Source organism: Lysinibacillus sp. NPDC093210, from assembly GCF_044753985.1.
Taxonomy (GTDB): Bacteria; Bacillota; Bacilli; order Bacillales_A; family Planococcaceae; genus Lysinibacillus.
The window spans coordinates 1-230,686 of record NZ_JBIVOE010000004.1 but is presented as its reverse complement, the minus strand read 5'-3'; the positions used below and the strand labels follow the sequence as shown (position 1 = coordinate 230,686).

Annotated in this window: 203 protein-coding genes, 1 pseudogene, 2 riboswitches and 1 other annotated feature (1 of these 207 cut by a window edge); of the genes and pseudogenes, 161 read left to right on the top strand and 43 right to left on the bottom strand. The window is 37.6% G+C overall.

Annotated features, from left to right (window positions below; genetic code table 11):
- A protein-coding gene (locus tag ACIP9C_RS12485; RefSeq protein ID WP_401011026.1) for a beta-propeller domain-containing protein crosses the window boundary here: on the top strand, positions 1–2,042 show its 3' portion. It extends 58 nt beyond the left edge of the window; the window shows 2,042 of its 2,100 coding nt (coding positions 59–2,100); the start codon falls outside the window, past its left edge; its stop codon occupies positions 2,040–2,042.
- 182 nt (positions 2,043–2,224) lie between these two features.
- Here ACIP9C_RS12485 and ACIP9C_RS12480 read toward each other — a convergent pair whose 3' ends face one another.
- On the bottom strand, positions 2,225–3,631 hold the full coding sequence (locus ACIP9C_RS12480) for a polysaccharide deacetylase family protein (protein ID WP_401011024.1): 1,407 nt from the start codon (positions 3,629–3,631) through the stop codon (positions 2,225–2,227).
- 372 nt (positions 3,632–4,003) lie between these two features.
- On the opposite strand from ACIP9C_RS12480, the gene ACIP9C_RS12475 reads away from it, so the two are divergent.
- A complete protein-coding gene (locus ACIP9C_RS12475; RefSeq protein WP_340821135.1) occupies positions 4,004–4,756 on the top strand; it encodes a threonine/serine exporter family protein in 753 nt (250 codons plus the stop codon).
- Positions 4,757–4,768: 12 nt separating this feature from the next.
- On the top strand, positions 4,769–5,236 hold the full coding sequence (locus ACIP9C_RS12470; protein WP_401011022.1) for a threonine/serine exporter family protein: 468 nt from the start codon (positions 4,769–4,771) through the stop codon (positions 5,234–5,236).
- 89 nt (positions 5,237–5,325) lie between these two features.
- On the opposite strand, the gene ACIP9C_RS12465 is transcribed toward ACIP9C_RS12470, so the two are convergent.
- Positions 5,326–7,347 (bottom strand): EAL domain-containing protein, encoded by a 2,022-nt coding sequence (locus ACIP9C_RS12465; protein WP_401011021.1) that lies wholly within the window; start codon positions 7,345–7,347, stop codon positions 5,326–5,328.
- Between the two features lie 186 nt (positions 7,348–7,533).
- Between ACIP9C_RS12465 and ACIP9C_RS12460 the strand changes: the two genes are divergently transcribed.
- The 4 genes from ACIP9C_RS12460 (at position 7,534) to ACIP9C_RS12445 (ending at position 13,416) form a co-directional block, all read left to right on the top strand.
- Positions 7,534–8,427 carry a DMT family transporter gene (locus ACIP9C_RS12460; RefSeq protein WP_401011019.1) on the top strand — a complete coding sequence of 298 codons (894 nt, stop codon included), beginning with the start codon at positions 7,534–7,536 and terminating at the stop codon, positions 8,425–8,427.
- 74 nt (positions 8,428–8,501) lie between these two features.
- Positions 8,502–10,223: an ABC transporter ATP-binding protein gene (locus tag ACIP9C_RS12455; RefSeq protein WP_401011017.1), complete on the top strand. Its 1,722-nt coding sequence runs from the start codon at positions 8,502–8,504 to the stop codon at positions 10,221–10,223.
- The gene (locus tag ACIP9C_RS12450; protein ID WP_401011015.1) at positions 10,223–12,055 is read left to right on the top strand and encodes an ABC transporter ATP-binding protein; all 1,833 of its coding nucleotides are present in this window, start codon (positions 10,223–10,225) and stop codon (positions 12,053–12,055) included. The genes ACIP9C_RS12455 and ACIP9C_RS12450 overlap by 1 nt, the downstream gene beginning before the upstream one ends.
- 494 nt (positions 12,056–12,549) lie before the next feature.
- Positions 12,550–13,416 (top strand): GNAT family N-acetyltransferase, encoded by an 867-nt coding sequence (locus tag ACIP9C_RS12445; RefSeq protein ID WP_401011013.1) that lies wholly within the window; start codon positions 12,550–12,552, stop codon positions 13,414–13,416.
- 378 nt (positions 13,417–13,794) lie between these two features.
- Here ACIP9C_RS12445 and helD read toward each other — a convergent pair whose 3' ends face one another.
- On the bottom strand, positions 13,795–16,023 hold the full coding sequence (gene helD, locus ACIP9C_RS12440; protein ID WP_401011011.1) for an RNA polymerase recycling motor HelD: 2,229 nt from the start codon (positions 16,021–16,023) through the stop codon (positions 13,795–13,797).
- Positions 16,024–16,158: 135 nt separating this feature from the next.
- Between helD and ACIP9C_RS12435 the strand changes: the two genes are divergently transcribed.
- Positions 16,159–16,878 carry a glycerophosphodiester phosphodiesterase gene (locus tag ACIP9C_RS12435; protein ID WP_401011009.1) on the top strand — a complete coding sequence of 240 codons (720 nt, stop codon included), beginning with the start codon at positions 16,159–16,161 and terminating at the stop codon, positions 16,876–16,878.
- Positions 16,879–16,970: 92 nt separating this feature from the next.
- Here ACIP9C_RS12435 and ACIP9C_RS12430 read toward each other — a convergent pair whose 3' ends face one another.
- On the bottom strand, positions 16,971–17,993 hold the full coding sequence (locus ACIP9C_RS12430) for a DUF2804 domain-containing protein (RefSeq protein ID WP_401011007.1): 1,023 nt from the start codon (positions 17,991–17,993) through the stop codon (positions 16,971–16,973).
- Positions 17,994–18,177: 184 nt separating this feature from the next.
- Here ACIP9C_RS12430 and ACIP9C_RS12425 point away from each other — a divergent pair, with 184 nt between their 5' ends.
- Together ACIP9C_RS12425 and ACIP9C_RS12420 are read left to right on the top strand one after the other, a co-directional pair.
- The gene (locus tag ACIP9C_RS12425) at positions 18,178–18,672 is read left to right on the top strand and encodes an amidase domain-containing protein (protein WP_401011005.1); all 495 of its coding nucleotides are present in this window, start codon (positions 18,178–18,180) and stop codon (positions 18,670–18,672) included.
- A gap of 102 nt (positions 18,673–18,774) precedes the next feature.
- Positions 18,775–19,347, top strand: a complete 573-nt coding sequence (locus tag ACIP9C_RS12420; RefSeq protein ID WP_340821125.1) for a nitroreductase family protein — start codon at positions 18,775–18,777, stop codon at positions 19,345–19,347.
- A gap of 396 nt (positions 19,348–19,743) precedes the next feature.
- Here ACIP9C_RS12420 and ACIP9C_RS12415 read toward each other — a convergent pair whose 3' ends face one another.
- The 3 genes from ACIP9C_RS12415 to ACIP9C_RS12405 form a co-directional block, all read right to left on the bottom strand.
- Entirely contained in the window at positions 19,744–21,126 is a 1,383-nt protein-coding gene (locus ACIP9C_RS12415) for a dipeptidase (protein WP_401011003.1), read from the bottom strand.
- Between the two features lie 265 nt (positions 21,127–21,391).
- Positions 21,392–22,135 carry an SDR family NAD(P)-dependent oxidoreductase gene (locus ACIP9C_RS12410; protein ID WP_401011001.1) on the bottom strand — a complete coding sequence of 248 codons (744 nt, stop codon included), beginning with the start codon at positions 22,133–22,135 and terminating at the stop codon, positions 21,392–21,394.
- 20 nt (positions 22,136–22,155) lie between these two features.
- Positions 22,156–22,911, bottom strand: a complete 756-nt coding sequence (locus tag ACIP9C_RS12405) for an SDR family NAD(P)-dependent oxidoreductase (RefSeq protein WP_401010999.1) — start codon at positions 22,909–22,911, stop codon at positions 22,156–22,158.
- Between the two features lie 191 nt (positions 22,912–23,102).
- Between ACIP9C_RS12405 and ACIP9C_RS12400 the strand changes: the two genes are divergently transcribed.
- Together ACIP9C_RS12400 and ACIP9C_RS12395 are read left to right on the top strand one after the other, a co-directional pair.
- Positions 23,103–24,233 (top strand): LuxR C-terminal-related transcriptional regulator, encoded by a 1,131-nt coding sequence (locus ACIP9C_RS12400; RefSeq protein WP_401010997.1) that lies wholly within the window; start codon positions 23,103–23,105, stop codon positions 24,231–24,233.
- A gap of 458 nt (positions 24,234–24,691) precedes the next feature.
- On the top strand, positions 24,692–25,240 hold the full coding sequence (locus ACIP9C_RS12395; protein ID WP_340821120.1) for an RNA polymerase sigma factor: 549 nt from the start codon (positions 24,692–24,694) through the stop codon (positions 25,238–25,240).
- A 129-nt stretch (positions 25,241–25,369) separates the two neighbouring features.
- Here ACIP9C_RS12395 and ACIP9C_RS12390 read toward each other — a convergent pair whose 3' ends face one another.
- The 5 genes from ACIP9C_RS12390 to ACIP9C_RS12370 all read right to left on the bottom strand — a co-directional run bounded on the left by ACIP9C_RS12390 (position 25,370) and on the right by ACIP9C_RS12370 (position 29,956).
- The gene (locus tag ACIP9C_RS12390) at positions 25,370–25,816 is read right to left on the bottom strand and encodes a MarR family winged helix-turn-helix transcriptional regulator (protein WP_340821119.1); all 447 of its coding nucleotides are present in this window, start codon (positions 25,814–25,816) and stop codon (positions 25,370–25,372) included.
- Between the two features lie 23 nt (positions 25,817–25,839).
- Positions 25,840–26,244: a transcriptional regulator Spx gene (gene spx / locus ACIP9C_RS12385; RefSeq protein WP_036117523.1), complete on the bottom strand. Its 405-nt coding sequence runs from the start codon at positions 26,242–26,244 to the stop codon at positions 25,840–25,842.
- 587 nt (positions 26,245–26,831) lie between these two features.
- On the bottom strand, positions 26,832–28,397 hold the full coding sequence (locus tag ACIP9C_RS12380) for an ABC-F family ATP-binding cassette domain-containing protein (RefSeq protein ID WP_401010994.1): 1,566 nt from the start codon (positions 28,395–28,397) through the stop codon (positions 26,832–26,834).
- A 98-nt stretch (positions 28,398–28,495) separates the two neighbouring features.
- The gene (locus ACIP9C_RS12375) at positions 28,496–28,681 is read right to left on the bottom strand and encodes an SE1832 family protein (protein WP_173478723.1); all 186 of its coding nucleotides are present in this window, start codon (positions 28,679–28,681) and stop codon (positions 28,496–28,498) included.
- Positions 28,682–28,909: 228 nt separating this feature from the next.
- Complete coding sequence (locus tag ACIP9C_RS12370) at positions 28,910–29,956, bottom strand: PseG/SpsG family protein (RefSeq protein ID WP_401010992.1); 1,047 nt, start codon at positions 29,954–29,956, stop codon at positions 28,910–28,912.
- Positions 29,957–30,199: 243 nt separating this feature from the next.
- Between ACIP9C_RS12370 and ACIP9C_RS12365 the strand changes: the two genes are divergently transcribed.
- From ACIP9C_RS12365 to ACIP9C_RS12350, 4 genes are all read left to right on the top strand, one after another.
- Complete coding sequence (locus ACIP9C_RS12365) at positions 30,200–31,039, top strand: NAD(P)H-binding protein (RefSeq protein ID WP_401011259.1); 840 nt, start codon at positions 30,200–30,202, stop codon at positions 31,037–31,039.
- A 131-nt stretch (positions 31,040–31,170) separates the two neighbouring features.
- Entirely contained in the window at positions 31,171–31,725 is a 555-nt protein-coding gene (locus ACIP9C_RS12360) for an NADPH-dependent FMN reductase (RefSeq protein WP_337982217.1), read from the top strand.
- A 146-nt stretch (positions 31,726–31,871) separates the two neighbouring features.
- Complete coding sequence (locus ACIP9C_RS12355) at positions 31,872–35,654, top strand: DEAD/DEAH box helicase (RefSeq protein WP_401010991.1); 3,783 nt, start codon at positions 31,872–31,874, stop codon at positions 35,652–35,654.
- A gap of 1 nt (position 35,655) precedes the next feature.
- Positions 35,656–36,405, top strand: coding sequence for a hypothetical protein (locus tag ACIP9C_RS12350; RefSeq protein WP_401010989.1), 750 nt, complete (start codon positions 35,656–35,658; stop codon positions 36,403–36,405).
- 1,029 nt (positions 36,406–37,434) lie between these two features.
- Here ACIP9C_RS12350 and ACIP9C_RS12345 read toward each other — a convergent pair.
- Positions 37,435–39,624, bottom strand: coding sequence for a DNA topoisomerase III (locus ACIP9C_RS12345; protein ID WP_401010987.1), 2,190 nt, complete (start codon positions 39,622–39,624; stop codon positions 37,435–37,437).
- A 404-nt stretch (positions 39,625–40,028) separates the two neighbouring features.
- Positions 40,029–41,045: a LacI family DNA-binding transcriptional regulator gene (locus ACIP9C_RS12340; protein ID WP_401010985.1), complete on the bottom strand. Its 1,017-nt coding sequence runs from the start codon at positions 41,043–41,045 to the stop codon at positions 40,029–40,031.
- A gap of 600 nt (positions 41,046–41,645) precedes the next feature.
- Between ACIP9C_RS12340 and ACIP9C_RS12335 the strand changes: the two genes are divergently transcribed.
- From ACIP9C_RS12335 to ACIP9C_RS12180, 32 genes are all read left to right on the top strand, one after another.
- Positions 41,646–42,476 (top strand): amidohydrolase family protein, encoded by an 831-nt coding sequence (locus tag ACIP9C_RS12335; protein WP_401010983.1) that lies wholly within the window; start codon positions 41,646–41,648, stop codon positions 42,474–42,476.
- Between the two features lie 16 nt (positions 42,477–42,492).
- Complete coding sequence (locus tag ACIP9C_RS12330; protein WP_401010981.1) at positions 42,493–42,822, top strand: UxaA family hydrolase; 330 nt, start codon at positions 42,493–42,495, stop codon at positions 42,820–42,822.
- Positions 42,819–43,979: a UxaA family hydrolase gene (locus tag ACIP9C_RS12325; RefSeq protein WP_401010979.1), complete on the top strand. Its 1,161-nt coding sequence runs from the start codon at positions 42,819–42,821 to the stop codon at positions 43,977–43,979. The genes ACIP9C_RS12330 and ACIP9C_RS12325 overlap by 4 nt, the downstream gene beginning before the upstream one ends.
- A 23-nt stretch (positions 43,980–44,002) precedes the next feature.
- A complete protein-coding gene (locus tag ACIP9C_RS12320; protein WP_401010978.1) occupies positions 44,003–44,818 on the top strand; it encodes an SDR family NAD(P)-dependent oxidoreductase in 816 nt (271 codons plus the stop codon).
- Positions 44,815–45,588, top strand: a complete 774-nt coding sequence (locus tag ACIP9C_RS12315) for an SDR family NAD(P)-dependent oxidoreductase (RefSeq protein ID WP_401010976.1) — start codon at positions 44,815–44,817, stop codon at positions 45,586–45,588. The genes ACIP9C_RS12320 and ACIP9C_RS12315 overlap by 4 nt, the downstream gene beginning before the upstream one ends.
- 27 nt (positions 45,589–45,615) lie before the next feature.
- Positions 45,616–46,509 (top strand): fumarylacetoacetate hydrolase family protein, encoded by an 894-nt coding sequence (locus ACIP9C_RS12310; RefSeq protein ID WP_401010974.1) that lies wholly within the window; start codon positions 45,616–45,618, stop codon positions 46,507–46,509.
- Between the two features lie 20 nt (positions 46,510–46,529).
- Positions 46,530–46,958, top strand: coding sequence for an L-fucose mutarotase (fucU, locus tag ACIP9C_RS12305; RefSeq protein WP_401010972.1), 429 nt, complete (start codon positions 46,530–46,532; stop codon positions 46,956–46,958).
- Positions 46,959–47,064: 106 nt separating this feature from the next.
- The gene (locus tag ACIP9C_RS12300) at positions 47,065–48,078 is read left to right on the top strand and encodes an asparaginase (RefSeq protein WP_401010970.1); all 1,014 of its coding nucleotides are present in this window, start codon (positions 47,065–47,067) and stop codon (positions 48,076–48,078) included.
- A 28-nt stretch (positions 48,079–48,106) separates the two neighbouring features.
- Positions 48,107–49,417, top strand: coding sequence for an ABC transporter substrate-binding protein (locus ACIP9C_RS12295; protein WP_401010968.1), 1,311 nt, complete (start codon positions 48,107–48,109; stop codon positions 49,415–49,417).
- Between the two features lie 183 nt (positions 49,418–49,600).
- Positions 49,601–50,488: a carbohydrate ABC transporter permease gene (locus ACIP9C_RS12290; protein WP_139859901.1), complete on the top strand. Its 888-nt coding sequence runs from the start codon at positions 49,601–49,603 to the stop codon at positions 50,486–50,488.
- On the top strand, positions 50,485–51,300 hold the full coding sequence (locus ACIP9C_RS12285) for a carbohydrate ABC transporter permease (RefSeq protein WP_401010966.1): 816 nt from the start codon (positions 50,485–50,487) through the stop codon (positions 51,298–51,300). Before ACIP9C_RS12290 ends, ACIP9C_RS12285 begins: the two co-directional genes overlap by 4 nt.
- 35 nt (positions 51,301–51,335) lie before the next feature.
- The gene (locus ACIP9C_RS12280; protein ID WP_401010964.1) at positions 51,336–53,336 is read left to right on the top strand and encodes an alpha-amylase family protein; all 2,001 of its coding nucleotides are present in this window, start codon (positions 51,336–51,338) and stop codon (positions 53,334–53,336) included.
- 148 nt (positions 53,337–53,484) lie between these two features.
- Positions 53,485–54,924 carry a leucyl aminopeptidase family protein gene (locus ACIP9C_RS12275; protein WP_401010962.1) on the top strand — a complete coding sequence of 480 codons (1,440 nt, stop codon included), beginning with the start codon at positions 53,485–53,487 and terminating at the stop codon, positions 54,922–54,924.
- Positions 54,925–54,926: 2 nt separating this feature from the next.
- Positions 54,927–55,619: a copper homeostasis protein CutC gene (locus ACIP9C_RS12270; protein WP_401010960.1), complete on the top strand. Its 693-nt coding sequence runs from the start codon at positions 54,927–54,929 to the stop codon at positions 55,617–55,619.
- A 26-nt stretch (positions 55,620–55,645) separates the two neighbouring features.
- A complete protein-coding gene (locus ACIP9C_RS12265) occupies positions 55,646–56,584 on the top strand; it encodes an ROK family protein (protein WP_401010958.1) in 939 nt (312 codons plus the stop codon).
- A gap of 470 nt (positions 56,585–57,054) precedes the next feature.
- Positions 57,055–57,705 (top strand): TetR/AcrR family transcriptional regulator, encoded by a 651-nt coding sequence (locus tag ACIP9C_RS12260; RefSeq protein WP_401011257.1) that lies wholly within the window; start codon positions 57,055–57,057, stop codon positions 57,703–57,705.
- 87 nt (positions 57,706–57,792) lie between these two features.
- Positions 57,793–58,935 carry an acyl-CoA dehydrogenase gene (locus ACIP9C_RS12255; protein WP_401010957.1) on the top strand — a complete coding sequence of 381 codons (1,143 nt, stop codon included), beginning with the start codon at positions 57,793–57,795 and terminating at the stop codon, positions 58,933–58,935.
- A gap of 33 nt (positions 58,936–58,968) precedes the next feature.
- Positions 58,969–60,609 carry an AMP-binding protein gene (locus tag ACIP9C_RS12250; protein WP_401010955.1) on the top strand — a complete coding sequence of 547 codons (1,641 nt, stop codon included), beginning with the start codon at positions 58,969–58,971 and terminating at the stop codon, positions 60,607–60,609.
- Between the two features lie 15 nt (positions 60,610–60,624).
- Positions 60,625–61,983 carry an acetyl-CoA carboxylase biotin carboxylase subunit gene (locus ACIP9C_RS12245; protein WP_401010953.1) on the top strand — a complete coding sequence of 453 codons (1,359 nt, stop codon included), beginning with the start codon at positions 60,625–60,627 and terminating at the stop codon, positions 61,981–61,983.
- 201 nt (positions 61,984–62,184) lie between these two features.
- A complete protein-coding gene (locus ACIP9C_RS12240; RefSeq protein WP_139860471.1) occupies positions 62,185–62,397 on the top strand; it encodes an acetyl-CoA carboxylase biotin carboxyl carrier protein subunit in 213 nt (70 codons plus the stop codon).
- A gap of 12 nt (positions 62,398–62,409) precedes the next feature.
- A complete protein-coding gene (locus ACIP9C_RS12235; RefSeq protein ID WP_401010951.1) occupies positions 62,410–63,327 on the top strand; it encodes a hydroxymethylglutaryl-CoA lyase in 918 nt (305 codons plus the stop codon).
- The gene (locus ACIP9C_RS12230) at positions 63,324–64,109 is read left to right on the top strand and encodes an enoyl-CoA hydratase (RefSeq protein ID WP_401010949.1); all 786 of its coding nucleotides are present in this window, start codon (positions 63,324–63,326) and stop codon (positions 64,107–64,109) included. The genes ACIP9C_RS12235 and ACIP9C_RS12230 overlap by 4 nt, the downstream gene beginning before the upstream one ends.
- 24 nt (positions 64,110–64,133) lie before the next feature.
- Positions 64,134–65,672 (top strand): acyl-CoA carboxylase subunit beta, encoded by a 1,539-nt coding sequence (locus tag ACIP9C_RS12225; protein ID WP_401010947.1) that lies wholly within the window; start codon positions 64,134–64,136, stop codon positions 65,670–65,672.
- A gap of 132 nt (positions 65,673–65,804) precedes the next feature.
- On the top strand, positions 65,805–66,377 hold the full coding sequence (locus tag ACIP9C_RS12220) for a VanZ family protein (RefSeq protein WP_401010945.1): 573 nt from the start codon (positions 65,805–65,807) through the stop codon (positions 66,375–66,377).
- Positions 66,378–66,728: 351 nt separating this feature from the next.
- Positions 66,729–67,523: a putative metalloprotease CJM1_0395 family protein gene (locus ACIP9C_RS12215; RefSeq protein ID WP_401010943.1), complete on the top strand. Its 795-nt coding sequence runs from the start codon at positions 66,729–66,731 to the stop codon at positions 67,521–67,523.
- A 24-nt stretch (positions 67,524–67,547) separates the two neighbouring features.
- Positions 67,548–68,042, top strand: a complete 495-nt coding sequence (gene ybaK, locus ACIP9C_RS12210) for a Cys-tRNA(Pro) deacylase (protein WP_401010941.1) — start codon at positions 67,548–67,550, stop codon at positions 68,040–68,042.
- Between the two features lie 132 nt (positions 68,043–68,174).
- Positions 68,175–68,807, top strand: a complete 633-nt coding sequence (locus tag ACIP9C_RS12205) for a YczE/YyaS/YitT family protein (RefSeq protein ID WP_401010939.1) — start codon at positions 68,175–68,177, stop codon at positions 68,805–68,807.
- Positions 68,808–69,142: 335 nt separating this feature from the next.
- Positions 69,143–70,219 (top strand): nucleotide kinase, encoded by a 1,077-nt coding sequence (locus tag ACIP9C_RS12200; RefSeq protein WP_401010937.1) that lies wholly within the window; start codon positions 69,143–69,145, stop codon positions 70,217–70,219.
- 233 nt (positions 70,220–70,452) lie between these two features.
- Entirely contained in the window at positions 70,453–71,652 is a 1,200-nt protein-coding gene (locus tag ACIP9C_RS12195; protein WP_401011255.1) for a glycine C-acetyltransferase, read from the top strand.
- A gap of 248 nt (positions 71,653–71,900) precedes the next feature.
- A complete protein-coding gene (locus ACIP9C_RS12190) occupies positions 71,901–72,911 on the top strand; it encodes a methionine ABC transporter ATP-binding protein (protein WP_401010935.1) in 1,011 nt (336 codons plus the stop codon).
- The gene (locus ACIP9C_RS12185) at positions 72,904–73,572 is read left to right on the top strand and encodes a methionine ABC transporter permease (RefSeq protein WP_401010933.1); all 669 of its coding nucleotides are present in this window, start codon (positions 72,904–72,906) and stop codon (positions 73,570–73,572) included. Before ACIP9C_RS12190 ends, ACIP9C_RS12185 begins: the two co-directional genes overlap by 8 nt.
- A gap of 20 nt (positions 73,573–73,592) precedes the next feature.
- The gene (locus ACIP9C_RS12180; protein WP_401010931.1) at positions 73,593–74,444 is read left to right on the top strand and encodes a MetQ/NlpA family ABC transporter substrate-binding protein; all 852 of its coding nucleotides are present in this window, start codon (positions 73,593–73,595) and stop codon (positions 74,442–74,444) included.
- A gap of 57 nt (positions 74,445–74,501) precedes the next feature.
- Here the strand turns inward: ACIP9C_RS12180 and ACIP9C_RS12175 are convergent, their stop codons facing one another.
- The 3 genes from ACIP9C_RS12175 to ACIP9C_RS12165 all read right to left on the bottom strand — a co-directional run bounded on the left by ACIP9C_RS12175 (position 74,502) and on the right by ACIP9C_RS12165 (position 77,205).
- On the bottom strand, positions 74,502–75,671 hold the full coding sequence (locus ACIP9C_RS12175) for a pyridoxal phosphate-dependent aminotransferase (protein ID WP_401010929.1): 1,170 nt from the start codon (positions 75,669–75,671) through the stop codon (positions 74,502–74,504).
- A gap of 159 nt (positions 75,672–75,830) precedes the next feature.
- The gene (locus tag ACIP9C_RS12170) at positions 75,831–76,244 is read right to left on the bottom strand and encodes a hypothetical protein (RefSeq protein ID WP_401010927.1); all 414 of its coding nucleotides are present in this window, start codon (positions 76,242–76,244) and stop codon (positions 75,831–75,833) included.
- Positions 76,245–76,506: 262 nt separating this feature from the next.
- Positions 76,507–77,205, bottom strand: a complete 699-nt coding sequence (locus ACIP9C_RS12165) for a polysaccharide deacetylase family protein (protein ID WP_401010925.1) — start codon at positions 77,203–77,205, stop codon at positions 76,507–76,509.
- 626 nt (positions 77,206–77,831) lie between these two features.
- Here ACIP9C_RS12165 and ACIP9C_RS12160 point away from each other — a divergent pair.
- On the top strand, positions 77,832–78,623 hold the full coding sequence (locus tag ACIP9C_RS12160) for a carbon-nitrogen family hydrolase (RefSeq protein ID WP_401010923.1): 792 nt from the start codon (positions 77,832–77,834) through the stop codon (positions 78,621–78,623).
- A gap of 138 nt (positions 78,624–78,761) precedes the next feature.
- Here the strand turns inward: ACIP9C_RS12160 and ACIP9C_RS12155 are convergent, their stop codons facing one another.
- Positions 78,762–80,330 carry a PucR family transcriptional regulator gene (locus ACIP9C_RS12155; protein ID WP_401010921.1) on the bottom strand — a complete coding sequence of 523 codons (1,569 nt, stop codon included), beginning with the start codon at positions 80,328–80,330 and terminating at the stop codon, positions 78,762–78,764.
- Between the two features lie 379 nt (positions 80,331–80,709).
- Between ACIP9C_RS12155 and ACIP9C_RS12150 the strand changes: the two genes are divergently transcribed.
- The 12 genes from ACIP9C_RS12150 (at position 80,710) to ACIP9C_RS12095 (ending at position 94,021) form a co-directional block, all read left to right on the top strand.
- Positions 80,710–82,062, top strand: a complete 1,353-nt coding sequence (locus ACIP9C_RS12150) for an aspartate aminotransferase family protein (RefSeq protein ID WP_401010919.1) — start codon at positions 80,710–80,712, stop codon at positions 82,060–82,062.
- A 487-nt stretch (positions 82,063–82,549) separates the two neighbouring features.
- Positions 82,550–84,133 carry a glutathione ABC transporter substrate-binding protein gene (locus ACIP9C_RS12145; RefSeq protein ID WP_401010917.1) on the top strand — a complete coding sequence of 528 codons (1,584 nt, stop codon included), beginning with the start codon at positions 82,550–82,552 and terminating at the stop codon, positions 84,131–84,133.
- 65 nt (positions 84,134–84,198) lie between these two features.
- On the top strand, positions 84,199–85,122 hold the full coding sequence (gene nikB / locus ACIP9C_RS12140; RefSeq protein WP_401010915.1) for a nickel ABC transporter permease: 924 nt from the start codon (positions 84,199–84,201) through the stop codon (positions 85,120–85,122).
- A 13-nt stretch (positions 85,123–85,135) separates the two neighbouring features.
- Complete coding sequence (locus ACIP9C_RS12135; protein WP_401010913.1) at positions 85,136–86,032, top strand: ABC transporter permease; 897 nt, start codon at positions 85,136–85,138, stop codon at positions 86,030–86,032.
- Positions 86,033–86,043: 11 nt separating this feature from the next.
- Positions 86,044–87,036, top strand: a complete 993-nt coding sequence (locus tag ACIP9C_RS12130; protein ID WP_401010911.1) for an ABC transporter ATP-binding protein — start codon at positions 86,044–86,046, stop codon at positions 87,034–87,036.
- Positions 87,029–87,994 (top strand): ABC transporter ATP-binding protein, encoded by a 966-nt coding sequence (locus tag ACIP9C_RS12125; RefSeq protein ID WP_401010909.1) that lies wholly within the window; start codon positions 87,029–87,031, stop codon positions 87,992–87,994. The genes ACIP9C_RS12130 and ACIP9C_RS12125 overlap by 8 nt, the downstream gene beginning before the upstream one ends.
- Before the next feature lie 18 nt (positions 87,995–88,012).
- Positions 88,013–88,891 carry a sugar phosphate isomerase/epimerase family protein gene (locus ACIP9C_RS12120; protein ID WP_401010907.1) on the top strand — a complete coding sequence of 293 codons (879 nt, stop codon included), beginning with the start codon at positions 88,013–88,015 and terminating at the stop codon, positions 88,889–88,891.
- A 12-nt stretch (positions 88,892–88,903) separates the two neighbouring features.
- A complete protein-coding gene (locus ACIP9C_RS12115; protein ID WP_401010905.1) occupies positions 88,904–89,962 on the top strand; it encodes a Gfo/Idh/MocA family protein in 1,059 nt (352 codons plus the stop codon).
- A 1-nt stretch (position 89,963) separates the two neighbouring features.
- Positions 89,964–90,845 (top strand): sugar phosphate isomerase/epimerase family protein, encoded by an 882-nt coding sequence (locus ACIP9C_RS12110; protein ID WP_401010903.1) that lies wholly within the window; start codon positions 89,964–89,966, stop codon positions 90,843–90,845.
- A 14-nt stretch (positions 90,846–90,859) separates the two neighbouring features.
- On the top strand, positions 90,860–92,008 hold the full coding sequence (locus ACIP9C_RS12105) for an ROK family transcriptional regulator (protein WP_401010901.1): 1,149 nt from the start codon (positions 90,860–90,862) through the stop codon (positions 92,006–92,008).
- Positions 92,009–92,026: 18 nt separating this feature from the next.
- Positions 92,027–93,028, top strand: a complete 1,002-nt coding sequence (locus ACIP9C_RS12100) for an asparaginase (protein WP_401010899.1) — start codon at positions 92,027–92,029, stop codon at positions 93,026–93,028.
- Positions 93,029–93,040: 12 nt separating this feature from the next.
- Complete coding sequence (locus ACIP9C_RS12095; protein WP_401010898.1) at positions 93,041–94,021, top strand: N-acetylglucosamine kinase; 981 nt, start codon at positions 93,041–93,043, stop codon at positions 94,019–94,021.
- A gap of 58 nt (positions 94,022–94,079) precedes the next feature.
- On the opposite strand, the gene ACIP9C_RS12090 is transcribed toward ACIP9C_RS12095, so the two are convergent.
- A complete protein-coding gene (locus ACIP9C_RS12090; RefSeq protein ID WP_401010896.1) occupies positions 94,080–95,252 on the bottom strand; it encodes an FtsW/RodA/SpoVE family cell cycle protein in 1,173 nt (390 codons plus the stop codon).
- A gap of 175 nt (positions 95,253–95,427) precedes the next feature.
- On the opposite strand from ACIP9C_RS12090, the gene ACIP9C_RS12085 reads away from it, so the two are divergent.
- The 5 genes and pseudogenes from ACIP9C_RS12085 to ACIP9C_RS12065 all read left to right on the top strand — a co-directional run.
- On the top strand, positions 95,428–95,892 hold the full coding sequence (locus tag ACIP9C_RS12085) for an MCP four helix bundle domain-containing protein (protein ID WP_401010895.1): 465 nt from the start codon (positions 95,428–95,430) through the stop codon (positions 95,890–95,892).
- A gap of 87 nt (positions 95,893–95,979) precedes the next feature.
- Complete coding sequence (locus ACIP9C_RS12080) at positions 95,980–97,101, top strand: methyl-accepting chemotaxis protein (protein WP_401010893.1); 1,122 nt, start codon at positions 95,980–95,982, stop codon at positions 97,099–97,101.
- A gap of 328 nt (positions 97,102–97,429) precedes the next feature.
- The gene (locus ACIP9C_RS12075) at positions 97,430–98,383 is read left to right on the top strand and encodes an L-threonine 3-dehydrogenase (protein ID WP_401010891.1); all 954 of its coding nucleotides are present in this window, start codon (positions 97,430–97,432) and stop codon (positions 98,381–98,383) included.
- Positions 98,384–98,667: 284 nt separating this feature from the next.
- On the top strand, positions 98,668–100,293 hold the full coding sequence (locus tag ACIP9C_RS12070; protein WP_401010890.1) for a long-chain fatty acid--CoA ligase: 1,626 nt from the start codon (positions 98,668–98,670) through the stop codon (positions 100,291–100,293).
- A gap of 312 nt (positions 100,294–100,605) precedes the next feature.
- Positions 100,606–100,746, top strand: a pseudogene (locus ACIP9C_RS12065) (IS5/IS1182 family transposase); the annotation flags it as partial.
- Between the two features lie 112 nt (positions 100,747–100,858).
- Here ACIP9C_RS12065 and trpB read toward each other — a convergent pair.
- Positions 100,859–102,022, bottom strand: a complete 1,164-nt coding sequence (trpB, locus tag ACIP9C_RS12060; protein WP_401010888.1) for a tryptophan synthase subunit beta — start codon at positions 102,020–102,022, stop codon at positions 100,859–100,861.
- Positions 102,023–102,081: 59 nt separating this feature from the next.
- Positions 102,082–102,280: a binding site (T-box leader), on the bottom strand.
- A gap of 108 nt (positions 102,281–102,388) precedes the next feature.
- The gene (locus ACIP9C_RS12055; RefSeq protein ID WP_173478673.1) at positions 102,389–102,871 is read right to left on the bottom strand and encodes a QueT transporter family protein; all 483 of its coding nucleotides are present in this window, start codon (positions 102,869–102,871) and stop codon (positions 102,389–102,391) included.
- Between the two features lie 6 nt (positions 102,872–102,877).
- Positions 102,878–102,922: riboswitch (PreQ1 riboswitch) on the bottom strand.
- A 284-nt stretch (positions 102,923–103,206) separates the two neighbouring features.
- Here ACIP9C_RS12055 and ACIP9C_RS12050 point away from each other — a divergent pair.
- The 6 genes from ACIP9C_RS12050 to ACIP9C_RS12025 all read left to right on the top strand — a co-directional run bounded on the left by ACIP9C_RS12050 (position 103,207) and on the right by ACIP9C_RS12025 (position 109,457).
- Positions 103,207–103,884: a hypothetical protein gene (locus ACIP9C_RS12050; RefSeq protein WP_401010886.1), complete on the top strand. Its 678-nt coding sequence runs from the start codon at positions 103,207–103,209 to the stop codon at positions 103,882–103,884.
- A 47-nt stretch (positions 103,885–103,931) separates the two neighbouring features.
- Positions 103,932–104,450, top strand: coding sequence for a hypothetical protein (locus tag ACIP9C_RS12045; RefSeq protein WP_401010884.1), 519 nt, complete (start codon positions 103,932–103,934; stop codon positions 104,448–104,450).
- Positions 104,451–104,806: 356 nt separating this feature from the next.
- A complete protein-coding gene (locus ACIP9C_RS12040; RefSeq protein ID WP_401010882.1) occupies positions 104,807–105,829 on the top strand; it encodes an ABC transporter substrate-binding protein in 1,023 nt (340 codons plus the stop codon).
- 277 nt (positions 105,830–106,106) lie between these two features.
- On the top strand, positions 106,107–107,135 hold the full coding sequence (locus ACIP9C_RS12035) for an ABC transporter permease (RefSeq protein ID WP_401010881.1): 1,029 nt from the start codon (positions 106,107–106,109) through the stop codon (positions 107,133–107,135).
- Positions 107,128–107,922, top strand: coding sequence for an ABC transporter ATP-binding protein (locus ACIP9C_RS12030; protein ID WP_401010879.1), 795 nt, complete (start codon positions 107,128–107,130; stop codon positions 107,920–107,922). Before ACIP9C_RS12035 ends, ACIP9C_RS12030 begins: the two co-directional genes overlap by 8 nt.
- Before the next feature lie 134 nt (positions 107,923–108,056).
- Positions 108,057–109,457, top strand: coding sequence for a DUF1565 domain-containing protein (locus ACIP9C_RS12025; protein ID WP_401010877.1), 1,401 nt, complete (start codon positions 108,057–108,059; stop codon positions 109,455–109,457).
- Between the two features lie 299 nt (positions 109,458–109,756).
- Here ACIP9C_RS12025 and ilvA read toward each other — a convergent pair whose 3' ends face one another.
- Positions 109,757–111,019 carry a threonine ammonia-lyase IlvA gene (gene ilvA, locus ACIP9C_RS12020; protein WP_401010875.1) on the bottom strand — a complete coding sequence of 421 codons (1,263 nt, stop codon included), beginning with the start codon at positions 111,017–111,019 and terminating at the stop codon, positions 109,757–109,759.
- A 287-nt stretch (positions 111,020–111,306) separates the two neighbouring features.
- Between ilvA and ACIP9C_RS12015 the strand changes: the two genes are divergently transcribed.
- Entirely contained in the window at positions 111,307–112,053 is a 747-nt protein-coding gene (locus ACIP9C_RS12015) for a TerC family protein (RefSeq protein ID WP_401010873.1), read from the top strand.
- Positions 112,054–112,092: 39 nt separating this feature from the next.
- Here ACIP9C_RS12015 and bshB2 read toward each other — a convergent pair whose 3' ends face one another.
- From bshB2 to ACIP9C_RS12000, 3 genes are all read right to left on the bottom strand, one after another.
- Positions 112,093–112,782 (bottom strand): bacillithiol biosynthesis deacetylase BshB2, encoded by a 690-nt coding sequence (bshB2, locus tag ACIP9C_RS12010; protein WP_401010871.1) that lies wholly within the window; start codon positions 112,780–112,782, stop codon positions 112,093–112,095.
- Between the two features lie 13 nt (positions 112,783–112,795).
- Positions 112,796–113,146 (bottom strand): YojF family protein, encoded by a 351-nt coding sequence (locus ACIP9C_RS12005; RefSeq protein WP_340821045.1) that lies wholly within the window; start codon positions 113,144–113,146, stop codon positions 112,796–112,798.
- 570 nt (positions 113,147–113,716) lie between these two features.
- Positions 113,717–113,998, bottom strand: a complete 282-nt coding sequence (locus ACIP9C_RS12000; protein ID WP_401010868.1) for a hypothetical protein — start codon at positions 113,996–113,998, stop codon at positions 113,717–113,719.
- 174 nt (positions 113,999–114,172) lie between these two features.
- Here ACIP9C_RS12000 and ACIP9C_RS11995 point away from each other — a divergent pair, with 174 nt between their 5' ends.
- Positions 114,173–114,718: an acyl-CoA thioesterase gene (locus tag ACIP9C_RS11995; RefSeq protein WP_337982127.1), complete on the top strand. Its 546-nt coding sequence runs from the start codon at positions 114,173–114,175 to the stop codon at positions 114,716–114,718.
- 142 nt (positions 114,719–114,860) lie between these two features.
- Here ACIP9C_RS11995 and thiD read toward each other — a convergent pair whose 3' ends face one another.
- The gene (gene thiD, locus ACIP9C_RS11990; protein WP_401010866.1) at positions 114,861–115,691 is read right to left on the bottom strand and encodes a bifunctional hydroxymethylpyrimidine kinase/phosphomethylpyrimidine kinase; all 831 of its coding nucleotides are present in this window, start codon (positions 115,689–115,691) and stop codon (positions 114,861–114,863) included.
- Positions 115,692–115,865: 174 nt separating this feature from the next.
- Here thiD and ACIP9C_RS11985 point away from each other — a divergent pair, with 174 nt between their 5' ends.
- From ACIP9C_RS11985 to ACIP9C_RS11965, 5 genes are all read left to right on the top strand, one after another.
- Entirely contained in the window at positions 115,866–116,543 is a 678-nt protein-coding gene (locus ACIP9C_RS11985) for a uracil-DNA glycosylase (RefSeq protein ID WP_401010864.1), read from the top strand.
- A 76-nt stretch (positions 116,544–116,619) separates the two neighbouring features.
- On the top strand, positions 116,620–116,799 hold the full coding sequence (locus ACIP9C_RS11980) for a uracil-DNA glycosylase (RefSeq protein ID WP_401010862.1): 180 nt from the start codon (positions 116,620–116,622) through the stop codon (positions 116,797–116,799).
- Entirely contained in the window at positions 116,796–117,062 is a 267-nt protein-coding gene (locus ACIP9C_RS11975) for a YwdI family protein (protein WP_401010860.1), read from the top strand. The genes ACIP9C_RS11980 and ACIP9C_RS11975 overlap by 4 nt, the downstream gene beginning before the upstream one ends.
- A gap of 71 nt (positions 117,063–117,133) precedes the next feature.
- A complete protein-coding gene (locus tag ACIP9C_RS11970) occupies positions 117,134–117,514 on the top strand; it encodes a DUF423 domain-containing protein (protein WP_401010859.1) in 381 nt (126 codons plus the stop codon).
- 208 nt (positions 117,515–117,722) lie between these two features.
- Complete coding sequence (locus tag ACIP9C_RS11965; RefSeq protein ID WP_401010857.1) at positions 117,723–118,901, top strand: M20 family metallopeptidase; 1,179 nt, start codon at positions 117,723–117,725, stop codon at positions 118,899–118,901.
- A 279-nt stretch (positions 118,902–119,180) separates the two neighbouring features.
- Here the strand turns inward: ACIP9C_RS11965 and gerQ are convergent, their stop codons facing one another.
- Entirely contained in the window at positions 119,181–119,516 is a 336-nt protein-coding gene (gene gerQ, locus ACIP9C_RS11960) for a spore coat protein GerQ (RefSeq protein WP_173478664.1), read from the bottom strand.
- A gap of 20 nt (positions 119,517–119,536) precedes the next feature.
- Positions 119,537–119,962 carry a cell wall hydrolase gene (locus tag ACIP9C_RS11955; RefSeq protein WP_401010855.1) on the bottom strand — a complete coding sequence of 142 codons (426 nt, stop codon included), beginning with the start codon at positions 119,960–119,962 and terminating at the stop codon, positions 119,537–119,539.
- 413 nt (positions 119,963–120,375) lie between these two features.
- Here ACIP9C_RS11955 and ACIP9C_RS11950 point away from each other — a divergent pair, with 413 nt between their 5' ends.
- Together ACIP9C_RS11950 and ACIP9C_RS11945 are read left to right on the top strand one after the other, a co-directional pair.
- Complete coding sequence (locus tag ACIP9C_RS11950) at positions 120,376–120,546, top strand: hypothetical protein (protein WP_340821036.1); 171 nt, start codon at positions 120,376–120,378, stop codon at positions 120,544–120,546.
- Between the two features lie 252 nt (positions 120,547–120,798).
- A complete protein-coding gene (locus tag ACIP9C_RS11945; RefSeq protein ID WP_401010852.1) occupies positions 120,799–120,981 on the top strand; it encodes a hypothetical protein in 183 nt (60 codons plus the stop codon).
- 41 nt (positions 120,982–121,022) lie between these two features.
- On the opposite strand, the gene hemQ is transcribed toward ACIP9C_RS11945, so the two are convergent.
- A complete protein-coding gene (hemQ, locus tag ACIP9C_RS11940; protein ID WP_401010850.1) occupies positions 121,023–121,775 on the bottom strand; it encodes a hydrogen peroxide-dependent heme synthase in 753 nt (250 codons plus the stop codon).
- A 161-nt stretch (positions 121,776–121,936) separates the two neighbouring features.
- Here hemQ and lipL point away from each other — a divergent pair, with 161 nt between their 5' ends.
- Positions 121,937–122,770 carry an octanoyl-[GcvH]:protein N-octanoyltransferase gene (lipL, locus tag ACIP9C_RS11935; RefSeq protein ID WP_401010848.1) on the top strand — a complete coding sequence of 278 codons (834 nt, stop codon included), beginning with the start codon at positions 121,937–121,939 and terminating at the stop codon, positions 122,768–122,770.
- 32 nt (positions 122,771–122,802) lie between these two features.
- On the opposite strand, the gene ACIP9C_RS11930 is transcribed toward lipL, so the two are convergent.
- A complete protein-coding gene (locus tag ACIP9C_RS11930; protein WP_401010846.1) occupies positions 122,803–123,453 on the bottom strand; it encodes an RsfA family transcriptional regulator in 651 nt (216 codons plus the stop codon).
- Positions 123,454–123,687: 234 nt separating this feature from the next.
- On the opposite strand from ACIP9C_RS11930, the gene ACIP9C_RS11925 reads away from it, so the two are divergent.
- From ACIP9C_RS11925 to ACIP9C_RS11915, 3 genes are all read left to right on the top strand, one after another.
- Positions 123,688–123,915, top strand: coding sequence for a YuzB family protein (locus ACIP9C_RS11925; protein ID WP_024362844.1), 228 nt, complete (start codon positions 123,688–123,690; stop codon positions 123,913–123,915).
- Positions 123,916–124,093: 178 nt separating this feature from the next.
- Positions 124,094–125,398, top strand: a complete 1,305-nt coding sequence (locus ACIP9C_RS11920) for an HD domain-containing protein (protein ID WP_401010844.1) — start codon at positions 124,094–124,096, stop codon at positions 125,396–125,398.
- Positions 125,399–125,889: 491 nt separating this feature from the next.
- Positions 125,890–131,382 carry a collagen binding domain-containing protein gene (locus tag ACIP9C_RS11915; RefSeq protein ID WP_401010842.1) on the top strand — a complete coding sequence of 1,831 codons (5,493 nt, stop codon included), beginning with the start codon at positions 125,890–125,892 and terminating at the stop codon, positions 131,380–131,382.
- A gap of 50 nt (positions 131,383–131,432) precedes the next feature.
- On the opposite strand, the gene ACIP9C_RS11910 is transcribed toward ACIP9C_RS11915, so the two are convergent.
- Positions 131,433–132,101 carry a class A sortase gene (locus ACIP9C_RS11910; RefSeq protein ID WP_401010840.1) on the bottom strand — a complete coding sequence of 223 codons (669 nt, stop codon included), beginning with the start codon at positions 132,099–132,101 and terminating at the stop codon, positions 131,433–131,435.
- Between the two features lie 226 nt (positions 132,102–132,327).
- Positions 132,328–132,513: a 2-hydroxymuconate tautomerase gene (locus ACIP9C_RS11905; protein ID WP_024362848.1), complete on the bottom strand. Its 186-nt coding sequence runs from the start codon at positions 132,511–132,513 to the stop codon at positions 132,328–132,330.
- Between the two features lie 125 nt (positions 132,514–132,638).
- Between ACIP9C_RS11905 and ACIP9C_RS11900 the strand changes: the two genes are divergently transcribed.
- Positions 132,639–133,154 carry a YwhD family protein gene (locus ACIP9C_RS11900; protein ID WP_401010838.1) on the top strand — a complete coding sequence of 172 codons (516 nt, stop codon included), beginning with the start codon at positions 132,639–132,641 and terminating at the stop codon, positions 133,152–133,154.
- Between the two features lie 347 nt (positions 133,155–133,501).
- On the opposite strand, the gene ACIP9C_RS11895 is transcribed toward ACIP9C_RS11900, so the two are convergent.
- Complete coding sequence (locus tag ACIP9C_RS11895; RefSeq protein ID WP_401010836.1) at positions 133,502–135,556, bottom strand: transglycosylase domain-containing protein; 2,055 nt, start codon at positions 135,554–135,556, stop codon at positions 133,502–133,504.
- A gap of 311 nt (positions 135,557–135,867) precedes the next feature.
- Between ACIP9C_RS11895 and speB the strand changes: the two genes are divergently transcribed.
- The gene (speB, locus tag ACIP9C_RS11890) at positions 135,868–136,740 is read left to right on the top strand and encodes an agmatinase (protein WP_401010834.1); all 873 of its coding nucleotides are present in this window, start codon (positions 135,868–135,870) and stop codon (positions 136,738–136,740) included.
- A 226-nt stretch (positions 136,741–136,966) separates the two neighbouring features.
- Positions 136,967–138,604 carry an S-layer homology domain-containing protein gene (locus ACIP9C_RS11885; protein WP_401010832.1) on the top strand — a complete coding sequence of 546 codons (1,638 nt, stop codon included), beginning with the start codon at positions 136,967–136,969 and terminating at the stop codon, positions 138,602–138,604.
- A gap of 131 nt (positions 138,605–138,735) precedes the next feature.
- On the opposite strand, the gene ACIP9C_RS11880 is transcribed toward ACIP9C_RS11885, so the two are convergent.
- The 5 genes from ACIP9C_RS11880 to ACIP9C_RS11860 all read right to left on the bottom strand — a co-directional run bounded on the left by ACIP9C_RS11880 (position 138,736) and on the right by ACIP9C_RS11860 (position 142,846).
- On the bottom strand, positions 138,736–139,278 hold the full coding sequence (locus ACIP9C_RS11880; protein ID WP_401010830.1) for a hypothetical protein: 543 nt from the start codon (positions 139,276–139,278) through the stop codon (positions 138,736–138,738).
- Between the two features lie 9 nt (positions 139,279–139,287).
- A complete protein-coding gene (locus tag ACIP9C_RS11875) occupies positions 139,288–139,962 on the bottom strand; it encodes a hypothetical protein (protein ID WP_401010828.1) in 675 nt (224 codons plus the stop codon).
- A gap of 285 nt (positions 139,963–140,247) precedes the next feature.
- Positions 140,248–140,460 (bottom strand): RidA family protein, encoded by a 213-nt coding sequence (locus ACIP9C_RS11870; protein ID WP_401010826.1) that lies wholly within the window; start codon positions 140,458–140,460, stop codon positions 140,248–140,250.
- Positions 140,461–140,634: 174 nt separating this feature from the next.
- Positions 140,635–141,576, bottom strand: a complete 942-nt coding sequence (locus ACIP9C_RS11865) for a threonine ammonia-lyase (protein ID WP_401010824.1) — start codon at positions 141,574–141,576, stop codon at positions 140,635–140,637.
- Between the two features lie 160 nt (positions 141,577–141,736).
- Entirely contained in the window at positions 141,737–142,846 is a 1,110-nt protein-coding gene (locus ACIP9C_RS11860) for a GGDEF domain-containing protein (protein ID WP_401010823.1), read from the bottom strand.
- Between the two features lie 163 nt (positions 142,847–143,009).
- On the opposite strand from ACIP9C_RS11860, the gene ACIP9C_RS11855 reads away from it, so the two are divergent.
- The 18 genes from ACIP9C_RS11855 to ACIP9C_RS11770 all read left to right on the top strand — a co-directional run bounded on the left by ACIP9C_RS11855 (position 143,010) and on the right by ACIP9C_RS11770 (position 168,725).
- Positions 143,010–143,441, top strand: coding sequence for a YwiB family protein (locus ACIP9C_RS11855; protein WP_401010821.1), 432 nt, complete (start codon positions 143,010–143,012; stop codon positions 143,439–143,441).
- Positions 143,441–145,108, top strand: coding sequence for an arginine--tRNA ligase (gene argS, locus ACIP9C_RS11850; protein ID WP_401010819.1), 1,668 nt, complete (start codon positions 143,441–143,443; stop codon positions 145,106–145,108). Before ACIP9C_RS11855 ends, argS begins: the two co-directional genes overlap by 1 nt.
- A gap of 414 nt (positions 145,109–145,522) precedes the next feature.
- Entirely contained in the window at positions 145,523–145,912 is a 390-nt protein-coding gene (locus ACIP9C_RS11845) for a MerR family transcriptional regulator (RefSeq protein WP_340821019.1), read from the top strand.
- Complete coding sequence (locus ACIP9C_RS11840) at positions 145,905–147,407, top strand: class I adenylate-forming enzyme family protein (RefSeq protein ID WP_401010817.1); 1,503 nt, start codon at positions 145,905–145,907, stop codon at positions 147,405–147,407. The genes ACIP9C_RS11845 and ACIP9C_RS11840 overlap by 8 nt, the downstream gene beginning before the upstream one ends.
- Positions 147,408–147,409: 2 nt before the next feature.
- On the top strand, positions 147,410–149,077 hold the full coding sequence (locus ACIP9C_RS11835; RefSeq protein WP_401010815.1) for an acyl-CoA dehydrogenase family protein: 1,668 nt from the start codon (positions 147,410–147,412) through the stop codon (positions 149,075–149,077).
- 337 nt (positions 149,078–149,414) lie between these two features.
- A riboswitch (cobalamin riboswitch) is annotated at positions 149,415–149,598 on the top strand.
- Between the two features lie 196 nt (positions 149,599–149,794).
- The gene (locus ACIP9C_RS11830; protein ID WP_401010813.1) at positions 149,795–150,763 is read left to right on the top strand and encodes an ABC transporter substrate-binding protein; all 969 of its coding nucleotides are present in this window, start codon (positions 149,795–149,797) and stop codon (positions 150,761–150,763) included.
- Positions 150,760–151,761 carry a FecCD family ABC transporter permease gene (locus ACIP9C_RS11825; RefSeq protein ID WP_401010811.1) on the top strand — a complete coding sequence of 334 codons (1,002 nt, stop codon included), beginning with the start codon at positions 150,760–150,762 and terminating at the stop codon, positions 151,759–151,761. Before ACIP9C_RS11830 ends, ACIP9C_RS11825 begins: the two co-directional genes overlap by 4 nt.
- A complete protein-coding gene (locus ACIP9C_RS11820; RefSeq protein ID WP_401010809.1) occupies positions 151,758–153,218 on the top strand; it encodes an adenosylcobinamide amidohydrolase in 1,461 nt (486 codons plus the stop codon). The genes ACIP9C_RS11825 and ACIP9C_RS11820 overlap by 4 nt, the downstream gene beginning before the upstream one ends.
- A 13-nt stretch (positions 153,219–153,231) precedes the next feature.
- Positions 153,232–153,795, top strand: a complete 564-nt coding sequence (locus ACIP9C_RS11815; RefSeq protein WP_401010807.1) for a cob(I)yrinic acid a,c-diamide adenosyltransferase — start codon at positions 153,232–153,234, stop codon at positions 153,793–153,795.
- Positions 153,796–154,179: 384 nt separating this feature from the next.
- Positions 154,180–156,414: a (Fe-S)-binding protein gene (locus ACIP9C_RS11810; RefSeq protein WP_401010805.1), complete on the top strand. Its 2,235-nt coding sequence runs from the start codon at positions 154,180–154,182 to the stop codon at positions 156,412–156,414.
- A gap of 200 nt (positions 156,415–156,614) precedes the next feature.
- Positions 156,615–157,820: an acetyl-CoA C-acetyltransferase gene (locus ACIP9C_RS11805; RefSeq protein WP_401010803.1), complete on the top strand. Its 1,206-nt coding sequence runs from the start codon at positions 156,615–156,617 to the stop codon at positions 157,818–157,820.
- Positions 157,820–158,671, top strand: a complete 852-nt coding sequence (locus tag ACIP9C_RS11800; protein ID WP_401010801.1) for a 3-hydroxybutyryl-CoA dehydrogenase — start codon at positions 157,820–157,822, stop codon at positions 158,669–158,671. The genes ACIP9C_RS11805 and ACIP9C_RS11800 overlap by 1 nt, the downstream gene beginning before the upstream one ends.
- 198 nt (positions 158,672–158,869) lie before the next feature.
- Positions 158,870–160,003 carry an acyl-CoA dehydrogenase gene (locus tag ACIP9C_RS11795; protein WP_401010800.1) on the top strand — a complete coding sequence of 378 codons (1,134 nt, stop codon included), beginning with the start codon at positions 158,870–158,872 and terminating at the stop codon, positions 160,001–160,003.
- Positions 160,004–160,106: 103 nt separating this feature from the next.
- Positions 160,107–161,243 (top strand): acyl-CoA dehydrogenase, encoded by a 1,137-nt coding sequence (locus ACIP9C_RS11790; protein WP_401010798.1) that lies wholly within the window; start codon positions 160,107–160,109, stop codon positions 161,241–161,243.
- A 3-nt stretch (positions 161,244–161,246) separates the two neighbouring features.
- Positions 161,247–161,879: a TetR/AcrR family transcriptional regulator gene (locus ACIP9C_RS11785; RefSeq protein ID WP_173478637.1), complete on the top strand. Its 633-nt coding sequence runs from the start codon at positions 161,247–161,249 to the stop codon at positions 161,877–161,879.
- Between the two features lie 294 nt (positions 161,880–162,173).
- Positions 162,174–165,422, top strand: a complete 3,249-nt coding sequence (gene icmF, locus ACIP9C_RS11780; protein WP_401010796.1) for a fused isobutyryl-CoA mutase/GTPase IcmF — start codon at positions 162,174–162,176, stop codon at positions 165,420–165,422.
- 464 nt (positions 165,423–165,886) lie between these two features.
- Entirely contained in the window at positions 165,887–166,429 is a 543-nt protein-coding gene (gene rpoE, locus ACIP9C_RS11775; RefSeq protein ID WP_401010794.1) for a DNA-directed RNA polymerase subunit delta, read from the top strand.
- A gap of 703 nt (positions 166,430–167,132) precedes the next feature.
- Positions 167,133–168,725 carry a CTP synthase gene (locus ACIP9C_RS11770; RefSeq protein WP_401010792.1) on the top strand — a complete coding sequence of 531 codons (1,593 nt, stop codon included), beginning with the start codon at positions 167,133–167,135 and terminating at the stop codon, positions 168,723–168,725.
- Positions 168,726–168,926: 201 nt separating this feature from the next.
- On the opposite strand, the gene ACIP9C_RS11765 is transcribed toward ACIP9C_RS11770, so the two are convergent.
- Entirely contained in the window at positions 168,927–169,457 is a 531-nt protein-coding gene (locus ACIP9C_RS11765) for a DUF2529 family protein (RefSeq protein ID WP_401010790.1), read from the bottom strand.
- A gap of 154 nt (positions 169,458–169,611) precedes the next feature.
- Here ACIP9C_RS11765 and ACIP9C_RS11760 point away from each other — a divergent pair, with 154 nt between their 5' ends.
- The 49 genes from ACIP9C_RS11760 to ACIP9C_RS11520 all read left to right on the top strand — a co-directional run bounded on the left by ACIP9C_RS11760 (position 169,612) and on the right by ACIP9C_RS11520 (position 217,701).
- Positions 169,612–169,971 (top strand): response regulator, encoded by a 360-nt coding sequence (locus ACIP9C_RS11760; protein ID WP_340821005.1) that lies wholly within the window; start codon positions 169,612–169,614, stop codon positions 169,969–169,971.
- 886 nt (positions 169,972–170,857) lie between these two features.
- Positions 170,858–171,712: a class II fructose-bisphosphate aldolase gene (locus ACIP9C_RS11755; protein WP_401010788.1), complete on the top strand. Its 855-nt coding sequence runs from the start codon at positions 170,858–170,860 to the stop codon at positions 171,710–171,712.
- 150 nt (positions 171,713–171,862) lie between these two features.
- On the top strand, positions 171,863–172,513 hold the full coding sequence (gene fsa, locus ACIP9C_RS11750; RefSeq protein WP_401010786.1) for a fructose-6-phosphate aldolase: 651 nt from the start codon (positions 171,863–171,865) through the stop codon (positions 172,511–172,513).
- A 60-nt stretch (positions 172,514–172,573) separates the two neighbouring features.
- Positions 172,574–173,860: a UDP-N-acetylglucosamine 1-carboxyvinyltransferase gene (locus ACIP9C_RS11745; RefSeq protein ID WP_401010784.1), complete on the top strand. Its 1,287-nt coding sequence runs from the start codon at positions 172,574–172,576 to the stop codon at positions 173,858–173,860.
- A gap of 96 nt (positions 173,861–173,956) precedes the next feature.
- Entirely contained in the window at positions 173,957–174,913 is a 957-nt protein-coding gene (gene glpX, locus ACIP9C_RS11740) for a class II fructose-bisphosphatase (RefSeq protein ID WP_401010782.1), read from the top strand.
- Positions 174,914–175,060: 147 nt separating this feature from the next.
- Positions 175,061–176,344: a transcription termination factor Rho gene (gene rho, locus ACIP9C_RS11735; protein WP_340821000.1), complete on the top strand. Its 1,284-nt coding sequence runs from the start codon at positions 175,061–175,063 to the stop codon at positions 176,342–176,344.
- 415 nt (positions 176,345–176,759) lie between these two features.
- Positions 176,760–178,667: an AraC family transcriptional regulator gene (locus ACIP9C_RS11730; protein WP_401010779.1), complete on the top strand. Its 1,908-nt coding sequence runs from the start codon at positions 176,760–176,762 to the stop codon at positions 178,665–178,667.
- 106 nt (positions 178,668–178,773) lie between these two features.
- Positions 178,774–180,498: an ABC transporter ATP-binding protein gene (locus ACIP9C_RS11725; protein WP_401010777.1), complete on the top strand. Its 1,725-nt coding sequence runs from the start codon at positions 178,774–178,776 to the stop codon at positions 180,496–180,498.
- Between the two features lie 20 nt (positions 180,499–180,518).
- Positions 180,519–181,313, top strand: coding sequence for an ABC transporter ATP-binding protein (locus ACIP9C_RS11720; protein ID WP_401010775.1), 795 nt, complete (start codon positions 180,519–180,521; stop codon positions 181,311–181,313).
- A gap of 33 nt (positions 181,314–181,346) precedes the next feature.
- Entirely contained in the window at positions 181,347–182,399 is a 1,053-nt protein-coding gene (locus ACIP9C_RS11715; protein WP_401010773.1) for a FecCD family ABC transporter permease, read from the top strand.
- On the top strand, positions 182,396–183,430 hold the full coding sequence (locus tag ACIP9C_RS11710) for a FecCD family ABC transporter permease (RefSeq protein ID WP_401010771.1): 1,035 nt from the start codon (positions 182,396–182,398) through the stop codon (positions 183,428–183,430). Before ACIP9C_RS11715 ends, ACIP9C_RS11710 begins: the two co-directional genes overlap by 4 nt.
- A 95-nt stretch (positions 183,431–183,525) precedes the next feature.
- The gene (locus ACIP9C_RS11705) at positions 183,526–184,575 is read left to right on the top strand and encodes an NAD(P)/FAD-dependent oxidoreductase (protein WP_401010769.1); all 1,050 of its coding nucleotides are present in this window, start codon (positions 183,526–183,528) and stop codon (positions 184,573–184,575) included.
- A gap of 167 nt (positions 184,576–184,742) precedes the next feature.
- The gene (gene rpmE, locus ACIP9C_RS11700; protein ID WP_004269457.1) at positions 184,743–184,946 is read left to right on the top strand and encodes a 50S ribosomal protein L31; all 204 of its coding nucleotides are present in this window, start codon (positions 184,743–184,745) and stop codon (positions 184,944–184,946) included.
- Between the two features lie 291 nt (positions 184,947–185,237).
- A complete protein-coding gene (locus tag ACIP9C_RS11695; protein WP_401010767.1) occupies positions 185,238–185,810 on the top strand; it encodes a thymidine kinase in 573 nt (190 codons plus the stop codon).
- Between the two features lie 250 nt (positions 185,811–186,060).
- Positions 186,061–187,137, top strand: a complete 1,077-nt coding sequence (gene prfA, locus ACIP9C_RS11690) for a peptide chain release factor 1 (protein ID WP_340820992.1) — start codon at positions 186,061–186,063, stop codon at positions 187,135–187,137.
- A complete protein-coding gene (gene prmC, locus ACIP9C_RS11685) occupies positions 187,124–187,984 on the top strand; it encodes a peptide chain release factor N(5)-glutamine methyltransferase (RefSeq protein WP_401010764.1) in 861 nt (286 codons plus the stop codon). Before prfA ends, prmC begins: the two co-directional genes overlap by 14 nt.
- Before the next feature lie 44 nt (positions 187,985–188,028).
- The gene (locus ACIP9C_RS11680; protein WP_401010762.1) at positions 188,029–188,610 is read left to right on the top strand and encodes a stage II sporulation protein R; all 582 of its coding nucleotides are present in this window, start codon (positions 188,029–188,031) and stop codon (positions 188,608–188,610) included.
- A gap of 100 nt (positions 188,611–188,710) precedes the next feature.
- Complete coding sequence (locus ACIP9C_RS11675) at positions 188,711–189,745, top strand: L-threonylcarbamoyladenylate synthase (RefSeq protein WP_401010760.1); 1,035 nt, start codon at positions 188,711–188,713, stop codon at positions 189,743–189,745.
- 785 nt (positions 189,746–190,530) lie between these two features.
- Positions 190,531–190,890 (top strand): hypothetical protein, encoded by a 360-nt coding sequence (locus ACIP9C_RS11670; RefSeq protein WP_401010758.1) that lies wholly within the window; start codon positions 190,531–190,533, stop codon positions 190,888–190,890.
- A gap of 497 nt (positions 190,891–191,387) precedes the next feature.
- The gene (locus ACIP9C_RS11665; RefSeq protein ID WP_401010756.1) at positions 191,388–191,885 is read left to right on the top strand and encodes a manganese efflux pump MntP; all 498 of its coding nucleotides are present in this window, start codon (positions 191,388–191,390) and stop codon (positions 191,883–191,885) included.
- A 17-nt stretch (positions 191,886–191,902) separates the two neighbouring features.
- A complete protein-coding gene (locus ACIP9C_RS11660) occupies positions 191,903–192,343 on the top strand; it encodes a low molecular weight protein arginine phosphatase (protein ID WP_401010754.1) in 441 nt (146 codons plus the stop codon).
- An 8-nt stretch (positions 192,344–192,351) separates the two neighbouring features.
- The gene (locus ACIP9C_RS11655; RefSeq protein WP_401010752.1) at positions 192,352–193,635 is read left to right on the top strand and encodes a methyl-accepting chemotaxis protein; all 1,284 of its coding nucleotides are present in this window, start codon (positions 192,352–192,354) and stop codon (positions 193,633–193,635) included.
- 414 nt (positions 193,636–194,049) lie between these two features.
- Positions 194,050–194,487 carry a ribose 5-phosphate isomerase B gene (gene rpiB / locus ACIP9C_RS11650; RefSeq protein ID WP_401010750.1) on the top strand — a complete coding sequence of 146 codons (438 nt, stop codon included), beginning with the start codon at positions 194,050–194,052 and terminating at the stop codon, positions 194,485–194,487.
- Between the two features lie 123 nt (positions 194,488–194,610).
- A complete protein-coding gene (locus tag ACIP9C_RS11645) occupies positions 194,611–195,153 on the top strand; it encodes a TIGR01440 family protein (protein WP_401010748.1) in 543 nt (180 codons plus the stop codon).
- Positions 195,154–195,215: 62 nt separating this feature from the next.
- A complete protein-coding gene (gene glyA / locus ACIP9C_RS11640) occupies positions 195,216–196,457 on the top strand; it encodes a serine hydroxymethyltransferase (RefSeq protein ID WP_401010746.1) in 1,242 nt (413 codons plus the stop codon).
- 398 nt (positions 196,458–196,855) lie between these two features.
- A complete protein-coding gene (locus ACIP9C_RS11635; RefSeq protein WP_401010744.1) occupies positions 196,856–199,009 on the top strand; it encodes an EAL domain-containing protein in 2,154 nt (717 codons plus the stop codon).
- A gap of 127 nt (positions 199,010–199,136) precedes the next feature.
- Positions 199,137–199,766: a uracil phosphoribosyltransferase gene (gene upp, locus ACIP9C_RS11630; protein ID WP_173478609.1), complete on the top strand. Its 630-nt coding sequence runs from the start codon at positions 199,137–199,139 to the stop codon at positions 199,764–199,766.
- Positions 199,767–199,951: 185 nt separating this feature from the next.
- A complete protein-coding gene (wecB, locus tag ACIP9C_RS11625; protein WP_401010742.1) occupies positions 199,952–201,073 on the top strand; it encodes a non-hydrolyzing UDP-N-acetylglucosamine 2-epimerase in 1,122 nt (373 codons plus the stop codon).
- Positions 201,074–201,613: 540 nt separating this feature from the next.
- Positions 201,614–201,985 carry an ATP synthase subunit I gene (locus ACIP9C_RS11620; protein ID WP_139860289.1) on the top strand — a complete coding sequence of 124 codons (372 nt, stop codon included), beginning with the start codon at positions 201,614–201,616 and terminating at the stop codon, positions 201,983–201,985.
- 35 nt (positions 201,986–202,020) lie between these two features.
- Complete coding sequence (atpB, locus tag ACIP9C_RS11615) at positions 202,021–202,731, top strand: F0F1 ATP synthase subunit A (protein WP_401010740.1); 711 nt, start codon at positions 202,021–202,023, stop codon at positions 202,729–202,731.
- A gap of 63 nt (positions 202,732–202,794) precedes the next feature.
- Positions 202,795–203,019: a F0F1 ATP synthase subunit C gene (gene atpE / locus ACIP9C_RS11610; protein ID WP_004269474.1), complete on the top strand. Its 225-nt coding sequence runs from the start codon at positions 202,795–202,797 to the stop codon at positions 203,017–203,019.
- Positions 203,020–203,196: 177 nt separating this feature from the next.
- On the top strand, positions 203,197–203,715 hold the full coding sequence (gene atpF / locus ACIP9C_RS11605; protein ID WP_401010737.1) for a F0F1 ATP synthase subunit B: 519 nt from the start codon (positions 203,197–203,199) through the stop codon (positions 203,713–203,715).
- Positions 203,712–204,248, top strand: coding sequence for a F0F1 ATP synthase subunit delta (locus ACIP9C_RS11600; protein ID WP_340820979.1), 537 nt, complete (start codon positions 203,712–203,714; stop codon positions 204,246–204,248). The genes atpF and ACIP9C_RS11600 overlap by 4 nt, the downstream gene beginning before the upstream one ends.
- A gap of 28 nt (positions 204,249–204,276) precedes the next feature.
- A complete protein-coding gene (atpA, locus tag ACIP9C_RS11595) occupies positions 204,277–205,785 on the top strand; it encodes a F0F1 ATP synthase subunit alpha (protein ID WP_401010734.1) in 1,509 nt (502 codons plus the stop codon).
- Positions 205,786–205,834: 49 nt separating this feature from the next.
- Positions 205,835–206,692, top strand: coding sequence for an ATP synthase F1 subunit gamma (gene atpG / locus ACIP9C_RS11590; RefSeq protein WP_401010732.1), 858 nt, complete (start codon positions 205,835–205,837; stop codon positions 206,690–206,692).
- A gap of 50 nt (positions 206,693–206,742) precedes the next feature.
- Positions 206,743–208,158: a F0F1 ATP synthase subunit beta gene (gene atpD, locus ACIP9C_RS11585; RefSeq protein WP_173478604.1), complete on the top strand. Its 1,416-nt coding sequence runs from the start codon at positions 206,743–206,745 to the stop codon at positions 208,156–208,158.
- Positions 208,159–208,182: 24 nt separating this feature from the next.
- The gene (locus tag ACIP9C_RS11580; protein WP_340820975.1) at positions 208,183–208,590 is read left to right on the top strand and encodes a F0F1 ATP synthase subunit epsilon; all 408 of its coding nucleotides are present in this window, start codon (positions 208,183–208,185) and stop codon (positions 208,588–208,590) included.
- A gap of 58 nt (positions 208,591–208,648) precedes the next feature.
- On the top strand, positions 208,649–208,888 hold the full coding sequence (locus ACIP9C_RS11575) for a DUF1146 family protein (RefSeq protein WP_401010728.1): 240 nt from the start codon (positions 208,649–208,651) through the stop codon (positions 208,886–208,888).
- Between the two features lie 397 nt (positions 208,889–209,285).
- Entirely contained in the window at positions 209,286–210,599 is a 1,314-nt protein-coding gene (murA, locus tag ACIP9C_RS11570) for a UDP-N-acetylglucosamine 1-carboxyvinyltransferase (protein WP_401010726.1), read from the top strand.
- 141 nt (positions 210,600–210,740) lie between these two features.
- Complete coding sequence (spoIID, locus tag ACIP9C_RS11565; protein ID WP_401010724.1) at positions 210,741–211,685, top strand: stage II sporulation protein D; 945 nt, start codon at positions 210,741–210,743, stop codon at positions 211,683–211,685.
- 37 nt (positions 211,686–211,722) lie between these two features.
- The gene (locus ACIP9C_RS11560) at positions 211,723–212,379 is read left to right on the top strand and encodes a peptidoglycan DD-metalloendopeptidase family protein (RefSeq protein WP_401010722.1); all 657 of its coding nucleotides are present in this window, start codon (positions 211,723–211,725) and stop codon (positions 212,377–212,379) included.
- Between the two features lie 134 nt (positions 212,380–212,513).
- Positions 212,514–212,774 (top strand): sporulation transcriptional regulator SpoIIID, encoded by a 261-nt coding sequence (locus tag ACIP9C_RS11555; protein WP_004269485.1) that lies wholly within the window; start codon positions 212,514–212,516, stop codon positions 212,772–212,774.
- A 166-nt stretch (positions 212,775–212,940) separates the two neighbouring features.
- Complete coding sequence (gene mreB, locus ACIP9C_RS11550; RefSeq protein ID WP_340820969.1) at positions 212,941–213,936, top strand: rod shape-determining protein; 996 nt, start codon at positions 212,941–212,943, stop codon at positions 213,934–213,936.
- A 21-nt stretch (positions 213,937–213,957) separates the two neighbouring features.
- Positions 213,958–214,791 (top strand): flagellar hook-basal body protein, encoded by an 834-nt coding sequence (locus tag ACIP9C_RS11545; RefSeq protein WP_401010718.1) that lies wholly within the window; start codon positions 213,958–213,960, stop codon positions 214,789–214,791.
- Between the two features lie 24 nt (positions 214,792–214,815).
- A complete protein-coding gene (locus ACIP9C_RS11540; protein ID WP_401010716.1) occupies positions 214,816–215,655 on the top strand; it encodes a flagellar hook-basal body protein in 840 nt (279 codons plus the stop codon).
- 36 nt (positions 215,656–215,691) lie between these two features.
- The gene (locus ACIP9C_RS11535; protein ID WP_173478595.1) at positions 215,692–215,976 is read left to right on the top strand and encodes a DNA-directed RNA polymerase subunit beta; all 285 of its coding nucleotides are present in this window, start codon (positions 215,692–215,694) and stop codon (positions 215,974–215,976) included.
- 228 nt (positions 215,977–216,204) lie between these two features.
- Positions 216,205–216,648 carry a 3-hydroxyacyl-ACP dehydratase FabZ gene (gene fabZ / locus ACIP9C_RS11530; protein WP_340820965.1) on the top strand — a complete coding sequence of 148 codons (444 nt, stop codon included), beginning with the start codon at positions 216,205–216,207 and terminating at the stop codon, positions 216,646–216,648.
- 159 nt (positions 216,649–216,807) lie between these two features.
- Positions 216,808–217,191 (top strand): hypothetical protein, encoded by a 384-nt coding sequence (locus ACIP9C_RS11525; RefSeq protein WP_340820964.1) that lies wholly within the window; start codon positions 216,808–216,810, stop codon positions 217,189–217,191.
- A 111-nt stretch (positions 217,192–217,302) separates the two neighbouring features.
- Complete coding sequence (locus tag ACIP9C_RS11520) at positions 217,303–217,701, top strand: hypothetical protein (protein ID WP_401010713.1); 399 nt, start codon at positions 217,303–217,305, stop codon at positions 217,699–217,701.
- Between the two features lie 383 nt (positions 217,702–218,084).
- On the opposite strand, the gene ACIP9C_RS11515 is transcribed toward ACIP9C_RS11520, so the two are convergent.
- Both ACIP9C_RS11515 and ACIP9C_RS11510 read right to left on the bottom strand, forming a co-directional pair.
- A complete protein-coding gene (locus ACIP9C_RS11515; RefSeq protein ID WP_401010711.1) occupies positions 218,085–219,056 on the bottom strand; it encodes a nuclease-related domain-containing protein in 972 nt (323 codons plus the stop codon).
- 97 nt (positions 219,057–219,153) lie between these two features.
- Entirely contained in the window at positions 219,154–219,579 is a 426-nt protein-coding gene (locus tag ACIP9C_RS11510; protein WP_340820960.1) for a YwpF family protein, read from the bottom strand.
- A gap of 301 nt (positions 219,580–219,880) precedes the next feature.
- Here ACIP9C_RS11510 and ACIP9C_RS11505 point away from each other — a divergent pair, with 301 nt between their 5' ends.
- Positions 219,881–220,303 (top strand): single-stranded DNA-binding protein, encoded by a 423-nt coding sequence (locus ACIP9C_RS11505; RefSeq protein ID WP_401010708.1) that lies wholly within the window; start codon positions 219,881–219,883, stop codon positions 220,301–220,303.
- Positions 220,304–220,573: 270 nt separating this feature from the next.
- On the opposite strand, the gene ACIP9C_RS11500 is transcribed toward ACIP9C_RS11505, so the two are convergent.
- Positions 220,574–223,345 (bottom strand): DEAD/DEAH box helicase, encoded by a 2,772-nt coding sequence (locus ACIP9C_RS11500; protein ID WP_401010706.1) that lies wholly within the window; start codon positions 223,343–223,345, stop codon positions 220,574–220,576.
- Complete coding sequence (locus tag ACIP9C_RS11495; protein WP_401010704.1) at positions 223,342–224,916, bottom strand: hypothetical protein; 1,575 nt, start codon at positions 224,914–224,916, stop codon at positions 223,342–223,344. Before ACIP9C_RS11495 ends, ACIP9C_RS11500 begins: the two co-directional genes overlap by 4 nt.
- A 228-nt stretch (positions 224,917–225,144) precedes the next feature.
- Between ACIP9C_RS11495 and ACIP9C_RS11490 the strand changes: the two genes are divergently transcribed.
- The 5 genes from ACIP9C_RS11490 to ACIP9C_RS11470 all read left to right on the top strand — a co-directional run bounded on the left by ACIP9C_RS11490 (position 225,145) and on the right by ACIP9C_RS11470 (position 230,100).
- Positions 225,145–225,609, top strand: a complete 465-nt coding sequence (locus tag ACIP9C_RS11490; protein WP_401010702.1) for a transcriptional regulator — start codon at positions 225,145–225,147, stop codon at positions 225,607–225,609.
- 192 nt (positions 225,610–225,801) lie between these two features.
- Positions 225,802–226,650, top strand: coding sequence for a flagellin N-terminal helical domain-containing protein (locus ACIP9C_RS11485; RefSeq protein ID WP_401010700.1), 849 nt, complete (start codon positions 225,802–225,804; stop codon positions 226,648–226,650).
- A gap of 13 nt (positions 226,651–226,663) precedes the next feature.
- Complete coding sequence (locus ACIP9C_RS11480) at positions 226,664–227,947, top strand: nuclease-related domain-containing protein (protein WP_401010698.1); 1,284 nt, start codon at positions 226,664–226,666, stop codon at positions 227,945–227,947.
- A 168-nt stretch (positions 227,948–228,115) separates the two neighbouring features.
- On the top strand, positions 228,116–229,387 hold the full coding sequence (locus ACIP9C_RS11475) for a nucleotide sugar dehydrogenase (RefSeq protein WP_401010696.1): 1,272 nt from the start codon (positions 228,116–228,118) through the stop codon (positions 229,385–229,387).
- Positions 229,384–230,100: a WecB/TagA/CpsF family glycosyltransferase gene (locus ACIP9C_RS11470; RefSeq protein WP_401010694.1), complete on the top strand. Its 717-nt coding sequence runs from the start codon at positions 229,384–229,386 to the stop codon at positions 230,098–230,100. The genes ACIP9C_RS11475 and ACIP9C_RS11470 overlap by 4 nt, the downstream gene beginning before the upstream one ends.
- Positions 230,101–230,686 lie beyond the last annotated feature (586 nt).

The following is a 230,686-nucleotide window of genomic DNA, read 5'->3' as shown; positions in this document are numbered from 1 at the left end:
TCTTCACGTTTATGGTTTCCCCAGAAGCGCATGCTAAAGCAACAAGTACAATTATGTCAACGCAAAGTTGGACAGCATCCTTTACACAAGCATTAAAATCAAAAAATATAACGGATGAATTTGTCTATGTTACTGATGAAGCGGGGCAAAGGGTGACAGCAACAATTACGTTGGGAGAAGATAAAAAATCACTTATTGTGAGTAAACTTTCGCCAGGTAGTTATCGATTACATGTGAATAAAGAAGCATTCGCTTATAGTACTCTTAAAACGACATCCCATGATATTGCATTCACCGTTATTGAAAAACTAGAGGCTGTAAAATCGGAAAAAGAATTACAACAATATTTTGAAGCTATTATTGCAAATGGTAATAGGGAGCCGGAAATGGGCATCCTTGAAGATAGTGCTTCAAGCAGTAAAGATAGCGCTTCTTCAACTAATAGTTCTTCTACGACAAACAACCAAGTAGAAGGTGTCGAAGAGGGCGATATAGTAGTTGTGAAAGATGGTTTTATTTACGCTATAAAAGATCAAAGTATAACTGTTGTTGATGCAAATAATCCTAAAAATTTAAAGCTTGCAACGACGATTAAACAAAAGGAATCTCAATATATTGTGAAGTTAGCATTATACGATAATGTATTAATTGCTATCGGAGAAGACTATATTGAAAAATCAGGCACAAGCATGTCGACGGCAGTTTTTTATGATATTACAAATCCAAAAAACCCAAAATTTATTCGTGAAGTTGCTCAGGAGGGCTATTTACAGGATATGCGTATTACAAATGATACGCTGTATTTAATCGGCAATATGCATCCGAATTATTGGATACTTCAAGAGGAAGGAACGCAAGATTTAAAGCCAAAAATGTATGATAGTGTAGATAGTAAAGAATACAAAAGCTTATCTCTTGATAAGATTTCGATTTTACCAAACACAATGGATGGCACGTATAGTCTAATTACAGCAATTGATTTAAAAAATGGAGCAAAAACTTCTGCTAATACAAAAGGTTATTTAGGAGGTAGTAGTGGACTTTATATGTCAGAAGATGCGCTATATTTAACTACACCAACTTATGATGGCAATCAAGCAGTTCCATTTGGAGGTATGATGGATAGAATCTGGATGCCTCTATCAAGTAATACACAAGTATTTAAATGGGACTTAGATGGAACCGCTTTGAACTTTGTTGGTACGAGTGAGGTAAAAGGCTCGGTGTTAAACCAATATTCAATGGATGAGTACGATGGGAATTTCCGCATTGTTACGACTGAAGGCAACATGTGGGATGAGAAAAATATTTCTCGAAACCATCTGTTTATTTTAGATGAAAACTTAAAGGAAATTGGTGCAGTAAAGGATTTGGCGCCAGGGGAAAAAGTATATTCAGCACGCTTTATGGGAGAGAAAGCATATGTCGTAACTTTTAAACAAGTTGATCCACTATTTGTTATCGATGTAGCAAATCCGAGAAAGCCAACAGTGCTAGGTGAATTGAAAATCCCAGGGTTTAGCAACTATTTACATCCATTAGATGATACACACCTAATTGGAATTGGTTATGATACGGAAGAACGCTTTGATCCTTATACGAAGCGTAATTTCACGGTAACGACTAATATGAAAATGTCGCTATTTGATGTTACAGATTTTAAAAATCCAAAAGAGCAATCTACAGTGAAAATAGGTGGGAAAGGCTCTTATTCAGATGTACAGTACAATCCAAAAGCATTATTCCGCAATAAAGAATATCATTACTTCGGCTTCCCAGTTGTGCTTTATGAGGGAGGAAAGAGCGATGAAGTTGTATACCAAGGTCAAGGTGCACAAATTTATGAAATTACAGCGGAGAAGGGCATTGTACTAAAAGGAAATATCATTAATAAAAGCGCGGGTGAGCCATATGAAAATTGGGAGCAAAACGTACAACGTGTAGTTTATGTAGAGGACACTTTATACACAATTGCACGCAATGAAGTAAAGAGCTACCAACTAAAAGATTTCAAAGCGCTTGATACACTAAATATCAATTAATGGTAGCAAAGGTAGTGACTCCTGCGCCGAACGAACGAAACGTAAGACGCCACAAACCTTGCGTTAGCGAGGGTAGCGACTTACTGTGATGAGCGTAAAGAAAGCGTCGTAGCGGACATCAATGGCATAGCAAAAAAAGTGTTAGATTGTTTTCAGTCAATCTAACACTTTTTCTATTCTTGTTATTGACGATAAGGAAGAATTTCAGATACTGTAACAAATTCATAGCCTTCTCCCTGTAAATAGGCGAGTACGGCATCGAGTCCATCTGCTGTTGATTGATGAATATCATGCATTAAAACGATGGAGTTATTGTGCAAATTATTTTTAATATACGTTAGTAATAATTGTGAATTACGATGTTTCCAGTCCAATGTGTCAATACTCCATAGTACTACAGGAACTGGTATTTTTTCATTAATTTCATCATTGGTCGCTCCATATGGTGGTCTAAAAACGGTTGCGCCCTGATTAATTGCTAATTCAATTTCATTAGCGGTAGATGTATATTCTTTTAATACTTGTTCTAACGGCATTTTTGTCAATACAGGATGGTTCCATGTATGGTTTCCAATTTCATGACCACGTGCAAGAACATCTCTGGCGATATCAGGATAGTGTTTTACACGGCTGCCAAGCATAAAGAATGTAGCTTTAGCATGGTACTTGTCGAGCGTATTTAAAATTTGCTCTGTTACTTTCGGATGTGGACCGTCGTCAAATGTTAACGCAATACGTTTAACATTTGGATCTCCTGGGGAAACAGGGGGCTTAGTTGGTTCCATTGTCTCCATAGCAATTTGGAATTCAGAAGCTAACAATGGATTGATAAGTGAAAGAGAAAGCTTCACTATAGGTGCACCTGCTGATCCACTTGCAATTTCATACTCGTCAAAGTAAAAATGTATCGAATCATCGACAATGGCAAACCGATTAAAGTTTTCCCACTTTGGCTCCGTCACTTTAAGTACCTCATCTTCATTTAGCACTTCTTTTAACTGAAGGTTTTGTTGTAAGTCTTTGCGAACATAGGCTGCTAAAGTTGATAAGTTATTGTTATCGTTTTGTAATAACGTTTGTATATTAATTTGTTCACCTGTCTCGTTATTATAGAAAAACGTTGTTGTTGAAACGACATGATTAGCTCCGCCGAAATACTGCATTTTCGTCAGGACAAATGAATAGTAGTGCTCGTGATATGGGAAGGTCTCTAAATTTATAGTAAGCTCACCCTTAGCCTCTTTATTCTTATTATTTTTCATAGATGACAGATAGGTGTCTTTAGCTTCCGTAATATATTGTAGTACGGTCTCGTTAAAAACTTTATTATCTGTTTGTGGATAGTGAACGGCAAAAGGTGAGCGTTTATCGTTAGAAACGTCAGATACAATACGTATGCCAGGAAACGCAGAGTTTTCTGTGGATAATTTAGATTCACTATTTGTGTCTTTCGAGGCACTTATTTTTTGAAATTTAAATTCGTCCTTAGATAGTATAATAACAAGGATGATGGATATTAATGTAACAATGAGCCCAATTAACAATAAATCAATTATTGGGCGGCGTCTTTTTCTGCGCTCCTCTATCAATGTGTGTTTGCTCCTTTCTATAATTATTCTTCTATAAAATCAGACGTACGAGGCATTGGAAAAGTTATAGAAATCTACAATTATTTTATATAATTAAATAGAAATATAATAAAAAATAGTATATGTAACAGTTTTTTATAACCACCACGTAAATAACTTATAAAGACCCGATTTTGCAAACTGTATTTTACAGTTTTAAGCTCAATTAAATTCGATTAATAAATGGATTTTGAATTGAAGGCATTGTATCATTTAGCGACAGATACAATTATTCCAAAATATAATTGATAATATCGAAGATTTTTGGTTGAGTTTTTATTTGCAGTTCGTTACTATATGCAAGGAACCTTTTGAAGGAGGTAGATAACTGGAATGCTATCACATGAAGTGGATAATGAATTTACTATTGACTGCTTGTTACTTGCAGGGCGAATTATGATTGAAAGTGGTGCAGAAACATATCGTGTAGAAGATACGATGCTACGTATGGCACAATCTCAAAATATGCTAGATGCGCAATGTTATGCTACACCTACAGGTATCATTTTTTCGTTAGGCAAGACACAGCCGACGAGAATCACTTCGATTTCCAGTAGGGTTACTGATTTACAAAAAATATCCATGGTAAATTCAGTATCTCGTAGACTCACATCTCACATAATATCATTAGAAGACGCTTATGACGAGCTAAAGACGATACAAAAAACAAATTATTTTTTGCCAATGTATATACAAGTATTTTCAGCAGCACTTGCGAGTGGCTGTTTTCTAATTATGTTTAAGGGTGGATGGTCTGATTTCCCTGCAGCATTTATTGCAGGAGGGTTAGGGTTTCTTACTCTTATTTTAATGAACCATTTAACAAAAGTGAAGTTTTTCTCGGAGTTCACAGCTTCGTTAATTATTGGTACTATTGCTTTTTTTGCGGTGAAATTTAACTATGGTACAGAAATTGATAAAATTATTATTAGCTCTGTTATGCCACTAGTGCCAGGTATTTTAATCACCAATGCGGTAAGGGATTTAATGGCAGGTCATTTTATGTCAGGGATGGCAAAGGGAGCAGAGGCGTTTTTAACAGCTTTTGCTATCGGGTCAGCAATTGCCGTCATCCTATCATTTTAGGGGGCGGGAAAAATGGATATATTCGTACAATTAATCGTGAGCTTTTTTTCAACGGCTGGAATTGCGATTATTTTTAATGTTCCTAGAAAAACCCTGTTCCACTGTGGTTTTGTAGGTGTGATTGGTTGGATGATTTATTATTTATTAACAGAGCACAGTATGGATGTTGTAGATGCTTCGTTTTTTAGCTCATTTATCATAGCGATTGTTGCGCATTTATATGCACGTCGTTTTAAAATGCCGATGATTATCTTTATTGTAGCGGGAATAATTCCCCTTGTGCCAGGGGGGATGGCTTACAATGCAATGCGAAATGTAGTTGAGGATGATTATTTACAAGGTTTACAGTATGGACTGAAGGCGTTTTTAATTACAGGTGCAATTGTTATGGGCCTAGTATTTGCAGAAGTATTAATGCAGTTTGTGTTTCGGGCTGTACGTTCGAGCAAGTCAACGCTGCAAAGGACTTACAGAAAATAAATGCTATTTAACTCTATATTATGAAAAACGAGAAAAAAGAGCTGCTCCGTAGGTGATTGTATCCTTAGGAACAGCTCTTTATCTTGTTTTTATTTTATAAGTAGTGCCTCAATTTCTTCTGGTGTAACAGGTTTACTTATATGAAATCCTTGTATAGTATCACAGCCATAATTAATTAACAGATTAGCTTGCTCAGCTGTTTCAACACCCTCAGCTACCACTTTTAGTTCCATGGATTTGCCCAACTGTATCATACCATGCATAAGCTTTTGTGATTTTTCGGATTTTAATAACGAACTAGTAAATGCTTTATCAATTTTTAATGTATCAATCGGTAAAATTTGCATATAGCGGAATGAACCATAACCTGTACCGAAATCATCTAAGACGAAAGCGATGCCCTCGTTTTCAAGTTTGCGCATTTGTTGTGTAATAAAGGTTGCAGCTTCGGCTTCTAATGCAAATTTCTCTGTAATTTCAATTTGAATAAGGTTTGCGGGACAATTTGTTTTTGCTAACATTTCAAGAATTGACTTGGCCATGTTTTTGTCACGGAATTCGCGAACAGACGAGTTAACCGCCACCTTTAAATTGAGACCAGCCTTCTTCCAGATAAGTGCTTGTTCGCAAGCCTTTTCTAGCATAAAGGAGCCAATATTGTTAATAAGCCCTGTTTCCTCAGCAATTGGAATGAGCTCATCAGGTGAAACTACGCCAATGACTTCATCTTCCCAACGAACTAGTGCCTCTACAGCTGTAATTTTACCCGTGTATACGTCAACTTGTGGTTGATAAAGTACTTTTAGGTTTTTCTGATCAAGTGCCTGTAGAAGACGTTTTTCAATTAAGGCTTTACGATTTAAAGCTTTATGTGTAGCTTTTGAAAGTGAGACAATTTTGTCGCCACCAGCTTCGCGAACCGTTGTAATCGTTGCGATAGAAGCTTTCATTAGCTGAGAGAAGGTAGTTTGATCCTCAGGGAAGCGTGTAATCCCACCACTAATTGAAATAGGAACTGCAATATTGCTACTATAAATCGGATGCTGTTGTAAATAGGATAAGAAGCCTTGGATAAACCATTCACTTAAAGGTGTAATGACAACAAAATCATTTTCGTTAATACGCGCCATTGTACTGTCCTGGAAGTACATTTTGATACGATTTGTAAATTCAATAATAAGACTTTGGTTAATTTGTTGATCATGTAGTTCTTTTAATGTGTAAAACTTATCGATACTTAAATAGACGAAGGAGAAGTGTTTTTCTTCCTCAATCATTTTGGAAATTACTTTTTCTAATCGATGAGCATTCATTAAACCTGTTTCTGTATCTATGTAAGCAATTTTTTCAAGCTGATGTTGAATCGTCTTAGATTTTGTAATATCCTTTTCAATTAAAATAAATTGTTGCTCATTAGCTTCTAGATTAAATGTTGGGATAGCTGTGAGAAGGACCCAATAAGACTGTCCTGTTTTCGTAACTTTTTCAATTTCGCCTTGCCATGTGTGACCATTATTTAAATTGCGCCAAATCGTATTTGTAATTTTTTCGCTTACTTCATTTTCAGGGAACAATTGCCAGAATGTTTTCCCGATAACACGCTTTGGTGTCCATTGGCTAATTTTTAAAAACTCTGCATTACATTCTAAAATAAATCCATCACGATCAAGCGTTACGGTCATAAATGTAGAGTCTAAACCTTGCTTTAAGTCTACATAAGTACTGCTGTTTGAAACAGAATTAATCATTAACTCTGGTAACATAAACATAATAAGAATAAGGTGTTCACCCTGTTCAAAGTATGGCTTAGCCAGCATTGCTGTAGTGATCTCTTCATCTGCTTGGGTGCAAACTTGAACCTGATCTATATATGTACTTTCTTCATTCTGTAAAATCGATTGAAACGTCTCAGTTGAAAGATTTCTTAGTAGATTTTCATGTATGGATGGAGTAGTATGTCCTGTAATGTCATTGACTGAAAAACCAAATAATTCTTCAGCGTGTTTTCCCGAAATAGTTGCTTGTCCATTTTGTGTTATAACAATTGCAGGAAAAGGAAGTGAATTTATATAATGCTCATCTATCGTAAATGATTTGTGCTTAAGACTCATGATTATTCGATCTCCTTGGGTAATCTATATATACTAATATTATAGAGAATTATCGGGAATTAGTCATTATGAATATATTTGTAAATATTTGATAATCGGAAAAGATAGGACTTTTCTAGTGAGATAAAAGAAATGTTTTGAAGAAAAATAACAATTTTTAGTACGTATATAGGAAGCGGGAATTGGATGGAACGTTTAAAAGGTATTCTTTTTATTATCTCTGGAGCGATGCTATGGGGGGCAACTGGACCATTAATGGAATGGTTACTCAATCATACAGCATTGACAGTTTCTTTTATGCTGACAATTCGGTTGTCAGTTGCAGGTATTTTCTTACTTACATATTTGTTGCTAACGGGTAAAGATATTTTTTGTATATGGCAACAAAAGCTTTGGAGTAGGCAGCTCATCATCTTTGGTATCGTAGGGATGCTCGGTGTGCAATACGCTTTTGTCGGAGCTATAAATGAAAGTAATGCTGTATTAGCTACGTTACTTCAATTTTTAGCGCCAATATTTGTTGTTGCTTATGTCTCTCTTAGTTTAAAGAAATGGCCACCTAAATATCAAGTGTTAGGTATTATTGGCACATTAGTAGGATTATTTCTGCTACTAACGAATGCTTCATTTGATTCTTTATTAGTTAGTAATAAAGCCTTATTATGGGGAGTAGCGGTTGGATTAACCTTTGCATTTTACACACTATATCCAGCACGTCTTATGAAGGAATGGAATGTGCTCCTTGTTGTAGGATGGGGAATGTTAATTGGTGGTGTAACATTAGGCATAATAAGCCGTGTATGGCAATCAAATCAGTGGATTGTCTTTGCAGATTTAAAAATTACTGGGTTAATGATGGCGTTAATTTTTACAGGTACTTTAGCATTTATACTATTTTTAAGTAGCATGAAGTATATTACAGCTGTCGAGACGAGTATCTTATCTAGTATTGAACCTTTAACGGCGATGGTGATTTCTGTAATTGTATTTGGCACATCGCTAGGATTGTGGCAATTAGTGGGAGTTTTCGTTATGCTTGTATGTGTAACGTGGCTATCTATTGCAGGTGAAAAAGCATAAAATTATTATTTATATAGGTGATTTTAACTACATTCAGTGTAATGATAGTTCTTCTCAAATAAGGGGGAGAGAATGTGAAAGTAATTTTTTCTTATGTAAAGCCATATAAGTGGACTGCGATTTTTGCATTATGTTTGATGTTGATTGAATTATTTGTAGAGCTTGTTCAGCCACTTATAATGGCCAAAATTATTGATGATGGTGTTCGTGGCCAAAATAATGACATGATTATACAATGGGGAGCCATTTTACTTGTTTTATCTTTTATCGCCTTTATATCAGGCGTCGTCAATTCTTATTTTTCATCACATACTGCGCAAAGTTTTTCTTTTGATTTGCGCAATGCTTTGTTTGACAAAATTCAATCCTTTACATTAGCTACATATCAAAAATTTTCTACGGCTTCGCTTATTACCCGGCTTACAAATGATGTAACGCAAGTTCAAACAGTGCTGTTTATGAGCCTTCGGATTATGCTCCGCGCACCACTTGCTGTTATTGGGAGCATTGTCATGGCTTTTGTTGTCAATGCAAAGCTAGCACTGTTTTTAGTTATTGGCACACCGCTCATCTTTGTTTTTCTTATTTTTATGGTTGCAAAAGGTGTGTCATATTTCGGGCGAGTGCAGAAGCGTGTGGACCGTTTAAATCGTGTCCTTCAAGAAAATTTGCAAGCGATGCGTCTAGTGAAGGCTTATTTACGTGGGGCGTATGAGGCTTCGCGCTTCGAGCAGGTTGCTTCACGATTAAAGGTGGACACTGTCAAAGCTCTGCGTACGATGGAGTATATTATGCCTTTATTATTGTTTGTAATGAACATGAGTTTATTGGCAGTACTTTGGTTCGGTACAAAGCAAGTTGCTGCAGGAACGACACCGCTTGGTGATATTGTAGCTATCGTCAATTATGCAATGCGTATGACAGGTTCATTTTCAATGTTTGCTTTTATTATTATTTTTTATGCACGTGCAAAAGCCTCAGCAGAACGTATGACAGAGGTGCTTGCTGTTGACAATGAAGTAGAAATAACTTTTTCATCTAAAGAAGTTGCATCTAGCGACTTGCAATTAGGCGAATTAGCATTTAAAAATGTAAGCTTCCACTATCCAGGTACAGAAACTGCTGTATTATCCAACGTCACTTTTCAAGTGAAATCGGGTGAAAAATTAGCAATTATGGGGGCTACAGGAGCTGGTAAATCGACATTACTACAGCTTATTCCTCGCTTTTATGATGTGTCGGAAGGACAGATTTTTGTAGAAGGAAAAGATGTGCAGCAATGGGATTTGCAAGAGCTACGTGACATTATAGGTTATGTACCGCAGCAATCCTTATTATTTACAGGGAGTATTGCTGACAATGTTCGGTGGGGCGATACAGAAGCCGAAATGGACGAAGTGCTTAATGCAGCGATGCAGGCACAAATACACGCATCTGTGGAAGATTTCCCAAGCGGTTATGATACTCGAGTAGGGCAAAAGGGCGTTAATTTATCAGGTGGACAAAAACAAAGGTTATCTATTGCAAGAGCGCTATTAAGAAAAGGACATATATTAATGCTTGATGATAGTACAAGTGCACTTGATGTTAAAACAGAGCAGGCACTATGGGATGCGCTTAGTGAAGAAAGTGCAACCATGCTCGTTGTCACACAAAAAATTCGAACGGCTAAAGGTGCAGATCATATTTTGTTAATTGATGCAGGCGAAGTGGTCGGATATGGGTCCCATGAAGAGCTTCTGCAAACTTCTGAACTGTATAAAAAAATCGCAATCTCCCAACAGGAGGTGGAATAATGGGATTTTTCCAAAAACCTTTTGGCTATGAGCCGATTTTATCGAAGGACGATGTAAAGCATGTTGTAAAGAAAAAGAAAGGTCCACGTGCAGCAGATTGGAAAAGCACACTTTGGCGTTTATGGAAGATTGTCGATGAACAACGTATGCTATTAATTGTCGTACTGTTACTCGTAATGGCCAGCTCGATTTTGGCACTTCTCGGACCATATTTAATAGGCAAAATAATTGATATATATGTAATGCATGGTGAGCTTAATGGGTTAGGCAGTAAAGTTATGTTGCTTGTTGGTATCTATTTACTTTTAGCAGTCGCTTTATTTTTACAAAACTTTTGGATGATAGGGATTGCCCAACAAACGATTTATCGACTGCGCACAAGTGTCTTTGCTCATTTTCAAAAGCTACCGATTTCGTATTTTGATAAACGGCAACATGGCGAATTAATGAGTCGTATGACAAATGATATTGAAGCAGTAAGCTCAACTTTGAATAGCTCTTTTATACAAGTATTTTCAAGTGTATTAACGCTTGGCGGCACGATCATCATTATGCTGAGCTTAAGTCCGTTGTTAACAATCTTAACAATGACAATTATTCCAATTATGTTTTGGGCGATGCGCTGGATTACCCGTCGAACGGCTCCGTTATTTAAAGAACAACAAGCAGCAATTGGAGCGCTTAACGGCATGATCGAAGAAACAATATCAGGGCAGCGAATTGTTAAAGCCTTTTCACAGGAAGAACGTGTAAAAGCAGAATTTCGCGACAAAAGTTTACGGTTGAAAAATACAGGCTTTTGGGCACAGACATACTCGGGTTATATACCTAAGGTCATGAACTTTTTAAATAATATGAGCTTTACAATTGTTGCAGGTATTGGTGGGGTGCTAGCACTATACGGTCATGTGTCAATTGGGGTAATTGTTATTTTTACAGAATATGCTCGCCAATTTACACGTCCATTAAATGATTTGGCAAATCAGTTTAATACGGTATTATCTGCTATAGCAGGAGCTGAACGTGTATTTTCTTTACTTGACGAACAGCCTGAAAAGGAAATGCCTGCTGCAAAAAAACATACATTATTAGGACAGGTAACATTTCAACATGTGTTTTTTAAGTATGATTCTGCACAGGAATCCTACACATTAAAAGATATTAATTTTACGATTGAGCCTGGGCACACTGTTGCATTGGTAGGTGCAACTGGTGCTGGAAAAACAACTATTCTTCAGTTGATTGCTAGGTTTTATGAGGTGACAAAGGGCGATGTATTATTCGATGGTATAAATGTACAGCATATTGATCGGGAGGCACTTCGTTCACAAATGGCCTTTGTGTTACAGGATCCATTTTTATTCGAAACAACAGTAATGGAGAATATCCGTTATGGTCGTTTAGATGCTAGTGATGATGAAATTGTTGAAGCAGCGCAGCTTGCTAATGCACATGATTTTATTATGAAACTAAAGGATGGTTATGACACCGTTCTTACGGCGGATGGACGTGAGATTTCCCAAGGACAAAAGCAATTACTATCGATTGCACGTGCACTAATTGCTAATCCAAAAATATTATTGCTTGATGAAGCAACAAGTAGCATTGACACAGTAACAGAATTAGCAATCCAAGAGGCGCTCGATAGACTTATGCAAGGACGAACAAGTTTTGTCATTGCGCATCGATTAAATACTGTACACAATGCGGATGTTATTTTAGTTATGCAAAAGGGCGAGCTAGTTGAAGCTGGATTACAGCATGAGTTAATTGAGTCTGGAGGAATTTATGCCCAAATGCTAAACTCCTCAACACATCATTTAGATGAGTAGTTTGAAGAGAACAATGTAGCACGAGTTGTTGGAGCGAAGGTGGTTTACCTGTCAATCTAGAGAAATCACTGGTAAACCTTTGGATTCCATCGTTGTAGTTTAGATTATGTGTTTGTCTTAGTGTAGAGTGATTTCTTTTATGAAATCGCTCTTTTTTACATTTGGAGACATCCTGCCAATAGTAACAGTTAATGATTATTCAATGTAGTAATTAGGGGTTTCGATACTGTAATTTATTTGAATAAATGTTATAATAATTACAGTGAATGTAATTATTTAATTTCTTATAAGGCATCCCATATAATAATTTATAACTAATGCCTTCTAGTAAATTTCATTTACATTGAAGTACAATAGTAGTATAAATCCTTCTATTTTTTCTGTATTTAAAGGAAAAATGCTGATTATTAGAAACGGGTATTATAATTTGTTGCCAGTTTATTTTCTTTCTTGCTACAATAGGGCAATAGTCTGGTTTAAGAACGGAGTAAACAATGAACATTTCAGTAATTACAGTGTCATTCCCACTGGACGGGGAAACACTGAATGAATTAAAAATATTATGCGAAGAAGCAACCTTACATGATTATCGTGTATATGAAACGATTATGAATATACCATTAGCAGGCTCTTTTGAATCGAAAGGTTTTATGGTGCTCGCATATGAGGATAATAATGATAAATTAGTTGGGGCTGCAAGTGCAATTGATTTAATGGGGCTACATACGTATGAATGGTCGTTAGTAGTTACACCAGCTTATCGCCAAAAGGGAGTTGGGACAGCATTAGTTAGCGTATTACAAGCTGGACTACAAGAGCGAGGAGCAGAAGGTCAATTGGCAGTAGTTATTGATGGATCTCCTTTTGGACATACATTTATCGAAAAGTGTGGTTATTCATATAGTTTTTCAGAAGCGACGCTGGAAACGAAAGCAGAGTCAGTTGAACTACGAAATGATATTCATATAGTTCCATTTGCAGGAGAACAGAATGATTTGATCACAATTTATAGTGAGGCGTTTGGAGATTTGCCATCAGAATCTGAGGAGCTAATTGCTTTTAATACGTCAACGAGTGGTCGGAAATTATGGGTAGCACATAAAGACGGTCAAGTTGTAGGTACGGTGGCTACAGTTAAGGAAAATGAAATACAATGGGTGACAGCCCTAGCAGTTCATCCGCAATATCAAGGACAAGGTATCGGTACAGCTTTATTGTCCTTTTCAAAAGACTATGCAAGTAAACAAAACGCTAAATTTGTCATGCTCGATGTAGAAATCGAAAATAGAAAAGCGATCTCCATTTATGAGAGAGCAGGCTTTATGAAAGCACAGCAACTAGACTATTATGTAAAAAATTAAATGATGGGTGAGGAGTGAGCAATAAGATTCACTTCTCACTTTTTTTTAGAAACTGTTAAAATCTTCTTTTTTATCATAAATGCGTACTATGTCCATATAGTATTAATAAGCCTGAAGAAAGGAGTCGTTCTCATGCGTATGCCAGCATTGCCGAAAAAAAAGTCTCCTCCGAGGGAAGCACCTCGCTCATGGTGGAAGGTTGTTAAAGCATACCTATCAAAAGGAAAGTTTTACAGACTACCACCGCGACATAAATAATTTTGCAGTTTATTTATCTAATATGATTGAGCAAGGCTATCCAACGTTAAAATAGCATGTTAGGGGGCTATATCCTACTGTGCTATTTTTTTAGCTTTTAGAAATATGAAATGAGGATTTTTAATTATCTAATAAAAATGTCTTTTTTGATGGACCGATTAAATAAAGCTCATGCATTGCTCGAGTTAGTGCAACATAAAGTAGCTTTCTATCAATTTTAGTATCAAAGAAAGGAGTATCAAAGGCAGCAACAATGACAGCATCAAATTCCAGACCTTTTGCTAAATGGCTTGGTACAACAAGTAATACTTGCTGATTAATTGACACATCCTCAGTGAGTAGTTGACAAGGAATAGCGTCATTCGTCAAAGCCTGTTGCATTGATTTGGCTTCAGCTGTAGTTTTACAAATTAAAGCAATCGACTGATGCCTGTTTGCTCTAATGCGATCAAAAGCTTCTTTAATTTGTTGTGTATTAAAGGAAGCTGCCTGTATAAAAGTTGGTGCATCTCCGTGACGGACTACAGGTTCAACTAATGGTAGCTGCTCATCCATTTGCATTAAAATTTGGTTAGCGACCTCCATAATTTCAATGGTTGTACGGTAACTTTTTTGAAGTGTTCTGAAGCTGGCACGAGGGAATAAATTTTGTACAGGTTCCCAAGCTGTTAATGAACGGTAGCTATGAATCCCTTGTGCTAAATCACCTACCATTGTAAACATATCGGTTTCAAGCCCTGCTTTTAGAGCGGCTAGCTGGAATAGACTGTAGTCCTGTACTTCATCGATAAAGACAACGCGCATTTTCCACTCATCTGCAATCCCTTTTAGTCGTGCTTGTAAATAATAGAGAGCAGCTAAATCTTCTAGCATCCATTGCTCTTTAACATGTGCTTGTAAAAACTGCTGTTGCTCTAAATAATGCCATTCTGGTGCGACTTCTGCTAATAGCTCGGCATTTGTTAAAAGTGTACGATAGAGCGTTTTTACATTATATTTTGCAAAGCGGCGCATATAGACAGATACAGTCGATTTTGCTTCCTTTTCAATTGCTGGCATGCGTTCATCACGTTCATCTATAAATTTAGTGACAATGTGTTTACGCTTCTCTGCATCACGAATACCATTAAGTGCCTTGCCAAGTGCTTCATCGTACTTTGCATGTAACATATTTAAGACAGCTTGTTTCTTTTGGCGAACATGACTAGCTAGCACCTTTTTTATATGCGCGAGTCGTTTTTCAATTGGCATGTAAGAAAATTCATATAAAAACAACTTTTTTAAATGTGAGGCACGCATAATACGATATTTTTCAATAAATACATCTTCGAATTGTTCAGCGATTTGCAGTTCGATTTTTTGTAAATAGCGTTCTATCATATCGCGATAATAGAGGGAACCTTTAACTTCAGAAATCCACGCAGTAGGTTGATCAGCGCCACCTATTACTAATGATTCCAGCTGTTCATTAGGGTTGCGTAGCTTTAGTTTTAGTTTAGTTGCGGCAAGAACATAATCTGAAAATGTTGTTTGGCATATTTTATCAACACCAAGCTCTGGTAGGACATCTCCGATATAATCGATAAATAGCTTATTTGGTGCTAAAATCATAAGCTGCTCAGGATTAAAATGTTCGCCCATCGTATATAAGAAGTATGAGATACGGTGTAGCGCAATTGTCGTTTTTCCACTACCAGCGGCACCTTGAACGATAATTGGCTGACGAAGATGCGCGCGAATAATATCATTTTGTTCTTTCTGAATGGTAGAGACGATTTCTGTTAAGCGTACATCCGCTTTTCCTGCTAATGCCTCTTGGAGTAACTCATCATTTGTCGTTAAGTCAATATCTCGAATATCGAGTAATTCTCCATCTTCGATTTTATATTGGCGCTTGGCAAATAAATGTCCTTTATGAATTTCTCCACGTACATCATATTCCATATCTCCAAGACGTCCATCATAATAGACATTTGCCACAGGTGAACGCCAATCTACAATAATCGGTTCATGTGTATCGCGGTGAAACAAAGATGTTTTTCCGATATACAAAAATTCCTCAGGATCACCAGTCTTTTGAAAATGAATTCGAGCAAAATATGGCTTTTTTTGTACGGCTTCTAAACCTTCCTTTTGATTTCGAGCCATTTCAAAGAAGCGAGCGTTTGTTAAAATATTCAAATAACTTAAACTGGAATCTAAATAATCAAGATCTGCCATGGACTTCCGAATATTTTCTTGCGCAGATTGCAAATCACGCTGTGATTCATTTAAGATTTGTTGCATATAATTTTGGGTGTATGCTAGCCTCTCTAGCTCAGCCTGAAAATCCGGGTGTTTTACAGTCATTTTTAGCACCTCCTAAGTACTTACAAATTCAAGTAGATTCTCATACTACTATACAAAATTTTACCTATCAAGTGTAAATGTCATCATTCACTTATTGTTATACTATTAAGTAAAGATTAGAAGGAGGTTTTGCATTTGGATCTATTTGCACATAGGGGTGTATCTGCACACTATCCAGAAAATACAAAAGCTGCTTTTTATGCGGCTTCCAAGCTACCTATTGCGGGCATTGAGTTGGACGTTCATGTCACTGCTGACGGGGAGCTAGTAGTCATCCATGATGAAACGATTGACCGTACATCAAATGGTTCAGGCTATGTGAAAGACTTAACGCTTCAGCAGCTTCGTTCATATGATTATGGATCGTGGTTTGCAGAAGAATTTAAAGGTGAGAGTATTCCAACATTAGGTGAAGTATTAGAGCTTTTCGTTGCTACACATCACCGTATCAATATCGAGCTAAAAACCGATATCTTTCCGTATGAGGGAATTGAGGCGCTCGTGTTAAAGGAAATAGCGAAGCACCAAATAACTGAGCGAGTGATTATTTCTTCCTTTAATCATGAATCGCTTCAAACTGTATTTCGGATGGCGCCATACATTGAAACAGCTGCTTTATATGCTGAAATTTTAGTTGATTTTACAACATATACGACAAAAATCCCCGCAGATGCTATCCACGTTAGTTTACCAACAGCGTTTAGGAGATCAATAAGTGTAGCACTTGAACAAGGGGCAACGATACGTGTTTACACAGTTAATGACCTAGAGTATGCAAAACAATTGCAACAGCTTGGTATACATGCTGTTTTTACAGATGACCCAGAAGCAATACTAGCCGGATTAATAAAGTAAAGTGGCTAATAAGCAAAAAAATTCGCGATGCTTTTTGAAAAGGGGGCGAATTTTTTTGCAGCACATATGAACTTAATAAGTATTTTAGGCACTTACCATTTTGCTTGATGTTCCTCGATACAACCAAGCATTTGCTTAATAACAAGTGTCTCACCATTGTCTAATAGAACAGTACCGTCATAATAGCCAAACATCTGGTGAACTTCCGATTTGACGAGCTTTGCATTTGTTGCGGCAACACGTTCAAAAAATGGGGAGAACGTTAGAGAAACTTGATTTGTGAATTTCGTCTTCACTTTCCAGCGTTGCATATAGTCCTCACGATCATAATCGAATAGTAAGTCCTCATGTATTTTTGTCATTTTCCCATCAACAAAAACCGCATTTTCAGTCATACCAGTACCATCAGTCCATTTACCACCTAAGTTGAGTCCAATACGTCTGCCACGAACCCGCTGTGACGCCATTCCCCAATTCCAAGTGGCTTCTCGAGGCCAAACACCCCGTCCGTAATCAAGTACAGCAAAACTTTCCTCGGGAGTAAATGTAAAGTGACGATTTCCGATAGTCACATCTCCTGACGTAGGGAGTATATGATGCTTCCCTGTAAATTGGAATGTTCTACGATTCCATGGAATGACTACATTCAATGATTCGTCTGCAGGAGGATGCTGAATAATTAAATTCGCACTTAGGGCATCGCCATCAAATGTAGGGATTGAAACGGATAAATGTGTTTCATTTTGAATATAGGTCATATCAATCGACATTTCACTATTACTGAAAGATACGGATTCAAGCACGTGTGTCGGCATTTTAAGCTTGCCACCAAGTGGAACTGTTATTGTTTTTTCAAAATAGCGCTGAGTTTCATATTCAAGGAAATACACGAAGCAGACCGCTGCGTAATCGAGATGACTAATAGTTGCGGAGAATAAAATCTCATCACCATAGACACACCAATAATTCCATTTCTTTTTACGCATGATATGACCACTTAAATTGCTATTTATGAGAGGTTTTCGTGCAAATCCAATAGCAGCTGGATTTAAATTACCTTTTTTATCGCATAAAAGAGTAGGCTGTAAGATTTCTTTCTCAGCATGCTGCTTCACATTCAACATCCCTTCTGTTCGTAAAATAAAAAAATGCCAATTTGTTTAATCTTATTGTAGCAAAAACTATCTTGAAATTGGAAAAGATAGCGCCTGATATAACCGTTTTCAGCAATAATACGATGAAGGACCTAATTAATAGAACGAATGATGTAGTCATATGATGGTCATAAGGAGGGGAAGCGTGGCCAAAATGTATAACAGACAGGCAGCTGTTCAATATGCGAATTTATGGTGGAATAGACGCAATCCAGCATTTCCAAACTTTGATGTCGATTGTACGAATTATATTTCGCAATGCTTACTTGCTGGAGGGGCACCGATGAGAGGTGCGCCAAATAGAGAACGGGGTTGGTGGATTCAGCAAGGCAACTGGAGTTTTAGCTGGTCTGTCGCACATTCTCTTAGATGGTATTTAGAGGGCTCGAAAACTGGTTTGAAGGCTACACGTGTGCAATCTGCAGAGGAGTTAGAGCTTGGGGATATCATATTTTACGATTTTCAAGGAGATGGCAGAATCGACCATTCTGTTATTGTCACGAGTATACAAAATGGAATTCCTTATGTGAATGCACATACTTCCGATAGTATTAACCGGCCCTATTTTTATCAAGATTCTACGGCTTATACCCCTAATATGACCTATTACTTCTACCATATAGATGATAGTTTTGCTTAGAGAGTTGGCGGTTTTAAAGCTCATCATTTTGTGATAATGTTGGAGATAGAACTAATGACGAATAATCAATATTCTAATATAAATAGAAGGAGATAATAAAAAATGAGTGAACAATTATTATCAGTAAGAGAAGCAATTATAAATCGCCGTTCTATAAAGAAATTTAATGGGAAGCCGGTAAATCGTGAAGAATTATTAAGCATTATTGATGATGCGATATGGGCACCTAACCATGGTAACCGTGAGCCTTGGCGTTTAGTTATAGCTTGTGATAATGAGTTAGTTGCAGTTCAACATCTATTACGTGATATAGCTATCCCAAAATGGCAAGATCTTTCTAGTGAAGATTTAGCCAAACAAACGACGAAATTTACACTACCAGGTGGCTTTGCTTTTGTCATTGTGCCAGAGGATGCACGTCAAAAAGAGCGTTTAGAAGATTATGCAGCAGCGAGTATTTTCATTCAAAATATCCAGCTCTTAGCTTGGGAGAAAGGCATCGGCACTTGCTGGAAAACACCAGGCTTCTTAGACAATCCGAAATTCCGTGAGGCATTGAAAGTACAGCCGGGTGAACGTGTAATTGCAATGCTACAAGTCGGATATTTTGATGAAGTTCCAAAAGGGAAAGAACGTAAAAAATCAGCAGAATTTGTAACAAATTTCGGTGAATAACCAATTGAAAAACCCCCTACCAGAAAAGGTGAGGGGATTTTTTTATTTAGTCAAAGTGCATTGTGAGTAATTCTAGTATTACGGAAAAACCGTCGTCCTTCGTGGAAAAACGAAAGCAGTTGGTGCATAATTTTACAATTATGGTGAAGGTAATAGTTCTTTCTATTACAACAAATAATTTAGAGGAGGACACTAGTTGTTGGTAGCGTAGGCGGCGACTCCTGCGTGAACGCACGTAGCGTAAGACGCAACAAACCACGTGTTAGCGAGGGTTGTGGTTTAGGGCTGCCCGGGAAGCGTCCGCCGTAGCGAACAACAACGGTAGCAGTAAAAAAGTGTTAGATTGATTGCATTCAATCTAACACTTTTTCTCTTTTGTACTAGCCTTGTGATTTATTATTTTTGTAACGCTGCAACCTCATATAAATAGTCGCCTAAAACACGTAAGCCTTTATCGAAGTTCTCTAAATGGAAGTGTTCGTTTGGTGCATGGAAGTTTTCACTCGATAAACCGAAGCCCATTAGAACAACAGGTAAATCTAAAATTTCATCAAATGCAGCAACGATTGGAATTGAACCACCACCACGTGTGTAAGCAGTTGGGACATTATAAACTTTTTCATACGAACGACCAGCCGCTTGAATAAATGGGTGATCAAATGGTGTTAAGAATGGACGTCCTTTATCGAATTCTGAAATGGTTACGTCTACACCAACAGGCTTATGTTTTTCAATATGTGCTTTTAATAATGCAACGATCTCTTCTGGATCTTGATTTGGTACTAGTCGGCATGTAATTTTTGCACCAGCTTCAGCGGGAAGTACAGTTTTAATGCCTTCGCCAGAGAAGCCACCGAACACTCCATTTACTTCTAATGTTGGACGAGCCCAAGTGCGTTCTAAATAAGAATAGCCAGCTTCACCAAATAATTCTGATACGCCAACTTCCTCTTTTACAGAGTCTTCGTCAAAGCCTAGCGCACGGAAAGCTTCACGTTCTTCTTCTGTTAATGGTAATACTTTGTCGTAGAAACCTTCTACTTGAATTGTGCCGTGTTCATCGCGGAAGGAAGCTAACATTTCAGCTAATGCATGGATAGCATTTTGCACGCCTCCACCGTAAAGGCCAGAATGTAAATCGCCTTTTGCTCCACGAACATCAATTTGTACGCCTGTAAGACCGCGTAAGCCATAGCATACTGCAGGTTTACCAGGACCATAAAGACCTGTATCTGAAATCAAAATTAAATCTGCAGCTAATTTTTCTTTATGCTCTTCGACGTAAGCAGGCAGGTGTGGACTTCCGATTTCTTCTTCACCTTCATAGATGAATTTTACGTTCACTGGTAATGTACCCGTTGTAGCAAATAGCGCTTCAATCATTTTTAAGTGCATAAACACTTGGCCTTTATCATCACTTGCGCCGCGAGCAAATAATTTGTTATCACGAATTGTAGGATTGAACGGCTCGCTTTCCCATAAATGTAATGGATCAACTGGCTGTACATCGTAGTGACCGTAAAACAAAATCGTCGGTTTACCTTCTGCATGTAACCAGTCAGCATAAACAACAGGGTGACCAGCAGTTTGCGTAATAGAGATGTTTTCCAAGTTTAGTTTTTTGAAGGCATCGGCTAGCCACTCAGCAGCGTGTTGAATATCTTCCTTATGTTCTGATAACGAACTAATACTTGGAATACGTAAAAATTCATTTAGCTCGTTTAAGTGTGCCTCACGATGTTCTGTAAAGTAAGCATTTAATGTCTCTAATTGCGTCATATTAGCATCCCTCTTTCAATATTTCGATAATAGAAATAGTATAGCATAATGTGGTTGGGGAATCCTGCTATTACAAAGGTTTCTACAGTTTTTATTAATGCTTCGCTCCACTAGCCTTTGCTGAAGATTATGACCTTAACCTTCCATAGTCTTCTTTTGAGTATTGCCTAACCTCTCTTGTCGATAACTTTTACATAAGTCCATCATTTCTATAAAAAAAGATCTGAATTCGATGTTTTCTCGAAATCAGACCTTTTTATAATAATTAGTGAGCAGTATAACCGCCATCAACAAGAAGTGTTGTACCGTTAACAAAGCTTGCGTCATCACTTGCTAAGAATAGCACGGCTTTCGCGATTTCTTCTGGTTTTCCAAGACGACCTTGTGGATGAAGGGATGCTAGGTATTCTTTATTTTTAGCGTCTACTTCTGCCAATAGTGGTGTGTCGATGTAGCCTGGACATACCGCATTTACGCGAATACCTTGTTTAGCATAAGCAGTACATAGATTTTGTGTTAATAATTTTACGCCACCTTTTGCAGATGAGTAGGCTGTTGGATTCGGTAAGGCAACAAAACTATGAATGGAACCAGCGTTAACAATAACGCCACCTGTACCTTGAGCAAGGAACTGTTCAATCGCATATTTATCAGAAAGAAATACACCTGATAAATTAATATCAATTGTTTTTTTCCATTTTTCGAAAGATAACTCATGTGCTGGTGCATCGTCAGCTACGCCTGCATTAGCATACATAACATCAAGTTTACCGTATTTATTCACAGTTTCATTAATCATGTTTTTAATGTCATCTTCGATAGTTACATCTGTTTTCACGAAAAGTGTATCAAAACCACTATTATTTAATTCATCTGAGATACTTTGTCCACGCTCAGAAAAATCAGCGATGACTACTTTTGCACCCTCTTGTGCAAAAAGGCGAACGGTTGCTTCACCGATACCGCTAGCTCCGCCTGTTACGATTGCTACTTTATCTTGTAGTTTCATATAAATGACCACCTTTATTTTTATTTTGCTGTTGCTCCGCCATCAATGACAAATTCTGCACCTGTTGAGAAGGAAGACTCATCAGAAGCTAAAAATAATACTGTTTGCGCTACTTCTTTAACAGAGCCTAAACGACCTAATGGGAAAATGCTTTTTCCTAATTCATCTTTAGAGCTTCCAGTTGTTGCGGACGCATAGTCTGCCATTCCTGTGTCAATGTAGCCTGGATGGATAGAGTTAACGCGTACTCCATATGGAGCATATTCCATTGCCGCATCTTTTGTCATAATGCGAACGGCTCCTTTACTAGCTCCGTATAATACGTGACCAGCAGCGCCTGTTAAGCCAGCAATAGAAGAAGCATTAATAACAGAGCCCTTATGTTGTTTAGCCATAAGTGGCATAATATGTTTCATCCCCAGGAAGACACCTGTCACATTGATGGACATTAAGCGATTCCAATCAGATAGTTCGATTTCTGCGAGTGGTTTAATGATATAGATACCTGCATTATTGAAAAGAATATCGACTTTGTTAAATGTTTTGATCGTTTCATCTGCGACATTTTTCCAGTCTTCTTCATTGCTAACATCATGGCGTACAAATAATGCTTCCCCGCCAATTGCCTCAATATCACGTACTGTGTCGTTACCAGATTGTTCGTTTATATCTGTAATAACTATTTTTGCTCCTTCTTTGGCAAATAATAGTGCAGTTTCTTTCCCGATTCCTGTACCTCCACCTGTAATAATGGCTACTGCATTTTCAAGTCTCATTTCATGCAAGCCCCTTTCGTTATTTCTGGTTATATAATTACCTTAGGATCCAAAAGTATTCACATTGTTTCGCGATACCTTTATTTTACTATTGTCAATTTGAAATACTATCCTATAAGATGCTGTATAATATAGTGAGTGAATATCCTCCATTTATAGGGGTATTTTAGTGTGAAGGAGAAGAATTTCCTATGACGCATCCATTTCAGCCAATTGAAGAAGTAACACTTCAAGAGTTTGTGTTATTTATTAAAGTTCATCATAAACAAATTAAAGAGAATATGAATATTTACCTCAATTTAGAACCTGCTATAGGCGAAACAGAACGAAATAGAGTCGCGCTGCTATTGGATTCATTTTTACGTTTACTGACACATACAAACATTGATGAATTAAATGGTGATGATAAGTATTTTTTTAATACATGGCTACAATCACAATTATCCATTATTGATAGAAAGAGCCTTAATTTATTTCAATTAATATTTGAAAAGTCATTGATTACGTTTATGATTCAACAAAAGAGTAGTCGAACGAATGCCGTCTTAATGTATGCATTATCATTATTTATTTCTCTAGTACAGCTTTACTATGACTATGAGGGAGAAGGCAAAAGTAGTAACATGCCGATTGAAAATGAGGGATTAAGACATTTACAGTTATTAGATAAGCTTGATAAATTGCTTATTAGTTCATCAGGCTATCAGGATTTAGCCTATATTTTAAAAAAATGTGAAGAATATTTTAGCTATAAAAGATGTGTGTTTTATGCATATGTCCCATGGTCCAATCAATTTTACGGTGTTATTGGAGCAGAGCTTCCTAAGGTGCAAAGTATGAAAGGGGAGCTAACTGGAGAAAACACTATACTTAATTCAAGAAAACCAATTTATTTAAAAAGCCCAAAAAATTACGTGAAGGAGGAGCATATCCAATTATTTGGTTTATCTTCAATTATTTTTATTCCTATTATTGGTGGGGATCAGTTATTCGGCTGGCTAACATTTGATCAGCTAGGCGAGGAATTTGATTGTACAAAGGAAGAATTAACTCTCCTTGAGGAAGTAGGAAAGCGTTTAGGCTTATTTTTATCACGTAAGAGTGAGAAGGTAGAGAAAAATACAGAACTTCATTTAACCGAAAGGGAGTCGATGATACTCGGCTTGCTTGCTGAAGGATATGACAATAAAAAAATTGCCAGTTTATTATTTTTAAGCGAGCATACAGTCAGGGATTATGTAAGTAGTTTAATGACAAAGCTCAAAGCAAAAAATCGAACACAGGTTGTTGCCTCATCTTTTCGTTTAGGGCTGTTAAGTTAACAAAAATGCGCTTCTGCTAGGAGTGCATTTTTTGTTTTTTACTACCGTTGGAAAATTAATGCGACAAAAGAGTATCTAAAAAACATTATTGATTCTGAGTAACTAGCTTAAAAAGCTCTTAAAGCGGGTAAGTACTTTAAGAACTTTTTGTTTATTATAAAAGATATGAAAAGTTCAATGCGACATTTATTGTAAGAGTTAAATTCATAATATTAAGAAAATTAATGATGGACATACAATTGTTGGTGAATCTGTTTAAACGTTAGTGGGAAAAGGTATCTTGAAAGTCTTTTGAGGTAAAAGAGATATAGTAGTAAAACAATTTTTACGAATATTACAAGTGAAAGCATTTAAGCTTACACGATTGTAATGAAATTGAAAGCCAATACGATAGAGTGTAATACATTATTTTGCGAGAATGTGTATAGAAGCAAGAACAAGAAGCGGAGGAATACACAATGAATGAAAAATTAGAAGGCGTATATGAGGAATATAACCGTTATATATACCACTTATGTTTGAAACTTACTCGCAATAATGTAGAAGCAGAAGATTTAATGCAAGAAGTATGGGTAAAAGTCGTGCGCTATGAAGATAGCGTTGCCGAAGTTGAACATATTAAAGCTTGGCTAACAACAATTACAATGAATACATTTAGAGATCGCTATCGAAAAAAAGTACGACGCAGTAAGTATATGATGAACCAACCTGAAACATTAGACGTACCGATTTTAGATTTGGTTCCCAATAATGACATTTCTACAGAAGAAAAAATTGAAAAAGAGATTGTGACGAAGCTAGTTCAGGACAAAATGGGTCAATTAGATACAATCTATCGTAAAACATTATGGTATTTCTACATAGACCAATATTCACTTGCTGAAATTTCTACAATTATGAAAGTATCAATCGGTACGGTGAAATCTCGTTTATTCCGTGCAAAAGCTCGGTTAAAAGAAATGCTAATGGCTGATGTGTCAATCGTCGAGGCTGTGCTGCCAGCGTAATAATAATATTGGTCGCACAACCATAACTACTTAGACGGAAGTATTCGTTCGGCCAATTCAAAAAAGGATGCACTGCAAACAGAAATTTGCGATGCATCCTTTTTCGTATTTTCACACAAAGATGAAAATTTAATCTTGCCGATTGGTATCAACAGATAGTAAGCATTTGGCGAAAATATCACGCAATGTTTGCACCTCTTCTGCTGAGAGCATACCAAACATATTATTAATAATTTCACTAACTTGTTGACGGGATTCTTCAAGTATTTCTTCACCCTCGGTAGTAATAACTAATTGTGAGGCTCTACGATCAGTAGCATGCTGCGTTTTTTCAATAAAGCCAGCATTAATCAGTTTGGTCGTTAATACCGTGACACCACCAGTTGTTACCTTTAAGCGTTCTGCTATTGCAGAAGGGCGCTTTGGTCCCTCCTGCGATAAGTAGTCTAAAATTAAAATATGGGATTTTGAAAAGCCGAGTGCATTATGATTATTCCACTCGTTTGCCCATTTACGCTCGATAGAAAAGACAACTTCAAACAATGAGGTAATGGCTTGTTGTTTTTCTTGATCCATATAAGGTCATCTCCAAAACTGTTTTAACTTTCTTGTGCCAATCTTGTCATCGCATTTAATTCGTAAGCACGTACTTTACGTGGAATAAAACGACGAATGTCCATCTCATTGTACCCAACTTGGATACGTTTTTCATCTATAAGGATAGGACTACGTAACATTCTTGGATGCGCTTGAATAATTGCGTACAGCTCTTGAATAGAAAGCTGATCAATATCAATATTTAAATTTTTAAAGTCATTTGAGTTTGTTGCAATAATTTCATCTGTACCATCTTCTGTCATGCTTAAAATTTCTTTAAATTCTGCAAGTGTAAGAGGATGTGACGTAATGCGTTTTTCTTTATATTCGATGTTGTGATCTTTTAACCATTTTAGTGCTTTTCTGGATGAAGAACAGCTCGCTTGTGAGTAGATAGTAACTGTCATTCTTCATTCCCCGCTTTCTTTGTTGGATTATATTTTATGAATAGCTTATTAGTAAGTAAAATAGGTTATACATATATCTTACTAGTAAGCTATATATAAATCAATAGTTAATTAAAAAACTTTTAAGAGAACATAATATTTTTAATCTATACTAAATATACGCTTGAAAGTGCGAAAAGTTTCATTAAATAAGCTTACAATGATGTAAGTTTAGAAGATTTAAAAAATAGGGAATTTTGAAACGATAGAAGTAAGTTTAAGTTAGTGGCGGTGAAGAAGTGCCAGTCACTCAAACAATTGTGAATTTTCATGGCAATGCCAGTAGAGTAGACTCCCGCAGAAAGCGAAGCTGATTTTTACGATATAGAAGGTGCGATGCTTTGCAAAAGAGTGACCACCTAAGAGCGAGTTCAAAAGTTGTCGCATACAGCACTGTCAGAAGGGGATATTATCCTAAGAAAAAATCCACCAAGTATCCTGCGGGAACAGCACAAAAAGTAAGACACAACAACGACGGTTGCGGCTTACCTTGTGCCCGCGGAAAGCGAAGTGGATTTTTACTCTTTAGAATGACACATTATTAGTATTTAGCTTTGTTGACCAGAAGTGAACCAGTCTTGTACATTCCATACTTTTGTTACTAAGCCTTCATAGAAATCAGGTTCATGGCTAACGAGAACAATTGTACCTTTAAATTCTTTCATAGCACGCTTTAACTCTTCTTTTGCATCGACATCTAAGTGGTTTGTCGGTTCGTCAAATAGTAACCAGTTTGCTTCTTCCATCATTAGCTTACATAATCGAACTTTAGCCTGCTCACCACCAGATAAAGAATTAAGTGGGCGAGTAATATGGTCTGTTTTTAGACCAGCACGTGCTAAAGCAGCGCGTACTTGTGCTTGTTCCATAGAAGGGAAAGCATTCCACACATCATCAATTGGTGTAATCTTATCTGCCTTAACTTCTTGTTCGAAATAAGAAGGAGCTAAATAATCACCACGAATTACCGTACCACCTAGTGGATTAATTTTACCAAGCATCGTTTTTAATAAAGTAGATTTACCAACACCATTCATGCCGACTAAGGCAATTTTTTCGCCGCGCTCAATCATAAATGAAAGAGGTGGTAGTAGTGGTTTGTCTTTATCGTAACCGATGACTAAATTCTCTGCTTCCACAACGTAACGGCTTGGCGTACGTGCTTCTTTAAAACCAAATTCAGGTTTCACCGCTGTTTCAGGACGATCAATACGTTCTAAACGATCAAGCTGCTTCGCGCGAGACTTTGCACGACCAGTTGTAGAGTAACGCGCTTTATTTTTCGCTATAAAGTCTTCTTGTTTTTTAATGAACTCTTGTTGCTTTTCATAAGCATCAATATGTTGACGTTTATTGATTTCAGCAAGCTCTAGAAACTTTTCGTACGTAGCTGTATAGCGAGTTAGCTTTGAAAACTCCAATTGGAAAATTACATCTACTGTCTCATTCATAAATTCCGTATCGTGGGAAATTAATAAGAATGCATGTGGATAATTTTTTAAATAGTTTTTCAACCATGTAATATGTTCTTCATCGAGATAGTTCGTTGGCTCATCGAGTAATAATACTTTTGGTTTCTCTAATAGTAGCTTTGCCAGTAAAACTTTCGTACGTTGACCACCAGAAAGGGCAGCTACATCGCGTTCAAGTCCAATAGCATCTAGACCCAGACCTCGTGCAACCTCCTCAATTTTCATATCGAGAGTGTAGAAATCTCCAGCATCAAGGGCATCCTGAACCTCTGCCATTTGTTCTAGTAAAACTTCTAATTCTTCAGGTGTTGCTTCAGCCATTTTACCTGTAATTTCGTTTAGCTCTTCTTCTTTCTTATATAGTGGGAGGAAGGCATCACGTAATGCATCACGCATAGTACGTCCAGCTGTAAGCGCAGTATGCTGGTCTAAATAGCCGTAATGTGTTCCAGGTAGCCATTCAACTTTTCCCGCATCGTGAATTGTTTGTCCTGTAATAATTCCCATAAGAGTAGATTTACCAACACCGTTTGCGCCGACAAGGCCAATATGATCGCCTTCTACTAAACGGAAAGAAACATCTTTAAAAAGTGTACGGTCACCGAAAGAATGACCTAAATTTTCAACTGTTAATATTGCCATATATGTTGCTCCTCCAAAATAATTCGATTAGGTCTTGTGTAAATAGATTAATCACAATGCTACTGCTACAACATAACAGTTGGCACGATGCAAATCCATTATAGCTCTGCTAGTTGTTTATTTAATTCTGCTAGCTGTGCTTCCATGTTAGCAAGGCGCTGCTCAGCTTTTGCGACTTGGTCGTTATGGCCTGTAGATTCAAGTTTTTCGATGTCACCTTGTAAATTCATATAATCCATTTTTAATTCTTTGATTTGATATTCAATATCACTTTTTGATGGCATGATACTTGGCTCCTTTAGTAGTTTATTTTTTATTAGGAAAGCGTGTAAAAGCGATGGAGGTTTTGTCATCCCCCACCGCTCAATTGTTAAAATTAATCGGGTACTGATGCGTTGAGATTCCTCAAATATTCTAGCCTACTTTGTATTGGATACATTCAACTAGAAGCAGGGGAATAACGAAAGTGAAAAATTCTAATATATTGTATCATATCCACCTTAAAAGAATCACTAAGTAGAAGCGATATTATGTCGATCATAAGCGAAATCCAGTAATAAAGATTCCAGCGTTTTGTTATTGCTAACGAGATTAAGCTGGCGCTGTTTTTTCACAGCACGTTCACTGCGAGCCTCATGTAATAAAAACTCCATAACGGCATTTTGTATTTGTGATTGTTTCATCTTACGCCCGAGGCCGAGATGTATAAAGCCATTATGCTCACGAGGGAATGCGTGTAATAGTTCATTTTCTGTCTGTGCAAGCGTAATACATGGCACACCATAGGAAGCAACCTTATATGGCGTATAGTTAGCATTGCAAATAATGACATCAGCTTTGGGTAATAATTTTAGAAGTGCGTCTTTATCACGCAAAATGGCAGTATTACGACGACTTAAAACCATCATTTGCAAGTCATCAGTCGCATGTCGATAGCTTTCATCTATCATTACTGTAATTTGTAGTGGGATTTGTAGCTGGGTTAGGTGTCGAAGAGTACGATATGTTAAGTTATGCTCGTCCCCATCCTCAAAAGCAACAACAATGTGAGGAGGGTTTTCTGGTGTTTTAAGATCTGGTAATTGTTCTGAATGCTGATAAGCTTCGGGTAATGCAAAAACGAAACTGCCACCAATATAATGGGAAGGCATGTAATCTTTAACTTCTTGATAGAGTGCTAGTAATACACAGTCACAGGCTTGGCCACCTTCACCAAAATCATCAAAATGAATAATCGTTTTACAAAATGGTCGTAAATTTTCCACTTGCCAGCTTTCTGAGTTACGACCATCCCTAACTATTAAATCAGGTTGTATAGCTTTTATTTGCTTAGGTAATTCGTCAAAATGATCGAATAGTATTGGTGAAAGATTGTGATTCATTAAAATTTGAATCCCATCATTTGAAGGGGTTTTGACGAATATGAAAACTTCCTCTTGTCCAAGCAACTTAGCTAATGTTGCAACCCGTTCAAAAGGATACAGCCCTTTATCAATACAGCTTTCAATTATGAAAACAATCGATTTTTTCGGTTTAATTGTTTGTGTTTCGTTTTGCAAATGTATCCCATCCTTTCATCTGTCTATTTAAATTATGGTGAAAATTGGGCAAGTATGTGTAAAAATTAACATTAGATAAATAATGTATGAGATGAAACTTTAAAAATTGAGTTTGCTATACCGATGAATAGTAGAGAGGACATGCAAAATAAAGCTAGTTCTCATTATTGAGGATACATACATAGGAATCGTCTTTTTGGAGCAAATAGAAGGATTTCTCGAAGGGGGAGAATAAAATTGGGCATGCGTTCGGCAATTGTTGTAGGGGCAACTGGATTAACAGGTAGCTCACTAATAGAACAGTTATGTGAAAACGATGAATATGTTTCCGTAATCGTTATATCACGACGAGAGCTACAATATAAGCACCCGAAGTTAGAGGTGAAAATTCGAAACTTCGATACATTAGAAGAAAAAGATATTGAGTTTGCTCATGAGCTATTTTGTTGTTTAGGCACAACGATAAAAAAGGCGGGCTCACGTGAGGCGTTTGAAAAAGTTGATTTTGAATATCCACTAGCCATTGCCTCATTGGCAAAAAAGCAAGGGATTCCGCATATGCTTGTCATAACAGCTATGGGTGCCAATGAGCAATCTCGATTTTACTATAATCGTGTGAAAGGGAAGCTTGAGCATGCATTAATAGAGCTTGGCTTACAGCGTCTATCAATTATTCGTCCCTCTCTTTTGGTGGGACAGCGCGATGAATTTCGTTTTGGTGAAAAGGCAGGAGAAAAGCTATTAAAACTTGCTAAACCTTTATTAATAGGACCATTAAAGCGTTTGCGCTCTATTGAGTCCACGCAAGTTGCAAAAGCAATGATCGTTATTGGGTTACATGGAAAGAAACAGCCGGTGGCAATTTATCCATCACAGGACTTAGCGAAAATGGATTTTCCTAATGTGGCACAAGATGAATTTACGCGTGAAGAGTTATTTAATTGGCAAAAATTTAAAGGCTCAGATGTGTCAGATGCAGAGCATAAGGTAAATCGAGAGGTCATTATTAATCGAGATAAATTTAAAGTGGAAGAAACGGTAGTAGACAAAGAGGTGACATTTAATCGGCACAATGAAAAATAGTCGTCTTTCCATTAAATATAGCATTCCGTCTAAAGACTGAATTTATTGTTTTGACTACTACAATTCTTCCCGAGCCACTATTCATTTGTTACAATATTATTGTAGAAGATGAATGTGGAGGCAAAATGAATATGAAAATTTTACTCGTTGATGGCACAATGTTTGGGCGTAAAACTGGTGCTATTTTAGAGCAAGTAGAGCGTTATATTAAAGATTTCGATGCTAGTTTCGACTTAGAAATTATGCATTTTAGTGAATATAAGCATCAAATTGTCGATGGTTCTCCATTAAATGACGATATGAAAAAAATGATTCAAAAATTTGAAGAAGCGGATGCGTATATTATTGCAACGCCAATTTTTCAAGCTTCAATTCCAGGTGTATTGAAAAATGCTTTTGATTTCTTACATCCGAAAACAATGCGTTATAAGCCGGTATCTATCGTAGCGAATGGTGGCACATATCAGCACCATTTAGTAGTTGAAAACCAATTAAAGCCTATTTTAGACTACTTCCGTGCACTTGTAACACCAAACTATGTATATACACATACATCTCATTTTGATGCAAATAATGTAATTGTAGACGAGGATGTTCATAATCGTTTACGTGAAATGGCACGTGTTTTCGTTCAGTACTGTGAAATGAGCAAAACATTACCGAAAGAAACAATAGACCAACATTAAAGATTTGTGTCCTAATGTCGGTACCAATAAGTATTAATCCCTTGTACAGTGGAAGGAAATCACTGTGCAGGGGATTTTTCTTTGCAAGATTCCTTTTACGATATGATAAAATAATACTTTAGTGAATTCGGAAGGGAGGGCAGCTCATGCAGAACATCGCTTTACTAGAGAAACAACGCTGTAATTTAATTTTGACGAATAAGGCGAAGGAGGCGGTAGAGGAATGCTCAGCAAATGAGCATGCCTTTTTTGCGTTACAAAAAACAATTACCGTCTATATTGAAAAAAGAAAAGCCAAAACAATTGGTGAAACGTTTTTATCGATTTATTTTAATGCAGAGCACAATGAAAAGTTAGATAGTGTACTTGCCGGAAAAACGGCAATTATGGATTGTGTGCTAAAAGTGGAAGGGTTATTAGCAACAAATATTCGTTTTGTACATATGCGAGGTCCAGTAAGTACGAATCGTCGCTTACCTGCTGCATTGCAATTTGTAACAAAGCCTAATAATGGTGCAGGTATCCCGCTTGACCTTCATACGAAAATAAGAGAGCTACCGATAGCTGAAGAACGCACCGAATATGTGAAAAAGCGTATTGCAAGTTGGGAAGGCTATTTAAAAATCCAAGAACGGGATGCAACAGTTGATGATATTCATACGGAATTTAAACAAAGCTACTTCAATGAAGACTTTTCACGTTTAACACTTGTATGTCCCTATGTAAAAGCGAAGGAATGGAAGCAACTCGAAGGTTTAAGTGTTAGCATCCAAGGGGTACGTGGCGAAATCGGACAAGTATTAAAATCGAATGCTAGCAAACAAACAGTGGAAATTGATTTAAAGCCTTTTGCACAGGATCAGGCTCGTAAAGATCAGTTAAACTTGCGCTCAAAACAAGCAAGCTTTAGTAATTTTGCAACACTAAGCCAAATTCGACGCTTACGCAATGGCTTTACGAAGCTAGAAAAGGGTGAAGCAGTTAATGCTAGTCTAGAGACGATTTTATTTGAAAAACGCCCAACTGTCCGCACTGCAAAGCTACGAGATGATATTGAGTTTCATAATAATTTAAATGAATATCAACGTAAAGCTGTTATCGGAGCCCTATCTGTTGAAGATTTGTATGTGATTCAAGGGCCACCGGGGACAGGGAAAACAACCGTTATTTCTGAAATTTGCCTGCAGAATGTTAAGGCAGGCTTGAAAACACTCGTGGCATCACAGTCAAATTTAGCTGTTGATAATGCATTAGGAAGACTTCTCTCCAATCAAGAAATTCGAATTTTACGGTATGGCCGAACAGAAAGTATTGAAGAAGAGGGAAAAAAATTCATTGAGGAAAATGTTGCCCTACATTGGCGTGAACAAACATTAGCTTCTGTTGAAGAAGAAATTATCGCTTTTGCTGAGCGTGAACAGGAATTGAAGGCAAGTATTTTAAAAGCAGTGGATGAGCGACAAAAGCTTGAGACATGGCTTGAGGAGCTAGTTAAGGAAATAGCTGCTAAGGAGCAGGCGGCAATAGACGAACCTATTTTGCAAAAAGAAATTCAATCGCTAAAAAAGGATTTGAAAACGGCAAAAGCAGAAAAAGAATCTATTGAAGAGCAAAAAGAGCATGTTGAGAAACAGCTAGCACAACTAGAGTCCGTTATACAATCGCAAGAACAAATTTTATCTGAATATGATTCGCTTGAACAGTTACAACAGACGATTCAAGATTGTACTCATAAAATTGAACAATGGCAAGCTGCTATTCAATATAAAGAATTACTTGTAGAAAAGCAGGAGCTGACATCGCAGTTTCAAGATATTCAACTAAAATATGACCAAGAAAATAAGCGATTGCTTTTAATGAAGGAAGGACAACAATACATTGGTACGTTAACGTCCTTTGATCGTATTCAACGCTTTTTAGAGCATTATCACATCCGTCCTACGCACATATTAGCTCAACAAATTGGGCGATTAGAGCATTTAGAGGATGCGAAAGATTTAGAAGCCTGGGCAACAATTAATTCTCGATTACAAAAAGCAATTGCAAAGCTTGAAGAATTGGTATCGCCTGAGGAGAAAGAGCGAGCGTTAGCTAAAAGTCGTCAACAGCCGGTTCAATCGTTCTCATTACAAAATTTAACGGGTGTATTTGCGCAGCTAAATGAGTCGTTTCAGGAAGGGCAAACGCCACCTATCGAACAGTTAGAGAGCTATTTACTAGGGCTTTATATGCGTCGCGATTTTGTTTGGCAAAAGGGTATGGCGCTTCGACAACAACAGGATCATAAAGATCGTGAATTTGAGTCACTACGTAAAAATATTAGTAGTTTAATACATCAAGAATGTGCCATTACAAGCTTCGATGTACAAAGCTTACAACGCCAATTACAGCCATTTATTACACATACCGAGCGTCTACAGCAACTCGCTGATACATTCCAAGCTGATGTTATGCCAGAAGAATCAGTGGAGCAGTTGAAAATGCTAGTATCTGAAACACAATCCTCTTTAAAAACAGCCCGTCAACAGCTTCAGGCCGTTGAGCAAGCTAACACACAACTCGTGCCAAAGAGAGCAGCTCAGCAAACAGCAAAGGCTAGCTTACATGAGGTTGAGGAACAGCTAGCGCAATTAGAAGAAAAGATTAAAGCTATAAATGTAGAAGGGCTAAAAAAGGAAAAACAACTAACTGCGTTAACAACATTGCTGCAATCTACGCCGGAGCGCACATATGAGGAAGTAAAAGAAACTATACAAACGGCAAATGAAAGCTTAGAAGAGTTACAGCGTAAAGAACAGCAGCTACCTCTACGTAAGAAATTACAAGAGCAATGGCGTGATAAGTTACAAAACGCAACAGAATATGATTTAGATGAAATTCGTAAATTATATGTGCGTCATGCCAATGTTATCGGAACAACATGCGTTGCTTCGGCAAGTAAGGAATTTATGGAAAACTATCCGACCTTTGATGTTGTCATAATCGACGAAGTATCCAAGGCGACACCTCCAGAGCTATTATTACCAATGCTAAAGGGTAAAAAAGTTATTTTAGTTGGTGACCATCATCAGCTACCACCACTTCTTGGTGATGATACGCTAGAGGAAACATTAAAGGGCATGTTAGAAGAAAATCCAAACTTCGATGGTGCACAAGAGCTAAAAAGCTTGCTGCGTGAATCGTTATTCGAGCGGTTATTTAATAACTTACCGCCAACACATAAGCAAATGCTTGCATTGCAATACCGTATGCATGAAAAAATTATGCACAGTATTACACCTTTCTACGCCAAGGAAGAGAATGGCCTGCAATGCGGTTTGCCGGATTCAGATTTAGCGCGTGACCATGGCTTAAAAGGACAATTCGTCAATCGAGATGATCATTTACTATGGATTGATATGCCAACTGAAAAACCATTTTTAGAGGAACAAGTTAAAGGTGGCACGAGCCGTTATAATGAAGGGGAGCTACAAACAATCCGCCGAATTTTAACAGATTTAAATGCTGCTGTTTTAGAAGCGAAAAATGCAGGGCGCATACCACAGGATGTACAAAAAAGTGTAGGCGTTATTAGCTTCTATGGCGAGCAAGTGAAGAAAATTAATCGTCTACTTCAACAGGAATTACAGCTACCCCATTTACAGTTTAGAACGGGAACAGTCGATAAGTTTCAGGGGATGGAGATGGATGTCATATTAGTTAGTATGGTACGTAATACGCCAAAGGGAGGGGACATTGGCTTTGCGAGAGATTATCGCAGGTTAAATGTTGCACTTTCTCGTGCGCGTGAATTGTTAATGCTTGTTGGCAGTGCAGATATGTTTGCAAAGCGTGCAAAGCATCAAGATACACGTGACATGTACAGCAATCTTTTAACGACGGTGAAATCCTACAACGGCTTGCGTAATCATGAAGGACAGGTGATGTAGGGTGTTGAAATTACAACAGCGTTTAATGCGAGAGTTACAGCAAAATCGTCATGTGAAAATAGTGAGATCTACTGAATGGTGTATTCCGGTTCGCACGATTGAAGTGACATATGAGCCAATTCGTCGCTCTACGATGGATGTCTTAATGAAAATGCTATTAATTAGCATGCAGGAAGCAAATTTTCAAAATGTGCAGGAATTGAGTGAGCTGTTACTAGTAGACCCACTTTTTATTGAGGATTTAGTGACGTTAATGTCTCGCGTCCGCCTTATAGAGCAAACGGATGGCTTCTATAAATTAACCTCTAAAGGGGAGCAACAATTGGAGCATGGCATTTTTGAGGAAGAGCTAGAGGTAGAAACGGCAACGCTCTTATTTAGTCCATGTCATCAAGCCATTCTTCCTGTAGGAGAAGAGGCAATAGAGGAATTTGATGAGTTACCTGAACCATATCGTTATGTCGATAAGGAGGCTGAGCAGCAAGAACATTTTGATGAGGAAATGATGCTAGCAGCTTTACAACAGGAAGAGGAAGAAGAATCTAGCTCACAAAAAATAGTAGCAACAATTGTTACTTCAGATGCGAAACAGATTAATGATATCCCCTGTTTAGAATTCGTCCTTTTTAATAAGGAGCAAAATATTGTATATGTCCGAGTATGGAATACATTGCTAAACCAATGGGATGAAAAGCTGGAACAGCAACTTACGGAAAAAGAGCAGCTACAATGGCGTGAACAATATTTATAAACGACAGAACGAGCGGTAAAGCAATGAGCTTACCGCTCGTTATTATGCTTAAAAAGAATAGTTATGGAGAGAATTCCGCGAAGCGAGGGGTTGATTCCGCGAAGTGAGGGGTTGATTCCGCGAAGTGAGGGGTTAATTCCGCGAAGCGAGGGGTTGATTCCGCGAAGTGAGGGGTTGATTCCGCGAAGTGAGGAGGTAATTCCGCGAAACGAGGGGTTAATTCCGCGAAGTGAGGGGTTGATTCCGCGAAGCGAGGGGGTGATTCCGCGGAGTGAGGGGTTAATTCCGCGAAACGAAGGGTTGATTCCGCGAAGTGAGGGGTTAATTCCGCGAAGCGAGGGGTTGATTCCGCGAAATGAGGAGTTGATTCCGCGGAGTGAGGGGTTGATTCCGCGAAGCTGCTGAACTCAAATGTTTAATCCTACAATAGAAAAAAGAATCTGCTTTACGCCCGCACGGTTCAAAGGACGTTGAGCAGATTCTTCTTTAATCTTTAACTCTAAATAGTATATAGATAGCCTTTATGGTATTAATTCCTCTTACATCTTTACTTTGCCATAAGCTGCACTACATCTGTGATAACAACAATCTAGGTAATATCCCAACAACTAAGATATTAGATGTGATTTCAGAATTTGTATTTAAAAAACCTCAATATAATTTACATAAATCGAATGCCCAATTATTAGTGATAAAACAACAATAATCGTAATAATAATCACATTTCGAGGTCTAAAGTCTTGAGCTTGCATTTTCTACTCCTCCTTCATAATTTAGTGAATATTATGACAATTCAATATATGTTAAAGGAATAAGAGTATGCAGTTTTAAAAGTACTTTTATGTAAATATTCTAGTGCAAAAACGTATCAGATGCATTGTGTTAGATAATAGTTTTACTAGTAAATTTATATTGTACTAGAGATGAAAAAACTTAAGCCGCACCCCTCGCTATGCATGGTGTTGCGGCTAAAGTTATTAAAAATATCTTGCTGGGGAGAATTCAGAATTGTGTGAGTGACTGGCACTCTTAATCAAGTTTTAATCCTTTTAAGGCTTCAGCCAATGCGTTGTTTACTGGTTCATCATTATTTTGTTGCTTTAAATATTTTTGAACTGAGCGTTTATCTACTTTACCGCCGCCTTCTTTTTTACGGCGCGCTTCAAATGCAGATAATTTTTCGCGATGACCACATTTACATACAAAAATTTGTCCATCGCCTTCACCACGAAGCTCAAGTTTTTTCTTACATTGAGGGCAGCGAGCGTTTGTCACACGTGCTACATTTTTGCGGTGACCACATTCACGGTCCTGACAAACAAGCATTTTGCCTTTTTTGCCGTTGACTTCAAGCATCGGTTTACCACAATCAGGGCAAGATTTAGTAGAAATATTATCGTGCTTATATTTTTTGTCGCTTGCTTTAATTTCAGAAACAATTTCCTTCGTGTAATTTTTCATTTCACTAATAAATACATCTTTTTTCAGTTTTCCATTTGCAATCGCTTCGAGCTTTTGTTCCCACTCAGCTGTAAGGGTAGGGGATTTTAACTCCTCGGGAACTAAATCAAGCAGTTGTCTACCTTTTGAAGTGATGTAAATATCTTTAGCGCCACGTTTTTCAATTAAAAATGAATTAAAGAGCTTTTCGATTATATCTGCGCGAGTTGCTACTGTGCCTAAACCGCCTGTAGATTTTAAAGTATCGGCTAATTTTTTATCGTTCGTCCCCATATACTTCGTCGGATTTTCCATCGCAGATAAGAGCGTTGCCTCGTTAAAGCGGGCTGGTGGCTTCGTTTGGCCAGATGTTTGTGCAATCAGTTTAATCTGAAGTGTGTCACCCTTGTCAATGCGTGGAAGGATTTGTTCTTGCAAATCATCTGTTGTATCCTCATCATCAAAGCGATTTTCATATACTTCCTTCCAGCCAGCTGACATAATTGTTTTGCCGCGTGCTACAAAGCTTTCATCTGCGATTTTTGCACGTAATGTAAGCTGCTCGTATTCAAAAGCAGGGAAAAGAACGGCTAAAAACCTTTTCACAACAAGGTCGTAAATTTTACGTTCCTTATCGGAGAATGCTGAGAAATTGACATAGCCTTCTGTTGGAATAATCGCATGGTGATCAGAAACTTTACTATCATCGACAAATGCCTTCGACGTTTTAATTTGTTTATTTAAAAGTTTATTTGCAAGTGAACGATATTCGCCAATACCACAAGCTTTTAAACGTTCTGGTATAGTTGCAACAATGTCTTGTGAAATATAGCGAGAGTCTGTGCGTGGATACGTTAATACTTTGTGCTGCTCATATAATTTTTGCATAATATTCAGCGTTTCTTTTGCAGAATAGCCGAAAATTTTATTCGCATCACGTTGCAACTCTGTTAAATCATATAAACCGGGAGCAAAAGTTTTCTTTGGTTTTTTTTCAATGTCAGTAACAGTTGCGTTACTTCTTCCTAGCTTTTTAACGATAGCGTCCATTTTATCTTTATCAAAGCTACGGCTATTACCTTTTGCATCTTGCCATGTCAGTTTTAACTGATCGTTAGTCTGTGCTTCAATACCATAGTAAGTTTGTGGTTTAAAATGTTTGATTTCATCTTCGCGCGCCGCAATAATTGCCACTGTTGGAGTTTGTACACGACCGCAGTTTAGCTGAGCATTAAAACGCGTTGTTAAAGCACGAGTAGCATTCAGTCCGATATACCAGTCTGCTTCAGAACGAGCAACAGCGGAAGCATACAAATTATCGTAGGCCTTGCCTGGTTTTAAGTTAGCAAATCCATCTTTAATGGCTTTATCAGTTACAGAAGAAATCCATAAACGTTTAATCGGCTTATTTATCTTTACTTTATCAATAATCCAACGTGCTACGAGTTCACCTTCGCGGCCAGCATCAGTTGCTACAATGATTTCTCCTACATCACCGCGCGTTAGCTGGCTTTTTACCGCATTAAATTGTTTACCTGTTTGTTTAATTACTGTCAGTTTTAAGCGTTCAGGCAACATTGGTAAATCTTCTAAATTCCACGTTTTGTATTTCACGTCATAGCTTTCTGGGTCTGCTAATGTTACAAGATGACCTAATGCCCATGTAACGATGTATTTATCCCCTTCAAGATAACCGTTTCCTTTTTTATTGCAGTTCAATACACGCGCAATATCGCGAGCTACTGATGGTTTTTCAGCTATTACTACACTTTTAGCCATAAATAACATCCTTTCGTAAATCCTTGTTTTTACTATATCATAGAGCATTCTTATTATGTTAAAGAAGAAATCAGTGGTGTATAACAAGAGGAATTGGAGTTTATCTTAATTTAAATTGTTTGAGTGCCTGGCACTTATTGTTGCTGGGGTTATGTACTTTAATAATCAGAAACATGGTGTTTTCAACGAAAGCAAATTTTACTTACAGGTTCATCTAATACGTATGAAGAAGTAGGGGAATATACAGAGTGAAATGGGTTCCCATTTCAATATAAGGTTAAAATCACAACGAGTGTGTCAGGCACCAAAACAATTGTGAATTTTCAGAAAAAACTGAAGTAAACTCAAGTTTTTTTGAGTTTACTTCAGTGTGATTTTTTAAAAACCGACTTTATCAATAATCTTTATACAATAGAAGTACTAGAGGATTTTCTTACGATTAGCTTTGGTTGAAGATTAATTTTGCGATATTCACTTGGTCCGTTTCCTTCAACTCTTTCAATAACTAATTGTGTTCCCATATATCCAAAGTCATATGCAGGCTGTGAAGCTACTGTGAAGAAAGGATCCAAATATGAATAAGGCTCTAAGTCGTCAAAGCATACAACAGCAATATCTTCTGGCACTCGGATATTTTTGTTGCGCAGTGTTGTAATCGCGTTGATCGCTATAAAGTTATTAGCTGCGAAGATGGCAGTAGGTCGTTCTTCCTCAGGTAATAGCAGCAATCCATTGATAGTATCCCATTCTTCTTCTTGTTTATAATGCGTTTGGATAACCAAGTTTTTATTAAAAGACAGATCATTTACTTTCAATGTGTCTACATAAGTTTGATATCGCTCTTTGGATGTGGAAATATCTAAAGGTGCATGAATGATAGCAATCTTCTTATGTCCTCGATCAATTAAATGTTGAACTAACTCTCTTGTTCCCTCATGATTATTCCCCAATACCATATCGCAAGGAAGATCATCTATCATCCTATCAATTAACGTAAAGGGAACTTTGTTTTTCACAAGCTTTTTCAAGTTTTTTTTAGATTGATTCCCTGTAGGCGCAATAATAACGCCGTCTACCATTTTAGAAATAAGAGCATCTATATAGCCACTTTCTTTTTCTGGATCCTCGTCAGTATTACACAACATAAGCTGGTAGCCTAGTTGATTAGCCTTATCTGCTGCACCTCTTGCAACCTTTGTGAAGAAAGGGTTTGTAATATCAGGAATAACTAATGAAAGGAGCTTAGTTTTTTTAATATTTAAACTTCTGGCAGCGGAGTTGGGGATATAGTTTAATTCTTGAATAACAGCCTCTACTTTTTTTCTTGTTTTCTCGCTAATATTGCCTTTATTGTTAATAACTCTTGAAACAGTCATAGGAGAAACATTAGCTTTTTTTGCAATATCATATATTGTTGTCACCTATCGTACCTACCTTACATTGTTAATTTTTTTGTATTATTCCTACTGCTGGCGCAACGATTCTACGCAAAAAACATCTCGAATGAAGATACATTTTATTTCAAAATAAAGTCATCGTGATTATCATGTTGTTGGTTTATTTTTACATAAATAATTCAAATATAATTGTACTTCTTCTAACTCTACACTTTCCAATTATTGAATCCAAGAGGGAAAGCGCTTCAAGTGAGCCAAAAATAAAATAATACAATTAGTTTTCCGTTTAAAGCTCCCCGATGTTCATCCACCATTTTTCTCAAGTCATTATAGCATGTGGTTTAAAAATCTACATCACCATCCAATTTTATAACCTACTCATATTTAAAAGTTTTTAACATTTGAGCTTGGTAAATGTAACATTCAAATACGTCATTGCATCTAAAGAATAGCATTCATCGTCGCTATTCTGCTCCACTAAGTAGGAAATATTCTTAGCAATACCATCTATTTACCTTGGTTTTGAATTTTGATTATTTTCAGAAATTAGTATTGACATGTAATTTTTTGTTTGTTATTTTTACGTTACCGGTAACATAAAAGTTAACAAAGGTGGTGTTGAATATGATAATCGATTCGCATCAACATTTTTGGAAGTTATCAAGGAATGATTATAAATGGTTAACCAAAGATTTACCAGAGCTTTATCGGGATTTTATGCCTAATGATTTATATCCAATTTTAAATGAACATCAAATTACTAAAACAATAGTAGTCCAAGCGGCCCCATCAATCAATGAAACATTATTTTTATTAGATTTATTTAAAGAGCATGAATGGGTTGCAGGTGTAGTCGGCTGGTTAGATTTAACCGAAGTAAACTTTAAGCACCATTTAGAGGAGTTGCTACGACATCCTGGATTTGTAGGTGTGCGACCTATGTTACAAGATTTGGATGAAGATGATTGGGTTTTGAGAAAAGATGTATTAAAGAACATTGAACTGCTTGAACAGTATGATGTTCCGCTAGACCTTTTAATAAAGCCAAGGCATTTTCCTTACATACTAAAATTATTACAAATATTCCCCCAATTGAGAGTAGTAGTGAACCACATAGCTAAGCCAAATATTGCAAAGCAACAAATAGATGGTTGGAAAGAAGCTATGGGTGAAATTGCGATGTACCCGAATGCGATGTGTAAACTTTCAGGATTAGTGACAGAGGCAACTCATAAAAACTGGGCGATTGAAGAATTTCAGCCTTTTATCAACCATGTGGTAAACGTTTTTGGAACGAATCGAGTGATGTTTGGTAGTGATTGGCCCGTATGTAATTTATCAGGTACATACAACGATGTACTAATGATACTTATAGAAAACTTACCTACAAACTTACTTGGAAAAGATTTAGATATGATATTTGGAGAAAATGCAAAGCGTTTTTATAAATTATAAGAGGGAGGGTGAAGGAATGGCAGAAATGGCGTATCAACAAGGGATAACTTGCATTGTAATGGATGAAAAAGATAATGTAACAACCCTTTTAACGGATGTAAAAAAAGGTGAAAGTGTGATTTACACAAAAGGTAATCAAACATATGAATTAACTTTGCAACAAGATGTTAACTTTGGACATAAAGTTGCGATTGCTCCTATCAATAAGGCTGAGGAAATTGTGAAGTACGGTGAAGTAATTGGAGCAGCAACCATTGCTATTCAGACAGGTGAGCATGTACATGTTCACAATATCGAGGGCATACGCGGACGCGGAGATAAGAGTGCGGGAGGTGTGAAACGATGACAGTTATTAAGGGCTATCGTAGAGACAATGGAAAATTTGGTATTCGAAATCATCTTTTAATTTTACCAACAGTTGTATGTGCAAATCAGGTTACTTCAAGAATTCAACAACAAGTTCCAGGGTCAGTAGCTATACCTCACCAACATGGATGTAGCCAAGTAGGTGCTGACAAAGAGAGAACGCATAAAGTATTAGTTGGAATGGGAAAAAATCCGAATGTCGGTGCTGTATTAATTGTTAGCCTTGGCTGTGAAGTAATCAATGCACAAGAGATAAAGCAAGAAATTGAAGAGACTGGTAAGCCAGTTGTTTGGATTGACATTCAAAATGAGGGTGGCTCTGTTAAAACGATTCAAAAAGGTGTGGAAGTAGCACAGGATCTTCTGACAAAAATAGAAGATATTCCGTTAATAGATATTCCGCTTTCAGAGCTCATTGTTGGTGTGAAATGTGGCGGCTCTGACGCTACGTCAGGATTATGTAGTAACCCAGCACTTGGTAGAGCAGCTGATACCATTTTGAATGCAGGTGGAACAATTGTAATGGGTGAGACTACAGAAATCATTGGTGCTGAGCATCTTGTTGCTGCAAAGGCAATCAATCAAGATGTACAACAAAAATTATATAAATGTGTTGAACAATTTGAACTTGAAGTAGAACGTATGGGTGTCGATATGCGTGGAGGAAATCCAAGCCCAGGCAATATCGCAGGGGGCTTATCGACAATTGAGGAAAAATCTTTAGGGTGTATCAGTAAAGCTGGAACTGCAATGCTTCAAGGAGTTGTAGACTTTGCTGAAGAAATTCCAGGCACAGGCTATTATTTCATGGATTCACCAGGGAATGATATTGAATGTGTAACAGGCATGGCAGCAGCGGGTGTTCATGTTGTTTGCTTTACAACTGGAAGAGGGACACCGACAGGAAATCCAATTATACCTGTCATTAAAATAACAGGGAACGAAATTACTGGAAGACGAATGGCAGACAATATCGATGTAGATGTCAGCCCTGTTTTACAAGGGAAAGAATCGTTGGACGAATCGGGTAAACGCATTTTTGAATCGATCGTAAATGTAGCAAAAGGTCAGGAAACAAAAGCCGAGATTTTAGGTCATCAAGAATTTAGTATTAGCAGAATCGGTATTAGTCTATAAAAAGTAAAGTTAGGAGAATAAATATGAAAAAACTTGAAAACCGTGTTGCTCTAGTAACAGGAGCAAGTAGGGGGATAGGGGCTGCTATCGCAGAAAGATTAGCAGAAGAAGGAGCCCATGTTGCCATTAACTATACATCTCAACGTTCACTAGAAAAAGCAGAAATGTTAAAGGAACAAATAGAGAATCGTTTTAATGTCAGAGCAATGGTTGTAAAAGCAAATGTAGGTATTAAAAAAGAAGTCGATCACATGATTGATGAAGTTGAGCAAACGCTTGGCAATGTAGATATATTAGTGAATAACGCTGGAATAGCGCCATTCGAATCATTTATGAAGTTAACAGAAGAAACTTGGGATACGACCTATCAAACAAATGTAAAATCAATTTTCTTAACTTCACAACGTGTAGCTAAAAAAATGATTGAAAAACGTTACGGCAAAATCATTAATATTACATCTACGGCAAGCCTGCTTGTTACAAGTCCGGTTATCCCACATTATATTTCTTCAAAAGCGGCGGCTAGTCATTTGACGAAAGCTTTAGCGATTGAATTAGGCAAATATAATATTAATATCAATGCTGTCGGTCCAAGTACAGTAGCTACAGATATGTGCCAAGAATATCTCGAAGATCCAAGTATTTTGGAAAAAGAAATACAAGCCAATCCAATGAAAAGGCTAGGGACTGAAAAGCAAATTGCTGATGCTGTCGTATTTTTAGCCTCTGAGGAAGCGATGCAAATAAACGGACATTTACTAATGGTAGATGGAGGGCTTACTGTGAAGGCCGCACAGCCAGAAGACCATTTAGAACAAGAAAGGGAATTGTTGCTATGAGATTACAAGGTAAAGTAGCACTCATTACCGGGGGTGGTAGTGGTATTGGTCGTTCTACAGCCCTACTATTTGCAGCAGAAGGAGCCCACGTTATCATCAACGATGTTCACAAGGAAAATGGTGAAGGTACAGTAAAGGATATTCAACATAACGGAGGAAGCGCAACATTTTATCATGCAGATGTGACTATTCCTGAAGCTGTAAAAGAGATGGTTGAACATATTACAAAGCAATTCGAAAAAATAGATATCCTTTTTAATAATGTAGGCATTAGTAATGTAGGGCGGATAGATGAGGTAGAGCCAGACGTATGGGATAAAGTGATGAGCGTAAATGTAAAGGGAGTCTATTTACCAACAAAATATATTGTCCCTCACATGATGGAGCAGAAGGGCGGATGTATTATTAATATGTCCTCATGTGCTGCGGAAATAGGCTTAAAGCAACGCGCATTATATTCGGCAACAAAAGGAGCCATTTTATCGTTAACAAAGGCGATGCAGGTAGATTATGCACCTTACAATATTCGAGTAAATGCTTTATTACCAGGAACGATTTTTACACCATTTGTAGAAAATTATTTAAAGAATGCATATGACAATCCACAAGCTGCCATCGCAAGTATTAAGACAAGACAGTTAAGTGGCGAATTAGGAAAACCTGAAGATGTTGCGAAAGCTGCTTTATTTTTAGCAACTGATGAGTCCAGTTTTATGATGGGTTCTCCGCTTTACATAGATGGTGGCGTTGTCTTTGGGAAAAATGCTTAATATTACGAAATGACATGAGGAATGATTATGAAACTATTAACATTTGAAAAGCAGGGCAACTATCAATTAGGCGTTCAAACGATGGAAGGCATTATAGATATAGCCGCATCGATTGACAAAAATTCAGATTTTAATAACTTACCAGATGTAGTGTCTTTATTTTCTTGTAATAAAGAAGAGATTGCAAAGCTTCAAAATTTTATTCAAGCAATAGAAGTAGAAAAAAGTGCAGTATTTGTAGATGATAGTCAAATCAGCTGGGGGCCATGTGTTACAAAACCACATAAAATTATTTGCGTAGGTTTAAATTACCGTAAACATGCAGATGAAACGAATGCGCCTTATCCGGAAGTGCCTATTTTATTTAATAAATTTGATAATACATTAACTGGACATCACAGTGATATTCCAATTCCAAATGTAACAAAGCAACTTGATTATGAGGTAGAGCTTGGAATTGTTATTGGTGAAAAAATAAAAAATGTAAAAGAAGAAAATGCATTAGATCATGTTTTTGGTTATTGCACTGTAAATGATTTATCGGCGCGCGATTTGCAAATGAAAACACAACAATGGTTGTTAGGAAAAACGTGCGATAAGTTCAGTCCTGTTGGTCCTTACTTAGTGACGGCAGATGAAATAGAGAACCCTAATAATCTAGCATTAAAAACATATGTAAATGGAGAAATAAGACAAAACTCGAACACAGCAGATATGATTTTCAATTGTGCTGAAATTATTAGTTATATTTCCCGACATATGACATTAGAGCCTGGAGATATTATTTTAACAGGTACACCTGAAGGCGTAGTATTCGGATATCCTGCAGAACAGCAAATGTATATTCAACCCGGGGATGAAGTAACTGTAGAAATCGAGAAATTAGGTTCTCTTACAAATTACTTTGTAGCAGAAGATTAAAGAAATGAGTGTGAATAACTATGCTAAAAGGGATTCCTCCAATTATTTCACCAGACTTAATAAAGGTATTAATGGAGATGGGTCATGGAGATGAAATTGTGTTGGCGGACGGAAATTTTCCTGCTGCCAGCCATGCCCAACAGCTAATTCGTTGTGACGGACATACAATTCCAGAATTACTAGAAGCGATATTGGCGTTCTTTCCTATCGATACGTATGTGGAACATCCTATTCAATTAATGGCTGTTGTCCCAGGAGATCCAGTGGAACCAACGATTTGGAAAGAGTATGAGGAAATCGTTCACCGTCAATCCGAATATCCAATTCCATTTGAATTTATGGAGCGCTTTGAATTTTACGAGCGCACAAAAAAGGCTTTTGCCGTAGTAGCAACAAGCGAAAAAGCTCAGTACGCTAACATCATTTTAAAAAAAGGTGTCATCAAATAATCGGTATTTCGGGGATGAACATTAACTGAATGTTCACCGTAAACTCCATTTGAATACAAGCGTATCGGGAATTTGGTCATTCTAATGTATCGGGGGAAAGCGAATTATGAATTCTGAAGTGTTAATAGAAGAAACAAGAGCGAACTTATTGGAAAATGTTCATTCTGGTGTCGTTTGTGGTGTTAATGACAGCAAGGAGGCTATATATCAAGTTGGTAATATCCAACATAATACATATTTCCGTTCTGCTGCAAAACCAATTCAAGCAATACCTGCATTTTTATCTAAAATTGATTTAAAGTATGGCTTAACAGATAGAGAAGCAGCGTTATTTACTGCTTCACATCGTGGAGAAACGTATCATATTGAAGCGCTAGAAACGATGAAAGAGAAATTAGCCATTGATGAGAATGAATTATTTTGTCCTTTTTCGTACCCTTTAAATGCGGAACCAAAAGAGGCAATGTTAAGAAAAAATATAGAGAAAAGACGACTTTTTCATAACTGCTCAGGAAAACATATGGGCTTTATTGCAACTTGTCGTGAAATGGGTTTTCCAACGGAAGGTTATTGGAATATAGATCATCCCCTACAACAACTTATTTTGAAAACGCTATCTTATTTATCAGAAACACCACTATCTGAAATTCATGTCGGAGTAGACGGCTGTGGTGTGCCTGTGTTTGCTTTACCATTGCACAATATGGCTATTACGAGTTTGAAATTAGCTTGTCCAGATTTAATTGAAGATTTGGAACTTAGAGAAGCAGTAGAGCGAATGACAACAATTATGAACAATGAATTCAACATGGTAGCGTCTGAAAACTTTATTTGCTCTATATTATTGCAAGATCGAAATATTGTAGCAAAGGGTGGAGCAAAAGGCGTGTATTGCTTCGGCTTGAAAAAAGAACGTTTAGGTTTCGCCTTGAAAGTTTTAGATGGTTCAGAAGACGTTTGGCCAAATGTAATTGCTTCGATTTTAGAGCAAATAGCTTATGAAAATAAAGAAACAATTGCTAATATTCGCTCCCTTAGACCAAGCATCATTAAAAGTGATGGGGGCATTGAAGTAGGATCAATCCATGAGGTATTTGCATTAACACCAAATACAAAATAAAAAATTTGTTACAAAGGGGATGAAATTTATGAAGAAAAAGATGCTAGTCGTATTGATGGTTTTATTAGCTACTATACTTACAGCGTGTGGTGGTTCGAGTGATGCAAGTGATAATGCAGATGGTAAGGTAAAAATCAGATTGCTAACAAGAATGGCAGGGACAAGCACTCAGGCACAAATCTACAAAGATATTATTAAAGAATTCGAGGCAAAGCATTCCGATGTAGTTGTTGTTGATGAATCTCAAGGTGATGAATCAGCATTTAACAATAAGCTGAAAACAGATCTTGCATCTGGCACTTTACCTAACATTTTTAGAGTTCAAGGTGTTGCAAATTTAAACGAATATATTGAAAGTGGCTTACTTATGGATATGGACCCAATTTTAAAGGATGATCCTGAATGGGGACAAAATTTCACAGAAGGTGCATTAAAGTATTATCAAGTGCCAGGTCATGAGGGGACTTATGGAATTCCAATGGAGTCTGGTTTAATTGGTGTTTATTATAATGAAGAACTACTTAAAAAAGCTGGTATTAATGAGTTCCCTGAAACTTGGAGTGACCTAACAGCAGCTGTTAAAAAGCTAAAAGGCATTGATGTAACACCTATTGCACTTGGTGCAAAGGCAACGTATATGGCAGGACATTTACACAACCAAATTTTTTATAAATGGATGGGTACAGAAGCAGCAAAGAAATTAGGCACTAGAGAATTAAAATGGACAGATCCAGATGTTGTGAAAACACTTGAATATGTTGAAGACTTAAATAAGTTAGATGCATTTGGTAAAAGTGCTGCTGGAATAAGCGATGAAATTGCTGTGGCGGATTTCCTTGAAGGTAAGGCAGCGATGATTATTACTGGTCCATGGAACATTGGTAAATTTACGAATCCAAGTGAGACAGAATACGCTGATGCTATTAAACTTGCTAAATTCCCATACTTTGATGAAAAACCAGAATTTAAAGATGAAGATATGCAAATCATTAGTCCATATATGGTGAATGGCAAACTTGAAGGAAAAGAAAAAGAATATACAGTTGAACTTCTAAAAATGCTTACTTCTGCTGAAGCAGCTAAACGATTTGCAGAGGAAGCACAGTTCTTAATTCCAAGATCAGATATAGCAATTGATAACTCGAAAGTATCTGATTTGTTCTTACACAATATTGAATTAGGTGCTACGTCAACAGGAATTGCAGTAGATGTGTTCGATTTTGATCCACTACCATCTATGCAAGATAGAACAAGAAACTCTATCGTAAGTATCTTAATTGGTGGTAAGCCTAAAGATGCAGCAAAAGAAATTCAGGATGAAATTGATAAATCTAAATAAGTAGTTTTTCAAAACGAATATTTAGGTGGGGCGGAAGGCAGCGACTCCAGCGGGAAAAGGGCATCGAGCGTAGCGAGGGAAGCGGCTCGGTGCTTACCCGCGGTATGTGTCCGTCTGTTGCATATGCGAATTAGATTGAAATTGATTAAGATTACAAAAAAATTATGAAATGGAGGGGAATAGATGAATGTAAAAACAAATAGAGATAAGTCAAAAATTTTTCTATTTACTTTACCGGCCTTAGTAATCTATATTCTATTCCTTATTATACCTATGATAGGCGCCCTTTATTTTTCCGTTGTCAATTGGAATGGCATTAAAGGAGCACCATTAAATTTTGTAGGTTTAGAAAACTATCTAAATGTGTTTAAAGATAAAGACTTTCTTATTTCTTTAAAAAATATGTTTGGCATGGTGTTTTTTAGCGTTTTATTCCATACACCAATCGCTTTATTATTAGCAGTTGCCATTAATACGAAATTTAGAGGACATCGATTCTTTAAAGTAATCTATTTTGTACCTACTATTTTCCCACTAACAGCTATCGGTCTACTTTGGTACTTTATCTTTATGCCGAATGGCTCTTTAAATAGCTTATTAGAATTTATTGGTCTAGCAGATTTAGCTAAAGGCTGGTTAATTGATTCATCTACTGCTATGGGTGCAATTATCTTTGTAAACATTTGGGCAGGTGTTGGATACTACATGGTAATCCTATTAGCGGGGTTAACAACGATCCCAGAAGAAGTATATGAGGCAGCAGAGATGGATGGGGCTTCAGCCGTACAAAAGTTTTTCCATATAACTGTACCTATGCTAAAGCCAATTATTACTCTATGTATTTTAATGGATATTATTGGGACAGTGAAAGTATTTGATTTAATTTTTGTTATGACTGAGGGAGGGCCGAATGGTCTAACCAATCTGCCGACTACTTTAATGTATTATGAAGCTTTCAGATACAACAATTATGGCGTTGGTAGTGCATTAGGGGTCATCATTTTTGTTATTGCGCTCGTATTGACTATCGGTAGTGAAGCAATCATGAATAGGAAGGAGAAGAACCAATGAAAAAGAAAATAATATTATATGTTTTTGTAATAGCAATGGCTTTATTGTTTATTGAACCGATGTTATTTACATTAGTTTCTTCTCTTAAAGGAAATAAAGAAATATTTAGTTCACCCTTTAGTTTGCCTGAGGTTTTTAGATTTGAGAACTATGTAATTGCTTGGCAAGAAGCGAATATGAGTAGATATTTTTTAAATAGTATACTTATTTCAATGGCAACAGTTATTATCCTTGCGATTGTCTCTTCTATGGCGTCATTTACATTATCGAGATTTAACTTTAAAGTAAATAAATTTTTAGCCCTGTTTTTCCTGTTAGGTATGATGATACCTATGCATACAGTTCTTGTGCCGGTTTCTTATATTATTGGAGCACTAGAATTGAAAAATAACTTAGTGGCATTAGTTCTACTGTATGTGGCATTTTCTTTGTCATTTAGCATTTTAGTTTTGACACGCTTTATGAAAGGCATTAATGCCTCTTTAGAAGAAGCGGCACTGATGGATGGCGCAAGTTATTTCCAAATATATTTCAAAGTTATATTGCCGATGTCTGTTCCAGCAATATCGACTGTTTCTATTTTTAATTTTTTAGGCGCATGGAATAACATTCTGTTCCCACTTTTATTTATTAATGATGACCGCTTAAAACCAATCGCATTGGGTCTATTAAACTTTAGTGGTGAAAGAGGATCAGAATACGGGCCATTAATGGCTGCAATCGTCATCACGATATTAGTTCCTTTAGTCGTTTATCTTCTATTCCAAGAGAAAATTGAAAGCGGTCTTGCGGCAGGTTCAGTCAAAGAATAGCAATGAAACAGAAGTAGTGAATATTATTGGGGGTTATGAATTTGAGCGAATTACGTTATAGACAGGTACATTTAGATTTTCATACGAGTGAAGATATCCCTGGTGTTGGAAAGGACTTCGTTGCAGAGGAGTTTGCTGAGACATTAAAAGAAGCGAATGTAAACTCGATTACTTGCTTTGCTAGATGTCATCACGGCTGGTTATATTACCCTTCACAGCATCGTCCAGATTTGATCCATCCGCATCTTGAAAATAAAAACCTTTTAGTAGAGCAAATAGAGGTTTGTCATAAAAATAATATTAAAGTTCCGATTTATACAACTGTTCAATGGGATGGTTATATTAGTAAACATCATCCTGAGTGGTTATCGATTGATGAAAACGGAGAATTCATTAATAGTCAGGGTGTTCCTGAGCCACATTTCTACTATACAATTTGTTTAAATAGCGGCTATAGACAATATTTTAAAGACCATTTACAAGATATTATCGATACAGTGAAAAGCGAAAATATTGACGGCTTCTTTTTAGATATTTTATTTAAAGTTGATTGTAATTGTAAAAATTGTTTTGAACAAATGGAACGTAAAGGATTAAACACAGCAAATAGAGTAGATAGAATCTATTATTCTACGCTGATGCTTGAGGAATTTAAAGAAGAGATTAGCGATTTTATTAGAACTAGAGTGCCGTATGCAGGTATTTTCTATAATAGCTCGCATATTGGGCCAGGGAATAAAAGTAGCTTAGACAATTATACACATTTGGAGCTAGAGTCTTTACCAAGTGGTGGATGGGGCTATGATCATTTCCCTGCAACAATGAGATATTCTCGTATTTTGGGTAAGGACATCATCGGTATGACGGGTAAGTTTCATACGTATTGGGGTGATTTCCACTCATTGAAAAATAAAGCAGCTTTAGAATTTGAATGCTTCAATATGCTTGCTTTAGGTGCAGGCTGTTCAATTGGAGATCAACTTCATCCAAATGGCAAATTATCGAAGGCTGCTTATGAATTGATTGGCAGTGTTTATGGAAAAGTGAAAGAAGTAGAAACGTACTGTATGAATACAAAACCTGTTACAGAGATTGGGGTATTAACGCCTGAAGAATTTTATACACCAGGAGATCATAATTTAGGTATCCATCCAGCATTAATCGGTGCAGTTAGAATGCTACAAGAGTTATCATATCAATTTAATATTATCGACAGTCAAATTGATTTTAATGACTATAAGCTAATTGTTTTACCTGATGTGATTGATTATTCTCCTGAATTACAGCAAAAGCTACAAGCTTACGCTAACAATGGCGGGAAAATTATTGGTACGTTTGAATCCCTAGTTAATAAAAATCGTAACGAAGAAGATTTATATGGAAATGTGTACGTTGGTGAATCAAAGTATGACCGAGATTTCGTTTTACCGAATGATGTAATTGGGAAAAAGTTGCATAAAGAAGAGTATGTCATGTATTTAAAAGGTTTAGAAATGAAACCTGTACAGTCAGAGGTACTGATGCAGACAGTAAAACCATATTTTAATAGAGAAGGCACTACGTTTTGTTCGCATCAACATGCCCCATCATCGCATACATTTGGACATGCTGCAGTGACAAAACGTCAAAATATCATTTACTTCTCACATCCTATTTTCAAACTATATCGAAAAAATGGTCTAGCTTGGTGTAAATGGATGATGAAAGATGCGATTGATCATCTTCTCGAAAGTAAGCTTATTGCTCATAATGGTCCATCGACATTGCTGACATCATTAAATGTAGATAAAGAAACTGGGGCAAAGATTTTGCATGCACTTCATTATATAACGGAGAAACGCTCAGAGGATATTTATACGATTGAAGACATTATCCCACTTTATAACACAGAAATTAGAATGTTTGTTGGTGATACAAAAGTGACATCTGTAAAAAAACTGCCTGAATTAACAGAGGTAAGTTACAGTGCCGAAGGACAGTATATACACTTTACTATCGATAAAATCGAAGGACATTTAATGCTACATATCGATTAATGTTATGAAAGGACTATAAAAAGAGGGAAATAATCTAAGAACAATAAACTTAGATATTTTCCTTTTTAATATAGTTAAAGGCTCTGTCGGGGTATAGATTTTAGCAAGCTCCAAACTTAATTACGATGAATGAAAGATGTGATGATAGATGGAATTTTATTTTGGGCAACGGAACAAGGATATAGTTGTTGTAAATCCTGTATTACAATCAGCTCATCAATCCATCCCAATTCCTAAATGGATGATTGAAAAACATAAATGTCACTGGTTAAGACATGAAACAGAGCAGGGAGGACAAGATTATTTAATCATTGGATTGGGAAGCAATGAAACAGTTACTTATGAAAGCCTACGAGAAGCAGCAGGAGAAGTAGCACGAGTTGCTAATGCCAGTGAAAATAATGACATTCAAGTATCATTTGATTTTTTAAATGCAGTAAATCTCAATCAAGTAGATGCTATGATTGCTTTTGTAGAAGGTTGGATACTTGGAGCCTACCAGTTTCAAAAATACCGCAAAGAAAAAATAGTAGTAAAAACTCGTAATGTATATTTTTTATTAGAAGAAACAGAAGCTTTAAAAGAAGCTATCAACGTTGGAATGTTACGTGCAAACAGCACTAATATAACGAGAGATTTATGTAATACAGATCCGATTGATCTTAACCCAGACACATTTACTGACACAATTCGTCAGCATTTCGGTAAAAAAAATCTATCCGTAAATATTTATAGTACAGACGACTTGCAACAGCTCGAATTAAATGGGCTACTTGCAGTTGGAAGAGGCAGTCAATATTCATCTTATTTAGCAGAGATTAAGTACTGTACGAATGTTAATAAGCCACATATCGTGTTGATTGGTAAAGGCATGACTTATGATAGCGGTGGTATTAGCATTAAAACAGGTCTTAACATTAGCGATATGCGTATGGATATGGGAGGAGCGGGTGCTGTATTTGGTGCTATGGATTTAATCGCTTCAAAAAATGTAGATGTAAATGTAACTGCCCTGTTGCCGATTGCTGAAAACTTGCTTAATGAAAAGGCATTTTTACCAGGTGAAGTTATTCGTTTTGCAAATAATTTGCATGTTCAAGTTGGCAATACAGATGCTGAAGGAAGGCTGATTTTAGCTGATGCTCTATTATATTCTGAAAGGTTAAAGCCAGATGTTATTATTGATATCGCAACATTAACGGGGTCAATTGGTGCAGCACTAGGCTTAAAATACGCAGGTGTATTCGGAGATGAGTCGATTACAGATTTAATGAAGAAGCTAGGCGGTCAAAATGGTGATTTTGTATGGCCGATGCCACTTATTGATCAATATGAGGAATCATTAGCGAGTGATTATGCAGATATTTGTAATATTAGCTCAGACAGTCTAGCAGGCTCTATTACGGCAGCACTCTTTTTAAGAAAATTCGTTCCTAAAGGTACTAAATGGGGACATATTGATATGGCGGCACCTGTTCAATCACCAAAAACGAGGGGCTATCATGTGCGCGGTGCATCAGGTTACGGCGTTCGGTTATTGGCAGATTTTATAGAAAGCTATAGTAAACTAGAAAAAGGGAATGACTAAATATGGTTATTGAAGTGATTGCAATTTCTTTAACAGATGCGAAAACGGCACAAAAAGCTGGAGCAGACAGAATTGAATTGGTTGCAGGTATAGCCGAGGGAGGATTAACACCAAGCTATGCAATGATTGAAAGTGTTTGCGGTGAATTAACGATCCCTGTAAATGTAATGATTCGTCCTCATAGCCGTTCATTTTTCTATGATCAAAACGATTTACAAATAATGCTGAAAGATATTCAAATATGTAAACAGCTAGGTGCTAGAGGAATAGTTGTGGGTGCGCTTACTGAAGAGCATGATATTGATGAACATACTTTAAAACATTTAATAGCAGCAGCAGATGGATTGGATATTACCTTTCATCGAGCATTCGATGAAGTAAAGGACCAATCAAAGGCATTAAATACGTTAATGTCTTATAAAGAAATCTCACGAATTTTAACATCAGGTGGCAAAAATAAAGTAATTGATGCGGTTAGCGAAATTCAAGCTTTAGAACGACAAGCAAGCCAATCTCACATTCAAATAATGCCAGGTTCTGGTCTATCACCTAATACCCTCCCATCCTTTTTGAATCAGGTCAACGTTTCAGAATTTCATTTTGGATCCGGTGTTCGGCATCAATCGAGCTTTGACCATTTTATTGATGACCATAAAATTAAAGAAATAAAGGACATAATTTTATACCGTGCATAGACACAGTGACTATTGGGGGAAATAAAATGCAGCAAAAAGAGTACCTAGTTGGAGTAGATATGGGTGGTACAAAAATTGCCGTTGGATTATTAAGTGGTGATGGAAAAATCATTAAAGAAACTCGTATGGATACGAGAGGGCATGAAGGTCCAGAGATTGTTGTCAATAGATTAGTAGAGGCGATTAATGCGCTTTCAGAAGGTTACGAGATAAAAGGAATAGGCGTCGGAGTGCCAGGGATAGTTGATACAGATAATGGAATTATTCACTATTGGTCTACTTTCAATTGGAATAACGTACCTTTAGGTCAGATGTTAAATGCACAGTTAGATAAGAAAATTACAGTAGTCAATGATGCGAGTGCAGCGACTTGGGGAGAATTTAACTTCGGAGCTGGTCGGCAATCAAAGAATATGCTTTTTATGACGATAAGCACAGGAATCGGTGGAGGTATTATTTTTGAAGGACAATTGTTTACTGGCAGTAATATGTTAGCTGGCGAAATAGGGCATGTCACTGTTAATCCGAATGGACCAACATGCAATTGTGGCAAATCGGGTTGTTTAGAAGCATATGCATCAGGAGTATCCATTCAACGTCGTGCAATGGATGCAATCAAAAATAGTACATCACTTTTGGTCGAAATGGAGAAGCATGAAAGCAGACCAATTGATACAAAAATGGTGTTTGCTGCATATGAGTCAGGAGACTTAGTTGCACAAGAAATTATTGAGCAAGCAGCTACATATGTAGGTATTGTTTTGGCGAATTTTATACAAACATTTAACCCGGACCGCATTGTATTAGGTGGCGGTGTTATGAAAACAAATTCCCGATTTATAGAGAAAATTGAGGAAGTGACTCAAAACTATGTTCTTCCTTCCTATCGAAACACATATGAAATTAGACGTTCTCAATTGTTTGAAAATGCAGCATTAATCGGTGCTGCAAATTTAATTGTTTGAGTGCCTGTCACTTCTAAAAACCCACTTAGCTTTCCGCGCGCAGCCCTCTGTAAGCGCAAGAAGTCTTCGTGGGTTTTTACTTTGATATATAAAAGTTCAGAATTGTTTGAGTGCCTGTCACATAATATTCAACTAGAGAGCATACAGTTAGTGTAGGAAATTTGCGGAAAATGATTCTGGGGAAAAGAATGCTTCAGAATAGAGGAAGTACAGTATTACACATGTGAATTTACATTTTATATTGTGTAGATTCAAATTTTTTGTTAAAAAACCTATGATTTATATGCTGTTTAATGTAAATAAATTCTCGGTAATGCTATTAAATTGTTTTGTGGAACTAGACACCAATTTTTGAGAATGCTATATTAAAGGAGTCATAGTATTTTTATAATTAGGAAAATTAAGAGAATGCAAGTCCTAGTTATAAGGAACAAAGGGGTAAGTGTTATAAAGAAGGATGATAGGTGCCTATGGTAAAAAAAACGTTAAAACAAAGAATTGTAGACGCTTCTGTAGTGCTGTTTCAGCAAGATGGCTATCATAATGTAACTGTTGATCGCATTGTGGAATACATCGGCGCATCAAAAGGCGGATTTTATCATAATTTTAAATCGAAAGATGAATTGTTATATGAAGTTCATGATGTGTTTATTTCCTATGTTATCAAACAGTCACAGGAAGCTTATGACAAATATGATACGCCGATTAAACGCTTATGTGCAATGCTTCAAACGCTGACACAAGTGTTTGATGTCTATCAAGCCCATATTACTGTATTTTATGAAGAAAGCCGTTCGTTGTCAGAAGAATATAGTGCAATAATTCATGAAAAGCGGGACCAATATCGGGAAATATTACAAAAAGTGATTGAAGAAGGGCAGCAGACTAAGGATTTTCGTTGTGAATTACCTTCTACGATTGTAACAATGGCCATTGTGGGGATGATTAACTGGACATATATGTGGTTTAAACAAACCGGTCCATTGACAATGGAGGAAATTACAGAAGTATTTACGGATATGATATTACGAGCAATTGTTACAGAGCAAGCTATGGAAGAAGCAACTCAATTTATGGTAAAGGTGAAGCCAGAAGAAAAAGCTGGTTTTATTAATCTTTAATACAGACCGACTAGTCGGTCCAAATTTGTGTAACTGTCGTCTGAAAGAAATCCGCTATGGCAAATTGGATATTAGGGGGAAATGGGAATGAACTTTGAACTAACGAAAGAGCAAGCGATGATTCGAGACATGGTACGTGATTTTGCAGAGAAAGAGATTAAACCTTATGCTCGTGAAGTCGACGAGACATCAACAATGAGAATAGAAAGCTTTGAAAAAATGGCAGAGCTAGGCTTATTGGGTATCCCGTTTCCTGAGGAATATGGTGGTTCTGGAGGAGATACGGTTTCCTATGCAATTGCTGTTGAGGAAATTGGGCGTGCTTGCGGTGGTACAGGTTTAAGCTATGCAGCAGCAGTGAGCTTAGGCGCGGCTCCAATTTATAACTTTGGAACGGAAGAGCAAAAGCGTGAATGGCTTGTACCTTTGGCAAAGGGAGAAACATTAGGTGCTTTCGGTTTAACGGAGCCAAATGCAGGATCTGATGCTGGCGGAACACGTACAACAGCGGTAGTTGATGGTGATGATTACGTTATTAACGGTGAAAAATGCTGGATTACAAATGCAGGCCATGCACGCCAAATTATTGTTACAGCAGTAACAGGCAAACGTGAAGATGGCAAAAAAATCATCTCATCAATTATTGTGCCAACAAATACGCCTGGTGTCACAATTAATTGTAATTACGACAAAATGGGTGTACGTGGTTCCAACACATGTGAAATTATTTTGCAAAATGTTCGCGTTCCAAAAACGAATCTATTAGGGGACGAAAAACGTGGATTCAGCCAATTTTTAAATACGTTAGATGGTGGACGTATTTCCATAGCGGCTTTATCAGTCGGCATTGCACAGTCTGCCTATGAAAAAGCATTAAAGTTTGCGAATGAACGAGAGCAATTTGGAGCACCAATCTCCAAGTTACAAGCAATACAGTTTAAATTAGCGGATATGGCAATGGAAATAGAGCTTGCTCGTACACTAGTACATAAAGCAGCATGGCTTAAAGACCAGAAAAAACCATTTGCTAAGGAAGCAGCTATGGCGAAATTATTCGCCTCTGAGATGGGCTTCCGAACTTGCAATCAAGCCATTCAAATTCATGGTGGTTCAGGTTATATGAAGGAATATGATGTAGAGCGTCATTTACGTGACATTAAATTAATGGAAATCGGTGAAGGAACATCTGAAATTCAACGTCTCGTTATTTCTCGTCTAATTGGCTGTTAAAAACATTATATAGCATATTTAAGGGGGATTTTCATGGCAGAACTTGTGTATCAAACAATTGGTCAATTGCTCGATGAACAGTCTAAAAAATATCCTAAAAATGAAGCGCTAGTGTATGCAGATAGAGACTTACGTATGACTTATGAGGAGTTAAATCATCAAAGTCGTTTAGTTGCGAGAGGATTAATGGCCCTTGGTATTGAAAAGGGAGATCATATCGCAGTGTGGACGACAAATGTTCCTGAATGGGTACAGTTACAGTTTGGCACAGGAAAGATGGGGGCGCCAATCGTTACTGTAAACACAAATTATCGCGCGCATGAATTGGAATATTTACTAAGACAATCCGATGCTAAAACGATAATTTTAATCGAAAATTATCGAGACCATTCTTTTATAAATACACTCCAAGAAATTTGCCCGGAGCTTGAAAATTGTGAACCTGGTAAATTGCAATCGGAGCGACTACCTCTATTGAAAAATGTTATTTTAATTGGCGAAACAAAATATCCGGGAGTACTTAACTGGTCTGATGTACTAGCAGCTGCTGAGCAAGTTACTGAGCAACAATTAGATCAAATACAAGCTTCACTCCATTATGATGAAGTCATTAATATTCAATATACTTCAGGGACAACGGGGTTTCCAAAAGGGGTTATGTTAACACATTATAACTTAGTCAATAATGCGGTTAACATTGCAGAATGTATGCGCTTAACATCAGAAGACCGCTTATGTATTCCAGTACCATTTTTCCATTGCTTTGGCTGTGTCATCGGTACATTAGCCATTACTACAAGTGGCGGAACAATGGTACCGGTGCAAGAATTCTCCCCTGCGGAAGTGTTACGAACAGTTGAAAAAGAGAAGTGTACTGCATTACATGGCGTACCAACAATGTTTATAAGTGAGCTGAATTTGCAGAATTTTGCGTCATACGACTTATCGACATTGCGTACTGGCGTAATGGCAGGTTCTAACTGTCCTATTGAAGTTATGAAAGCTGTGATTGAGAAAATGGGGATGACTGACGTAACAATCTGTTATGGTCAAACTGAATCTTCGCCTGTCATTACACAAACGAGAGCAGATGATCCATTCCATTTAAAAGTCGAGACTGTAGGTAGAGCATTACCTAATCTAGAAGTTAAAATTGTCGTTCCAGGTACAGATGTAGAAGCTGCAACAAATGAGCAAGGTGAGCTATGTACAAGAGGCTACCATGTGATGAAAGGTTACTATAACAATCCTGAGGAAACACAACTTGCAATCGATCACGATGCCTGGCTTCATACTGGTGATTTGGCCACGATGGATGAAGAAGGATATGTGAGAGTAACAGGCCGTTTGAAGGATATGATTATTCGCGGTGGTGAAAATTTATATCCACGTGAAATTGAAGAGTTTTTATATACGTTTCCAAAAATTGCAGATGTACAGGTAGCGGGTGTTCCTGATCCTAAGTACGGTGAAGAAGCTGCTGCATGGATTATATTGCGAGAAGGGGAACAGGCGACAGAAGAGGAAATTCGAGCTTTTTGCCGAGATAAAATTTCTAAACATAAAATTCCGCGACATATGTTCTTTATCGATAGCTACCCAATGACTGCTTCAGGAAAAGTGCAGAAGTTTAAACTACGCGAAGATTTTGTAGCAGCAGCGAAAGTGAATTAGGGAGGGGGCAAGACAATGTTTAAGAAAGTATTAATTGCAAATCGTGGTGAAATTGCTAGACGTATTATTCGCACATGTAAGCGACTTAATATTCAAACGGTTGCGGTATATTCGGAGGCGGATGCTGAAAGTTTACATGTCAAAGATGCTGACGAGGCATACTGCGTTGGTAAGCCGCCTGTTGTTCAAAGCTATTTAAATATTGAGCGCATTCTTGAAATTGCAAAAGAAAGCGGGGCTGACGCTGTACATCCAGGATACGGCTTACTTTCGGAAAACGCTGATTTTGCAAAACGTTGTACAGACGCTGGTCTAGTATTTATTGGACCTAGTGATACAGTAATTGCGTCTATGGGAAGTAAATTGGAAGCTCGAAAGACGATGAAATCTGCAGGTGTGCCGATTGTAGAAGGTGTTGAAACGCCTATCAAGGATGTTTCAGAAGCAGTTGAAATCGCTTCACGTTTAGGTTACCCCATTATGCTGAAAGCCTCCGCTGGTGGTGGTGGCATTGGCATGCAACTCGTGTCAGATGCTGAGGAGTTAGAGAAAGCATTTGAGGGTAATCAGAAGCGTGCACAATCATTTTTTGGTGATGGCACGATGTACATGGAACGTTTCATAGTCAATCCACATCATGTAGAAGTACAGATTATCGCGGATTATGAGGGCAATGTCGTTCCGTTATTTGAACGAGAATGTTCAATTCAACGACGCAATCAAAAAGTGGTGGAGGAGGCGCCATCTCCATTTATCTCTGAGGAAACGCGAGCACGAATGCTAGAAGCTTCTGTGCAAGCGGTGAAGCATATCGGTTATGTAAATGCAGGAACGATAGAGTATTTAGTAGATGCAGAGCAAAATTTCTATTTCTTAGAGATGAACACGCGCTTACAAGTAGAGCATCCAGTAACGGAAGAAATAACGAAATTGGATCTTGTAGAAGAACAATTGAAAGTAGCGGCGAGACAGCCATTAAGCTTTACACGAGACAGCATTGACAAACAAGGGCATGCCATTGAGGTACGAATTTATGCAGAAAACCCTACAACGTTTTTCCCGTCTCCAGGCAAAATTACAGATCTTGTATTGCCGATAGGTGAGGGAATTCGACATGAATGTGGTGTAGAAGCAGGTTCAACTGTGACGCCATTCTATGATCCAATGATTAGCAAATTAGTAGTGTGGGGGGAAACGCGAGCAATTGCGTGTGAGCGTCTTATACAAGCATTGAAAGAATACAAAATTGAAGGAATTCAAACCAATATACCAATGCTTTTGAAAACTGTAACCCATGAGCAATTTTTAAAAGGGCATACAACAACGAAATTTGTCGAGGAATTTTATTTACCACAATTAACAGAAACAAAATAAGGATAAGTTCATAACATGGACATTCGTAGCAACGAGCTTATAAACAAAAGACTCGTGATTACGATCGATGTTTTCATACTGGGGGGCTTATGCAAAGCATATGCGAGTACGCATGCATTAAAAAATGAAAATATGTGTGTTGATTTGAGTGATACGTTTGTCACTTGAAACAAATACACCCAACTATTTGGAGGGATTTATATGGCAACAGTAAAAGCGAGCATGGCAGGAACAGTATGGAAAATCGTAGTGGCAGAAGGCGATAAAGTGACAGCAGGGCAAGATGTAGCAATTTTAGAGTCAATGAAAATGGAGATTCCGATTGCTGCAGAAGAGGACGGCGTTGTAACAAAAATTATTGCGAACGAAGGCGATTTCATTAACGTTGACGATGATATTTTAGAAATTGAATAGGGAGGCATTTCTATGCAATTACCAAAGCATGTTACGTTAAAGGAAGTTGGACCTCGTGATGGTTTGCAAAACGAAAAGGTACACATCGCTACTGCAGATAAAGTACAGCTGGTAAATTTACTTAGTCGGACGGGATTAAATTATATCGAAGTAACGTCTTTAGTCCATCCGAAGTGGATTCCTCAATTAGCAGATGCAGTAGAAGTGCTGCAAGCTATTAAGCGAGAAAAGGACATAACGTATGCGGCCCTTGTGCCAAACATGCGAGGACTAGAACGTGCATTGCTAGCGGGCATCGATGAAGCAAGCATTTTTATGTCTGCCAGTGAAAGCCATAATCAAAAAAATATCAATAAAACGATCCACGATACATTTCCAATAATGAAGGAAGTCGTTGAAGGAGCAAAGGCCGCAAATAAACATGTACGTGGTTATATCTCAACGGTAATTGGTTGCCCTTATGAGGGTTACATACACCCAGAAAAGGTTTTACAAGTAACAGATAAATTATTGGAAATGGGCGTTGATGAAATATCGTTAGGAGATACAATCGGCGTTGGAGTACCGACGCAGGTTGAGCATCTTTTAGAAGAGCTGTTAAAGCGATATCCGGCTGAAAAATTTGCGATGCATTTCCATGATACGCGTGGTACAGCGCTTGCCAATATTATGAAATCATTAGAAATGGGTATTACAAAATTTGATAGTGCACTCGGTGGCCTAGGCGGTTGTCCTTATGCGAAAGGAGCAACAGGTAATGTAGCTACAGAGGATTTGTTGTATCTATTAGAAGGAATGGGCATCGAAACAGGCGTTAATATGCAAAGGCTGTTAGAAGCGGTACTATTTATAGAACAAAAGCTAGGTAAGGACGTTGCGTCTAAACAAATGGCCATTGTTCGTAATGAAGGGAGTGCTAATGTCACGTGACACAACAACTCGTTCAGTTTGATTTGTTACCAGGTAATATAGGGCTCATTACACTTTTTAGACCGGAAGCTGCAAATGCCATGTCAGTACAATTATTAAACGACCTTAGTGCTACGCTAGATAAAATAAATGCTGATCCAGCAGTGCGTGTTGTTTTACTAACAGGTGCAGGGGAAAAGGCATTTTGTGCAGGAGCAGATTTAAAAGAGCGTAAAGGGATGTCCGATCAACAAGTAAAGCAAATTGTGCATTTAATCGGAGCAACGATTGCAAAAGTAGAGTCATTAGCTCAACCTGTTATTGCTGTTTTAAACGGCGTTGCATTTGGGGGAGGACTAGAACTCGCTTTAGCTTGCGATTTACGCATAGCAGCTACACATATCAAAGTAGGTCTTACTGAAACCTCACTTGGAATTATCCCAGGCGCAGGTGGGACACAACGCTTACCGCGACTTATTGGAATTGGAAAAGCGAAGGAACTAATTTATACAGCACGTCGAATCGATGCCGAGGAAGCGAAACACCTTGGTATTGTGGAATATGTATATGAGGGGCATGAAGTGCAAGAAAGAGCGCAACAGCTTGCACGTGAAATGGCGAAAAATGCGCCGCTATCATTAATTCAGGCGAAAAACGCCATTAATAATGGTGTTGAAGTAGATTTAGCTACAGGTTTGAAAATCGAATCACTTGCATATAGTGCACTTATTCCAACTGAAGATCGCTTAGAGGGCTTACAAGCTTTCCAAGAAAAGAGAGCACCGCAATACTCAGGAAAGTAATGGACTGCAAAGGGGGAATTGGACATGAGCAATATATCCACAGAAAATACATCAAATGCGATGAAGGAACAAATTTTAGCAGGGGGTCTGCCGAAATATCACGATAAAAATGCACAACAAGGCAAGCTATTTGTCCGAGAGCGACTAGAATTATTATTAGATGATGGTCTTCAATCTGAAGATGGACTATATGCAAACTGTTTAGCAGGTGATTTACCAGCAGATGGCGTTATTACAGGTATCGGTAAAATCCATGGTCGTACAGTATGTGTTTTAGCCAATGATTCGACGATTAAAGCGGGATCTTGGGGAAAACGTACAGTGGAAAAAATGATTCGTATTCAAGAAACGGCGGAGAAGTTAAATTGTCCATTATTTTATTTAGTTGATTCAGCAGGTGCACGTATAACAGATCAGTTAGAGATGTTCCCTGGACGTCGTGGAGCAGGACGTATTTTCTACAATCAAGTAAAACTTTCTGGTAAAGTACCGCAAATTTGCTTATTGTTTGGTCCTTCTGCAGCGGGAGGCGCTTATATTCCTGCATTCTCTGATATTGTGGTGATGGTGGAAGGTAACGCATCCATGTATTTAGGGTCACCCCGGATGGCAGAAATGGTCATTGGTGAAAAGGTAGATTTAGAAACAATGGGTGGCGCTAAAATGCATTGCTCCGTTTCTGGTTGTGGTGATGTTCTTGTAAAAACAGAGCAGGAAGCTATTGCCTATGCACGCAAATATTTGAGCTATTTCCCGAATAACTATGCTGAGCGTAGTAAAGTGGAAGCACCGAAGCCACCTGCAACATTTGAAAAATCAATTGAAGAATTAATTCCTAAAAATCAAAACTCGCCTTTTGATATGTATCAATTAATAGATCGGTTGATTGATGAAGATTCTTTCTGTGAAGTAAAAAAATTATTTGCATCAGAATTAATAACTGGGCTTGGACGCATTAACGGGCAATCAGTTGGAATTATAGCTAACCAACCACGTGTTAAGGGCGGCGTATTGTTCCACGATTCAGCTGACAAAGCGGCAAAATTCATTTCATTATGTGATGCCTTTAATATTCCACTTATTTTCCTTGTAGACGTTCCAGGCTTTATGATTGGCACACAAGTTGAGAAGGCGGGCATTATTCGTCATGGCGCGAAGATGATTTTTGCAATGAGCGAGGCAACTGTACCAAAACTAACTGTAATTGTACGTAAGGCGTATGGTGCAGGGCTTTATGCAATGGCAGGTCCTGCTTTTGAGCCTGATTGCTGTATTGCGTTATCGAACGCACAAATAGCCGTAATGGGTCCAGAGGCAGCTGTAAATGCAGTATATGCCAATAAAATTGCCGAACTACCAAAAGAAGAACAAGCAAGCTTTATTGCGGAAAAACGAAAAGAATATCAAGAGGAAATTGACATTTATCGCTTAGCATCTGAGCTAATTATTGATGATGTCATTGAGCCAAATGATTTACGGAAGGCACTGGAAACACGTTTGGACTTGTATATGTCTAAATACTTGTTATTCTCTCAACGGAAGCATGGTGTAAATCCAGTATAAGAAGAAATACTTCATCAAAAAAATGCACCCAGTTTATGCTGGTGTGCATTTTTTGATATATTTCACCCCTTGCATGAGCACGGTCAGACATATTAAAATATGGGATGGATAAGAGGAAGTGGGTGAATTAGCATGGCAAAAAATAATATATCTAGTATACAAGGTGATGCCAAGCTACCATTACCATTTCGAGCGTGGATTGATACGTATTATTTGCAGCTTAAAGTAATAGGCTGGGTGTTTTTTAGTTTTTACACAATTATTGCCTTTTATAAATTAGTGATTAATCGTTTAGTTGATGTTTGTATTATGTTGTTCCGAGGCGATTATTCTTTAAATGAGATTGGTTTGTTTGATTATAGTAGCTGGCGAGTAACGACAAATTTTATACCGTTTGAGACGATTTTACGTTATATCAACTACTCACAATATTTTAATTTAGATTTGATTGTCGTAAACTTATTAGGCAATTTGTTAATATTTACACCGATGGGCTTTTTGTTACCACTACTGTCAAAGAAGTTTCGAAAGGCATGGGTTATTATTTGTATAGGTTTTTTCTCTAGCCTTGCTGTTGAAACCGTACAGTTTATTTTTACGGTTGGTTCTGCAGATGTTGATGACTTGATTTTAAATACGCTAGGCGCATGGTTTGGATACTTAGCTTATAAATGTGTGCTTATCATGCCCAAAAAACGATCGTAAAATTCGATTATAGAAGAAACAGTCCATTTATTAATGGGCTGTTTTTTTATTAGCTAAAAACACTATTTTACAAGTGTTTAATGTGATAAATTTTGATGAAAATGAATTAAAAAGTAATAAAGAAATGTAATAACAATAAAAACACTCTTATTAACAAGGTGTTTTTACCTATATAAAATTTTTTGTATTGTTTCTTTAGGAGGTTAGTAGTAATTTTTGCTTGAATTTAAGAGAGAAAATTCCGATAATAAAAGTAAAGAAACCGTTTAGTTTGAGTAAAAATAGTTAATAGAGAGTTGTTCATATTTACTATTAAACTTGCATATTAAAAAGAAAGTCGAGGTGATGGATATGAAACTATCAAACATGATAGAGCAAGAAAGACAATCCGCTCATTATAACCGTAAGAAAATCCTTCAGCGCAAAGAGGCTGGTGACGCTTATCGAAAAAATGCACAGTACTTTCAACCAGAAAAAAACCCAATATTGCTAGAGCTCGAAAATCTATTGTTAGGCCGCCAAGATCAAGATTTATATAAGCAACATAAAGAGGAATCTAAGGAAGTAACGCCACAGCAACAGGCGATGATTCATGATTTTCAACAAACTGAAAAAAGTGTAAGAGCTCATGAACAAGCATATAAAACAATCGGCAGTGATATTGGAGAATCGTCTTCTTCATCATGGCTAAAAGCATCAGATGACCGATTAGATGATTTGTCTGAAGCAAAAATTAATACGGATGATACTGAGGCCGTGGACACATTGCACATTTTACAGCAGGTTCGAAGTGCTGCTCTAACACCAACAGTTCCGTCTCCACAGGATTTACGTATAGTGGCTAGTGCAGAAGCTCAAATGCAACAAATTCAGGTGGATATCAATGGTATAGAGCTAGATGAAACAGTACTTAACGAGCTTGAACCGCCTTACGCTCCGGAAACAATTGATGTAAAGGTGCCAGAACGATTTTCAAAGGAATTGAATTTGGACCCATTTGCAGATACAATTTTCGGTAAGAGTTATGATGAGGCATTGAAAGCACGGACATTTAAAATAGCGTCTGCAAAATATGCTACGCATATTCAAATGGCAAAAAGCGGCTATCTATATGGAGACAACTCGACGTTTTCAATGACAGCTTAATGGTATAGATAGGGGATTTTAATTGTGGCAAAGGCGAAGCATACGAAAACAAATGCAATTAGACTATTAGAGCAACAAAAAATACAATTTGATGTTTTAGAATACGAGACAGGTGACGGTCAAGTAGATGGGGTGTCAGTAGCTGGGAAAATCGGGCATCCTGTATCTTCGGTATTTAAAACATTAGTGGCAAAGGCGAGCGCCCAAAAGCTTTTCGTTTTTGTCATACCAGTTGCGGAGGAGCTTGATTTAAAAGCTGCGGCTAAAGTCGTTGGTGAGAAAAAGATTGAGATGCTAGCAGTTAAGGAGCTACTTGGTTATACAGGCTATGTCCGTGGTGGATGCTCACCGGTCGGCATGAAAAAGCTGTATCCGACGGTTGTTGATGCATCTGCGCGTGCGCAAGGAAGTATTATTGTTAGTGCAGGGAAAATTGGTATGCAAATGCACGTTCAACTAGATGATTTACTTGCAGTGACTAAGGCACAACTTGCTCCAATCACAACTATCCAAGAGTAATCCTTGGGTAGTTTTTTTATTTGGGGAAATTTTATGTTCAGATTATTTTAATTATTAGCGAAAACTGAGCTTTCGAAGTAGAAATGATGATAAAGTTAAAGCAATATCATACATAGAGAGAAGGATAGTGAAATGCGAAAAGTCACAGGATGGCGCTGGGTGTTTTTTGTGGTGGGGATGATGATTATGTCATTAGGAATTACTATGTCAATCAAGGGGAAAATTGTAGGAACAAGCCCATGGGATGTGTTACATGTAGGGTTATTTCTAAATTTCGGCTTAACAATAGGAACTTGGTCCATTTTAACAGGACTTTTAATTGTAGTATCAACCTCGATTGTATTACGGCAGTGGCCCAAAATAGGTACATGGCTAAATATGCTACTTATCGGGTCATTTATTGATGTGTTTAATTGGCTGTTGCCTTCAACTGATATTTATAGTTTACAAATAACCTATTTTGTCCTAGGTTTATTTGTTTTAAGCTTCGGCTGTGGAATGTATATCGCACCAAATATGGGGGCAGGTCCACGTGATACTTTAATGATGATACTCGTTGAAAGGTTTGGAGGGACGATTAAAACAGCACGTATGGGCATTGAAGTTCTCGTGACCATTCTCGGATGGTTGCTCGGTGGCCCAGTCGGTGTTGGTACTGTCGTTATTGCATTAACATCTGGGTATATTGTGCAATTTTCCTTACCGTATTGTCGGAAAGTTTTAATGAAATGTATCGGAAGTATGGAGGGCATCAAACCATTTTAAGTGTTCATTTTAAGTGCCAGTCACTCAAACAATTCTGAATTGTGCTAGTAATATTTATTAATACCCCAGTAAAAATCCACGAAGACTCCTGCGGGAACGGCACAAAACGTAAGACGCAACAGGCGGCACGTTAGTGACGGTTGCGGCTTATATTGTGCCCGCGGAAAGCGAAGAGGATTTTTACGATGTAAGGAGCTTGTATTATGCCAGGTGTCTATGCCAAGTGCCAGGCACGCACACAATTAGTGCCAGTCACTCAAACAATTAGCCACCCCTTTCATCTTTTTATGTGATTGTTCATATAATGTCATGGCATAAAAAAAGGGGGAGCGACATTGAACGGAAATGTGACCTATTACTTTGGACACGCACTTACTGGGCAAGGAATTAAACATTTATATAAAGAAATGATGGATGAAGCGGAACTAGTTTACGTTCTGCAAGGCCCATCAACATATAAAGGATCAGAACTTCTGAAAGAGCTCGGCTATTATTATGTAAAACAGGGCTTTGCGGTTGAGTGGTTTCAACACGCTTTGTTAGAGAACGTAATAGAAGGGGTATTTATTCGAGGCTGTAATCGACTCTATGTTTGGTCTTCACAGTGGGGGATTGAACCAACTTTATTTGGTACGAAGCATCGTGTGCTGTCCTTTTATGATTGCTTAGAAGAAGACCGACTTGAAGAGATTGGCGAAAAGCTAGCTGTGGCAATAAAAGAGCGGGAATTGTGGCGCGAGAAGTGTATTACAATGCTTGAAATCGCAAAAAAAATACATGATGACTGGGAGATTGTTACGCAAAGCTGCATGAACTGGCAAGCGTTAGATGAACAAGTTACAAACTTAAAGTCGAATATTTTTCAATCCATCGTTTTAAATAAAACAGGCAGACGGACACATAGACTGTTAGGAACACTTACACCTCGAGGCGCAGAAAATACAGTAGATAGTATGACGAAAAATTTAGCGAGAAGATTGATGATAAAAGGCAAGCCGGGTACAGGCAAATCCTCATTAATGAAAGGATTGGCTGATGAGGCAAATGCAAGAGGGCTAGATGCACAAATTGTTTGGTGTGGCTTAGATGCTGGTTCAGTGGATATGGTCATCGTTCCAGAATTAAACTTTTGTATATTTGATAGTACAGAACCACATGTATTTGAACCACAGGATGGAAGATTAGGGGATGAAATTTTCGATATGGGGCAACATTGTATTTTGTCCGAGGAAGCAGAAGCAGAAATTGAAGAAATCCGCGTAAACTATAAAAGTGCAATGCAAGATGCCATCGGCTATGCGACGCGTTATGCAGAAGCGGAGAAAACAATTCGCCAGCTAATGGATCAATGTTTATCGACAGCAATTTGGCGTGAAAAAACGGCTCCTTTATTTGAAAGATTAGCAAAGTAATTTATTCTAATTGGTTGCTTATGCTACACTATGAGTAGACTAGTCGATCTTTATTCAATAGCTACTTGCTAAAGCGAAATTGATGCAAATGACCCCTTATTTGCATGGCTGTCAAAAGCAAGATGAATGAAGATAATGCCTCTGGCAAAAGCTTTGGATTTTGGATTGTAGGATGCATGCATAAATTAAAATCCGAATATTATGACGCCGAGACAAAACTAATCGTAGAAAGGATGATACTCTTGTCAAAAGTACTAAATGCATTTTTAGATGAAAACTTACAAGCCTTACGTGATCAAGGCTTATACAATGAAATTGACGCAGTAGAAGGCGCAAATGGGCCAGTTATTCAGGTTCGAGGTCAGAACCTTATTAATCTTTCCTCAAATAACTATCTCGGCTTAGCAACAAATGAGCAATTAAAGCAAATTGCTAAAGAAGCAACAGAAAAATATGGTGTGGGTGCAGGTGCTGTTCGTACAATTAACGGCACACTTGATCTACATGTTAAATTAGAAGAAAAGCTTGCAGAATTTAAAGGAACTGAAGCAGCCATTTCCTATCAATCAGGTTTTAACTGTAATATGGCTGCTATTTCAGCTGTTATGGATAAAAACGATGCAATTTTATCAGACCAATTAAACCATGCATCTATTATTGATGGATGCCGTTTATCGCGTGCAAAAATCATTGCGTACAATCACTCAGATATGGACGACTTACGCGCAAAAGCAAAAGAAGCTACAGAATCAGGTTTGTATAATAAAGTGATGGTCATTACAGATGGTGTCTTCTCAATGGATGGTGATATCGCCAAACTAACGGAAATCGTGGAAATTGCTAAAGAGTTTGATTTAATTACTTATGTCGATGATGCACATGGATCAGGTGTTACAGGCAAAGGGAAGGGCACTGTAAAACATTTCGGTCTAGAAAAAGAAATCGACTTCCAAATCGGTACACTTTCAAAGGCAATTGGTGTAGTCGGTGGTTATGTTGCCGGCAAGAAAAATCTGATTGACTGGTTGAAAGTCCGTTCTCGTCCATTTTTATTCTCAACAGCGTTACCGCCAGGTGATGTAGCTGCTATTACTGCAGCAGTACAAATGCTTATTGATTCAACAGAACTACATGATAAGCTATGGGACAATGGCGATTACTTAAAAGCAGGGTTAGCGAAATTAGGCTTTAATATCGGTGAATCTGAAACACCTATTACACCATGTATTATTGGTGATGAAAAGCTGACACAAGCGTTTTCGCGTCGATTATTTGAGGAAGGCGTTTATGCAAAATCAATCGTTTTCCCAACAGTTCCAAAAGGCACTGGCCGTGTTCGTAATATGCCGACAGCAGCTCATACAAAGGAAATGCTAGACAATGCATTGGCGATTTATGAAAAAGTAGGTCGTGAACTAGGCGTAATTCAATAAGGAATATAAGGCACTTTTTGTTCAAATTGAACAGGAAGTGCCTTCTTTTATTTTTATATTACGTATCGTTTTACTGCGAAAATTCGAGATATTGCTAAAGTTATAACCATTTAATCGGAATTTAAATAATCGGTGATATGATAGATTGTCAAAAGAGATTGACAAATAACATAATTCGAACTATTCTATAAAGCATATTGAAATAGTAGGTTATAATTGCTATTGAATAATTGAGTAAGGAGAACAAAATGCTCGAATTTCGTAATGTATCAAAAGTTTATAGCTCAAAGAAAAAAGAGGTTGTCGGTGTTGACGATGTATCCTTAACAATTAATCGTGGCGATATTTTCGGAATTGTAGGTTATTCGGGAGCTGGCAAAAGCTCGCTTTTACGTTGTATAAATTTACTCGAACGACCTACTAGCGGTGAAATATTAATTAATGGTAAGGATTTAACAAAGCTATCACGAAATGAACTACGTTTAGCTCGCTTAAAAATAGGGATGATATTTCAACACTTCTATTTAATAAGCCAAAAAACAGTAGGCGAAAATATAGCCTTTGCCCTAAAGGCAGCGAATATGCCAGCAGCTGATATTCCTGCACGAGTGGACGAATTGCTTAAAATGGTCGATTTAGCAGAAAAAAGGGATGTTTATCCTGCGCAGCTTAGTGGTGGTCAAAAGCAAAGAGTAGGAATTGCAAGAGCTTTAGCAAACAATCCAGCGATGTTGCTCTGTGATGAAGCTACATCTGCACTCGATCCTAAAACAACAGTGTCAATTTTACGACTGTTAAAGGAAATTAATAATAAGTTAGGTATTACGATTGTTCTTATTACACATGAAATGGATGTAGTGAAGGAAATTTGTAATCGCATGGCTGTAATGCAAGATGGTAAAGTCATAGAGGAAGGTGAAGTATATGATATTTTCGCTAGCCCTCAAAAAGTATTAACACAGGAATTTATTAGTAGTGTTGTATCTTTTGATATTCCTGAAACGATTTTAAAAGATGTACATGGTCAAATCGTTAAAATTTTATTTAAAGGAAATGTAGCAGGTGAAGGTGTTATTGCAGACACAATGCAACGTTTTTACGTAAAAGGGAATTTCCTTCATGGCACAATTGAATACATACAAGAACGACCACTTGGTATTTTTTTAATGGAGCTACAAGGTGAGGAAAGTGAGTTAGCGAAAGCTGTTGCTTATATGACCGAACGTGGTGCTATTGTGGAGGTGGTTCAGCATGTTTGATGTAACGCATTTTATGGAGATGATCCCGGATATTTTGAAAGCCTTTCAGGAAACGATTATTATGATTGGCATCTCACTTTCTGTGTCGATCGTGGTAGGTTTACCGCTTGGTATTTTATTATTTGTCACGGATAAGGGGCTATTTTGGGAAAATCGTTTAATTAAAAGTGTATTCGGATTTGCGGTGAACTTTATTCGGTCGATTCCATACATCATTTTATTGGTCGCGTTATTCCCATTAACGAAATTACTTGTTGGACAAACAATTGGGCCGATTGCTGCGAGTGTTTCCTTATCGGTTGCAGCCATTCCATTTTTTGCACGACTAGTGGAAACGTCATTACGTGAAATTGATAAAGGTGTTATTGAAGCATCAATAGCGGTAGGAGCAACACCGTGGATGATTATTAAAGATGTTTTAATTCCCGAAGCAAAATCGAGCATTATTCAAGCAATGACAGTCACAGTGATTAGTTTAGTTGCTTTCTCTGCTATGGCAGGCGTAGTAGGTGGCGGTGGTATCGGTGATTTAGCTATTCGATTCGGCTACTATCGTTATGATAATACAATTATGATTGCTACCGTTGCGATATTAATTTTGCTCGTGCAAGCGATACAAATTGCTGGCGACTGGTTTGCAAAATCAATTGATAAAAGATAAGAAGAGGAGAGAAAGAAAAGATGAGAAAATCATTACTAGCATTTTTGACAATCATTCTTGCTGTCGTTTTAGCAGCATGTGGTTCAAGCGACAAAGGATCCGATTCAAAAAAGGGTTCAGATGCAGCAGGGGAAAGCAAATCTATTAAACTAGGGGCAACAGCAGGGCCTTATAGTGATATGCTTAAAAAAGCAATTATTCCACAGCTTGAAGAAAAAGGTTACAAAGTTGAATTAGTAGAATTCAGTGATTATGTGCAACCAAACAAAGCTTTAGATAATGGCGATATTGATGCGAACTTATTTCAGCATACGAAATACTTAGAAAACTTTGAAGAGCAGAACAACATGGATTTAGAAGCATTAATTATTGTACCGACAGCGCCAATGGGCTTTTTCTCAAACAAATATAAATCAATCGATGACATTCCAGATGGTGCAACAGTGGCAATTGCCAATGATCCTTCAAATGCAGCACGTACATTATTATCATTGCAGGAGCAAGGCTTAATCGAGATTGATCCTAGCATCGAAGAATTAAAAGCATCAGAAAAAGATGTAGTGAAAAATGACAAAAATTTAGTATTCCAACCGATTGAGGCTGCAGCACTTCCGCGTACAGTAGAAAGTGTTGATTTAGCAGGAGTACCAGGTAACTTCGCATTAGCAGCGGGATTAGATTTACTAAATGCAGTATTTTTAGAAAACATGCCTGACCAATTCCGTAACGTTATTGCAGTGAAGGCTGATAACAAAGATTCACAATTATCAAAGGACCTAGTTGAAATTGTAGAATCGGCTAAATTTGAAGAAGTAATTGACGCAGACTTCAAAGGCTTTGGTAAACCAGAGTGGATGGAAAATCGTAAATAATAAAGAAATAAGAAGCACTCGTCATATGGCGAGTGCTTCTTATTCTATATTAGTAAATTATAGCTTAAATAGATTAAGCTTTTCAATACGGCCAATAGCTTCTCGTAGACGTTCTTCACTAACGAGTAAGCCGACACGTACATAGCCTTCACCGAACTGTCCAAAGCCATTGCCAGCAGCTACTGCAATATCAGCTTGATCAAGTAATAAATCGGCAAATTGTTCACTTGTGAAACCTAATGGAACTGGGAGCCATGCAAAAAACGAACCTTTTGGAGCTGTTACTTGCCAACCAATACGATGGGCTTCTTCCATTAGGACGTTTCGACGGCGCTCATATGTCGCGTTAAGTTCCTGAGCACAAGTTTGTGAAGAAGTTAAAGCGACAGCTGCTGCCTGCTGAATAGCGGGAAATTGGCTACAGAATAAATGATCTTGAATAAGATTAATAGCTTCTATAATTTGAGCATTTCCGACTGCGAAACCGATGCGCCAGCCAGCCATATTATAGGTTTTTGATAATGTATACAGTTCAATGCCGACATCTTTAGCACCGTCTGCCTGCAAGAAGCTAACGGGTTTATTGCCATCAAAGCCAATCGCACCGTAGGCAAAATCGTGTGCTATGATAATTTGATGCTCTTTAGCAAAGCTTACTGTTTCTTCGAAAAATTCCCGTGTTGCTGTTCCACCAGTAGGGTTGTTCGGATAATTCAAGTAAAGAAGCTTAGCTCTTTCTTTTACTTCATCGGGCAATGCATCATAGTCAGGTAAGAAATCATTTTCTGCAAAAAGTGGCATCACATCATATTGAACTTCACCTAATACAACACCAGATAAATAATCTGGATACCCTGGATCGGGTAATAGCATTGTGTCACCAGGATTTAAAACAGCCATTGGGAGTTCCACAAGACCAATTTTCGTTCCACCTAAAATGGCTACTTCAGTATCAGGATTAATATCCACATTGTATTCACGTTTATAAAACGCAGCTGCAGCTTGGCGTAATTCAGTAATACCACGGAATGGGGAGTATTTATGATGCTGTGGGTTTTCTGCAGCCTCTTGAAGCGCTTTAATAATGTGTGGGGGAGTCGGTTGGTCAGGATTGCCCTGACCAAGATTAATAATGTCGCGCCCTTCCGCTAGTGCTGCATTGACCTTTTGAACAAGTGCGGCAAAAAATTGAGTTGGGAGTTGCTGTAGTTTATTCGATAATTCCATGTATGCTCACCTTTTTCAGAATATAATAATTATTATAGATATGTTGCAAATACTATTACTTTTTCAATAGATTGTCTATAGTCTTTCTTTATCAAGGGTAAAAAACGTAAGAAGAAGACTAAAAAGAGACTTATTCGGAAGGCAAAGACCAGGACTCAATTATTTTTGAGCCTGGTCTTTGTTTGGATTACGATCTATAAATTCGTTAATTTCATCTTTTAATCGATAAACTTGTGTGAAGTAAAGATGTTCAGGTACTTCGTCACGTATTTGCCATTCTCGTAGAACTTTGTGATGGAAAGTTACAAAATATTCTTCTAATACACTTCTTTCAATTCCTTGTTTTTCAGCCATTTCTGCAATAGAAAGCCCTTGTTGCCAATATAAATTAAACTCCACCTCAGTCAATTTTAATAACGTATAAATCTCTGCGTAATTATATTTAAGGGTATATTCATATTGTTTTTCTGTTGTAGAGTAATTCGCATTTTCTTCAGCGTTAACTACATCGCTAAATGATATCGAATTAGAAATAAATAAAGTAGCAATGACGCTAAATATTAATTTTTTCACAAATATCTCCTTTCGTTTTTTCACTTCTAATTTATTTTGTGAGGATTATTTTTAAAAATACGTTTAATTGCTACCTTGGTCTTTTTTTGTACTTATCGGGATGGAATTGTCTATGTAATGTATTAGTACTAAAGAAAATAAAAAAATGCGCCGACTATTCTTAAAAGACTATTTTTAATTAGCTCATCATCAATTGTTATAGAGATGAGTAGAATGAGGGCATTAGTTTCAAATTCAGTCTCTTTAAGCTATCTCATATGTTTTATAAATCCTGAAGTTCATCCACAGTAACAAATGTATAGCCATCATTTGAAAGCTCTTGTAAAATGCCTTCAATTGTTTTAAGCACTTTATCGGTATTATCATACATTGGATGAATTAAAATAATCGAACCAGGTGTAACATTCTCCTTCACATAATTCACTTTGTCTGAAGCCGAGTCGTAAAAACTATCTGGCTCGAGATTCCAAGTTATCGTGTCTCGATTATGTTTATTTAAGTAATACGGGAAGCCTATAAGTTTTTTTCCGTTAGGTGGCCGAACATCGATTTCGCCTTTAAATCCAGCATTTCGAATTAATAGATCTGTTTTTTCAATTTCATCCTTGTAGTAGGAAAGGGTTTTGAAAACCATACGATTATGAGAATACGTGTGATTGCCAATTTGATGTCCTTCTTCTGCAATTTTCTTTGCTTCGTCTGGGTGTTTTTCAATTTCTTCACCAATTAGAAAAAAGGTCGCTTTGGCATGATACTTTTCTAATAGTGGCAAAATCATATTGACGTTATCTGTTGGTCCATCATCAAAAGTCAACGCAACCATTTTTTGAGTTGTTGCTACTTCATCCGTTATATTTCCGAACAATTGATATGTTCTAGAATTCATTAATTTATATGCGCCTAGTAATAAGAGGAAAACGAACAGAAATCCTGCCGCAATTATTATTGCTTTCCTTTTCATAACGACCCTTCTTTCCAACTAGAAGTTTTTATACAGTTTATTATTCTCTTAAAAATCTGCTTTCCCTTTAGCCTGATGAGAGTTAGTTAGAAAAATAAAAAAGATGGGGATTCCCATCTTTTTTATTGCTTATCTAACTTATCAGAAATACTTTTAAGGATTTGTAATTGCTCTTGTTGTATTTTAAGAAATTTAAGGAGAAACCAAATGACAAAAACAACTGGAGCTATGTAGATTAATAAGCTTAAGAGAGGTAAAAAAACGAAAAATGCGCTTTCCATAAAAATGATACCTTCCTTCTTGATAATGATTTAAAAGGGACTGCCTAGAAACCGTTTACTATTAATTCTATGTATGAAATAAGTATATCAGTATTAATTGTTGTTGTCATTAAACGATAAATATGTATATTTATTGTATTATAAGCAATTAACAAGACATTAAATGATGGATATTGTGCGAAATCTATTATCTTCATATCATCGACAAGCTAAGATCACTCAATGATATAATGGGATAATAGAAAAGTGTAATGTTGTAAGCTATATGCTTTTTGGAAGCGTTTGGAATTACTTGTGTCTTGAATTATAAAACTATTTTTTTACTAATGGATGGGGGAATTAAAAATGAAAATAGGTTGTATTCAATTAAACGTAAGATTTGGCAAAGTAGAAGAAAACTTCGCGAGAGCTGAAGAAAAAATACGCGAAGCCGCAAGTTTAGGTGCGGAAATTATTGTACTTCCGGAAATGTGGAATACTGGCTACGCGCTTGAAAAATTAGCTGAACTTGCAGATACAGACGGAGAGCGAGCAAAGGCGTTTCTACAAGGCTTAGCAATCGAACTTGGTGTACATATTGTGGGGGGCTCTGTCGCTACGAAGAAGGGCGATAAATTTTACAATACGATGTATACGTTTGATAAGGAAGGAAAGCAAGTTGGCGAATATAGTAAAGCACATTTATTCCGTTTGATGGATGAACATCTATATTTAGAGGCGGGGGATGAAATGAACCGCTTTGCATTAGGGGATATTAAAGCGGCGGGTGTAATTTGCTATGATATTCGTTTTCCAGAATGGTTACGTGCGCATGCATTAGATGGTGCAAAGGTTCTATTCGTACCAGCACAATGGCCAACACCTCGTATTGACCATTGGAAAACATTATTACAGGCACGTGCAATTGAAAATCAATGCTTTGTCATTGCTGTTAATCGTATTGCCAACAAGGTAGAAAACTTTAATGGACAATCTATGGTTATTCAGCCTTGGGGAGAAGTATTATGGGTTGGTGCAGACGATGAGGAAGTAGCGGTTATTGATGTTGATTTTTCAATTGTCGATGAAGTACGAGGAAGAATTCCAGTTTATGATGACCGTAGACCTGGATTGTATAGCGGCGTTGTTGAGAAATAAGTGCCAGGCACCCAAACAATTCTGAATTCTATATCCAAGTAAAAATCCACGAAGACTCCTGCGGCTTACAAAGTGCTGCGCGGAAAGCGAAGTGGATTTTTACGTTAAGTGCCAGGCACTCAAACAATTTTAGGCATTTTATGTTTTATCTTCAATTAGTGAACTGGCAAGTAACATAAACTCAAGTGTAATACGATTGTGACCCTTCATAAAATTTTCACCTAGCAAACTTTCAAGCTTCTTTAAACGATGATAAAGTGTTTGCCGTACAATAAATAATTGATTGGCAGTTTGTTGTTTTGAGCCATTCGTTTGTAAATAAACTCGGAGCGTTTCTAGCAGCTTGCTGTTATATTTTTTATCATATTCAATAACAGGCTGTAAATAATCTTGAATGACTTCTTGCAAATCCACTTGCATTTGTAATTTGTAAATAAGGTGGTATAAGTGCAAGTCATCATAAAAAAACGATGTCGTTTGAACTTTGCGACAAATATACAATGTTTCCAAAGCTGTTTGATAGCTCTTCGGAATTTCCTCGACATCCGAAACAACCTTACCGATCGCTAGCTGATATCCTTGCGACAATTGCTTTTTATAAAAATCCGTTTTTTGGAGCGTAGAAAATAACGTATTTAATAAATCGCGACTCGCTTTACAATCTTTTGTATGGAGTAGAATGAATATCACATAGCTCTTTCTTTCAAATAAAAAGGGGATGAAACCATTTTGTTCAAATAGATTTCGATAATAAAGCTTGCTATACACAATATCCTCTTGTACTTTCATGATTGTATAAGGTGAAGATAAAATAAACACCGCGCTACTATAATAAGTAAAGTTAGAATGATGGGACACGATAAATTTATAGATTTCCTCTTTCGTCAGCTTGTGATCGATCCAATCCGCTAAAATCGTTGCATCCTCAATATCTCTTTTCTCTTCTATATAAAATTCACGCATTAAAAGCTGGGCTAGTGCCGTCGCCGTACGGTCTAAAATAAGTAATTCAAATTCTGAGAATAATCCATCTGCCCGATAAAGGGTTAAATCCGCATAATGCTGATCGACAATAAAAATAGGCTCATGTTTAAATTGTGTTGCTGATTTTGGCATCTTTAATAAATGCTGTCTTTTCGCTAAAGGCATATTTGGGAAAAAGATAGCGTCCCGACCTTTAATAGAAAAAATGATTTGTGTACGTAACGCTTGATAAAGTGTTTGCAAAATGTCATCGACAGTTTGTCCTAAAAGAGCGTTTTTGTTTAAAGTTTGTGAGTAAGTTTCTAAGGAAGAAATCATAAAATATTGTTGATTCATGATCTGGCTATGTAAATCCTGTGTAATCCGAACAAAAGGCACTGTCTCATGAAAAACGATGATTGGGAAGTCATGGCGGTTAGCCAGTGAAAGAATAGATTCTGGAATTGTTTGTAAATAGGTGCCGTATTCTATGCAAAGTGCTGCACAGTTTTTTTCAATTAGAGACTCTACGAAAAAGATAAAGTCCTCAATATGATGCTGTAAACTAATCCCCGTCGTTAAAACTAATTCGTCCCCGGCTAGGAAATTATTAACTTGAACAATTTCAATAACATGAGCCCATTTTACAATACGTAATAACCCATTCTTGCCTGCAACGACCTCGGCGCTTTTAAAGTATTCATTCTCTAATACATCCTTTACCTGAAGCTTATATTGACTCATCGAAGCCCTCCAATCAAAGTTCGTGTTGTATATGGGAATTATGGACTTATAAGTAAAAATTGATAATTTAGCTATTAATTTACGTCATATACTCTTTAAAAACTATTTATTCTATTTTACATTATGTTTAAAACAAAATCATAGAATTATACAGAATGTCTATTACATTGCTTTGTTAGAAGATGTAAAATTTTTGTAAGAAACAATTCAATCAAATAGGGGTGACATAAACAATAACCATGCTTGGAAATGGGTTTTGATAACTACAGGAACAGGTTCATTTGCCTTTCCAAGGAATAGCGATACCAAATTACATTAGGTGGAACAGTTCAAACTGCATCAATAATAGAACTTAATATAATTAAAGGGGTGCATGTAAATGGTTCAAACAAATCTTAAGAGTGATGTGTTAAAAAAAGATGAACAGTATGTCTGGCATTCAATGAAGCCCTATAATCCGCAAGCCACGTATGTTGTAGAAAAATCGGATGGTGCAAGAATCGTTGATACAGAAGGTAATGAATATATTGACGCAATGGCAGGGTTATGGTGTGTAAATGTAGGCTACGGGCGTAAAGAATTAGCAGATGTTGCACATGAGCAAATGATGAAAAATGCCTATGCGCCTCTATCACAAGGCCATTTACCCGCTGTTGAATTAGCAGAAAAGATTAACCAAATGCTTGGCGGCGATTATGTCGTTTTCTTTTCTAATAGTGGCTCTGAAGCAAATGAAACGGCATTTAAAATAGCGCGACAATATCATCAACAAAAAGGGGAAAGTACGCGCTATAAGATTGTCTCACGCTATCGGGCATATCATGGAAACTCGTTTGGGGCTTTAGCTGCGACTGGGCAAGCAGAACGAAAATATAAATATGAACCGCTATCACCAGGTTTTATTCATGTAGCGCCGCCAGATCAATATCGTGAACCAGAAAATGACTCGATAGCACCAACTGACTTAGCGAGTGTAAAAGCCGTCGATAAAATGATGACATGGGAACTCGGCGATACGATTGCAGCGATGATCTTAGAACCAATTATTACAGGTGGTGGCGTTATCATGCCTCCAGAAAATTATATGAAGGGCATTGAGGCAGTCTGTAAAAAACATGGGGCTTTAATGATTGTCGATGAAGTAATATGCGGGTTTGGACGTACAGGGAAGCCGTTTGGTTTTATGAACTATGGTGTGAAGCCTGATATTATTACGATGGCTAAAGGTATTACAAGTGCTTATTTACCCCTGTCAGCAACGGCAGTGAAACGAGAAATTTATGAAGCCTTTACAGGAACAGATGCATACGGTTATTTCCGCCATGTCAATACATTTGGCGGATCTCCTGTAGCCTGTGCTGTCGCGTTGAAAAATATTGAAATTCTTGAGCGAGAAGCGTTATTTGAGCGATCTAAGGAAGTAGGAGCTAATACGCTAAAAACACTTCAAAGTGCTTTAAACTCTCATCCGAATGTTGGAGATGTTCGAGGAAAAGGCTTACTGATTGGGATTGAATTAGTTGTAGATAAAGTTTCGAAAGAACCTTTACCTGTGGAAAAAGTGAATGCTGTCATTGCAGCATGTAAAGGGCAAGGTGTCATCATTGGGAAAAATGGAGCTACCGTAGCAGGTTATAATAACGTCTTAACGTTATCACCACCACTTAATATTGTACAAGAAGATCTTGACCGCATCCTAAATGTGGTTGTGGAAAGTATAAATACGCTATAGTAACTATTCACGAAAGTTCTAAAAGCCGTGTAATTAAGGCTTTTAGAACTTTTATTGTGGCACTTTGTAGCATAAATGATCTTTGGGTTAATTATTATAGTTCAATAATAATAATTATAAAATTCTGAATTTTATTAAAAAAACACTGGAAATATTAGATTTCATAGTTTATAGTTGTAAAAAAATAATAAATTTTCTGATAATTAAATTAATATCCTGAAAGGGAATATTTTTTTAATTACTTATTTTCAGCAGTGGAATAAATACACCTTGTAATTTGAACTATACTTTCTGATTAAAAGCAATTGTGATAGTTGAGGAAGCAGCGCCTTTCCTGAATTGAATTGGCTAATCATAAGAAATTATAGTTTTATTTTTTGTCTATTTATTTTCAGCAGTGGAGAAAATAAATGTTTTTAGTAATTATATTTCTTATTTTAAGTTATAAGAAATATTTTTATATATTTTTACAAAGGGGGAAGATGAGATGAATTATGTTAAAAATTTAGTTTTTGTAATTCTATGTACGTTCCTTTTAACAGCATGCGCAGAGAAAGACAATTCTAACGCATCAAATACGGGGGATAAGTCTACTACAGAATCAGGCACAGCTAGTTCAAAAAATGAACTTGTCATCGCTGTAAATGAAAATTTTATTTCAATGGATCCGCATAACACAGGGGATACTAATTCGAATTCTGTACAGGAGACGATGCTAGAAGGATTGTTAGGCTTCGATGCAGATGGACAAATTATTAAGGTTTTAGCAGATGATTATTCAATAAGTGAAGACGCTCTTGTATATACGTTCAAACTTCGAGAAGGAGTTACTTTCCATGACGGGGAACAGTTTAATGCTGAGGCTGTAAAGGCCAACATTGAACGAATCATGAATGATGAAAGCTTGCGCTTATATTCTCGTGGTTTTAGCTTAATTAGCAATGTTGAAATTCTAGGTGACTATGAGATTAAAGTTACTTTAAAAGAACCATACGGCCCAATGATTACTCGCTTCGGGGTTGCCAAAATGATTAGTCCAAAAATGATTAAAAACAATTTAGCAGATATACCTAAAAAACCTGTCGGTACAGGTCCTTATAAATTTGTTGAATGGGTACAAGGAGACCATTTAACAATTGAAAATTTTGATGGCTATTGGGGTGGCGGAGAACGTGTTTCTAAAATCACCTATAAACCAGTACCAGAAAACGGATCACGAGTAGCGATGCTAAAAGCTGGTGATGCACAGGTTATCTATCCAGTGCCATCTCAAAATATTGATGAACTTTCTAAAAGTAAAGATGTAGAAGTTAATAAAGTTCCTTCTACAATTGCACACTACGTTTCATTAAATACCTATAAAAAACCTTTGAATGATATTAAAGTTCGACAAGCCTTTAACTATGCTGTGGACAAAGATGCTTATATAAAAGTGGTTAATGCGGGGTTAGGTTTACCATTAGACTCGATTATTCCTTCAAAAACAGTTTATTATAAGCAACAAAAATTATATGAACACAATATTGAAAAGGCAAAAGAATTATTGGCTGAGGCTGGGTATCCTGATGGCTTCGATATTGAAATCTGGGGGAACACAAACTCAGATACGATGAAAGGTATGCAGTTTATTCAACAACAGTTAGGTCAAATCGGTGTAAAAGTAGAAATTAAATCAATGGAAGAAGGCACTTTATCAGATGAAATCTATGGTGCACAGACACCAGATGATGCGAAATTACAAATGTGGTATGTGAGTTGGTCAGCCTACGCTTCGGATATAACGAATGCGACAAAGCCACTTTTCCATAGCGTATCATTCCCACCAAATGGTGCAAATACAGCTTACTATAATAACACGGAGGCAGATCAATTAATGGATGAAGCTAACTCCATTTCAGATGTAGATCGCCAAGCTGAACTATATGAAAAATTACAGGAAATCGTATATCAAGATACGCCTTGGATTTTCTTAGGGGTGGATGAGGTTGTATATGGTGTTCGCTCAAATGTCAGTGGTGTATTAGTAAACCCTACAGGTGGACTTGATGTAAAGAATGCCAAAGTGGAGTAATGCACAGTAAAAGGAATTGATGTTAGTCAATTCCTTTTCTACAAAATAGAAAGGAGGAAGGTGCCGTGTGGAAATATATAGCAAGAAGAACTGTTGAAATGATACCGATTTTAATTGTCATTTCCATTTTAACATTTTTATTTATTCATTTCATACCAGGTGACCCTGCACGATTAGTAGCTGGTAAGGATGCCACGCTAGAAGATGTTGAAAATGTACGACATGAGATGGGGCTAGATAAACCCATTCTTAAACAATATGTGGATTATATGAAAAATCTTGTGACGGGTGAGCTTGGAACATCTTTAACAACAGGACTACCTGTCATTGATATGTTTAAAACAAGGTTTATGCCTTCTCTGCAACTTACTTTTCTTTCCATGTTTTGGGCTACATTAATGGGTTTGGCGATTGGTGTTTTTTCTGCCATCAATAAAAATAAATGGCCTGATTATTTTGGAATGGTAACGGCTGTTTCTGGCATTTCGATTCCAGGATTTTGGCTGGGCCTGTTATTGATTCAATTATTTTCAGTGCAACTAGGGTTACTTCCGACAGGTGGATTAGATGGCTTTTCTAGTTATATTTTACCTTCCTTGACCTTAGGAGCTGGCATTATGTCAATGATCGCTAGATTTACTCGATCTTCCATGCTTGAAACGTTACAAGCAGATTATATAAGAACAGGGAGAGCGAAAGGATTGAAAGAACGCTCCGTTATTGTGACACATGCTTTAAGAAACTCCTTAATTTCTGTGGTTACGGTAGCAGGCTTGCAATTTGGATTTCTATTAGGTGGATCGGTGGTAGTGGAGACAGTTTTTAGTTTTCCAGGAATGGGGCGACTTCTAATCGATTCTATCGCTTTTCGAGATTATCCCGTTATTCAGTCAGCACTGCTGTTATTTGCATTAGAATTTATTTTAGTGAATTTAGTCGTAGATGTGCTTTATACAGTGTTAAATCCAAAAATTCAATTAGATTCTTAAGGGAGGGAACAAAATGACTTCACCAACTACTGTGCAAAATAGCCAAGTGCAAAATACACAAAGAAAATACTCTCCTCTTAAAGAATTTTGGAAGTCTTTTAAAAAACAAAAGGCTGCATTGGTAGCAAGTATCTTTATAGGATTATTAATTGTAGTCGCTATTATTGGTCCTTATATCGCGCCGTACGATCCTTTCGAACCAAATTATGATGCTTTATTAGAGGGACCAAGTGCAAGTCACTTGGCAGGAACGGATGAGTATGGTCGAGATATTTTTAGTCGTTTAATAGTAGGAGCCAAAATATCATTGATGGTGAGTTTTAGTGCCGTATTTTTAGGCTTAATACTAGGAACTATTTTAGGTTTAATTAGCGGTTACTTTGGTGGGTGGATTGACAAAATCATCATGCGTAGCTGTGATGTATTATTTTCATTCCCTGATTTATTGTTAGCCATTGCCATTGTAGCCTTATTAGGTCCTGGTATTAATAATGTCATTATTGCTGTGATGATTTTTAGTGTACCATCTTTTGCCCGTTTAGTAAGAGGCGCTACATTGAATGCGAAAGAGAATGTATACGTAGAGGCAGCTCAATCAATGGGAGCTTCGCATGTTAGAGTGCTGTGGAAACATATTTTCCCTGAAACGATGAATGAATTAATCATTTTTGTCACAATGCGAATAGGAACAGCCATTTTAGCAGCTTCTGGTTTAAGTTTTTTAGGCTTAGGGGCCAGCCCTGAAATGCCTGAGTGGGGGGTAATGCTAAGTAGCGGGCGTGACTATTTAGGAACATCTTCGCACGTAGTCATCATGCCGGGCATTGCTATATTTTTAACCGTACTAGCATTTAACTTAATAGGTGATGGATTACGAGATGTATTAGATCCAAAAATAAAAAATAATTAAGGAGAATGCCTATGTCAGAACATGTATTGCGAGTAACTGACCTAGAAACGTCCTTTACGCGTGATAAAAAGGAAATCAAGATTTTAAGGGGTGTCAATTTTTCCATCCGTAAAGGAGAAATATTAGGCTTAGTGGGAGAATCGGGGAGCGGGAAAAGCTTAACATCGTTATCCATCATGCAATTATTCCACGGTACTACAGGCAAAATCGTGAATGGCTCTATTCATTTTAATGGTCATGACTTGACGGAAATGTCCGAATCAGAAATTCGGAAGATTCGTGGCAAGCAAATGGCGATGATTTTTCAAGAGCCTATGACTTCTTTAAACCCTGTCTTAAAAATTGGCAAGCAGTTAATGGAAGCAATTGAGATGCATTTGAAGCTGCCGAAGAACGAAAGCAAGCATCACGCAATCCAAATGTTAAAAAGTGTGGGTATAGGAAGAGCTGAGGAAATCATTTATGAGTATCCACATCAGCTATCGGGAGGAATGCGCCAGCGAGTAATGATTGCTATGGCTATGGCTTGCCATCCTAAATTACTTATTGCTGACGAACCAACCACTGCGCTGGATGTCACGATACAAGCGCAAATTTTAGAGCTAATGAAAAATCTAAAGGAAGAAAATGAGACAGCTATTCTATTAATCACACATGATTTAGGTGTTGTTGCTGAAATGTGCGATAAGGTAGTTGTAATGTATGCAGGGCAGGTTGTAGAGGAAGCAGATGTTTTTGAGTTATTTGCTAGCCCAAAGCATCCTTATACAAAAGGATTAATTGCATCTGTACCGAAAATTGGTGATAACAAAGAAATATTAGATTCTATCAATGGTCAAGTGCCATCCCCGCAAAATATGCCAAATGGTTGTAAATTTGCTCCACGATGTAATGAAGCGATGTCTATATGCCATCAGGAGAGTCCACCGACAGTGGAAATTTCAGCTACACGGCAATGTAGCTGCTGGTTATATGCGACAAAGGATGTGAAAGTAAATGCCTAACAGTATTTTAAAAGTGGAGAATTTACAGAAAAGCTTTCAAATAGCGGGTGGATTATTTCAAAAAAAGCAATTTGTCAACGCGGTCATAGATGTTTCCTTTGAAATAGAAGAAGGGACGACATTTAGTTTAGTTGGGGAAAGTGGTTGTGGAAAATCTACAACAGGTAGGTTAATCACTAGACTGATAGAACCAACAAACGGAAGTATCGTGGTGAATGGGAAAGAAGTAGCGACTGCAAAACCATCTGAATTAAAGCATTTAAGGCAAACTGTTCAAATGATATTTCAAGATCCATATGCCTCATTGAATCCAAGAATGAAAGTTAAGGAGCTTGTTGGGGAGCCTTTAGAAATTCATACAAAATTTTCAAAAGCTGAGCGTGAAAAACTCGTTCTTGAAATGCTAGAAATTGTTGGATTAAACGCTGACCATGCCGATCGCTATGCTCATGAGTTCAGCGGTGGACAAAGACAACGTTTAGGTATTGCACGTGCTTTAATAACGAAACCGAAATTAATTATTGCTGATGAGCCTGTGTCTGCTCTGGATGTATCTATACAATCGCAAATTTTAAATCTATTAAAGCAATTACAGCAAGAATATAAAATATCGTATCTATTTATTTCTCACGATTTAAGTGTTGTCGAACATATTAGCCATTATATAGGGGTTATGTATTTAGGGTCCATTGTAGAAATCGGGCGAAAAGAAACTATATTTAATGATCCTAAGCATCCTTATACAAAAGCGCTTATTGCTTCTGTGCCGATAGCAGATCCAACATTACGAAAAAAGAAAATTGTTTTAACTGGTGATATTCCGAATCCTAAAAACCCGCCAAGTGGTTGTACCTTCCACACAAGGTGTCCATTTGCATCAGATATATGTAAGCAAGCTATTCCAGAAATGAAAAAAATTAATGAAGAGCAAAGTGTTGCATGTCACTTTGTTAACTAATAGAGAGGATGTTCATAAATGAAAATCGGGTTAAGCACATACAGTATGGTCAAAAAAATGAGGCAGGGGGAAATGAATGTTCTGGATGTATTGCAATGGGTAGCAGACAACGGAGGACAGCATGTAGAATTAGTACCCTATGAATTTACTGTTGTAGATAACTATGAACTTGCAACCCAAATTAAAGAAAAAGCAGCGGAGCTAGGACTAGCGTTATCTGCCTATTCATTACCAGCAAACTTTATTCAGGATACAGAGGAAGCTTTTCTAGAAGAAGTTGAGCGTTTAAAGAAACATGTTGATGTAGTACATCATATGGGCATTAACATTATGCGCCATGACGTTACGCTCTTTTCTTTACCAAAGGAGTTGACAACCATTCATTATTACAATGAACATTTTGAAGAAATGGTTAGAGGTTGTCAGTTGATTGCAGATTACGCAAAACAATTTGATATTACGACAACGATTGAAAATCACGGCTTTAATGTTCAAACAAGTGATCGTGTACAACAATTAATTCATGCAGTTAACAGAGATAACTTTAAAACAACTTTAGATGTCGGAAATTTTTTATGTATTGATGAAGAACCTCTAATTGGTGTGATGAAAAACATCCCTTATGCTGCTACAGTGCATTTCAAAGATTTTTATATTCGACCTTATTATGAAAATCCAGGAGAGGGCGAATGGTACCGTACAGTTCATAACAATTACATCAGAGGAGCTATTGTCGGACATGGCGATATAAATATTCGAGAAATTATTAAACTCGTAAAAGGTAGTGGATATGATGGCTATCTTACAGTGGAATTTGAAGGCATGGAAGATTGTCAAGTTGGTTCAAAAATAGGGATGGACAATGTACGTCGCTTATGGGACGAGTGCAAGCTCTAAAGGGGGAAGGATATGAATAAATTAAAAGTTTGTGTAATCGGCACAGGTTCCATTTCCGATTATCATTTAGGCTCCTATATGAAAAATCCAGCGGTTGAGTTATATGGCGTGTATGATGCCTCCATTGAACGAGGTAAGGCAAAAGCAGCTCAATATGGAGCAACTCATGTTTTCTCTTCGAAGGAAGCGTTATTCGCAGACAAAAATCTAGATGCTGTAAGTATTTGTACATGGAATAATACACATGCCGAATTGGCAATTCTTGCATTAGAAAATGACTTACATGTGCTGATCGAAAAGCCTTTATCCATGACCTATGCGGAGGCTTTAAACATTCAAAAGATTGCCCAAAAGCATCAGAAAGTATTTCAAGTGGGCTATGTTAGACGGTTTGCAACAAATACCAAAGTACTGAAAAGCTTCATCGACGATAACAAACTAGGCGATATTTATTATGCGAAAGCTTCATGTCTGAGAAGATTAGGTAATCCAGGGGGCTGGTTTGCAGAAATCGAGAAGTCTGGTGGCGGCCCTTTAATTGATTTAGGTGTACATGTGATTGATATATGCTGGTATTTAATGGGTAGACCAAAGGTAAAACGCATAACAGGACATACCTACAATCAATTAGGAAATAGAAATCATATTGAAAATTTATCTTTTTACAAGGCAGCAGACTATGATGCTACTAAAAATACAGTAGAAGACTTAGCAAATGCCCTTATTACATTTGAGAATGGGGCGTCGCTAATGGTAGACGTTTCTTATACACTACATGCAATCAAAGATGAAATCAGTATTAAGCTATACGGCACGAACGGTGGAGCAGAGCTAGAGCCTGAGTTGAAAATTGTAAGTGAAGAGCATAATACAATTTTAAATATTCATCCTCAAATTAACGATTTAACATTTGATTTTGCGAAAGCCTTTCAAAATGAGATCAATTCATTTGTTGATTGCTGCCTTCATCAATATGATTCAGTTGCACCAGTGGAGGATGGGGTAGAAATAATGAAAATCTTAGAGGGCATTTATATATCTGCAACTGAAGGAAAGGAAGTTGTATATTAAGATGGTGAAATTGGACAATAAAATTGGCGTAATAGTAGATAGCTTTCGTTTGCCTGTACGTGAAGGTTTATTAAAGGCGAAAGAAGTTGGTGCACAAGGGGTACAAATGTATGCAGTTTCGGGTGAGTTGGACCCGGATAATTTAAATGCTACACAAAGAGCAGAATTGAAGCAGTACATTTTAGAGTTAGGTCTAGAAATCTCCGCATTATGTGGAGATTTAGGAGGACATGGCTTTCAAGATAAAACAGAAAATGCCTGGAAAATAAAAAAATCGAAAGAAATTATGCAATTAGCCAAGGATTTGGGAACATCCATTGTTACAACCCATATTGGTATTATTCCTGAAGATGAAAATGATCCGATTTATCAAACAATGCTGGAAGCCTGTGAAGAATTAGGTCAATATGCTACATCATTAGATGCTTACTTTGCGATTGAAACGGGTCCAGAAACGAGTAAAACATTAAAGGGATTTTTAGATAAACTATCGACAAATGGTGTATCGGTCAATTTTGATCCTGCCAATATGGTGATGGTAACGAATGATGACCCTGTAGCTGGCGTTAAACTTTTAAAGAATTATATCGTACATACACATGTAAAAGATGGTATTCAACTGCAGCCAACGAACCCTAAAGATGTGTATGGGTACTTAGGATACGATTCTGGAACATCTCATGATAAAATAGAAGAAATGGTGGAAAATGGAGAGTTTTTCAGAGAACTTCCATTAGGACAAGGAGATGTCAATTTCGAGCATTATTTTTTAGCTTTGCATGAAATCGGATACAATGGCTATTTAACTATTGAACGAGAAGTGAGGTCAAATCCTGAAAAAGACATCAAAGAAGCTTTACATTTTATAGAAAAGTTTAAATAGGGGTTGAATCAATTTTGAAAAAGCAAGATCAAGTTCAGATGCGAAAGCAAAATAAATATATTGTGCTTGACGCAATAAGACAGATGGCGCCAATTTCAAGAATTCAATTATCAAAATATACAAAAATGAGCCCTACGACCATTACTCGTATTGTGCAGGAACTAGAAGCGGAAGGCTTTATTCAAGAAGGGGTATCGGAAGAAACAGCCATTGGTAGACGTCCTACGTTAATTCATATGCGTGAAGATGCTTTATATACTATTGGGATAGAAATTGATTGCTTTACTATTCGGATAGGTATATTAGATTTCTTAGGGAAGCTTATTGCCTTTCAAGAAGTCAAATGTAGCATCAGGCATCAATATGAGGAAGCTTTACATCTACTGAAACAGTCTATCGATAATATCATGACGGAATATCAGATTGTTCAAGATAAATTACTAGGCATTGGGATAGGAATTCCAGGAGTAATCAATAACGAGGAAGGAATAATCGTTTCCTCTGAGCAATTGAAGTGGGAAAACTGCCACATAAAAGAAGATTTAAATTGTGTTTTTGGTTGTGAAGTCATCATAGATAATGAATTAAAAATGCAAATCAATGCTGAAATTGGTGATATTTATACACCACTGTATTCAAATTGTATTTTAGTCGGAATTGGAACGGGCATAGGTGCATCTATATTATTAAATGGAGAAGTCTATCGTGGTATTCAAAATAAAGCGGGAGAAATAAGCCATATAACGATTAATCCCTTTGGTGAAATGTGTCATTGTGGGAAAAGAGGATGCTTATCCATGTATGCTTCTGAAGTTGCGTTGTTAAAAAGAACGCCTAAAAATCTTAATATTCAATCAATAGAAGAGGTTTTGCATTGTGTTGATCTGGGTGAGCAATGGGCAATCGATATTCAACAAGATGTAGCTACATTTTTAGCTATTGCCATCAATAATCTAGTTTGTTTATATGAACCGGAGGCTGTCATAGTCAGTGGAGAAATTATTGAGCACAATGTAACATTTCAAAAACTACTTAGTGAAAAGTGTAGACAGTATATATGGAAAGAATTACAACCCTTTGATTTGCAGTTTTCAAATCAATTAAAAGAAGGGGTTGTAAAAGGAGCGGCATTACAAGCACAAAAGCAGTTGCTGTCTGTTTAAAGAAAGGTTGGTTAATTCATGGCTTACTCAGAATTTTTAAAAGAGTATCGTTCAGGATTAATGGAAAATGTGCATTATGGACAAATGAGTGCTGTGAATCTAACGAAGGAAGAATTCGTCTCTGTAGGTCAAGATTATGAGCCTGTGTATTTTCGTTCTGCAGCAAAACCATTTCAAGCCATTCCCATTTTTATGACCGATTTTATAGAAAAGTACGGGATTACTTCAAAAGAAAGTGCATTATTTCTGGCTTCACAAAGAGGTGAAATTTATCATCAAGAGGCATTAGTCTCTTTACTAGGGAAGATACCCATTGATGAAAATGACTTAATTTGTGCAGCATCCTATCCATTAAATGAGGAACCTAAAACACAGTATATTCAACAAGGGTTTGAAAAGAGGAAACTATTTCATAATTGTGCGGGTAAGCATTTAGGATTTTTAACTGCCTGTCTAGCAAATGGCTATGATGTTAAGCAATATTGCCATCCAGATCATCCTCTGCAGCAGATGATAAAAAATTACATTGCTTATTTAAGTGAATATGAAGTGGAGAAAATTCGTACAGGAATTGATGGCTGTGGTGCGCCGGTCTTTGCGATTCCGCTAAAAAATATGGCATTAGCCTATTTAAAGCTAGCACGACCAGAATTAATTGAAAATCAACAGATTCGTGAAGCGGTAATAAAGCTTACTGGCGTAATGAATCAACATAATCCTATCATTGCATCTCAAAACTTTATATGTACGGCATTATTAATGGACCCTAATATAGTGGCGAAGGGCGGGGCACAAGGCGTATACTGTTTTGCTTTAAGGAAAGAAGGGGTAAGTTTTGCCTTGAAAATTATGAATGGCTCAGAAAGTCCATGGCCAAATGTAATTGCTTCTGTATTGGAACAAATTCAGTATACAAATCAAGAAACAATTGAGCGTATTAAGGCATTATCTCCTTCATTTGTGCGAAATGACGCAGGGGTTGAGGTAGGAGAAATTGTTTCTACAATTAAAATTGTATAGAGGTGAAGGCACTTGTATGTTTTGGCAATTGACGGTGGTGGAACAAAAACAATTGCAACAATCTCAACATTCCGTGGTCAAATTATGGCGCTAGCTGAAACGGGTAAAAGTAACCCAACATCCATGAGTATGGAGCAATTTACAGAGACGATAACAGAACTAATAAATGATTTAAAAAGACAGAGACTTTACGAATTTCAACATATTACAAAGTGTCATGCGGGACTATCTGGTGTAACAGAAAATAATAATGAGAACATTACCCATGAGTTATTAACCTCGCTTTTACCTCAAGACTGTCAACTATCACTATCGAATGATGGGTTGAACGCGCTATATGCGGGAACATTGGGTCAGCCTGGCATTGTACAGATTTCTGGTACAGGGGCGATTACACTCAGTATAGATTCGTCTGGAAGAATTGAGCGTACAGCAGGATGGGGTTATATTTTTGATGATGAGGGCAGTGGCTATGATATTGGCATTCGCACATTAAAAGCTGTATTTAAAGCATTTGATAAAAGAGGTCCTGAAACGCTCCTAACAGCAGCAGTATTAGAATATTTTCAATTACAATCCGTTCCGCAGATAATTGAAGTAGTGTATGGTGAAGGACATCCACGTGATACAATATCCCCTTTAAGTAAGGTAGCAATCGAATGCGCTAAACGTGGTGATGGAGAAGCCAAAACAATTATTGATCAGGTATGCCATGTCTTTTATCAAAGTATAGACGCTTGTTACAAGAAAAATTCGTTTGCAGATAAGCGTGTCAAAGTAGTGCTAGCTGGAGGAGTTTTTAATGAGTTGAGGCTATTTATTGAAAAATTAGTCGCTATAGATAAAAAGCATAGTAATCAGTATGACTTCATGGGTGCCTATAGCTTACCGGTAGGTGGTGCCGCTTTAGCTGCATTAAAATTATCTAGTAATGAAGCTAAATTATTTATCGATCAATATAATGCAAGTATGACAGAGTTTTTAACTAATTAATCCCCCTTTAACTTAGCAAGTAGAGAATGGTATGTACTTATTCTCTACTTGCATTTTATTAGTCCCCTACTTTAAACATATACCCCTTATAAGAGTTATGGATAATCATAACGATACCCATCAACATGAAATTTGAAAGTAGTGAACTCCCTCCATAGCTTAGAAACGGTAACGTTACTCCTGTTACAGGTAAAAGTCCAATCGTCATACCGATGTTTTGCGTAATTTGGAACGCTAATAAACTGGAGATGCCTGCACCCATAAGTGTCATAAATGGATCCTTGGCTTGTACTGTAATTAGAACAATACGGTAAATAACAAAAAATAATAGTGCAATAACAAAAGCCCCTCCAATAAAACCTACTTCTTCAGCGATAGCAGAAAAAATGAAATCCGTATGCTTTTCTGGGACATAGACATTATTTTGTAAATAGCCTTTCCCAATAAACTCACCTGAACCTATGGCCATAAAGCCTTGTCTAGTCTGAAAAGATGAATCAGTATATTCATAAGGTTGTAGCCATCCATAAATACGAGAAACCTGATGCCCTGATAATTTACTTAATAACTTTTCTGTAAAAAAATCATTAAACTTTATATAAAGAGTAGCAATAACAGTCACAATTGAAACAGGGATGGCTGTAAAGATTACGAGTAATTTAGTTTGAATGCCTGAGAAGTAAATCATCGGTATGATCATCGCCATGTATAACATAACCATGCCTGTATCAGGTTGCTTATAGACAGCAAGTGTCGGTGGAAGAGTAATAATGCCAATCGTAAATAGTAGGCGCATATCTGATAGGAAGGAAGGGCGTACATATTTTGCTTGATGGGCAACAATGACTTTACTTACAACAATTAAAAATGCAAACTTCAAAAACTCTGATGGCTGAAATGATCCTAAAAGTGGAACTTGATACCAAGATTTCGCCTCATTTATCGTTCGAGCGATGCTTTCTGGAGCAATAAATAAGCCAAATGTGAGGGCTACGATAAACCAATAAAAGGGCCAGCCTATTTTTTTTAGTTGTTCAATATCAAGTGTTGCAACGCCATACATAATTAAAAATCCAAGGCTATAATAAATAAATTGCTTTACAATAAACAAGCTTGCATACTGTTCAAATGCTATACTGCTAGAATGTACGAAAAGACAACTAATAATACCTAGCAATAATAGACTAATTGCTAAACTATTATCTAATTTTTTTAGCTGCAACAGTTTCACCTCCTTTTGTTTTTTGGAAAAACCAACTAGTAATAGGGAACGAATGGAATTAAAGAAGGTTCCGTGTGAGCATATGATAATTTCTTCAGATTTCTAGAAAATTTTACAAAAACATAACACTAGCTTTATATCTCCATACTATGATTAATGGTAAGAGTTGGAGAAGGAGCCGAAGATGATGCATTTTTTTCGTTATATTAAGGTAAAAGATAAGCTGCTTGTACTCATGATTGTTTGTGTGCTATCAAATATCCTATTAGGTATATTTAGTGTAGATTATTTACGGAAAATGTCCTGGCATGCAAGTGAGAGTTTTACCGAGGGGCTTGTACCGATTGGATGGCTAAATGAACTAGAAGAAGCACAAAGACAATTGGATTTCTTAGTGGATTCCAGTGGTGACTACCAAGAGATGACAGCTATTCTAACTAATATTGAACAGCCTTTAGGTCATTTAGAAAAATTAACGATTGATAAAAAGATGAATCATCAGGTAAAGAAGTATAATACGATATTTGCGCAGCAGGTAGATTTAGTTGAAAACTATCAGCAGTTAAATTCAGAAGAACGTCAACGATTTTATGAGTTGTCCTATTTCCCTGTAAGCCAACAAAGTCATTCAATTTTAGAAGAAACATAGAGCTACTTAGTTCAAAGAGCAGAGGAACAGCAGCAGGCTTACCAAAAGAATGTACAATTCGGTTATTGGTTATTAGGTAGCGTCTGTATGTTTGTTGTGCTATTAGTTATTTTCATTGGTTTAATTGCAACGAAAGCTGTCAATGTACCAACTCGGCAATTAAAATCACTATTAAAACGGGCCGAGCAAGGCGATTTTACTGCTAATGCGAGCTACGTGGCACATGATGAGCTAGGGGAAGTTGTACTGTCCTATAATCAGATGGCAACAGAAGTAAAGCAATTACTACATACGGTTACAAACAGTGCGCAAGAAGTAGAAGGTATGACAGAAAATTTGCAACAATCCTCTGAGCAATCTTCTACAACTACGCTTAAAATTGCAAAAGATGTGCAAAATATTGCGGAGTTAACTACTGCTTCAACTACAAAATTAGCGTCTAATTCAGCTTCATTAGAAGAAGTACTAAATGGTGTACAGATTATATTAGAAAAGGTGCAGCTTGTAGAGAGATTTGCACATGACACTGCGCACGAAGCCGAGAGTGGTACAGAAATTGTGCAAGCAAACTTAAAACAAATTCAAGCTATTAAACAAGCGGTAGAAAAATCAAATACGGCTATTTTTAATTTAGTTGAACGTGCCGCTACAATTGACCAAATGGTTGAAGTAATCGAAAAAATAACAGCACAAACAAATTTACTTGCTTTGAATGCGTCCATAGAAGCTGCCAGAGCTGGCACGCATGGGCAAGGGTTCGCAGTCGTTGCGAACGAGGTACGCAAGCTAGCGGAGCAAACAGTTCATTCAACTAATACGATTACGTCTATTGTACAAAACATCCATACAGATTCTCACTATGCTGTTAAGATGATGGAAGGTGTATTAATTGCTACCGAAAAGGGTGTAAATGTAACTGCAGAAACAGCAACAAGCTTCGATCAAATATTAGAAAAGGTGAATAATATCCAGCCTTATATAGTTGAGGTATCGTCGACAGTTCAAGAAATAGCTGAGCATACGAAAAAGGTTAACGAAGATGCAGGAATGTTAACATCTCTTTCAGATACGAATGCTGCCTCGACCAAACATGTGGCTAAGTTAACTGCAGATCAATTAAATGCACAGCAACAATTTCATAATTATATAAAAGAATTACGAAAAGTTTCGAAGGTATTGCAAATTGCTGTGAAACGCTTTTCAATTTAATGAAAAAATAAAAATTAAGAAATGAAGAACCTCTTGACATTAAAAGTGCAAAGAGGTTCTTTTATTTATGTAAAAAAATAGATATTTGTATTTACCGAAAGTACAAATGTATTTTTGGCTAATGTATCAGAACACTTTTAATACAAAATCATATACTGATAACAAGGCGTTTTATGTTCTTTTTTAGAAAATTGCACATATTGTTGTTGTATTTTTAATATGAACACTTTATAATAAAATTCATCAAAAGTGTTATTAAATCAATGTTTTAGTATAAAATATTGTGCTTCTCAGGAGTACAATTGTTCATATGTGGAGGTTTGGAGAAATGGAAAAGATTATAGTTACAGGTGCTCTTGGTCAAATAGGCTCTGAGCTAGTAGAAAAACTTCGTAGTATTTATGGAGAGGACAATGTATTAGCGACGGATATACGAAAGCTTGAACATACAAAGGGTCCATTCGAAGTACTGGACGTGACAGATGGACAAAGGATGCATGATTTAGCTAAGGATTTTGGGGCAGATACGATGATGCATTTGGCAGCATTATTATCTGCAACAGCTGAAAGAAATCCGTTACTTGCCTGGAATTTAAACATGGGTGGTCTGATGAATGCGTTAGAAGTTTCCCGTGAGTTAAATTTACAATTTTTCACACCAAGTTCAATCGGTGCATTTGGGCCATCTACACCTAAGGATGATACACCACAAGATACGTTACAGCGCCCAACAACTATGTATGGTGTTAACAAAGTAGCCGGTGAATTATTATGTGACTATTATTTCAATCGTTTTGGCGTAGATACACGTGGGGTACGTTTCCCAGGTTTAATTTCTTATGTAACTCCTCCTGGAGGCGGTACGACAGACTATGCGGTTGAAATATTTTATGAAGCAATTCAACAAGGGAAGTATACATCGTATATTCAAGAAGGCACTTACATGGATATGATGTATATGCCAGATGCATTACAAGCTATTGTAGATTTAATGGAAGCTGACAGTAGCAAGTTAATTCACCGCAATGCATTTAATATTACTGCGATGAGTTTTGAACCATCTCAAATAGCGGCTGAAATTAAAAAGCATTTGCCGCAATTCCGTATGGATTATAAGGTAGATCCAGTGCGTCAGGCGATTGCTGACAGTTGGCCAAACTCTATAAATACAGATGCAGCGAAAAATGAATGGGGCTTCAAAGCAGAATATGATTTAGCTAAAATGACGGTCGATATGTTAGAGAAATTAAAAATTAAGCTGCAAAAAAAGGCTATTTCATAAAAAACATATATTAAATCAGAAGTTTGTACTATAAAGCAGGTGAGGAAAACAATTTTGTTTTCTTCGCCTGTTTTTTTGTCGAGAAAAGATATGAATAGAAGTCGTGAAAAAGGTGGATAGGAAAGAAAAAAGTGAGTATGAAAAAGAAAATTTTTGGAATATCTAGCATAGTAATTAATTTTTTAATATAATCATATTCAGAATATTAATATTATTCTGTCAAAGTTGATATTGGTATTCTACATAGTTTGGGGGAATTCACAAGAAGAAGGGATGAATGTTTTATGATGCAAGCACCGTTAGTATTAACAAACTTTTTTAAGCGAGCAGAAAGTTATTTTGCTAGGAAGACAATCGTGTCACGTACAAGCCCACATAAAATTCACCGTTTAACATATGGAGAATGGGCAAAAAGAACGCGTCGATTAGCTGATGCGCTTACAAAGCTGGGGATGGAAAAGGGGAAGAAAATTGGTTCCTTCGCTTGGAATCAGCATCGCCACTTAGAGGCGTATTTTGCGGTGCCATGTGCTGGTGCTATATTGCATATGGTCAATATTCGATTATCGGAAGAACATTTAATTTATATTATTAACCATGCGGAAGATGAGATTTTAATGATAGATGAAGATCTTGTCCCTATCATTGAAAATATTGCATCTGAGTTAAAGACAGTAAAACACTATATTATTATGACAGATGAAGCTACTCTACCGATGACAACATTACCAAATGCTTTGTCTTATGAGGAATTATTAGCATCTGCGGATGAAAACTTCGAATTTCCGGATGATTTAGAAGAAGAAGCACCAGCTGGTATGTGTTATACAAGTGCAACGACAGGAAATCCAAAAGGAGTTGTTTATTCACATCGTGGCTTAGTGCTACACAGTATGATGCTTAGCATGTCGGATTCCATGGGTATCGCTGAGCGTGATGTGGTAATGCCGATTGTGCCGATGTTCCATGCGAATGCATGGGGTTTACCATTTGCGAGTGTCAATGTGGGAGCAAGTCAAGTATTGCCTGGTCCTCAATTTACTTCTGATTTAATTTTAGATTTAGTGGAGCAAGAAAAGGTGACATTAACGGCAGGTGTACCGACAATTTGGATTGGCGCATTACAGGAACAAGAGAAACGTGAGCGAGATATTAGTTCGCTACGTGCAATTTGTTGTGGTGGTTCGGCATCACCAACACGTTTAATTCGTACTTTTGAAGAAAAGTACGGTATTCCATATATCGTTGTCTATGGGATGACAGAGACGACACCGATCGTTGCATTATCGAATTATATGTCATGGATGGATGAATGGCCGATTGAAAAACGTATTGAAGCACGTGCTATGCAAGGTATGACGATGGCTGGTATTGAGTCTAGTATTGTCAATGATCATGGTGAAGTACCGTGGGATGGTGAGACGATGGGGGAATTACGTCTACGTGGTCCGTGGATTTCACATGAATACTATCGTGACGAGCGTACGAAAGACGCTTATCGGGATGGTTGGTTATTTACGGGAGATATTGCGGTACGAACGGCGGATGGCTTTATTAAAATTACCGATCGCACAAAAGATTTAATTAAATCTGGCGGGGAATGGATTTCATCCGTAGATTTAGAAAATGCATTAATGACACATGATGCCATTTTTGAAGCAGCGGTAATTGCAATTCCACATGCCAAATGGCAAGAACGTCCGCTTGCTTGCGTAGTTTTAAAGGAAGGCATGTCAGCAACGGAAGAAGAATTGTTAGCATTTTTAGAAAGTCAATTTGCGAAATGGTGGGTGCCGGACGATATTGTATTTCTAGATGAAATACCAAAAACGTCTGTCGGCAAATTCTTAAAAGCTAAGTTACGTGACAATGTGGCGGAAATTTATCCGAAATTAAGTACGCTTGTGTAACATGATAAAAGGCATCGAGAATATATATATCAATGCCTTAGACTATAGACAAACTCGAAGATTTTCGAGTTTGTCTATAGTCCTTTTTTTATTTAAAATTCATAATAGAAGTGATCTACTACCGTTGATTTCCACTACGGGCGGGCGCTTTCCGCGGGCACATCGTAAGCCGCAACCCTCGCTAACGCGCGGTCTGTTGCGTCTTACTTACTGTGGGTTCCCGCAGGAGTCGCCCGCCCTCCGCTCCAATCAACTTTATATGTATTGCTAGCAGTCTACTTTAAATGAACAATCTTTTTGAGGTGATGAAAAATGATGACGAAGAATCAAATTAATGAACGTGAACAATTAGAAATGCTGACAATTGACCAGTTGGTGCCACAAGTCCATTTAGTTCGAAAACTAGAGGCGGCGATTAATTTTTCGTTTATTTACCCATTAGTCGAAAACCTAAGGCATCGAGAATACATTTCTCGATGCCTTTGTCTTTTTCAGCCTTATAATTGTAGCCGTTGATTGGAGTGGAACGCACCCACGTAACGAAAATCAACCGTTTTTGAAGCTATTATTTATTCAACATATTGAAAACTTGTTCAACGTCCTTATCGCCACGACCTGAAATATTAATGATAATACTCTCTTCAGATGATAAAGTTGGAGCTAATTTTAATGCATGTGCAACAGCATGGGAGCTTTCTAGTGCAGGAATGATACCTTCAACTTTAGAAAGCACTTGGAATGCTTCAAGTACTTCTTCGTTAGTAACTGTTACATATTCACCGCGACCAATTGTTTTTAAATAACTGTGCTCAGGACCTGCGCCAGGGTAGTCAAGACCAGCTGCAATTGAATACGTTGGTAGTGGATTACCTTGAGCATCTTGCAATAGTAAGCATTTGAAACCATGTAATTCACCTGGTGTACCTTCGTTTAATGTCGCAGCTTTATCGGGCTCAATGCCGATTAAACGAACGCCCTCATCCGCGATATATTCTGCAAATGCACCGATTGCATTGCTGCCTCCACCTACGCAAGCAAGTACTGCTGCTGGGAGCTTACCTTCTTTTTCTAAAATTTGTTCACGACTTTCTCGGCTAATAACCGATTGGAAATGCTTCACCATTGAAGGGAAAGGATGTGGTCCTACCGCAGAGCCTAATAAATAGAAAGTTGTTTCATAGTTTTCTACTAAATCAGCGAATGCTTCATCCACAGCATCTTTTAAACGACCTTGTCCTTTATCAACCGCAACGACTTTAGCACCGAGTAGCTCCATACGGAAGACATTTAATGCTTGACGCTTTGTATCTTCGAGACCCATGTAAACTGTACAATCCATGCCAAACATTGCACAAGCAGTTGCTGTGGCAACACCGTGTTGACCTGCACCTGTTTCTGCTATTACACGATTAGCACCCATACGTTTTGCAAGTAATATTTGACCTAGTACATTATTAATTTTATGAGAACCAGTATGATTAAGATCTTCACGCTTTAAATAAATTTTAGCGCCACCTAGTTGCTTTGTTAAGTTCTCAGCAAAATATAGTGGCGATTTACGGCCTATATATTCACGGAAATAATAATCTAATTCATTATTAAATTCTGCATCATTCTTATATTTCTGGAAATTCTCATCTAAAATATTTAAAACATTTTGAAGCTCTTCAGGAACGAAGCTACCTCCAAATTCACCAAAATATCCTTTTTGCTCGACTGTTGTACTCATCTGCTCTCGACTCCTCTAATCTAATTTTCCATAAAAAAAAGCCACTTCAATCCCTCTATAAAAAGGACGAGTAACCGTGGTGCCACCTTTATTCGCAAAATTGCGCGCTTTTGTACTCCTGTAACGGGGAGTTAGTTCGGCCTCCTATTACTGAGGCTGCTCCAAAGTCCATTCACAAGTATATACTACTGATTTGCACCAGCCATCAGCTCTCTAAAAGTATAAGCTCTCGCTACTATTCTTCTTCTTAGCATTTATTATTGAAAAATTTTAAAGTATTTTCAAAATAGTGTCAAGAGAAAGAAAATGGGTTTCGCATGTTAGGACTTAGGGACAAAAAAAGACGAATCTATAAAGACCCGTCTGTTAAATCAAGTTTTTGAAGTTTAAGCGCTTATTGAGCATATACATAATCGGCGCACCAATAGCCATTACAACAAATTCACCTGCTGCGCATGTAAGCCATGTCCAGAAGAATGGCAATTCAAGTGCTAAGTTCAGTTCGAAAGCGATAATAAACATCGTGCACGTAAATAAAAATGTGTTAATGATTAATCGTGCCCACGTATTTTTAACGAATTTACAAATAAGAATCAATAGGCCGAGCGTAATCATTGTCTGACCAACGCCGAAAACTAAATCGTAAGCACCGAGTGGTGAAAATAGGTTAGAAATAAAGACACCCATAATAATCCCAACAGCAAAGCGAGGATTAAAGGCAACTAAATGATTAAAAATTTCTGAAACACGGAATTGCACCTCTGTAAACCCGAATGGTGCGACTAACAATGTAACAGCAATGTAGAGCGCGGCAATAATACCACTTGCTGCTAAAAACTTTACTTTCATATTCATTTCTCCTTAGTTTTTTTTCGTGGGATGGTTACGAACCACGTAGAGCAAATGCAATCATACCAGTGTTCACGCGGGTTTGTAAATAGCAATGCGTAAAATATGTGTAGCCTGAATATTCATAGTATTGCATCTATTGGAGGAGTATAAGAATTACCAATTTTTAAGTGTAAGGGACTGGGCTACCGACAGAAAAAATGTCGGTTGAAATGTCGGTATTGGATTCGATAAAATTAAATTAACTCGAGTATATTTAAATTTGCTATAGCAACCATTTCAGATGACTTAAGTAATAAAAGTTGAATTTGGAAAAGGGAAAAGGGGTGCAAAGCATGATGAGGATACTTAAATTCACACTATTTCTTTTGATTTTTTTTCTATTAGTTGATTCGGATGTAATGGCTAATGATGAAACTAATTCAAATGTAATTAATATATTAGATGGGAAAAATATGAGTGAGGAAGAGTTGGATGAAATTATGAATTCAGATGAAGAGTTTATTGTTGAACTTACAGATGAGCAAGTTGCTGAACATTATGCAAAAATTAAAGGCGTTTCTTTAGAAGAGGCTTATGTAGCTATGTCAGATAATTTAGTTCAATCTAATTCTAGAGAAAAAAGGTCTCTTGCGCCAAAATCTTCATGTAGCTGGTTAGCTACTAGTACACCGATAACAATTCCCAACAGATTCTATAAACCAACTCTTCTTGTATATCTGAATGTGTGCTGTGGTGGTGGTGCACAATATATAGATACAAATACGAAACCACTTCTTCAAGAGTTTCGAGCAAACCCAATATCTTTTCAAGGTACAATAGTAGTTGAATTATACAATGGTCATTTTTATTATACAGTGAATGGGAATTTTTATGATTCTACATCAACTACACATACAGGCACTACTGGAGTCACTACAATTTTCAGTGCTACTTATTCAGTTGCCGCAACGAGTAATTATTATGCATCGTTAACAATCTTAAGGACAAAACGGGATGTGTTAGGTTATTAGATAGGATAAAGTAAAATGAATCTTATCCGTAACTGGAGGGATGTCGTTTGAAGAAAATTGCATCTTTGGTTATCGGGGTTTTAATCTGTCTCGCCGGGTGCAACAATACAGAATTTGGCATTTATCAAGGACGAGATTTAAAAATCGGGATAATTGGGGCGATTCCAGAAGTAAGGGAAGAAAATATAGATTTTCAAGTTATTACCTTTGAGGAGTTAAAATATAATACAGAATCCCTATCTAAAGAGCTAGATGCCATTATGATTATGAAGGAATTTTTACATGAAGCAGATGATGACCAATATGTAGCTGCTTATAGGTCGTTAACAATTCCTACATTTTTTATGCAATCCACTAAAGTACACGTACCATTTGTCAATGAAGGTGTTCAGTATGATGATATTATCGAAGTTGACCCTGCTAATTTCGCTACAGGCTTTCTCGATTTAGGAACAGATGAGAAAATTAAAGAACATACATGGAGATATACGTTGGGAAAGAAACAAAATATTCAAGATGTGTACTCGCAAATTTTTGCTACTATTGAATCTGTAAGTTCCTTATAAGTAGTATTTTAAACAGAAGAAGTATTCCAATTTATTTTTAAGACCAGGTTTTATAAACCTGGTCTTTTTATGCACGTATAGACTTTTGGATTAGGGAAGCAACCTTTAACTTTCGAAAAATTGACATACAATTTTTTATTATATTACAAAAGAATTATAACGCTAGAAATGCAGCAGTTTAGCGGTTTAAAGCGCAAAATTGTACGAAAAAGTAAAATATTTTGTCAAATATAAAAGTCAGAACATTCATAATGTTGTTGACGAATATCAATAATAACGATAATATAGCGATACATTCACACTTTGCTAGAGTGAAGTGTGATAGATAATAGAGATATTAGTCGGGGGGATTAATTGTGAAGCGCAATATGACAAAGCTTTCGTTCCTATTATTCGGATTAGTATTACTGCTTGCTGCTTGTGGTAGCGGAGGTTCTAGTTCATCTGATTCAAAGGGCGACGAAAAAAATAATGCAAGTGAAAGCGGTAGTGTAGATCAAAAAACATATAAAATCGGGATTACACAAATTGTTGAGCATCCTTCTTTAAATGCTGCAACTGAAGGCTTTAAAAAAGCGATTGAAGATTCTGGCTTAAAAGTGGAATATAATCAACAAATTGCACAAGGTGATAATAGTCTGAATACGACAATTGCCAATAACCTAGTAAGCGATGGCGTAGATTTGATTTTTGCTAACTCTACACCTTCTGCACAAGCAGCAGCGACTGCAACTAGTGAAACACCAATTATCTTTACTTCAGTAACAGATGCAGTTGGTGCGCAATTAATTGAATCAATGGAGAAACCAGGGAAAAATGTAACAGGTACGATTGATTTACATCCTGAAACGATTTCTAAAACAGTAGCATTCTTAAAAGAACTTGGTGCTAAAAATGTAGGTATGGTCTACAACGCTGGTGAGCAAAATTCAGTAGCACAAGTAACAGAAGTGAAAAAGGTAATGGCTGAGCAAGGTCTTGCAGTAAAAGAGGCTTCAGCTGCAACTTCAGCAGATGTAAAACAAGCTGCTGAATCATTAATTGGTAAAGTAGATGCTTTCTATATTATTACAGATAATACAGTAGTCTCTGCATTAGAGTCTGTCATTGATGTTGCTAATGCAAATAAATTACCACTTATTGTAGGAGAGCTTGATTCTGTGGAACGTGGTGGCTTAGCGGCATTCGGCTTTGAATACTATGATATCGGTTATGAGGCTGGTCAAATGGCTGTGAAAATTTTAAAAGGTGAGGCTACGGCTGCTGATACGCCAGCTCAATATCCTCAAAATTTAAAATTAGTAGTGAATAAAAAAGTAGCTGACGAATTAGGAATTGAAATTAAAGATTCTTGGGGCGCAGAGCTTTTAGAGAAATAATGCATATGTGAAGTCAATTTTAAGCTGAAGCGGGGGAGAATTATCCCCGCTTTATCTTCATTTTAACTTGCTTCTGCAGGAGTCTGTTGCTTCTATAGTGGGGAATGAATGCCAAAGTACTACCAATACAGCGGGATTTAAAACCTAGCTGAGTCAAGATAAAGCCCACGGTGGATGTCATAGATTATGAGTTGCTTTTCGAGGAAACTCGAAAAAATAAAGAAGCAATTACGACGAGATGTGAATGATACGATAATTTTTAGGAGATGATTCAACGATGTTTACAGCAATATTTGGCTCAGTGGAGCAAGGAATCATCTATGCAATTATGGCACTCGGTGTGTACTTAACATTCCGTGTGTTAGATTTTCCGGATTTAACGGTTGATGGAAGCTTTGTAACAGGGGCGGCAACAGCAGCGACAATGATTCTGCTTGGCTACCACCCAATCTTAGCGACTTTAGTGGCAATTGTTGCTGGATTTATTGCAGGATGTATGACAGGAATTCTTCACACAAAAGGGAAGATCAATCCGCTTTTATCAGGGATTTTAATGATGATTGCCTTGTATTCTATTAACCTACGTATCATGGGGTTAACTGCAGAAAATACGATAGGTCGTCCGAATATTCCATTATTAAACTCTGAAACATTGTTTTCAAAGTTTCAAACATTTTGGAGTAATTTAGGTATCGATGATGCATTAAATAACGTATTAGAAAGCATCGGCATTCAGCAAGTACCGTCAACTTGGGGTACGTTGATTGTAGTTTTACTCATCACGATTTTAATTAAATTTATTGCGGACTGGTTCTTAAAAACAGAAGTCGGGCTAGCTATCCGAGCAACAGGAGATAATAAACGAATGATTCGTAGCTTCTCTGCGAATACAGATACGCTGATTATTCTTGGGCTAGGTCTTTCAAATGCACTTGTCGCATTTTCTGGAGCTTTAATCGCACAATATTCGAAGTTCTCGGATGTTAGTATGGGAATCGGTATGATTGTTATCGGTCTTGCTTCTGTCATCATTGGTGAAGCAATCTTTGGTACAAAAACAATTATGCGAACTACTTTAGCTGTAATCGCAGGTGCTATTATTTACCGCATCATTTTAGCGTTAGCATTACGCGTTGATTTCCTTGATTCGGGCGATATGAAATTAATCACTGCTATTATCGTTATTCTAGCGCTTGTCGTACCTCAATTTGTTGATAAAAATAAAGAGCGAAAGCGCAAAGCAAAGCGTGCAGCAGAACGTACTCAAGTAAAACCGGTAGAGCAGGGGGGAAAAGGCCTTGCTTAAATTAGACGGCATTAACAAAATTTTTAATGAAGGTACACCTGATGAAAAAATTGCACTTGCTGAAATAAACCTGCATTTAAAACCAGGTGATTTCGTTACAATTATCGGTAGTAATGGTGCTGGTAAATCAACGATGATGAATATGATTTCAGGCGCGTTAACGCCTGACTTTGGTTCTGTTTTAATAGACGGTAATAATGTGACGGGGTTGCCCGAATATAAACGTTCGCATTTTATTGGGCGAGTGTTTCAGGACCCTATGGCGGGGACAGCACCAACAATGACGATTGAAGAAAATTTAGCACTTGCTTATTCAAGAAATAAGAGTCGGGGATTACGCATTGGCGTTGATAAGAAGCGCCGACAATTTTTTAAGGAATCATTAGAGATGCTTGGCTTAAACTTGGAAAATCGTCTATCGGCAAAGGTAGGTCTTCTTTCTGGTGGTGAGCGTCAGGCGTTATCACTTTTAATGGCTACGTTTACGAAGCCATCGATTTTATTGCTAGATGAGCATACAGCGGCACTTGACCCATCGCGTGCTGAGCTTATTACGCGCATTACGAAGCATTTAGTTGAAAAGGATAACCTTACAACGCTGATGGTAACACACAATATGCAACAAGCATTAGATTTAGGAAATCGCCTCATTATGATGGATAAAGGTCAAATCATTTTGGAAGTCGGTGAGGATCGTAAACACGAACTAACAATTCCAGATTTAATGGCTGAATTTGAACGCATACGTGGCGAGAAAATGAATTCAGACCGTGCGTTGCTTGGATAAAGATAAAAAGCCCATACATTAGTATGGGCTTTTCTATTGTCCTTGTGAAAATTCAGAATTGTTTCGGTGCCTGGCACTTTGACATTCTTAAATGTATTATGAAAGTTATCAAATATACAATAAGGAATGATTTAATGAAAAAACTTTATTTATTCTTCTTGGCTGCAGTTGCTATAGTAATTGTCTTTGTTTTAAACCATAAAGACGAAGATAAACAGAATCAAGCTATTTACGTTGCGACAAATGGAAGTGATGAAAATGTTGGTACAAAATCAAAACCATACCGCACACTAAAAAAAGCGGCGTCAGAAGCCAAAGCCGGTACTACTGTCTTTATACGACAAGGAAATTATCATGAAAAACTTGTCGTCAAACATAGTGGCACCAATTCAAGACCAATTACATTTAAAGCCTACAACAAGGAGAAGGTTATTCTTAGTGGAAAGAACCTGGAGGATGTTGAAGGGGATACAGCCTTAGTGACGATAAATAATAAAAATTACGTGACCATCAGTGGACTAACTATCCAGGATTTATCAACGGATATAGCAGACGAAACAGTAATGGGCATTTATGTAACAGGCTCTAGTAGCCATATCACGATAGAAAATAATCATGTGCAGCGCATTGAAACCGATGCAGTTGATGGGAATGGCCATGGGATCGCTATATATGGAACTGGCACAATGAAAGATATACATATTTTAAATAATACGTTGGAAGACTTGAAACTCGGGGCAAGCGAATCTCTTGTTCTAAATGGAAATATTGACGGCTTTAAAGTGGAAAATAATACAGTCCGCCGTAGTGATAATATCGGGATTGATCTAATTGGTTATGAAGGCACTTCTCAAGATAAAAAAGTGGACTATGTGCGGAATGGTATCGTAAAGAATAATATAGTTTATGAAATATCCTCTTACGGCAATCCAGCTTATGGGGAGGATTATGCTGCTGGTGGAATTTATGTAGATGGTGGAAAAAATATAACCATTGAAAAGAATACCGTTTATAAAAGTGATATTGGAATAGAGGCAACCTCTGAGCATGCTAAAAAATACGCTGATAACATTAAAATAATAAACAATATTATTTATGAAAACTTTTACACTGGGATATCGATTGGTGGGTATGATGAAGATCGTGGAGGTACGATCAATTCGACTATCTCTCAAAATATTCTTTTCCGAAATGACACGAAGGGCCTTGATGGGGGACAGCTATTATTACAATATGATACAAAAAACAATGTGATAGAAAGAAATGTTTTTACCGCTGGCCCATCGCGGATTTTTATCTCCAACTATTTTACAACCAATCAAAAAAATAAACTACAAAAGAATGTATTCCATAAAGAAAAAGGAGAGACGGGTATTTGGATATGGAAAGAGGAAGAATATACATCATTTCCTAAATTTCAAAAAGCCTCAAAAAGTGATGAGAAGTCTAGCTATATAGACCCGAAATATCAAAATGCAAACAAATATGATTTTCGGTTAAAAGAGGATTCGCCTGCAAGAAAAATTGTATACTAATTTTGAATTTTTAGGAGGCGTATTGTTCTTATTTGTAGTGTGGGTCTATGCTATGTTCTTGGGGAGCTACCTACTGGCAGAATTCAGAATTGTTTGGGTGACTGGCACTTAATGTCGGTTGCTAAATCGAAAAAATCCACTATGCTTTCCGCGGGCACAATGTAAGCTGCAACCGTCGCTGTCGCGCCGACTGTTGCGCTTTACATTTTGTGCAGGTCCCGCAGGAATCTATGTGGATTTTTACTTGTTGATTAAAAATATGCTATTGATAGAATTCAGAATTGTTTGAGTGCCTGGCACTATACGAGTAACCCAAATAATTGGATATCATTATTTACTTCTTTGTAGTTGAAGCCAAACTCTTTCATCCGTCTTAGTAATCCATCATAGTCATCGCGATTACCAAGCTCAATGCCTACTAATGCAGGGCCGCTTTCCTTGTTATTTTTCTTTGTATATTCAAAAGTAGTAATATCATCATTTGGCCCTACAACACTTGTAAGGAATTGGCGTAGTGCACCTGCACGTTGAGGGAAACTTACGATAAAGTAGTATAGTAAGCCTTCATGAATTAAAGATTTTTCTTTAATTTCTTGCATACGCCCAATGTCATTATTACCTCCACTAATAATAACGACGACAGATTTGCCTTTAATTTCTTCTTTATAGCTGTCGAGAGCAGCGACTGATAATGCGCCAGCTGGTTCAGCGATAATAGCATGTTTATTGTACAAATCTAATATTGTTGTACATACTTTTCCTTCGGGTACGAGTACGATATCGTCTAAGTAACGGCGACAAACATCATATGTGTGGTGACCGACGCACTTTACGGCAGCACCATCAACGAATTTGTCAATCCAATCAAGAGCCACAGCACCGCCCTCTGCAAACGCGGCCTTCATACTGCCTGCGCCAGCTGGCTCTACACCGATAATTTTACTGTTGGGGGAGAGGTTTTTCACATAAGCTGAAACACCTGACATTAATCCGCCACCGCCAATACTACCGAATACATAGTCGATTGGTTCTTCCATGTCATTCATTATTTCAACAGCGACAGTTCCTTGTCCAGCAATGACGTCGAAATCATCGAAAGGGTGGATAAAGATTTTATCTTGTTCCTCGCAATAGACCATTGCACTTTCAGCAGCATCATCAAACGTATCTCCTGCTAAAATAATTTCAACATAATCACGACCAAACATTCGGACTTGGTCGATTTTTTGTTTAGGGGTAGTTTGAGGCATAAAAATGCTAGCTTGAATCTTTAGTTGTGCACAGGCATACGCAACACCTTGCGCATGATTCCCGGCGCTTGCACAAACCACACCTGCTTCGCGAGCTTCATCCTCAATTTTTTTGATTTTATAGTAAGCACCACGTAGTTTAAAAGAGCGAACATGTTGTAAATCTTCACGTTTGACATAAATGTGGGCTCCATATTTCTCCGATAAATAATCGTTTTTCTGCAGTGGCGTATGCACCACTACATCTTTTAAAAAATGATGTGCAATTAAAATATTTTCTACTTGCACAGTTTTAGTATCAGCTACTTCCATAGTATTCATCCTCCGTTTTACGTATAAAACATTCATCTATGATAGCATATTTTTCTCGATTTTTGTTATAAATTTTTAGTAAATTCTAAATTTTCGGTGTCTATTTTTATCATAGCGTAGTATTGGGGCAGCATAATCTGTTATGTTCGAGAAAAAACGTCTGTTATTCGAGTTTAGTAGTCATCGAATTGTTATAAATTTTTAAAAACCGATAAGTGGGTGACACCTCATAACGATGATTGGCGAGCATATACTAGATTAGTTTAGGACAAGTAGGGGGGAAGCAGTTGGACATTATTCATGGGATACTATCTACATATATGCAATTTTTCGATTGGGACATGTGGAAAAAAGTATTGGCAGATCCAGTATCGTGGGGTTTAATTTCATCGCTCATTGTAATTGAGGGATTACTTTCAGCAGATAATGCCCTCGTACTAGCGGTACTTGTCAAACATTTACCGGATAAGCAACGTAAACGGGCATTAATGTATGGGATGCTTGGCGCTTATTTTTTCCGTTTTTTATTTATTGGAATAGGTGTGTATCTAGTAGAATTTTGGTTTATTAAAGTGTTGGGGGCTTTATATTTAGGTTGGATTAGTATCGCTCATTTTTTACAACTAGGACAAGAGGATAGTGTCAAAGAAGTAAAAAAGTCAGGCGTAATGGTACGTATTTTTGGTGTATTTTGGGCAACGGTTATTTCTGTAGAGTTAATGGATATTGCCTTTTCAATTGATTCAATATTTGCTGCCTTTGCGATATCTGATCAAGTCTGGGTACTATTAATAGGCGGAATGATAGGTATTTTAATGATGCGAACAATAGCAGGTTTATTTTTAATTATAATTGAAAAAATACCAGAGCTAGAGGCAACGGCTTTTATCATTATTGGCATCATTGCACTTAAGATGTTAGTGACTGTGTTTGGTATATATGTACCTCATTATTTGTTTTTTGTTATATTAGTGATTGCCTTTGTTTTGACGATGATTGTGCATGTGTTCAATAAATTAAAAGTAGCTAAATAAAAACGGTTGTGACCTCTTTAGGGCACAACCGCTTTTTGTTTATTTTGTATAATTGTCAGGGTTAACAATGTAGAACTTTTCAACATTAAGCCAGCTTTCGCTCATTGGCTCGCCGTCGTCAATACGTTTTTCAGTTTCTTGCATCATCCAACCTGTTTGAGAAGCGTGAGCTTGTAATGCCTTTAATTTATCCATCTTCATTTCGCGAATATCGATTTGTACGTGTGGTTCGCCGTTTTTCGCGAGTGTATCATTGGCGAAGGCACACCCGAAAATTTGAGGTCGCGCTGCTTTAGGCATGCGACGAACAGCCTCAACAACAGCACGTGCTGTTGCTTCATGGTCAGGATGCACTGCAAAGCCTGGAAGGAAAGTGAAAATTAGCGATGGCATTAATTCTTCGATTAATCCTTCCATGAGCTTGACCATTTTTTCATCGTCTTCAAATTCAATAGTTTTATCCCGTAGGCCTAGCATACGTAAATCTTGAATACCCATAGCATCCGCTGCATCTACTAGCTCCTTGCGGCGTATTTCTGGCAACGATTCACGCGTAGCAAAAGGTGGATTTCCTAAATTACGACCCATTTCACCCAATGTTAAGCAGGCATATGTAACAGGTGTATTCATCTTCTTTGTATAATAGGCAATCGTTCCAGCAACTGAAAAAGCCTCATCATCTGGGTGAGGGTAAACAATTAAAATATGACGTTGTGGTTGTAAATTCAAATAGTTGTCCCCCTTAGTAAGTAAACGGCGTTTCGCTAATTTCAAGTGCTATCGCCAATTTACCTGAATAGTCTAGTCCAGCCATTAACAAACGGCCTAATTCATCTAATTCATAATGTGTAATACCTTGAGCATAAACCCAACCATGTGCCATTTTTAAGCCAACACGATGTGGAGAGGCATCTACCACTTTAGCCAGTTCGTAATTAATTTTTGCATTACGAATGAATGCACCGGCATTAAAAAACTTTTCATCATAGTGTGCTGCGTAAGAACCGTTTGTCGTCTCAAGATGGATATAAACGTCTTTGTTGGCGAAAGAATTTAGTAATTCTTGCAACGTCTCTACTTGTACTTCTTGCATCTTAACACTCCTCTCGATTATTTCTTTCTTAAGTATAGTCAAAAAAGGTCACAAAGGGAAATTGAATGCCCTTTTTATGACAAATTTTTGTTGAGGCAAATATTCATATTTTAAAATTGGGTAAAATAGTGAAATCGCAAAAGTTTATGATTCACTTGTTATTTTTTAAGCAAAATCCTTGAAAAAGTTATTGTAATGTATCAATATATAGAGTGTGAAAGCAAATATGTACAAAAAGTGTCGCTTGAATTTGTATGCGGTTTCACAAAACAAAAAGATGTTGCATATTTGACTTCTCTCACGTAGAGTGACAGTTTACCATGCAGAAGGGGAATTTAAGTAAGAAAAACGATTTCTATCTTGGTACAATAGATGACGTCCTTCTACATAATTAGGTTTAAAGCTGTAACGTGAAGAGAAGACATGAAAGCTCATTATCATAGTATAGTAAAAAAGCCACAATTCTCTTTATGACGGAGAATTGTGGTTTTTTTACATGTATGCGCATTAAAAATAAAACTACTCTTAAAGCTTCCTAGCAAATAGCGGAGAGAATAGGATATGTACCTTTTAATAACGATTGAGCTTCTTTTCAATGGAATCTAAACGACTATTAACGGATTGTAATTGTTTGTACATTTGTTTAAATTGCTGATTTTGATCTTGTGAATTGGAAGCAAGTAATTGTGCATCCTCCTCCTCCTCCTGTAACGCTAATATCGTGGCAAGGGTGGATAGTGAGTAACCGAGAGTTAATATAATTGATGCGATTACTTCAACTTTAGAAGAAGTTATATCTCCAGCTAACAAGCGTGATTCTTCAGTTGTTTCCTCAGATTTTTGTTTTTTCATACGTCTCCCTCCCATATACAGCTAATATATGGCATATGTAGCGATACGGTATCTTGTCCTATTTTATTGTGTAAAAGTAAAAATTTTAAATTTTCAGATAACTATATTGATTTTTCAATTAAAATATTGCATTATAATAGGAACAAAAAATAAGTAGTAGGGGGAATTGATGGGATGAAGGATTATAAGTTTTGTAAAGAATCTAGAGTTATGCGGACAAGTCGTGTTTTTCCGAATGATGTAAACAATCATAATACTCTTTTTGGTGGTCGTTTAATGAGTGATATCGATCAAGTCGCATCAATTTCTGCAGCCAAACATAGTAGAAGAGATTGTGTCACCGCTTCAACGGATTCGGTCGATTTCTTACAACCAATTCGACCGACTGACTCTGTCTATTTTGAGTCCTATGTGACATGGACAGGCACTTCTTCGATGGAGGTATTTGTGAAAGTTATTTCCGAAAATCTCAAAACAGGTGAGCGAAAAGTTGCCGCAACAGCATTATTAACCTTTGTCGCACTTGATGAACATAATCAGCCTACTGCAGTTCCGCGCGTTATACCTGAAACAGTAGAGGAAACAAAATTGCATGAGACTGCTTCTGAACGAGCAAAAGCCCGTGCGGAGCGAAAAAAAGAAAGTAAAGCATTAGCTAGTTTTATCTCCATGAATGATCCATGGGATTATCGGCTCGAACTAATGGTTAACTATATGTAAAAAAGGTATCTAATTAGAAAAAACCGGACCTGTTGGCAAGATGTATAGGTCAGTTCTAATTAGATACCTTTTTATATGCTAGACGCGATGAGAGCACATTAATTAGTGCTCTATCTACTATTTAAATGTACTTTTCCATTTGTTAAATTTCAGTTACAGTCACTACTGGTGCTCCAAAGCGAGATTTCGCACCGTGCATTACTGGTCCAACATAGTCGTTTAATGCCCAACCATGAGCGATGGCAGCTGATACAAATTCTTTTGCTTCAATAACAGCTTCTTTTACAGATAGACCATTTGCTAAATTTGCTGTAACAGATGCAGCGAATGTGCAGCCTGCACCATGGTTATAAGTAGAAGCTACTTTTTCTGATTCTAACAAGTAGAATGCTTCACCATCAAAAAATAAGTCTGTAGCTTTTTCTGTTGCTAACGCTTTGCCACCTTTAATGACAACTGCTTTTGCACCTAGCTCATGAATTTTACGCGCTGCTGTTTTCATCTCATCAATTGACTTAGGTGTACCTGTCCCAGCTAATTGACCGGCTTCAAAAAGGTTCGGTGTTGTAACTGCAGCTAGCGGTAGAAGATATTGAATCATAGCGTCAGTGTTTCCAGGGTTTAATACTTCATCATCACCTTTACATACCATAACAGGATCAATGACAACATTAGAAGTACCCGATTTTGCAATTGCTTCACCAGCTATGCGAATGATTTCCTCTGTTGAAAGCATACCTGTTTTTACTGCATCAATGCCTGTAGATAATGCTGTATCAATTTGTTTTTGAAGAAGCTCTGTTGGTAATGGTGTTACATTATGTGTCCATCCATTTGGATCCATTGTAACAACTACTGTTAGTGCCACCATACCGTATGTGCCATGTTCTTGGAATGTTTTAAGGTCTGCTTGCATGCCAGCGCCGCCAGATGTATCTGAGCCTGCAATTGTTAAAGTTTTTTTAAGAGCCATGTTAAAGATCTCCTTCGTTTTTGAATAGTTTAATCTACCGTTAAGTATAGTCTTATTCTGATTCTGTAAAAATAGTCAGAAATCAATATTTTTATAAGGTCAGTATAAATTGAAACTTGAATAACACATTATTTTTTTGTACCGTTGTAAGAAAGAAAGGGGCTTGTAATTTCAATGAAAGAAGTATTCCCAAATGATTGGCAAACAATACTAGCAGAAGAATTAGAAAAAACATACTATCAACAGTTACGTCAATTTGTGGCACATGAATATTCGACACAGACGATTTATCCACCGATAAACGATGTAATGAATGCATTTTACTGTACGGCTTTTCGCGATGTAAAGGTTGTAATTTTAGGGCAAGATCCATACCATGGTCCGAACCAAGCGCATGGCTTAAGCTTTTCTGTGAAGCCAGATGTTCCAAAGCCGCCAAGCTTACGCAATATGCTACAAGAATTACAGGACGATATAGGTTGCCCTGTACCTCAGCATGGTACATTAACGAAGTGGGCACAGCAGGGTGTATTGCTTTTAAATACGGTACTAACAGTAAGAGCGGGACAGGCAAATTCCCATAAGAACCAGGGCTGGGAACAGTTTACGGATGCTGTTATCGAAAAACTTGCAGCTAGACAAAAACCGATTATCTTTGTGCTATGGGGCAAGCCTGCACAACGCAAAAAGCAAATAATTTGTCAACATTCAACATCCCATGTGATTTTAGAAGCACCACATCCAAGTCCACTAAGTGCCTATAGAGGTTTTTTTGGAAGTAAACCGTATTCAAAGATTAATGAGCAGTTAATGGAATGGGGAGAGCAACCAATTGATTGGTGTTTAGGATAAAGTGGCACAAATCGTTTGCTTTATACACTATAAAAATCATGATACAGTTAATAATAGAAGAAAGAGAGGCACAGCAATGCAGGTAAATTGTTTTAAATGTCAATATTTTAAAGTAACATGGGACCCGCAAACACCACGTGCTTGTGTAGCATACGGCTTTAAAACGAAGCAAATACCATCAGTTGTTGTCAAACAATCGTCTGGCACGGACTGCCTAAAATTTGTGCCAAAAGTAGAAGGTGAGAGAGTGCAATGATTTCATATGAAGCTGTCATACAGCAACTTGAAAAACAATTAGCCAGTGCAAAAAATACAACGAATGACCAGCAAATTCGTGAGGCACTGACAGCCATTCGTGCATTATGTGATGTGGTGCTGGATTTACCTACAGATAATGCACAAATTCAGACAAAGCATTTACCGCAAATGGTAAGTACAGAGCAAATGCCATCTACATTAAACACAGCAAAAATAAAACATGACGATGGCGCAAACGGTGATTCGATTTTTGATTTTTAGATTGTGCGCTTAAACGTTCCTAAAGACTAGCAATGTTGAGCATTAAGATGAAAAAAGGTAGGGTAAATGAGATGAAAAAATTTATTGTCACAGGTGCACTTCATGGTTTTTTAGCAGTAGCATTAGGTGCATTTGGTGCACATGCATTAAAAGATATAGTAGATGATTATGGTCTTGGCATTTGGGAAACAGCTGTGCAATATCAAATGTTCCATGCTACGGGTCTACTTATAATCGGTCTATTAATGAGCTCGAAATTGCTAGGTGAGGTAAAACAATTAAAGTTAGCAGGTATCTTCTTTAATCTAGGGATTGTGTTTTTTGCCGGAAGCCTATATGTGTTAGCGATAAGCGGCATTAAAGTACTAGGGGCAATTACACCAATAGGTGGAGTGTTATTTTTAGCTGGTTGGGTACTGATTATCGTTAGTGCCTTAAAACATGCCAAGTGATTAACGGCTATTTTTTCACCACTGTTGTACAGTAATATTCAATTAAAATCAACAAAAATAGTATGCTAGCTAACACTGGCATGCTATTTTTTTATAGATAAAACAACCGCTGCTTGTTTATAATTTTAATTCCTATTGTTTTTGTAAGGATTTGTGAGGTACACTAGTATTACTAAAAAAGGAACAAAAAGAAAGCGGGGTTATAGTTATGGAGAAATTATATACATTGCTTGATGAGAGCTATGATGAGATGGTAGCAATTCGCCGCCATTTACATCAGTATCCGGAAATATCCTTTGAAGAAGTGGAAACGCCTGCGTACATAGCAGCCTTTCATAGAGCATTAGGGCATGAAGTACGAGAGCAAGTTGGGGAGCGAGGGGTCGTTGCAACGTTACGTGGTGCAAAGCCAGGAAAAACTGTGGCGTTACGTGCTGATTTTGATGCATTAGCTATCCAAGAAGAAAATAATGTGCCTTATAAGTCTAAGGTCGACGGTAAAATGCATGCTTGTGGACATGATGGACATACCGCAACTTTACTTGGACTTGCCAAGGTGCTAAATGCCATGAAGGATGAGCTTGCTGGCAATGTAGTGTTCATTCATCAGCATGCAGAGGAGGTAGCACCAGGCGGAGCAAAGCCGATGATTGAAGATGGTTGCCTCGATGGGGTCGACGTAATCTTTGGTACGCATTTATGGGCACCAACACCACTTGGAGACATTTTAGTGAGAGAGGGAGCTATAATGGCAGCTGCTGATAAAGCTGAAATTCTTATTCAAGGAAAAGGAGGACATGGTGCAGAGCCACATCATTCCATCGATGCGGTTGTACTAGCGTCTCAATTTGTTATGAATGCACAGCAACTAGTTGCTCGTCGTATAGACCCATTAAAATCTGCTGTCTTAACAATCGGTCATTTCGAGGCGATAAACCCATTTAATGTTATTGCTGATCGAGTAGCTTTAACTGGTACTGTAAGAACATTTGAGGAACAGGTACGTACACAAATGGAACAGGAGTTGGAGGCGATATTAAAAGCTACTTGTCTTGCCTTTGGGGCAAGTTATGAATATCGTTATACAAGAGGATATCCACCAGTTTATAATCATGCGAAAGAAACAGAATTTGTTGCACAGCTTGCAGCGGATATTCCAGGAGTAGAAAATGTTATTACGTGCCCGCCGTTTATGATTGGGGAAGATTTTGCGTATTATCTTGAGAACATTCCTGGCACGTTTTTCTTTACGGGTGCCAAAAAACCTGAGTGGGAAACAGCCTATCCACATCATCATGCACGCTTTGATTTTGACGAACGTGCAATGCTAATCGCTGCAAAAACGTTAGGAAAAGCGACTTTGCAATTTATGCAGGAGAATAATTAGTTAAAATGATACTTGGACATAGCTTTATATTTAAAAAGACCAATACTGTTAATAAATTTCTGCCATAGAAGATGAAAAGTTATTGGTAGCGAAAGTGGTGACCCCTGCGGGAACGCACGTAGCGTAAGTCATAACAAACCGCGCATTAGTGAGGATTGCGGCTTACGGTGTGCCCGCGGAAAGGACCGCCGTAGCGGATAACAATGACACAGCGAAAAAAGTGTTAGATTGATTGCGGTCAATCTAACACTTTTTCATTTTGTCCAAACCTCATTTCAGTTATGGATTTTGATTGAAATAAGACATTTCCTCATCGAATTCAGCGAAATCAAAGTAAATCATTGGGAATAAAAAGCGGTGATTTGATTTAATTTCTCTTAAAATGACGTGATCTCTACCTGCAGCTTCTACCACACCACGTACTGTCTTCGTATTTTTCCCTTGCTCAACAGCATGTTCAAAAGAAAAGTGGAAAGTACCAGGTTTTCCTCGATTCAAACGTAAGATATTTTCAATGTACGACTCCTCACGTCCAGGTGGCCGTCCGCTTGGAAGCGTCACTGGAGGAGGTGTCATTTGTTGTTGAGTTGTCGGTGTCCAATAGTAAGGCATCATAAGTATCGACCTTCTTTCATTTAAATTTGAGGACAATCTTCTTCGGTTGGTGAGAAGAAGCAATGCGATTTGTAACGCCCCGTATTCCATTGACCATACCATTGTTCAGGGCAATCACCCTCAGGTCTGAAAAACCACAGCGAGCGAGTAGCCGGATGGAACCTTTCACCTTCAATCACTCTTTTTGCTAATCTAATGTCTTGATCACGTGCCCGTTGATAAAAATAACTTTTTGTTGTTGCTTCAAACCCCCCTGGACGTTGATAAACCATTTGCTCGAGTGTTCGAATATCACCAAAATCTAGACAATCTGCTCGTACACGATTGACGCCAACATTGCCGACCATTAGCATGCCTAACTGACCTTCGCCTTCAGCTTCCGAACGCATAAGCCTTGCAAGCAAAGCTGTTTGTGCATCATTCGTTTTTATAACAGCGATTTTCAAACCTCCTCGCAACCAGTATATGCATGAAGGTATCGTAGACATGTTTAAATTCGATAAGAAAGAAATTCACATTTTAAATTGCTGAAGCATATATTAGTAATAACGATTAGTCCGTGGAAATAAGGGAGTTTATAGATAGTTTCCATCTAAATGGGGTAAAGAAAAAATAGAAAAAGTTTAACTTAATTCAGCAGAAGTCCTCCACTGCTAAAAGTTGGAGATGAATGCCAAATAGTCCTATAAGTGAAGTGGGGAGCAAAACCATGTTGAATTAAGTTAAAGACGCCGGCAGAGGTCGCTGATTTTTCTAAACATACTCGAAAAATCTGGACGCAAAAATGCCAAGGCGTTATTGATGAGGGGAATGTGGATATAAAATTGCATGTGTATTAATACATGTGAGGTGGAAGGGCATGGAGATTGGTGTTTGGATTGGGATTTTATTGAGTGCTGTACTAGCTTTTTTGCTCGGGAATATCTATGGTCAGCCTCTCCATTGGTATCTTTTTATATTAATAATTGTAGTTGGCTTTTTCATTAATACGATTATTATAATCTTAAAAGTTAAGGATGAAAGCTCGTGAAGGTTTTAATGTAGGTGAGAGCAAAGTAGCAGATTGAACAGTGTTAATAGGGTGTTTCCAGTTCAGTTTTGAACAGGAAGCACCCTATTTTATTGTGGTATTGAAGCGCATTAAATACTTACATAGGAGATTGCCATTTATGATAGATATTTGCGAATATGTTGTGAAAAAACTTGTGATTTGCAAGTATATTGAAATTTGTTTGAGCCATACTAAATTGGAATGATATAGCTTTCATAAAGGAGTAGTACTATGCGTATTTTCAGTATGTTTGTAGCAATTATCGTAAGTGCATTCATGGCTGTTGGAATTGCTGAGTATTATCATCAGCCATATAATTGGTATTTAGTATTTCTAATGATTCTTATAGGTTTTTTTATTCATACCATTATTTTAATAATAGAATCAGAAAACAGTGAAGAACATGAAGCATAAAAAAATGCGAGCCCATTTTATATGGACGCGCATTTTTTATTTTATTTAACTGATAGGAAGTTCACTAATTTATCATTATCAAGTAGGTTACCAACAAAGAATGCACCGAACTCACCGTAGCGAGCAGATACTTCGTCGAAACGCATTTCATATACTAATTTTTTAAATTGCAATACATCATCTGCGAATAAAGTAACGCCCCATTCATGATCATCGAATCCAACAGAGCCAGTAATAATTTGTTTTACTTTTCCAGCATAGCCTCGACCAATCATACCATGTGAACGCATTAAAGACTTGCGCTCATCCATTGATAACATGTACCAGTTATCATTACCTTGACGACGCTTGTCCATTGGATAGAAGCATACATACTTAGAACGAGGAAGTTCAGGGTATAGACGTGCACGCACATGTGGATTTTGATAAGGATCTTCGTTTGATTCACCAGCTAAGTAGTTTGAAAGCTCGACAACAGATACATAAGAATATGTAGGAATTGTAAAATCAGCAATTGCTAATTTGTTAAACTCCGCTTCAAGCTCTTGTAATTCATCCATTGTTTCACGTAATGTCATAATCATAAAGTCGGCCTTTTGACCAACGATTGCGTAAAATGCATGAGCACCTGTTTTAGCAACATCTGCTTCATTTAGCTTTTCTAAATAAGCAATAAATTCTTCAACTGCTGCTTGACGTTCTTCAGCAGAAACAAGTTTCCAAGAAGCCCAGTCGATTGAGCGGAAATCGTGTAATGCGTACCAACCATCTAATGTAATTGCTGCTTCATTCATTATTCAAAGCACTCCTTTATAAGTGAAAATCATTCTTAATTTAGTTTATCATAGTTTGTGCGAAATCCCTAAATTCATGATTGAATTTCACGAATTTGACACCTTCGTCGGATGCTGTATGCTAAAGAGAAGAGATGTAAATAGAGGAGCTTCAAAATATAATGAACAGTAATTTACAACAGCCGATTTGGCGTTTATATGATCAATCTATTAGCTTGAAAAACAGCACACCGCTTGAATCATTTGCTACCGATGATACGCTTTGTCAATTAGTAGGACAGCTTGTATCGCCGCCGACAATAAGAACTTGGGTACATAATGCGTCCGTAGTGCTTGGGATTCAAGATCATCGTTTACCATTTGTACAGCAAGGAATGAAATTGCTTGAGGAACGAGGCTATCACCCAATCGTACGCAACTCAGGCGGGCTAGCCGTTGTGCTAGATGAAGGCATACTGAATATTTCACTTGTTTTATCAGAACAAGCAACTGCAATTGGCATTAATGATGGCTATGATGTAATGGTAGCGCTAATCAAAGCCTTACTACCAGAAGTTGCCGATAAAATTGAAGCCTATGAAATTGTAGGTTCTTATTGCCCAGGGTCCTATGATTTAAGTATTGGAGGTAAGAAGTTTGCCGGCATTTCACAAAGACGATTACGTCAAGGTGTTGCAGTGCAAATTTATTTATGTATTGAAGGAAGCGGTGCAGAACGTGCTGCACTTATTCGTGATTTTTACGCTGAGAGTTTACGAGGAGAGAAAACGAAATTTACGTATCCCAAAATTATACCGGATGTAATGGCTTCATTAAGTGAATTGGTCGATGCATCATTAAAGGTAGAAGACGTAGTAATTCGTCTACAACAAATTATCCAGACATTTGCCGATGAAGTTCGTCTAGAGCCTTTTCATGATGAAGAATTACAACTATATGCATTTTATTTACAGCGTGTGTTCGAACGAAATGCTAAAATGCTTGAATTGAAATAATAGTAGCAGACCTTGAAAAAAAAGGCGATGTGCTAACTAAGCACATCGCCATTTTCTTTTTGATATGTTGGACCGCTCACAACTAGATTACCGTTTTTCTCCATTTTGAAAACAGGAGCAATACGTTCTTCCTCTTCATCTAGCGTTACAAGGCGTCTAGCACGGTTCATAATTTGTACAAACTGCTCATAATCTTTGCGAATTGCTCGATTTTCCTCTTCTAGCTGAGTAATTGTTTTCTCTAGTTTTTTATTTTTCTCAGAGGTTACGTGTACAAGTTGTCTCCATTTTGAAGACTCATTACCTATTTCACCAGAATGTTGTAAACGTAGTAAATATGCTATGACAATATCAAGAGATAGTGCTGATAGTGGAATTGACTTGCTATCTGTATCACTATTATTAATTGTAAACATATTTGTGGAACGACGTCTTGCTGGTGCGCCCAACACTCGCATTCTCTCTTTTCTTTCTTTTTTCGCTTCTGCTAACTGCTCTTCATAAGTTTTACGAACAACTGCATTCCAGCGAAAACCACATGCTGCAGCAGTACGATTTAACGCATCACCAGCTTCTTCAAAGGCATTTAACTGTGTGCTACCTTCTGTTACGTGACGAATTACTGCCTCTGCTAGCAATTCATCGTTTTCTTCTAACCAAGCATCTTGTCTTACTTTACTCATCATATAATCCTCCCACCTTTATTTGGAACTTCCTTATTTATGTCTAGCATGACCAATCTTTTAACCTTTTATTCATCCAAGTGGAAGGAATTATGCTTGAATACAAGGGGAAAAATGCGATACAATACCGGATGTAGGTTTGTGCGTATGCTGCATACTTAAATATGTGAAGGTTATGCGGACATTAGAAAATTTTAATTAACAAAATACTATATAGAAAGGGTTGTTGACAAAATGGCAAACGAATTTAAAGTTTGCGATGAATGTCAGGCCGTTAACTTAAAAACGTTAATTCCAAAATTAAAGGAAATAGATCCTGATGCAACCATCGAAATTGGATGTCACTCTTATTGTGGCCCGGGACGAAAAAAGACATTTACATTTGTAAATAGTCGCCCTGTAGCTGCATTAACAGAAGAAGAACTAATGGAAAAAGTTTTAGCTAAATTAAAAAATAAGTAATAAAAAACTATCTTCACATAGCTGAAGGTAGTTTTTGTTTTAGAGCGATAGTTACCTATTTAAAGTAAAAATTGCGTTCAATTAGGTTGATAGTCTCTATAGTTACAGTGCAATCCCTATGCTAGTTCTATATTGTTTGCATATAATAGAAGAAAGATGAAATGGAGGTGCTGTACAATTGACACATTATGCAAAGGCAAAATTACAAGAGGAAAAAGTATTTAAAGATCCAGTACATCGTTATGTACATGTGCGTGATCAGGTTATTTGGGATTTAGTAGGAACAAAAGAATTTCAACGTTTGCGTAGAATTCGCCAACTTGGCACTACGTTTTTAGTATTCCATGGAGCAGAGCATAGTCGCTTTAGTCATTCACTTGGTGTTTATGAAATAGTGCGTCGGATTGTCGATGATATTTTTGTAGGTCGTCCGGATTGGGATGAGGACGAGCGACTACTAGTGCTTTGTGCAGCCCTATTACATGATCTAGGGCATGGCCCATTTTCACATGCATTTGAAAATGTATTTGAGTTAGATCATGAATTTTATACGAGGCAAATTTTACTTGGCGATACGGAAGTACATGCAGTGCTAAAAAAAGTAGCACCAGATTTTCCTGAAAAAGTATCGCAAGTGATTGAAAAAACGTATCCGAATAAGCAAGTCATAAGCCTAATATCGAGCCAAATAGACGCTGATCGTATGGATTACTTACAGCGTGACGCGTATTTTACAGGTGTAAGCTATGGACATTTTGATATGGAACGCATATTACGAGTAATGCGCCCACGTAAAAATCAAGTAGTGATTAAAGCAACAGGTATGCATGCGGTAGAGGATTATATTATGAGTCGCTATCAAATGTACTTACAAATATATTTCCATCCTGTATCTCGTAGCGCAGAGGTTATTTTAAATAATATATTAAAACGAGCAAAGCAATTAAGCAAAGCAGGCTATAAGTTTAAGCATGAGCCTACACACTTTTTAGCATTTTTCCAAAACTCGATTACGTTGGAAGATTATCTTGCTCTGGATGAAAGTATTCTTTTTACATATTTTCAACTATGGATGCAAGAAGAAGACGCGATATTAAGTGATTTAAGTCGCCGCTTTGTCAATCGTAAGCTATTCCAGTACATCGATTTAGATCCAGGCGTAGAACTTGAGAAATATCAAAAGCTACAAGAGTTATTTAAACAAGCAGACATAAATCCAGAATACTACCTTGTGCATGATACAACGGCAGATCTTCCATACGATTTTTATCGACCAGGGGAGGAAGAAGTACGTGTCCCTATTTTTTTAGAGATGAAAAACGGGGAATTACGTGAACTTTCAAGGGAATCTATTATTGTCGATTCCATTTCTGGTCGAATGAAACGAGATCATAAAGTATATTTCCCACTCGATATTTTAGAGGATGATAGTACAAAAGCGGGAGTTAAACAACAGATTTTAAAGTTATTACAAATACAATGAAAAAAATATGAGGAAATATATCTGTTTTATGAATATGCAAAACCAAATTGTATATATATAATATAAAAGCACTAAACTCACTTGAATATAGTGATAGTTTAGTGTTTTTTGTTATGTAAAATTTCATATTGGTTTGAAGTGTTGGTGATATATCTAGGAAATGATAATGAAAAATATGGTAATGTTTAGAATTTGTTTAGATATGCTTTTTATAATGAAGTAAAACATAAAAGGGGGTGAGGCCATTATATTTGTAAAGGCATCACATCAGCTTAGGATACATACAACTGTTTACAAACACAATGACTAGGCAGCATGATAATTGACCGCGTGTAAGACGGTTTTAAATGTATTCGTAACGACGACGAGTTATTTAAGGGGAAGAGGGGCAAACCGAATGTTTGGAGCGTAGCTTTCGAGGTTTAGAAAGCATGCAAAGTCGTCAGCAAACGCCTATAGGAATCTCTCTAAACTTAGAAAAGGAGAGAAACATGAAAAAAATAAATTTAGCAATCATTACATTATTGCTTGTGTTCCAAACCGTACTTTCACCGCTATCCGTGTTTGCGGAAGAAGGAGATTCTTCTTTACCTCCATCAGTGGAATCAGGAAATGACGGAACCACTTCTGATTCGGCGGGCACAGGCGACCCAGATTCAACAGTGACAACACCTGGGGAAACGGGGGAAGCTGGTGGAGCTGATTCTGGTAGTGACTCAAGTGAAATACTTCCAGATGAAACAGAAAAAGATGATGTGACTGAAGGGGAAGAAACGACTGATGAAGATAAAATTATCTCAGATAATGAAGAAAAGGCAACTACACTACAAGTTAACCCGTTAGTTATAGTACCTACACAATTTAGCATAAGTAATTTAGACATTCGACAAGGAAATGATGCAGCAACAGCGGTATCAATAGTTGGAAGTCCAATAATTTGGAGTAATACAAACAAATTTTTTGTATATCTTGATTGGCAACTAAAAGAAACAACAGGATTAGTTGTTGGTGACTCTGTCGAGTTCCAGTTACCTACTCAATTTGCGACAGGTGTTACAAGCGGAAACCTCCTTCTTGGAGGGACAAGCTATGGAACGTATGTAGTAGATAATACGAATAAAGTAAAGTTTACCTTTAATCAAAATGCAGTGGATGATGTTGCTTCAGGTGATTTAAATGGTACGTTTAATTTGCAACGCGATTTTGATAGTAGTCAATTTGAGGCAAATAAACCAGAAACGCTTGTAATTAGTTACGAAGGGGTTTTACAGGATAGCAAAACAGTAATATTTAATCCTTCGGTTACAACACCATCTAAAAAAGGACAAGCTTTTCGAGATGCAGTTTTAGATCATAGAAATGCCAATAAAATATTATGGACGATAGATATCAACCATCAAGGGGAAACGCTGTCAGATGCAATTTTAAAGGATACACCAATACCTGGGTTAGTAATTGACAAAACGACTGTGAAAGTTGCACCGCTTATCTTAAATATAGATGGTTCTGTGAAATCTGTAGGTATAGAAACTCCTGTTGATAGTGTAAATATAACGAATACTTCAGATGGATTTGATATAGCACTTGGTCAAATTAATGGAGCTGTTCGTGTCACTTATGAAACAACAATTGACCGTAATGTGCTTACAGGTTCATCCCCATCTGTAAACAATGAGGCTCAATTATTTGATGATTCTACTCCGAAAACTTCGGTTATAAATTCAAATAATATTTCGTTACAGTATGCAGAGCCATTAAAAAAGGAATTTGTTGCGAATTCCTACGATTCTATAACTCAAACTGTAAAATGGAGAATTGATTATAATTTAGACCAAGTAGCAGGGCGAGATGGAGTATTAATAGATGAGCTGACAAGTCAAAATCATCAATATGTTGCTGGAAGTGCGAAATATTACGAATTGGACGTACAATCAGATTTAACCTATGTTCCGATAAATAGTACAGCTACATCTCTTGAACCAATGATAGATCCTAGTAATGTCTATAAATTAAAATTTAACTTACCAGCTGGAAAGAAAGCTTATCGCATTGAATATGAAACAAAATTAGATAATCGTATTGATTCACTTAATGAAGTTCAAGTTTCAAATAAGGTAATTGCAGCTGGAACAGAAAAAACAGATAATAAAAAGTTATCTCAAAATGTTTTCCATAAATCTGGTTCCACAAGTGTAGATTACAACAATAAACTATTATCATGGATGCTTAAAGTTAATAGTGACCAACAACCAATGGAGAAAGTTGTAGTAGTGGATAATTTCCAACAAAACGTTGGTCTATCTCTTAAAGGTGATGGATTTAAAAACCTAACAGCATTAAGTGGTGTAAAAGTCGAATTTAAACAAGATGACGACAGTTATAGAGAAATCACTGTTGGTGATGCTAATGAAAGTACAACAAAAGGCTTTAGGTTAACATTTCCTTCTATAATTACAACGGAACAAGTAATCGAATATAAAACGCATTTCCAACCAGATTCCGTACCGTCTGATTTGATATATAAAAATTCAGCTTCTATATCATGGGGACCAAATGGCAATGAATATGGTTTCGATAAAAATGCAACAAATACTGTTGATAGTTACACGAGTGGCAATGGTAATAAAAAGGTTGAATACGACCGTTCGACCAAGCAATTTACATGGACAGTTGATGTCAATTATAATTTGGATCATTTAACAAACGCTGTACTAACTGATACTTTTAGTAGTGGTCAAAAATTAGTGGCTGGATCTTTAGAAGTCTATAAGTTAACTTTAAACAATACTACTAATGGTGTTACACCGGTTCTGCCAGCTCTAAGTGGATATGCTTTTTCAGATGTAACTCCTACAAGCTTTAACTTAAATTTAGGAACGCTAGATAAAGAAGCATATCGTATTATTTACAAAACCACGCTTAAAGATGAAAAAGTGACAGGTACGTATAGCAATGAAGCTATTTTAAATGCTACTAAAAATGGTACAATGCAAAAAGTATTTGACAAAGATGTACCATTTACACCGACTAATAGTGGCGAAGTATTAAGCAAAACAGGTAAACAAAATACACCAAGTAGCGATTTAGCAGACTGGACAGTTATGTTAAATGAAAGTCGTTCAAAGTTAACGACTACTGCGAATGAAGTAGAATTAACGGATATTTTACAAGGCGACCAAATGTTATTGACAGACACATTTGCGCTTGAAGAACAATACTATGATGTAGGTAATATAAGTGATCAATATAGAACCTTATTAAAAGCAACAATTGAAGAAGGTAAAGAATATGCATTTTTTAGTGCTGGAAGTGAAGTTGCTCGAATCAAAGTAGGCGTTGATATCACAGGTAAAACGAAATTTACACTCCTATTCCTTCAAGATATTGAAAATCAGTACAAACTAACTTATCAAACCTTTATTGAAGCTGCACAGGGTGCGACTATTGGTAATGAGGCTAGTTTCGCTGGTGAATTTAAATCAGAATTAGCTAAGACTACTAGCAATAAGACAGAGATACAATGGGTTGCCTCCGGCGCAACGGTTGTAGGTAGAGATAAGCTTACAATTAAAAAAGTAGATTCAACTAATGCATCGACTGTTCTTGAAGGGGCTGTATTTAATCTATACAACTCTACAGGTACTGTGTTGTTAGAAAGTAATTTAACAACGGGCGCTGATGGCACAATACAAACTTCTAAAGTATACAATTATAAAACGTATAAATTAGAAGAAGTGAAAGCACCATTAGGCTATCAAAAAATCTCGGGTAAAATAGATGTAATATTTGATGCAACGACAGGTATTGGAATAATCAAAAACACAAAAATTAATGCTGGGTTCAGCTGTCCAAACTTTGAGTTAACAGTTAATAATTTGCCAACTGAACTAGCAGGAAAAGTAGTTACATTGAAAAAGGATGGTACGGCCCCAGATATTAATCTAGGAAATCTAGATGTTGATGGTAAAGTAACATCAAGTACATCTATTGCAGGTGGTACGTATTCAGTATATGTAGATGGACAATTAATGACTGAAATGATTACAGTAGATGGTAACTGTGAAGCAGCAATTACATTTGCCATAGGCTGTCCAGTATTCATGTTAACGATTAATAATCTTCCGACTGATTTAGTTGGAAAAGCAGTAACAGTAAAGAAAGATGGTACAGGTCCAATAATTAATTTAGGTAATCTAGATTCAAATGGAAAAGTTAAAGCTCCAACACTAACAAACGGCACATATACCGTATATGTAGATGGCCAAATTGTAATAGAAACGATTACAGTGGACAATAAGTGTGAAGCAGTGATTGACTATGTAGCGGGATGTCCTATATTTACATTAACAATCAACAATCTGCCAACTGAGTTAGTAGGAAAATCTGTGACAGTGAAGAAAGATGGTACAGGAACATCTATTAATTTAGGAAATATAGATGCTACTGGCAAAGTAACGGTGCCTACACCACTTGTGAGTGGCACATATACAGTATTTGTAGACGATCAAGCGATGGCTGAAACAATTACAGTTGGTCAAGATTGTGAAGCAACAATTACATTTATTAAAGGTTGCCCAGTATTTACATTAACGATTGATAATGTATCGACTGATGATGTTGGAAAAAAAGTGAAACTAGTATCTGAAAATAATGTTACAGAGATTGAACTGGGCACTATTAATAATAGTGGCGCCGTTACATTTACAATTAATAAAGTTCCAGGTGGCACATATAATGTCTTTATTGATAATGATGAGCTATTTGGGAAAGTGATTGTAAACGATGATACAAACTGTGTAGGAACTGTTAAAGTTATTAAAGCTTGTCCTCAATTTACGTTAACAGTCAACCAATTTGGTGGAGTAAGCCATGTAGGGGCTGGTGTAGCAGTTGTTATAAAAACAACGACAGGTAGCTATGTGACAGAGGGAGTAACAGACGCTAATGGACAAATTATTTTCCAAGACAAATCGCTGTTAGTAGAGGGTACAACATATGACGTATACAATAGGCTTGGAGGAAAATTAGGTAACATTCATGTTACTTATGAAGAAGGTAAATGTGCCGATAGTGTTGAGGTAACTGAAAATGCATGCCCTATTTTTACACTAACAATTCAAGATGTATACGGCAACCCTCGTGAGGGTGTAGCATTTACTATTAAAGATAAAAATGGCATGATCATTGCAACTAGTACAACGGGTGCAAGTGGTAAGGTAACAATTCCTTATACAGTTGAGCCAGGGACGTACTATGTATATGAAGGAAGCAGCTTAATAAGTTCAATTGTTGTAAAAGATTGTGAAGCAATTGCTAAACCTGTTTATACAGGCGGAGGTGGAGGAGGTGGCTCGACACCAGATCCAGAACAGCCAGGCGAGCCAAGCAAGCCAACACCAGATCCAGAGAAACCAGTGGATCCAAGCAAGCCAACACCAGATCCAGAGAAACCAGTGGATCCAAACAAGCCAACACCAGATCCAGAGAAACCAGTGGATCCAAACAAGCCAACACCAGATCCAGAAAATCCAGTGGACCCGAATAAACCAACGCCAGATTCAGAAAATCCATCTACAAATCCAGATGAGCCAGGTAATCCAGGTAATCCGTCAACAGATTCAAAAGATCCAACGACACCTGGAAAACCAGACACGTCTAAACCATCAGTACAAGATGTGATTGATCAAGGTAAAAACTTACCGCCATACAATCCTTCTACTGCAAATAAAGACACGCTAGATGCGTATAAGGATTTCCTTGATAAATATAATAATTTATCAAAAGAGGATCAGGCGAATGTTGCAAAAACACTTGATATTAATAAAATCAAGGAAGATGCGAAACGTTTGGAAGCTCAATTAAAAGCACAAGGTAAACTGCCACAAACAGATGGGGCAAATCAAACAGCACTTACTCTAACAGGTGTAATGCTTGTTTTAGGTGCATTGTTCTTCTTGCGTCGTCGTAATGCAGAAATGAAATAATGTACAATAATTAACCCCCAAGACAATTAAGCCTTGGGGGTTTTTCTATACTAAAAAGCTTCCGATAGCTTTGCAGGTGCATTATTTAATGGATATTGCTCCACAAAATCTGCATGGATAGCAAGGCGTTTTGTGCCATTATCAGCACATGTAATAAGGGTCAAAACAGTTTGATTTGGGATATCATCAATGACATAGACATCTGTTGCTGCAATCACTTTTTTTGTTGTTAATTTGTACTCATAAATATTTTCCAAATCCTTTATGTAAATTACATCACCAATGTTTGCTTTATATAATGGACTGAATAATATATTTTTTTCTTCAAAATAATGACCAGCTAAGGCGTAATTTCCTTGTCCTAATTTTTGATTAGACTTCATGGTGCCTGCTCCGACTGCAAGAGATGCATTGCCGACTCCTTTAATAATAGGAAGGTGCATGTCTACATTAGGTATGACAATACTTCCGATGACAGGTAAATGATCGATCTGTGTCTGTGCTTTTAAAACTTCTGCTATGGACAAAGATTGGACATCTTCAAATTCAAAATTTGCTTTTGCATTATTGTTCATTTGCAACTCTTCTGCACTGTAATCAGTCGTATTTAGCTGTTTACTTAAATGAGCGATAACTGCATTTTGAATAGGATTAATAAAAATAAGTAGTAAACCGATAATCAGCATACAAATGAGTAGTGTCATTTTGAGTAATTTCATATTTTGTAGGATCACTTCCTTTAGTAAGTAAGAATCGCCGGTAAAATCTTCGAAATCGCCGATAGACTAATGTAAATCGCCGATAGACTAATGTAAATCGCCGAAAGAACACGAGGAATCGCCGGTAAACCTATGAAAATCGCCAATAAATCCCTGATATTAAACATGGGTAATTTATTTAGACTAAAAAAAGGGTAGAGCGGTATGTTGCTCTACCCGGTTATTGTTATTTATCGCTGAAGCGGACGCCTGCAACACCGTAATGGTTTTTAGACATTTCTTCGATGAAAACTGTTACGTTTTCAACTGGTGCGTTTACTGTGCGTGAAACGGCTTCTGTTACTTCTTTTACTAGTGCGCGTTTTTGTTCCTCTGTACGGCCTTCAATCATTTTTACTGTTACGTATGGCATAATAGTGCCTCCTTTTAGAATTATGTTGTATAGTTAGTTTATAAGAAATAATAAACTTCTTACTTATGCACAAAAGCGCAAGAATATGCTTTACTTTATAATAGCAGAATGGAGGGAATTAAAGTATGGCAAATGAAGAGAAACCGAAACAAAAACTGGGCTTTACGATTATAAAAAATGACCCGACAGATGGCCATAAAGGATATGGTATTGGTTCGCTTTCGTTAGAAAACGTATCACCGGTCATTATTGATATAGAAGAAGGTAAGGCTTCAGTTGAAGTAGGTGCGATGCATGCACGTAGCGATGTAGAACGAGGTATCAAATTTACGACAAATCGTGCTGATTCAGAGGGTGGAAAACCTTACTGGTTAATATGGGTAACGATTGATCATAAAGCAGATGGTCCTTACTATGCAGGTGTAACAGCATGTGAAATGGTAGTAAATCGCGAAAAGCGTCGTGGTTATAAAATTTTAGCAGATCACGTTAACAAGATGGATAAGTCGATGAAACGACAAATTATTGTTGATCATATGGATGAAGCATCTAAAAAAGTGTTAGCTTCTTTCTTAGCGGAGCTAAATCCGGAACTTTGGGAGCGCAGTGACAGTCAATTACGTCAAGACTTATTTGTATAAAAGACCATCAATGATTGAACAATCTGTGACATTTTGCAATCGCTTTCGATATTAGGTTGAAAGTAGATATGAAAAAAAGTACACTTGATTCAGAGCTTACATTTTAGTAAGCTAGGACACTTGGTTCCTAGAATGTGATGAGGGCTATGCGACATTTGACAACCCAAACCCAAGCCAAATGCCCCATGATTCTCATCCTTTCCCGGGCCAAAAAATTAGAAAAGCTTTCTGTTCCCACGGACACGTCTCCGGGGAAGAGAAAGCTTTTCTTTTTTCGTTTTATGTCTATAACTTTGTCGAGAGCTTTTCAATAAAATAAAACGACTATTTGAGAAAAAGGTTGCGCATTATTGTTTATTTTTGAAGAACGGTATCATATTCCAAAATTCTCCCCACGTATTGCTATCAAGAATATCAAAGTTAGTACATTTTTCAGTTGGTACATCTTTGGTATCTAGATACACGAGACGTTGTTTAGGGCAGGCATCTGTAGCAAGCTTTCCTGTTTCGATATCTACGACAACGCCTTTAACACCTTTTGGTTTTGAGAAGTCCTCGTTTTTAGTGCCTTTATTTACGTTTTCCATAAAGTCAATCCATATTTGCTTTGTGGCAGCTGTATCCTCTTTCGTAGAAAGGTTTTTACCCTGATCGTAGCCGTTCCAAACGCCAGCCGTTAAGCTTGGTGTAAATCCTATGAGCCACTGATCACTATTTGTCGAGCCAGACTTTGCAGCATACGTATGAGTCATACGTGAACGAATGCCAATCCCTGTAGCAGGAGAGTAATCACTAAATACAGGATCGAAAATACCAGTCATCATTTCTGTTAGAATATAGGAATTTTCTTTTGAAAGCACCGTTTCTGCCTGTTTTTCGACGCTCTTATTATCGTAAATAATGTCTCCATTGGCATTTTTAATGGAGATAATCGTTGTTGGAGCTGTTTTTTGACCTTCTGATGCTAAAATATTATACGCATTTGTCATTTCGTACAGTGTTGTTTCCATTGTTCCAAGAGCAAGCGATAAATTGTCCTTCGTACCAATAGTTACTCCAAAGCGGTCCGCTATATTATGAAATGCTTTAAATCCGATATCCTCTAATGTTTTAACTGCATAAATATTATCGGAAATCGCAATGGCTTGTGCCAACGACATATCATGGTCGGCAAATTGACCGTTCACATTTTTAGGAGAGTAGGTTCCGCGTCCCTTATCATAAGTAAACGTTGTTTGTCCTACATCTAAAAACGTTAAAGGCGTATAGCCATTTTCTAATGCTGCTGCATATAAAACCGGCTTAATGGTAGATCCCGGTTGACGTTTTGCTTGTGTTACGCGGTTAAAAGAGCTAGTGGCATAATCCTTACCACCAACAAGTGCTGTGACGGCACCAGTTTTGGATTGCATACTAACAAATCCTGTTTGCAGATCATTAGCGGGCATATTTTTAGCTATGGCTTCTTCTGCAGCTTTTTGGTGGCTAAGGTTAAGTGTTGTTTGAATAGTCCAACCACCTTCGCTAATGTCTAGATTTTTTTCTTTTAAAATTTCACTTGCTTCTTGCCAAGCAACATCTAGGAAATAAGGTGCAACGGATTTGGAAGCAACCCACATATCATTCTTTAAGACAAGTTGCTCTTCCTCAGCACGTGTTTTTTCGTCTTGCGTTATCGCTCCTTGGTCTGCCATCAGTTTCAAGATGACGTGCTGGCGATTCGTAGCTTTTTCAATATTGGCGATTGGCGAATATATACTTGGACCTTTTGGTACGCCTGCAAGCATAGCAGCCTCTGCTAGCGTCAAGTCTTTTGCAGATTTGCCGTAATAATAACGACTAGCCGCTTCTATTCCGTACATTCCGTGCCCATAATATACCGTGTTTAAATAACCTTCCAATATTTCGTCCTTGTTATAAAAAACTTCTAATCTATAAGCATACAACGCCTCGTTTGCTTTTCGAGTCCATGATTTTTCATGAGATAAATATAAATTCCGAGCATATTGTTGGGTGATAGTACTTGCCCCTTGAACCTTACTTCCTGCTTTAATATCAACTAATACGGCACCAGCAATACGAGAAAAGTCAAAACCGCTATGTTTGTAAAAGTCTTTATCTTCAACGGCCACTGCTGCTTTTACTAAATAGGGTGATATTTCATCAAGACCAACCCAATAGCGACGTTCATTCGTAAAGTGGTCTCCAATTTGGTTCTCGTTTTCATCTAAAAATATAGAGGCTTTCGGTACAGTTAATGGCGGTGCACCAGCCACTTGAACATAGACGCGTAGTGCAATAAATGCTACTACTATTGCAGATGCAAAGGTGACAAAAAGTGTAAGCGCTTTGCGTGAACGCTTCACACGCTTTTGCTTACGTTGATAGATTTTTCTTTTCATCCGACTTCACCTCGTTTTCTAACAACCTGAGTTTAGTATGTGTCTGAATATTCTTCTTTAATCGGAATTCTAAGCAAAAACTATTGCACTTTATTCAAAAACATCTATACTTTTTTTGTACTGATATGAAACGCTAGCTTTCGACAAAAGTATTGCACTTTGTAGATTTTAATTGAAATTTGCTGGTCGTTCCAATAATGTATACGAGGATTGAGCGAATGAGGTTTCATTACAAACCTGTAAGTCCTCAATGAGTAACAAATATAAAAACTGAATTTCATAGGAAGTTCAGATATTAATGGAGGCTAAATATGAGATTTGATGAGGCTTATTCAGGGAATGTTTTTATAAAAAGTCATCCTACATATGAGGATGCTCAGGCAGTTATTTACGGCATGCCAATGGACTGGACAGTTAGTTATCGTCCAGGTTCACGTTTTGGCCCTCAGCGTATTCGTGAAGTTTCAATTGGTCTAGAAGAGTATAGTCCATATTTGGATCGCGAGTTAGAAGAAGTGAAGTATTTCGATGCAGGGGATATTCCGTTACCATTTGGTAATGCACAACGTTCTTTAGATGAAATTGAGAAATTCATTGTGAAGCTGCTAGAAGACGGTAAAATTCCTGTCGGCATGGGCGGCGAGCATTTAGTATCTTGGCCTGTTATGAAGGCAGTTTCAGCAAAATACGACGACTTAGCAATTATTCATTTTGATGCGCATACAGATTTACGCGTCGAATATGAAGGGGAGCCTCTTTCACATTCAACTCCAATTCGTAAAATTGCAGAGCATATCGGACCCAAAAATGTCTATTCATTCGGTATTCGTTCAGGTATGAAGGAAGAATTTGAGTGGGCGAAAGAAAACGGCATGCACATTTCAAAATTTGAAGTATTAGAGCCGTTAAAAGAAGTGCTACCAACATTAGTTGGACGTAATGTATACGTTACAATTGATATTGATGTACTAGATCCAGCGCATGCGCCTGGGACAGGTACAGTAGATTGTGGAGGTATAACGTCTAAAGAGCTACTAGCTTCAATTCACGCAATTGCTGCAAGTGGCGTGAACGTTGTAGGCTTTGACTTAGTTGAAGTTGCACCAATTTATGACACATCAGAAATGACAGCCAACACAGCGAGTAAATTATTACGAGAAATGATTTTAGGCTGGGTAAAATAATAGGAGCTTTGTATTCGTTTATATGAAGCGGTTTTTAGGGGGTAGCGATAAGCTAGCCCTTTTTTTATCTCTTTTTTCTTTTCAAATTAGAATAGCTCTTATCTCATGGAAGTATTGAACACTTAGGTATAGTTACTATCCCGCATAATGGGTGAATAACCGTTAATTAGTAAACTAATTAATTATACATTGTGTTAACATTTGAAAGAATAGGAGAGGTAAAGCTTTGAAAAAAATATTAGTTGTTTTTATATTATTATTTAGTACGATACCAGTTGCTAAAGCAGAAGAAATAGTGAATTATCCAATTTGGGGAGAAAATGAACAAATCATAGGGAAAACGAATGGAGAAGCTGATTTTTATACAATTATCTTACAACAAGATCAACGTGTAACATTTACATTTCAGCATATTGGGGACGCGAGGCTTGAAATTTGGACTGCTCCAAAATCGACCGTCTCTATTTCAATTAAAGACATACCTGGAGATAGTTCATCACATTTTGTTGATTTACGCAAAGGTACATATAAAATTAGTATTCGCGATGCGTTTTTTAGAAAAAAGGAACTAGATTATGCTATTTCCTATAAACTATCAGAAGTAGGGGGTTATGATTTAGAAAAAAATGATTCGATAGAGTTTGCAAATCCTATACCGCTTGATACACGAATTGTCGGAAATTTAGATACTACATTTTATTATACGGATGATTATTACCGAGTTGATTTATCAAATCGTAGTATTATAACATTGCAAATAGATGAATTATTTAATTCTCAAGTAAATGCCAATTTAGTTGGTTTTACATTATACGATAAGGACTTACAAAAAATAGGGTCGAACAGGGTTAGCTATCAATATGATGGTTCGGTTAAACAATATGTGGATGCTGGTACATACTATGTAAAAGTAGAAAACCTAAATGCCAACGAACCATCTATTGATTACGCATTTACTGTTTCTGCTGAACCCGTTGATCCCAATATCTTAACCGAGACGGGGAAAAATATTAATGAAAAAAATGCGATGGAACTGCCTTTCAATACATTGCTGTATGGATTTTTCTATGATGAAAGCCGTTTCGGTAATACGTTTGATTACTATAAAATTACTGTTCCTAAAGAAGGAACTATACAAATTCGATTAAATCGTGAGTTAGTAGGTAGTCATCTTCGCTTACTGGGAGATAATAATTTCCATGTTTTCATAGGAAACCGTGAAGAAAATACACCAACTATTTTAGAAACATCCGTAAAAGCAGGGGAGTATATTCTGGAGGCTACCACAAGCTTTGCTTTTAACGGTACTTCACCTTATACGCTACTAGTTCGTATGCAATCATTTACTGATGTAGCATTTAGTCATCTTTACTATGAACAAATTGAAAAGATTAAAAATCGAAAAATTATAAATGGCTATCCAGACGAAACGTTTAGACCTACCAATGCCATTAAAAGAGAACATGTTTTTAAAATGCTAGCTGCTGTAGATGAAATTGATTTTTCAAAAGTTCGTACTGTAAAAGAATTTAGTGATGTATCGGAAACTAATCCGTACTACGAACAAATAAAATTAATGTACGAATCTGGAATTGTGGATGGTGATCAAGGGAAAATGAATCCGACATCAACTCTAACCCGTGCACAACTAGCAAAGATATTAGTAAACGCTTTTGACTTAAAAATGAATGGAGACGTTAAAGGTTATACGGATGTTTCTCCGTCTGATTGGTCATACAAATATATTCAAATATTAGAGAGTAATGGTATAGCTAAAGGTTCAAATGGAATGTTTCTGCCAAACGATCCTGTTTCTAGACAACACTTCACCGTATTTTTAGCACGAATTTTAGAGTCTAATTAAACTATTAATATTAAATCATTCGGGTTTCTAAAATGAATAATATCTAATATATGAAAAGCATCTACTCTGCGTGAGTAGATGCTTCTTTGTGTTTTTTTATCAGTTAAAAAATCGTGAAAATCTTATTCCTTTTATAAGCAATTTTTTGCTAATTGACTAAGATTTTTATATTTTTCAGCCAGGCCATTTAAAGTTTGTGTTCGTGTATCTTGTTGTCTTAACGACAGGTATTGATGTGCGCTGAGCAAGACTGCTTGAAGAAATTCATATTCGGTACAAACCCCTTTAGTGATTTTCCCCATACCATGCTTTGAAGAAAAAATTACTAAATGATTTGGCTTCGTAATAATTTTTTCTAAAGTCCATTGGATATCATTCAATGATATAGAAGTTTCACCAAATCCATCATGTAAATAATCAATAACCATCGTTAAAAACCCTGGCCATATTAAGTCACAATCATCCCAATCAAACAACGACGTAATGGGCACACCGTCTATTTCTACAATAATAGCCCCATGTAAAAAATGACCTTTACTTTTCGTTAAATTTTTTGCAAGGATTTGTAGCGCATCGTTACTTTGAATACTAATAAATTCCTGTTGAAGCTGTTCAATCGTATGGGAATAAAGACTTTTTGTTTCGATGGCAATGAATGTATCAATTTTTATCATATAAATCACCTACAAGCCGTTAGGATAAAATGTAGTAACTCGGTTTTTAGATATTACTAATCTATAAGCTTGCCCCTCAATCATTACAATTATTCTTCCATAGCCGTTTACGTCAATCTTATCTCTATTTTGGTTTATGATTTGAATTATTTGTGATCTTAGTTGAGGAGTCGTGATGTTAGGGTTAAAAAGGGTTTTATCTTTTAAACCTGTCCAAAAACGCGGATGGTGATTTTGTAAAATATGCACCATACTACTTCTCTGTAAAAGTACCGTATTACCATTTCCGATATTTATAGTAGCAGGTTGGAATGAAAGTGTTTCTACTTGTGCTGCACTAGCTGGTTGTTTTTTAAAGATTTTTGAACCGAATTTAACTACGTATTGTCCACCTGAAAAAACAACTCTAGCTACTAAATGCCATAAGCGTGGTTGTCTTGTGGGGAAATCCTCTTCATTAATTATATGATACTGCCCATCATAGACTTCTCCAGGCTCAAGGTCTACTATTTCAGCGTTATCGTCTTGTTCTTCAAAATAATCAGGGAAACTATCGTTTGAGTTTTCGAAATTCGTTTCTTCCCATAGGACGGAATCCCAATCAAAATCTGTGTTGTGTGTAGCATTGTTTATTAAATCGAAATCACTTGTTGAAGTGTTTGCTAGTGTGATACTACTACTCATAGGAGTAAGTACTATTGAAAAACATAAGTAGGAAATTAAGATATAAGCTATTTTTTCAAAACAAATTACCTCCTGTTTATACTTACTAAACATTCTTTTAAATGATAATTTGTTATAACAAATTTACTTATACTCGAGTTACTTAAAAAATATCATAATTAAAACTATTATTTCAATTATTTTGCGGTCAATAATTTGAAAATTATAAAATTATTTAGTCGGTCTAAGATAGTAATTTTGTGAACTGAAAAAGTAAGTGTTTTGAATGTTTTTTCCACAATAGAATTAACCGTAAAGCTCAGCAATGGCCTCTAATTCAATTAAGCAGCCGTGGCTTAATTCTTTAATGGGGATAATGGCGCGAGCAGGTTTATGGGAGCGGAAAAATTGTGCATAGGCTTCATTTACATCTACCCATAAATTAGAGGAAGTAATATAAACTCGGCACATCACAACAGCCTCTTTTGTAACACCGCTTGCTTGCAGTACAACTTCCATTTTTTTAGAGCCATTAATGTTTCAGCGTGGATGCCATCTTCTGCTGGTTTGCCGGTAGTCGGATCTACTGAAGTTTGCCCCTAAATATACAAATTCCCGTTACTAATGATTCCTGGTGAATAATGCCCGATAGGTTCTTGGTTGATAAATATTTGCTTCATAATGTTAGCCTCCTTATAAATTACGTAATTGATTTAACCCAACGTTGCCACCTGAAATAAGGAAGCAAACATGATCGTTTTTCGAAATTGGTAAATTCCCATGAAGAGCTGCCCCGATACCAATGGCAGAGGAGGGCTCAGCTAATATTTTGCCTTCAAGTAGTAATGTCCGCATTCCGCTAACGATTGAAGCCTCGTCTACACGAACAATATCATCGACAAGCTTTTGAACAATGGGAAAGTTTCGCTCACCAGGCTGTAAAGGTAAGAGTGCATCTGCTAAAGACTTTTGCTCTTTTAAAAGTAATCTTTCACCGGCAATTAAACTATCAGCATAGCGTGATACAACAGCTGGTTCCACGCCGATGATTTTAATATGAGGTGCTAAAGATTTTACCGCAGTTGCGACACCACTTATTAGCCCACCACCGCCAATTGGAATAACGATTGCATTAACCTGAGGGAGTTGTTCTAAAATTTCTAATCCTACTGTCCCTTGACCAGCCATAATGTCATAATCATCATAAGGGTGAATGATGGCATATCCGTGTTCTAAGCTAAGTTTTTCCGTTATATCGTTTCTTTCGGCAAGCCTACATTGTACAACGTTTGCACCTAGTGCTCGAATACCTTCAACTTTAATACTTGGTGCTGAATCGGGTAAAACGATTGTTGCTGGAATATTTAATAGTTTTGCTGCGAAGGCAACCCCTTTACCATGATTACCTGATGAGGCCGCAACAACGCCCTGTTGTAATTGTTCAAGTGGCATCGAGAGCAGTTTATTCAGGGCACCACGCAATTTGAAGGAGTTTGTTTTTTGCATATTTTCGGGTTTAATCGAAACATTGCAATTTAACAGTTCATCGAGTCCATGTAAGCGAACAACAGGTGTTTCATAAATATAAGGCGCAACTTTCGTTTTGGCAGCTTGGATATTCTCAAGTGTTAACATACAGCAATCCTCATTTCTATTAATGGATTGAAAATTCTGAAATTATAATATAAATGTAGTGTTATAGTGAATATCTGTCAACGACTATTAGTGAAGGGAAAAAAGAAAAAGAATCTGCGTTACGTTACTTTCGCAGATTCTCGTGTAGTAGACCCAAATATTAGTTTTCATTGTGGAAGTCGATATTATTAGCGTGTAATACTCGGTTGCCACCAAAAGCTTTTATATCAGTTGTAACTTGTGCCGCGATAATGGCAAGTTCATCAAACTCCACACCGTTATCAGGACTTGAGCTAATACCGATGGAAACCGTTAATGGCGTAGTTTGCTCAGTATTGGTGTTGAAAGAATGAAGTGCAATTTGATGTCGCAGTTTCTCAGCATGATAGAGAGCGATGGCTGGTGGGGCATCCTTTAATATAATATAAAATTCCTCTCCTGCAACTCGTGCAGCTATACCGTTTATAGGTTCTACATAATCATTAATGATTGTGGCGAGTTGTTTAATAACACCATCACCAGCTAAATGGCCATACTTGATATTAATATCTTTCATATCATCAACGTCAAAATGGAGCACTGAAAAATGGTCCGTTTCTAAAACCATTCCTTGCGCAAAGGATCGAATGGCCAAATTATTTGGGAGCTGCGTTAAATAGTCCTTTTCTTTAAGATGGTAGGTTAGCTGTACTTTTTCACTTGTCGCTTGTAAACGTTTAATAACAGTGAAAATTGTAAAAAATGTAAAAAGGGCATAGGCAACAAATCCTAAAATAATCTTTATTTTTAGTATTGCTGGTAAAGTGACAATAAGAACTAACATCACAGTGATTTCAATCGTCAAGCTATAAAAATAAGCTGTTAATGTGTGAAAAGTAATAGGCTTTTTTAAAGCAATAAGCGCAAGAACAATAGAAATTACTAATAAATTAATATTTGATAAACTTGTTATCGATAGTACTTCTTGTGTAGGGATGATGATTAAGCTTCCTATTGCCATTATTATGCCACTAATAACAATCGACCACGGTCCACCAATAAGTCCACTAAAAAGAAGAGGGACAATATGGATGTTTATGAGTGTTCCGTTCAAATAGTTTAACGAAATGCCACTTAGTATAAGACCTGTTAGACCAAAAGAAATACCCACCAAAATGGGCTTAAAATCTTTAATTAGTGATTGTCCTCGAGCCGGATGAGTAAATGGCCAATACGTTAAAATGATTAATGTAAAGGTAATACAAAAGCTGACAAAAATGTGAAGTAACATCTATAATTGTAGTTCCTTTCTCGAAGATCTATAAATAATAGTAAATCTTTTCACTTTGTCTGCCAATGCTTGAAAACATTACTCACTTCTATCTTGAAAAAAAGTAGACATTCATCCTATAATAAAAAGGTTATAGAAAAAAGAATAAAAGGGAGCGTCCATGATGGTGAACGAAGATAAATCGCAGGTGAACATTAAGCTCATTTCGACGATTCGTCCGATTGATGGGGAGTCCGAAACCGTTGAAATGTGGTTAAATGGGCAGCTAATAAATAAAGCAGATTCCCTATATTTAAAATATGAAGAGATGCAGGATGAAAAAATAATCCGCACGACGATGAAGTTAGACAAAGAACGGGCACTTATTATGCGCGCAGGAGCAGTGAAAATGCGCTTACCACTCAATATTTTTGAACAACAAATAGGCCATTATGAAAGTGAATTTGGTTCGATGCCACTCGTGACTCAAACGAAAAACATGTTATTTACTAGACATGAAATGCGTGGAGATTTTCATGTGCAGTATGATTTACTAATGGGTGGACAAAATGTTGGCAATTATACATTAGACATTACATTTACGGAGGTACAATGATGAACGCAGTAGAACAAGTACAACAAGCCATTAAGACGGCGATTGCACAGGCTGTTGAAAAAGCTGGCTTAGTTGAAGCTGGCACAGAGTTAACGATTCACTTAGAAACACCAAAGGATAAAGCAAACGGTGATTATGCAACGAATATTGCAATGCAATTAACGAAACTAGCTAAAAAGCCACCACGTGCAATTGCTGAGGCAATTTTAGAAAACTTAGAAACTACAGGTACTGATATCGAAAAAATTGAGATCGCAGGTCCTGGCTTTATGAATATTACTGTCCGTAAAGATTTCTTAGCAGGTGTTGTAACAGCAGTCCTTGAGCAAGGTGCGGATTATGGACGCTCAAACGCAGGAGCTGGTGAAAGAGTACAAGTAGAGTTTGTGTCAGCAAATCCGACAGGCGACCTTCACCTAGGTCATGCACGTGGAGCATCTGTAGGGGATTCATTGTGTAATGTTTTAGATATGGCTGGCTATGCAGTATCTCGTGAGTACTATATTAACGATGCTGGTAATCAAATTAATAACTTAGCTTATTCATTAGAAGCGCGTTATAAGCAAGCTTTAGGTCTTGCTGCAGATATGCCAGAAGATGGTTATCACGGTCAGGATATTATCGATATTGCAGGTAAATTAGCGAGTGAGCATGGCGATTCGATTTTATCAAAATCTGATGAAGAGCGTTTTGCATTTTTCCGTCAACATGGTCTAGCATTAGAATTAGATAAATTGAAAACAGACTTAGCGAATTTCCGCGTGAATTTTGATGTATGGTATTCTGAAACATCATTATATGAAAACGGCAAAATCGAAGTAGCATTAGATAAATTAAAAGCAAATGGCCATGTTTTTGAAGAAGATGGCGCTACTTGGTTCCGTTCAACAACATTTGGCGATGATAAAGATCGTGTATTAATAAAAAATGATGGATCTTTCACATATTTAACACCTGATATTGCTTACCATGAAGACAAAATTGTTCGTGGCTTTGATAAACTAATTAACATCTGGGGAGCTGACCACCACGGCTATATTCCACGTATGAAAGCGGCTATTCAAGCACTTGGTTATGACCGTGACACACTTGAAGTAGAAGTTATTCAGATGGTTCAGTTATATAAAGACGGCGAGAAATTTAAAATGTCGAAACGTACTGGAAATGCCGTAACGATGCGTGAGCTTGTTGAAGAAGTTGGATTAGATGCAGTGCGTTACTTCTTCGTGAAAACAGCTGGTGATTCGCATATGGACTTTGACCTTGATCTTGCGGTATCACAATCAAATGAAAACCCAGTATATTATGCTCAATATGCGCATGCGCGTATTTCTTCAATTTTACGTTCAGCAACTGAACAAGGCTTTGCTACATCAACAGCTAACTTAAGTCTGTTAACTGCTGAAAAAGAAATTGATTTATTGAAAAAAATTGGTGATTTCCCGAAAGTAGTGGCGGATGCAGCAAAACACCGTACACCGCACCGTATCGCAAACTATATTCAAGATACAGCAGCTGCGTTCCATAGCTTCTATAACGCTGAAAAAGTATTAGATGCTTCGAATAAAGAGCTAACAGAAGCACGTTTAGCACTTATTACGGCTGTACGTACTACTATTGCTAACGCCTTACGTCTAATCGGCGTATCTGCACCAGAAAAAATGTAATATGATTTTTATCACCCCGACACAATCGCGTGTCGGGGTTTTTTTCGGTGACGTGTTCCGTGCATCACGCCAACATAAAATTGTTTGAGTGCCTGACACTTCATCTACACTTCATCTAGACACCTACCATAAAATTCATTTCTAAAATCGTAAAAACCCCGTAGGCACGACGTAAGCCACAACCCTCACTACGCGTGGTTTGTTGTGTCTTACGTTATGTGTGTTCCCGCAGGAGTCTACGCAGATTTTTACTTAGAAATTAAAGATATTTTAACGTCAAAATTCTGAATTGTTTGAGTGCCTGACACTTTTATCTTCTTTGTGTGTTAATTTTTCTGTTTATTTCTAATTTTCTGTTGAAGTTTACGTTAACGTTAATGATATACTGATGAAAATTGTGAAGGAGGAGCTGACGTGAAAACGATTCAGGAGGTAGCGAAGCAATTTAATGTGTCTACACGTACCATTCGTTATTACGAGGAGCTTGGGCTTCTATGTCCTCATCGTTCGGCTACTAATCAACGCACCTTCTCAAAAAAAGAAATGGCGAAGCTCAAGCTTATTTTTAGGGGGAAGCGTTATGGTTTCTCATTAGAAGAAATCAAGGAAATGGTGTTGCTTTTTGATTTTGATCGTTCAGGAATACAACAACTGGAACGTACTGTGGCATATGGAGATCAAAAAATTCAAGAAATTGATAGTAAAATAGCCGAGCTTACACAAATGAAAAATGAATTACTGCAATTACATGGCATGTTTAGTGAGAAATTATTAACTTTAAAGGGAGAGATGCACGATGAATAGTTCAAATTTGTTAGCACGAAATGCCCGAAAGTATGCTGGAAAAGAAGCTGTTGTTTGTCATGGAAGAAGAGTGACTTATCGTGAATTAGATGAGCAAGTGACTCGACTCGGTCATGCTTTGATAGAACTGGGTATTCGTCCAGACGATAAAGTAATTATTTTTATGCCAAATATTGTAGAGTTTGTTGTTAGCTATTTTGCGATTCAACGCATTGGTGCAATTGTCGTTCCCGTAAATGCCAAATTTACATTGCAGGAGGTTGAATATGTTGCACAGCATGCAGAGGCTAAAGCTATTTTAGTGCATGAGGCTATTTTTGCTGCGGTCGAGCATATCAATGTCGTGCCGTTGAAAATTAAAACAGGACAGGTGGAGGCAGGGTGGCTTCATTATGAGACGCTAATACAACATGCCAGTACACAACCAATTGATTGTCAGTTAAATGAAGACGATGCATCGACGATTTTATATACATCAGGCACAACAGGAAAACCGAAGGGCGTACTGTTTAGCTATCGTAATATTTTAACTGTGGCCCAGATGATTGCAGTAGAAATGGAAGTAAAGCCTACAAGTCGCATTCTCCTTATGATGCCGTTAACGCATTCAGCACCATTGCATTTATTTTTAATGGCTGGCGTACTTGTTGGCTCAACGAATGTATTAACGCCAACATTCACACCAGATTTATTGATAGATTCGATTGAACAAGAAAAAACGACGCATTTTTTTGGGGCTCCGGTTGCCTATTTATTAACTGCCCAAACAAAGAGATTGCAAACAGCGGATTTATCTTCGATGAAATGGTGGGTTTACGGAGGTGCACCTTTATCACAAAATGAAATTTGCCATATACAAAAAGCTTTCCGAACAGAAAATCTAACATGTGTTTATGGATTAACAGAGGCTGGGCCAAGTGGTTCCTTATTGTTCGGACAAGAGCATAAAGCAAAGGCGGGGAGTATCGGGCAGCGTGCTCCTCTGGGGACGGAGCTTCGTATTATTAACGACAACGGGGAAGATGTCGGAGTGAATGAAGTGGGCGAGGTTGTGTTATTCGGAGAAGGCAATATGATGGGATATTACAGGGATGAAGTAGCAACAAAGGCAGCATTTATAGATGGATGGCTGAAAACAGGAGATTTAGCTCGGAAAGATGAAGACGGCTATATTTGGATTGTAGATCGCAAAAAGGATGTTATTATTTCAGGCGGTGTCAATATTTATCCGAAAGAGATTGAAGATTTTCTTTTAAGCTATGAAGGGGTTTTTGAGGTGGCTGTTATTGGTGTCCCTCACCCGCAATGGGGAGAAACCGTAAAAGCAGTGTATGCTGCAAAGGCAGAGATCAATGATAGTGCACTAAAAGCGTATTTAGAGGAGCATCTAGCAAAATATAAAATTCCACGCTTATTTGAACGAGTGGAAGCGCTACCAAGAAATGCGTCTGGAAAAATATTAAAACAATCGTTGAAGGAACAAGAGGTGAGATAAATATGAAAGTGTTACAGCAAGATGCAAATCGGACAACTAACTTTTTCACAGAGGATGAGACACTACACAAACTATTAGAAATGATGCTAGATAAAGAACTTCTAGTCTATGCTCAGCGAGAGTTAAAGGATTTCGGCGAGCTTTGTGCAAATGACATCGACGTGAGAGCGAAGCATACGGACAGAGAGGGAGAGCCCAAACTGCAACGCTATAATGCTTATGGTGAGGACATATCGGAAATTTGGGTCAATGAAGGCTACAAAAAAACGATTGAAGAAACTTATAACACTGGGATTGTTGGCTATGTGCATAAGGAAATTCCACAGTTAGGTAGAAGGGGGAATTATGTGTATAGCTTTGCGCAAGGCTATTTACTGTCACATGCAGAGCCTGGCTTCTATTGTCCAGTTACCTTAACGATGGCAACAGCTTATTTGCTAGATCATTATGCGAGTGATGAGTTGAAGGACAGGTTTTTACCACATGTTTGTGCAACAGGGGATACAGAGCTATATGAGGGAGCAACATTTTTAACGGAGCGGCAAGGAGGCTCAGATGTTGGCGCAAATGTTGTAGAGGCTGTACAGGATGGCAGTCATTATCGTTTGTATGGAGAGAAGTACTTTGCATCCAACGTTGGAATGTGTGGTGTGGCAATGGTATTAGCACGTATTGAAGGCGCTTCAGCAGGTTCGAAAGGTTTAACATTATTTGCAGTACCTTGGCGTCAAGATGACGGCAAAGTTAACCACCTTCGCATTCGACGTTTAAAGGATAAGCTCGGAGTCAGAGCGGTGCCATCAGGTGAGGTGGAATTCGATGGTGCACTTGCGTATGTCGTTGGAGAGCCAAATAAAGGAATTTATTATATGTTAGAGGCTCTTAATTTATCTCGAATTTGTAACGCCGTTGCTTCCATTGGTATTATGCGTCGAGGCTATTTAGAGGCGAAGCATTATGTAACAAATCGTAATGCGTTCGGGCAACCTTTAATTCAATACCCAATGATTCAGGATACATTAGGGAAATATGCTGCTAAGTTACATGTAGAGGTAGCTACTGTTTTTGATCTTATTCAATTATATGACAAGGTAACGAGTGGTCAGGGGAATGAGCAGGACATCATTCTTAATCGTTTGAATATCGCCATCATGAAAAAAGAAACGGCTGAACAGGCGGTACATTACGCAAGCGAAGCAATTGAATTGCATGGAGGAAACGGTTATATCGAAGATTTTGTAACACCACGTTTACTTAGAGATGCTCAAGTACTTACGGTGTGGGAAGGTACGGCTAACATTTTAGCACTTGAGCTTATTCGCTTAGTAGATAAATTTAATGCCCATGAATTATTTGTCCATGTAATGCGCGAGCGATTGACGAAGTTAACTGATCGTTCATTAGTACAAATTGTAGGCGAGCAACTGAAGAATATCGAAGCAACATTGCAAGTCTTTAGTCGTTTGGATGAGGCTACGAAGTCGTACGAGGCAAAGGAAGTAGCCGAAAAAATGGCCCATTTATATGAAAGTGTAGTGGCAGTCGAATGGGCAGTCAAATTTGGCGGCAAGTATGAAAAGCTAGCAGAGATTTATTTAGAAGATACATGGGCATTACGCGAAATAGGCGCACCGATGAAAACTGTGCAATATTTTTCGGAAATTATGTAGCGGGTGCCAGGCACACAAACAATTTCGAAAATTTTGTTATTAGTAAAAATATACGTAGACTCCTGCGGGAACGTATGCAATGTAAGCCTCAACAAACCGCGCGACAGCGAGGGTTGTGGCTTAAGTGTGTGTCCTCGGAAAGCGAAGTGGATTTTTCTGATTTAGGAGTCGACATTATGTTAGGTTCTATGAAGTGCCAGCCACCCAAAGCATTATACTAATTGATTGAAGCGTATAGGGTCCGCACACAGCGGAAATCAACGATCATAAAAAAGAGACGCTAATACAGGGTCTCTTTTTTTATCGTTATCTATTTCTATTTTCATGTATAATAAAATCAACTGAATATTATAAAGGTTCTTTACTAAAGTAAAGTGAAAAGGGAAATCGGTGTAATTCCGATGCGGTCCCGCCACTGTAAGTGTGAGTTTTTTCAATCTATGCCACTGAATTTTTTTGGGAAGGCATGAAAAAGCATTTGGAGCACGAGCCAGGAGACCTGCCTTTATAGAACGATACATTGCAGCCTACGAGGATAGGATGGTGGTTTTTTTGTGCAAGCACCGCCTCTCGTTATGATGACGAGGGGGTTTTTTTGTTTTGGAAAGCTACTGACGATAAATAATTGAACATAAAGGCAATAAGTTGCCAACATTCTATCGATCAATCAAGTGAACAGAGCTGAAAAATGCACATACAATCTAAGGAGGTCTCACAATGAAAAAGTATTGGAAAATAGGGTTATCAGCATTTTTAGCAATGGGCATTCTAGCAGCATGTGGAGAAGAGCCGAAAAACGACAAAACAACAACAGAGCAGCAGGACCAGCAGGATACAAAACAGCTAGAAGAAGCAACGTTCCCGCTAACAATAACAGATGCTACTGGCAAAGATATTGTACTAGAAGCACCGCCAGAGAAAATAATTTCTCTTATTCCAAGTAACACAGAAATATTATTTGGACTTGGCTTAAATGATAAAATCGTCGGTGTAAATGATTATGATGATTATCCACCAGAGGTTGCTGACAAGGAAAAGGTCGGCAGTATGGAATTTAATATAGAAAAAATTATTGCTTTACAGCCAGATATCGTTTTTGCACATGAATCAGGTATAGCTTCTTTAGGGGGAGCGATGGATCAGTTGGCAGCAGCGGGTGTTAAAGTATTTGTTGTGACAAACGCTAGTGATTTTAATGAGACATATACGACGATCGAGCAATTAGGTCGCGCCACTGGTAAGCTACCAGAGGCAGAAAAAATTATTGTCAATATGAAAGCAAAGGTTGAGGAAGTCCAAGCAAAATTACAGGACGTAAAGCCGAAAAAAGTCTTTGTAGAAACATCAGATGAACCAGAAATCTACACACCTGGCAAGGACACGTTTATGCAGGAGATGCTAGAAATGATACATGCTGAAAATATCGCAGCTGATACGGACGGTTGGTTCAAAATTGATGCAGAACAAATTATTACAAAAAATCCAGATGTCATCGTGGTCACTTATAATTATGTGCCCGATATTTTAACGAAAATTCCACAACGTGCAGGCTTTGAGACAATTACGGCTGTAAAAAATAAGACTATTGTGCAAGTAGATGAAAATACGACAAGTCGTCAGGGCCCGCGGTTAGCTGATGGGCTTGAAGAGTTAGCGAAAGCCATCTATCCTGAGGCTTTTGAGTGAGTAAAACAGTTTTTGCCTATGTAACAGCCATTACGTTACTTATCGTTAGCATCTGGTGTGGCGTATCAATAGGCTCGGTTCATATTCCGTTAGAAGTTTTTTGGAATAAAGCGGCAGATGAAACTGCTGCCAATATTTTATGGAAAATTCGTTTGCCGCGAGTATTGCTCGCAGGTCTTGTAGGTGCATCGTTGGCGATTGCAGGGGCAGCCTTTCAAGGATTGTTAAAAAACCCGTTAGCAGATCCGTATACGCTTGGTGTATCTTCAGGAGCGTCAGTCGGTGCTGTCATGACATTATTTTTCGGCATCTCTATACCAGTTGTCGGTTTGTATGCATTGCCAACGCTCAGTATGATAGGGGCTGTACTAACGATGGTAGCTGTGATGAGCTTTGCCAGAATAGTAGACCGTTCTCTGAAAATGGAGACACTTATTTTAACGGGAGTTATTTTTAGTTCATTTTTAGGCTCGCTCATTTCACTAATGATAGCGTTATCAGGTGAAGAACTTCGACAAGTGATTGGCTGGTTACTAGGCTCAGTCTCGATGCGAGGATGGCCGTATGTACAAATGATTACCCCATTTGTGGTCATTGGCTCTATTATTTTATGGACGCAAAGACGCGAGCTAAATGTTCTGCTATATGGAGAGGAACGAGCAAAGCATTTAGGTGTCAATGTAAAGCGTAGCAAATATTTAATTTTAGTAGGAGGCTCTATGCTTACTGGGGCGGCAGTTGCTGTTTCAGGAACAATCGGCTTTGTCGGCTTAGTTGTGCCGCATATGACTCGTATGATTTGGGGTTCAGATCATCGTCATTTATTGCCGTTATCTTTTTTGAATGGTGCAACATTACTTATCATTTGCGATTTAGTGGCGCGTACGATAATTATCCCACGTGAGCTACCGATAGGTGTTATTACTGCATTTATTGGTGCACCTGTCTTTTCTTATATTTTTTATAAGCAGCGTAGAAGCAAGGGGGTACGTGTATGATTATCGTTGAACATCTATCAGGTGGCTATGAGGACGTACCAATCGTTAAGGATGTAAGTTTTACGGTAGAAAAGGGGAAAGTTCTTGGCATTTTAGGGCCAAATGGAAGTGGCAAATCAACATTATTGAAAGTAATTAGTGGCGTATTATCAGCAACGGCAGGGACTGTTTTATTGGATGGCAAAAATATTAAAACATATAATCCGCGCACGTTGGCAAAAAAGATGGCTGTACTACCCCAATTACATGCCAATGCATTTTCAAATACAGTACGGGAGGCAGTATCACTCGGCCGTTATCCACATCAAACTGGATTTTTTTCTCATTGGTCAGAGAGGGATGAGCAAGCAGTTCAATATGCCATGGAGCAAACGGGCGTCACACGCTATGAGCATACATCACTGGAGTTTTTATCAGGTGGTGAGCAACAACGGGTTTTTGTAGCACAAGCTTTAGCGCAAGCAGCGGAAGTATTATTGCTAGATGAGCCGACAAATCACCTAGACATTGCGCATCAACGTCAAATTTTAGATATGGTGCGTAAGGAAGCAATTGAATGTGGTTTAACTGTTATTATGGTGCTACACGACATGAATTTAGCATCCCTCTATTGCGATGAATTGTTATTAATGGAAAGCGGCTGTGTACGCGCTTTAGGTGCACCACATAAAGTATTAATAGCGTCTCAAATTGAGGACGTTTATCAGGCAAGAGTGACAACCTATGCCCATCCAGAAATACCTAAACCGCAAATTACAATCATGCCATCATCAAGTGAATATCAGCAACGAGCTGTCATTGTAAAAGAAGATTTTAAAGTAACAACAGATTATATCCAACTGAAATCAAATGTCCCGCTCAAAACAGTTTCTTCAGCTGTTCATAATCCTGGAATAGGCTGGTATGACTGCCTATTAAATCGCTCTGTACCAGGAGATTATGTTATTGATAATGTGAAACAAGAGGTCACAGATTTTTTACAAAGAGAGCATTTTTCGCCGACTAGCACAGTTGTCATGTTAACCGCTGTTCCTACACAACTCTATGCATTAAATGAATATAGCGCTTCTTTCGGTAGTGTGTTTGTCGTTGTCACTGCGGGTGTTGGAAATGCTGTAGATGTCTCTCGCACACACGAAAGACAGGATACGCCATATATTGGTACTATTAATACGTGGGTCATCATCAATGGTTGTTTGTCAGAAGAGGCATTTTTTCAAGCATTGATGACTGCAAATGAAGCAAAAACAAAGGCATTGCAAATGGAAAACATTCGCGATTATCGTAGTGAAACAATTGCAACGGGCACTGCGACAGATAGCTTACTTATTGCGGCAACGCAAAAGGGTGAGGAAATGCGCTATGGTGGTCCTATTACAGATGTCGGTAAGATTATTGGTAAAGGCGTTTATGAGACGACGATACAAGCAATACAAAATTATAAAAATAACGCATAGGAGTGAAAAAGGGATGAAACTTTACACGAAAACAGGCGATACAGGGAAAACAAGCTTAATAGGTGGGCGTGTTGACAAAGACAGTCTACGGGTTGAAACATACGGGGCAATTGATGAATTAAATTCTTTTATCGGCAAGGCAGTGAGCGAATTAGATCGCGAATTATTCAAAGACATTTTAGTTGATTTAGAAACAATTCAACATGAGCTTTTTGATGCTGGTGGAGATTTGGCCAATGTTATGAAGGAGCGTCATTACAAGCTAGCGGAAGCACCGATTGAAGTATTGGAGGCTCGTATTGATGCATTGTCTGATGAAGCTCCACCATTAGAGCGATTCATATTACCAGGAGGGGCTCCTGCAGCTGCAACATTACACATTGCACGAACTGTTGCCCGTCGAGCAGAGCGTCAAATGGTAACGCTAATGAAAGAAGTTCCAGATGTGCCTACTATTGTGCAAAAGTATTTAAACCGTTTATCAGATTATTTATTCGCCGCTGCACGTGTTGTTAATGCTCGTTTAAATTTACCTGATATTGAATATATTCGCAGTGGGAAAGTGTTTAAAAAATAAGTTGATTTTCTAAACAATAGTGGCTCGAGCCTGCCTGTGGCAAGCATTTGCCTGGAGTGTAACGATGTAAATAATCATTTTATTAAATAAATATTTTAAGTGAAATTTATTACAGAGAACACTAGTAATTATAAGAAAAAGAGCTAGTTACGAGAAATTAAAATACAAAAAAGCTACTTTGAAGGAAAATTCAGGGTAGCTTTTTTCCTTATAAAATGTAAGAATATAAAATTATCAGAAATATTTTTGTTTTAATGTTGACTGAATGCTCACTCATTTATTAGAATGTGAATATAGTGGTGGAATATCATACATTTACGTATGAGCTAGAAAATTTAACACAAAGAGAGAGAATTTACGACAAACTAAAAGGGGGGACCAACCATGAGTCCATTAGTTATTGCAAACATTGTTCTAACAGTCGTGGTTGTGCTTTATGCAGTAGGGTTATTTATCTATCTGTTAAAAACACGCTATAAATTCGTACAACTGGGGAAAAAGGTTGAGTTTGATGAAAGTGTCCAAGAACGTATTCGTTATTTAATGGTGAATGTGTTTGGTCAAAATAAGCTATTAAAGGATCCTAAAAGTGGTTTAATTCACGTTATGTTCTTTTACGGCTTCTTAATGGTTCAGTTAGGAGCCATCGATTTAATTTGGAAGGGGTTAGCTCCTGGTTCGCATTTACCACTTGGCATGTTCTATAGTGTATTCACTTTCTTCCAAGAGCTAGTAGTATTAATGATTTTAGTAGCGGTAGTATGGGCATTTTATCGCCGCTATGTAGAAAAACTAGTACGTCTAAAACGAGGCTGGAAAAATGGTCTTGTCTTAATTTTTATTGGAGGCTTAATGCTTTCAACATTATTAGCAAACGGTATGGGCCTTATCTGGCATGGAGAAGGTTTGACGTATACTGAGCCTATTGCTTCAAGCATTGCAGCTATTTTTGGCTTTTTACCAGCAACGGCAGCAGCGACTATTTTCTATATTGCATGGTGGGCTCATTTATTAATTTTACTAACGTTTTTAATTTATGTGCCACAATCGAAGCATTTCCACTTGATTGTCAGTCCACTCAATGTGTACATGAATCGTTTAGATCGCACAGGTACATTGACACCGATTGACTTCGAGGCGCTTGAAGAAGCAGGTGAAAATGCTGAAAATGAAGATGATATCCCATCTATTGGTGTAGGACGTATTCAAGATTTTACACAAAAGCAAATGCTTGATTTATATTCTTGTGTAGAATGTGGTCGTTGTACAAATATGTGCCCTGCAACAGGAACAGGGAAAATGCTATCACCAATGGATTTAATCGTTAAGCTTCGTGACCATTTAACGTTCACAGGTGCGGTTGTAACAAAGCAAAAACCGTGGGTGCCATATCAATTTTTTGCAAATACAAAGGGTAATCAGCTTGCAATGGCAGCTGGTGCTGAAGGTGCAGTTATTGAAGATATTTATAGCCCTTCATTAATTGGTGATGTTATTACAGAGGAAGAGATTTGGGCATGTACAACTTGCCGTAACTGTGAAGATCAATGTCCAGTTATGAATGAGCATGTCGATAAAATCATTGATCTACGTCGTTACTTAACGATGACGGAAGGGAAAGTAAACTCTGATGCTCAACGTGCAATGACAAACATAGAACGTCAAGGAAATCCCTGGGGTCTAAATCGAAAAGAAAAAGAAAACTGGCGTGACTTAGATCCAACGATCAATATTCCAACAGTGAAAGAATTGAAAAAATCAGGCGAAGAAATGGAGTACTTATTCTGGGTAGGCTCTATGGGTGCATTTGATAATCGATCACAAAAAATTGCACTAGCGTTCTGTCGTCTATTAAACGAGGCGGGCGTGAAGTTTGCTATTTTAGGAAATAAAGAGAAAAACTCTGGAGACACACCACGTCGTTTAGGAAATGAGTTTTTATTCCAAGAGCTAGCGACAGCAAATATCGATGAATTTGAGAAAAATGATGTGAAGAAAATTGTAACGATTGATCCGCATGCATATAATATCTTTAAAAATGAATATCAAGATTTTGGTTGGAAAGGCGAAGTTTATCATCATACTGAACTACTAAATGAATTGATAGAGGAAAATCGTTTAGTACTGAATCATGAAGTCGATGAAACAATTGTATTCCACGACTCTTGTTATTTAGGCCGTTACAATGATGTGTACGATGCACCACGTGAAATTTTACGAGGCATTCCAGGCGTCAAGCTTGTGGAAATGGAACGTAATCGAGAAACGGCAATGTGCTGTGGCGCAGGTGGTGGCTTAATGTGGATGGAAGAGCATGTCGGTAATCGCATCAACGTTGCGCGAACAGAGCAAGCTTTAGCAACAAACGCTTCCGTAATATCTTCGGGATGCCCATACTGTTTAACGATGTTAGAGGATGGTACGAAGGCAAAAGAGGTTGAAGATACGATTAGTACGTTCGATGTGGCAGAATTATTAGAGCGCTCTGTGTTTGGAGAAAAAGTAAAAGCTGTTATAGAGAGTGACGAAGAAGTAACAGAAGAGATGCTAGAAGAAGTAGTAGCTTCAGTGGAGTCTCCGGAGCAAAACAAGAATGAAGAGCTAAACGCAGAAAAATAATAATTATTGTAGAAATATTTTCTTTATCTGAAAAATATAAATTGCACAATAATTAATTGTTTTGTAGAATAAGATTAATTAGAAATGGGAGTTGCTTAATAACTCCCATTTTTTTATCGGGAAGAGTCGAGCGAGCGTTCAGTCAATGAAGATTGCTTTGATGCTTCATCGAGAAACGTAAAACAAAAGGGGTGTTTTACTTGAATAGAGCTGTAATTTTAGCAGGAGCAAGAACGGCATTTGGTAAATTTGCTGGATCACTTTCCGCACTTAACGCAAGTGATTTAGGTGCGATTGCCATTAAAGGTGCACTTGAAAAAGCAAATATAGCACCAGATGCAGTGGATGAAGTGATTTTAGGTACTGTTTTACAAGGTGGGCAAGGACAAATACCGTCAAGACAGGCGGCCCTAAAAGCAGATTTACCTGTAGCAGTCAAAACAGAAACGATTAATAAAGTTTGTGCGTCGGGGATGCGCGCTGTAACTTTAGCCGATCAGTTAATTCGTTTAGGGGACGAAGAAGTCATTATTGCTGGCGGTATGGAGTCCATGTCAAACGCGCCTTACTATCTTCTAAATGGTCGAACTGGCCTACGTATGGGCGATTCAACAATGGTAGATGGAATGCTTTATGATGGGTTAACTTGTGCCTTTAATGAGGCAAGACCACCAATGGGGAGCTATGGCAATAAGGCTGCAATTGAATTTTCATTAAGTCGTCAAGAACAAGATGCTTGGGCTGTTCGCAGTCATGAACGTGCTCTTACCGCAATTGAACAAGGCTATTTTGCAGAGGAAATTGTACCTGTGCAAATTGCACAGCGTAAAGGTGAGCCGCTCGTAGTAGATACTGATGAAGCACCAAGACCAGGTACTACACAGGATGTGCTTGCTAAACTTAAACCAGCTTTTGAAAAGGATGGTTCAATTACAGCTGGCAATGCTCCAGGCGTCAATGATGGGGCATGTGCACTCGTTGTAATGAGTGAAGAACGTGCGATGCGTGAAGGAAGAGAACCACTTGCCGTTATTATTGGGCATGCAGAGATTGCAATTGATCCAGAAAATTTCCCGCAAACACCAGGTCTTATTATTAATAGCCTACTAAAAAAGACGGGTAAAGCATTAGCTGACATCGATGTCATTGAAATCAATGAAGCCTTTGCAGCAGTGGCTCTTATTAGTAACCAACTTGCTGACCTAGATGCAGAAAAAGTAAATGTTAATGGTGGTGCAGTGGCACTTGGCCATCCTATAGGCGCTTCTGGTGCACGCATTATATTAACACTAGCACATGAGTTAAAGCGTCGTGGTGGAGGAATCGGTATTGCGGCAATCTGCTCTGGTGGAGGGCAAGGCGATGCAATCATGATTGAAGTACCAAAACAAAGGGGACATGAATGATGGGAATCCAAAAGGTAATGGTGATTGGTGCTGGGCAAATGGGCTCAGGAATTGCACAAGTTTGTGCGCAGGCAGGCTATGATGTTTTATTGAATGATATAAAACAACCGTTTTTTGAGCGTGGCTTAGGCGTTATTACGAAAAACTTAACGCGTGATGTCGAAAAAGGCCGTAAAACCGAAGATGAAAAAACGGCTATTTTGGGTCGCATCAAGATGTCACTAGATTTAAAGGATGCTAGTGATGTAGATATTATTATCGAAGCAGCTGTTGAAAACATGGAAGTAAAGCAATCCATATTCAAGCAATTAGATGCAATTGCACCGGCACACGCCATTCTAGCAACAAATACATCATCGCTTCCAATTACAGAAATTGCAGCTGTCACAAACAGACCAGAGCAAGTGATTGGCATGCACTTTATGAATCCAGTACCTGTCATGAAGCTTGTCGAAATTATTAGAGGTTTAGCTACAACTGACGAAGTTTACAAAGCTGTGGAAGGAATGACTGTACAGCTATCAAAAACACCAGTGGAAGTAAATGACTTCCCAGGCTTTATTGCAAACCGTATATTACTGCCAATGATAAATGAAGCAATTTATGCGTTGTATGAAGGTGTTGCAACGAAGGAAGCAATCGATGATGTTATGAAGCTTGGCATGAATCATCCAATGGGACCTTTAACATTAGCAGACTTTATCGGTTTAGATACATGTTTATCAATTATGGAAATTTTACATGAAGGCTTAGGTGATAGTAAGTACAGACCTTGTCCTTTATTACGAAAATATGTGGCTGCAGGCTGGCTTGGTAAAAAATCAGGAAGAGGCTTTTACGTTTACGAATAGTCCTATGGGGATGGGAAGATTCAAATTAATTACTTACGTCGCGGCGTAATTTTGTCCAGATTATTTCGAGTCTATTCGAAAAGCGTTATAAAATCTATGACAAACGCCGTGGACTATTATTTGATTCGGCTAGAGGGTGAAAGCTAAATCAAATTAAAATGTAATGCTACGTGACAGCATAGAGGGGTGACATTATAGATGCATTTACAATTTACAGATGAGCAGTTAATGATGCGTGATATGGTGCGAAGTTTCTCACAAGAGAAGATTGCACCGTGGGTAGAACGTATGGAGGCAGGAGAGTTTCCACGTGAGCTCCTGCAACAGATGGGTGAGCTAGGTTTAATGGGGATCACAACGCCAGAAGAACTAGGTGGCTCTGCGATGGATTTTACATCATACATCATCGCTATCAATGAACTATCAAAAGTTAGTGCGGTAATGGGAGTTATTTTATCAGTACATACTTCAGTAGGTACGAATCCTATTATTTATTTTGGTAATGATGAGCAGAAAAAGCGTTATGTTCCGAAATTAGCAGCGGGTGAATATTTAGGGGCATTTTGTTTAACTGAGCCAGGCGCAGGTTCAGATGCAGGCTCACTACAATCAAAAGCGATGCGTGATGGTGATGAATATGTTATTAACGGCTCAAAAGTATTTATTACAAATGGAGGCGAAGCGGATGTTTATATCGTTTTTGCCTCAACCAATCAAGCTGAAAAAACACGTGGCATCTCAGCATTTATTGTTGAAAAGGACACACCGGGCTTAATTATTGGTAAGGATGAACATAAAATGGGCCTACATGGTTCACGTACAGTCCAATTAACATTTGATAACTGTCGAATTCCAGCTGGAAACCTTCTTGGGGAGGAAGGGGAAGGCTTCAAAATAGCAATGGCTAATTTGGATGTGGGACGGATAGGAATTGCAGCACAAGCTTTAGGAATTGCTGAAGCGGCACTTGAAGCAGCAACTAGCTATGCCAAAGAGCGTGTGCAATTTGGTAAACCTATTTCAGCACAACAAGGAGTCGGCTTTAAGCTTGCCGATATGGCGACTGCCGTGGAAGCGTCAAAACTGCTTGTGTATCGAGCAGCTGATTTACGTGCGAAAGGTTTACCATGTGGAGCAGAAGCTTCGATGGCAAAGCTATTCGCTTCGCGCACAGCCGTACAAACAGCGATTGAAGCTGTACAAATTTTTGGAGGCTACGGCTACACTGAGGATTATCCGGTAGAACGTTATTTCCGTGATGCCAAAGTGACTGAAATTTATGAAGGTACAAGTGAAATACAAAAACTCGTTATTAGCAAACATTTAATTTAATAGAGAGCACCATTGTAAAAGAGTTTGTTTAATGCACACGTGTTTATAAGGAATCCAATGAAGTCTTAGATGAAATTCATTAAAATTAAAGGGGAAATGGACAATGAACTTTCAATTAACAGAAGAACATGAACAATTACGTGAAATGATTCGCGACTTTGCTTTAAACGAGGTAGCACCATCAGCAGCGGAGCGCGATGAAAATGAGGAATTTGATCGTGCAATTTTTGACAAAATGGCTGAGTTAGGCTTAACAGGGATTCCATGGCCAGAAGAATACGGTGGTGCAGGTTTTGACTATCTTGCCTATGTAATTGCTGTTGAGGAATTATCACGTGTATGTGCTTCTACAGGCGTAACATTATCAGCTCATACGTCCCTTGCTGGTTGGCCACTATATAAATTTGGCAATGAAGAACAAAAACAAAAATATCTTCGACCAATGGCAGAGGGCAAACATATCGGTGCTTATGGCTTAACAGAGCCAGGATCTGGATCTGATGCGGGTGGTATGAAAACATATGCAAAACGTGATGGCGATGATTATATTATAAATGGTTCAAAGATTTTTATTACAAATGGTGGAGTAGCAGATACATATATCGTATTTGCTGTAACAGATCCAGAAGCGAAAAACGGTACTTCTGCTTTTATCGTTGAAGCTGGCTTCGAAGGCTTTTCTGTTGGTAAAAAGGAGAAAAAACTAGGAATTCGTTCATCACCAACAACAGAAATTATTTTCGATAACTGCCGTGTGCCAAAAGAAAACCTACTTGGGGCTGAAGGAGAAGGTTTTAAAATTGCGATGACAACACTTGATGGTGGTCGTAACGGCATTGCTGCACAGGCTGTGGGGATTGCTCAAGGTGCATTAGATGCTGCGGTTGACTATGCAAAAGAGCGTGTACAATTCGGTAAGCCAATTACGGCAAACCAAGGTGTTTCCTTTAAATTAGCTGATATGGCAACACAAATTGAAGCATCTCGTCTTCTTACATACCAAGCTGCTTGGTTAGAGACGAATGGCCTTCCATATGGTAAGGCATCGGCAATGGCTAAGTTAATGGCTGGTGATACAGCAATGAGCGTCACAACTGAAGCGGTTCAAGTCTTTGGTGGTTATGGTTATACGAAAGATTATCCAGTAGAGCGCTATATGCGCGATGCAAAAATTACACAGATTTACGAAGGTACACAAGAGATTCAACGTCTTGTTATCTCACGTATGTTGACGAAATAATTTATGACAGAAAAAAACAAAAGGCCCCAAGTCCAGTCAACCGTGAAAGACGAAAATCTCATTGCCATTCGCCGAGAACAAATGATTCAAGGTGCCATTAAATTATTTAAAGAAAAAGGTTTCCATCGTGCTACAACAAGAGAAATTGCAAAAGCAGCAGGTTTTAGTATTGGTACATTATATGAGTATATTCGTACGAAAGAAGATGTACTTTACCTCGTCTGTGATAGCATCTATCACCATGCGATGGAGCGACTATCAAGCTATGAAATAAAAGCAGGTACGATAGAAGAGTTAAAAGAAATGATTCGTGAGTATTTCTTACAAATTGATAGTATGGTTGATGAATTAACAATTATGTATCAGGAAACGAAATCATTATCCAAAGAAGCACAGCGTTATGTTTTCGGTAAAGAGTTTGAGATGGTTGCCACTTTTGAAAGGCTGTTACAACGCTGTGTGCAGTCAGGGGAACTAACGATGACTGATAAGCAAATTCATTTGGCAGCGAATAATTTAGTTGTTCAAGGACAAAGCTGGGCGTTCCGCAAATGGGCGCTTCATCGTCAACATTCACTTGACGAGTATATCGAAATGCAAACAACATTGTTCATTTCAGGCATTAAGGGGTTTTAATAAGTTCCAAAGGGGTTCGTCGGTAATTGCATAACGCGACATTGCAATTACCGATTTTTTTCATGATTTTGTATGGTAGTAAGCTCATAATAACGACAAGGCCATACAAACGGGTCAATTTCATAAGTAGTTTTCTAAACACATACGAACATACAAGTGAAGCAGAAGTAGCTCGGTGCTTGCCTGCGGAAAGTGTCTGCATTGAGCAAAATGATGCATTGAAAATAATCTGAATAGAAATTAACTTAAACATCAATGAAAAGGTTTACTAAGGGGAGAAAGTGGGGGTTTCATATGACAAAGGTAGAAGTGTATCGTCCAAAAAATCACGTACGTTTTGTAACAGCATCAAGTCTTTTTGATGGACATGATGCTTCGGTCAATATTATGCGACGTATTTTACAATCGAGCGGTGTGGAAGTTATCCATCTGGGACACAATCGCTCTGTAGAAGAAGTCGTTAATGCTGCGATTCAAGAAGATGCTCAAGGGATTGCTTTATCTTCTTATCAAGGTGGCCATATGGAATACTTTAAATATATGTTTGATTTACTGCGTGAAAAAGGGGCACCGCATATTAAAATATATGGCGGCGGCGGTGGTGTTATCTTGCCACGTGAAATTAAAGAATTACATGCTTATGGCATTGCGGGCATTTTCTCTCCAGAAGATGGTCGAGTTCTAGGGCTGCAAGGAATGATTAATGAGCAAATTAAAGGAACTGATTTTCCAACTGCAACAGGCGACTATCTAGAAAAGCTGGATGCTTTAACGACAGAGACACCAGAATTATTGGCGAACTTAATAACTGCTGCTGAATCGAATGATGATGAAGAAACGGAAAAGATGTTAGTGGAAGCACGTAAACGCTCAAAAGGAACACCAATTTTAGGGATTACAGGTACAGGTGGTGCAGGTAAATCTTCTTTAACAGATGAGCTTATCCGTCGTTTCTTGAAAGAATTCCCTGATAAACGTGTAGCGATTTTATCAGTCGATCCAACAAAGCAAAAAACAGGTGGAGCATTACTAGGGGATCGCATTCGTATGAATGCCATTTTCAATAATCGCGTTTATATGCGAAGTTTGGCGACACGTGGTTCTCGTACAGAGCTTTCTGCTTCTATCGGTGATGTGTTAGATGTCGTGCGTGTGGCTGGCTATGATTTAATCATTGTTGAAACAAGCGGAATTGGTCAAGGAGATGCAGAAATTACAAATTACACGGATCTATCCATGTACGTTATGACGAGTGAATTTGGTGCACCGACTCAGCTAGAGAAAATCGATATGATTGATTTTGCAGATGTTATTGCTATCAATAAGTTCGAACGAAAAGGCTCAGAAGATGCGTTACGTCAGGTGCAAAAGCAATTCCAACGTTCACGAGAACTTTGGGATGAACCAATTGATAAAATGCCTGTTTACGGTACGATTGCTAGTCAATTTAATGATAAAGGAACGAATGCTTTATTTGCTGCATTAGTTCATATTATTAACGAAAAAACAGGTAGTGACTGGGAAACAGGCTATGAGCAATTTGCTAAAACGCAAAAACAGGATGTTATTATTCCGAATGATCGCCGCTATTATCTCCGCGAAATAACAGATACAGTGCGTGGATATCATAAAAAAACAGAACAACAAGTTGCATTTGCCCGTCGTCTATTCCAACTAGAGGGCGCCATTGTAGCAGTGAAAGAAAAGGCACCAGATGATGCACTTGTCGCATCGCTTACATCTTTAGCGGAAGGTGTCCGTGATGAATTAACAGCAGAGTCTAAGCGTATTTTAGATAATTGGCAAGCTTTGAAAGAAGCGTATGCTGGAGATGAGTTTGTAACGAAGGTGCGCGATAAGGAAATTCGCACAATTTTAAAAACAACGAGTCTTTCAGGGACAAAAATACCGAAAGTTGTACTACCAAAGTTTGTTGACTATGGAGAAATTTTACGCTGGGTGTATCGTGAAAATGTACCAGGGGAATTCCCATATACTGCAGGTGTGTTCCAGTTCAAGCGTGAGGGTGAAGATCCGAAGCGACAATTTGCTGGCGAGGGTACACCAGAGCGAACAAATAAACGCTTCCATTATTTATCGAAAGACGATGATGCAAAGCGTTTATCAACAGCATTTGATTCGGTTACGTTATACGGTGAGGACCCTGATTACCGTCCAGATATTTATGGGAAAGTTGGAGAATCAGGTGTCTCGATTTGTACGCTTGAAGATATGAAGAAGCTCTATGCAGGTTTTGACCTTTGTGCACCTTCTACATCTGTATCTATGACAATCAATGGACCTGCGCCAATTATTTTGGCGATGTTTATGAACACAGCGATTGATCAGCAAGTAAAGCTGCGTGAAGCAGAACTTGGTAGACCTTTGACAGTTGAAGAATTTACAGAGACACGTGCGAAAACATTACAAGTTGTGCGAGGCACGGTGCAGGCTGATATTTTAAAAGAAGACCAAGGGCAAAATACATGTATTTTCTCGACGGAATTTGCTTTAAGAATGATGGGCGACATTCAGCAGTATTTCATCGACAAAAAAGTGCGTAATTACTACTCTGTTTCCATTTCGGGCTATCATATTGCAGAGGCTGGAGCCAATCCAATTTCACAGCTAGCGTTTACACTCGCAAACGGCTTTACGTATGTTGAATACTATTTAAGTCGTGGTATGAATATCGACGATTTCGCACCAAATCTATCATTCTTCTTCTCTAATGGATTAGATCCAGAATATACGGTGATAGGCCGTGTTGCTCGTCGTATTTGGGCAGTTGTTATGCGCAATAAATACGGGGCAAATGAACGTGCACAAAAGCTTAAGTATCATGTCCAAACTTCTGGACGTAGTTTGCATGCACAAGAAATTGACTTTAATGATATTCGTACAACGTTACAAGCACTTATGGCATTGCAGGACAATTGTAATTCATTGCATACAAATGCCTATGATGAAGCAATTACTACTCCAACAGAAGAATCTGTACGTCGAGCTATGGCAATTCAAATGATTATTACGAAAGAGCATGGTTTAGCGAAAAATGAAAACCCATTACAGGGGGCATTTATCGTTGAAGAATTAACAGATTTAGTAGAGGAAGCGGTGCTAGAGGAGTTTGATCGTATTAATGATCGCGGTGGTGTACTAGGTGCTATGGAAACACAATATCAACGCGGAAAAATTCAAGAAGAATCGATGCATTATGAAATGTTAAAGCATTCGGGTGAATTACCGATAATTGGGGTAAACACATACTTAAATCCGAATCCGCCAGCAGATGATGCAATCGACAACATGGAGATTGCACGTGCATCGTCAGAAGAAAAAGAAACACAAATTCGCAATTTGCAATTGTTCTGGCAACAACATGAAGGACAAACAGAAGCAGCAATTGCCCGCTTACAAGAGGTAGCTGTAAACAATGGTAATATTTTCGAAGAACTAATGGAAACCGTAAAAGTAGCAAGCCTAGGACAAATTACAAAGGCTTTATATGAAGTTGGTGGACAGTTCCGTCGCAACATGTAAAACAAATAGATGCTAATTTTCTAATTTGTGGAACTTAAATGCTAGTTTATCCGACATGCTGCTGTATTTGAAAGTGTCTAGTCATACGATTAGGCACTTCTTTTCATTTTCGTTATAATAGAAATGTAAAAAAGAGGGGGCGCAGTAGAGGATGAAATCAATAATTCACTACATTATTGTTTTGGCTTTAGTATTGGGAGTTATTTTCCTGTATAATAAGCAAATTGGCGCTATTCCTTTATTGTTATTATCGATTTATTTGTTTTTTCTAGGGATAAAAAAAATGTGTAATATAAAAAACAGTAATTGAAGCTAGCAAAGAGACTAAAACATTGTATATAATGGGTATTATGCTTATGGTATGGAAAGTTACTTTTGTGCGGTCTTTTTTAGCTGCGCTCCGAAAATAAAGCACTATTTAATTTTAAAACGTCCATTGTGATGAGAGGAAGGAAGTGCACGAATTGAATTTTCGTGAAATGACAAAGGAACAATTAGCGGAAGAATCGTTAATTAACTTAGCTTATGCAATTTTAACTGAAAAACGTGCTTCAGTGTCATTTAATGACCTGCTTACAATTATTAAAGAGCTAGTTGGCTATAGTGATGAAGAAATTAAATCACGCCTACTGCAATTCTACACTGATATGAACGTTGATGGACGTTTCTTATTTAATCAAGAAACTGGTTGGGGCTTACGCGAATGGTTTAAAGTAGAACAAATCGAAGAAGAAACAGCTCCATCTGTGAAAACACACAAGAAAAAATCTAAAGCTACTCTTGATGATGATGATTTAGAAGAAGATTTAGAAGAAGATGAAATTGACTTCGATGAGGATTATGAAGAGTTTGTTGAAGAAGAGGAAGAAGAAGAAGAAGAAGATATCGATGGAGAAAAAGAAGATATTGACTTCGACGAAGAAGATATAGAAGACATCGAGGATGAAATCGATGAAGATTTCATTGAAGATGAGGAAGAGTTCGAAGAAGAAGAGGAAGAAGTGTAACACAAACACACTTTGAATTTTCTTACTTTTGTACTTGCATTAAAAATTCTTGACTTCTTTCACGGTTCCGTTTAATCTTTTACTTGGGCTCCTTAAAAAAAGGAGAAAGACCGTGTATATAATACGCTCCCCCTGCAAACCTATGCAGGAGGGGCGTTTTTTTTGTTTTTAACTTGCTGAATCAAGTTAAAGATCAAGGCGAATATCAATGATTTTAAGAGGAGCTTTTCGACCAGGCTCGAATAAAATTTGGAAGTAATACGCTGAGATGTAATGAATAATCAGTCAAGCTCTCCCATGCTAATAAATAATGATTTGAATACGAAAGTGGTAAACTAATCATTATGTATATTAATCGGTGACTGAGTTATAGGGTAAAGCTTCTCGTAGAGATAATAATTAGATTGCTCAAAGGCGATGCTAACTATGAAAGTTTTACGACGAAGAACAGTTTAGAAAAGTAAAAAAGATATAGAAACGATTACAGCTTCGAATCGACTGCATTTAAATGTAGGCATTCTCGGCTTTTCTTATTTTAGGGATAGGAAAGCATTAAGTTTCTTATTCATGTCCATACATTTGTGTTGTTAGTTTACATTTCCTTCCTGCAATTAGGCAATCGGTAAGCGGTATGACAGAATGGATGGACGCAATATACTTTTTTTACTAACAAGATCTAGTACAACATAAGGAGGAATTTTTCATGACAAAGTATATTTTTGTAACAGGTGGGGTTGTGTCATCACTTGGAAAAGGGATTGTAGCAGCATCTCTAGGACGTTTATTAAAAAACCGTGGGTTAGAAGTAACAATTCAAAAATTTGACCCGTATATCAATATTGACCCAGGTACAATGAGTCCATATCAACATGGTGAGGTTTTCGTTACAGATGATGGTGCTGAGGCTGATTTGGACTTAGGTCACTATGAGCGCTTCATTGACATTAACCTAGGCAAACATTCAACTGTAACATCTGGTCGCGTATATCAATCTGTATTACAAAAAGAACGTCGTGGTGATTATAACGGCGGAACAGTTCAAGTAATTCCTCACATTACAAATGAAATTAAAGAACGTATCCAACGTGCAGGACGTGAAACGAACGCAGATGTTGTTATTACAGAGGTTGGAGGAACTGTAGGCGATATTGAATCACTACCATTCCTAGAAGCTATTCGTCAAATGAAAACAAATTTAGGCCATAACAATGTAATGTATGTTCACTGTACGTTAATTCCTTACATTAAAGCTGCCGGTGAATTAAAAACAAAACCAACACAACATTCTGTTAAAGAATTACGTTCTTTAGGGATTCAACCAAATATTATTGTTGTGCGTACAGAACAAGAAGTGCCAGAAGAAATGAAAGAAAAATTAGCATTATTCTGTGACGTTCAACCACATGAAATTATCGAATCTCGTGATGCAGAGCATTTATATGAAGTACCATTAAATCTTCATGCACAAGATTTCGATGATATCGTTCTTGATCATTTCGGTATTGAAGCACCAGAGGCAAATATGGAAGAATGGCGCGATCTTGTTGCAAAAGTGAAGAGCCTACCAAATAAACGAAAAGTGGCATTAGTAGGTAAGTATGTTGAATTACAAGATGCGTACATTTCAGTTGTAGAGGCGTTAAAACATGCAGGCTATGCATTTAACTCTGATATCGAAATTGATTGGATTAACGCAGAGCATGTAGATGCTGACAATGTTGTAGCATTACTAAAAGATGCTGATGCTATATTAGTACCAGGTGGCTTCGGTGATCGAGGCGTTGAAGGTAAAATTTTAGCAACTCAGTATGCTCGTGAAAATAACGTACCGTTTTTAGGTATTTGCTTAGGTATGCAACTAGCAACAATCGAATTTGCTCGTAACGTACTAGGCTTAAATGGGGCGCATTCTACAGAACTTGATGCGGAAACACAATACCCTATTATTGATTTCCTACCAGATCAAAACGATAACGTAGATATTGGTGGTACATTACGTTTAGGTTTATATCCATGTAAGTTAAAAGAAGGCTCAAAAGCAAGTGATGCTTACGGCAAAGAACTTGTGTACGAACGTCACCGTCATCGTTATGAATTTAATAATGAATACCGTGAGGCAATGGAAGCGGCAGGTCTTGTATTCTCAGGTACAAGCCCAGACGGAAAATTAGTGGAAATTATTGAGCTACCAGAAAACAACTTCTTTGTAGCTTGCCAATTCCACCCAGAATTCGTATCACGTCCAAACCGTCCACAACCTTTATTCCGTGATTTCATCGGAGCAACATTTAAATAAAATCAAAAAGGATGTCTCGTAATTTCGAGGCATCCTTTTAGTCTGTAAGCAAACGCGAAAAATTTCGATTTTGCCTACAATTTTTTATAGAATTATGGAAATCGCCTGTAAACCTTCCTGAACCGCAATAGGGCATGGGAAATGTACGTTCCAATGAGGAGTCGATATCTTCTGCTTCATTCAACTGCATAAAGTGAAGCTTTACAACTCTTCATCATCAAGTCCAAGCATTTCATCATAAGCGATTTTTACAGCTTCATAAATGAATAGGACAGCTATTGCATGCGGTACAACAATACGCTCACCTAAATCATTAGGTAACAATCCTCCACGCATACGAGTAGAGATATATGTATACGCTAAATCGGCTAAAGGATTTTCTGCATTTGCTACTTCACTAGCTACGGCTGCAAATGGAATAAAAAGTTCGTTCAATCTTTTTGCTAATGCTAATGCTTCCTGATCATGTGCACTACGGGTAAAAATACAAATACGATCGGCTTCACTAACTTCAGTATGCTCTGTCCAAGGGAGTAGCTTAGCGAAACGCTCAACACCTTGAAGAGCATTTAACTCGACAACTTGCATTTCTCCAAAACAAGCAAAGTAGACATTTCCTTCGCCTATTGCTGCTTGTGCAAGTAAACGTGCTGTTTCTTCAATAGATTCTTCTTCGCTTTGTGTTATTCTTTGTAATAATCCGCTCAGCTGTGTTGTTAATATTTTTGACATGATTCCACCTCAATCAATATTATATGTATGTGTGAAGCATAAAGCAAAAGTAGATAATTTATAATACTAGAAGGTATTAAGCTGTAAAAGGAGAATAATACATAATATAGATATCTTTGTGCAAAATAATAATTCAAAAAGGGCGGAATGCAATGTGAAACGATTACTAATTGTTGATGATCAGCAGGGAATTCGTTTGCTATTAAATGAAGTTTTGAAAAAAGAAGGTTATGTTACATATTTAGCAGCTAATGGCGCTGAAGCACTACGTTATGCAGAGGAAGAATCGATGGATTGTGTATTGCTAGACATGAAGATTCCCGGCATGGATGGCATAGAAATTTTAAAATGTTTAAAAGAGAAATGGCCTCAACTACCTGTCTTTATGATGACCGCTTACGGTGAATTAGATGTAGTACAGGAAGCATTGGAATTAGGGGCAATTCGTTACTTTACTAAGCCATTTGATATTTTTGAAGTACGTGATGCAGTAAATAAAACATTAAACACATAAAAAACAGGCAGTGGTAAACACCGCCTGTTTTTTGTACATAGGTGTTATTTGTTGTAGATTGAAATAATGCTACCTTACTGCCTTGCACTGGACTTTCATTCAAAATTATACGATGTCCGACCATAATTTGGAATTTATAATTTAGATTTACTTTGTTTTGCAATAGAAAAAATTTAGTAGATAGTACAAGTTGATGGTAGCGAAGGCGGTGACTCCTGCGGGAAAGTACAGAACGTAAGACACAACAAACCGCGCGTTAGCCAGGGTTGCGGCTTATGTGTGTGCCCGTGGAAAGAAGCACCGCCGTAGCGGATATCAACGGTACCAGCCTCTTTTTGAAAAAAGGCCCCTGCCGCTGCGTTGCACTACGCTATCGGTGCAAAAATATAAGCATCTGAAATTTCTTTTCTATTTGAAGAGGCATCTGCCGCTACGTTTGCACTACGCTTTCGATGCAGAAAATATAAGCACCTGAAATTTCTTTTCAGGTGCTTTTGAAAAAAGGCACCTGCCGCTGCGTTGCACTACGCTTTCGATGCAGAAAATATAAGCACCTGAAATTTCTTTTCTATTTGAAGAGGCATCTGTCGCTACGTTTGCACTACGCTTTCGATGCAGAAAATATAAGCACCTAAAATTTCTTTTCAGGTGCTTTTGAAAAAAGGCCCCTGTCGCTACGTTGCACTACGCTATCGGTGCAAAAATATAAGCACCTGAAATTTCTTTTCAGGTGCTTTTGAAAAAAGGCCCCTGTCGCTGCGTTGCACTACGCTTTCGATGCAGAAAATATAAGCACCTGAAATTTCTTTTCAGGTGCTTATATTTTTGCTATGATTAAATAGCACATTTATGTATAAAGAATAGTCCTAAAAGGAGGATTTTTAGTATGGCATTAGTATCTATGAAAGAGATGTTAATTAAAGCAAAGGCAGAAGGTTATGCAGTTGGTCAATTCAACATCAACAACCTTGAATGGACACAAGCAATTTTACAAGCAGCGGAAGAAGAGAAATCACCTGTAATCCTTGGCGTATCTGAAGGCGCAGGTAAATATATGGGTGGATTTATCTCAGTAGTACACATGGTAAAAGGTTTAATGGAGTCTTATGGTATTACAGTTCCAGTTGCTATTCATCTTGACCATGGTTCTAGCTTTGAAAAGTGTAAAGAAGCGATTGATGCAGGATTTACTTCTGTTATGATTGATGCTTCACACCATCCTTTCGAAGAAAATATCGCCACTACTTCAAAAGTAGTTGAATATGCACATGCCAAAGGTGTTTCTGTAGAAGCTGAGCTTGGAACAGTTGGTGGTGACGAGGATGGCGTAATTGGTGGTATTATGTACGCAGATCCAGAAGAATGCCGTAAAATGGTTGAATTAACAGATATTGATTGTTTAGCACCAGCACTTGGCTCTGTACATGGTCCTTACAAAGGAGAACCAAACTTAGGATTTAAGGAAATGGAGGAAATCTCAAACTTAGCAGATCTTCCTTTAGTTTTACATGGTGGTACAGGTATTCCAACAAAAGATATTCAACGCTCAATTTCATTAGGTACTGCTAAAATTAACGTTAATACTGAAAATCAAATCGCAGCTACAAAAGTGATTCGTGAAATTTTGGACAATGATAAAGATGTTTACGATCCTCGTAAATTCTTAGCGCCAGCTCGTGAAGCGATTAAAACAACAGTTATCGGTAAAATCCGTGAATTTGGAAGTGCACAAAAAGCATAATTTAGCTTCTTATATTGTACAAAAGCAAAGATGAATACACATAATAAGAGAAGTGTTGATGCTAGCAATCGACCTTCTCTTGTTTTTGACATAATAACTTTTTTGAAAAAATTTAAAAATATAAACAAATAGGGTTTAGGAGGAAATATTATGAAATTTTTTATTGATACAGCAAACTTTGACGAAATTAAAGAAGCACACGCATGGGGTATCTTATCGGGAGTTACGACAAATCCATCATTAGTTGCAAAAGAGGAAAACGTTTCTTTTCATGATCGACTACGTGAAATTGCAGATCTTGTAGACGGCTCAGTAAGTGGAGAGGTAATTGCATTAGATGCTGAAGGAATGATTAAAGAAGGTCTAGAATTAGCTGCGATTGCACCGAATATCACAGTTAAATTACCGATGACACCAGCTGGTTTAGAGGCTTGCCGCTTCTTTGCAAACAAAGGCATTAAAACAAACGTAACACTAATTTTTAGTGCAAACCAAGCATTAATGGCTGCGCGTGCGGGTGCTACATATGTATCACCATTTATCGGCCGTTTAGATGATATTGGTCAAAATGGTGTAGAGCTTATTGAAACAATTTCAGATATTTTTACAATCCATAACATTGAAACGCAAATTATTGCGGCATCTATCCGTCACCCTCAACACGTAACGGCGGCAGCACTTGCAGGCGCTCATATTTCAACAACTCCTTTTAAAGTGTTAAAACAACTTTTCCACCATCCATTAACGGAAAAAGGAATTGAAGGATTTTTAGCGGATTGGAATAAGCGAAAAGGTGAATAATAAGATTATAAAGTGAGTCAAATGCTAAAATTACTTTCCAATCATGAGGGAGAACGCAAAATGGATGTTTATAAAATTACAGGCGAAAATCGTCTAAAAGGTACAATTAAAGTTAGTGGTGCAAAAAATAGTGCAGTCGCCTTAATCCCAGCATCAATTTTGGCGAACTCTCCAGTGACAATTGGAGGGATTCCAGAAATTTCAGATGCTTGGACTTTAAAAGCCTTGTTAGAAGAGATCGGTGGAGAAGTACAATTTGAGAACGGCAAAATGATTATTGATCCTTCCGAAATGCTTGCACTACCTTTGCCAAATGGTAATGTAAAAAAACTCCGTGCCTCTTATTATTTAATGGGGGCAATGCTTGGTCGCTTCAAAAAGGCTGTCATTGGCTTGCCGGGTGGTTGCTTCTTAGGACCACGTCCGATTGATCAACACATTAAAGGTTTTGAGGCACTTGGTGCTAAAATTACAAACGAACACGGTGCGATTTATTTACGTGCAGAAGAATTAATTGGCGCTAAAATTTATTTAGATGTCGCAAGTGTTGGCGCTACAATCAATATTATGTTGGCTGCAGTACGTGCAAAGGGGCGTACGGTTATTGAAAATGCAGCAAAAGAACCTGAAATAATCGACGTAGCAACACTTCTTACAAATATGGGTGCCAATATTAAAGGTGCTGGTACAAGTGTAATCCGTATCGAAGGTGTTGATGAGCTGCACGGTACGGAGCATACAATTATTCCAGACCGTATTGAAGCTGCAACTTTTATGATTATGGCAGCAGCAGTTGGAGACGGCATTACGATAGACAATGTAATTCCACTGCATTTAGAGGCAATTACTGCAAAGCTTCGTGAAATGGGCGTCAAGATTGATATAGGTGAGGAAAGTATTTTTGTTCCAAAAACAGACCTATCTACATTGCAGGCAGTTGATGTTAAGACGATTGTGTATCCTGGATTCCCTACAGATATTCAGCAACCACTTTCTGTGTTAATGACACAAGCATTTGGCTCCTCAAAAATTACAGATACAATCTATACGGCACGGTTTAAGCATATTGATGAGCTACGTCGTATGAATGCCAATGCACGTGTAGAAGGGAATACAGCGATAATTACCGGTCCAAGTAAATTACATGGCTCAAGTGTAACTGCAACAGACCTTCGCGCGGGTGCAGCTTTAGTATTAGCTGGCCTATTAGCAGAAGGTGAAACTGAAATTCACGATATCTATCATATTGAACGAGGCTATAGCTCACTTATTGAAAAATTACGTGACTTAGGCGCAGATATTCGACGTGAAACAATTATGGTCAGTGTTGCAGAGGCAAAGGAATAATGAGAGGTAAAAGTTTCGAGCCAATTATGTTACAATAAAGGTAATTTGAATGTTTCGGCACAATGAAACATGCCGATAACGGGAGGCAAAACAACAATGGAACGTAGTTTATCGATGGAAGTAGTACGAGTAACAGAGGCAGCAGCAATCGCATCCGGGAAATGGATGGGTCGCGGTTTGAAAATTGAGGCAGATGATGCAGCAACGACAGCAATGCGCTCAATGTTCGATACGATTCCAATGCATGCTACAGTAGTAATTGGGGAAGGTGAAATGGACGAAGCGCCAATGCTTTATATCGGTGAAGAGCTTGGCCTTCGTAATGGCGGTCCTCAGGTAGACATAGCAGTCGATCCTTTAGAAGGTACAAATATAGTAGCAAAAGGTACAAATGGTGCAATGACTGTATTAGCAATTGCTGATAAGGGTAATCTGTTAAATGCACCAGATATGTATATGGAGAAAATTGCTGTAGGGCCAGAAGCTGCAGGAAAAGTTGATATTAATGCCTCTGTTACTTATAATTTATTACAAGTAGCAAAAGCAAAAAATAAAGATATTTCAGATGTAGTAGCTACTCTATTAGATCGCCCTCGCCATCAAGCAATAGTAGATGAGATTCGTGAAGCGGGAGCACGTATTAAATTTATTCAAGATGGAGATGTTGGTGCTGCTATTAACACTGCATTCGATGAAACAGGCATTGACATTATGTTTGGAATGGGCGGCGCACCAGAAGGTGTTATTTCAGCTGTTGCATTAAAATGCTTAGGCGGAGACTTCCAGGCCAAATTAGTGCCAGAAGACGAAGAACAGTTAGAACGCTGTAAACAAATGGGCGTAGATGTAGAGAAAGTTCTTTACTTAGATGACTTAGTAAAAGGTGACGATGCAATTTTTGCAGCAACTGCAGTCACAGATTGTGAGCTATTAAAAGGTGTTCAGTACAAAGGTGCTTACGCATTAACACATTCAGTTGTAATGCGAGCGAAATCAGGTACTGTGCGATTTGTAGAAGGTCGTCACGCGCTTGATAAAAAACCTAGCTATTAATAATATTTTCTTCTAAAATATACCTAGTGCAACTAATTTGCACTAGGTACCTTCTTCTTCATTAAAACCATCCCATAGTTTTACTTAAAACTTCTATGTTTACCCCAATACATGCATTATATTTTGAAAAAGACTGGAGTTGTGCATATGTCTGCATTGACAATCGCTCAATTAGAAAACATGACGTTAAAAGAGCTTTACGCCCTCGCACGCCAATACAAAATTTCGTATTATAGCAAACTAACGAAAAAGGAATTAATTTTTGCTATTTTGAAAACGCGTTCAGAGCAAGAGGGTTATTTCTTTATGGAAGGGGTACTTGAAATTGTTTCGCAAGAGGGCTTCGGCTTCCTTCGTCCAATAAATTACTCACCGAGTAAAGAAGATATTTATATTTCTGCTTCTCAAATTCGTCGTTTTGATCTTCGTAATGGGGATAAGGTGTCTGGCAAAGTACGCCCACCTAAAGAAAATGAACGTTACTATGGCTTACTACAGGTTGATGCTGTAAATGGAGAAGACCCTGAAGTAGCAAAAGAACGTGTTCACTTCCCAGCATTAACGCCGTTATACCCTGATCGACAAATTAAGCTTGAAACAACACAAAGCAATCTATCAACACGAATTATGGATTTAGTAGCACCGGTAGGATTTGGTCAACGTGGTTTAATTGTCGCGCCTCCAAAAGCTGGTAAAACATCTTTACTTAAAGAAATTGCCAACGCCATTACAACGAATCATCCTGAGGCTGAGTTAATCGTCTTACTTATTGATGAGCGCCCTGAGGAAGTAACGGACATTGAGCGTTCTGTAAATGCGGATGTCGTGAGTTCTACGTTCGATGAAGTACCGGAAAATCATGTTAAGGTAGCTGAAATCGTGTTAGAACGAGCTCGCCGTTTAGTAGAACATAAACGTGATGTTATTATTTTAATGGACTCTATTACGCGTCTTGCACGTGCTTATAACTTAGTTATTCCACCGAGCGGTCGTACGCTTTCAGGTGGTATCGACCCTGCTGCCTTCCATAGACCAAAACGATTCTTCGGTTCTGCTCGTAATATCGAAGAAGGTGGTAGCTTAACAATTTTAGCTACAGCTTTAGTAGATACAGGATCGCGTATGGATGAAGTAATCTATGAGGAATTTAAAGGGACTGGTAACTTAGAGTTGCACCTAGATCGACAATTAGCAGAGCGTCGTATTTTCCCTGCACTTGATATTCGTCGTTCAGGTACACGTAAGGAAGAATTACTTCTTGAACCAGAACAACTCGAAAAACTATGGGCAATTCGTAAAACATTTTCAGATGCTCCAGATTTTGCAGAGCGTTTCTTGAAAAAAATACGCACAACAAAATCAAACGAAGAATTCTTCGAAAAGTTAAATGAAGATATGAAAAAGGCCACTAAAGGTAAAGGGCTACTTTAAAATTAAAGACACCATTGACTAGTAATAGTTAATGGTGTCTTCATTTTTTTATTACTGCCGTTGATTGCCGCTCCAGGCGGGCGCTTTCCATATGGGAGGTGCCAGGCACTCAAACAATTTACTATGCTAAACATGAATTTATGAATATCTAAGTAATCAATCCACTTAGACTACTGTGGGAACAGCACAAACCGTAAGACGCAACAAACCGTGCGTAAGCAAAGGTTGCGGCATACGTTGTGCCCGAGGAAAGCGAAGTGGGTTTTTTAGAAAGTGCCAGGCACTCAAACAATTTTACTAGCCATTAACTAATAATAGTAATTGGTGTTTTTTTCTTGCTCTCTAAAAAGTATAATGAAATTGATAATCATTATCAATATAATGATGGTATGTCTTATTAGTTGAGGAGAACGCTATGAATTATGATGCCTACATGCTCCTATGGGAAAATGCACATATCAAGGTAAAACACATTGAATATGTATTTAACAACGAGGTGCAAAAAAAAGAAGTAATGAATTACAGTTCGTTATTAATCATTACAGTTGGTGAAGCAGAAATTGTTATTGGAAATAATCCTTATCATGTGCAACGATTTAGTATTTTTCATATTGGAAAGTCCCAAACACTACATATAAAATCAAAAAAGCCTTTGAATTACTTCCTAATTCACTATAAAGGCGATGTCATTTATGCCGATGCCTTTATGCAACATTTACAAATGCAATATCAGCCTTTTCAAACTGAGTTCTCATGTGTACCTGCTAATCCTATTGTGATTCAGAAGTTGTTATACGATATGTTTAACAAGTGGCAGACAGGTTCTATTCATGAGCATGTATTTGTAAAAGCATCCTTTTATGAGCTCATTTATCGTGTGTTTCAAGAGCTTGCTGAAGGGCAGGGTAGACCACATGAAATGGATAAGGTAGAATTAGCACGTTTGTTTTTAGAAGAACATATAAATGAGCCGTTATCAATACAAACGCTAGCAGATTCACTCCAAATTAGTACACGACATTTATTACGCATTTTTAAAGCTCGTTATGGAATAGGGCCACAAATTTATTTGCAGCAAATCAAAATTAAACGCGCAAAACAATATTTAATAGCCAATCAATATGACATTAAAGAAATTGCGATTTCTCTTGGATATGAGGATGAATACTATTTTAGTAGAGCCTTTAAAAAGGAGACTAGTATGGCGCCAAGTATATTTAGGCTGAAATATACAGCCGTTATGTCCGAAATCGCTATTACAAATGAGAATCATTTTCAATACAATAAGAATCAGCTCGAGCAAGCAAAACGATTTAAGATTGGGGAAAATGAAGTCATGATGAAAAAAATGCTTAAACATATAAAGACGCCCTTTTTGCTAAGTTTGTTAGTTTTACTAGCAGCATGTGGTGAGGATACAAAACAACCAGCTGAAAATAATGAAAGTGTACCTAAAACAGAAGAGGCAGAGACTAAAACTATTACGGACGACAGTGGCCGAGAAGTAGAAATTCCAGTAAAAGCACAACGTATTGTGACAGATTGGTATATGGGACAAATCCTTGCATTGGATGTTGTGCCAGTAGGAGCAATCACAGCCAATTTAGACTATGCAGCATTTTTAAAACCGTACTATAAAGACGGAGAAATTACGAATGTCGGAACAGACGGTAATGCATCATTAGAAAAGATTTTAGAGTTAAAGCCAGATTTGATCATTACATGGAACCCAGAAGATGTTGAAAAATATGAAAAAATTGCACCGACAATCGTTTTCTCTGATACAGCCTATAATTCAGCTACTGATGAGGTCAAAGCAATGGGCGAATTTTTAGGAAGACAGGAAGAAGCAGCTGTATTTGCCAAAGATTTTGAGAATCGTGTAACGCAAGCACAACAAAAAATAAATGCAGCTATTCCAGAAGGTGCCACTTTTACGATTTTTGATTTATTTGAAAAAAATGCAACTGTTGTTGGAAATTCAAGTGTGTCAGGAGGACGAGCACTTTATCAAATTCTTGGTGTAAAACCACAAGAAAAAATTCAGGAACTATTTGATACAAAGGAATCGAATGGCGGGCGCTATGAAATTTCCTATGAAGTAGTCGGTGACTATGTTGGCGATTATGTCTTCGTTATTAATTTCTTTAATAAAGACGGGAAACTCCCTCCAACTTGGACAAATCTTGATGTAATCAAAAATAATAAAACAATTCCTTTAGAAGCGGAATACTATTTTGCTTCCGATCCTTTATCTGGACTACATCAAGCAGAAGATTTAGCTGACAAAATAGTAGAGTATACAAAGTCTCAGGAAAAATAAAAAGTAGAAATGTGGATAACACATGAGGTGAGCTACCTGATTTGCGATTAGGTAGCTTTCATTTAATAGAGCATGAACAATGCATGTTTATTAGGAGGTAACGTCCATGTTGCTACAACGTTTCTTTACTTATTACAGGCCATATAAAGGATTATTTATTTTAGATTTCTCCTGTGCAATTTTAGTTGCCCTAATTGAGCTGGCATTTCCATTAGTTTTAAATAAAGTAATTGATGATATTCTTCCAGATGGTGAATTAAAGTGGATTATGATGGCAAGTGGATTGCTGCTGTTGTTGTATGTTTTTAATTCAATTTTAGATTTTATAGTTTCATATTGGGGGCATATGCTTGGCATCAATATTGAAACGGATATGAGAAGGGAAGCGTTCAATCATATTCAAAAGCTCTCTTTCCGCTACTTTGATAACAATAAAACAGGACATCTTGTCTCACGATTAACAAATGATTTAATGGACATCGGTGAGCTTGCCCATCATGGTCCAGAAGATATGTTTATTGCAATGATGACGATAATCGGATCTTTTTGCGTCATGTTTTATATTGATCCTACATTTACGCTATTAATCTTTATTCTTGTACCATTTATTCTTTTGCTAACTATTATTTTTGGCAAGCTTATGTCGAAAGCATTTCATCAAATGTTTAGCGATATTGCAGACTTTAATGCCCGTGTAGAAAATAACGTCAGTGGTATTCGAGTAGTACAAGCATTTACAAATGAAGACCATGAAAAGAACCGCTTCAAAATGAATAATGAAAAATTCCGAACAACAAAATTGTTTTCTTATAAGGTGATGGCTTGGAATGAAGCTATCTCTGGTATTTTAACAAAAGTTTTATCATTATTTACGTTATTTGTCGGAGCTTATTTTGTATTAAATGGCTATTTAACGAATGGCGAATTTATTGCTTTTATTCTTCTATCTGGGATTTTGCTCGGACCAATTAACAAAATAAATATGTTTATTGAGAGTTATCCAAAGGGCATGGCTGGTTTTAAACGTTATATTGATTTTTTAGAAACAGCACCAGAAGTTGCAGACCGCCCAAATGCCAAGTTAATAGAATCTATTGAGGGCGATATTACATTTAACCAAGTTTCATTTGGTTACACCGATACAGAACGAACATTAAATAATATTAATCTTACGGTTCAGTCTGGAGAAACGGTAGCGCTAGTTGGTCCATCTGGAGCGGGGAAATCAACCATTTGTAGTCTACTTCCACGCTTTTATGAGGTGAGTGAAGGATCAATAAAAGTCGACGGGATAGATATACGAGATTTTAAACTTCATTCATTACGCTCACATATCGGCATAGTGCAACAGGATGTTTTTTTATTTGATGGTACGATTCGAGAAAACATTGCATACGGAGATTTACAGGCGAGTGAGGAAGATATTTGGTATGCGGCCAAACGAGCACAGCTTGAGGAGATGATACTAGCATTACCAGATGGTATGGATACGTTAATTGGTGAACGAGGCGTGAAATTATCAGGTGGACAGAAACAGCGATTATCTATAGCACGTATTTTCTTGAAAAACCCTAAAATTTTAATTTTGGATGAGGCAACATCCGCTTTAGATACAGAAACAGAACAGGCTATTCAGCAAGCTTTACATGAACTTTCCAAAGGACGCACAACGTTAGTCATTGCACACCGCTTGGCAACAATAAAAGATGCAGACCGTATTGTCGTCGTTTCGAAAAAGGGAATTATAGAAGAAGGAACACATGAACAATTAATGGCTATGAAAAATGCTTATTACGGTTTGTACACAGCACAATTTGGTTTGCAAATTTAAAAAATGAAAGGAAGTTTTGTATGTCAGTATTGGAGATCGAACATGTGGCGATTGGTTACTCCTCGACGCTTATTGTAGATAATTTAAGTGTTGCCATTCCTAAAGGTCAAATCTCAACAATTATTGGCCCAAATGGCTGTGGAAAATCTACTTTATTAAAGGCTGTTGCGCGTGTATTACGAACACAGGATGGTGCTGTTTATTTAGATGGAAAGGCCATTCATCAATTAAAGACAAAAGAAGTAGCAAAAAAGATGGCAATTTTACCTCAAACAGCAAGTGCACCAGGAGGATTAACTGTTTTTGAATTAATATCATACGGCCGTTTCCCTCATCAAGGAGGGTTCGGTACATTGCGCAAGGAAGACTACGAATATATTCATTGGGCAATTGATGTTACAGGACTAAGAGAGTTTTGTGATCGTCCAATTGAGGCATTGTCAGGTGGTCAGCGCCAAAGAGTATGGATTGCGATGGCATTGGCTCAAGGTACGGATATTTTAGTACTGGACGAACCGACAACATATTTAGATTTAGCACATCAGCTAGAAATTTTATTATTGCTTGAAAAACTCAATCGGGAAGAAGGACGAACGATTATTATGGTATTGCATGATTTAAACCATGCGTCTCGGTTTTCTCATTTTATGATGGCTATGCGAGATGGAAAATTGATCGTAAGTGGTAGCCCTCAAGAAGTGATGACAAAGGAGAATTTACAAACAGTGTTCAATATCAACGCAGAAATGGCTGTTTGTCCATATAGTAAAAATCCAATTTGTCTATCTTATCAGCTATACAACATGAAAGATTAAGCGGAGCATTGGAAGTTAAGAGGAGGAAGTAGAATGACTGCGTCGACAGGAGTAGAAGGGCTCAGCGATATAGATGAGCTACAGAAACAATCTCACCCAATACGCGGAATAGTAGCTTTGATTTTAGGAGTAGTTGCATTAATATTTGCCATTGGCTTAGCCATTTCTTTAGGAGCAGCAGATATTTCATTAAGTACTGTTTGGACTGCCATTACACAATTTTCACCAGAATTAACAACACATCAAATTATTCATGATATTCGTTTGCCACGAGTACTTGGAGCAGCGTTAGTAGGTGCAAGCTTTGCAGTTGCTGGTGCGATTATGCAAGGTATGACGCGCAACCCTTTAGCAGACTCAGGATTATTAGGATTGAATTCTGGAGCGGCATTTATGCTCGCTGTCTGCTTTGCCTTTTTTCCTGGCATGCCCTATATGTATTTAATTTTATGGTCGTTTGTAGGTGCAGGTCTCGGTGTTGCAATTGTCTATGGTGTTGGCTCATTGTCTAAAGGGGGCTTATCACCTATGCGTCTAGTTCTTGCTGGCGCTGCTGTTAGTGCTTTACTTGGTGCGCTCGGTGAAGGAATTGCACTTTATTACCGCATTGGACAAGATCTAGCATTTTGGTATGCTGGAGGCGTTTCTGGTACGATGTGGAGTCATCTTCAAATATTATCGCCATGGCTACTGATTGCAATGACAGGTGCACTTATGCTATCTCGATCAATTACGTTGTTAAGCTTAGGAGAAGAAATTGCGATAGGGCTTGGTCAACGAACTGTTGTCGTAAAAGTGTGGGGGATGGTGATTGTTTTAATTTTAGCAGGTGCAGCAGTTTCAGTTGTAGGTGCTGTTGGTTTTGTAGGATTAATTGTTCCCCATTTTACGAGATACATAGTTGGACACGATTATCGGTGGATTATCTCTTGTTCATTAGTATATGGAGCATTACTCGTTGTACTAGCTGATTTAGTTGCGCGTACTATTAATCCGCCATATGAAACGCCGATTGGTGCATTAATTGCTTTAATTGGGGTTCCATTCTTTCTTTATTTAGCACGTAAAGGAGGAAAGGAACTGTGAGTAATAATTTTTTAACACCAAATCAGCAAAAGATTAGAAGGAAAAATTTCCTCATCATAGCTACTCTAATGATTTTAATAGTAATTACCTTTGTAATTAGTATGAATACTGGCGTTATTAAACTGACACCAATGGAAGTGATACGTACTCTTTTTGGGCAGGGCGATGCGCAACAGCAAATAATATTATTTCAATTTAGGCTTCCTAGAATTGTAATTGGAGTTTTAGTAGGAATAGGTTTAGCTATGGCAGGTGCTGTTTTACAGGGCATTTCAAAAAATGCTTTAGCAGATCCAGGTATTTTAGGCATTAATGCGGGTGCTGGGTTAGCTGTCATGTTGTATATTTCTTTTTTCCCAACGGCTAAATCAGCACCCGTATATTTACTTCCAGTACTAGCCTTTTTAGGAGCAGGGATAACAGCGGTGTTAATTTATACACTGTCTTATAAACGACATGAAGGTATCACACCAATGCGTTTAATTTTAACGGGAATTGCGGTGGCCGCTGGAATTAGTTCAGCAATGATTGTGTTAACGCTTCGCCTTACCCCTGGAAATTATCAATTTGTGGCTACGTGGCTTGCGGGTAGTATTTGGGGCTCAAATTGGAGGTTTGTCCTATCTTTATTACCATGGTTATTAATTTTACTACCCTTTATCTATTCAAAATCTCGAGTTTTAAACATATTAAATCTAGGCGAAATAACATCGATTGGACTAGGTGCTTCTATTGAAAAAGAACGTCGTTGGTTATTAGCCGCATCAGTTGGATTGGCTGGTGCTAGTGTTTCTGTTAGTGGCGGTATTGGATTTGTTGGATTAATTGCACCACATCTAGCTCGGCAACTTGTGGGAGCAAGCCATCAATTTTTACTTCCTACCGCAGCACTTTTAGGTGGCTTTTTAGTATTATTGGCCGATACGATAGGTCGCTCAATTTTAGAGCCTTCAGAAATACCAGTTGGAATTGTTGTAGCGGTTTTTGGGGCACCATATTTTTTATATTTATTAGCACGATTAAAGGAATAAAATAGATTTCTTATATTTCTAATTGAGAATGAATATCATTGTTCTTGGGAAGAATAGGACATGCAAACTTTATAAGTAGAAAAGGGGAGAAAGACATGCCAGAAGAATTGTATGATGTAACGATTGTTGGGGGTGGACCAGCAGGATTATATACAGCTTTTTATAGCGGGATGCGCGATTTAAAAACGAAAATTATAGAATTTAGCTCACAGCTAGGTGGACGCATGCTTATTTATCCTGAAAAAATGATTTGGGATGTTGGTGGGGTAAAGCCTATTTTAGGTGGCGAGTTAATTCAACAACTTATCCAACAGGCAAAAACGTTTGATCCTACAATTGTTTTAAATCAAAAGATAGAAAAATTAGAAAAACAGAGTGATGGAACATTTATTTTAACGTCAGCATCAGGAGAGAAACATTATTCTAAAGCAATAATATTAGCAGTTGGTTATGGTGTGCTTTCAATGCAAAAGCTTGATATAGAAGGAGCAGACCGCTACGAAGTAACGAATTTACATTATACTGTGCAAGAATTAGAGATTTTCCGCAACAAACATATACTTATTTCAGGTGGTGGCAATTCCGCAGTGGATTGGGCGAATGAACTAGAATCTATCGCCGCTAGTGTAACAATTGTCCATCGTCGTGATGAATTTGGTGGACATGAAAAAAATGTCTTACGTATGCGAGAATCTTCTATCAATGTTAAAACACCATACGAAGTGGTGCAATTACATAGTGATGGTGATGTAATACAGTATGTGTCAATTGTGAATAAAGAAACAAATGAAATGGAACGAGTGCAAGTAGATGCGGTTGTTGTTAATCATGGCTTAAAATGTGATTATGGAGCTCTTGAGGAATGGGGATTAGAAATTCAAGATGGAGTAGCTATCGTCAATGAGAAGCGTGAAACCAATATAGAAGGCATCTACGGAGCAGGTGATTTTATTGATCATCCTAGTAAAGTAAGATTAATTGCGGGTGCGTTTACGGATGGTATTTTAGCGTTAAATAGTGCAAAATTATTTTTAGAGCCAGATGCCCCAAAAGTGGCGTATGTATCATCGCATAATATTCGATTTAAAGAGCGCAATAAACAAATAGGATTAGTAGATAACGATTACCGCGAAGTTCGTGGTTAATTGTAATATAGTTTTTCAAGATTTTTTGCTTGAAAAAAATAAAATACCTATGCTATACTTCAAAAGTATGCAACGTGTACATATGTAGCCGACATATTCGGGCTATGTAAGGTACAGTTCGATAATACTCTGTTCCAGATGGTTCAGGGCGAGAGGAGAAAACGAATATGAAACAAGGAATTCATCCAGACTACAAAGAAGCAACAGTAACTTGCTCTTGTGGTAACACTTTCAAAACTGGTTCAGTTAAAGAAAACATCGTTGTCGAGTTCTGCAACGAATGTCACCCATTCTATACTGGCCGTCAAAAATTCGCGTCTGCTGATGGTCGCGTGGATCGTTTCAACAAAAAATACGGTCTTAAAAACTAATGTTAGTTTAATACCTGCCAAGCATGTGCTTGGCAGGTATTTTTTTCAGTATATAAAAAGTGCATGCGTTCATTGCGTCCCGACGCATTTGTATCTTTCACAACGTTGCACGTAACGTTCAATATAAAACAAAGACCGGATTTTGAAATGTGCTTAAGCTAGCGCAAATCCATTCGATACTGACAGTAGGTTCGGTATAAAAGATTAACACTATGGTGCAAGCTTTTAAGCTAATTGCTAAAATAATTCCTTTCAAAATCCATAATTGCAAATAGAGAGGGAGAAGATACAATGGCACAGCTATACTATAAACATGGCGCGATGAATAGTGGCAAATCAATTGAAATTTTAAAAGTTGCACATAACTATGAAGAACAGCAAAAGCCTGTCATGATGTTTACATCTGGGCTTGATACGCGAGATGAGGTAGGTTTTGTTTCAAGTCGAGTAGGATTACGACAAGAAGCCATTCCAATTTATGAGGATACGAATATTTTTGAACTTGTAAAAAACAATGTTGTAAAACCATACTGTGTTCTTGTAGATGAAGTGCAGTTTTTAAAAAAGGCACATGTGCTACAATTAGCTAATATTGTCGACCAACTAGACATCCCTGTCATGGGCTTTGGCCTGAAGAATGATTTCCAAAATGAATTATTTGAAGGTAGTCAGTACATGCTTACATATGCAGATAAAATTGAAGAAATGAAAACGATTTGCTGGTTCTGTCATAAAAAAGCAACAATGAATTTGCGTGTCGATGAAAATGGCAAACCTGTGTATACAGGCGATCAAATAAAAATCGGCGGTAATGATTCTTACTATCCTGTTTGCCGTAAATGCCACGCACATCCACCACTTTGAATTAGCTTTAATCGGAAGCGGGCTTGATGATATTAAGCAGTCGACCGAAGAAAATGTAGCATACATGCGGAATTTTCCTTATACTAAGTAGTGGAAATAATGCATGACTATTACGCCTAAACAAATCCTTAGTCAGACTCTATTGTAGGCGGAATGATTAATGAATAGAGTAAAAAATACGTCTCGCTATCTTTAATGGAGGCGGACTCCTACTGGATATAGATAAATGAACTAAATAGAGGTGAAGCCCATGTTTGATAGACTACAAGCAGTAGAAGATCGTTATGAAAGGCTAAATGAGCTTTTAAGTGATCCGGATATTGTAAACGACAGTAAAAAATTACGTGAATATTCAAAGGAACAATCGGATATTCAGGAAACAGTTGATGCTTATCGTGAATATAAAAGCGTGAAAGAGCAACTAGTTGATACACGTGAAATGTTAGATAACGAAAAAGATCCTGACATGCACGAGATGGTAAAGGAAGAATTCAACTCGTTAAAAGCACAGCAAGAGGAGTTGGAAGAACGTCTACGCGTTTTATTAATTCCAAAAGACCCGAATGATAATAAAAACGTAATTATGGAGATTCGTGGAGCAGCCGGCGGTGATGAGGCGAATATTTTCGCAGGAGATTTATTCCGTATGTATTCTCGTTATGCTGAGACACAGGGCTGGAAAATCGACATTATGGAAGCAACGCCAAACCCAATGGGCGGCTATAAAGAAGTAATTTTTATGATTAACGGGCAAGGCGCGTATTCAAAGTTCAAATTTGAAAACGGTGCGCACCGCGTACAACGTGTACCAGCAACAGAATCACAAGGACGTATTCATACTTCAACAGCGACAGTTGCATGCTTACCTGAAGTTGAAGAGGTAGATGTTGAAATCCATGAAAAAGATATCCGTGTAGATACTTTTGCGTCATCAGGTGCAGGTGGGCAATCGGTAAATACAACGATGTCTGCTGTACGTATGACCCACTTACCAACAGGTGTAGTTGTATCGATGCAGGATGAACGTTCACAAATTAAAAACCGTGAAAAAGCGATGAAAATTCTTCGTGCGCGTGTAGCTGATAAGTATTTGCAGGAAGCGCAAAAAGAAATTGACGCAACACGTAAATCAGCAGTAGGCTCAGGCGACCGCTCAGAGCGTATTCGCACATACAATTATCCACAAAACCGCGTTACAGACCATCGTATTGGCTTAACGATTCAAAAGCTTGATCAAATCGTCGAAGGAAGACTGGACGAAATCATTGATACACTTATCTTAGAAGAGCAAGCATCTAAGTTAGAGAGACTGAATGATGACCTATAAAAATGTGATGGAGGCCCTTGATTGGGCTTCTTCTTTTTTAGTGGATAATGGACGTGAAGAAACCGCGGGTCGTATTGTGATGCAACATATACTGGGCACAACGTATTCTGGTGTGATGCTACACTTACAAGATTCGTTAACAGCTGAGCAAAGTGAACAGTTTAAAAATCTGATTGAAGAGCATGCTAGTGGGCGACCTGTACAGTATTGTATCGGCAGTGAAGAATTTTATGGACGTACATTTATTGTGGATGAATCGGTGCTAATTCCAAGACCTGAAACAGAGGAATTAGTGCTAGCAACAAGCAATCGCATTGAACAATTATTTAATAAGAAAACATTAAAGCTAGCAGATATAGGGACAGGTAGTGGCGCTATTGCTATTTCTATGAAGTTAGAATGTCCTGAGCTAACAGTAGTGGCAACAGATTTATCTGCAGCAGCATTATCCACTGCACAAAAAAATGCACAAATACTTGAGGCAGATATTGATTTTCGTCTGGGCGATTTAACAGCACCCCTCGTTGGGGAAAAGTTTGATATTGTTTTATCTAATCCTCCGTATATTGCAATTGAAGAAGCGAAGGACATGTCTAGCATCGTACTGGAGCATGAGCCGCATAGTGCTCTTTTTGCAGAAGAGGATGGGCTTATTTTATATCGCAAATTAGCACAACAGCTCCCAGCACTGATGAATAAGCCCGCTTTGATCGGTCTTGAAATTGGTTATACACAAGGTGAGCAAGTAGCGAAATTTTTTAAAGAAAGTTTTCCACAAGCTACTGTTACCGTTGAAAAAGATATTAATGGAAAACCTCGAATGGTTTTTTGTGAAATTGATGTATAAAGATTCTCCTTCTTGACAACAATGTTGAGCAAGGAGGGATTTTTATGTTAAACGAATACAAGATTGTTAGATTTCCAAAACTAAATATTGTGCTAGCTTTTGCTAGACTAGTAATTATGGCGATAGCTTTACAACTATGTATTTTATATATTCCATCATTAATAGGTTCTGCAAAGGAAGCTACGAATAATGAACAAGAAAACGATTTTCGTATAAGAGTTATAGCTAATAGTAACACAACAGATGATCAGTTAGAAAAAGAGCAACTTGTGAAAGATTTAAAACCTTATTTAATACAAGTAGGTTCATCTACAAATGTGGATAATGATAATTTTGTTACATTAAAAGAGAGTATTGAAGCAGAATTAAAAGAAAATTATCCACAATTACGTACACAAGTGTTACTTGGGGATAACTTATTTCCACCGAAGAGACAAGATGCGATGTTTTATCCACAAAATATGTACCATTCGATTGTTGTGAAAATTGGCGATGCACGTGGTGATAACTGGTGGTGTAGCATTTTCCCGTCTATTTGTGAACCGGAAAAAGAGGAAGAAAAGGCAGAAGAAAAAGAACAAGTAACATTCTTTATTTGGGAATGGATAAAAGGATTTTTTGAGTAATTGTGCACAAATTCAGATAACTTATACACAATTATTGATAAGTTATAAACAAAATGTGGATAATTCAGAAAAAAACAACGATTGAAAGAAGGTTTATCATATGGAAACCGTGTGTAAGATTGTGGATAGTAATGTGAATAGTCAAATAACTTATGCACAAGCTGTGGATATCTTGAATGCTGGAGAGGTTGTGGCATTTCCAACAGAAACGGTTTACGGTTTAGGTGCAGTGGCTACAAATGATGATGCAGTCGGAAAGATATTTAAGGCAAAAGGGCGTCCTTCAGATAATCCACTTATTGTCCACATAGGAACGAAAGAGGAAGTTTATCTTTATATAGAACATATTTCTGAGCTAGCAAAGAAATGTATGGATGCATTTTGGCCAGGTCCTCTTACACTCGTTATGCCAGTAAAGCCAAATGTTCTGGCACAAAGTGTGACAGCTGGATTAAAGACTGTCGGAATTCGTATGCCGGATCATCCGGTCGCGCTAGCATTATTACAGCAAATTCAAAAACCACTTGCTGCTCCAAGTGCGAATCGTAGCGGGAAACCAAGCCCAACAGAAGCGATTCATGTAAAAGATGATTTAGAAGGGTACATACCGTATATTTTAGATGGAGGTTCTACAGGTATTGGCTTTGAATCGACTGTGCTAGATGTGACGCATGAACCACCAGTTATATTACGTCCAGGTGGCATTACAAAGGAAATGTTAGAGTCCGTAATAGGTCCAGTTATTCAACCGAATAAAATAGAGCAGGCAATGGAAGAGACACCAAAAGCGCCAGGCATGAAGTATACACATTATGCGCCGAATGCACCCGTATACTTAATCGATTGTGATGAAGAAAAAGTACAGCAAGCTATACAACAACTTCACGCGCAGCATCATAAAGTAGCACTTCTAGCACCAGGGAGCTTTAAACATCTTCAAGCAAATTATTACTTTTCAATTGGCGAAGCGGGAAGTAAAGAAGAGATGGGCGCAGCACTCTATCATGCGTTGCGAGCTTGTGATAAAACAGAAGCGACTGTTATTTTAGTGACGACGACATCTACTGAAGGTGTAGGCGCGGCTATTATGAACAGACTAGAAAAAGCTGCTGGTGGCAAATGGTTTTCACTATAATATTGTGAGGCGTACGTCGGCATACTACTAGCGATTCGTTAAGGTTTCGTGGCGCAACACGCGTTTCTCCTGGCGATTCTCCCAATTTTATTGGCGATTAGATGTTCTCTCTATTAGCGATTCTATAAGACAACCTATAAAAAGGGCTGTCCCAAATGTCATTGAAATGACTTTTGGTGGCAGCCCTCTTTTCATATTAAAAAAAACCACAAAAAGTATATTTAAGAAGTAACATCATCTGAATGTATTCAAGCCATAGCGGATTTTACTACTCCCAATAATTTTACATAGTAGAGTTCCAGTATTGATATTAAATGCTCATTAGCTTGTGTCCAGTAGTCATCTTTTGACAAATGCTTTGTGTCTACTCAACAAGTGTCTTTCCGAAATAAGAGAAATTTTTTCTATATGTTTGCCACCTCTAATCATTAACTTTCATCATTCAACCCCGACTTACACAACAACCACTATTCCTTTCTAGCTACAAAAGAAATTATTCCAATTATTAGTGTAATACAAGGTAATAGGAGCCATAATGAACTCCTTTCAAAGAAATCGGAAAATTCATTCACAAAAATCATGTTTTTTGAAATATACATAAACATAAAAAAAGAACTCACCAATAGAATGGCTTCTGAAACATTTATATTTTTTCTTTGTTTCAATATAAACCCTCCTTATCAAATTTTGACTTATTTAAAGAAAAAATTGATTTTTTTATTATTTTTTTGTGCGATAAAATAGTACATGAAGTAAAAAAATAAAATAGGAAAAGGGGTTTTGTAATGAAAAAAGTATTTTTTAAAGTATCTCTCTTACTTAGCTTCACTCTAGTCTTATTTATTTTTAGTTCACAAGACGTATCAGCTAATGCATTTAATCTTGAGCTAGTAAGTTCATCAAAAGTAGATTTTGAAAACTTATACATCAAGAAATCAGATGGATCGATAACTGCTTTTGATAATATTAAAGAGATGCGACTGCATTTAAATTATATCAATTCAAACGGCTATGCTCCAGAATTTACTACCTTAGCAAGATTAGGACATAGACTAATAGGAACTCAATATAAAATAAAAACAAAGTATTCTCGGGTTATTCAAAGTTCACACCTTTTTGGACAAAAGCTTCACTTTATACATTAACAAATAATCAATCAGAAAGCTTTGCTGCAACAACTAATACTGATTGGGGAAGCATTAATTTCTCTTTTTCTAAATCGTATGGTGTTTCTACAAACATACCAGCGGATTCAACAAAATATAGTAGATTAGCAGGTTACGCAGATTTAAAAATTGAAAGATACTATGTAAGTTTGCCTAACTTACATAGCGGTTATTACAAAACAGAAGTGAATGTTCAAAATATTTATATTGATCCAATATACCAATAACGCAAATATCACTTCTCGGGCTGTAGACCAAGTCAGTTTATTTATTAGCGACTATTTTAAACGCTATTGTTTTAGAACTTTCTAAACGACCGTTTCAATTATTATTACTGGCTCATACAAGTAACCAGTATCCGCCAGTTATCTTTATGGGGCTTATTAGATAGCCCTTTTTTTAATATGAACATTATTGATAATAATGTATTTCCAAGCATAAAATGATAAAATATTAGGAAGCGAAGGAGTGCATTCTTGCAGGGTATTCTTGCAGGTATTTTAACGTCTGTCGATGTCGTCGGTTTATTTATATTAATTCCAAATGTTAAATATCGTTTATTTTTGTCAATGTGGACAGCAACATTACATATGCTTTTTCCACTACTCGGATTTGAATTAGGAAATTACTTAGTGCGTTTTTTATCAGAATGGGGTCAATGGATTTCCTGTATTCTATTATTTAGCATTGGACTACATTTACTTTTGTCTTCCAATAAAAATGAGAAAATAACCATTTCACCTGTTTTATTAGCTGTGACTGCTAGCCTAGATACCTTTTCAGTAAGTGTTTCTTTTGGTATGCTTAACTTAGAAAAAACTATTTTTATTATTAGTGCTGGAATGAGTGCTTTTATTTGCGCATATGGGGCTTTAGTTATAGCACGTAGAAGTCAGGTTTTTTTTGGAAACAAAATTCAAATTATTGCAGGCATTGTTTTTATCATTATGAGTATTTTAGCGCTCCGAAAATAATAAGGAAGGTGATAAGTGTGAATATATTATTTGTTTGTACCGGAAATACTTGTCGCAGTCCAATGGCAGAGGTTATTTTAAAGCAGAAACAAATCAATAATGTTCAGGTTCGTTCTGCTGGTATTTATGCAATGCCGAACGCTGAAATGTCAGCACATGCGCAGCAAGTTTTAAATGAAGCGAATTTGCCACATCAACATTCAGCAACACAATTATCTTTGGCTGAAATAGAGTGGGCCGATTTAATTTTAACAATGACAACAGCGCACAGAGATACTATTATCGCTAACTATCCAAACACAGAAAAAAAAGTTTTTACACTGAAAGAATATGCGAACGAAGGAAGTTTAGAGAATGTTGTAGACCCTTACGGCGGAAATAAAGCTATTTATGAGGAAACATTTGCAGAACTAGAGAAATTAGTAGAACAGTTAGTTAAAATACTTGAGAAGAATTGAGGGGCACTATGAAAAAACAGTTTGGCTTACGACTTAAACTAGTATTATTTGTAAGTATTCTTGCACTGATCACATATAGTATCAGCTTTGTATTCATTGAATTTATACAACCTACTTTTTTCCCGGAAATTAATCGTAAGCTATTTGAAGTGATTACTTACTTATTAGGGATTACATGGTCAGGTATTTTAGCAGCAATTTTCAGTGTTATTTTAATCAAGCCGTTACAGCGCCTTGAATACTCTGCTACACGCGTTGCAGAAGGGAAAATTGGAGAGGATGTAGTGATGCCAAAAACGAATGATGAAATTCGTTCAGTGGCAGTAGCATTCCAACAAATGGTGTTAAATTTACGCCACATGGTAGAAAGCATCGATCAAAACTTTCAACAAACAAATCAATCAATTATCAAGTTATCCGATGAAACCGCTGTTGCGACAAAGAAAGCAGACGGTATTGCGGTGACGGTAAAACATATTTCGGCAGGAGCAGAAGCGTCAGCTATAGCAGTACAAGATACAGCAGAGGCGATTGAAGATGTGCGCACATTAGCAACAGAAGTGAATACTAGAGCGGAACAGTCTGCAATACAATCGAAAGATATTTTACATAATTTAACTAATACAACAAAAGCGATTGAAACGTTAGTCAACAGCATTCAACAAATTGCAGCTGGCAACAACGAAGCACTAGAAAGTATTCGTACATTAGAAGACAATGCTGGACAAGTTGAGCGTATCATTAGTTTAGTAGGCGATATTGCGGCACAAACAAATTTACTAGCATTAAATGCATCTATAGAGGCTGCCCGTGCAGGAGAACATGGTAAAGGCTTTGCGGTTGTGGCAGAAGAGGTTCGTGGCTTGGCCGATGAAAGTGCAAAAGCTGTACAAGGAATTACGTCTCTTATTCAATCAATGCAGCATAATGTTGAAGTTGTTGTGAAACAAATGAATCAACAAGTGGCGTTTGCGACTAAAGAGGCAGCGCGTGTTTCTGAAACGACGACTGCGGTTGAAGGGATGTCATCAAGTGTCCATGAAATGGCAACCGCGATCGTAGAAATTTCTTCATTAATTGAAAAACAAATGCACAATATTGAAACAACTGCTCGACAATCACAAGAAGTGGCAGCAATTGCTCAAGAAACATCAGCTGGTGCACAAGAAGTGAGCAGTGCAACAGAAGAGCAAGCACATGCAATTGAACAGGTAGAACAACTTGCACAAGACTTGAAAAAACAATCCGAAGCGTTGCATAAAATGATTTTACAATTTGATAGAGAAGCATAGTAAGAAAAAGCATTCAAATTAATACATGTAAATGACAGACTGTGGACAGGCTCAAAAAAAGAGCTTGTCCACAGTTTTTTCTATTGATTGACCAAATGCTTGTTGATTGGAAGCTTAAACGTTATTAACAGGTACAAATGAAAAAATATTGAAATAGTATGTCCACTGTAGTTGAAAAGATAGAAAAACTTCAGAAGAGGGAATATTACAACAAAAGACCATTATCCGAATTTATTAACAGGATATTCACATTATCCACAGAAAAATGACTTAAAAATGAACGTTTTTCAATCGAATTACAATAAATGTTCGTCTTTTAGGAGAAATCAGCATAAAATTGCAACAAAAATCATGTTATTCTTGAAAGAGAAGTGGTAAACTAATGTTGACTATAATTCGAAATGAGGGAACCCAGTGAGAATAGCAATTTCTTCTGATCACGGAGGCAATAATTTACGTCGTGAGATTATGCAACTGTTAGATGAGCTTAATATTAGCTACGAAGATTTTGGTCCACAATCTGCGGATTCAGTAGACTATCCTGATTATGCAAAACCAGTTTCTGAAGGTGTTGCTAACGGGGAATTTGATAAAGGCATTTTAATTTGTGGCACAGGGATTGGCATGTCCATCGCTGCGAACAAAGTAAAAGGCATTCGTTGTGCATTAGTGCATGATGTATTTAGTGCAAAGGCAACACGTTGCCATAATGATTCAAATATTTTAGCGATGGGTGAGCGCGTAATTGGTCCAGGCCTTGCACGTGAAATCGCGCAAACATGGCTTGAAACTGGTTTTGAAGGTGGGCGTCATACACGTCGCGTAGAAAAAATCGCTGAATTAGAACAGTAATATAAGAATGTCTTCAGCCGTTAACGCAAAAACAAATAGGTGGTGACAGTCTTGCACTGTCACTTTTACCTTAACTTGACGCCTAACGTAAATAGAAGACATCAAAAAAAGGGGCTGAGCTTAATGGTTGTGCAACAAATACAAACGCAATTGACTCAGTTACTCAGTGAATTCGAAGAGCAGGTAGTACTGCGACCAAAGACTATTTTTGTCGTAGGCTGCTCTACGTCTGAAGTGATTGGTCAGAAAATTGGCACAGCAGGTGCACTTGAAACAGCAGAAGCAATTTTTGAGCCATTGCAGGCATTTGCTAAGAAACATCAATTATATTTAGCATTCCAAGGCTGTGAGCATATAAATCGAGCTATCACGATGGAAGCTTCAGTTGCAGAACATTGGGGCTATGAACCTGTGGCCGTTATTCCTGTTCGCACTGCGGGTGGGTCGATGTCAGCTTATGCTTATACAAAATTGGAAAGCCCGGTAGTTGTAGAGGCAATACGTGCACATGCAGGTATTGATATAGGCCAAACTTTAATTGGTATGCATTTAAAGGAAGTAGCTGTTCCAGTTCGTACATCAGTGCGATCAGTAGGAGAAGCGGTTGTCACAGTAGCAACAACACGTCCAAAACTAATTGGTGGCGAACGTGCTGTATATAAATAACACTACTTCTGTTGTCAGAGGTACATGTAAATAACGATTATACTTAGGAGGCTTTTTCAAACATGGCATACGAAAAATTAGCAGTACAAGACAAAGCAGTATTAGATGGGATTTTAGCTGAGAAAAAACGTCAACAAGCGAATATCGAGTTAATTGCATCTGAAAACTTTGTATCTGAAGCAGTAATGGAAGCACAAGGTTCAGTTCTTACTAACAAATATGCTGAAGGTTATCCTGGAAAACGTTACTATGGTGGCTGTGAACACGTAGACGTAGTAGAAGATATTGCACGTGATCGTGTGAAAGAACTTTTCGGTGCAGAATATGCTAACGTACAACCGCACTCTGGTGCACAAGCAAACATGGCTGTATACCATACAATTTTACAACCAGGAGACACAGTTCTAGGAATGAACCTTTCTCATGGTGGTCACTTAACGCATGGTTCTCCTGTAAACTTCTCAGGTATCCTTTATAATTTCGTAGAGTACGGGGTAACAGAAGATACACATGTAATCGATTATGAAGATGTTCGTCAAAAAGCATTAGCACACAAACCGAAACTAATTGTAGCTGGTGCATCTGCATACCCACGTGAAATCGACTTCTCTAAATTCCGTGAAATCGCAGACGAAGTAGGAGCTTACTTTATGGTTGATATGGCGCACATTGCTGGGCTAGTAGCTGCTGGGGAGCATCAATCACCAGTTCCTTACGCTGATTTTGTTACATCTACAACACATAAAACGTTACGTGGACCACGTGGTGGTTTAATTCTTGCGTCGAAAGAATGGGAGCAAAAATTAAATAAATCTGTCTTCCCAGGTATCCAAGGTGGACCATTAATGCATGTTATCGCTGCAAAAGCTGTAGCATTTGGCGAAGCTTTACAACCTGATTTCAAAGACTACGCAAAACAAATTAAAGCAAATGCACGCGCTTTAGCTGAAGTGTTAATCGAAGAAGGTGTAGAAATCGTATCTAATGGTACGGATAATCACTTATTACTTCTAAACGTAAAATCTCTTGGCTTAACTGGTAAAGTAGCAGAGCACGCACTGGATGAAGTAGGAATTACAACTAACAAAAACACAATTCCATACGATACAGAATCTCCATTTGTTACTTCTGGTATTCGTATTGGTACACCTGCAGTTACATCACGTGGCTTTAAAGAAGAAGACATGAAAGAAGTAGGCGCTATTATCGCAGCTGTACTTAAAAACCCAGAAGATGAAGCGGTAAAAGCTGATGCAAAAGATCGTGTTAAAGTTTTAACTGATAAACATCCATTATATGCATAATTAGTATTGTTTAATTATAGGCTGTGTCTTAAGTGTGTTGTTCACTTTAGGCACAGCTTTTAGTTTGTTTAAGTTGATTTAGCAAAATTCTTCTTCTATAGAATGCGTTGAAATTAAGTGAAAGGTCCGACGGCTGATTTTTCTAGCAAATACGCAAAAAACACTGAAGTGTAATTGATAGATTAAACTGTAAAACTATATTTTTTGCTAGCATAAAAATAAATTAATCTTATTTTTGGATTTTTTTACATAAATATAGAATAAAAGGTTATATTATATTGAATAAGGACATTGGATGTCCCATAGAAGGAATGTTTTTTTATAAAAGTGACAATTTATTGAATTTTTATGTACAATATAAAGGGGTAGAATTGATGGATATAGACGGGAGGGGTTGGATGGTTACTAAATCTATGGACGTACAAAAAAATATTTTATTAACTACGATTCGTAACTTAGGTGAACAATCTAAAGAAAGCTATGTTATTTTGGATGCTAAAACTAATTTCATAGTAGAATGTAATAATTCTTTTTGCATACTAACAAATGCAATACGTTCACAGATTCTAGAAACAGATTATTTTGCGATGCTTTCAAGTGGGTTTCAAACGACAATGCTTGAAAAAATAAAAGAGAACATACATAGTGGAGCAATGGTGACGGAAAAGCTGCACCATAATCGCTTCGAACAACCACCATTTTGGGCAGAAATGCAAACCCTTCCTTTTCAAAATAATGATAATGAAACATTATTTGTGTTAATGATCGTGAAGGATATTACGTATTATCATACTGAAGATTTTATAGCGGAATTAGAGAAAACCGTTTATGAGGCAATAGAAAAGGACTATCCATTTTATAAAAAAATGGACACTATTTGTAGCAGAATAAATCATTTTTTCATGCCACATGTATTTAGCTCGGTTCTTATCAAAATAGATTCAAATCATTTGCAAGTTTTTACTTCTAACAGTGTTCGCCAACATGTCCCTCAGCTTTTCGAGATGAATGACTTCTATAGAAAAGTGATGCAACAGGAAACACCAATGATCGTAGATAAACTAGAAGAGGTTGCTATTCCAATAGAGTTTAAAAGTTTTGCTAATCTAACTAATAATCACTCGGGATGGTTTGTACCTATTCGCAATCAAAAGCAACAAGCAATCGGATTTTTTGCAATATTTTCTCAATATCCTCGTGAAAGTTTGTTTTTTAACAATGTGTTTCAAAAAATAGGTGCACTTGTTGCACTAGCATATTCGTATGCGAAAACACAGAAAAAAATATGGGATTTAGCTTATAAGGATATTACGACTGGCTTGCCAAATAGACATAGCTTTTTAAATAGGATAGAAAAGGAAGAACAACGAGGGCGAATAGGCTTTATTAAAATAATAAAACCAAGTGAATTTCATCAAGTTGTTGAATTATATGGCCGAGAAGCGGGCGATGAATTATTAAGACAAATTGCTAGACGTCTTCAAGAACATAAGAATGATTTGAATGAGCATATTGCTAGATTCACAAGTTCTAGTCTTATTATTTCACAAGTGACACCCAATGAAGAGTTAAACGATTATGAGCTTCGCATAAAAGAATTAACACGCCAACCATTTATTATAAATGGTAAACATATTTATATTACATTAAAGACAGGCATCTCTTCCTTCGATAAGGATATTAAAATTGCAGATGCAATCAGATTTGCAGATAATGCATTATCTTATGCCGCCAACAAACCAGGAACGCATATGGAGATATTTACGAAGGAACGCAATGATTTACTAGAGCAACAGATGACTGTTTTAAATCATTTATCACAAGCACTTAAAAATAAAGAGATTTCTGTGAATCTACAACCAAAAGTAGATTTACGAACGGGAGAAATTCAAAGTATCGAAGCGCTAGCTCGTTGGCATTCACCAGTTCTCGGCTTTGTCTCACCAGCTATGTTTATACCAGTTGCCGAAAATGCAGGAAAGGTTCGTGAAATAGACATACAAATTTTAGAAATTGTTCTCGCTTGGCTAGCGGAGCGTCAACAATTGGGGAAGAAGTTAGTGAAGGTTGCCGTAAATATATCGCCTGATCACTTTTACTATCCTCATTTTGTTAAGGATATCAGGCAATTAGTTGAAAAATATATGATTAATCCAAGTAATATTATTTTAGAGGTAACAGAAAATATCGGCTTAGTAGATTTTCAAACCGCATTCGCCATTATTCAAGAGTTAAAGAGCTATGGCTTTAAAACATCAGTGGATGATTTTGGAACAGGATTTTCTTCGCTTAGTTATTTACAAAGATTACCGTTCACCGAGTTGAAAATTGATCGTAGCTTTATAAATGATATACATGATGCAGCAACTTTAGCAATTGTCCGTTCAATCATTCAGCTTGCATTAAATTTAGGTATGACATCTGTTGCAGAGGGAATCGAAAATGAGGAACAGGTAGAGATATTACGTGCGCTTGGTTGTAAGGTCGGACAAGGTTACTTCTATTATAAACCGATGGCGATTGAGCAACTTGATTCTATACTTGACGTATAATTTGCTTCTACATGTAGCAAACACTCTGGAAAAGGGAATAACTCGAATTTATTTTTGAGACAACTCCTGTTTTCTGTTATACTAGTTGAGATAAAAATGAAATCCGAACGGTTAGGAGAGAACCCCTTTGAGCAAAGTATACGTATTTGATCATCCACTAATCCAACACAAGTTAACTTATATTCGTGATAAAAATACAGGAACTAAAGAATTTCGTGAGCTAGTTGATGAGGTTGCAACATTAATGGCATTCGAAATTACGCGAGAAATGCCTGTAGAAGAAATTGAAATTGAAACACCAGTAACAATCGCGAAAACAAAAGTTCTTTCTGGGAAAAAACTTGCAATTGTACCGATTTTACGCGCAGGCATCGGCATGGTTGACGGCGTATTAAAACTAATTCCAGCTGCGAAAGTTGGTCATATTGGTCTTTACCGTGACCCTGAAACATTAAAACCTGTTGAGTATTATGCAAAACTTCCAGCAGATGTGGAAGAACGTGATTTCATTATTGTAGACCCAATGCTTGCTACGGGTGGTTCAGCAGTGGAAGCTATCAATTCACTGAAAAAACGCGGTGCGAAAAGCATTAAATTTATGTGTTTAATTGCTGCGCCTGAAGGTGTTAAAGTAATTCAAGATGAACATCCAGATGTGGACATCTATATTGCAGCACTTGACGAAAAGTTAAATGACCATGGTTACATTGTTCCAGGTCTAGGTGATGCTGGAGACCGTTTATTCGGTACGAAATAACAAGTGGGGTTATTGCTTAAAGAGCAATATCGTTTTCCTACAGCAACTTTATAGTATTTGAAAGCGTCCTTCAATATTGAAGGACGTTTCATAGTATGTTTAGGCAATTAAGTCTCTCTTCTTAAAAATGAATGTGGACCATTGCACTTGATATACAATATAACCAAAGGACGGTGCAAATCGTTTTGACGAAAAAATGGAAAGTGATGACGATTTTCGGTACGAGACCAGAGGCGATAAAAATGGCCCCGCTTGTATTGGAATTACAAAAACATCCCGAGCAAGTGGAATCAATCGTGACTGTAACAGCACAACATCGCCAAATGCTTGACCAAGTATTAGAAACATTTAAAATTACACCAGACTACGATTTAAATATAATGAAGGATCGTCAAACTCTAATCGATGTGACAACCAATGCATTACAAGGTTTAGATAAAGTCATGAAAGAAGCACAACCTGATATTGTCTTAGTGCATGGTGATACTGCTACAACATTCATTGCAAGCTTAGCAGCGTTTTATAATCAAATTGCTATTGGTCATGTTGAAGCAGGTCTTCGAACATGGAATAAATATTCACCTTACCCAGAGGAAATGAATCGTCAGCTGACAGGTGTCATGGCTGATTTGCACTTTGCACCAACAGAAGTATCAAAGAAAAATCTTTTAGATGAAAATAAAAATGTAGATACTATTTTTGTCACAGGCAATACAGCTATTGATGCATTAGCTACAACGGTGAGTGAGCATTATACACATCCGGTGCTAGAAAAAATAGCAAACGATCGAATGATATTATTAACAGCACATCGTCGTGAAAATCTAGGCGAGCCTATGCGTCATATGTTCCGAGCGATTACTCGACTGTTAGCGGAGCACGAAGATGTTCAAGTTGTCTACCCTGTGCATATGAACCCGGCTGTGCGAGAAATTGCCAATGAAATATTAGGCGATAATGACCGCGTGCATTTAATTGAACCTCTTGAAGTTTTTGATTTCCATAACTTCGCTGCGAATTCGTACATGATTTTAACTGACTCTGGTGGTGTTCAAGAAGAAGCGCCATCATTAGGAAAGCCAGTTCTAGTGCTTCGTGATACAACAGAGCGTCCAGAAGGAATTGCTGCTGGAACTTTGAAACTAGCAGGAACAGAAGAAGAAACAATTTATTCTCTTGCAAAAGAATTGCTAGAGAATAAAGAGGCGTATGAAGCGATGGCAAAAGCCTCTAATCCTTATGGAGATGGACATGCTTCACAGCGTATCGTAGAAGCCCTCTTAAATTTCTTGCAAAAAAGCAAGTAATACACCATTTTTAAATTTAAAAATAAGTAAAAAGAACTAAAATTTAATGTGTAGCTAATTTACGAGCAAATTTCTGTCGTAAATTAGCTTTTTTTTGCATTATTCTAAAAAAGTTTTTGTAATCTATGAAAGTTCATACACAAATTTGTCAACAATTTGACAAGAGTATAGTAGCTGTGAAGTTTTTCTCCTTTACTAATTGACTTCAAATATCACCTATTGTATGCTTACAAAGGGTAAGAATGATAAGGGTTTCTAATCGTTGATAGACGTTGAAACACTTGTTATATCAAGTTTCTACTAAATTGACAGTTCAAACCATCACTGTCGATTTGCAACGTTTTGTGCGTTTCGGTTTAACACCGAATCAGTAAGGGGTGTAAGGCATTATTAGGAATTTACACCTGTAATTTCATTCAAATGACTCTCCCATTACTATTCCGCTGTGAGTAGTGTTTTTCACTGCTCTTTTCTGATTTCACAAAGTGGTAAGCAAACGTTTTCTTTACTCGAAAAAATGATTCAGGAGACTACAAACCAATGCTAGATTTGCATCACATTTTTGCTGTGCAGAAGAGAGCGTTATTTTTTTTGCTCGCACTTTGCGCATTAGGCTGGGGCTTTACGTCCTTTCAAACAGTTTTTGCGGGCATCGCAATCGGTGCATTTTTTGGTACGTATAATTTTTGGATATTAGTTCGCCGTATGGAGAAGTTTGATCGTTCCATTAGTGAAGGGAAGAAAATAGGTTCACTTGGTACAGCACTGCGTTTTGGATCAGGTGTAGCGGCAGTCGCTATAGCCATTTCGTTGCCAAACTATTTTCACTTGATTAGCACGGTCATAGGGCTAATGATTCCGTACGTAGTTCTCTTTGTCGAGAGGATTGTATCGCATGTAAGGAACCACTAATTGTGCTTTATTAGAAAGAGAGGTGAAAAATAACAATGAATCATGAAGCTCCGTTAGTAACCATTGGTTTTTTAACATTTAACTTATCTACAGTTATGATGTTACTAGTTGCAGCAATAGTCGTATTTTTAATCGCTGTTATCTCTACTAGAAACTTAAAGTTAAAACCGACTGGTATGCAAAACTTTATGGAATGGATTATGGATTTCGTAAAGAATATCATCAAAAGCAACATGGACTGGAAAACTGGTGGACGATTCCACATTCTAGGTATCACACTTATTATGTTTATCGCAGTATCTAACTTATTAGGTCTTCCATTCTCTATTATCTATGACCATGAACTTTGGTGGAAATCGCCAACAGCTGACCCAACGGTTACAATGACTCTTGCAACAATGATTTTAGTATTATCTCAATACTATGGTATCAAAATGAAGGGTACAGGCCATTATGTTGGTACATTCTTCAAACCAATGTCATTTATGTTCCCGCTAAAAATTATTGAAGAGTTTGCGAACACTTTAACATTAGGTCTGCGTCTTTACGGTAACATTTATGCAGGTGAAATTTTACTTGCATTAATCGCAGGTTTAGCAGTATCAGGTCCAATCGGGTTCGTAGGTGCAATTGTTCCTATGATGGCATGGCAAGGTTTCTCTATTTTCATCGGCTTTATCCAAGCCTTTATCTTCACAATGTTAACAATGGTTTACATGGCTCATAAAGTGAGCGATGACCATTAATATAAAGCATAAATTTTATGCTTGAACCAAAAAAACAAACAATTCCAAGGAGGAAATTTTAAAATGACAGGTTCATTAGGTTTATTAGCAGCAGCAATCGCAATCGGTTTAGGTGCACTTGGTGCAGGTATTGGTAACGGTCTTATCGTATCAAAAACAGTTGAAGGTATCGCTCGCCAACCAGAAGCTCGTGGCGTTCTTCAAACTACTATGTTCATCGGGGTTGCATTAGTTGAAGCCTTACCGATCATCGCAGTAGTAGTAGCATTCATCGTAATGAACAAATAATTCAGTTGTATACTGAATTTTACTAGTGGCGAAGCAGGATTCTCCAGATGAAACTTCGCCCTTCATTTTGGAACTGATAAAAGCTATGTGCAAATATAGCTTTTTAAAATAGGTAAGTTTTTAAGTATCACAAACTAATATGTTGAAGTTAAAGCTCTTGAAGGGAGTGAAACAATCGTGTTTTTAGACAATCTTGTACTAGGTGCAGGTGGAGGATTTAATGGTGGAGATATCGCCTCAACATTAGTCATCTTCTTAGTATTAATGGCTTTACTTAAAAAGTTCGCTTGGGGTCCATTAATGGGCATCATGCAACAACGTGAAGAATTAGTAGCTAGTGAAATCGAAGCAGCTGAAAAAGCTCGCAAAGATTCGCACAAATTTTTAGAAGAACAAAAAAGTCTTCTTAAAGAAGCTCGTACGGAAGCACAATCGATTGTTGAGGGTGCTAAGAAGCAAGGCGAAATGCAAAAAGAAGAAATTCTTACAGCAGCTCGCAACGAAGCTAACCGCTTAAAAGAATCGGCTTTACGTGAAATCGAGTCTGAAAAAGAAAAGGCTATCGCAGCTGTACGTGATGAAGTCGTTTCATTATCTGTACTTGCAGCATCTAAAGTCCTTAGCAAAGAGATTTCTGAGGCAGACAACCGTGCTCTAATCGAAGAGACGATTGCGAAGGCAGGGGAAGCTCAATGAGTAATTCAACTGTAGCAAAGCGTTACGCTCAGGCTCTATTTGAAATTGCGCAACAAAAAAATATTCTTGCAGAAGTTGGGGCAGACTTAAACGAGTTAACAAAAGTTGTTACAGAATCTCCAGATTTTTTAACACTTTTAAACGCGCCTAAGTTCTCTATCGAACGTAAGAAACAAATGGTAGCTGAAATCTTTGCAAGTGCAACGCCAGAAGTTTTACACACAGTTCAACTACTTGTTGAGAAGAAACGTGTAAACGAAGTGAAGCTAATTGCTAATGCATATGCTGAGCTTGCTGCACAGGCACAAGGTTCTGCAGATGCAACTGTATTCTCAACTCGTGAATTATCTGCTGAAGAAAGCGCTAAAATTTCTGCGGCATTCAGTAAACTTGTTGGGAAACAATCATTAAACATTACAAACGAAATCGATCCTTCATTATTAGGTGGTATTCGTGTTCAAATCGGTAACCATATTTATGATAGCTCAGTAGTGAACAAGCTTGAGCGTCTAAAACGTGAATTAATCGGTTAATAATTTAGAAATGTGAGAGGTGACATACATGGGCATCAAGGCTGAAGAAATCAGCAGTCTGATTAAACAACAGATTGAGAATTATGAATCTGAACTTAAAGTAAGCGAAGTTGGTACAGTTATCCGTATTGGTGACGGTATCGCTCTTGCTCATGGCCTCGACAACGCCATGGCTGGAGAGCTTCTAGAGTTCTCTAACGGTGTTATGGGTATGGCTCAAAACCTAGAAGAAGGTAACGTTGGTATCGTTATCTTAGGTCCATACACAGACATCAAAGAAGGCGATGAAGTTCGTCGTACAGGTCGTATTATGGAAGTACCAGTTGGTGAAGAACTAATTGGCCGTGTTGTAAACCCACTAGGTCAACCAGTGGATGGACAAGGTCCAATCAACACAACTAAATCTCGTCCAATCGAAAGCCCAGCTTTCGGTGTAATGGCTCGTAAATCAGTACACGAACCACTACAAACTGGTATCAAAGCGATTGACGCACTTGTACCAATCGGTCGTGGTCAACGTGAATTAATCATTGGTGACCGCCAAGTTGGTAAAACATCTGTAGCAATAGATACAATCCTTAACCAAGGTGACCAAAACATGATCTGTATCTATGTTGCAATTGGTCAAAAAGAATCTACTGTACGTGGTGTAGTAGAAACTTTCCGTAAACATGGCGCTTTAGATTACACAATCGTTGTGACAGCTTCAGCTTCTCAACCAGCTCCATTATTATTCTTAGCACCATTCGCTGGTGTATCTATGGCAGAGGAATTCATGTTACAAGGTAAACACGTATTAATCGTGTATGATGATCTTTCTAAACAAGCATCAGCTTACCGTGAACTTTCACTTCTTCTTCGCCGTCCTCCAGGTCGTGAAGCATACCCTGGTGACGTTTTCTACTTACACAGCCGCTTATTAGAACGTGCTGCGAAGTTAAATGAAACATATCAAAATGGTTCAATTACAGCTCTTCCATTCGTTGAGACACAAGCTGGGGATATCTCTGCATACATCCCAACTAACGTTATCTCAATCACTGATGGACAAATTTTCTTACAATCTGACTTATTCAACTCAGGTGTACGTCCAGCGATTAACGCCGGTCTTTCTGTATCACGTGTAGGTGGATCTGCTCAAATTAAAGCGATGAAAAAAGTTGCGGGTACACTACGTCTTGACTTAGCTGCATTCCGTGAACTTGAATCTTTCGCTCAATTCGGTTCAGATTTAGATAAAATCACACTTGCTAAACTTGAGCGTGGTAAACGTACGGTTGAAGTTCTTAAACAAGACCTAAACAAACCACTTAAAGTTGAAAAACAAGTTGCGATCCTTTATGCATTAACTAAAGGTCACTTAGATGATATTCCAGTTCAAGATATCGTTCGTTTTGAATCTGAATTCTTAAGCTGGTTAGATACAAACCACACAAACGTTTTAGATCATGTTCGTACTACTAAAGAACTTGCTCCTGATGCGGAATACGTAGCAGCTTTAACTGCATTCAAAAAAACTTTCGCTAAATCAGAATAAGCAAGAAAAATAGTCGCTTGATTAAAAAACAAAAGGTGGTGAAATACCAGTGGTAAACTTACGCGAAATAAAAGGTCGTATTAATTCAACAAAGAGTACGAAACAAATTACGAAAGCGATGCAGATGGTTTCTTCTTCAAAGTTACGTCGTGCAGAGCAAAACGCTAAAGCTTACGTTCCTTACATGGAAAAAATTCAGGACGTAGTAGGCGCTATCGCATCAGGTACAAAAGACAGTGGACATCCAATGTTAACTGCCCGTCCTGTAAAGAAAACAGCTTACTTAGTCATTGGTTCTGACCGTGGTCTTGCAGGTGCTTATAACTCAAGTATCCTTCGTCAAGTGCAACGTACAATCAACGAGCGTCATAAATCAAAAGACGAATACGTGATTTTAGCAGTAGGTCGTGTTGTTCGTGATTACTTTGTGAAACGTGATCATAATGTTATTAGCAGTGTAGTTGCTCTTCCTGACCAACCATCATTCGCTGATATTAAAGAAATCGCTCGTAATGCTGTTGGTATGTTCATTGACGGTACGTATGATGAACTTTATATGTACTACAATCACTTTGTTAGCGCTATCGCTAACGAAGTGACAGAGAAAAAACTTCTTCCATTAACTGATATTGCAACTGTAAGCAGTAAAGCTTCATATGAATTCGAGCCATCTGGTGAAGCAATTCTTGAAGTATTACTTCCACAATATGCGGAAAGCCTAGTTTACGGCGCATTATTAGACGGAAAAGCAAGTGAACATGCTTCTCGTATGACTGCTATGAAAAATGCAACTGATAACGCATCTGATCTTATCGGAGATCTTTCATTGCAATATAACCGTGCACGTCAAGCAGCAATTACACAAGAAATTACAGAAATCGTTGGTGGGGCTGCAGCCTTAGAATAGGCTTCAGCTCACCAATGTCGTATAAGAATACGATAGGAGGGTACACAGTAATGAATAAAGGACATGTTATTCAAGTAATGGGTCCGGTTGTTGACGTAAAATTCGACAATGGCCAATTACCAGCAATCTATAACTCATTAACAGTTAAGATTGAACGTCCTAATGAAGAACCAACAACTCTTGCATTAGAAGTTGCACTTCATTTAGGTGATGATTCTGTTCGTACAATTGCAATGTCATCTACTGATGGCTTACAACGTGGAGCAGAAGTAACAGACTCAGGAAAAGCTATCTCAGTACCAGTTGGTGAAGTGACTCTTGGTCGTGTATTCAACGTATTAGGAGAAGTAATCGACTTAGGTGAAGAAATTCCAGCTGATGCTCGTCGTGATTCAATTCACCGCGAAGCACCAACTTTCGATGAGCTTTCAACTTCAGTTGAAATTCTTGAAACAGGTATCAAAGTAGTAGACTTATTAGCACCATACATCAAAGGTGGTAAAATCGGTCTATTCGGTGGTGCCGGTGTAGGTAAAACTGTATTAATCCAAGAATTAATCAATAACATTGCACAAGAGCACTCAGGTATCTCTGTATTCGCTGGTGTAGGTGAGCGTACTCGTGAAGGGAACGACTTATTCTTCGAGATGAGCGATTCAGGCGTTATCAAGCAAACAGCGATGGTATTCGGTCAAATGAACGAGCCACCAGGTGCACGTATGCGTGTAGCTTTAACTGGTCTTACAATGGCAGAATACTTCCGTGATGAGCAAGGTGCAGACGTACTTTTATTCATCGACAATATCTTCCGTTTCACACAAGCAGGTTCTGAGGTTTCTGCCCTATTAGGTCGTATGCCTTCTGCGGTAGGTTACCAACCAACACTTGCAACTGAAATGGGTAAATTACAAGAACGTATCACATCTACTAACAAAGGTTCTGTAACTTCTATTCAAGCGATCTATGTACCAGCCGATGACTATACTGACCCGGCTCCAGCTACAACTTTCGCCCACTTAGATGCAACTACTAACCTTGAGCGTAAATTATCTGAAATGGGTATCTACCCTGCGGTTGACCCATTAGCTTCGACTTCTCGTGCATTATCACCAGAAATCGTAGGCGCTGAGCACTACGCAGTAGCAACTGGCGTACAACGTACAATCCAACGTTACCGTGAATTACAAGATATCATTGCTATCTTAGGTATGGATGAGTTATCTGATGAAGATAAACAAACAGTTGAACGTGCTCGTCGTATTCAATTCTTCTTATCTCAAAACTTCCACGTTGCGGAACAATTCACTGGTCAAAAAGGTTCTTACGTTCCTGTTAAAGAAACGGTTCGTTCATTCAAGGAAATCCTTGATGGTAAACACGATCACCTACCAGAAGATGCTTTCCGTTTAGTTGGTTCAATTGAAGAAGTAGTTGAAAAAGCGAAAAGCATGGGCGTAGAGGTTTAATACTAGGGACGAGGAGGAAAAAATATGAAGACAGTTACAGTCAATATTGTCACTCCCGACGGCCCAGTATACGATTCTGAAGTATCAATGGTAATCGCGAAAACAACTTCAGGTGAGATTGGTGTTCTTGCTGGCCATATTCCAATGGTTGCTCCACTTGCAATTGGTGCAGTGAAGCTGAAAAAAGAAGACGGTTCAACTGAAGTTGTAGCTGTAAGCGGTGGTTTCATTGAAGTTCGCCCAGAAAAGATCTCAATTTTAGCACCTTCTGCTGAAATTGCTGAAAACATCGACGTTCAACGTGCTAAAGAAGCCGTTAAACGCGCTGAAGGACGAATTCAAAGCAAACAAGATAACATTGATTTCAAACGTGCTGACCTAGCATTAAAACGTGCGTTGAATCGTATCAACGTTCATGAGGGTAATATCTAATTCAATTTTTAACGGGCAGATTCAATATCTGCCCGTTTTTTAAATGGAGGAACACGATGTGGAAATTTATGAAGCAGTAGGGCAAGAAGCTTTAATGGGGATTCTATCGCATCTATTTTTTATTGCTATCACATTTTACGCTTTGCAGGCCTTCATGGTAGAAAAACTATTTAAGAAAAATAAAGTTTTTCAAATACAGTTGATTTATATTTTGCTGAGCATTGCGATAGGCACAGCAGTTTCTAATTTCTTTCTTCAAATTTCAGGATGGTCTGGAAAACTTCCGTACTTATTTTAAATTTAGCGAAGTAAACATAATACGTAGACGGAAGCATAATTTTATAGGTACATATTTCGCAGGGCTCCATAAGATAACTTATGTGGTCCTTTGAAATATGTACAAAAGAGGTTTAGCAATCCATATAAACGGATATATTTTAGTCACGAACTTTCGTTATGTATAAGAGAATTACATTTTTTTCCGTGTTATTGGTCATTCACAAAAAAAAAAATAATGCGTACAATAAATAAATAGCAAAATATCAATAAATGCATTAAAATAGTGATTTGGACGCTTGAACGAGCGTGTGAAAAGTTGTACTATAAAGTTGTTTGTTTACTGATTATGACATTATACATCTTTTTTTAAAATAAATTTTCGATAGGTTAAGAGATTGAATTCGGAGGGACGTAGGGTGGATAAAATTATAGTGACTGGCGGCCAAAAGCTACAGGGGAAAGTTCGTGTAGAGGGCGCAAAAAATGCAGTGTTACCAATCCTGGCAGCAGCTTTACTTGCTTCAAAAGGAGAAAATGTAATTAAAGAAGTCCCTAACTTAGCAGATGTTTATACCATAAATGAAGTACTTAAAAGTCTAAACGCTGATGTTACATATATACCAGAAGACAATATAGTATATATAGACGCAACAAAGGATCTTTCAAGTGAAGCACAATTTGAATTTGTTAGTAAAATGCGTGCATCTATTTTAGTAATGGGTTCTTTACTTGCTCGAAATGGCTTTGCACGTGTAGCTTTACCGGGTGGTTGTGCAATCGGTTCACGTCCAATAGAATTACATTTAAAAGGCTTTGAGGCAATGGGTGCAAAAATTTCATTTGGGCACGGGTATGTGGAAGCGAAGGTAGAGGGTCGTTTACAAGGTGCGAATGTGTATTTGGATTTCCCAAGTGTTGGAGCTACAGAAAATATTATGACAGCTGCATCTTTAGCAAAAGGAACGACTGTTATTGAAAATGCAGCAAAAGAACCAGAAATTGTAGATCTTGCTAACTTCATTAATAGTATGGGTGGCCGTGTTATCGGTGCTGGTACGAATACGATTCGTATAGAAGGCGTTGACACATTATATGGAATAGAACATCATATTATTCCAGATCGTATTGAGGCAGGTACATTTATGGTAGCTGCAGCGATCACAAAAGGTGATGTAACGATAGAAAACGCTGTGCCAGAGCATATGACGGCTTTAATAGCTAAAATGCGAGAAATGGGCGTTGAAATCACAGAGCTAGATGAAGGTATACGCGTACATGTTCCGCAAACATTAAAAGCTGTGGATATTAAAACAATGCCGCATCCAGGATTCCCAACGGATATGCAATCCCAAATGATGGCCTTAATGTTAACTGCTGAAGGTACGAGTATTATTACCGAAACTGTTTTTGAAAACCGTTTTATGCACGTAGAAGAGTTTCGTCGCATGAATGCTGGTGCAAAAATTGAAGGCCGCTCTGTCTTTATTGAAGGACCAGTAGACCTACAGGGAGCTGAGGTTATGGCAACAGATTTACGAGCTGCCGCTGCACTAATTTTAGCTGGTCTTGTGTCAGAAGGTATTACGAGGGTTACAAAGCTTCATCACTTAGATCGTGGTTATGTAGACTTTCATGGGAAATTAGCGTCACTTGGCGCTAATATTGAACGTGTAACATCTATGGAAGTTGTACAAAAAGAAAAAGCTTCATTGGAATTACCAACAAACTAATGATATTAAAATCTCTTTGCTTATAATAAGCAAAGAGATTTTTTGTTGTTAAATCGAAATCTACTCTTTCAAACAAGATAATAAGTCTTTTACGTTTAGTAGAACGCTCATATATTAAAGAGTTCTCGCATATTATTCCATATGAAAAAATGGATAATGAGTATTGGTGTTATTTGTTTAATTGGCGCATTATATATGCTTCCTTTAGCATTCGGTGAGAGACGAACGGATGACAATTTGAACAATTCTCCACAAACGACGGAAAAAGCCTGTGAAATATTCATAGAAGTGGAGGGACAACAGGAAAAAATTCCTTTAGAAACGTATATAGTTGGTGTAGTTGCTGCGGAAATGCCTGTTTCTTTTAATAAAGAGGCCTTAAAAGCTCAAGCCATTGCAGCAAGGACATATGCTCTAAAAACGACAAATTACGGCAAGAATACCATTGCACCTACAGTTGCAAGGCAAGTTTACTATAATAAGGAACAAAGAAAAGCAAATTGGACTAGCAATTTCCCGGGAAATGAAAAGAAAATTGTCGAAGCCATTACAGAAACACAAGGACAAGTACTTCTATATGATAATGAATTAATAACGGCAATGTTTCACTCAACAAGTAATGGAAAAACGGAAAGTGCTTATGGCTACAGCGGTAATGACTTACCATATTTACAAAGCGTTACAAGTATATCCGATCAAGCATCTCCAAAGTTTGCAACAATAGAAGAATGGACGTTAGCCGAATGGAATGCCTTGTGGCAGATTAAATGGCAGGCAACAGATTTCTCCCGTATACAATTGTTCCTTAATGATTCAGGACGTGTTGAACGTCTACAGATGGGGAAAAACGTCTGGTCTGGGAGAGAGGTTAGAACACTCTTACAATTACCGTCAACAGATTTTAAGATTTCATATAGTAGGGATACTGGAAAAGTGCAAGTAGCAACGAAGGGATATGGTCACGGAGTTGGTATGAGTCAGTATGGTGCAAATGCGATGGCAGGCGAAGGAAAGACCGCCGCAGAAATTTTACACTATTATTATCAACAAGTTGAGATAAAAAAAATAGATGCATGTTTAAAATAGCTTCTAGTTGTTCACACTGCAACTAGAGGTGATGAAAATGAGAGAGGATAAAAATAGTAAAACTTCTCAAAATGAAAAAGGACAATTGCAGAAAAAACCTTGGTTTTGGCCGGTAGTATACGGTGGTGGTGCGTTAGTGTTAGCAGGTTTGTTATTTGGTTACAATAGTCTTGTATCAAAAGAAGAGGCGCCATTACCAGATTTAGCTCAGGTAGACCCAGGTCCAGTAGTTGAAACAAATGCAAAAACAGAAAACATGAAGTATCCATTCAAAGAAGCTGACTTTAGTAAAGTACAAGTTTCACAGGAATTTTATGAGGTAGAAGCCAATGAAGAGTCACGTGAGAATGCTTTAATGGTATTCAATCAAACTTTTACAACTTCATCAGGCATTTCTCTTTCTATGAATGGAGAGGAATTCGAAGTAGTTGCTGCCTTGAGTGGTAAAGTACTAGAAGTAAAACTAGATGCATTCACAGGAAATAAAATCGTTCTAGAGCATGCAAATGGTATGCAAACACATTACAGCTCTGTGAAGGATATTGTCGTAAAAGAAGGCGATGAAGTTACACAAGGTCAGGCACTAGGAAAAGCGACTGACAATGAGTGGAATCAAGCAGCTGGCGTTCACATGCATTTTGAAGTACTAGAAAACGGGAAATATATCAATCCTAAAAAATTACTAGCATTTTAAAAAAATCAGCATTTTAACGAGAAAGTGCAAAACGTGTTCTGAATAGCTTTGTCCTCACATAAGGTGAAGAAATGCGCAGACGTGCATCTGATGCCAAAGCCATTTTGTGAAATTGTGTGGAAAGGACGAAGAACGTGCACGAGCACATTCGGAAGCGCTGCATACGCCTCGGTGAATTATTGATTGAGACGCGTGAAACTGTGCGTGTCCTCGCGAAAATGACAGGTTACTCAAAAAGTACGGTGCATAAAGATTTAACAGAGCGATTACCAACAATTCATGAAGGATTAGCTGATCAAGTGAAAGAGATTCTCGCCTACCATAAAGCCGTACGTCATATTCGTGGAGGAGAGGCAACGAAAAACAAGTGGAAAGAAAGAGCGAGTCAAGAATGATTCGTTCTTTTTTTGTACTTTGCTACTTGTGTACATATAATTGTATGAAAACAAACGGAATAACTAAATTTAGGTGAAATTACCAATGGGGTATGATAAAATATTCTAGATAAATAGACAATAGGAACGTTATGTAGTTTGAACTGGCGGGAAGGAGAAATTTAAAATGTTTTCGAAGGATATAGGCATTGACTTAGGAACTGCGAACGTATTAATTCACGTAAAAGGTAAAGGAATCGTCCTTAATGAACCTTCAGTGGTAGCAATAGATAAAAAGACAAACAAGGTTTTAGCTGTAGGAGAAGAAGCTCGTCAAATGGTGGGTCGCACGCCCGGTAATATAACTGCAATTCGGCCATTACGCGATGGAGTGATTGCAGATTTTGATGTTACTGAAGCGATGCTTAGACATTTCATCAATAAATTAAATTTAAAAGGGTTTTTATCTAAACCACGTATCTTGATTTGCTGTCCTACTAATATTACAAGTGTAGAGCAAAAAGCTATTCGCGAAGCCGCTGAAAAATCTGGTGGTAAAAAAGTATATTTAGAGGAAGAGCCAAAAGTTGCGGCAATCGGTGCAGGTATGGATATTTTCCAACCAAGCGGCAATATGGTAGTTGATATCGGTGGCGGAACTACAGATATTGCAGTACTTTCAATGGGTGACATTGTAACAAGTGAGTCTATTAAGGTAGCGGGCGACGTTTTTGATAATGATATTTTGCAATATATTAAAAAGGAATATAAATTGCTAATTGGTGAGCGTACTGCAGAAGCAATCAAAATGACAATCGGCACAGTTTTCAAAGGCGGACGTAGCGATTCAATGGATATTCGCGGTCGTGATATGGTAACAGGCTTACCTCGTACCATTACAATCCATTCTGAGGAAATAGAACGTGCATTACATGAATCGGTAGCAATGATCGTACAATCGGCTAAAAACGTGTTGGAAAAAACACCACCTGAGCTATCAGCTGATATTATTGATCGCGGTGTAATTATTACTGGTGGTGGCGCATTGCTACACGGTATGGACCAACTGTTAATTGAAGAGTTAAAAGTTCCAGTCTTTATTGCTGAATATCCAATGGACTGTGTGGCAATTGGTACTGGCATTATGCTAGAAAATATTGATCGTGTTCCAGCATCCCTATAAAAATACAATGAGGTGATTCCTTTGTTCAAAGGGTTTTATACAGTAGCAACAGGTATGATAGCACAACAAAGACGAACAGAATTACTGACAAACAACTTATCAAATGCAAATACGCCTGGATTTAAAGCTGATCAATCTACAATTCGTTCATTCCCAGATATGCTAATGTCGAGCGTAGGTAAAACAAATGCACCTGCCAATCAGCAATCCGGCTCGCAGTATATGAGCCAAGTTGGTGCATTAAATACAGGAATTTATATGCAAGAAACATTGCCAAATTACATACAAGGTCAAATCTACAGCACTGATTTAACGACAGATATGGCCCTGATTGATGGATACTTACCGCAAAATGAAGATGGTGTTACTGGCTCAATTTTCTTCCGTCTGGCACATCCAGACGGCGGAGAAGCCTATACACGTAACGGGAATTTTACATTAGATGGTCAAGGCTATTTAGTCAATGCGCAAGGTCTTTACGTATTATCAGACAGTGGACAACGCATCCAGCTACCAAATGATGATTTCCTTCTTGATCAGGATGGTACAATTTTTGTAAATAACCAGCAAGTAGCACGTGTAGGTGTATCATTTGCTGCCAATCCGAACATGCTAGTCAAACAAGACAATGGCTTAGTTCGTACAGAAAATGGAGACGCTTTACCTACTGCTTACGGTGCGAATGGCGTATCGTTTACATTAGGTCAAAATTATTTAGAGCGCTCTAACGTAGACTCTGGTCGCACAATGACAGACTTAATGACAGCGTATCGAGCTTTCGAAGCAAACCAAAAAGTGTTGCAGGCTTATGATCGCAGTATGGAAAAGGCTGTTAACGAAATCGGCAAACTATAATAAGCGAACAGGAGGCGTTTTCCCATGCTACGAACAATGATTACCGCAACGAATACAATGGGCCAATTGCAAAATAAACTAGATACAATTAGTAATAACATCGCTAATAGTGGTACGCATGGCTATAAAGCACAGCAAGCTACTTTCAATGAACTAATGTATCAGCAATTTAATACTGATAAACAGGACCCAACTGTACGCCAATCACCAGTAGGTGTACGCTATGGCTCTGGCGCAATGCTTGGCCAAATTCAAACGAATCATAAGCAAGGTTCCCTTCAAACAACAGATCGTGACCTTGATTTAGCTTTTACAAAGCCAAAACAATATTTCAATATTTTAATGCCAGATGGTGAAAATGCTACAAAAACAGTGTATACTCGTCAAGGTGACTTTTATTTATCCCCTTTAAATAATGGGACGGTAATGCTTGTTAATACAGATGGCTATCCAGTAGCTGATGCAAATGGACAACCTATCACATTACCTGATAACGTAAAAGGATTTGCTGTTCGCGATGGAGGATCGTTAGAAGCAACATATCCGAATGGAGATATTATTCGTACGGATTTAGCTGTAACAGAGTTCCAAAAGCCACAGCTAATGGAGCATGTATCTGGCACATATTTAGGCTTACCGAATAACTTAGCGGAGCTAGGATTTACACAAGCTGAAGTTGTAACAGATTTACAAGGCGCAAATCGTCAGCAAATCGGCATGCAAAATGGTACACTCGAATTATCGAATGTAAACTTGTCGAAGGAAATGACAGATTTAATTGAAACACAACGTGCTTATCAATTTAATGCAAGAGCCGTAACACTAGCTGACCAAATGCTAGGGCTAATTAATGGCATTAGATAAGTACGTTTGAGTAAGTAATGAAGGGGTACAATATCTATGACAAACGATTCACGTCGACGTTCTGTGCCGACACAAGAAACCGATACGCCACCAGAAGAGAAGGGACGTCGCTCAAATGGAGAGCAACGCGAGGTTCGATGGGTGCAAATACGGCTGATTCCGATTTGGTTACGTGTTGTACTTGTTCTTGTTTTAATCATTGTTGCCGCTATTTTAGGTACGATGGTCGGCTACAGTGTAATTGGTCAAGGAAAAGCAATGGATGTTTTTAATTTAGAAACATGGCGGCATATATTTGACATAATGAATGGTAAAGAATAATAATATTCTTTACCATACTTTGTGTTATCACATAAAAAGGTTTAATACTGTAATCTGTACATCAAATACACGCTTTTGGATTAGGACAAAGGCGAATAGTATTTGAGACCTTCATTCTGTTGTCCGAGCTGGCTCGTTGCTTGCTAATTGGAGAGGACTCGGAATTGGGAGATTTGGTACGTATTTTATGTAAAAAACCAACTTACATACTCAAGAGGGGGAAAAGAAATGTTAACAGCAGAACAAATTCAAGCAATTTTACCACACCGTTATCCTTTTTTATTCGTTGATCGTATTGTGGAATTAGAGGAAGGCAAGCGTGCGGTAGGTTTCAAAAATGTATCAATTAATGAGGATTTCTTTAATGGACATTTTCCAGGATATCCAGTTATGCCAGGTGTTCTAATTGTAGAAGCATTAGCACAAGTTGGCGGTGTAGCCTTATTAAAATCAGAGCAATATCAAGGACGTTTAGTGTTTTTAACGGGCATCGATAATGCACGCTTTAAGCGTCAAGTAGTACCAGGCGATCAGCTTCGATTAGAAGTGGAATTCATTAAATTGCGCGGTTCTATGGGTAAAGGACACGGAATTGCAACTGTTGATGGCGAGCTTGTTTGTGAGGCAGATATTTTATTTGCAATAGGGCCAGAACAACCAAAACAGCCTTAATTTGCAATTATAGGCTAAAAGTTATAAAATAATCTTGTCGAATAGTGTTCTTATTGTCAATTTTTTTTGACAGAAATTAGTATAGTTTTAATAATACGATGGAATTGTATTGAAATACATGAGATTTTAGGTTTTTTAAAAAGTAGGAGGATTATATAGATGTATAAGGAATTGTCTTCAGGTGTTAAAATTAGCATTACGCGTTCGATTTCAACATCTTTTGAATCATACTTAGCAAGTATTGGTTGGGAAGAAGAGCGCTTTTCTATGGAAGACTTCATTGCTAGCTGGCAGTCTTATTTTCAGGAAAATGCAGCTTGGATCGAAAAAATCCCAGCCGATGTTTTGATGAGTACTGAATTCCATGAAGAAATGGCAAAAAAAATCGATGAAGTAATTGCAAAAATTTTAAATGAAGAACCAACCGCTAAACAGATCGAAACAATTGATGCTTTACAAAAAGAATTAGGTACAAACTATTCTTATAATTGTAAAGCAGAAGCAGCTTATATTGAGCAGTTGCTAAAAGAAAAACAAAAATAGTTTTTAAACAAAAATCGGATAGTTCCCTCCTTTCCCGGGCAATCTATGTAGGATCACAAATGCACAAGTTGTATTTGATGACATAGTACTCAAGAGAGGAGGTTTTTTAATATGTGGAAAATGTCATTTTTCACCATTATTCTTGCTACAGTATTCCTTGGAGGTTGTAACTGGGGTAACAATGCTGCGAATGATACCCCAATGAACGATGTGAAGAACGGCGTTCGTGAAGGTGTTAACGATGTAGAAGATGTTGTGGATCCAAATAGAAACCATGATGTCTATGATCGTGACGTCAACAACAACACTCGTGGCACTGTGAACGACGGTACAGTAAACGAAGGCACAGTAAATGAAAACACTGTAATGCCTGAAGCGACTACACCAGGATCAAATGCGGATGTAAATGGCTCAAATGGCTATGATAACGTTCCAAATGCAAACGGTGTAAACGGCGTTGAAAGAAACAACAATGCTGTCAATGAACGTAATACCATGACTACTCCATAAATAAAAAAAGTGATTCCGTCAATCGGAATCACTTTTTCTTTATATCGAGCGAGGTGATTCCTGCTGTGCGGAAGGTATGTGATTGAATTCCGCGGAGCAGCAAAGAGATACCGCGAAAGAGAGGAGAGATTCCGCGGAGCAGAGGTATGATTCCGCGAAAAGGAGGTGTGATTCCGCGGAGCAGAGGAAGAATTCCGCGAAAGGGAGGAGAGATTCCGCGGAGCAGAGGAAGAATTCCGCGAAAAGGAGGAGAGATTCCGCGGAGCAGAGGTATGATTCCGCGAAAAGGAGTTGTGATTCCGCGGAGCAGAAAAAAAATTCCGCGAAACACAAAACAAACAGTCCTCAAAAAAATCTTATGCGGAAGTCCGCATAAGACTTGGTCAAAAGAACTGCTTCATATATTCTGTTAAATTATCAGGGAGATGGTAAACGCGATTTTTAGTCGTACCAATACTAGGAAAATGAAATTTTCGCAACAAGCGATTTGCAGCATCGCTTGATTCAATGCCGAAGAATGTGCGCAATTGACTGTTGGTTATAGTTCGACTCACAAGCAATTGATAATCTTGTAGTGCTTCTGCAAATATCTCCGAGCTTGTATGGTGGCATACTGAACATTTCCAAATGCCTCGATAATAAAACATTTGATTTTTGTATTTGCATATTGGACAAAGTACTCCGTGGCGGAAGCGCGAAGAATCTATGCGAGTTATTAAATCTTGTGGTTGATGTTGAGCTCGAATTAGCTGTACAAAACGGGTTAGTTGTTCATCCGTTAATATTGGTTCGGGGTATTTTTTATAAAGACTTTGAATATGACTATGCAGTCCAGATACATGGAAAATAGGAACTGTATTCGGATGATTTTCAATGATAGCGGATGGATTAGAAAAAATAACTGCGCCTTCTATAGGGAGGGAATAATTTTTAGATATAATTTTAATGAATCGAATATGACGTTGGATTTGAGTAATAGCATTTGGAAAGCCCTCAACTGTACCATCAGATTTTGTCCGAGTGCATTGATATGTTATACCATCGAAATCTAGCCTTCCGCTGATATTCTTTATTTCCACAACTAATATGAAATGATTACAAATAAAGAGTGTATCGAGTTGGTGAGAATGCTTGACTGCATTCGCGAGAACTAAATTATGCAATACAAAAAAAGTATTTGGACATATTATTTCATTCCATTCTTTATCAACTCTTTGTTCACCAGCGAAACCCGCATCGAGCCTCCGAAATTGTTCAATAAAATAGCTAGCTTCAGGATCTCGCTCCCGTAACCGTTTCAATAAAGCTTCGAGCCACAATAATTTTAAAGGTTTCTTTCGGATGACAAAATTCATTTGCGTTCACCTCTTTTTTACACCATATTTTATCCAAAAATGACAACTTGTCCAGCACAAAAAAACGATACGTTACACAACGCATCGCTACATAAAATTAATCATTTTTAAGTTTTGGTCGTTCTTTCATACCTTTTGAGAAGCGGTCTAGTAGCTCTACTTGCGAAACACCCTCTGTTAGGAGATCCGCGAGTAATTGTTCAGCGTATTTTGAACGCTTAATTTTTAAAGTACCTTTTAACAGCACAGAGATATGCTCGCCAATTTCTTGCACAGTATGAACGACAACCCGAAATGGCGCTGGTTCATTATCTGGAAATGAAATCACTGCTCGTACATTAAATACTGTAGCATTCGCTAATAACTCATCAAAAATCGGTCGATATTGTCGATCGATAAACAGTTCAAGAATCCAAGATTGATGGCTGTTTTCCTGGTTAATAATAATGCCATCGACTAAAGGAAATGCTTGCATGCCCTCTTGAGTGACAAGGTCAAAGGAAAGCATTTTAAATGTTTTCATTATGTATCCTCCTAAGTCGGTCATTCATTTTAGTATAACATAATCAATTACAGCTTGTTGCTGTTGAGTCTGTTACTTCACTTCTCCGTTAAATATGCAAAATTTAATTTTTGAGGAATGTACTATTTTACTTACAGCCATCCATACTCTACTCGGAAAAAAACCTAACATACAAAATATAAACTGATGAAAAAACGATTTTTCGGATTGAATAACGCCCTAAATATCAAAAATTGACTTTTGCCAATAGGGACTGCCATCTTGTAAGATGAGAGCAATTAAAAGCAAAGGAGGTGAATTGATGAACCAAGTCGGGCTGGTTGGAAGACTAACAAAGGATCCTGTGTTACGACAACTATCTAGAAATAGGGTGCAGTCTCATTTTTCCCTCGCCATTAATCGCAATTACAAAAACAGTCGTGGAGAAGTAGAAACTGACTTTATTCTTTGCACAGTATGGGGAAAGCTGGCAGAGCATATCGCTAGATTTTGCGGAAAAGGCTCATTGATTGGGATAAATGGGCGAATTCAGTCCAGATCATTTATGAATGAAGAAAGCACAAAAATTTATATTACTGAAGTGGTTGTAGAAGATGTCCGTTTTTATAGGCTGAAGCCACCAGATAGTGACGAGAACAACGTATCGCCATCGTCATCCATCAATCAGGAGGTTCTTAATGATTTTGTGTTACCAGAGAAAGAGTTGCAATTACCAGTAGTATAACCGACTATCGCAATACATACGGAGCAATGCTAAAACATTTTCTAAATTCGCCATTCTCCTATAAGAATGCTAGGCACTTGCACCGTAATAAATTTATTAGAAGGGATAGATGTGGACTTTAAATAATACTTGTCATTGCTGAAGACCGCACAGCAATGAACATTTCACACACAATTAAATATTAGAAGTAAGTAGGAAAGAAGAAAACATTGTTCACTGAAATGTTGCTAATTAAAAGAGCGCCAAGAACGTTAAGCTCTTGGCGCATTTCTAAGATAAATTATAATCCAGTGACATTAGATCACGAAGTTCATCATCATCTAGTTCCGTTAACCACTGACTCGATTGAATGAGTTCCTCTGATAATGCAGATTTTTGCGCTAGCATTTTATCAATTTTTTCCTCAATCGTTCCTATGGTCACAAACTTATGCACTTGCACAAATTGTGTTTGCCCAATTCGGTAGGCACGGTCCGTTGCTTGATTTTCAACAGCAGGGTTCCACCAACGATCGGCATGCAATACATGGTTTGCAGCTGTTAAGTTTAGCCCTGTTCCTCCAGCCTTTAAAGAGAGGATGAATATAGGGAATTCACCTGCCTGAAAAGCCTCTACTAAACGGTCTCGTTGCTGTTTAGGCATAGCACCGGTTAAAAATGGTGCATCAACATTATAAATTTCACTGAAACAATGCTGAAGTAATTGTCCCATTCCAATATATTGTGTAAAAATAAGACATTGCTCACCATTGTCCACGATTTCCGCTGCCATGTTTACAATTCGTTCTAGCTTGACGGAACGTGTAAGCATCGTTGTAGCATCCTCGAAAGGTTCCTTTAAATAAAGTGCAGGATGATTACATAATTGCTTTAATTTACTAAGCATCTTTAAGACACGGCCTTTCTTTTGAAAGCCAGTTAGTTGCTCTAGCTGATCAAGCGTTTCTAAAATATATCCTTCATACAGTGATGCTTGTTCTGCGGTTAACGCGCAATAGGCATGTGACTCTTGCTTATCAGGTAAATTAAGCTGTAAATTTGGATCTCGCTTTGTACGGCGAAGTAAAAACGGTTGAATTTTCGCACGTAGCTTTTGCTTATGTGACTCAGATTCATCACGTTCAATAGGTAATATAAATTCTTCGTTAAAGCGACCAAAGCTTCCTAAATAGCCTTTATGAATAAAATCAAAAATAGCCCAAAGTTCCGATAATCGATTTTCAACAGGTGTACCTGTTAGAGCTATATGGTGGCTACCATGTAATTTTCGTATCGAACGAGATTGCAATGTCTGCATATTTTTTATATTTTGCGCTTCATCCAGTACAACAGTTGCCCAATCGATTTCTTGTAAAAATTCTGCATCCTGTGACACTGTACCATAAGTAGATAAGATAACATGTGGTTTTTCTTGTTCGATAAGTCTTGCAAATGCATCTTCTTTCGTCCGATTTGCTTGATAATGTGTATGCACGACCAGCGATGGAGCAAAACGGGCAAGCTCTTTTTGCCAGTTACCAAGTACTGAAGTCGGACAAATAATAATGGTTGGCTCTTTGGCATCCGTCGTTTCATAGACATGCAGTAAATAAGAAATAAGCTGAACGGTTTTGCCAAGTCCCATGTCATCAGCTAGACAGGCACCAAAACCTTGTTCGCGCATAAAGATAAGCCATTCAAATCCTTCTTGCTGATAGGGACGTAAGCTAGCATTTAATGAAAGGGGTACTGGTACTGCTGGAAGACCTTTCTTTTCCTGAAGCTGCTCCATATAAGATTTTAAAGATTGCTGTAACTCAAAGGCGAAAAGTGGATCGTCGCGCAATGCATCATCGGCATCTTCTTCTTCCTCAGGCACAGCTAAATCTTCAGGTAGCTCGCGAAATAAAAGCTCACGAACAGTCCAACTTTCATCTTCAGCCTGTTGCATTAAAGCACGCATTTCTTGCATCCAATTGGCATCTACTCGGAACCATTCTGTACCAATGCGAATGAATTCTCGTTTTTCATCGACCAGCTTTTTAAATTGCTCAGCTGATATCGATTCACCGTTCATTGAAAATTGCCATTTAAACGTCAAAATATCATCAAGCCCAGCAACTTTTTTCGTTGATATATTACCTGTGCTAACACGCACGCGAATTTTTGATTGTTTTAAATCTTTTAGCCACGCTGGTAGCACAACATCAAAACCGAGTGCCTGTAGCCGTACTAAGTCTTCTCGTAAAAATTTGCGAACCTCTAAATCGTCTAGGGTAACATGAATAAAAACATCAGGTTGTATATCTTCAATTGATAGAAGTTCCACAATCTGTGTTTGTTGTTGTTTAATATCAAGCGCAAATGCCTGCCATTTAGTCGGTAATGCGTCTCCTAAAGGTAATAATTTTTTACGAACAGCGGGTGTCCAGTAATTTTTTGTTGAAACCGTACTTAAAACAGTTTCCAAAAGCCAAACTTCCGAATCTTCCTCAGGCTCACTTAAACGTAGAGAAACAGTAACAGCGCCAGCTTGGCGATCCTGCTCTAGCGGCCAGCCACCACGTTCGAAAAAGGGGAGTAGCTTAGGTACATCTGAGACAAGTAATCCAGCGTGAGCAAGTTTTTGTTGCACGGCTATTTCAAGTAATTCAGTATCTTCACCTTCTATAGAAAATGATAGTGAAGAAAAATCATCTGCAATTACTGCGTGTGACCAAAGTAAAGGTTCTTGCCAGTATTGCTGTAATTTTTGTGCTTGTTCTATCATCGCACTACTTTCAGCATTAATCCCTTGCCAATGGATAAATGGGTGACTGTAGCGCGAAGAAAAGATATCGAGTAGTTCTGCAGTAGAAATATCGATGGAAAGCTCTGTACGATTGGTCATTAAGCCATAAGTATTTGCCTCATAGGTGAAAAATAATGAAGAAATAAGTGTCTCTACCTCTATTGCGGTACCACTTGCAGTAAAGCCCTGCACTGTATAATTGCCATTCTGAGCTGATTCAATGCGTAGCTGTAGTCTTTTCGTAAACGGAGAGGGAGCATTTAATGTCATCATACTAAGTTTCCTTTCTCAATCTCTTCCTGTAGTGCGCGAAGTCGTTTATATTCTGCACGGATTGTTTGCATGTATGTTTCAAAATAAGCAACTTTACCTGCTCGTTTTGCTGCGCTTCGCATACTTTTCCATATACGAACAGCTTGCTTATAATTCATACGTGATTTTTGTGTAATCTCTGCCATTGCATAGACATGATACAAAGGTAATACGGCTGCAGGAGCTATGTGTAACACATCTTTTAGACCACACATTTCCAAATAAGAAAATGAGGAAACATTTAACTGATGTAACGCCGCCCATTCACGGTAGCGCTCTTTTCGAATTAGGAAGAATGAATATGGCTGTAATCCATATACACCAAACGCACTATATAACGTAGTTTCTTCCTCCTCTGTCAATTGTATATCTTCATATAAAAGTTGGAATTGTCGCACGTATTGCGCTCGCTGTACGACGGGCACAGTTTCTTGTAAAAAAGCTTCGGCAAATGGGAGCATAGCGCGCAAAATTAATGCTTGTGAATGTGACTCGCCAGCTCGCTTTGCAAAAGTAGCTAATTCGAACAAGTCTTGCATCTGTGGTAAGGCAACATGTGCAATGCTTTCCTGTAATAATTGTTCTTTTTGTAATAGCACATAAAATATGAGCTTTAATGATTGTAAAGAGATCTCGGGTGACAGATTTTCGAGGTTGCTTATAAGTATAAGCTCCTGTTCACGTCTAGGCTTCTCATAAAAAAGCACTGCCCAAAGCAGCATGTAGATTTGCAGTCGATTAGCAAACAGCCCTTCGCGTTCAAGTAAAAAGTTTCGGACGATTTGCTGAAGTGCATCATAAAAAGGATCGGTTGCAAAAAGCCGAGAGCGATTCGTTAATTCTGTCAGTATACTTTCGAAGGATTGCACACTTTGATCGATAAAGTATTTCATATAGGGTGAGTCTAATGAATGCCCCTGTGTATTGTTTAAATGACGCCATATCACATTAAAGATGGACAGTTCTATAAATAGCTTATAGATTGGCTGCCACTCACGTTCAAATGGCATATGTTTGCGAAGTCGCTCCAATGCATCAGAACGAATTGCCGAGAGTCCGTAGCCTTCTAAAATGCGACCAGACGGTAACAGACGTTTCATTACTTCATCGACCATCAACTGCCAGCTTTCAGGGCTACGTTCATCAGCTAATGATTTTAACTGCACAGATTTTTGGGAGCGCCAAGCACTAGACCAGTTTTGTACTGAATCAAAGTACTGATAGAGAGCAAGTAGTGCGCCAACTTGATGTCGACACCATTTTTGTTGGGGACAGTTACAGCTTAAAGTCCCCTGAGCAAAATCAATTTCTACAGTTGCAGGTCTCACATCCTGTACGCTTGCATATAATATAGAACTTGCTCCATTAAAACGATCAAATACGATAGATTTGTTACGTACAGAAAAAACTGCACGACGCATAAGTTCCTCGTCTTCGCTAGAGGACGGATGTAAATCCTGCTCAGCTTCTTTTAATTTAGCAAGTATAAATTGTTGATGTTCCTTAGCTAGTTGCGAAATAGACAAAGCCATAACCTCACTCCTCTCAATTGCATTGGCCAATGACTTTAGCTTTAATTTGGATGATATAAAATGTCATCTGTAGTATTAAGGAAAAAAGACTGTCTTTCCATTATACGATTAAAATGCGGACATGATAAGCTGAATGATCAGAAAGAAAAAATTTGAACATAAGATGGTTAACAAGAACGTTTATTTATGTTAAAATCTGAATAATCAGATAATGAGGAGGGATGAAGGATGATGCAGGTTCAGTACATGAAGCCGTTCTACACGAAAATTTCTGGAGATAAATTGCGTCTCGTATTTGCTTATCAATATTTCTCAATATTAAAAGAGAATGAGATTTTTCATTTCATTCCAATCGAAGGGAAAGAAATGATTATCAACTTGCATACACAACAAATCGAAAATTTATCTGAGGTATTTGTTTTCCAAAAAGGGAATCGTTTTATTCGATTACCACTTTATCAACTACTACTCATTACAAATGTTCATGAACATTTAACGCCAATTCTTGAAAGCGCTACACCAAAGCCACAGTTACCCCTTGTCTCTTCCGCAACTGTTGGTGAGATAGACCAGCTTATTACAGAAATTGAACACAGAAATATTGATTATTTAATAGATCAAGCATTATTAGATTACAATGAAGCTCTCTTTTTTGAGCTATTACATCAAAAGAGCACACAATTCGGAGGTTAACAAAAATTGAATACTCGGTACAGCAAATGAGCACCCACTTTTCATAAAGAAGAAGCGGGTGCTTTAACAGTTTATTTGATGGAGTTTTAAAACTCTTCATCTTCAATTATTTGGATTTATTACCAATAGTGCTTAAAAGCGATTGGCTGACACCGATATAAATAAAAATACTGTTCGCAAGGGGGTGGGGAGATGCTAGGAAAGTGGTCTGCTACGGGAATGTCGATAATAAATAATATGAATAACCATTATAGTGCAATGAGCAAGGCAATGTTGCGAATTTCTTCGGGCTACCGCATTAACAGTGCAGCCGATGATCCGGCAGGTCTTGCGATATCTGAAAAAATGCGTGCCCAAATCCGCGGATTGAATATGGCATCAAAAAATATACAAGATGGAATTTCACTTGTGCAAACAGCTGAAGGTGCGCTTAATGAAACGCATGCAATGATACAAAGAATGCGAGAACTAGCGGTACAAGCGTCCAATGATACGCTTACCGATAGTGATCGTCAAAACCTTGATAAGGAATTTCAAGAACTTAAAAAAGAAATTCATCGACTGTCAAGAGATACGGAATTTAATACGAAGACATTATTGAATGGTGATCATGCAACGAATGGTATCAAAATTCAAGTAGGGGCAAATGCTGGTCAAAACATTGAGTTGTTTATTAAAGATATGGGCTCGGTGGCACTAGGTTTGGACGATACTACATCCATTGCAACACGGGATGATGCAAATAAGGCAATTTCAACGATGGATGAGGCATTAAAGCGAGTATCATCAGAACGTGCAAATCTAGGGGCAATGCAAAATCGATTAGAGCATGCATATAATGCGAACATGAATACAGCAGAAAACTTAACGGCTGCAGAATCACGAATTCGCGATGCTGATATTGCGAAGGAAATGATGAATATGGTGAAATCACAAATTTTGCTACAAGCAAGCCAATATGTACTGGCACTTCACATGCAACAGGCACAATCAATTTTAAAATTGCTAGAAAGCGGAACAATAAGGAATCCCCGATACTAATGGAGATTCCTTATTGTTTTTTGTTTTAGATGGAATCGCCGATAGAATTGCACGAATCGCCGATAGAAACCCACGAATCGCCGGTAAACCATTTGATTTAACAAGTTTAATACCCGTAAACCACAGTAAATTTTTAATTTTCAACAACCTATTTTTTTACAACTTTTATGCTGTTATAGTTAAAGGAAAAGGAGTGAAGCTATTGATTGTTAAACCTTTTGCGCCATCATCGCTGACATTGGGATTGCAAGCGCTTATTCGACGATTGCATCCTTCACATCCGCAGTTCACAACCTTACAACAGGAGCTGAAAAATAAGGAAGCGGGCGATTTTGCAGAACAATATGTTTTGAAAGAGCTAGAAAAGTTGCCACAGCTCAGTGACTGTCCCATCTTCCATAACGTTATGCTTCCCACGATACTCCCCATGCAAATTGACATTTTAGTCATTACATCAAGCGGTATTATTATATTAGAAATTAAAAACATCCGTGGTACTGTCCATTTCAAAAATGACCCACGCCAGTTAATTCGTACTTTAGAAACAGGGGAAGTTCAAGCTTTTACGCATCCTGAAATTCAGCTCGAACAGTATATTCAAGCAATGCACCATTTTCTTAACGAGCATGATATTGCAATACCGATCTATGGAGCAATTGTTTTTCCTTTTAATAATGTAGAAATACATCGTGAGGGTGAAGGACTTCCGATAGTAATGGGAAGAGAACTCCCAATGTATTTGCATAGGCTAATAGCGAAAAATGAGGGGATAGCTACGACTGAAATAACAAATATAATTTTGTCACAATTACAACACAGAAAGCCTTATCCGCTTTGCCGATATTATCAAATTGATCCCAATGTTTTGCAAAGAGGCGTTTTTTGCGAAAATTGTGGTCACTTTGGAATGAAAAAGCAGAAAAGGTCTTGGTTTTGTCACAGTTGTCAGCATCAATCTACCGATGCACATGTACAAGCACTAAAAGATTATTACATGCTTGTTGGAAATACGATAACAAACAGGGATTGTCGGGTTTTTTTGAAAATTGATAGTGAGTACATCGCCAAACGATTGTTGCAAAAATCTTTACAAACATGGCGTAATGCAGGGAAATATACAAAGTACAAATTGTCTAGCTTGTTGGAATCGCCGTTAGGAGTCCCAAAATCGCCGATAAAACAGAAGAAATCGCCGATAGAATTCGATGAATCGCCGATAGACCGCAATAAATCGCCGATAGAAGTCCACGAATCGCCGATAACAACCAATCAAATCACTTCCAAAAACCTACGATAAACCCAACAATATGTAAATAGCTAACAGAAAATACTGCAAAATAACAAATTGATTCACACTTTCCCTTGAAAGATGTATACTATAATGCAGAACAAAAATGTGAAAATGCATTTTATTGACCATATAAAAATTTACTACTCGTTTTTGAAACGGAAGGAAGAATAGAGAATGACGAAATCAATTTGTGTCGTTGGACTTGGCTATATCGGATTACCAACGGCTGTAATGTTTGCCAACCACGGCATAAAAGTACATGGGGTTGACGTAAACCCGGCAGCAGTAAAAAGTATTCAAGAGAAAAAACTTCATATTGAAGAAAATGGTTTACAAGAACGCCTAAATAAAGCAGTAGATGAAGGATTCTTAACAGCGTCAACAACACCACAAGAAGCGGATGTTTTCATTGTGGCTGTACCATCGCCAATTAACCCTGACAATACAGCGAATTTAGAATATGTACGTCAAGCAACGGCATCGATTGTGCCTTATGTAAAAAAAGGGAATTTAGTAATTCTTGAATCGACAGTACCACCGAAAACAGTAGAGCACATTATGCTACCTGAGCTAATCAAAGCAAACTTAGAGTTCGGCGTTGATTTATTTGTAGCACATTCACCAGAGCGCGTAATTCCTGGTCGTATTTTTGAAGAATTAGTGAACAACGACCGAATCGTTGGTGGGATTGATGAAAAATCTTCTCAAATGACAAAAGAGCTTTACCAAACATTTGTAAATGGCACAATCCATTTAACTGATGCAACAACAGCTGAATTAGTAAAAGTAATGGAAAACACATATCGTGATGTCAATATTGCTTTTGCTAACGAGCTTGCAAAAATGGCTGAAAAATTAGACGTAAACATTTGGGAAGCAATTAAATTTGCTAACTATCACCCACGTGTGAATGTACACTTCCCAGGTCCTGGTGTAGGTGGACACTGTATTGCAGTAGACCCATGGTTCTTAGTTGAGCTAGGTGGCGAACAAGCACAAATTATTCATATGTCACGTAATACAAATGACAGCATGCCAAGATTTACAGCACAAAAAACACAGGCCATTTTAAATGAAAACAAAATCGCAGGTGGCAAAGTGGCTGTACTTGGACTAGCCTTCAAAGGAAATGTTGATGATATGCGTGAAAGCCCATCAACAATCGTTATTGATGAGCTACAAAATCTAGGCTTAGATGTGATTTCTTATGATCCACACATTAAAGAAAACAAACATGCTACACAAACACAAAGCTTAGAAGAAGCAACAAAAGATGCCGACATCATCGTTGTGTTAACAGATCACAATGAGTTCAAAGCATATGATGCAGCGGACATCACTGTAAAAACAAAAATCGTCTTTGATACGAAAAACTGCTTAAACCGTGAGAAATGGCAAGAGGCTGGCTTCCAGTTCCACTTACTAGGGGATGCGAAAAACCGATGAAAGAAACAGTACTTGGCATCAACGTCAATACGGAAGGCTACGATGAATTAATGGATATGGCATTTGAGCGCATTGAAAATAAACAAAAAGCGCTCGTTGTTGCCATCAATCCAGAAAAAATTATCAAGGCAAAAGAAGACCCAGCACTAAAGAAGCTATTAAATGAAGCAGAATTTCAAATTCCGGATGGTATTGGTGTTATTCTTGCTTCGAAAATTCAAAAAGGGCAAATTCGTGAACGTGTTACTGGCGTCGATATGATGATGAAGCTTTGTGAAGAAGCGGCAAAACGAAGCAAGCCAATCTTCCTTTATGGAGGCAAACCTGGTGTTGCCGATGCAGCAAAAGCAAAGCTAGAATCTTTATTTCCTTCTATTAAAATAGTCGGCGTACAGGACGGCTATGAAAAGGACGAACAAAAGGTCATCGATCGTATTAATGAAGCGCAACCGGATTTACTATTTGTTGCGATGGGAAGCCCAAAACAGGAAAATTGGATTAATGCCAATCGTGACCGATTGCACCCAACGATTTATCAAGGAGTTGGTGGATCGTTCGATGTGTTGGCGGGGACAGTTAAACGTGCTCCAGAAATTTTTCAAAAATTTGGTCTTGAATGGTTTTACCGATTAATGAAAGAACCTAAGCGTATCAAGCGTCAGATAGCACTACCACTTTTCTTATTGGAAGTGGCAAGGCAAAAACGTCAATAATTTTTAAAAATTGGTATTGTCGTTTTAAATTGAAAGTGTTAGACTGTAGGTGTATAGGAATTTCCTCTATGAAATAAATAGAATTCCCTGCAAGGAAACAACGGTTGGTAGCCCAAGCGAAAAAAGCTCAAGCATTTATATGCTTGAGCTTTTTTCGTTTTATCAATTAACTTAATTATCCATTATTTTATATCATTCTAGAAAATATGAACAAAGGAATAGTAGAAAATTAGATTTTGTTGGAAAAGTTGCATATTTTCACTTGAAAAAAAACGTCAGATAGCCGACAATGGTAAAAGAGAGTTCGATGTCCACTATTTTCCGGAAACGAATTAGTAATTTTCCCAAAATATGATTGACAACTTTTAGGGATACAACTATACTTTTATGTGTAGTTGTTTATTTACTACATAACTATGTAGTAGAGACATAATTTTTGAACTTAGAGGAGGAAATTTTTCTATGGCTAACCAACCAAAGAAATACAAAAAATTCGTAGCGACGGCAGCAACGGCTACATTAGTAGCATCTGCTATCGTACCAGTGGCTTCTGCAGCAGGATTCACAGATGTAGCAGGTAACGACC

Coding starts and splice junctions, on each gene's coding strand:
- ACIP9C_RS12115 (WP_401010905.1), top strand. CDS start 88,904: ATGAATAAATTAAAAGTTTGTGTAATCGGCACAGGTTCCATTTCCGAT.
- ACIP9C_RS12380 (WP_401010994.1), bottom strand. CDS start 28,397: ATGGCAATATTAACAGTTGAAAATTTAGGTCATTCTTTCGGTGACCGT.
- ACIP9C_RS11675 (WP_401010760.1), top strand. CDS start 188,711: ATGGAAACCGTGTGTAAGATTGTGGATAGTAATGTGAATAGTCAAATA.
- ACIP9C_RS11795 (WP_401010800.1), top strand. CDS start 158,870: ATGCATTTACAATTTACAGATGAGCAGTTAATGATGCGTGATATGGTG.
- spoIID (WP_401010724.1), top strand. CDS start 210,741: ATGAAAAAATGGATAATGAGTATTGGTGTTATTTGTTTAATTGGCGCA.
- ACIP9C_RS12245 (WP_401010953.1), top strand. CDS start 60,625: ATGTTTAAGAAAGTATTAATTGCAAATCGTGGTGAAATTGCTAGACGT.
- ACIP9C_RS12360 (WP_337982217.1), top strand. CDS start 31,171: ATGAAAATTTTACTCGTTGATGGCACAATGTTTGGGCGTAAAACTGGT.
- ACIP9C_RS12270 (WP_401010960.1), top strand. CDS start 54,927: ATGGTTATTGAAGTGATTGCAATTTCTTTAACAGATGCGAAAACGGCA.
- ACIP9C_RS12135 (WP_401010913.1), top strand. CDS start 85,136: ATGACTTCACCAACTACTGTGCAAAATAGCCAAGTGCAAAATACACAA.
- ACIP9C_RS11925 (WP_024362844.1), top strand. CDS start 123,688: ATGGCAAACGAATTTAAAGTTTGCGATGAATGTCAGGCCGTTAACTTA.
- ACIP9C_RS12260 (WP_401011257.1), top strand. CDS start 57,055: ATGGTAAAAAAAACGTTAAAACAAAGAATTGTAGACGCTTCTGTAGTG.
- ACIP9C_RS11900 (WP_401010838.1), top strand. CDS start 132,639: ATGGCAAATGAAGAGAAACCGAAACAAAAACTGGGCTTTACGATTATA.
- atpA (WP_401010734.1), top strand. CDS start 204,277: ATGGGCATCAAGGCTGAAGAAATCAGCAGTCTGATTAAACAACAGATT.
- fabZ (WP_340820965.1), top strand. CDS start 216,205: ATGTTAACAGCAGAACAAATTCAAGCAATTTTACCACACCGTTATCCT.
- ACIP9C_RS12220 (WP_401010945.1), top strand. CDS start 65,805: ATGGCAAAAAATAATATATCTAGTATACAAGGTGATGCCAAGCTACCA.
- ACIP9C_RS11520 (WP_401010713.1), top strand. CDS start 217,303: ATGTGGAAAATGTCATTTTTCACCATTATTCTTGCTACAGTATTCCTT.
- ACIP9C_RS12265 (WP_401010958.1), top strand. CDS start 55,646: ATGCAGCAAAAAGAGTACCTAGTTGGAGTAGATATGGGTGGTACAAAA.
- ACIP9C_RS12415 (WP_401011003.1), bottom strand. CDS start 21,126: ATGACGCAATTAGAGACATTAAATGCTTACTTTACAGAACATCGTGAG.
- ACIP9C_RS12420 (WP_340821125.1), top strand. CDS start 18,775: ATGAGTGAACAATTATTATCAGTAAGAGAAGCAATTATAAATCGCCGT.
- ACIP9C_RS11815 (WP_401010807.1), top strand. CDS start 153,232: ATGAAACTTTACACGAAAACAGGCGATACAGGGAAAACAAGCTTAATA.
- prmC (WP_401010764.1), top strand. CDS start 187,124: ATGATGACCTATAAAAATGTGATGGAGGCCCTTGATTGGGCTTCTTCT.
- ACIP9C_RS12050 (WP_401010886.1), top strand. CDS start 103,207: ATGATGAGGATACTTAAATTCACACTATTTCTTTTGATTTTTTTTCTA.
- atpE (WP_004269474.1), top strand. CDS start 202,795: ATGACAGGTTCATTAGGTTTATTAGCAGCAGCAATCGCAATCGGTTTA.
- ACIP9C_RS12325 (WP_401010979.1), top strand. CDS start 42,819: ATGACAGTTATTAAGGGCTATCGTAGAGACAATGGAAAATTTGGTATT.
- ACIP9C_RS12160 (WP_401010923.1), top strand. CDS start 77,832: ATGAAAATAGGTTGTATTCAATTAAACGTAAGATTTGGCAAAGTAGAA.
- ACIP9C_RS12450 (WP_401011015.1), top strand. CDS start 10,223: ATGGGATTTTTCCAAAAACCTTTTGGCTATGAGCCGATTTTATCGAAG.
- ACIP9C_RS11475 (WP_401010696.1), top strand. CDS start 228,116: ATGACGAAATCAATTTGTGTCGTTGGACTTGGCTATATCGGATTACCA.
- ACIP9C_RS11895 (WP_401010836.1), bottom strand. CDS start 135,556: ATGAAAAGAAAAATCTATCAACGTAAGCAAAAGCGTGTGAAGCGTTCA.
- ACIP9C_RS11495 (WP_401010704.1), bottom strand. CDS start 224,916: ATGGCTTTGTCTATTTCGCAACTAGCTAAGGAACATCAACAATTTATA.
- ACIP9C_RS12400 (WP_401010997.1), top strand. CDS start 23,103: ATGACGCATCCATTTCAGCCAATTGAAGAAGTAACACTTCAAGAGTTT.
- ACIP9C_RS12275 (WP_401010962.1), top strand. CDS start 53,485: ATGGAATTTTATTTTGGGCAACGGAACAAGGATATAGTTGTTGTAAAT.
- ACIP9C_RS11580 (WP_340820975.1), top strand. CDS start 208,183: ATGAAGACAGTTACAGTCAATATTGTCACTCCCGACGGCCCAGTATAC.
- ACIP9C_RS12285 (WP_401010966.1), top strand. CDS start 50,485: ATGAAAAAGAAAATAATATTATATGTTTTTGTAATAGCAATGGCTTTA.
- ACIP9C_RS11730 (WP_401010779.1), top strand. CDS start 176,760: ATGAATTATGATGCCTACATGCTCCTATGGGAAAATGCACATATCAAG.
- ACIP9C_RS12025 (WP_401010877.1), top strand. CDS start 108,057: ATGAAAAAACTTTATTTATTCTTCTTGGCTGCAGTTGCTATAGTAATT.
- ACIP9C_RS12175 (WP_401010929.1), bottom strand. CDS start 75,671: ATGGAATTATCGAATAAACTACAGCAACTCCCAACTCAATTTTTTGCC.
- ACIP9C_RS11915 (WP_401010842.1), top strand. CDS start 125,890: ATGAAAAAAATAAATTTAGCAATCATTACATTATTGCTTGTGTTCCAA.
- ACIP9C_RS12315 (WP_401010976.1), top strand. CDS start 44,815: ATGAGATTACAAGGTAAAGTAGCACTCATTACCGGGGGTGGTAGTGGT.
- ACIP9C_RS12195 (WP_401011255.1), top strand. CDS start 70,453: ATGATACTCTTGTCAAAAGTACTAAATGCATTTTTAGATGAAAACTTA.
- ACIP9C_RS11500 (WP_401010706.1), bottom strand. CDS start 223,345: ATGATGACATTAAATGCTCCCTCTCCGTTTACGAAAAGACTACAGCTA.
- ACIP9C_RS11645 (WP_401010748.1), top strand. CDS start 194,611: ATGGTTGTGCAACAAATACAAACGCAATTGACTCAGTTACTCAGTGAA.
- ACIP9C_RS11965 (WP_401010857.1), top strand. CDS start 117,723: ATGGAGAAATTATATACATTGCTTGATGAGAGCTATGATGAGATGGTA.
- ACIP9C_RS11860 (WP_401010823.1), bottom strand. CDS start 142,846: ATGTTACTTCACATTTTTGTCAGCTTTTGTATTACCTTTACATTAATC.
- ACIP9C_RS11930 (WP_401010846.1), bottom strand. CDS start 123,453: ATGAGTAAAGTAAGACAAGATGCTTGGTTAGAAGAAAACGATGAATTG.
- argS (WP_401010819.1), top strand. CDS start 143,441: ATGAACGCAGTAGAACAAGTACAACAAGCCATTAAGACGGCGATTGCA.
- ACIP9C_RS11980 (WP_401010862.1), top strand. CDS start 116,620: ATGCAGGTAAATTGTTTTAAATGTCAATATTTTAAAGTAACATGGGAC.
- helD (WP_401011011.1), bottom strand. CDS start 16,023: ATGACTGTAAAACACCCGGATTTTCAGGCTGAGCTAGAGAGGCTAGCA.
- ACIP9C_RS11865 (WP_401010824.1), bottom strand. CDS start 141,576: ATGTTAACACTTGAGAATATCCAAGCTGCCAAAACGAAAGTTGCGCCT.
- ACIP9C_RS11820 (WP_401010809.1), top strand. CDS start 151,758: ATGATTATCGTTGAACATCTATCAGGTGGCTATGAGGACGTACCAATC.
- ACIP9C_RS11470 (WP_401010694.1), top strand. CDS start 229,384: ATGAAAGAAACAGTACTTGGCATCAACGTCAATACGGAAGGCTACGAT.
- ACIP9C_RS11560 (WP_401010722.1), top strand. CDS start 211,723: ATGAGAGAGGATAAAAATAGTAAAACTTCTCAAAATGAAAAAGGACAA.
- ACIP9C_RS11975 (WP_401010860.1), top strand. CDS start 116,796: ATGATTTCATATGAAGCTGTCATACAGCAACTTGAAAAACAATTAGCC.
- thiD (WP_401010866.1), bottom strand. CDS start 115,691: ATGGCTCTTAAAAAAACTTTAACAATTGCAGGCTCAGATACATCTGGC.
- ACIP9C_RS12110 (WP_401010903.1), top strand. CDS start 89,964: ATGGTGAAATTGGACAATAAAATTGGCGTAATAGTAGATAGCTTTCGT.
- glpX (WP_401010782.1), top strand. CDS start 173,957: ATGGAACGTAGTTTATCGATGGAAGTAGTACGAGTAACAGAGGCAGCA.
- ACIP9C_RS11635 (WP_401010744.1), top strand. CDS start 196,856: ATGGTTACTAAATCTATGGACGTACAAAAAAATATTTTATTAACTACG.
- ACIP9C_RS12335 (WP_401010983.1), top strand. CDS start 41,646: ATGATAATCGATTCGCATCAACATTTTTGGAAGTTATCAAGGAATGAT.
- ACIP9C_RS12365 (WP_401011259.1), top strand. CDS start 30,200: ATGCGTTCGGCAATTGTTGTAGGGGCAACTGGATTAACAGGTAGCTCA.
- ACIP9C_RS12080 (WP_401010893.1), top strand. CDS start 95,980: ATGTTTGTTGTGCTATTAGTTATTTTCATTGGTTTAATTGCAACGAAA.
- atpD (WP_173478604.1), top strand. CDS start 206,743: ATGAATAAAGGACATGTTATTCAAGTAATGGGTCCGGTTGTTGACGTA.
- lipL (WP_401010848.1), top strand. CDS start 121,937: ATGAACAGTAATTTACAACAGCCGATTTGGCGTTTATATGATCAATCT.
- ACIP9C_RS11670 (WP_401010758.1), top strand. CDS start 190,531: ATGAAAAAAGTATTTTTTAAAGTATCTCTCTTACTTAGCTTCACTCTA.
- ACIP9C_RS12320 (WP_401010978.1), top strand. CDS start 44,003: ATGAAAAAACTTGAAAACCGTGTTGCTCTAGTAACAGGAGCAAGTAGG.
- ACIP9C_RS11790 (WP_401010798.1), top strand. CDS start 160,107: ATGAACTTTCAATTAACAGAAGAACATGAACAATTACGTGAAATGATT.
- ACIP9C_RS12205 (WP_401010939.1), top strand. CDS start 68,175: ATGCGAAAAGTCACAGGATGGCGCTGGGTGTTTTTTGTGGTGGGGATG.
- ACIP9C_RS11505 (WP_401010708.1), top strand. CDS start 219,881: ATGAACCAAGTCGGGCTGGTTGGAAGACTAACAAAGGATCCTGTGTTA.
- fucU (WP_401010972.1), top strand. CDS start 46,530: ATGCTAAAAGGGATTCCTCCAATTATTTCACCAGACTTAATAAAGGTA.
- ACIP9C_RS12405 (WP_401010999.1), bottom strand. CDS start 22,911: ATGAGACTTGAAAATGCAGTAGCCATTATTACAGGTGGAGGTACAGGA.
- ACIP9C_RS12000 (WP_401010868.1), bottom strand. CDS start 113,998: ATGAAAAAACAAAAATCTGAGGAAACAACTGAAGAATCACGCTTGTTA.
- ACIP9C_RS11905 (WP_024362848.1), bottom strand. CDS start 132,513: ATGCCATACGTAACAGTAAAAATGATTGAAGGCCGTACAGAGGAACAA.
- ACIP9C_RS12005 (WP_340821045.1), bottom strand. CDS start 113,146: ATGCAAGAAGTACAAGTAGAGACGTTGCAAGAATTACTAAATTCTTTC.
- ACIP9C_RS12345 (WP_401010987.1), bottom strand. CDS start 39,624: ATGGCTAAAAGTGTAGTAATAGCTGAAAAACCATCAGTAGCTCGCGAT.
- ACIP9C_RS12145 (WP_401010917.1), top strand. CDS start 82,550: ATGAATTATGTTAAAAATTTAGTTTTTGTAATTCTATGTACGTTCCTT.
- ACIP9C_RS11525 (WP_340820964.1), top strand. CDS start 216,808: ATGTATAAGGAATTGTCTTCAGGTGTTAAAATTAGCATTACGCGTTCG.
- ACIP9C_RS11785 (WP_173478637.1), top strand. CDS start 161,247: ATGACAGAAAAAAACAAAAGGCCCCAAGTCCAGTCAACCGTGAAAGAC.
- ACIP9C_RS11485 (WP_401010700.1), top strand. CDS start 225,802: ATGCTAGGAAAGTGGTCTGCTACGGGAATGTCGATAATAAATAATATG.
- ACIP9C_RS12165 (WP_401010925.1), bottom strand. CDS start 77,205: ATGAAAAGGAAAGCAATAATAATTGCGGCAGGATTTCTGTTCGTTTTC.
- ACIP9C_RS11755 (WP_401010788.1), top strand. CDS start 170,858: ATGGCATTAGTATCTATGAAAGAGATGTTAATTAAAGCAAAGGCAGAA.
- ACIP9C_RS11715 (WP_401010773.1), top strand. CDS start 181,347: ATGACTGCGTCGACAGGAGTAGAAGGGCTCAGCGATATAGATGAGCTA.
- ACIP9C_RS11875 (WP_401010828.1), bottom strand. CDS start 139,962: ATGAGTAGTAGTATCACACTAGCAAACACTTCAACAAGTGATTTCGAT.
- ACIP9C_RS12085 (WP_401010895.1), top strand. CDS start 95,428: ATGATGCATTTTTTTCGTTATATTAAGGTAAAAGATAAGCTGCTTGTA.
- ACIP9C_RS11880 (WP_401010830.1), bottom strand. CDS start 139,278: ATGATAAAAATTGATACATTCATTGCCATCGAAACAAAAAGTCTTTAT.
- ACIP9C_RS12330 (WP_401010981.1), top strand. CDS start 42,493: ATGGCAGAAATGGCGTATCAACAAGGGATAACTTGCATTGTAATGGAT.
- ACIP9C_RS12100 (WP_401010899.1), top strand. CDS start 92,027: ATGGCTTACTCAGAATTTTTAAAAGAGTATCGTTCAGGATTAATGGAA.
- ACIP9C_RS12355 (WP_401010991.1), top strand. CDS start 31,872: ATGCAGAACATCGCTTTACTAGAGAAACAACGCTGTAATTTAATTTTG.
- ACIP9C_RS11970 (WP_401010859.1), top strand. CDS start 117,134: ATGAAAAAATTTATTGTCACAGGTGCACTTCATGGTTTTTTAGCAGTA.
- fsa (WP_401010786.1), top strand. CDS start 171,863: ATGAAATTTTTTATTGATACAGCAAACTTTGACGAAATTAAAGAAGCA.
- ACIP9C_RS12290 (WP_139859901.1), top strand. CDS start 49,601: ATGAATGTAAAAACAAATAGAGATAAGTCAAAAATTTTTCTATTTACT.
- glyA (WP_401010746.1), top strand. CDS start 195,216: ATGGCATACGAAAAATTAGCAGTACAAGACAAAGCAGTATTAGATGGG.
- atpB (WP_401010740.1), top strand. CDS start 202,021: ATGAATCATGAAGCTCCGTTAGTAACCATTGGTTTTTTAACATTTAAC.
- ACIP9C_RS11680 (WP_401010762.1), top strand. CDS start 188,029: ATGTTAAACGAATACAAGATTGTTAGATTTCCAAAACTAAATATTGTG.
- ACIP9C_RS11770 (WP_401010792.1), top strand. CDS start 167,133: ATGACAAAGTATATTTTTGTAACAGGTGGGGTTGTGTCATCACTTGGA.
- ACIP9C_RS12250 (WP_401010955.1), top strand. CDS start 58,969: ATGGCAGAACTTGTGTATCAAACAATTGGTCAATTGCTCGATGAACAG.
- ACIP9C_RS11490 (WP_401010702.1), top strand. CDS start 225,145: ATGATGCAGGTTCAGTACATGAAGCCGTTCTACACGAAAATTTCTGGA.
- ACIP9C_RS11800 (WP_401010801.1), top strand. CDS start 157,820: ATGGGAATCCAAAAGGTAATGGTGATTGGTGCTGGGCAAATGGGCTCA.
- mreB (WP_340820969.1), top strand. CDS start 212,941: ATGTTTTCGAAGGATATAGGCATTGACTTAGGAACTGCGAACGTATTA.
- ACIP9C_RS11510 (WP_340820960.1), bottom strand. CDS start 219,579: ATGAAAACATTTAAAATGCTTTCCTTTGACCTTGTCACTCAAGAGGGC.
- ACIP9C_RS12190 (WP_401010935.1), top strand. CDS start 71,901: ATGCTCGAATTTCGTAATGTATCAAAAGTTTATAGCTCAAAGAAAAAA.
- ACIP9C_RS11835 (WP_401010815.1), top strand. CDS start 147,410: ATGAAAGTGTTACAGCAAGATGCAAATCGGACAACTAACTTTTTCACA.
- ACIP9C_RS12310 (WP_401010974.1), top strand. CDS start 45,616: ATGAAACTATTAACATTTGAAAAGCAGGGCAACTATCAATTAGGCGTT.
- rpmE (WP_004269457.1), top strand. CDS start 184,743: ATGAAACAAGGAATTCATCCAGACTACAAAGAAGCAACAGTAACTTGC.
- ACIP9C_RS12070 (WP_401010890.1), top strand. CDS start 98,668: ATGATGCAAGCACCGTTAGTATTAACAAACTTTTTTAAGCGAGCAGAA.
- ACIP9C_RS12225 (WP_401010947.1), top strand. CDS start 64,134: ATGAGCAATATATCCACAGAAAATACATCAAATGCGATGAAGGAACAA.
- ACIP9C_RS11950 (WP_340821036.1), top strand. CDS start 120,376: ATGGAGATTGGTGTTTGGATTGGGATTTTATTGAGTGCTGTACTAGCT.
- spx (WP_036117523.1), bottom strand. CDS start 26,244: ATGACAGTTACTATCTACTCACAAGCGAGCTGTTCTTCATCCAGAAAA.
- ACIP9C_RS12460 (WP_401011019.1), top strand. CDS start 7,534: ATGGAACGTTTAAAAGGTATTCTTTTTATTATCTCTGGAGCGATGCTA.
- ACIP9C_RS12280 (WP_401010964.1), top strand. CDS start 51,336: ATGAATTTGAGCGAATTACGTTATAGACAGGTACATTTAGATTTTCAT.
- ACIP9C_RS12155 (WP_401010921.1), bottom strand. CDS start 80,330: ATGAGTCAATATAAGCTTCAGGTAAAGGATGTATTAGAGAATGAATAC.
- ACIP9C_RS11705 (WP_401010769.1), top strand. CDS start 183,526: ATGCCAGAAGAATTGTATGATGTAACGATTGTTGGGGGTGGACCAGCA.
- ACIP9C_RS11725 (WP_401010777.1), top strand. CDS start 178,774: ATGTTGCTACAACGTTTCTTTACTTATTACAGGCCATATAAAGGATTA.
- ACIP9C_RS12300 (WP_401010970.1), top strand. CDS start 47,065: ATGAATTCTGAAGTGTTAATAGAAGAAACAAGAGCGAACTTATTGGAA.
- ACIP9C_RS12295 (WP_401010968.1), top strand. CDS start 48,107: ATGAAGAAAAAGATGCTAGTCGTATTGATGGTTTTATTAGCTACTATA.
- prfA (WP_340820992.1), top strand. CDS start 186,061: ATGTTTGATAGACTACAAGCAGTAGAAGATCGTTATGAAAGGCTAAAT.
- ACIP9C_RS12180 (WP_401010931.1), top strand. CDS start 73,593: ATGAGAAAATCATTACTAGCATTTTTGACAATCATTCTTGCTGTCGTT.
- ACIP9C_RS11695 (WP_401010767.1), top strand. CDS start 185,238: ATGGCACAGCTATACTATAAACATGGCGCGATGAATAGTGGCAAATCA.
- ACIP9C_RS11515 (WP_401010711.1), bottom strand. CDS start 219,056: ATGAATTTTGTCATCCGAAAGAAACCTTTAAAATTATTGTGGCTCGAA.
- ACIP9C_RS12470 (WP_401011022.1), top strand. CDS start 4,769: ATGGATATATTCGTACAATTAATCGTGAGCTTTTTTTCAACGGCTGGA.
- ACIP9C_RS12055 (WP_173478673.1), bottom strand. CDS start 102,871: ATGAAAGTAAAGTTTTTAGCAGCAAGTGGTATTATTGCCGCGCTCTAC.
- ACIP9C_RS12120 (WP_401010907.1), top strand. CDS start 88,013: ATGAAAATCGGGTTAAGCACATACAGTATGGTCAAAAAAATGAGGCAG.
- ACIP9C_RS12125 (WP_401010909.1), top strand. CDS start 87,029: ATGCCTAACAGTATTTTAAAAGTGGAGAATTTACAGAAAAGCTTTCAA.
- ACIP9C_RS12240 (WP_139860471.1), top strand. CDS start 62,185: ATGGCAACAGTAAAAGCGAGCATGGCAGGAACAGTATGGAAAATCGTA.
- ACIP9C_RS11830 (WP_401010813.1), top strand. CDS start 149,795: ATGAAAAAGTATTGGAAAATAGGGTTATCAGCATTTTTAGCAATGGGC.
- ACIP9C_RS12130 (WP_401010911.1), top strand. CDS start 86,044: ATGTCAGAACATGTATTGCGAGTAACTGACCTAGAAACGTCCTTTACG.
- ACIP9C_RS11810 (WP_401010805.1), top strand. CDS start 154,180: ATGAGTCCATTAGTTATTGCAAACATTGTTCTAACAGTCGTGGTTGTG.
- ACIP9C_RS11840 (WP_401010817.1), top strand. CDS start 145,905: ATGAATAGTTCAAATTTGTTAGCACGAAATGCCCGAAAGTATGCTGGA.
- ACIP9C_RS12235 (WP_401010951.1), top strand. CDS start 62,410: ATGCAATTACCAAAGCATGTTACGTTAAAGGAAGTTGGACCTCGTGAT.
- icmF (WP_401010796.1), top strand. CDS start 162,174: ATGACAAAGGTAGAAGTGTATCGTCCAAAAAATCACGTACGTTTTGTA.
- ACIP9C_RS11745 (WP_401010784.1), top strand. CDS start 172,574: ATGGATGTTTATAAAATTACAGGCGAAAATCGTCTAAAAGGTACAATT.
- ACIP9C_RS11995 (WP_337982127.1), top strand. CDS start 114,173: ATGAAGGATTATAAGTTTTGTAAAGAATCTAGAGTTATGCGGACAAGT.
- hemQ (WP_401010850.1), bottom strand. CDS start 121,775: ATGAATGAAGCAGCAATTACATTAGATGGTTGGTACGCATTACACGAT.
- ACIP9C_RS11855 (WP_401010821.1), top strand. CDS start 143,010: ATGGTGAACGAAGATAAATCGCAGGTGAACATTAAGCTCATTTCGACG.
- rho (WP_340821000.1), top strand. CDS start 175,061: ATGTCTGCATTGACAATCGCTCAATTAGAAAACATGACGTTAAAAGAG.
- speB (WP_401010834.1), top strand. CDS start 135,868: ATGAGATTTGATGAGGCTTATTCAGGGAATGTTTTTATAAAAAGTCAT.
- ACIP9C_RS12150 (WP_401010919.1), top strand. CDS start 80,710: ATGGTTCAAACAAATCTTAAGAGTGATGTGTTAAAAAAAGATGAACAG.
- ACIP9C_RS11985 (WP_401010864.1), top strand. CDS start 115,866: ATGAAAGAAGTATTCCCAAATGATTGGCAAACAATACTAGCAGAAGAA.
- ACIP9C_RS12445 (WP_401011013.1), top strand. CDS start 12,550: ATGAACATTTCAGTAATTACAGTGTCATTCCCACTGGACGGGGAAACA.
- ACIP9C_RS11910 (WP_401010840.1), bottom strand. CDS start 132,101: ATGAAATTACTCAAAATGACACTACTCATTTGTATGCTGATTATCGGT.
- ACIP9C_RS12075 (WP_401010891.1), top strand. CDS start 97,430: ATGGAAAAGATTATAGTTACAGGTGCTCTTGGTCAAATAGGCTCTGAG.
- ACIP9C_RS11945 (WP_401010852.1), top strand. CDS start 120,799: ATGCGTATTTTCAGTATGTTTGTAGCAATTATCGTAAGTGCATTCATG.
- gerQ (WP_173478664.1), bottom strand. CDS start 119,516: ATGATGCCTTACTATTGGACACCGACAACTCAACAACAAATGACACCT.
- ACIP9C_RS11535 (WP_173478595.1), top strand. CDS start 215,692: ATGACAAACGATTCACGTCGACGTTCTGTGCCGACACAAGAAACCGAT.
- ACIP9C_RS11620 (WP_139860289.1), top strand. CDS start 201,614: ATGCTAGATTTGCATCACATTTTTGCTGTGCAGAAGAGAGCGTTATTT.
- ACIP9C_RS11600 (WP_340820979.1), top strand. CDS start 203,712: ATGAGTAATTCAACTGTAGCAAAGCGTTACGCTCAGGCTCTATTTGAA.
- ACIP9C_RS12395 (WP_340821120.1), top strand. CDS start 24,692: ATGAATGAAAAATTAGAAGGCGTATATGAGGAATATAACCGTTATATA.
- ACIP9C_RS11765 (WP_401010790.1), bottom strand. CDS start 169,457: ATGTCAAAAATATTAACAACACAGCTGAGCGGATTATTACAAAGAATA.
- ACIP9C_RS11870 (WP_401010826.1), bottom strand. CDS start 140,460: ATGGAAGTTGTACTGCAAGCAAGCGGTGTTACAAAAGAGGCTGTTGTG.
- ACIP9C_RS12255 (WP_401010957.1), top strand. CDS start 57,793: ATGAACTTTGAACTAACGAAAGAGCAAGCGATGATTCGAGACATGGTA.
- ACIP9C_RS12465 (WP_401011021.1), bottom strand. CDS start 7,347: ATGAGTCTTAAGCACAAATCATTTACGATAGATGAGCATTATATAAAT.
- ACIP9C_RS12375 (WP_173478723.1), bottom strand. CDS start 28,681: ATGCCATCAAAAAGTGATATTGAATATCAAATCAAAGAATTAAAAATG.
- ACIP9C_RS12475 (WP_340821135.1), top strand. CDS start 4,004: ATGCTATCACATGAAGTGGATAATGAATTTACTATTGACTGCTTGTTA.
- trpB (WP_401010888.1), bottom strand. CDS start 102,022: ATGAGTACAACAGTCGAGCAAAAAGGATATTTTGGTGAATTTGGAGGT.
- ACIP9C_RS12410 (WP_401011001.1), bottom strand. CDS start 22,135: ATGAAACTACAAGATAAAGTAGCAATCGTAACAGGCGGAGCTAGCGGT.
- ilvA (WP_401010875.1), bottom strand. CDS start 111,019: ATGGAAGTAGCTGATACTAAAACTGTGCAAGTAGAAAATATTTTAATT.
- ACIP9C_RS12185 (WP_401010933.1), top strand. CDS start 72,904: ATGTTTGATGTAACGCATTTTATGGAGATGATCCCGGATATTTTGAAA.
- ACIP9C_RS12035 (WP_401010881.1), top strand. CDS start 106,107: ATGTTTACAGCAATATTTGGCTCAGTGGAGCAAGGAATCATCTATGCA.
- ACIP9C_RS11720 (WP_401010775.1), top strand. CDS start 180,519: ATGTCAGTATTGGAGATCGAACATGTGGCGATTGGTTACTCCTCGACG.
- ACIP9C_RS11655 (WP_401010752.1), top strand. CDS start 192,352: ATGAAAAAACAGTTTGGCTTACGACTTAAACTAGTATTATTTGTAAGT.
- ACIP9C_RS12390 (WP_340821119.1), bottom strand. CDS start 25,816: ATGGATCAAGAAAAACAACAAGCCATTACCTCATTGTTTGAAGTTGTC.
- ACIP9C_RS11540 (WP_401010716.1), top strand. CDS start 214,816: ATGCTACGAACAATGATTACCGCAACGAATACAATGGGCCAATTGCAA.
- ACIP9C_RS12215 (WP_401010943.1), top strand. CDS start 66,729: ATGAAACTATCAAACATGATAGAGCAAGAAAGACAATCCGCTCATTAT.